Below are 174,486 nucleotides of genomic sequence, written 5' to 3' on the forward strand. Positions count from 1 at the left end.
TCAGCGTGTCGGTCATTTCGGATCCCTTCGCGCGCACGTCTGGGGGTGCGCCTCGTCCAATGTTATTTGGCGTACCAATAATTTACTAGGTGTTGCTAGTAATTATTCGGACTCACGATTTCTTGTCAGGTTCTGGCGTGCTATCTGCCGACGAAGGCGGCGCGGAGCGTCGCGGATTCCTCGGTCGAGGACAGGCGCGCGATCGAGTCGCGTTCCTGTTCGAGGTGCTCGCGGTACCCGGGGAGCCACGCGGCGGCGAGCAGTCGCTTGGACGCCGCACGCGCCGGCCGCGGCATCCGGGCGATCTTCTCGGCCGCCTCGCGGGCGACCGTGCCGACCCGGTCGGCCGGCTCGACCGTGTTCACGATGCCCCAGTCCCGCGCGGTCGCGGCGTTCAGCGGGCGCCCGACCAGCACGAACTCGGTCGCGCGGGTGGGGCCGACGATCCTCGGCAGCAGGTACGAGGTGCCGCAGTCGGGGCTGAGCGCAACCTTGGAGTACGCGCTCACGAACGACGCATCCTCGGCGGCGACGACGTAATCGCAGTTCAACACGAGCCCGAACCCGCCACCGGCCGCGGGCCCGTGCACGGCGCCGACGAGCACGAGGTCGGAATTCGCGAACGCGAGCAGCGCCTCGTGCACGGTGCCGGCGAGCTCACGCACGTAGTCGGCGGGCGAGGCGGCCGCAGACACGCCGGCGAGGTCGCCGCCACCGCAGAACAGCACCCCCTCCGCGTCGATGAGCACCACGGCGCAGGACTCGTCGGCGCTCAGGGTGCGGGCACCGTCGCGCAGCGCCCGAGCCAACTCGAGGTCGAGCGCGTTCCCCGCCGTGGGACGGTTCAGCGTCAACCTGGCGATCGGCCCGTCGCGTTCGATGCGGAGCACGCTCACTGCGGTGCCATTCGCAGGGCGGCGTCCATGCGGATCGTCTCACCGTTCAGGTAGTCGTGGGCGACGATCATCGACACCAGATCGGCGTACTCCTCCGGCCTGGCCAACCGCGCCGGGAACGGCACCGACTTCGCCAGCGATGCGCCCACCTCCTCGCCGAGCGAGGTCAGCATCGGCGTCGCCACGATCCCCGGGGCGATGGTGTTCACCCGGATCCCCGACCGTGCGAGGTCACGGGCCGCCGCGATGGTGAGACTGACCACTCCGCCCTTGGATGCCGCGTATGCGGCCTGCCCGATCTGGCCCTCGTACGCCGCGACCGACGCGGTGTTCACGATCACCCCGCGCTGGCCGTCCTCGTCGGGATCCTGATCCGCGATGATCTCGGCGGCCAGCCGCAGCACGTTGAACGTGCCCACCAGGTTCACCTCGATCGTGCGGCGGAACACATTCAGGTCGTGCACCCCACGTGACGACAGGATGCGCACCGCGGGCGCGATCCCGGCGCAGTTCACGACCAGGCGCAGCGGCCGCCCGGTCTCGCGCACCGCGTCCAGCGCGACCGCGACATCCGACGGGTTCGTGACATCCGCCGCCACGTACCGCACGTTCTCGATCGCCGGAGCCGACTCGACCCCCTTCGGCAGGTCGAGTCCGATCACCCGCGTGCCCTCGGCGGCCAGCCGCGCGGCCGTCGCCGCCCCCAGGCCGGAAGCGGCGCCCGTCACAAGCGCAGTTGCGTTGTCGATTCTCATGCTTGCCCTCTCTCAGACCGCGACCTTGACCTGCGTGGCCAGCTGGTTCACGATGACCTCTTCCGCCTCGGCGACCACCGAGTCGACGACCTCACGCGCGCTGAGTACTTCGTGGATCAGCCCCTGCGACTGCCCGGCCCACCAGACGCCACCTTCCATGTCGCCGCCGGCGAGCACCCGCTCGCGACCACGAGCGCCGGATGCCAGGTGAGCGATGTCGTCGAAGGTCGCACCCGGTCGGGACGAGATCTCGACGATCTCCTCGGAGACGGAGTTGCGGGCAACCCGGGCGGTGTTCTTGAACATGCGGAAGATCAGCACCGTGTCGCGCTCGGAGTTCGCCACGATCTGACGCTTCACGTTCTCGTGCACGGGGGCCTCGTGGGTCGCGACGAATCGGGTTCCCATGTTGATGCCCTGAGCACCGAGCGCCATCGCCGCCGCCAGGCCCCGGCCGGTGGCGAATCCGCCAGACGCGATCACCGGAATGGAGAGGGCCCGCGTGGCCGCTGGGATCAGCACCAGGCCCGGAATGTCGTCTTCGCCCGGATGCCCCGCGCACTCGAACCCGTCGATGCTGATCGCGTCGACACCGAGGGACTGCGCCTTCAGGGCGTGGCGCACCGCCACCGCCTTGTGGATGACCTTGACCCCGGCGGCCTTGAAGTCCGGGAGGTGCGGCTCGGGGCTGCTGCCGGCGGTCTCGACCACCTTGACGCCGCTCTCGATGATCGCGTGCCGATACTCGTCGTAGGGAACTGGGCGAATCGTGGGCAGGATCGTCAGATTCACCCCGAACGGCTTGTCGGTGAGATCCTTGGTGCGCTTGATCTCCTTCACGAGATCCTCGGGCGTGGGCTGCGTGAGCGCCGTGAGGAAGCCGAGCGCACCCGCCTCGGCGACCGCCGCGATGAGCGGCGCCGTGCCGACACCGGTCATGCCACCGCACGTGATCGGGTGTTCGATGCCGAAGGTGCGTGTGAAGTCATTGTCGATCAACGTGGGCCTCCTCGGCTCAGGACTTGATGAGATGCGGGAACTTCGCGTCGACGCCACCGTCGACGACGAGGTTCTGACCGGTCACGTAGGCGCTGGCCGCCGTGGTGAAGAACATGAGCGCACCGGCGATGTCCCGCGTGTCGCCGAATCGGCCCATGGGAACGTTCGCCTCCTGGGCGGCGACGAACTCGGGGTCGGCGAACAGGCTGTCCTGGGTCCGCGGCGTGAGGATCACCCCGGGGGCGACGGCATTGACTCGGATGCCGCGGGGCGCGAGTTCCACGGCGGCCGACCGCACGAGGGCGATGAGCGCCGCCTTCGCCGAGCCGTAGGCGCTGTGTCCCTGCGCACCCCGGACGCCCGACACCGAGCTGACGAAGGCGAACGTGCCGCCGTCGGTCATCTTGGGAACGAACGCTTCGAGCACGTGCAGGGCCTGCACGTAGTTGAGCGCGAACATCCGCTCGCGCACGTCTGCTGGAGTCTGCTCGGCGGTGTGCCACGCGGCCATGCCGACGACGTCGACCACCCCGTCGATGGCACCGAGTTCGTCAGATGCCTGCTCGGCCAACGCGAGGACGGCATCCCTGTCGGTCACGTCGACGGCGGCGTAACCACCGCCGACCACCCCGGCGGTCGACTTCGCGCGCTCCCCGTCGAGGTCGACGGCGAACACGGACGCGCCGAGTTGGCTGGCTGCGATCGCGGCCTCGCGCCCCATGCCGAGCCCCGCGCCGAGCACGACGATGCGACGCCCCTCGAGGCGGAACCGATCCGCGTAGACGCTTTCCTCACCAGACAACTTCGTCCTCCATCGGCGTAGACGTGACTGCATTCGCAGTGCCATCCTATCAATGTTCTACAGGATAGGCCAAGCCCGACGCTCGCTGCCTCTGGAGGACCTGCCTCGACCGTCATGCGGCGGAGAGCGACGGCCATTTGCCGCCGATACGCCGAGTCACGCGCCGCGCCGCGCCGAGGGCGATCTCGCCGATCTCGCGCAGGCGATCACCTCGAACCCCCGACAGCCCCGTCAGCGTCATCGCGAACACCACCGAGCCTTCGGCGTCGAAGACCGGAACTGCAAGGTTCGCGACGTCGTACACCTCGTCGGGCTGAATGCCCTCGGCGACGTAAGCAGGCCCCTGCTTCGGAATGGCCTCCCAGAGCCGTCGACGGACCTCGTCGCGGTCGACCACGGTCAACTCGTCGATCAGTGCGATGACCTCCTCGACGGGGTCGTTGGCCAGGCCGACGACGTACCCGTCTTCACGGACCCGTTCCAATGACGCCAAGAGCCTCTGACGAAGCAGTGCCTCCTGCTCTCCGCGCCCGATCGTCCCGAGCCAACGGTCGATCTCGGCCTTCGACGACCATGCGACGAACACCTGGCCGAATGGCGGCACCATGGGCACCCGCTGCCCGACCCAGGCCTCACGGGACTTCGCCCCAGGATGTCCTTCGATCGCCACGAACAGAATCTCACCGGCGGTGGCGACCGTGCCCACGCATTCGTTGCCGAGATCCGCAAGCTCGCGCATCTCATCTTCCGCTGCTTCGATGGCGGGGTACTGGAGCGCCGCGGCGTGGCCGAGCGCGACACCCGCGGGGCCGAGGGTGTAGGTCTTCCGACGCGGATGCCGTGACACGTAGCCGGCGTCCGTCAGTGCGAGCAGCAACGCCGAGAGCGAGGCCGCGTTCACATCGAGCGCACTCGACAGTTCCGACAGCGTGAACGAGACTCCCGGATGCGCCGTCAGGTAGTTCAGGGCGGACATGGCCCGCACGACCGCGGGCGCCGGCTTCGTTGACACCCAACTGAGCGTAGCGGCATCCGTGACGGGTTTACCTTATAAGGAATAACCAGTTGGTAAGGTGTGTCCGGGTCGTCGAAGCCAGGGCGCCCGAACCGTCGGTTGTCCTGACCCAAGAGTGGACGAGGGAGTCATTGTGTCCGCAGAACCCCAGAGCGGCGTGATCGCGCCACGACTGTTCCGTGACGTGCTCGGGCACTTCCCGACCGGTGTCGCGGTGATCACGTCGGTCGGTGACGACGGCCAGCCGATCGGCATGGCGGTGGGCTCATTCACCTCGGTCTCGCTCGATCCGCCGCTCGTCGCGTTCCTTCCCGACCGTGGGTCATCGACATTCCCGGCGATTCGGAACGCCGGGCGATTCTGCGTGAACGTGCTGGCCGGCGGACAGGAGGACATCTGCCGGACCTTCGCCACGCGTGGTGCCGATCGTTTCGGATCGGTCGAGTGGCGGCCGGCCCCGCACACGGGGTCACCGGTCCTCGACGGGGTGGTGGCCTGGATCGATTGCGAACTCGGCGACGTCCACGAAGCGGGCGACCACGACATCGTCATCGGCAGGGTGCTCCATCTGGAAGTGGCGAATCCGACGCTGCCCCTGCTGTTCTTCCAGGGTGGCTACGGAACCTTCGCTCCCCGGTCGCTCGTCATGGCCTCCCGCGGTCGACCGAGCGAAGCCGTGCGTGCCGCCGAGGCGGCGCGTGACGACCTCGAACGACTCGCAGAAGAGGTCGGCTTGGAGTGCCGCGTGCTCGCTCGCGAAGAGAACGGTCTCGCCATCGTCGCGACCGCCGGGCATGCCAGCGGCGCGGACCCGGTCGGGGCGATCCTGCCGTTCTACCCGCCGTTCGGCGGAACCATCGCCGCCTGGGGATCGCCCGAGCTCCGGGCCGAGTGGTACGACAGTTTTCCGGCTGAACTCGGAAGCGAGCAACGAGCGGAATTCGACGCTGACCTCGACCGGATGCGCAAGCGGGGCTGGACGCTGACGTTCCAGAGCGACGCCGCCACCGAGGCCGAGACGCTCGTCGAGGCCATGGCCGAGTACGGTCGCACCCCGAGCCTGGAGCGCCGGCTCTTCGAAGCGGGCAAGGAGATGAGCGGACTCGACGACCCTGATCTGCTGGACGACTCCACGGCGAGCCAGGTCCGCACCATCACGGCTCCCGTGATCGGCGCGAACGGTCCACTCCTCCACCTGACCCTCTACGGGTTCCCGCCCGACGCGTCGCTGGATTTCGTCGAGGGGGCACGCGATGTGCTGGTGGCGACGTCGCGGACCCTCAGCGAGCGGTTCGGCGGCCGCGTCGACTGACATCAGTCGTTCGACGGCTCAGGCGTATGCCACGGTGATCGTCTCTCGGACCAGCCCGGCCACCTGCTGAGCGGCTGCCGAGAGCCGGTGAGCCTGCGAGTACACGATCCCGTAGTTCGCGGAGGTCTGGGGTGCCACGTCGATGTCCAACCGTCGTAGACCGAACTCGGGTCGTAGCGCCTCGATGAGCTCGGTCGCGAGGAGCACGGCATCGGTGCGTCGAACGAGGTCGGCGAGCAGGTCGTAGTCGTCGAGTACGAACGCCGGGGCTGCGAAGCCGTGCCGCTCGACGTCGGCTCCAACCGAGGTGTCGCGCGCGAAGGTGCCCGCCACGACGGGAAAACGCCGGCGCAGGTCGGGGTCATCGGGCGATTCGAGCAGCGGATGACCCTCGCGCGTGAGGAGGGCAAGGCGTGAGCGAGCGCGAATGGCGTCGACGCGCAGACCCTCCTCACCACCCGATACGCGAGATTCGCGAGGCACGCCGCCCACGTAGAAATCAAGTTCTCCCGCGTCGAGCATGTACCGCAGCTCACTGTTCGAGCCCACCTTGACCCGCACCGGGAACTGGTTCGTGAGTCCCAGGAGGTCCTCGAGGATGCGCGGGAGGAAGAGGGTCGCCGATATCGGTCCCATGCCGACGTTCACCGCGGCATCCCGACCGGCGCTGATGTCGCGCAGATCGCTCTCGACGGAGGCGGCGTGCCGCACCAGCTGCTCCGCCTGCGCGATGAACCGCGTGCCCTCGGGAGTCAGCTTGGCCCCCGCCCGGCCCCGCACGAACAGTCGAACGCGGAACTCGGACTCGAGGGACTGGATGCTTCGTGTCAGCGCCGATTGCGACATGTGCAGCGCGAGCGCCGCAGCACCGAATGTTCCATGCTCGGCGATGGCGACCGCGTGGCTGAGGCGGTTCACATCGATCATCTGATTCCTTGCATCTTGCGCATGATAAGCGGCTTTACTTGCACTATACACACCGACCTTGCTGGCCGACGATGGAAAGCGAATACCCGCACATCGATTGATGACAGAGGAGTCCGACGATGACCATGACCGACATTGCCCCGCCGCCGCTGATCCAGGACGAGTTCCGCATGGCCATGGGAAACATCGCCACTCCCGTATCGATCGTGACCGCACACGAGCGCGACACTCCGCACGGCACGACCGTGAGCGCATTCGCATCGCTCTCCATGACGCCCCCGATGATGCTCGTCTCGCTCGATCGTCGATCAGCACTTCTCGAGGTCGTGCGGCGCACCGGTTGGTTCGGCGTCAACGTCCTCAGCGCTCAGCAGGCTGACACCGCTGTGCGGTTCGCGTCCAAGGGCGTCGACCGGTTCGCCGATGTCGAGTGGTCGCTCGACGCCGGCCTGCCCCGGCTCGGAGGTGCAGCGAGCTGGGTCGCCTGCGAGGTGCAGTCGTTCATCGACGGCGGTGATCACGAGGTGGTCATGGGTACCGTGGTGCGCGCCGACCACGACGAGCTCGCCCCGCTGACCTATCACAACCGCCGCTTCGGCACTCACGCCACTCACGGGTGATTGCAACGGATGCCGCGGCCCACGAGGGCCGCGGCATCCGTCTCCGCTTCAGTCGTCGAGATAGGTCTCGAGGATCGGTCCGGCGGCGCGCAGCATGGTCAGCGGATTGATCAGCAGGTGGTTCTTCGCCACCTGGTAGTCGCGCGTGCAGCGCCCGATCGCACTCGGCAGGCGTACCGCCTCCGAACCCGCCCAGAGATGGGCGAAGCCCACCACGCCATCCGCCACCTCGTGGACGTACGTGGTCGCCTGCTGGATGCGCGCACCCAACTCGGGCGAAACCTCGTTCGTCTCTGCGGCCGACTTCTCGATCTCGGCCAGCGTATCGAGGAAGTAGGCCCGCGCTGCCCGGTACGAGGCTTCACGCGAGGCGAACTCCTTCCGGAAGACGTCGGACTCGGCGAGCGTTCCGCTGACGCCCTCGCGCTTCTTGGTGGTCGTGATCCTCGCCACCTCCTGCAACGCCCGCTTCATGATGCCGAGCACGACGCCGCCGTGTCCGGCCACGCCCAGCGACGCGCGGCTGATGACCGGACCCGAACTCGCGTTGGCCGCGCCCAAGCGGGCATCCCGCTGCTTCATCACGAACTTGTCGGGAATGAACTGCTCGGGCACCCGGTAGTCGTAGCTGCCTGTTGCAACAAGGCCCATCACGTCCCAGTTGCCGAGGATCTCGAACCTGTCCCGAGGGATGTAGGCGACGCGCGTGAACGGGGTCCCATCCTCCAGGTAGCGCTGATTGCCGTCCTCGTCGACGATCTTCATGTGCGCCGCGATGTTCGTGATGTAGGTCGAGCCGCTGCCGAAGGGCAGGCGATCTGCGCGCCCGCGCAGGCCCCCTTCGACCTCGACCGCCACGCCGAGCGGTCCGCCGAAGCCACCCAGGATCGCCTTCTCGGGTCCCCCGAACAGGGCCTGCCGGCCCTCGTCGTCGAGGTAGATGGCGGCGTTCCGCGTGCCGACGGAGGTCGCCATCAACACCCAGCCCGTCGAGCCGTCGGCCCTCGAGATCTCCTCGATCGCCTCGAAGCCGCCCACCAGGTCGGCGCCGAGCCCGCCCAGTTCCTCGGGCACCCACATCCAGAACAGCTCGGCCGCCTTGAGCGCGTCCGCGGCCGTGGGAGTGACGTCGGTTCCGGCCTCGCCCGCATCAGCCTCGGCGTCGATCACCGGGGCGACGGACTTCGCTCGTTCGAGCGGACTGCCCGTGATCGTCGTCCGGATCTGGTCGTCCTGCGTCATGGTCATTCGTTCTTCCTCTCTCGACACGCGTGTTCGCGTATCCACTCAGACAGCAGCGGCCTCGCGAGCCGGCTCGACGACGACCTTCATCGCCGACCCGTCCTGCATCGCGGCGAGGGCATCGCCGACGCGCTCCAACGGGTAACGGTGCGTGACGATCTCGGCGAACGGGAAGCGCTCGCGATTCGCCTGCACGAACCGCAGTGCCTGCAGTCCCACCTCGGGCCGGGACCCGAGGTTCCCGATGATCCGAGCCGACTTGAGCGTGATCGGCACCGGATCGAACGACACCTCTCGCGTGCCCGAGTACAGACCCGACAGCAGGTATCGACCGTGACGGGCGAGCAGTGAGACCCCCTCTGGGAATGCCTCGGGCACCCCTGCCGCCTCGATGACGACATCCGCCCCACGTCCGTCGGTGAGTTCGTGAATCCGCGCCAGCCGCTCCTCGGCGCTCGTCGCCTCGAGGTCGATCGTCACGGTCGCCCCGAACTTGCGAGCAAGCTCGAGCCGGTGCGCGGGTGCGCCGATCACGATGATGTTCCGGGCCGGGCTGATCGAGGCGACCATCGCGGCCGCGATGCCGACCGGGCCTGCGCCCTGCACCACCACCGTCTGCCCCGCTTCGATGAGACCGAGGCGCCGCTGTCCGCTGATCGCGGTCGGAAGGGCGCAACCGAAGGCGGCGAGTTCCTCGTCGGTCACAGGCCCGTCGACACGGAAGAATGGCACGCGACGCGACAGGGTCGCGGTGTCCCGGTAGCCCGCGGCGTTGGGGATCGACGAGGGCAATGGCCACTGACGATCGTCACAGGCCTCGCCGGTCGTTCGGCACCCTCGACACTCACCGCACGGCGTCGAACCGGCGTACCAGATGATGCGATCGCCCACCGAAACCGGGACTCCGCCCCAGTCGACGGTCAGACCCTCGCCGAGCTCCTCGATGACTCCCACGGCCTCGTGTCCGAACGACACACGACCGACGGCATCCTTCACATGGCCCACGATGCGGTGCACATCGCTCCCGCACACTCCCGCGAGCGTCACGCGTGCGATGAGTCCACCAGGTTCGGCCACCGCGCCGGGAGCGTGCTCGATCGAGAGCGTCAGCGCGTCCATATCGAAGACCGCCTGCCGCCCGCCGCCATTGTCGGTGCCGCTCATGTGCTCGTCCATCCCATCCTGCTCGTGTGCTTTCATTCGGCGCCGACCGCGACCGGTTTGATGCCGTGCACCTCGTCGCTCCATGCGGAGACGAAGGGTGCGGATCCCTCGGGAGGCGCCTCGTCCGAGATGAATCCCTTCCAGGTCGTCAGGTACTCGATGAAGCCGTCACCGACTGACTGCGACCGCAGATACGAAGCCGACACGGGCAACCACTCGGGTTCGAGCCCGGGATCCTGGAGGAGCATCCGGGGGAAGTCGGGATACAGGATGCCCGCCTTGCCGATCGCGAGGTAGTCGCTGCCCTCGTCCAGTGCCGCTCGCACCGACGCGCCGGTGCGGATCCGGCCGGTGACGCCCATGCGCACAGCCCCGCGGGGAATACGCAGGAAGTGCCGCATGATCGGCGCGCGATCGGCGCGCTCGTCGTCGGGGAACTTGCCGGCGTCCCAGAGCGACATGTCGATCGAATCGACCTTTCGCTCATCGATCAGTCGCTCGACCACGGCAGTGATCTCGAAGAGGTCCTGGCCATACCGCTCCGGCGAGAGCCGGACGCCGAGCTGGAATTCGGGACCCGTCGAAGCGCGGATGGCATCGATGATCGCGAACAGGAATCGTGCCCGGTTCTCGGGTGACCCGCCCCAGTCATCCCGGCGTCGGTTCAGGGTGCCGCTGAGGAACTGGCCGATCAGGTAGCCGTGCGCGCCGTGGAGTTGAACGCCGTCGAATCCCGCCGCCTCGCACCGGGCCGCGGCGCTCGCCCACGCCGCGATCACACCGGGAATCTCATCCTCTCGAAGCGCTCGCGCGCCGGTGTCTGCGTCGTCCGAGGAGCTGACCCGTTCTTCCGCGCGGTAACCACGCATGCCGGCGTGGTTCAACTGCACGGTCGCCAGGCTGCCCTCTGCCTTGATCGCGTCGGCGAGCCTCGTGAGGCCCGGGATGTGGGCGTCGGAGTGAGTGCCCGGCTCGGTGGCGAATCCCCGCCCGCGTGCCTCCACGCCGCTCTCACTGGTGACGATCCCACCGAACCCGCCCTGCGCCCGACGAACGAGCCAGTTCACCTCGGCATCGAGTACGGTGCCGTCGAGTGCGCTCTGCTTGTTCGTCATCGGCGCCAGGACGAACCGATTGGGCAGCGGCCGCCCGCGCATGAAGGAGAGCGGAGTGTCGAGCACCGTCACGCGGCACCTCCAGGGGCCGCCGCGTTCGCGAGGTTCGGCGCGAAGCGACCTTCGAGTTCGGCGACGTCGTCGTAGGTGATGGCGAGCAGCGCCTCGCCTGCGCCGACCCACGCGTCGGTTCCGCGGAAGGACTCCACGTACGACCGGTAGTCGTCGACGGGCTTGAGCTCACCGCTTTCGGCCACGGAGCGCAGCAGGTTCCAGACCTCGTGCACCCCAGGCAGCAGGAACGGAACGATCTGGATCGACTGGCCCATGCGGGTCATCTCGGCCACCGACGGTGTCGGCCCCGCATTGCGATGCGGAATGGCGTAGGCGGGCCCCGGGGTCTCGCGGAGTGCCGTCTCGATCTCGTCCCAGGTCTCGAGTCCCTCATAGAAGATGACGTCGACGCCGGTCTCTTCGCGATACAACCGGCCCCGCCGGATGGCCTCGTCGAGGCCGCCGCCATCGACCGCGCCGTAGCCGTCGGTCCTCGCGACGAGGACGAAGTCGGGATCGCGCCGATCCCGCTCCTCCACGGCGGCGGTGAACCGGCCGATCGCCTCGGCATCGGACACCAGGCGGATTCCGCCTCGTCCACCCGCCTTCTTCGGCTCGGCCTGATCTTCGAGGTGGATCCCCGCGACCCCTGCCTCGATGAACGCGCGCGTGGTTCGCTGCACGTTCACGGGGCCGCCGTAACCCGTGTCGGCATCGCAGAAGACCGGGATGTCGACCGCGCGGGCCACGCGCGCGGCATGCTCGACGATCTCCGTCATCGTCAGGTAGCCGACGTCAGCGACACCGGCGAGCCAGAACGACGAGTAGCCGCCCGAGACCTCGAAGGCCTGGAAGCCGGCCTGCTGCGCCATCCGCGCGTGCAACGGCAGGACCCCGAAGGGCATCAGCGTCGTCTCCTTGGACTCGAACAGCGCGCGAAGCCGCGCCCCCTTCGATGCGTCCGTCATGTGATCAGTCCTCTCGTTGTGTCGCACGGCTGGCCGCGGTGATGCCGACGCTCTCGTCGGGAAGCGGAATACGCGGGCCTTCGGTCCGGTCGATCACCGTCTGCACGAGCCGCGCGAACGTCGTGATGGCGTCCGGGTCGTCACCGGGCTCGTACGCATCCAAGGTGTGAACGGATGCCGCGATGCCGAAGAGTATCGACAGCACGGTCTTGGCATGCCGTCGGTCACCGGTGGAGTCGCCGATGATCGCCGCCATGTTGTGAACGTATCGGTCACGGATCTCGTCCCGGATCGGCTCGGGCTCGGGTGCGGACCTGACGAGGTACGGCGCGACGGCGTACGGGTCCCCGGCACCGGCCCTGCGGCGGGCGAAGATGCGCCGCACGAGCTCACGACCGAGGTCGTCCTTGGGCACGAGCTCGCGCTCCTCCTCGAGCCCGGCGTTGGAGGCGACCCTCGGCGCGACGAGCCAGAACAACCGCTCCTTGCTGCCCATGAGCTTCATGACCATCGCCGGCGAGTACCCGGCGTCCGCCGCGATCGCGCGGATGGTCACGTCTCGATAGCCGTCCTCGGCAAACCGCGCCCGCGCGGCCTCGAGGATCGCCTGGTAGGCGGCGTCGCTCACTGCGTCTCCGGTTCGATGCTGAGCGGTGCGAGTTCGGCGCCGACCTGGTACACGTCGCCGAGGATCCGGACGCCCTCGAACGTGAGCTTCGGCGCGGCGGTCCAAGAGTTCCCGGGCCGGTACGGCTCGCCACCCTCGATCGTCGCGATGTGCACGCGTGCGGCGATCGCTGCGGGGCCGACGAGCGCGGTCACCTTCGCCTCAGTACCGTCGAACTCGACCATCGGGTCGACGAGCCGCACGTCCAGCATGCCGGCGAAGCCCGTGAAGTGCACTCCGCCGCTGAACAGCAGCTCCCCGTCTTCCCCGGACTCGCCGGGGAAGACGAACACGCCGTCCTGGAGCTCGCAGCCGTCGAACGTCTCGATGTCGCCGTCGTCGAGTCCCCGGATGTACGCGATGAACGATTCCTTGACCGCCCAGTGCAGCCGACCGACCGTCTCGCTCATGCCGGCTGCGCCTCGGCGACGAACGATTTCAGCGGTACCGACGGATCGGCGAGGCGGGGATCGCCGGGGAGCACTGTTCGACCGATGAGGGCCTTGGCCTGCGCGTAGTCCTTGACGTTGTTGATCGCGTCGACGGCGGCCACGGTGTTGCCTCGCAGGTACACGACGCTGAACTTGCCGCTGGCGGGGTCACCGCGAAGCACCGGGGCGTCGTAGCCCGTCAACACGCCGGCCGTCTGCAGCCGGTCGTCGTACTGGTGAGACCAGAACCAGGGCAGCGCGTCATATGGCTTCGGGTCACCCAGGATGGCGTTGGCCACGGTCTTCGCCTGGTCGTTCGCGTTCTGGACCGACTCCAGCCGCAGTCGATCGCCAGGCACCCAATCCGACTCGAAGCTGGCACAGTCGCCGATCGCGTAGACGTCGGGCAGCGATGTCCGGCAGAGCTTGTCGACCAGCACGCCGTTCCCGACTTCGGCGCCAGCGTCCGCCAATTGGCTGACGTTAGGAACGAGTCCGATTCCGACGACGACCAGATCGGCGGGGAGCTCCCGACCCGACGACAAGCGCACGCCGGTGACGTGGCCGGCATCGCCGATGAGCTCGCTCACCCCGGTGCCGAGCAGGATGTCGACACCCTCCCGCTCGTGCCGCGCCTTGATGTAGGCCGCGACATCCTCGCCGGTGACTCGCTGCAGCAGTCGCTCGAGCGCCTCGACGACCGTCACGTTCACACCGAGCTTTCGGAGCGAAGCAGCAGTCTCGAGGCCGATGTATCCGCCACCGATGACGACGGCGTTCTTGATCGTGCCGAGGCGCTGCTTGACACGCTCCGCGTCACTCAGCTTCCGCACGACGTGGACTCCGTCCAGATCGGCACCCGGGACCGGCAGGCGACGCGCCTCTCCCCCGGCGCTCCAGACGAGTGTTCCGTAGCCGATCGCTCCCCCGTCCTCTGTCGTCACCGTATGCGCCTCGGCATCGACGGCCACCACTCTGGTACCCAGGTGACGCTCGACGTTCGAGCCGGCCCACCAGGACTCGGATCGGAAGGCCAGGTCCTCGGAGAGGGTCTCGTCAGCCAGATACCCCTTGGTGAGCGGCGGCCGTTCGTACGGAGTGGCGACCTCATCCCCGATGAGGGCGATGGAGCCGGTGAACCCTCCGGCGGTGAGTGCGAAGACGAGCTGGGTGCCGGCATGGCCTGCACCGACGACCACGACGTCGTAGTGCGACATTGTCACGGGTTCCTATCTATCCGGGGATCCGGGCGATGATGCCGTCGAGCTCGCTCGAGTACTTGATCTGGCAACCGAGCCGGCTCTCGTCAGTGAAGAGATCGTCGGCCTCGAGCAGATCCAGCTCATCCTGCGATGCGCGCTTGAGCTTCGTGGCGCACTCATCGCCGATCCAGACGTGGCAGGTCGCGCACGACATCTCGCCGCCGCATTCACCCTCGATGGCGTCGATGCCGGCCTGCACCGCGACCTGCATGAGCGACTCGCCCTCGCGAGCCTCCACGGCACGCTCGCCGCCATCGGGCAGTACGTAGATGACCTTTCCCATGATGTTTCCTCTCAGACGCTCGCCGGAACGAGCGGGGTGTACGTGACGTCGAAACGGCTGAATCCTGTGGTGATGTTGTCGGGAATCCACTCGGGCTCAGCCGCGACCTCCATGTCGGGGAACGCCTGCAGCACCTTGGGGAACAGGCAGGCGAGCTCGAGACGCGCGAGGTAGCGGCCGAGGCAGAGGTGGACGCCCTCACCGAAGCTCAGGTGCGGGTTCGGGTTCCGAGTGATGTCGAACTTCTCGGGATTCTCGAAGACCGTCTCGTCGTAGTTCGCAGAGACCTGGGACCCGAACACCCAGTCGCCCGCACGGATCTCCTTGCCGCCGATCTCGACGTCTTCCATGGCAATGCGGAAGCGCGTGCGGGCCGGGGTCACCCAGCGCAGGACCTCGTCGATCGCACTGTTGATGAGCGAGGGGTCGTCGAGCAGGAGCTGGCGCTGGTCGGGGTTCTTCAGGAACTGCCAGAGTCCGACCGCCGCGGTGTTGCGGGTCGTCTCGAGACCGCCGCCGATGAGGATCGTGAAGTAGCTGCGCATCTCGTGCACGCTGAGTGGGTCGCCGTCGATCATGACGCGGCTCAAGACCGTTGCGAAGTCATCCTTCGGTTCGGCGCGCCGCGCGAGCGCGAGCTTCTCGCAGTAATCGAGCAGCTTCGAGTGACCGAAACGGTGCGTCTTGAGCACGTCGCCATCGATTATGTAGCTGGGGTGCGCCGGCGCCAGCCACTGCCATGCGGCCTCCCGAAGCATGTCCCAGTCCTCCTCGGGAACGCCGAGCAGCCGGAGGATCACCTTGACCGGCATGTCGCCCGCGATCTCCTCGACGACATCGGCCCGACCCTTGTCGGCCACGCCGTCGATGATCTCGTCGATGATCTCCTCGACGTGCCCGCGCATCTTGTTGATGGCCGGCGCGCTGAAGTGCTTGTTCACCGGCTTGCGGTAGAGGTCGTGGATGGGCGGATCGTTGCGCGCCATGCTGACGTCGAACCCCATCTCGAAGCGCTCCTCGGGCGTGTAGCGCTTCGTCGTCTTCGGCGGCCGCGTGTCCCAGCGCGAGCTGAAGACCCGTGGATCGAGCAGCATGTTGCGAACGTCTTCGTAGCGCGTCAGGAACCAGTAGTGCTTGCCGTACGCGTCATCCTGGGTCCAGTGCACCGGATCTTCGTGACGCAGTCGCTTGAAGACCTGGTGGTACTCCTGGGTCCTGTACCAGTCGGGGTCCTGCAGCTTGTTGTCGATCTCATACCACTCGGACATCTGTGCTCCTGCTTCGTTGCTGGGATTTCGGCCGTAGGTCGGCCGGCGGACCATGCGGGCCCGGGATTGCATGGAACCTCAGGGTAAACATTTGTTCACCAAGCGGGGGTGAACACATGTTCACCATCCCCTCATATGAACATATCGGCCGGAGACCTGTCAAGCGGCCCCCGGCCGATACGTCACTCGAGGTCAGGGCCGATAGGGCGCCAGATACTCGTGCAGGGCGTCCCGGTATGCGTCCCAATCGATGTCCTCGACCGAGCGGTAGAGCTCGATCCAACCCTCCTGGGTCGACGGGCTGCCAGACTCGATTTCAAGCCCGCCGGCCAGTTCGTCCCACTTGCCGGCGAACTCGCCAAGCTCGTCGGCGAACGCCTTCGGATCAGCGATGGCGGCCGGGGCCTCGTCGAGGGCGGCCTCCGTGTAGGCGTCACGAGCGGCGTCGATCGCCTTGTTGAATGACGTCGGGTCGACGAACGTCACACCCTTCGCGGGGGCCTCGTTCGCCCACTGGACGTTGCGTTCGAGCGACGCCTCGACGATGTTCGCGAGCAGGTCGACTCGGGCGTCGAAGATGATCTGCTGCGCCTCGATCGGCAGCTCCTCCAGGACGGACTTCTTGATGAGCAGCTGCGAACCGTACGACGAGGCGAAATGAGCCGGGATGAAGTACTTGGCCTCGTCCCAGATGCCGAGGGTGATGAACGGACTGATGACGTTCATGAAGCAGTCGATGACGCCGCGCTGGAGGCCTTCGAAGACATCCGTGACCGGGAGGGTGACGTTCGTCATCGTCAACTCCTCGACCTCGTTCAGGAAGGGCGGACCCGGCGTGCGGATCGTCTTTCCAGCGGCCTGGTCGGCCGAGGTGACCTCGGACTTGCACATCACGCTGTTCGGTGCGGTGCCCCAGGTGACGAGGGTCTCCGCGTCGTACGCCGCAAGCTCGTCGGCCAGCGGGCCCTCCTCGTAGGCGGCCGACTGGACGGGCGTCCCCTGGATGAGCGACATCGGGAACTCCGGCTCGATCGCGCTCTGCGCGATCGTGGTCTCCCAGAGCGCGGCCGGCATCAGGTCGGGCACATTCGAAGGAGAGACGAAGGTGATGTCGGTCAGCCCCGACTGGATCGCGCTGAGCGACTCGGTCACCGGGTGCAACGCCGCGGCATAGTACGTCTCGAACGTGATCTTCCCGTCGGTCGCTTCAGTGACCTGCTCCATGAACTCCTGCATCGCAATGACGTGCGCGGCGGTCTCGACGTTCGAGTCGCTGTAGGTGAGCACGATGGGGTCCATGCTGTCGAGCGACGATTCCTTATCGGTCGGCGCCGGGGATGCGCCGCCCGAGGCGCAACCGGTGAGGGCGAGCGCCATCACCAGGCCCCCTCCCATGAGCACGCGGGATTTCGAAGTGTTGAGCATGAGGATCCTCTCGTTCGCACGCCGTCGGGCGGATGCGTCACAGGCTAAACGTTGATCTCGGCAATCTCATTAATATATACATGATTGTTACTATAAGATCGAGAGGCAACGTCCATGAGCGAAAGCGACGAAATCATGCCAGTCACCTCGATCGTCACCCTGACCCTCAAGCCCGAGTCCCTGGCCGACGCGGAACGAGTTGTTCGCGAGTCCTTGGAGCTCACCCGCGGATTCCAAGGAAACCTCGGCGTCGACGTGCTCGTCGACCAGGCCGACCCGACGCGGTGGCTGCTCATCGAACGGTGGGAGTCGGAGGAAGCCGACTCTGCCTATCGCGCCTACCGTGCTGAGAACGGCACCAGATCCGCGCTCGGCCCGCTGCTGGCCGGTGCCCCGCAGGTCGTGAAGTACGACGTGTCACCCGCGTGAGCGGCATCCGGAATCGCCTCGGTCGCTACGGCCTCTGGCGAATGGGCCGCGACACCGACCCGTTCTTCGGCATCCTGGCGGAGCGTCACGGATTCGGGTCGGTCTGGTACGGGGGCGTGAGCGCTGATCTCGACATCCCTGCACGGGTGCTGGCGGCGACCGACCACATCATCGTGGGATCGGGGGTCGTCAATATCTTCGCGACCGATCCTCACCAGGTCGCGGCGTCATTCCATCGGCTGCAGCGCGAGTACCCCGAGCGCTTCATCCTCGGTATCGGCCTGGGTCATCCCGAACGCACCGAACTGGCTCGTCGCCCGATCGCCGCCCTGGAGGTCTACCTCGACGTCCTCCTCGCCGGGGGCGTTCCCGCCGATCGCATCGTGCTGGCGGCGCTCGGACCCCGCGCGCTCGCCATCGCCGCGGAGCGGACGGGCGGGGCGCACCCCTACCTCGTGACGCCCGAACACACCCGTCGGGCACGCGACATCCTCGGCCGATCGCCACTGTTGATCCCCGAGCAGCGGGTGGTGCTCGACGACGTGAGGACGAGGGCGCTCGAGGCAGCACGACCTGGTGTGGAGTTCTACCTGCGATTGCGCAATTACCGACGCAATCTCGAGCGCCTCGGGTTCAGGACCACCGAGCTGGATTCCGCTGCACCGCGTGTGATCGACGCGCTCGTCGTCTCGGGCACGAACGCCGGCGTGAAGGCGGGCCTCGACGTGCACCTGCACGCTGGCGCCGACCACGTGCTCGCGCAGGTCGTCACACCTGAGGGCGAAGATCCGGCGGTGGATGTCGCGGCCCTCGCTGCGGCGCTCGACCTGGCCTGATCCCGCACGCAATGAGCGGGATCAGGCGCGGGCCGTTCGCTCAGGCGACACTCGCACGATCTCCGAGCAGCGGCCCCCGAATGTACGAGGGATCTTCTCGGGTCATGCTGCCGGCAGGGAAGCCCGCGGCCGCGTGCTTCTCGGCGTCGGCCACGTCGGTCGCGTAGAAGAACGACATCATCGTCTTGCGCTCGAGGATCCGCCATTCGCCGTTGCGCCGCTCCAAGCGGTCGATGTACCTGCCAGGGCTCGCATACGTCACGCCGTCGGGGCGGAGGGAATGCTGCACGAAGTACGTCTCCGCGTAGGCGAAGTCGCCGTCGAGCTCGGTGCAGGTCTGGCCGAGCACGTGCTGCAGCACCTCGAAGCGTTCTCGCACCACGGGAATCACCCAGTCGATGTAGGCCTCACGGTCGCCTTCGAACCCACCGTGCTCGTCGTACCCGTCCTCCCAGTACACGGTGCGCAGGATATCCGCGTCGGCGCGGTCGATTCCGCGGCAGTACCGCTCCTGGAGGTTCCGGATCTCCGCGATGCTGGAGAGCTCGTCGAGTGTGTATGCCATGTCCGCTCCTCGTTGATTCGGATCGTTTGCCGTATCCTAGCAATCACTACAACGATCTAAGGGGAACGTTCGGGCATGGCTGCACTCGACCTCGCCTCCGTCGACATCAGCATCAACTTTCCCGCGTTCGCCCTCGACCGCGTACCCGCACTCGCACAGGCGGCAGAGCATGCCGGCTTCCGCGCACTCCGGGTCGGCGACATGCAATCGACGCACCGAGAGTTGTACACGGCGCTGACCCTGATCGCTGCGAGCACGTCGCAGGTGCAGTTCGGACCAGGCGTCACGAATCCGGTGACGCGGCATCCCGCGGTCGCCGCCTCGGCGATGGCAACACTGCACGAGTTCTCGGGTGGTCGCGCGGTCTTCGGCGTCGGCACGGGTGACAGCGCCGTCCACAACCTGGGCGCGCAGCCGGCAACCATCACAGAGCTCGAAGAGTACATCCGTGCGATCCGCCTTCTGCATTCCACGGGGCGCGCCGACTATCGGGGCAGCGCGCTCGTGCTCGAGTGGTGGTCTGGCGGCGCCATTCCCATCGTGGTTTCGGCGCACGGTCCACGTATGCTGCGACTGGCCGGTCGCGTGGCCGATGCCGTCGTCGTCGGGCTCGGGATGGGCGAGTCGGCTCGGGAGTACGCAGCCGAGCAGATCGCCGCAGGGGCGCGCGAGGTCGGCCGGGATCCAGCCGACATCGAGGTCTGGTACCTGTCCTACTTGAATCTCGCTCGGACGGCCGACGGCGCTGCTCGCGAGGTCGGCTCGGCGCTCGCGGTCGGGGGCAACCTCCTTGCGAGGTCGGCGGCAAGGACGATCATCCCCGGCGCCCTTCGATCGCGCTTCGCGGAACTGGCGAGTCGGTACTCGTACATCCGCCACGCCAGCGGGAGCGCCGACAACCCGAATGCCCGGCTCATCGACGAGCTCGGCCTGCGCGAGCACCTCGCCGAGCAGTTCGGCGTGTTCGGCACCTCCACCGACGTCCGCACCCGTCTCGAGTCGTTGAATGCAGCCGGGGTCTCACGGCTCTGGGGCGCCTACGTGCTTCCGGACCTCGGTGATTTCTTCGACCGCTGGCGAGAAGGGGTCACGCAGCCTCGTGACGAAGTGGCGTGAACCGGGTCCGGTCAGGCCGTCCTCGACGACTCCTGGTTGGCCAGCATCGCCTCGATGATGCTCGGCTCGTCGTACTGGACGAAGCACAGACGGATCCCGAACAGGTCGTCGGGCTCGAAGATCACCTCTCGAAGGTTCCCGCACCGGAGGTTGTCGACGACGCGGATGCCGTTCGCCATCATCTCCCCGGTCGCGGCTTCGATATCGGCGACCTTGAGGTGGATGTTCCGCATCCGGTCGGCCTGGTCGGGCGTCGGCGCCTCGATCAGCTCGAACAGGCCCGAAGTGTCGATGGCCAGCGGCGTGGGCCGGCCTTGGACGGACTGCGGATCGGGGTGCAACTCCCCGCTTCGCATCGGCAGCCGCTCCGACGAGATGTCACCTCGAGCACCCAAGACGACACTCTCGAATTTCAGCCCGAACAGTCTGGTGAACAGCTCCCGCGCACCCGCAAGGTCACTGACGTTCGCCCCCAGCACCTCAATGCGTTCCACCTCGATCGTCATGGTTCCACCTCTCTGCGTCCCTCGCACCACGTGACCGAACGACGGGGGCCCGCATGCCCAGTGCCGCGGGCCCGCCGCCTCTTCATTCGTCAGGATTCGTGGTTGGCCTTCACCACGTCGTTGAGCACCAACTCGAGCCATGGGCCGAAATCCGGAAGTTCGCCGTTGTGAGCCGCGATGTACTCGTTCCAGTTCGCCGGCGCTCCGTCGTAGCCGGCATCCTGCACCAGTCCGAGCCACTTCTCGCTGATCTCCAGGTAGCGGTCGAGGGAGGCGGATGGGTCTTCAAGCGGTGTGCCGGTAGCGGTCCGGCGCGACTCGAGCACCGTTTCGTGGTACTCATCGAGCACGTCGACGATGTCGTCACTCGGTGGGAGGAAGGTCAGCTCCTCCATCTGGGCGACTTCCACGTTCGCAGTCATCTCCGCCTGCACGAAGGCCTCGAGGTATGCAGGGAGCCCCTCGTCGAGGAATGCCTCGCGAACGAATTCCGGCATTGCTTCCCACACTCCGGTATTGACCCCGAAGACGTTGGACGACCAGCCACTGAAGGGCACGAAGGTGAAGTTCTGCGCTGCATCAGCGAGACCGACGTTGACGATGTCGGTGAGGGTGGCCACCGTGCAATCGATGACACCCCGCTGAAGGCCCTCGAAGACTTCGGTGTTCGGCAGCGCCACCGGGACGCCGCCGAGCGCCTCGACCTCTGCCGAGTGCGTCGGGCCGCCGATCCGGATGCGCTTGCCCTGCACGTCGGCCAGAGTCGTCACCTCGTCCTTGCAGAGGAGGTTGTACGCGTGCGACGTCTGGATGCGCGGAAGGAGCGGAGTGATCCCCTTCGATGTGATGTCCTCGAGGTACTCGGGGGTCTGGTACGCCCAGTCGAGTGTGGTCCCGATCGCCTGGAGGCTCCCTACCACCGGCGAATCGTCAGGGGTGAAGGCGAGCGGCGATGCCCACTCGTCGGCCGGGTAGTCGGACGCCGTGTATGCCGGGAAGAACGTTCCCATATCGGTGATCCCGTTGGCGATGGCGACGCCCTGCTCGGTGGACGGCACGAGCGCTCCGCCATAGAAGATCTCGAAGGTCAGCTTGCCACCGGAGACCTCCTCCATCGTCTCCGCGAGCGCGTTCAAGGGCTGCGAGTGGATGTTGTCCTCGCCGCCGAAGGTGGCCATGCGGAACTCCATGGGCTCCAGCGTGTCCCACGACGCCCCATCGGCCGTCGATTCGCCCTCTTGCGCGGTGGTGCCGCCAGACGAACAGGCGGCGAGCCCGAGAGTGAGGGCGGCAGCAGCCAGCACCGCCGATCGGATGGCGGATTTCTGATTCATGGAGAATCACTCCTTCGTGACGGTGTGGGGAACTCGACGAGTTCGGGCTTGAGATGCAACATATAAATAATTATCACATCAAGCCGCCACGAGGCGGTCTTGACGATCCGGCAGGCTCGGTGGAACTCCCCGATGGCCGGTCGAGGTGCGAAGAGAGCCGCGCGCCGTCGCCCCTTCGGCCACGGCGTCCGACTCAGCTGCGCGTCTACTTCCAGGAGTCGATGATCGGATCCGCGGCGTTGTCGAGGGTGACGACGTCGATGAGCGCGTGGTTTCTGGCAACGACCATGTCGCGCACCGCTCGGCCCAGGTAGCTCGGGTTGCGAATCGTCTGAGTTCCACCCCACAGGCTTGCGAACATGACGACCTCGGTTGCGACCGTGTGAACGTGGGTTGTCGCCTGGCGGATGCGCGCCATCTGCTCCACGGACAACGACTCCGTGTCGCGGGTTGACGCGATGCCCTCGCGGACCACGCGATAGAAGTAGTCGCGCACCGACCAGAACTTCGCGTCCGCCTCCACGAACTCCTTCTTGAAGACCGCGTAGTCGTCGACCGGCACCGAGTAGGCCATCCGCTTCTTGCCCTCGACGATGTTCGCCACCTCGTGCAGCGCCCGCCGCATCAGGCCGAGCACGACGCCACCGTGACCGATCACGCTCGACGACATCAGGTCCAGGGTCTTGCCGCTGTAGGGCTCCCCGGGCTTCGGGACGAGTGGGGCGGAATCGAACGTGAACTCCCCGGGCACGAAGTAGTCGTTCCAGCCGTAGCTGTAGCTTCCGGTCGCGGCCATTCCCATCACGTCCCAGTCGCCGTAGATGATCGTCTCGGACTTCGGGGCTCGGATCGCGCGGGTCAGCGGCATCCCGTTCTCGCGGAGCACTGGGTTGCCTGAGTCATCCAAGATCCGCACCGTCGTGCCGACCCAATCGGCGGCGTCCATGCCGCTGCCGAACGGCACAGGCGGCGTGTTCACGCGGTACCCGCCCTCCACCTCGACGGCGGTGCCGAGCGGGTTGATGGTGCCGCACGAGATGGGCTTCCGGCCATCCAGGAAGAGCTGTCGGAATCCGGGGTAGAACAGCGAGGTGTTCCAGGTCGACACGGCGCTCGCCATCAACGCCCAACCGGTCGAGCCGTCTGCCTCGGCGACGACCTCGAAGACCTCGAGCGCGACATCCGGCGACACGCCTCCCCCACCGAGCTCGGGGTCGACCAACATCCAGAACAGGCCGGCTTCCTTCAGCGCCCCGATGGTCGCGTCGGGCATGGCCCCGGCCGCCTCGCCTTCGGCGGCATGCGCCTCGATGACCGGTGCGATCGCCCGGGCACGCTCGACGTAGTCCGAGGATGCAATGTCCGCAGTGCTGATGAGTTCGGTGGTGATGCTCATGGTCTGTGTCGCTTTCGTCATCTTGACAGTGGGTGTTGGGCGCGGTGCTACGCCGATTCGGATCGGGCAGATGCTATCTCGCCGAAATGGACGCCACCCGCCGGTTCCCGGCCCTGCATCGTCGGCAGGACCTCGTGCACGAGGCGGGCTCGCATCTCTTCGTGCTCCGGCTGGTCGGGGGTCGAATGCGATAGAACGAATCGGTCCACCCCGAGATCTGCGAGACGCTGCAACCGCTCCAGACAGTAAGCCGGCTCGCCGACGATCGTGTACGCGCTGATGTAGTCCTCGTCCAGACCGCCACGGCCCTGCCCGCCTTGGGCGTGCTGGCTGATGTCGTAGGTATCGAGCATTCCCTCGAGCACCTTCCGGTCTCGGTCGGAGGCGAATCCCCGGACCTTGCGATCCATCACGCGGAACCGCGAACCCACCGCGACGAACGGAACCACCAGCTCCCGCTCACGACGACCGTCGCCGCCGTCGGTCACCGCCACCGAGGTGAACGCGGTGAATCCGAGCGAATCCGGGTCTCGGCCCGCGTCGCGGGCGCCGGCTCGGACGCGCTCGATGGCCCACGCCACGCGCTCGGGGTCGGCACCGACCATGAGCGCGACGCGATCTCCGACGCGCCCCGCCATCTCCAGCGCCTTCGGGCCGGTCGCGGCGATCTCGACCGGCACTCGCGGCTCCGCTCGATCCATCCAGATGAGCGAGCTGCCGTCGGGACCGTTGCCGACGGCGAGGTCCTCGAATCCGTGGACCGCTCCCTCCATGACCGGCGCGACTTCAGGCAACGGCAACGTCTCGCCCGCAAGGTACCGCTTCACTTGAGTCGCGAACTTCTCGAACGTGGCGAGGCGCGTCGGTGACAGTCCGAGGTAGGCGAGCGCGGTATCACCGCGCCCGAGCGCGAGCTGCATTCGACCGCCCGAGACCTCCTGGATTGCGGCGGCGGCACTCGCCACGACCGCCGGTTGCCGTGTGAGCGGCACCGTGACGCCGGTGGTGAATCGCAACCGGTCGGTACTCATCGCGATCGCCGTGAGCATCACGAAGACGTCGGGTGCGATCGACTGGCTGTCCGCGAAGACAGCACCGTCCCATCCTTCGCGTTCGTAGGTTCTGGCGACCTCGACGATGCCCGCCGGGCGCGGATCGTGAAAGCGGACGATCGACGTCCAGCACTCCGCAATCGGGCCACTCACGCTGCTCACTGCTTCCAGGAGTCGATGATCGAGTCCGCCGCGTTGTCGAGCGTGACGATGTCGATGAGGGCGTGATTGCGGGCGACGACCATGTCGCGCACTGCGCGTCCGAGATAGCTGGGGTTGCGAATCGTCTGGGTCCCGCCCCACAAGCTTGCGAACATGATCACGTCGGTCGCGACCGTGTGGAGGTGGGTGGTCGCCTGCCGCACCCGAGCCATCTGCTCGACGGACAGGGACTGCGTCTGCTTCGTCGACGCCATCGCCTCGCGGATCACTCGGTAGAAGTAGTCACGGATGGACCAGAACTTGGCATCCGCCTCGACGAACTCCTTCCTGAAGACCGGGTACTTGTCGACCGGCACGGCATAGGCCATGCGCTTCTTGCCCTCGACGATGGTGGCGACCTCGCGCAGCGCCCGCCGCATGAGGCCGAGCACCACCGCGCCGTGGCCGATGACTCCGGAGGACATGAGGTCGAGGGTCTCTCCGCGGTGGTCCTGTCCGGCCGGCGGCACCAAGGGTGCCGCGTCGAACGTGAACTCCTCGGGCACGAAGTAGTCGTTCCAGCCATAGGTGTAGCTGCCGGTCGCGGCCATTCCCATGACATCCCAGTCGCCGTAGACCGTGGTCTCCGACTTGGGTGCGCGAACTGCGCGGGTCAGCGGGGCACCGTTCTCCCGGAGCACCGGAGTTCCGTCGTCTTCCACGATCCGCACGGTCGTTCCGACCCAGTCGGCGGCGTCCATGCCACTGCCGAAGGGCACCGGCGGCGTGTCGACACGGTATCCGCCCTCCACCTTGACGGCGGTGCCGAGGGGGGTCTGGGTTCCACAGGTGATCGGGCGCTGCCCCTCCCTGAAGAGGCGACGCAGGCCCGGGTAGAACTGCGAGGAGTTCCACGTCGACACCGATGAGGCCATCAGTGCCCATCCGGTCGATCCGTCGGCCTCGGAGATGATCTCCATCACCTCGAGTGCTTCGTCGACTGGGATGCCCCCGCCGCCCAGGTCCTTCTCGACGAGCATCCAGAACAACTCCGCCTGCTTCAAGGCTTCGACGGTCGACGCTGGCATCGCACCTGCAGCCTCGCCCGCCTCGGCGTTCGCCTCGATGATCGGGGCGAGCGCCCTGGCCCGCTCGACGTAGTCGGGAGAGGACAGTCGTGCTTCAGATGCGGAATCGATCGCTTCGCTGGTCATCGTCATGGTTCTCTGCTCTTCTTCTCTACCTGGGTCACGAGATCTCCGCCGGAGTCACGACGTGAACGTCGGGGTGACCACGACGTTCACGCTCTTCGTTCCGGGAATCTTCGCTTCGAGCGTGTCGAGTGCCTCTTCGAACCGGTCGAATCCGAACACGTGCGTTCGCATCTTGTCGAGTCGGACCTGGCCGCTGATCAGCATGTCTGCTGCCGTGCGGTACGCCGCGATGCTGGAATTCGCGGCGCCGATCACGCGGATGTTCTTCGACGTGATGCGGCCGATCGGGAATCCATCGACGGTGAGCTCCTTGACGCCGATGTTGACGAACGTTCCACCCGTCTTGACCATCTGGAGTCCCTGCAGCGTCGTGGAGGTGATCTTCGGAACCGTGTCGATGACCAGATCGACGCCCTGGCCACCGGTGAGTTCCATCACCGCCTCCACCGGATCCTGCTCCTCGACATTCACGACCGCATTCGCACCGAACTCGAGTGCGAGATCGAGCTTGTGCTGATCGCGGCTCAGACCTGTGGCGATGATCAGACCCGACCCGACTGCGCGCTGGGCTGCGACGATCGCCAGGCCCCGCTGGCCGCTGCCGAGGACGACGACGGACTGCCCCACCTTGTGGCCGGGCGTCATGACCGACCACTGGATGGCTCCACCGAGCGGATTCCACAGCGTCGCCGTCAGCGGGTCGAAGTCCTTCGGGAACGGGTAGAGCACGGTGTCGGGATCCAGATACACGTGGGTGCTGTATCCGCCCCACAGGCCGGGTGACACCGACGTCGGGATGAATCCGTAGACCGGCACGGCGAACCTGCCAGCGGCGCACATGTGCATCCGCCCGTCGGTACACGGTTCGCACCGGCCGCACGGGATGACAGGGTTCACCGCCACGCGGTCGCCGATGTTCAGACCCTCACGGTGCTTCGTCTTCGGCCCCATGTCCTCGATCACCCCGACGATCTCGTGGCCGTTGATGCGCGGGTACTTCTGATCGGAGGGGACCACACGGTCGTCGCCGAAGAACGACTCCACGTCGCTGCCGCAGATCCCGTTCGCCTCGACCCTCAGGAGCGCCGCGCCGGGAGGAAGCGCAGGGAAGGGCATCTCCTCGAAGTGCTGCTCCCGCGGCCCGGTCTGAACGAGCGCTGTGGCGCTGCTGGTCATTACTGCTCCTTGCTTCGGGTCAAGCGTCGTTGCGAAGACGATCCGATTCTAGCGCTTCATAGTAATAATTGACTAGATTCGTTCGCATGCGATATCCCATGGTGGAGCTTGCGACGGGCCTGGGATTCATCGAGGGGCCCGTCGCCCTCGACGATGGCACCCTCCTGTTCACGGATATCGGTGCAGGCCAGATCATGCGCCTCGACGCCGACGGCTCGATCGATGTGTTCGCCGACGTACAGGGCGGCCCGAACGGACTCGCAGTGACGTCCGATGGAGGGCTGCTCGTCTGCAACAACGGCGGCATGGGTATCACGACGATGCCCGAGGGCTTCCGACGACCTGACGGCAGCCATGGCTCGCGGCCAGTCGATCCGTGCATCCAGCGAGTCTGCCCCGACGGGAGCATCGAGGTCGCAGTCGCGTCGCACACCGGTGGTCCGTTCCTGGCACCGAACGACCTGGTCGTGGACGAGCACGGCGGGTTCTACTTCACGGACTTCGGCGCGGTTCAGGGCAGGGTCGTCGACCCGGGCGGCCTCTACTACGCCGCGGCCAACGGCACTTCAGGCGTCGCCCAGGAGCTCGTGCACACCGCCGCACCGACCATGCCGCTCACGCAGCCGAACGGCGTCGGGCTCTCGCCCGACGGCAGCTTCCTGTACGTGGCGGAGACCGCGAGCGGTCGGCTTTGGTCGTGGGCCGTCGAGGCGCCGGATGTGCTCGCGCCAGGTCCCAATCCGACGACGGCGAACGGTGCGACGCTCGTGTACGCCGTCGACGGGTACGCCTTCTTCGACTCGCTCGCCATCGATCCCGACGGGTTCATCTGCCTGGCGACAGTGCGCCGAGGCGGCATCAGTGTCGTCGCTCCCGACGGGCAACTCGAAGCGTTCATCCCGATGCCCGTCCTCGACCCTGCCATCACCAACATCTGCTTCTCCCCCGATGGCGGAACCGCCTATGTGACCGCGGCCGGCACCGGACGGCTGTACGCGATCGATTGGCCGCGCCCCGGCGGTTGAGTCGCGACATCCACCCACCACCACCACCCCCAACGAGGAGCAGGTCATGACCGAGATGATCCGAACACCAGGGCAATCGAACGTGCTACCGGGCGCCGTGCGGGCCGGCAATCTCATTCTCACCTCGGGTACGATCGGCACCTCGGTGTTCGCGACCCTGCGAAACGACGAGCGGATCCCGTTCGAGCAGCAGGCGGCTGAGGCGCTCGCCGAGGTCATCCGACACGTTGAGGACGCCGGCGGCACCACCGACACCATCCTTCGCATCGAGGCCTTCCTCGCCTCGAAGGACTACTACCCCGCATGGAATGCCGAGTTCCAGAAGGTTTGGCCGGTGCCGGGCCCAGCGCGCAGCGTCGCCGTGGTCGAGCTGGCGAACCCGGCCATCCTCATCGAGCTGCACGCGGTCGCGGTGGCCGCCGAATGACGAATGAGGACGGAAGCCGATGACCGACTGGAGCGAGATCGACAACCTCCTGCTCGACCCGGCATGGCTCGCGACGCAGCAGTTCCATGACGTGTACCGCCGGCTCCGCGACGAGGATCCGATCCACTGGACGCGCAACGACGCGTACGGACGCCACTACTGGTTCGTGACGCGGCACGAGGATGTCGTGGCCTACCTGCACGATCACGAACGACTCAGCAGCCGATGGGCGAGCCGTGTGCCGAAATCACCGCAGCGGATCACCCCCGAGCAACGGTTCGCCGAAGGCGGTTCGGTGCTGGCGCACCTCGACCCACCGGTACACACCCTCTACCGACACCCGATGAACAAGCACTTCAGTGTGCCCGCCGTGCGCAGGCTCAAGGAGGACATCGAGCGGCATGTCGACGAGGTGATCGACTCGATCAGCGACCGCACGGAGGCGGACTTCGTCGAGGAGATCGCGGGCGAGTTGCCAGCGCGCGTCATCCTGCGCTTGCTCGGTGTACCCGAATCCGACTGGCCCGAGCTGCGCGAAGCCGTCTGGCTCTACTTCTCGTCGGCCGATCCCCGCTGGGTCATCGACGGCGACCCTGTGAAGACGCGGGCGACCGGGCTCAAGCGCCTCTCCGACTACACGACGCAAATGGCCCTCGATCGTCGAGCGCATCCCCGCGACGACTTCGCCACGGTGATCGCCAACACCCTGATCGATGACGACGTCCTGAGCGTGATGGAGATCCGCGCATGGCTGACGGCCCTCATCGCAGGCGGCCTCGAGACGACGCGCAATGTCGCTGCCGTCGGCACCTGGCTCTTCCTGCAGAACCCCGACCAGCGCGAATTGCTCCTCAGCGACCCGTCGCTCACCACCGGTGCGGTCGAGGAATGCCTGCGCTGGGCGAGTCCCGCGAGCAATCGGCTGCGCGTGGCATCCGTCGACTTCGAGTTCCACGGTCGAGACATCCGGGCCGGTGATTGGGTGGTCGGATCGCTCGCCTCAACGAACCGGGACGAGCGCGTGTTCGACGACCCGCATCGCTTCGACATCACCCGCAGCCCCAACCCGCACGTGAGCTTCTCGGACGGGATCCACATGTGCCTCGGCCGCAACCTGGCACGACTCGAGTTGCAGGTGTTCCTGCCACGGATCCTCGCCGCGCTCCCCGACCTCGAGCCGATCGGCGAGCCGGTGTGGGCGGAGGACAACGTCATGAACGGCTTCGCGGAGTTCCCGGTGCGGTTCTCGAGTCCGGTGCCAACCGCGCACTGACGACCTGCGCCTCAGACACCCGCCATCAACTGCTGTACGCCGCGCTCCCAGTCGATCTCGGGGTAGAGCGCACTGAGCCTGGCGATGAGCTTGCTCTGACCATTCGACACGATGAAGACGTTGCCCTCGTGCCAGCCGACGAGCTCCTTGAGGGACGTCATCTTCCACCCCTCCGCCGTGCGGGTGAATGTGTCGCGGTAGTAGCCGACCGTCGTCGAGATGTGCTCGCCGGTGCGGGTGCTGGCCCAGTGCTTGCCCTGCATGACCGACAGTACGGTTGCGTTCTCTCGCGTCTCGTCGAACTCGAACGCCACTGGAGTCTTCGGGTGCTGACTGAACTCGATCTCCGAGAAGAACTCCTTCAGTGCCTCGACCCAGTCGTCAGTGCGGATCGTGCTGCGGCATCCGTCTTGTTCGCCGCGGTGTCTGCGGTCACGTCATTCGTCATCTTCATCCTTTCGGGGTAATCGCATGCGCCAGGTCGAGCCGGATGATGTCGAGCCCTGCGACGCGGTCGAGCAGGTAGACGAGCCCGCGATCGTCGACCGTGACATCGTTGGACGAGACCCGGGTCGCGCCCGGCGCCGGGTCGGGCAGATACGAGCCGACGAGCTTCGGCGAGAGCGGGTCGGCGAGGTCGAAGACCTGCAGGCCGTGGGCGAACCAGGCGAAGGGGATGATCGTGCCATGGAATTGCTCGGATGGCTGGTGGCAGCCCGTGAACGGTTCCTGCGGTGAGCCGTCGACGTCGACGCCGGGAACGGTGATCGTCGCAACGGGGATCGGCAGGGTCTCGTCGGTGATGTCGTAGACCATCGCGAATGCGGGCGGAGCCGGATGGATCTTCGAGACGTCCTCGTCGGCGACCACCATGTGCCGCCGGCCGCGAGTGCGCTCCGGCAGGACCAGGCAGGTGTGCGTCGGATGGGGGAACGCCGGGCTTCGACGCGAATGCCCGACGGCGACCGGATGCCGCAGGTCCGAGATGTCGAGGATGTAGAACCCGTGGTGCCAATAGCTCACGTACAACCGGTCGCCCATGCGCAGCGGGTGGTGGCACCTGGGCGGCACGAAGTCGTCCCACGGGTACTCCTCGCCGCCGTCCGCCCACTGGCCCGGGATCCACCAGCGCGAGAGCTCGCGAGGCTGGGTCGGGTCACGCACGTCGATGATGAACGCGATGTTCCCCCGGTAGCCGTCGGCCGTGGCCGAGAGGTAGACGTACTCGCCATCGAAATCGAACCGGTGCACGCCCTTGCCGCCGGTCACCCACTTGCCGGTGAGGCGCGGATTCGATGGATCGGAGACGTCGTAGACCGCGAGTCCTCCTCGGAACCCATCTGGTCCGCTGTCACCCCATTGCTCGTGGTTGACGATCATGATGTCGCCGACGGCTCGCACCTTGTGAGAATGCCAGCCCTGCGGCATCCGGATCTCCGAAAGCTTGACCGGATTCGCCGGATCTGCGATGCCGTAGATGCTCGTGCCATGCGGGGCCTCGATGTGCGCGATGTAGCATCGATCGCCGTCGACCCAGACCTGGCCCCCACCCGGCACGTCGAGGTGGCACACGAGTTCGGCGTTCATGGCGGTCGTCATCGACTTCCTTCCGTACGGATGAATCCACGGTCGAGATTGCGGACATCGGGGCAGCCGAGCTGCGCCAGCGTCTCGACGAGCTCCTGATGCAGGATGTCGAGCACATCGGCGACGCCCTCCTCCGCGCGCGCCCCCAGCGCCAGGGCCTTCGCGACATCGTCACCCGTGCGTACACCCCCATCGAGGTACACCTCGGCCCGCGCGCCCACCTCGTCGACGATCTCAGGCAACACCTCGATCGATGCGGGAACGGAGCCCGACTCCCGTCCGCCATGATTCGAGACGACCACGCCGGCCGCCCCGGCATCCGCGGCGAGCGCAGCATCCTCAGGCCGCAGAACGCCCTTCACGATCACGGGCACGGATGCCTCGCTGCAGATCCACTCGAGCGTCGGCAGCAGCACCGGACGAACGTCGGGCGCTGCGCCATCGAAATGCGCGAGCGTCACACGGCTGGAGGGCCGGAAGCGGTTTCGGCGATCCTGTTCGCGCATCCGCGCTCGACGGGGCACGTCGACGGTGACGCAGATCGCCGCGCAACCGGCCGCCTCCGCCCGTTCGAGGAGCGCCGCCGTGTGCTCGCGCCCGTAGTCGTACAACTGGAACCACACCGGTGAGCCACCGGCAGCCTCCACGATGCCCTCAACCGGGTGGGTCGCCAGCACCGCGGCGGGTGCCACCGTACCCGCTCGCGCAGCGGCTCGAGCAGTGGCGAGCTCTCCGTCGGGGTGCGCCAGCTGTTGCAGACCCGTCGGCGCGATGAGGACCGGGGAGGCCACCTCTCGCCCCAGGACCGTGGTCGCGGTCGACACCTTTCCGACATCGACGAATCGTCGCGGCGTGAACAGGACGCGTTCGAAGGCCTCAAGATTCCGTCGAACCGCCTGCGAGCCACCCGCACCCCCGCCAAGGAAGGCTCCGATCTCGGGCGCGAGAACCCGCGTGGCTTCCGCCTCGAAGTCGGCCAGCGAAAGCAGCATCCCCAACCCCCGGTTCCCCCGGTCACGTCACCAACACCATAGAGGACTTTTCTAGCTATGCTGTCAATATTAGTAACTCCATCAATGACGAGGAGAACCCGTGACCTCAACGGTGACATCCGCGCCTCCCGCGTTCCCCCTGGTTCGCGAAGACCCGCTGCTTCCCCCGGCCGACTACGTGGCGTGGCGTGAAGAGGCACCCGCACGACAGGTCACTCTGCAGGACGGCTCCATGGCCTGGGTCGTGCTCCGTCATGCTGAGGTACGGCAGGTCCTGGAAGATCCGACGATCTCGCGCGACCCATCCGTTCCGTACTTCCCCAAGGTCCGCGCCGGCCAGACGTTCAATCGCAACGACGTGCTCCTGAACCACATGGACCCGCCGCTGCACGGACGGTTCCGCAAGATGCTGGCACCGTGGTTCACACTCAAGCGCATCAGCGCGCTCCGTGGTGAGATCCAGGCGACGGTCGATGAGACCATCGACCGTCTCCTCACCCTCGAGAAGCCGGTCAACTTCCATCGTGAGTTCAGCCTCGTGATCCCGTCGAAGGTGATCTGCCGGTTCCTGGGCATCGATTACGAGCACCACCACGACTTCGAACGGCTCTCCGCGGTCGCGACGAGCGCGAGCGCCACACCCGAGGAGTTCGGCGCCGCGGTGAAGGAATTGATGGGCATCGTCGCCTCGATCGTCGACGAGCAGGTCGACAACCCGGGCGATGGCATCGTCGGGGTGCTCGCGACGAAGTACAAGAACGGTGAGATCACTCGTGAGCAGGCGTTGTCGCATGTCCATGTACTGATCGTGGGCGGACATGAGACCACGGCGCACACGATCTCGCAGGGCATGCTCCTGCTGTGGCGCAACCCCGACGTGCTCGAGCGCCTGCGGGAGCACCCCGAGGACTGGGTCAAGGCGATCAATGAGATGCTCCGGATCCACAGTGTCGCGGATGGCACGATGACGCGGGTGACGACCGCCGAGATCGATCTGGGCGGCGTGACGGTTCCGGCGAACCAGGGCATCATCCCCGTCATGACGCCCGCGAACTTCGACCCGCGCGCCTGGGAGAACCCCACGAAGTTCGACATCGATCGCGAGACGACGAACCATGTCAGCCTCGGCGGCGGCATCCACTCGTGCCTCGGCCAGAACCTCGCCCGGGCGGAGCTCGAGCTCGCGTTCGAGACGCTCGTTCGGCGCGTTCCCACACTCGAGCTGGCCGTCCCCGAGGAGGAAGTCGTCTTCACCCGCGACGGCTTCGTCTACGGCGTTCGGGACATGCCCGTCACCTGGTGAGCTGGATGACCGAGGATCGCCTGCAACTGCTTCTCGATCGCTGCGAGATCGAGCGGATCGTGTACGACTACGCGACCGGCCTCGACACCAAGGACTGGAGCCTCTGGCGCTCAATCTTCACCGATGAGGTGCAGGTGAAGTTCCGTCCCGCCGCCGAGGCCGAGTTCACCGGTCTCGGCCAGGAGTGGGTGTCGATGAGCGCCGATGAGTGGGTCGAGGGTCGCCGCGTGCTGTTCACTGGTCTCGCGACCACGCAGCACCAGATGTCCAATCCGCGCATCACCGTCGAAGGCGACACCGCGACCTGCGTGATGTACATGCAGGCGATTCACTTCATGCCCGGTGCCCCCGACCTCGAGTACACGATCGGCGGCTACTACATCGACGATCTCGTGCGCACACCCGAGGGCTGGAAGCTGGCGCGGGTGAATCTCAATGTGACGTGGGAGCGCGGCGACGCCACGATGCTCGACCGCGCTCGCGAGCTCGGGCGCCAGCTCGTCGCGGCGAAGTAGACCTGCTCCGGGAATCGTGAGGCGCCGCAAGCGCATGATGTCAATAATAAAAATAGGACCGCAGCGTCCATGCACGTGGCGACAGAGGAGCCGAGATGCCGAAGTGGGACACCGACGACCGAATGCTCGACCCTTCGTGGTACGTCACGCCCGACTACAAAGACGTCTTCCGCCGGCTACGTGACGAGGATCCGGTGCACTGGACCGAGGACGACAGCTATGGAAAGCACCACTGGACCATCAGTCGGTACGACGACGTCAAGCAGTTCCTGACGAACCACCAGCAGCTCAGCAATCGCTGGGACACGCGGATCCCGGCAACGCCCAAGCGCTACACGCCCGAAGAGCGTTTCGCCATGGGCTTCGACACGAGCATGGCGCGCAACGATCCGCCCATCCACGACCTGTACCGCCGCCCCGTCAACAAGCACTTCAGCGTCCCCGCGATCAAGAAACTCACGGGCGACGTCTCCTCGATCGTCGACGAGATCTTCGCCGAGGCGCGCGAGAAGAACGACGTCGACCTCGTCGACGAGATCGCCGGCGAGCTCCCGGCGCGCGTGGTACTTCGCATGATCGGCGTTCCCGAGTCGGACTGGGAAGAGCTCCGCGTCGCGGCGTGGCGCTGGCTGTCGCCCGCCGATGATCGGTACCAGGTCGACGGCGATCCGGTGAAGACATCACGACTCGGCCAGCAGACGCTGCTCGACTATTGCGGGGAGCTCGCGCTCTCACGACGGCGGGAGCCGAAGGACGACTTCGCGACCGTCCTCGGACAGCTGCGCATCGATGACGATCCGCTGACCGCGCACGAGATGCGCAACTACATGGCGGTGATCATCGGCGGCGGGCTGGAAACCACCCGCAGTGCGGCATCCCTGGGGCTACTGAAGTTCATCTCCGATCGCGACCAGGCACAGCTCCTGCGCGAAGACCCGTCGCTGGCGTCGTCGGCGGTGGAGGAGGTTCTTCGCTGGGGGTCGCCGGTGCGAAGCAAGTTCCGTGTCGCTTCCACCGACTTCGAGTGGCACGGCAAGGACATCCGGGCCGGCGACTGGGTCGTCGGACTGCTCGCGTCGGCCAACTGGGACGAGCGGAAGTTCGAGAACCCCGAGAAATTCGATATCCGACGCAACCCGAACCCGCACCTCACCCTGGGTGAGGGCATCCACCAGTGCCTCGGGCGCAACCTCGCGCGCCTGGAGCTCGCGACGCTCTTCTCGAGGTTCGTCACGGAGTTCCCCGATGCCGAAATCTCTGGCCCCACCGAGTACATGGCGGATCGGATCATGAGCACGCTGCGCAGCCAGTCCGTTCGGCTGAACTCATCCGTAGCCGCCGCAGTCTGATCGGCAACGGCGGAAGCTCACCTACCGGCGAGAAACACGAGCGAGAGGCATCCATGGAGTACTGGCTTCAGTTCGTCAATACGCCGCCCGAAGATCTCGACGAACTCGCCGTGCTCGCCGAGGAGTGCGGCTTCACCGGCGTCATGGAGGGCGACCACTGGTTGATGCCCGCGAGTTCGTCCGACAAGGATCCGCACGAGCGCGGAACGATGCCGTGGGACTACTCCTTCTCCGACGTCTTCGTGACCGCAGGCGCGGTGCTGCAGGCGACCCGTACACTTCGGTTCGCGCCCGGCGTGCTCGTGCTGGCGAACCGGACGAACCCGTTGCTGATCGCCAAGTCCTGCGCGACCGCCTCGCGCATCAGCGGCGGCCGCTTCGCACTCGGCGTCGGCATCGGCTGGATGAAGGAGGAGTTCGACGTCGCTGGCGTGGATTTCGCGACTCGAGTTCCGCGAACCGTCGAGATGATCGAGATCCTTCGCAAGCTCTGGGGCCCCGGGCCGGTCGAGCACCACGGTCGATTCTTCGAGTTCCCGTCGACGTACGCGGTGCCACGCCCCGAACATCGGGTGCCCATCTACATCGGGGCCTTCGTACCGCAGGCGATTCGGCGCGCAGGCCGCATTGGAGACGGATGGATGGCCGCGCCGGGCACGGTGGAGGAGTTGGCGTCCTCCATCGCGATGATCAACGAGGAGCGCCGGCATGCCGGGCGCGAGCAGGAGCGATTCGAGGTCTTCGCGGGCCTGAAGCGGAACCCCGACGGTTCGCTTCCCGGCCGAGAGGACTTCCGCCGGGCCGAAGACGTCGGCGTCACCGCGGCGAAGTTCGGACCGATCGAGCATCTGCTCGGCGAGCCGTACGTTTCGAAGGATGAGAAGCGCCGCTGGATCGAGGGGTTCGCCGAGCGCGTCATGGCTGCTGCCTGACGTCGATTGAGAGGAGACAGGATGTCGCACGCGCGGCTCATGACCGATGACGAGTTGCCCGGAGTGTTCGACGCCGTATCGAACTGGGGGCGGTGGGGTTCCGAAGACGAGCGCGGGACGGTGAACCTGATCACCCCGCAGGTGACCGCTCGCGCCGCCGCCGAGATCCGCGAGGGCACGGTCGTCGGCTTCGGGTCGATCGATCTCTCCGGCTCACTGGCCTCCGCCGAGCCGCCGACGCGGCACGTCATGCTCAAGCACGGCGAGGACGCCGCCGAGGGGTACGCCTCTGCAACGGACTTCGTCGGGATCGACTACCACGGTGTCCACACCAGCCACTTCGACGCACTGTGCCACGTCTTCTACGACGGTCGTATGTACAACGACCGACCCGCTCGGCTCGTCCGAGCCACCGGTGCAGAGGCGAACACGATCGACGTCTTCCGCGACGGCATCGCCACGAGGGGCGTGCTGCTGGATATCCCAGCCGTGCGCGGCAGCTCATTCGTCGAGCCGCTCGCCCCCGTTGTGCCCGACGAGCTCGACGCCGCCCTCGAAGCGCAGGGCACCGACATCCGTGAGGGAGATGCCCTCTTCGTGTATGTCGGACGATCCGCCCGCCGCGCCGAGACGGGGAGTGACTTCGTGGAGGGCGCACTGCATGTCGCCGGCCTCGACGCCTCCTGCCTGCCGTGGCTGCACGAGCGAGGCATCGCGGTGCTGGGGTCGGACGGCGCGAACGACGCGCTCCCCCGCCAGGCGGGCGCCGAGCGGGTTCCGGTGCACGTCGGCGCAATCGTCTACATGGGGATGCCGCTGCTCGACAACGCCGCCCTCGATCCGCTGGCGGCGGCATGCCGTCCGCGCTCGCGCTGGGATTTCTTCACGACGATCTCACCGTTGGCCATCGGCGGCGGGACGGGGTCTCCCGTGAACCCGATTGCGATCTTCTGAGCTCCATCCGGTCGGCGGAGGCCAATGGATGACGACCTTATAACGATTGCGATAACAATTACGATGGGGCGATAGCCTCGAATGGCGCCGCCACTCGGGCCGGGCGCTCACTTGAGACGACGGAGTCTTCTGATGCATACCAAGAGATTGATGCCCGCGATCGCGACGATCGGCGCGATCGCCCTGCTCGCAGGCTGCGCCGGCGGCGGCACCGAAGCCGCAACCGGTGGCGACGAGCCCGCTGGGGCTTTCGACTGGGCGTCGGTGACGCCCGTCGAGATCACCGTCAGCAATATCTTCGCCCCGGGCGCGACCTCGACGAACCTGGTCGAGGACTGGATGGACCAGGTGACCGAGCTCACCGAGGGCGCGGTGACGTTCGACTACTACGAGGGTGGCGTCCTGCATCCGGCGACCGAGGCGATCAGTGCGCTCACCTCCGATCTGACCGACGTCACCTTCGTCAACAGCGGCACGTTCCCCGATCAACTGCCGATTCAGAATTGGAAGGACATCGCGATCCAGACGGCGACGAACGCGTTCGGCTACCCGAATACGAACATCGCGGGCATCGGGCAACAGGTCATTCAGTATGGCGAAGAGAACTTCGCCCTCGATGAAGCCCGTGCGGCGGGCTTCGTCCCACTGATCCCGATGTACAGCGGACCCGCCGGTCTGCATTGCACGCAGCCGTTCGAGACGAAGGCAGACCTTCAAGGCCGGACGGCGCGGGTGCCGAACGCAATCTCACAGGGCGAGAACGAAGCACTGGGCATGACCACGGTCTTCCTGCCGCCGAATGAGCAGTACGAGGCCCTGCAGCGCGGGGTCGTCGACTGCGCGGTGAACGCAGCGACGACGATTCTCACCGCGGATCTGCTGGCGGTTTCGCCATGGGTCGCCTTCACCCACAACGCGGCGAGTTCCGGTGCGAACTGGGTGATCTCGACGTCGACCTGGGACTCCCTGATTCCCGAGATCCAAGATGCCATGATCGAGGCCAGCTACGAGCCGCTTCTGCGGTTCACGCGCGACACACTCGACACTTACAAGGACATCGTGTCGGCGGCCGAGGCAGCTGGCGGAGGGATCATCGACGCCGCGGAGCTGAACCCGTACCTCGCCGAGTACTGGGAGGACCGCCCGAGCCTACTTGAGAGTGCGCCGTCCGGCCTCGCAGACCCGGAGGCCGCGCTCGAGTTCACCAACACCGTCGCCGAGACCTGGTGGGATTTCTCGATCGAGGATCTCGGTGTCCCGGTGGACAACGACAACATCGTCGAGGTACTCGAGCTCGGCGCCGACGTGCTCAGCGACAGCGAGTGGGACGCCTGGCTGCAGGCGGTCCGGGACAAGCTGGGTCAGCTGTAGCGCAACCCGGTTCGCCGATCTTCGCCCACGTCCTCGCTCGCGCGCACGCCGAGGACGTGGGCGAAGCCGACCCGGCCCTGCGTACCGGATCGCCATTGCGGGAGAGCTTGGTCTCGTGCCCGCCATCTCCTGATCATCATCCGACCCTGCGAGACCGCTGGAGTGTGCCCGTGACGCCCGACCCGCAGTACCCCGCGATCTACCATCTGGGCTTCGTCGTGCCGGATTTCGATGCGTCGCGCGAGATCAATGGCGCATTCCTGGGCGACCTCGACTTCTACCGCCGCTTCACACTGGAGGTCGATGACGTCTCGTACCGCGGCACGACGGTGTCGTACTCCGCCGAGATCGCCTTCTACGACTCGAGGAACATCCGCATCGAGCTGATCCAGCCGATTGGCGAGGGGCCGTCGCCGTACCACGATCACCTGGCGGCGCATGGGGGCCGTCCGAGCGTGCATCACGTCGCGTATCTCGTCGAGTCGATCGACGAGCATCTCACGCGAGCGACGGGGCGGGGCAGCAGCCCTCGCCTCATCCTCGAGGCACCGCTTCCCGCAGGCAATGGAAGGTACGCCTATTACGACGGTCTCCTCGACGGAGTCGTCGTGGAGTTCCTCGAGCGCCACTCGTGAACTGCCATCAGAGGTGCATGCCGCCGCTCGCCTCGATGACCTGTCCCGTGATCCATGCGCCGTCGTCAGACGCGAGGAAGCCGACGACGCCCGCGATGTCCCGGGGTTGGCCGAGCCGGCCCAGAGCCGTCCCAGCCACGGTGCCGGCCAGCCGATCGGGGTCCGAGATCACGGCACCGATGAATGGCGTCTCCGTTGCACCCGGGGCGACCGCGTTGACGCTGATCCCCCGATCGCCGAGGCCCGCCGCGAGCGAGACGCTGAATGAGTTGATCGCGGCCTTGCTCATGCCGTAGGCGATCGAGCGTGGGTACGCCGCGCGGGACACCATCGACGAGATGTTGACGATGCGACCGCCGTCGCGCATCCGCTCGACCGCCTGTTGCGTAACGAAGAAGGTGCCCTTGGTGTTCGTGTCGAACAGCCGGTCGAAGGCCGCCTCGTCGACCGCGTCGATCGATCCGGGCGCGGCGATGCCGGCGTTGTTGACCAGCACGTCGAGCTTGGTGAGACCGCGCTGCGCGAGCACGTCGTCGATCCGGTCGAAGAGTTGCTCGATCGACGCGACCCTCGTCAGGTCGGCTCCGACCGGGATGGCCTCCCCTCCGTCGTCCTCGATGAGCCGCTGGGTCTCGGCTGCACTCGCGGCGTCGCGGCCATAGTGGGCCAGCACGAGGTGTCCATCAGCGGCGAGGCGACGTGCGATCTCGCGCCCGATGCCGCCGGATGCTCCAGTGACCAGGGCCACCTTGTCCGTCGATTCCAGCATGATCACGCTCCTTGCTCCGTCGTGTGGACCATGGGGTTCGGTCCGAACCCGCCGTCCGCTCGCGCGAGCGCGGCGATCTCGGCGTGATCGCGATCGGTGAGGCTCAGCTCGAGCGCCGCGACGTTCGCAGCCAGGTGTGCGGGCGACGCCGCCTTCGGGATCACCACGAGCCCCAGGTCGAGGTGCCAGCGCAGCACGACGGCAGCGGGCGAGCACGAATGCCGCTCGGCGATCGCCACGATCGTCGGGTTCGCAAGTGCGCGTCCGTGTTCGAGCGGGCTCCAGCTTTCGGTGAGGATGCCGCGCGCCGCGTTCGCCGTCCGCATCTCGGGCTGCGGGTAGGCCGGATGCAGCTCGATCTGGTTCACCGCGGGGGCTACCCCGGTGTCGCCGATGAGTTCGTCGAGGAGCGGTGCGGGGAAGTTGCACACGCCGATCGAGTGCACTCGGCCCTCGTCGCGCAACCGCACCATGGCGCGCCAGGTCTCGCGATACTTCCCCTTGGGAGGTTGCGGCCAATGCAGCAGGTAGAGGTCGATGCGCCCGATCGCCTCCTCGCTGCGGTCGAAGGCGCGCAGCGCGGAATCGAACCCGTGGGCCGCATTCGGCAGCTTCGTGGCGACGAACAGCTCGTCGCGCGACACCTCGAGGCGCCGGATCCCCTCGCCGATACCGGCCTCGTTGCCGTAGTGGGTCGCCGTGTCGAAGTGGCGGTAGCCGAGGGCGGCCGCTTCCGCGAGCACAGCAGGAAGCTCGTCGGCCGGGATGTACATGACACCGAGCCCGAGCTGCGGGATCGCGGCGCCGTCATTCATCTTCAGCACAGGCGCCAGTCGTGTCATCCGACGCGCCCTTCCACCGCATACGCGGGATCGTTGTAGCCCGGCGTCGACGGATGCCCCGGGGAGACAAGAGCGTCGACCGCGGCCTCGTCCTCGAGGCCGATTCGCGTTTGCGCGGACGAAAGGTACGCCTCCCACTGGTCGAACGTCCGTGGTCCGACGATCATCGAGCTGATGGCCCGGTTGGCCAGCACCCAGCCGATGGCGAAGTCGGCGAGCGCCATCCCTTTGTCCGCAGCATGCCGCGACAGTTGGTCGGCGATGTCGAGGGAATCCGCGCGCCATTCGGTCTGCAGCATCCGGGCGTCGCCGCGACCCGCACGGCTCGCCGGATCGGGCTCCGCTCCAGGTCGGTACTTGCCGGTCAGCACGCCGCGGGCGAGTGGGCTGTAGCTGACGATTCCGACACCGTAGTGCAGGGATGCCGGAATGAGCTCTCGCTCTGCGCTTCGGTCGACCATGCTGTACACCGGCTGACTCGCCACCGGCCGGTCGAGTCCGAATTGGTCGGCCAGCTGGCAGACCAGCCCCACGCGCCATCCCGCGAAGTTCGAGACGCCGAAGTATCGCAGCTTGCCCTGCCGCACGAGGTCCCCCAGCGCTCGTACGGCTTCGGGGAGTGCCGCGTCGCTGAAGCTTCGGTGCAGGTACAGGATGTCGATGTAGTCGCTGCCGAGCCTGCGCAGGCTGGCGTCGACGGATTCGACGATCCACTTACGAGACTGTCCGCCCTGGTTCGGCCCCGGGCCCATCGAGTTGCCGCGCTTCGTCGCGACGACCCAGTGGTCGCGGTCGTCCTTGATCGCTGTTCCGGTCACGACCTCGGATTCGCCGCCGTTGTAGACGTCGGCGGTGTCGATGAAGTTGACGCCCTCATCGCGAGCACTCGCGATGATGCGTTGCGCTGTCGCGGCATCCGTCGGCCCCCCGAACATCATGGTGCCGAGGCACAGGCGGGACACCTGCAGACCGCTTCGGCCCAGCGACCGGTAGTCCATCGTGGCGGGCGCGGTGCTCATTGGGCGTTGCGGAAGAAGTCGCGGAGGGCCGCCGCGACCGCCTCGGGCTGCTCGAGCGGCGGCGTGTGTCCGGCGCCCTTGATTCCGACGAGCGTGCCCCGCTGCACGTTCTCGGCGATGAATCGCATTTTGCCTTCAGCGTCTCCGGTGTCGAACTCGCTCCAGACGGAGAGCACGGGCACGCTGATCGATCCGAGGTGGTCGCCGACGTCGTGCTCGTCGAGGGCTTCGAGGTAGCGGGCATACGTCTCGTCGTCCGCGGTGGAGAGCGCCTCCACGAGGGCGCCGATCTGCGCCCCGCGCGTCGTCTTCGCGCCGGGCGCAAACCATCGCTCATCGACGTCTGACGCCCGGGATGCCGTTCCATCCTTCCGGACAGCCGCGGCCATGGGCGCCATGCTCGGGTCCCCGGACTTGCGGGCCACGCTGCAGACGGCCGCGACGGCGACGACACGGTCGGGATGCCGCCGCCCGAGTTCGAGGGCGACTGCGCCGCTGATCGAATCGCCCGCGTAGTACGCCTTCTCGACGCCCAGGTCATCGATCAGTCGAACCACCGCATCCGCCAGGTCGCCGATCGAGAAGGCCTCGTGCACGGCTGGTGCGCCGTTGAAGCCGAAGTGTTCGAACGTCACGGTGCGGAAGTCGGGCGCCAGCAGCTCGGCCACCTCATCCCACATCGATGCCGGCGCGCCCAGCGCGGGCCCGAGGATCAGCAGCGGGGCGTCGGGGCGTCCGACCGGTCGATTCGCGAACAGGTCCAGGCGAAGCATCCTTGATCTCCTATAAACCTTGTTGAAATTATAATGACACTGAATCACACTGATACGCTCGAGACAATCCCCGCAGTGGTCACTGCCCATCCGCTTGGAAGGACCCTCCGATGTCGAGCTCTGCGCCGTTCGCCCGCGCCGCGGCCTATCGAGGCCCCGAGAACATGAGCCTCGAGGAGTTCCCGATCCCCGAGATCGGTGACGACGAGCTGCTGCTCGAGGTCATCATGTGCGGGGTGGATGGCTCGGAGCTGGCCATGTACCGGGGCGCCTTCGACTATGTCAACGAGCGAGTCCCCGTCATCTTCGGGGATGAGATCATCGGCCGGGTTGCGCAGATCGGCCCGGTCGCGGCCGAGCGACGCGGACTGGCTGTCGGCGATCGAGTGATCGTCGAAGCCCGCTGGCCATGCAACGAGGGTTGCCACGCCTGCGATCGCGGTCAGTACTACCTGTGCGAGCGACGCGGCCTGAAGAACGGCTACGGCACGCTCTCGGCGAAGGAGCCCCCTCATCTCTGGGGCGGCTACTCCACCCACACCTTCGTCCCCCCTGAGGCGCTCGTCTACTCGGTGCCCGACGACCTCTCCGACCGCACCGCACTGATCGCCGGCTCGCCGTTCGCCAACGGCATCCGGTGGGCGGATGCCACGGACGTGCCGGTCGGCGGGCACATCGCCGTGATCGGGCCCGGCCCCCAAGGCCTCAGCTGCGCGCTCGCGGCCATCGCCACGGGCCGACGCGCGACGCTGATCGGGCTCGAAGCCGACGCCGAACGATTGAAGCTCGCCGCGGAGTTCGGTGCGACCACATTCGTGACGAGCCGCGACAACTCCCCCGAGGCGATCGTGCAGGCGGCCGCCGACATCGTGGCGCAGCACGGAGATGTCGACGGCGTCATCGAGGTCTCCGGCTCACCGGCCGGCAAAGCCCTGGCCATGAACCTGGTGCGTGTGCTCGGAACGGTTGTGAGCTCGGCATCCCCGAATCCGTCGACGCAACCATTCGATTGGCGACTGCTGATGTGGAAGGAGATCACCCTGAAAGGCCGTCTCTCGCATCCGCATACCGTCGAGACGGCGTTCGAGCGCGCGCGGGAGTTGCGCGACCGGGGCATCGATCTCGGCGACTGGATCACGCACGTCTTCCCGCTGGACGAGGTCGCGGACGCGATCCGCACCGCTGCCTATCAGACCGAGGAACGGCCGATCAAGGTGGCGCTCGACCCGCGAGCGTGAGCTCACGCACGCAGCACCGACAGGAGTGAGACCGTGGCATTCGATGTTGCAGGGCGAGTGATCTTCATCACCGGTGCCGCGAGCGGGATCGGAGCCGGTATCGCTGAGATCTTCGCCGGCGAGGGCGCGACCGTCGTCGCAGCGGATCTCTCCGCCGATCGCCTCGCCGACGAGGTGACCCGGATCAACGGACTCGGCCTACGCGGAACGGTCCATGCGGCGAAGCTCGACGTGACCGATGCGGCGGAAGTGGATCGGATCCTCGAAGCCGTGGCCGCCGAGCATGGTGGCATCGATGCCGTCGTCAACTCCGCCGGCATCTTCATCGACATCGATCCACATGAGATCGACACCGATGCCGTGCGAAGGGTGATGGAGGTGAACTTCTTCGGCACGCTCAATGTGTGCAGGTCGGCCACCAGACATCTCGTCGCCCGCAGGGGCAGCCTCGTCAACCTGGCCACAGGGGGCCTGGATCGGCCGCTGCCGCCGCAACTCGCGTATGTCGCCTCGAAGGCCGCTGTCGTCGAGTTGACGCGAACCATGGCCTTGGCGCTCGGCCGCGACGGAGTCCGCGTGAACGCCGTCGCGCCCGGCTACATCGACACGCCGATGATCCGCCGAAACCACACGCTGCCCGACGGAACGCTCTCCGCTGAGTGGGAACAGCAGCTCGAAGCCTATCGCTCGTACTCGCCGCTTCACGTCGTCGGGGAACCGAGCGACGTCGCGTGGTGCGTCGTCTACCTCGTCTCCGACGAAGCGAAGTTCGTGACCGGGCAGACGTTCCGGCCGAACGGCGGCTTCGTCGTCCCACGCTGACGCGATGGCCGCGGTGCGAGACGGATTCGTCGGTTCACACGAGGGGCAGATCCATTTCCTGACCGCGGGTCACGGCGATCCGCTCGTGCTGCTGCCCCATGGCGGTCGCTCAGCGCAGATGTACGGAGGATTGATCCCGATTCTCGCTCAGCATCGGCGTGTGATCGCGCTCGATCCTCCAGGCACGGGCGAGTCATACCTTCCCGATGGTCGCCGAAGCATTCCCGAGCTCGCCGAGACGCTTCATGCGGCTGCGCGGAAAGTGGCTAAATCCCGCTACACGCTGTACGGCATGAACGGGGGAAACAAGCTCGGCGCCGCCATGGCGGCCGCGCACCCCGAGGCGATCGACGGATTCATCTTCGCCGGCCTCACCCACAGCATCGTGTTGTCGAACAGTGCTCGAGAGGTGACACTCGGCCGGCACCCCGCCGTGCGTTTGCTGCTCGACGCGGATAACCGGGACGACGCGTGGCGGCGGGACTTCTGCCGAGCGGTCATCGACTACGACCTGGAGACGGCACTGCGCTCCCTGACGGTTCCGCTCGCCGTGCTCGAGTTCGCCACCGAGGAGGAGGACGAGCGGATCGGCCGGCAGGGGGAAGCGCTCGCCGCCGAGTTGGGGGCGGCCGCGGCATCCGTGATCGAATTGTCGGCCGGTGACCCGGTGTCACTGGAGGATCGTCCCGACGAGCTCGCCTACGCCATCCGAATGCTGTCGGATGCCATGTCGCACACCTGAGCGCGCCGTTGATCTTCCGTACCACGCGAAACCCCTCGGAAGCTCGTTCGAGCGTCCGAGGGGTTCTGCGCGCTGTGCGGCTACTTGGCTGCGGATATACCGGGTAGCCAGAGAGCCAGGTCGGGCCAGGCGATGAGCACCACGAGCATCACGATGCAGGCCGCGATGAACGGCATCACACCCTTGAACACGTCGGTGATCTTCAGCTTGAGGCCCATGCCCTTGGTACTGGATTGGGATATCGCGAGGACGACGAAGTTCATGATCCCGAGTGGCGGTGCCACCAGGTCGATCTCTGCAAGCACGATCAGGAACACGCCGAACCAGATCAGGTCGACATCGAGCGCGACGAGCGGCCCGATGAACACCGGGATGGTCAGCAGCATCATGGCGAGGGTGTCGAGGAAGAACCCGAGGATCAGGTAGACCGGGATGAGCAGCAGCAGGAAGCTGAGCTGGTTCAGGCCCAGGTCGATGACCATGTCGGCGACCCACTGCGCCAGCCCGCTGAGCGCCATGACCCGGGTGAGCAGGAGAACGCCCACGAGGAGCAGCATGACCGCGGCGACCGCGGACACCGTCTCCATGAGAGTGCTGGAGAAGTACGTTCCGACGACCTTGCGGGTCGGGACCGTGGTCTCGCCCTTCTTGATGCTCTTCCGCGAACGCGCGATGATCAGCGCCAGACCGAGGATGATCGTGACGAGCGCGCCGTAGGCTCCGGCCTCGGTCGCGGTGAAGACGCCGAAGTAGATGCCACCGAGCACGACGACGATGATGACCAGCATCGGCACCAGGTGGATCAGTGACGCGAACCGCTCCTTCCAGGGGTAGCTCCTGCCGCGCGGCGCGGAGCTCGGGCTGATCGCCGCCCAGACGATGATCACAATCGCGAACAGCACGGCGAGGGCGAGGCCCGGGATGATGCCGGCGAGCAGCTGCGGGCCGACCGGCGTCTCTGCGACACCGGCGTAGATCACGAGCAGCACGCTCGGCGGGATGACCTGGCCGAGGGTGCCGGCCATGCCGGTCGCGCCCATCGCGAGGGAGGGCTTGTAACCCGAGCGGATCATCTCGGGAATCGAGACCCGACCGATCGCGTACGCGATGCCGATGGTGCTGCCACTGGTGGCGGCCATGCCGGCACCCGCGAAGTTGGTCGCGATCGCCAGGCCACCAGGGAGCCGGCTCAGCCACTTCCGCGCAGCGTCATACGCGCCGCTCATCAGCCCGCTCTTGCCCATGGCGACACCCATGAGCACGAACATCGGGATCACGCTGAGCGACCACGACGCGAACGAGGTGAAGACGATCTCCTTCAAGGATCCGACCACCGCGTTCGGGCCGACGAGTACGTACAATCCGAAGATCGCGGCCGCGGACATCGCGATGCCGATCGGGATCTTGAACAACATCAGAGCCATCATCAGCAGGATGACGAGGAACCCGACCATGAGCTTGCTCGACGGGGCGACGAGCAGGTACACGGTCAGCAGCACGGTGGCGATCGCGGTGACGATCAGGCCGATCGTGAACCGCTTCGCGGTCAGAGCCTCCTTGAGCTCGACGGGACCCTTGCCCTGAGCCGGCTGCGGCGGCGCCTCGCGCAGAATCGTGCTCATCGAGTTTCCACCTTCCCAGTCGTGTGCTCGGGTCGCGCATCGGCGGGCTCGAGCTCCAGCTCTTCGAACACGGTCTCTTCGGACTCGATGGCGGCGATCGCCTCGTCTTCATCGGTCGGCTTGAACTCCGGCACGGTGATGGCCCGCAGCAGTTGCGCGAACGCCTGCAGCAACAGCCCCACCATGCCGACCACGATGACGAACCGGAACGGCCAGATCTCCAGCCACGGAGTTCCGACCGCCTTCTCGCCGAAGTTCATCGCCTCGACGGCCTTCTCAGCGCCGAAGAGAATGAACATCGCCGTCGTGCCCAGGGTGAACACCATGCCGACGATCTCGATGATCCTTTGGGTGCGCGGACCTGTCGGCGCCGTCAGCAGGTTCACCCGGATGTGCTCCCCGCGGAGCAGTGCATAGCCGAGCCCGAGCGACACCAGCGTCGGCATCCACGCGAACTGCGTGAGGTCGAGCGTGCCCGGCAGCGGGCGGTTGTAGAAGAATCGGCCGACGACGTCGAGCACGACGTTCAGCATCAGGCCCACGGTCGCGATTCCGCCGAGCACCGCCAAGAGGACGTTGAAGCGGTCGATCCACTTCAACCAGGGGACGCGATCGATAGCGTCGTCGACAGTCGTCATCGAGCCACTCCTCTCACTGGGGCGTCCACGGCCCCGAACGGGTACGGGTCACGGAAATCCGTCATGGTTCAACCTCTTCGTTGATGGCTCGCGACATCTGACTCGGCTTGCGCCTGAGCGACGATAACACAGAAACATTTGCTGTGCTATCAATCCTTGTTAGTTTAACCGCCGCCTTTTCGCCGAGAAGCGACGTCGTCCGACGCTCCACTCCCCGTGCATCCGCATGGAGCGCCTGAGGGGTCATGAACTCACGTTTCGAGAACGGCGGATTCCTGCATTTCTCGGGCGGCGTCGCCCTGCGCGCCTTCCCGCCGAAGGCGAGCGGCGAGGATGCCGATCACGATCGCGCCCGCGGCACTCGCCAGCGCGGCGAACGGCGGAATCCACAGGGGCCCGAGGCCTTCGAGCACGCCGGCGCTCACGGCAGCACCGATGGCGCCTCCCGCCTGTACGAGGGCCGCGAACAGCGCGAAGGCTGTCGCGGGATTCGCGGGATGGAGGCGTCCCATCTCCACCTGCGCGGCCGGGAACGTCGCGTTCTGCGCCAGACTCCAGACGACGAGGAGGATCGCCACCATCACGACACTCGGTGTGATCGAGAAGAGCGGTGTGGTCAAACTGATCGCAACCAAACCCCAGGTCGCGACCGCGAATCCGCTGAAGCGATCGATCAGTCGCCCTCCGAAGAACGCGGCAACCACACCGGCCAGTCCGTACACGACGAGCAGGATCGGAACCTCGAGTTCGGTGACGTCGGCTGACGCCGCCACGATGGGCGCGAAGAACGTGGTGATCGAGTACTGACACCACGCGAACAACAGCGCGACGAGCCCGAGCACCAGCACGGCCGGACGGCGGAACGGTGCGAACTGCTCAGTCAGGGTCGCCTTGGCCGGCTTGGGCGTGGCCGGGATGAAGAACAGGCCGATCAGGCCGACGACACCGAGCGATGCCAGGAACAGGAAGGCGCCCGTGTATCCGAGCCAGACTCCGAGCAGCGAGCCCAGCGGCACGCCAGTGGAGACCGACAGGAGAATGCCAGCCGAGAGCAGCCCCAACGCGCGCCCCTGGCTGCCGGGCGGCGAGATCGCGATGGCGATCGCCGCCGCCTGCGGCGGGATGGCCGCCGCGGCCACAGCGACGATCATCCGCGACACCATGAACGTGGTGACGTCGGGCGCGAGTCCGGAAAGCACGGTGCCGCCGATGAACAGCAGCAGTCCACCGGCCATGATGGTTCGGCGACCGAACCTCGAAAGGAAGATGGGAAGGAGCGGGCCGACCACCGCGTACGTGAGGGCGAACACCGTCAGTCCGAGGCCGGCGACGGCTTCGCTCGTATCCAGTCCCTCGGCGATCGCTGGAACGATTCCCGCCATGATGAGCGCGTTCGTTCCCACCGCGTAGACGGCGAACAGCACGAAGATGATCCGCCAGTTCATGCGGCAACCTCCCCGGTCACGGCCTCACCGGGACGTCGGACCTTCTGAACGATCAGGATCCCGCCGCAGGTGACCGCGGACAGCAGAGCGGCGAACCCGGCTGTGAAGGCGATCCAGTTCGCGCCCGACCCGGTCAACAAGATGGCACCCACGGCGGCTCCCGCCGCGGCACCGAGCTGCACCGCCGACATGTTCGCTCCGACCAGGGTGGCGGGATTCGTCGGATGCATCCGGCCCAGGAGGACGTTGGTCGATGGCCCGACGAGAGATCCGGTCAGGCCGAACGCAGCGACGGCGACGAAGGCTCCGACCGTGCCGATCGGCGCTCCCAGAAGCGGGGTGGCGATGCTCATGACCAGCACGCAGATCAAGATCACGGCCAGGCTCCCGAAGCGGTCGATCAGCCGCCCACCGACCGCCATGGAGAGCACGTTGCAGATCCCGAACAGGGCGAGGGCCGAGGCGACCATCGTCGCGTCGGCCTCGGCTGCGAGCTCGAGGATCGGGAACATGTAGGTGAGCACGATGAAGAACGACACGGAGTACAGGAGCGTGAACAGCATGACCGCGAGCACCGGGACCGTGGCGAGCGGCCGGAACTGCAGTCGGAGCGTCGAGCGCGCGGCACGCACCGACAGACGCATGAAGACCAGCCCGAGAAGCGTGACGGCCGCAATCGTCGCGGTCAGCAGGAAGGCGACGCGGTAGCCGAACGCCTCGCCGAGGAGGGTTCCGACCGGCACTCCAAGCGCCATCGACACGGCGAACCCCATGCTCACCCAGGCGGCCGCCGCCCCCTTCCGGTCGGGCGGGGAGATCTCGATCGCAGCCGCGATGGCCTGCGCCGTGTAGGCCGCAGTTCCCAACGCGACGATCGCCCTCGCCGCATAGAAACTCCAGATGTCCCACGCGAACGCGGACAGCACGACGCCGATCAGGAAGATGATCATGGCGCCGATCGCGATGGTGCGCCGGCTGAACCTCGCGAAGGCGATCGGGATGAAGGGTGCCGTGAGCGCGTATGTGAACGCGAGCACGGAGACGCTGACGCCCACGGCCGCTTCCGTCGTGCCGAGCGCCCGTGCGATCTCGGGCAGGAGGCCTGCGACGACGAGTGAGTTCATCCCCGAGGCGACCATGCCGAGCGCGAGGAAGAAGATCCTGAGGTTCACCGCCGATGCCGGAATGTCTCTCGCAGGTCGGCGACCCATGCGTCGGGAACCTCCCATGGGATGAAGTGGCCGGCGCGCTCGTGAGCACGGAGGTTCACCACGTTGAACCAGCTCGCTCGCGGCATCCCCTGGAAGTGCGCAACTCGCTGTTCGGTCGCGACACCCGGGGGGTTCTCGAAGCCGACGAACGTGATGCCGGTCGGCACCCCGATCTGGGGCGTGCGGTCGTGTGACGGGGTCCAGGGATACCGGTTGGTGTTGGCGTAGGTCCGCATCGACGTGCCGATCGCGTCGTTGACCCAGTAGATCATCGCGTGCGTGAGGATGTCGTCTCTGGAGAACACGTTCTCGATCTCGCCGTCGCAGTCGCTCCACCTGCTCCACTTCTCGACGAGATAGGCGAGCAACGCGACCGGCGAATCCGAGAATCCGAACGAGAGCGTGCTGGAGCTGAACATGTGCGAGGCCACGTGCGCCGCGAACTTCCTCGCGACCGCCCAGGCTCCCTGCCGGATCTCCTCGGGCGCGTCGGGGGGCGGGCTCGCCCCACCGGTGACATCCCATGCTCGATCGCCCTGGAACGCGTTGAGCGGAATCGGCAGCCCAAGGTGGAGCGCGATGACCTCGTCCTCGTACTTGTGCGCGAGCTGCGCCGAGACGAGCGAACCGAAGTCGCTCGCCCCGACGGCGTACCGCTCGTGGCCCAGCACGTCGCGCATCAGCGTGTGCCAGAGGTCTGCCGTCTGCACGAAACTCATGTCGGGGTGGTTCGGGAGCGGGGTCGAAAACCCGAAACCGGGGAAGCACGGTGCGATCACGTCGAACGCCGGCTCATCCTCGGGCGCGTCCGCGAGCGGGTCCATCACCTTCGCCCAGTGCCAGAAGGTCCACGGCCAGCCGTGCGTGAGGATCAGCGGCACCGCGTCGGGCCGCGACGACCCACGACGCATGAAGTGGATCGGCACGCCGTCGATCTCGACCCGGTAGTGCTCGAACCGGTTGATCTCCGTCTCGGCATGACGCCAGTCGTACTCGTCACGCCAGTACTCCACCAGCGGCTCGAGCCGCGTGCGGCTGACGCCGTAGTACTCGTCGTCATTGCCCGCATCGACCGGCCACCGGACATTGGCCAGGCGCCGGCGGAGGTCATCGAGGATGGCGTCGTCGACATGGATCGGCGTCTGCGGGAGCGCCGCGATCCCCGCCAATGCATCCGACCTCCGCTCGGCGTGCAGCGTCACCAGTCGACCGCCAGATTCCGGACCCCGTAGATGAATCCGTCGTTCTGCATGTTCACCGCATCCGGCGCATCCGCCACCCGCATCGTCGGGATGCGGGTCAGCAGTTGCTCGAACGCGAGGTAGAGCTCGGCCCGCGCGAGGTTCTGCCCGAGGCACATGTGCACACCCGCGCCGAAGCTGATGTGCCCACGGTCGTTGCGCTCGATGTCGAGCTGGTACGGGTTCTCCCAGTGGCGTGGGTCGTAGTTCGGAGCACTGATGTTCACGATCACGCCCTCGCCGGCCGCGATCCGCTGGCCGCCGATGACCAGGTCCTCCTTCGCGACGCGCGAGAGGGTGCCGTCGACGAGGGAGTGCATCCGGATCATGTCCTCGACCATCCCCGGGATCAGCGACAGGTCGGTTGCCACCCGTTCTCGGATCTCCGGCAGGTGGAAGAGCTGCAGCATGCCCATCGAGATGGTGTTCGCCGTCGTCTCGTGGCCGGCGACGATCGTCATGAACACCTGTCCCAGGATCTGCCGGTGCTCGATCTCACCCTTCTTCGACTCCTCGATCAACGTTCCGATCAGGCCATCGCGCGGGTTGTCGTACTGCGCGGTGATCTCGGCATCCAACAGCCCGTACATCTCCTGAGCCGCGGCGACCAGCTGGTCAGCGGGCGTCGACGCCGCCGTCGTCAGATTCGACAGTCGCTGGATGTCACCGCTGATCGCGTAGTCCACTCCGAGGAGCGCGCAGATCACCTTCGTCGGGATCACGAGGCTGACTTCCTGGTGAAGATCGACTGGGCCGCCCTTCTTCAGGATCGCGTCGATCGTCTCCGTGACGATCCGCTCCAGCTCCGGCTGCAGCTCGTTCACCCGCTTGGCGGTGAACTGACGCGCCATCATGCGCCGATACTTCGCATGAATGGGCGCATCCATGTGCCGCAGCATCGTGTCGTTCGCGCGGGACGTGGTTCCCTTGCGAACCTTCGGAAAGTGCGGGTGCTGCGCATCCACCGAAATGCCGGGGTGCTCCAGCGTTTCACGCACCTCGTCGTACCGCAGCACGACCCAGGCGCGCTGTTCGCTGTGGAGCTCCGCCTCCACGACTGCGGCCTGCTCCCGCCAGCGCTCGTACGCCGCGGGGGGTCGGAACGGATCATCCCGCAGCTGCGGGAACCAGGGGGCTTCCGTGTGCGTGCCGTCGATGATCGCTGCATCTGTCGTCATCCGTGATCCACTCCTCATTCACCGCTCTGTGATGGGTTCCCGCCAACGCCGTTGTCGGCTTGAATGATTGAAATCATAGCGGCTTATGGCGACCTCGCCATCTTCCCGACGGCGTACCTGCTGCGCGAACGCAGTGCGCGATCCGTGGCGGCCACGACACGAGCGGATGCCCCGAGTCGGCGTTCCGGCCGCCGTCTCAGTCCTCACCGAAGACCTGCGGCGCCCTCCTCGCGCCTGGGCGGAGCGATACTACGACCTCCGTCGTGGCGGGTGTACGACCGCGGTGGACATTTCACGCCGTTCGAACGACCGGACGCATTCGTCGCCGATGTACGCGACTTCTTCCGCACCCTGAGGTGATGGCCCGCGTCAGCTCTGGACGGTGACGGATGCCGCGGCCTGGCGCGCCGGTATGCCGATGTGTTCGAGCATCCAGGCGTCGTCGGCATTCGGGTGCCCACCCGCGCGCCCGGGCGTGCGCGAGTATCGGATCGGGAGTCCGAGCTGGGTGATCCGACCGTACTCGGACGAGTCGAACTCGACGATCAATCCCCGCCTATCCAGGCCTCCGCCCGGTGAGGTCAGCGTGTCGATCCCGACCACGCGGTGAGCCGACCCCCCAGCGGCGATCACCGAGTCGATCGCTTCGGCGGCGCGAAGAGCCAGGAAGGCCGCTTCGATCCCCTCCTGATCGTGACCGCCGAGCTGTGTCGTCAGACGGTTCCACGCGGCATCCGTCAAGCCCATCGCGATCCAGCCGTCGGCCGTCCGGATCATCCGATGCGAGTCCGACCAGCCCGGAAGCGTCGGCGTGGAGCGGTGCCGCCATCCGGCCCACGCGTCGCCGAGGAAGGGCAGCTGCGCGGCGTATGAGGCGTCGACCAAGGCGGTGACCACGTGCGCCCCGCCGCCCGTTCGCGCGCGCCCGTGCAGGGCCGCCACCGCCCCGAGCGCGGCGAGCACGCCCCCGAGGTGATCCGTGAAGGGCATGCGCGGCAGGTCGATGTTCGGCGCGACCCCGCTCGGGATCGGCGGCCGGATCGTCTCGGCGGTGATGCCCGTCACCGTGTTGACGATCTCCGCGTAGCCGCGAAGTCCCGACCACTCGCTGTGCTCGTCGAAGCTCGTCACCCACGTGTGCACGAGGTCGGGATGTGTTTCGCCGAGCGTCGCAGGGTCGAGCTCGAGTCGCTCGAGCGCCTGCGAGGTGAAGTTGGTGATGAGCACGTCCGTCCAGGAGAGCAGGGCATCGATGCGTTCACGTCCGTCGGGCTGGCGAAGATCGACCTCGGCGACGTACTTGCCGCGATTCACGACCTCGTGGAAGAACGGTTCACGGTGGCCGGCCTCGACCTGCGCCGGGTCCACGTCGGCCCGCACCACGTCGGCGCCGAGATCGGCGAGGAGGCGCGAGGCTGTCGGGCCGGCGAGCACGCGGGTCATGTCGAGGATGCGGCATCCGGCAAGCGGGCCCGATCGAGCACTGTGCCGATCCTGCAACGCAAGACGCGAGCCGGGCGCGGTCTCGCGGACGCGGATGGGAGGACCTGGCACCCACGTCTCCCCCGCCGGCGTCGTCGCCCTGCGGATCGAGCGCGTGTCCGCAGGATCATGACCATCGAGCCATTCGCCACTCGTTCGCAAGCGCCCGATCGGTACGCCGGCCGCCATCCCGATCTGCTCCCAGTGTGCGGCGGGCCTGGTTGCGAGCGTGGCCGTGAGCTCGGCACGAAGTCGTTCGCGTGCCTCTGGGGACGCCATCAGCATCTCGTATCCGGCCTCGCGCTCGATGCGCGACGGTGACCAGCCGAGCGCGGCGAGGAACCACCGCAGGTGCCGATGCCAGACGGTGATGAGGCTCACGTACGTGTCGTCGGCGCAGCGGTAGAAGCCGGAACCGAGGTATGTCCAGTTCAGGGCCGGGCGCTCGTACCGCGCACCGCGCGAACCGATCGCCTCGAGGAACGCGTCGTGAAGCGGCACCTCGATGTGCTGACCGAGGCCCGATCGCTCCCGCTCGACCAGTGCGCCGGCAACCCCGAGTGCCCCGAGGGCGCCCGCGAAGACTGATGCGAGGGGAAGGGGCGTGAATCCGTCGCCCGGCGGCCACCACTCACCGCCGAGCATCGCGGTCGAGCCGGCCGCATACGCCCCGGCCGCCGCCATGATCACGACCTCCCAACCGGGAAGCGTCGCACGCGGGTCATCCGTCGCGAACCCGGGAAGCGACAGGACGATAAGGCGCGGGTCGTCGCCGATCATCCCGTCGGTGTCGAGACCCCAGCCGCTCAGGACCCCGGGCCGGAAGTTCTCGATCACGACGTCGGCCTCGCTCGCGAGATCGCGAACGCCTTCGAGATCGCTCGGATGCCGGAGGTCGAGCTCGTGGACGCGGCCGGCCCCACGTGTCAGGACCATCTCCATCCCGCTCCGCGGAGGCGGCGACCCCGGACGCACCACCCGGGTGACGTCAGCGCCGAGATCGCCCAGCAGCGTCGCCGCGTACGGCCCGGCGATCCAGTGCCCCAGGCCGAGGACGCGGATGCCCGTCAACGGACCCTGCTTCGCGCTCATCGTGCCCCGTCCTGATTGACTTCACGCGACCGTCCTCGGTCGGCGTATTTGGGTAATGTTAGCGAGGATGCCGCGAAGAGATCGAAGGAGATGCGGGATATGGACGTGAACCCCCTGCTGCTCGGAGCCGCATCGATCGAGCACGATCGACCCGTTCGCGTGCCGTCGGCCGCAATGGAGCGCTGGGCAGCGGACACGGTGCAGGCGGCTCGCGTACCGGCCGGTGTGCGTGTCGGTCTCGCGGGCGACGCCCAGGCCGTCGAGGTCGACGTGCGGACCGGCGATGTGCTGCCACTGGCGACCCCGGCCGAGCGCGGTGAATTCACGCTCTACGTCGGCGGCGAGCGCCGCGGTTCCGTTCCGGTGGCCGGTGGAACGAAGACGACCGTTCGCGTCGAGCTGCCCGATCGAGATGCAGATGCCTCCGTCGAGATCCACCTTCCCGAGCGATTCGAGCCCCGCGTCTTCGGCATCCGCGCGCTGGGCGGCGAGGCCCGGCCGCTGGAGCGCTCGACGAGATGGGTCGCCTACGGGGATTCGATCACGCAGGGCTGGACCACCACCGATCCCGGCGGCGCGTGGACCGCGGTCGCAGCGCGAGCGACGGGCTTCGACCTGCTCAACCTGGGATTCGCGGGCGCCGCGCGCGGGGAATTGCCGGTCGCAGCTCACTTGGCCGCCACCGCTGCCGACGTGATCAGCCTGGCCTGGGGCACCAACTGCTGGGCGCAGATCGAGATGGATGCCGCGTACATCCGAGAGCTGATGCGCCTGTTCCTCGGCATGGTGCGGCAGGGGCATCCCGAGACGCCGATTTTGGTCCTCAGCCCGGTGATCCGGCCGGCCGCGGAGCAGACCCGCAACGGCTCGGGCGCGACCCTGTCGGACCTGCGCGACGCGCTCGAGGAGGCGGTGCACACGTTCCGTGACCAGCACGCCGATCCGCAGCTCCACCTCCTGGCCGGGGCCGAGCTGATCACCACCGAGCAGCTCGATGCCGACGGAATCCACCCGAACGACGCCGGCCACGCCGCGATCGGCGCGGCTGCCGCTGAGGCGCTCGCACGCATCGTGGCCTGACCTCTCGTGTCCGGCGAGTCGGCCGGACCGCGACTACCCGGGCAACCCGACGCCGGTGAGCTCTTCGGTCACCGTCCAGAGGCGCTCCGCGAGTTCGCGGTCGAGGATCCACGGCCGTGCCCCCGGCGTCGCCGTGGTCGACGCCGCGACAGGTTCAGCGATGTCGACATCTTCGCAGTACACGCCGCCCATCCCATCGAGCTGACGGTTCGCGGCACACCAGACGGTCGTCGCTGCGCCCTGCTCTGCCGTGCGCCGCGGGCCGTAGGCGGCGCGGGCCTGACCGCGTTCAGTCTCGTCCATGTGGCGGTTGAGCCCGGTGGTGATCACCCCGGGATGAACCGAGAACGAGCGAACGCCGAGCGCCTCGCCGCGCGCGTCGAGCTCGAGCGCGAACAACGCGTTCGCGGTCTTGGATTGGGCATAGGCCACGGTCATGTCGTACGGGCGCCGCTCGAAGTGCAGGTCGTCGAAGTCCACGTTCGCGAAGCGATGACCTCGCGACGAGAGGGTCACCACCCTCGCCCGGCCCGTCTCGGTCAGGGCCGGCCACAGGCGCGCCGTGAGCTGGTAGTGGCCGAGGTGGTTGACGGCGAACGTACGGTCGTAGCCGCGGCGGTCGCGCCGCTCGGGATGCCCCATCACGCCGGCATTGTTGATGAGCATGTGCAACGGCCGGCCGGAGGCGAGGAAGGACTCCGCGAACCGGTCGATGGAGTCGGGCTCGACGAGGTCGAGCTGCTGCACCTCAGTGCGCGGGATGCCCGCCAGCGCCTCAGCAGCCCGTCCGGGGTCGCGCGCCGGTACCACGACCCGGGCTCCGGCGTCAGCGAGCACGCGAGTCACGACGAGCCCGAGGCCCGAGTGTCCTCCCGTGACGATGCCGACGAATCCGGTCAGGTCCCGTCCGCCGAGGGCCTCGAGGGCCGTGGTCTCCGGGCCGAAGCCCGACGGCAGCGGTCGTTGCGGCGTCACCATCGTCGGAATTCCTCCTGCCGCCGGGGCGGCGCTACTGAGTCGAGGCGGCCGTCAGGCTTGCGGCGAGCTCATCTTTGAGCACCTTGCCGCTGGCATTGACCGGGAACGCGTCCACGAACACATACCGGCGCGGCCGCTTGTAGTTCGCGAGCCGCGCACCGGCGAGTTCTGCCAGCGCGGATTCCTCGACGCCCGCGCCCGCCTTCGGGATGATGAACGCGGCACCGACCTCACCCAGCCGTTCGTCGGGAACACCGACGACCGCGACCGCGGCGACGTCGGTGTGCGACGCGAGGACCGCTTCGACCTCGGACGGATAGACGTTGAAACCCCCGACGATGAACATGTCCTTCAGCCTGCCGGTCACACGCAGGTTGCCGGCTGCGTCGAACGTGCCGAGATCGCCCGTGTGCAGCCACCCGCGTTCATCGGTCAACGGCACGTCGTCGTCGAGATAGCTCACACGCGTGTTGTACCCCCGCACGCAGATCTCACCGATCTCGTCGGCCTCGGCCTGCGAACCGTCGGGTCGCAGGATGGCCACGTCCACGCCGGGGACGGCTCGGCCCGCGGTCTCGGCGATGGTCTCGACCGAGTCGCCGAATCGGGTCAGTGTGGCGACACCCGTCGCCTCGGTGAGCCCGTACGGCGAGAACACTCGCTCGATGCCGAGCACGTCGTGCATCGCCCTGATCAGCGATGGCGGAATGGAGGTGGCACCGGTGACGGCGATCCGGAGTGAACTCGTGTCGGTGGTCTCGAGCGCAGGGTCCTGCAGGATCGTCTGGAAGACGGTGGGTGGTGCCGGATAGAAGGTGAGTCGCTCGCTCTCGATGAGCCGCAGGGCCTCGACGGATGAGAAGACCGCCAGCGGATAGGCAGCTGTGCCTCGCACGAGCGCCAGCAGGAGTCCCACCAGGAGCCCGAACGCGTGGAAGAACGGATTGCTGAGCAGGACGCGGTCGCCGGGTTCGACGCCCAGGATGCCGCCCCATTGCCAGTACGCACGCAGAAGCTGCCCATGTCCCAGTCGGATGCCCTTCGGGCGACCGGTCGTTCCCGACGTGAAGAGCACCATCCCGGTGTCCTCGCAAGAGAGCGCCGCCACGCGTTCATCGACCTCATCCCGATCTTCCGTCGTCGCAAGTGCGATCAATGCCTCGATGCCGTCGGGGCCGTCGCCGTCGAAGGTGACGATCGGGGCGCTCTCTGCGAGGATCTCGGGTCGCTCGAGCCGGTGCTCGGCCAGCTCTGCCGCGTACTGGCGGCCGAGGAACGACTCGACGGTGAAGACGGCCTTGACCGAGGCTCTCGCGCAGATGGCGCCCGCTTCGTGGATCGTGAAGCGGGTGTTCAGCGGCACCAGTGCGGCGCCCGCCAACTCGATACCCAGCACCGTGGCGGCGAAATCGGCGCAGTTCGGTGCCCAGATGCCGACCCGATCACCCTTCTCCACTCCGATGGCGACAAGCGAGGCGGCGATCGCCTCGGCGCGATCGACGTACTCGCGGAACGTCCAGCGCACGTCGCCGTCGACCATGGCAGGCAGGTCGGCGAAGGTCTCGCCCGCCCACCGTACCGCGGCGGCGATGGTCTCGATTCCCGGCGCCGGGAATTCCGGAATCTGCTCGATGTGGCTCATGCCGCGAAGCCCGACAGCCGAGGCGCCTTCCCCGCGGCGACGATCGACCGGCCGACTGCTCCGGCCAACTGCGGCCCGCCGCCCAGGAACGCCGACAGGAACAGCGCGCGACGAACGAGTCGAGCCAGTGGGAACTCCTCGGTGAAGCCCATGCCTCCGCAGACCTGGAGGCCGTTGCGCACGGCCGTGTCCAGCGCCGTGGCGGCGAGCGACTTTGCGGTCAGGACGGTGACCGAATCGGCCTCACCCTCCCAGCTCAGCGCCGTCACCGCCGCAGCGCCGCCGAGCGCCACCTCGATATCGGTGAGACGGTGCTGGACCGCCTGATAGGTGCCGATCGCCCGCCCGAACTGCTTGCGGCTGGTGACATGCTCCACGGCGACATCGAGGATGGCCCGGGCGAGCCCGATGGATTCGTGCGCGACCGCCCTGCGAGCCGCCTTGGCCAGCAGTGCGGCGTACTCGACCCCCAGGTCGTGGACCACCCGAGCCGACTGCGCGCGCACCCGCCGGAGCCGCAACGACGGGTCGACACCCGAGATGGGCTCGAGCGACACTCCCGACGCATCGAGCACCGCGAGGGTCGTCGAGCCGTCCTCCCGGCTGAGCGGTGCCAGGAACGTGGCCGGTTCCTCGACTCGCGCGAGCACGATGCCGTCGATCTGGGACGCGTCACCGGAGCCGATCGAGCCGACCGCGTGGCGCCCCGGCGGGTAGTACACGACGGCGGGCGGCACATCGAGTGACAGCTCCGCGCCCGCCGCCGTGAGTTCGACGAGGACGGCGGCGTCCAAGGCTTCCGAGCCGGATGCCGCATACCCGAGACCTTCGAACAGCGCACCGACGGCAAGCCCCGGGCTCTCCTCGACGAGGTCGAACCAGCCCATGTCCTCGAGATCTGCCCACACCAGCCCGTCGGGCTTGGATGCGATGAGTTCGCGCGTTGCCTCGCGGACCTCATCCTCGAGTTCGTCAGCCACGGCGGTCCTCCCTCGGAAGGCCGAGCACGTGCTCGGCGATGATGTTCTTCTGGACCTCAACGGCCCCCCCGTAGACGGACGCGGCCCGCGAGTAGTACCACTCGCCGCGGATGCGCTTGGAGTCGGCGTCGTCACCGAAGAGGAAGTCGTTCACCCGCAGCGCGCGGATCGCGTCGTTCACTGCGTGCTCCGCCGTGCTCAGCAGCGTCTTGTCGATCGAGACCTCGGGGCCGAGCCGCTCTCCGGCGGCCAGCCGCGCGACCGTCTGGCGACTGCGGACTCGCAGCGCGGCCAGCGCGACGTACGCGGCGCCGATGGTGTCACCGGCCGTCGGGTGGCCTCCTGCCGTAGCGACGAGATCATCGAGGGCCGCGTGCATGATCGCCTGTCGTTGCCAGGCCCACATGCCGCGCTCGTACTGGAGGAGGTGCATCGCGACCTTCCAGCCGCCGTCCACCTCACCGATGACATGGTCGGCCGGCACGACGACACCGTCGAAGAAGACCTCCGAGAACTCCGCCTCCCCCGTCGTCGTCTGCAGCGGACGCACGGTCACCCCCGGGGACTCGAGGTCCACCCAGAACAGGGTCAACGTGCGATGGCGACCCCCCGGGTCGCCGGTGCGCGCGAGCACGCCGCACCACCGTGAACGGTGCCCGAGTGAGGTCCAGACCTTCTGTCCGTCGATGATCCACCCGTCGGCCGTCTGCTTGGCCGTGGTCCTGAGACTGGCAAGGTCGCTGCCCGCTTCGGGCTCCGAGAATCCCTGACACCAGAGCTCGCGCCCCTCCAGCACAGCCGGAAGCATGCGGCGAGCGAGTTCCGGGGCGAACGCGGTGAGTGCAGAACCGAGTACCTCGAGCGCACCGACCTGCTCGGGCATCCCGAAACCGGCCTCGGTCAGCGCGTCGTAGAGCGCGGCACGATCGGTGGCGTCGCCTCCGAAGCCGCCGAACTCTTCAGCCCAGCCCCACCCGGCGAGCCCCTCTGCGTTGAGCCGCCCGAGGAGGGCGAAGCTCTTGTCGACGCGGGTCTCGAGCTCGTCGTCGGGGCGGGGGTTGATGTCGGCCAGTTCCGCGGCATGCTCGGTGAGCCACGCCAAGAAGTCGGGTCGGGTTTTCACGTCGAGGCCTTCCGTCATGGTCATCTCAGTGTGCCGTCCATCCGCCGTCGACGGTCAGCGTCTGGCCGGTGACGTACCGACTCGCATCGCTGGCCAGGTACAGGAGAGCGCCATCGAAATCCTCGGGCTTGCCGTGGCGCGGAAGCAGCGTATTGCGAAGGATCCACTGCTGGATGTTCTCCAGGTTGATGACGTCTTGAGTGATCTCGCTCTCGAAGAACCCCGGTGCGATGGCGTTGACACGGATTCCGTACCGGCTCCATTGCGCGGCCCACTCGCGCGTGATCGACTCGAGTCCGCCCTTCGACGCCGAGTACACCGCCTGCGGGAAACGACCGATGCCGACGCTCGCCACCATGGACGTGACGTTGACGATGCTGCCCGTTCCCCGTTCGCGCATTCCCGGCTGGAACGCCTGCACCAGGCGGATGGGCGAGACCAGGTTGACGTTCAGTGTCGTGGCGATCTGCTCGGGTGTCTCATCCTCCGCCTTCACGCCCCCCGCGATGTACGCGGCGTTGTTCACGATGATGTCGGGCGTGCCGAACTCGGCGCGGACCCGATCCACGATGGCGTCGACCTCGTCCGGGCGAGACAGATCGGCCTGTACGGCGACGCTCCCGGGGTGATTTCCGACGAATGCATCGAGCACCTCTGCCCGGCGCGCCACGACGGCCAGCCGCGCGCCGGCGCCCACCAGCACATCGGCGAATCGGCGCCCGAGCCCGGCCGATGCGCCGGTCAGGATCGCGGTCTTTCCTTCGAGGGAGAAGATCTCAAGGGGCGAGGTCATGTCGTCCTTTCACTGGACCCGTTCAGTCACTGGACCTGTGCACCGGGCCGGCTACACGCGCACGGCGTCACGCCGGGCGGCGCCGGCCGCGATAGGGAAGAGGCTCGTCCAGCCGTTCCTCGAAATGAGCTCGGCGAGGATCAGCTCACTGCGAGTCTCACCCTCGGGCAGGCGACGATAGCCCTGGCTGTGCCGCGAGTACTGCGAGATGTTCGTCTCGTCGGCGAACCCCATGGCGCCGTGCAACTGGTGCCCGGCGCGGAGCACCGTGTCGGCAGCTTGGAGCGCGGAGACCCGCAGCGCTACCGCGTCGACCAGGGCCGTCGATCGACCGTGGTGCGCGATCGACCACAGCGTGTACTTCGCCAGCTCCGAAAGTCCCTGTACCGCCACGACGACGTCGGAGAGACGGAACTGCGTGCCTTGGAAGGTGATGATGCGGCGCCCGAACTGCTGACGTTCGTTCGTGTACAGCACGGTGTCGGCCAGCGCGCGCTCGAGCACTCCGAGCAACCACCACGACTGAAGCGTGATGACGAGTTCGACGTTCTCCTGTGGAAGGTCCTCGTCGATCTCGGTGTCGATCTCGGCGACGAACTTCGCGAGCTTCTCCCCGATCAGCGGGCCCCGTCGCGTGAGTCGAGCCGCGTCTCCGCGGAGGGTGGCCGCCGCCCAGTTCAGATCGAGGTCGGCGTGGACCGCGACACGGCGTCCGGTGGTGGGGACCAGGAGGATCGCGTCCTTGCCGTCGGGCCGCGCCAGACGTTCGGCGATCGGATACATCAGCAACCGTCCACCCGCGGCTCGGCATGCCTCGGCGGCGGCTTCGAGCTGCACCTGATCCTCTCGCGGCGCAATCTCCCAGATGCCGAGTGGTCCGAGCAGGCCCTCGACGACGTCACCTCGAGCAGCGGGGTCCCGCTCGAACTCGCGAGCGAGGTCGACACCTCCGGCCGCGTCGATCGCTTCGCCGACGGCCTGACCGAGCTCGGTCGCCTCTTCTGAAACCGTGTTGTTCACTTCGCCACCATTCTCCGGCCCAGCGCGATTCGATTCATCTCGACGGTGCCAGACGACACCGTTGCGGCCTGCGCATACCTCCAGTGGTCCTCGACGGCGCGCATGAAGGTCTCAGCATGGTCGCCCGTTCCCAGGCCCCACCCTCCGACGATGTCCATCAGCACCTCGGCCACTTCCTGATCGAGGAGGGTCCCCGCGATCCGGTAGGCGGAGGCATCGGCGGGGTCGAGCTTGCCCTGTTCCTGAGCAGCAACGACGGAGTATGCCATGAGCTTCGTTCGTCGCGAGGCCATCAGCGCCGTCGCCCAGCGCTGCACGAGCGAGTCGGGCAATTCCTGCCAGAGTTCACCCATGGCGGCCGGGGCATCCGCGAGGAGGCGCTCGCAACGCGCGTAGCGCGCGATGCCGATGCGCTCGAGCGCGAGCACCTCGTTGATGATCTTCCAACCCTCGTTCACGTCGCCGAGCAGGTTGTCGTCCTTCACGAAGGCGCCTTCGAAGTAGACCTCGTTGATGTGGTGCGGCCCGATCATCGCCGGGATGGGCCTGACCTCGATACCCGGCTGGTCCATCTCGATGAGGAAGACCGAGATGCCGTCCTTGCGGCTCTCCTGTGTTCCGGTACGCGCGAGGAGGAAGCACCACGAAGCCATGCCCGCGTACGACGTCCACACCTTCTGGCCGTCGATGCGCCATCCACCGTCGACCTTCGTCGCGCGCGTGCGCAGAGCGGGAAGATCGGAACCCGCCTCGGGCTCGCTGAAGCCCTGGCACCAGTCGACCTCACCCCGAGCGATCGGCGGCAGGAACCGCTCCTGCTGATCGCGGGTTCCATAGCGCATGATGACCGGACCGATCCAGTTCAGACCCATGTACTGGGGACCGCGGGGTTCATGGAACGCCCACATCTCCTCGCGCAGCGCCGTCTGCTCCCACGGGCCGGCTGCACTGCCACCCCACTCGGTCGGCCAGGTCAGCGCGAAGAGGCGGTTCTCGCCGAGCAGTCGGCAGAACTCCTTAGCGATCTCGTGATCGTTGGGATCATCGGTGAACGCACCGAGGTAGTCCTTCGGAATGGATTCGGCGATGAGCCCGCGAAGCTGCTTGCGCAGCTGCACGGTCTTCTCATCCTCTGCGAAGTCGAGCATCTCTGCCTTCCCGTCGGCACTCGGCCGGCGTCACGTTTCTTGCGACAGATCGAGATCCGTCAGCGGCGACGGATCCTGCGATCGCCACTCGAAGTCTATCCTATCAATAATTACCACATCAGGAAATCTTGGACGGGAAGTATCCCGCCGCGACGGTCTGGATCTATTCATGCAATGCTTGATCGTATTCGCCGCGGGCCGAGTTCGGCATCCGTCGATCGAAGCCACTGCATCCAGCCACTGCATCGACGCAGAGAATGAGGAGGCCACATGTTCACCGGAGCACGCTCCCGGTTCGTGGAGTTGAACGACCGAGGCGGCCAGGCGATCGGCGCCTGGGTGACCTCGGCCGACTCGTCGACCACGGCGATCTTCGGCGAGGTCGGATACGACTTCGTCATCATCGACGGCGAGCACGGCGCACTCGGAGTCCGCGACATCCTCCTCCACATCAGGGCCGCCCAAGCGACCGGCACCGTCGCCATCGTGCGCGTGCTCAAGGGCGACCCCACGCAGATCCAGCAGGTCGTCGATCTCGGGGCGGATGGCGTGCTGGTGCCCAAGGTGGAGACAGCGGAGCAGGCCGCCGCGTGCTACGCAGCGACGCAGTACCGAGCGGGCGGCCGCGGGTTCTGCCCGATGGTTCCCGCCGCAGGGTGGACCGGTGAGAACTGGAGCGAGCACGCCAGTCGATCGAACCGAGAGGTCATCTTCATTCCACTGATCGAGACGGTGGCCGGCGTCGAGAACTTCGAGTCGATCGCGAATGTCGACGGCGTCGACTTCGCCTTCTTCGGCCTCGGCGACCTCGCTCAAGACATGGGAACCGACATGTATGCCGGCCGCGAGCAACTGCTGACGATCTGGGAGGACTGCCGAGACAAGGCCGAACGACTCGCACTTCGACTCGGCGCTCCGGGCGGGGTCGGCTTCGACGGCACCTCGTTCATGACGATCGGCGGCGACCTGAACTACGTCCGGGCGACCGGGGCCGAACGGCTCGCGAAGTTCCGAGACGCGGTACCGGCACGGTCATGACCGAGGTCGACCACCCGCTCACGAAGTTCGGTGCCACGACCTCGCTCGAGGTCGGCGTGGGCCACATGCTGGTGAACATCGCGGACCCGCTGCCGGGCCACGAGAACGAGTACAACCGCTGGTACGAGGACGACCACTTCTTCTCCGCCGCGATGATGGCGCCGTTCGTGTTCGCCGGCCGCCGCTGGGTCGCTTCCCCTGACCTCCTAGGCCTCCAGTACTGCCGTGCCGGGGGGGAGTTCGATGCTGCGAACAGCGGCCGTCATGCGGCGACGTACTGGATCGCACCCGGGCACCTGAACGATTACTTCGCATGGTCGGCCGGCACGGGCCCGCAACTCGACGCCCAGGGTCGCAACTTCACCGAGCGTCGACTCGCCTTCGTCTCGTTCGCCGACCACGTCGGCAGCGTGTACCGCGACGAGCGGGTGCCTCGAGACATGTTCGCCCTCATGGATCCCCCCGGCGGCATGGTCGTCCAGCTCCTCGATGTTCCGGACGCCGCGTCTCGGGATGCCGCGGCAGCGCGGCTTCTGGATGAAGCCCTCCCGCGACGCCTCGCCATCGAGGGCGCGAGTGCGCACAGCGTGCTCGTCTTCCGCGGCGCTGCCGACACGTCGGCGATGCGTCCGGCTCTCCGAGACCTCCAGCGAAGGTCTGATAATGACGGGCGCCGTCTGCTGCTCCTGTGGTTCCTCGATGGCGATCCGCGCGACGCATGGGAGCGGGAGTTCGTTGAGCTCCCGCGGTTCATCTCCGACGCGGGACACGGATTCGTGGAGTGGGTCGCCCCGTACGTGCCGGCGCGGATGGGCGTCCATGACGACGTCGATCCTGCATCCTGACGGCGGCATCCAACGTCGTATTATTATAACAATTGACAGTCTTGTACTGTACCCGTAGCGTGTCTGCAGGCTCGCCCTGCGCTCGCCACGACCAGTCGTTCACCGACGAACCGCATCAGGAAGGCGCCGAAGATGACGCTCATCGACACACCCGCGATCGCCACCGGCGCCGATTTCGTGGAGCGGGCGAAGTCGATCGCCCACATCATCGAAGCCGAGGCCGAAACGAGCGAGCGTGAGACCGACGTCACCGACATCGCGGCCGAAGCCATGAAGGAGCAGGGCCTCTTCTGGATGTTCGTCCCCCGCCACTACGGCGGCGGACAGGTCGATATCGTCACCGGCCTCGAGGTCATCGAGGAGGTGTCGCGCGCCGACGGCTCCACCGGCTGGGTACTGATGGCCACTTCGATCGGCACGCGCAACAGCGCGTTCTTCCTTCCGAAGGAGGGCGCCGACGACCTGTTCGCCGGTCCCACGAAGGCGATCACTGCCGGGTACGCTGCGCCGCTCGGCACCGCCGTCGAGGTCGAAGGCGGTGTGTTCGGGGGTGCCAAGCGCCTCCAGTTCGCGAGCGGCTCGAAGTTCACCACGCACCTGGCGTGCACCATGCGCGTCCTCAACGAGGACGGCACACCCAAGATGCTCGATGAGAAGACGCCAGACATCCGCGCGTACATCGCCCCGAAGGACGAGATCGAGATGCTCGGCAACTGGGACGTCATGGGTCTGGTCGGAACCGGCAGTTACGACTATGCGCTACCCGAGCGGTTCCTGCCCGAGAAGTACACGCTGCGGTCGAACTTCTGGACCGACCCCGCGCTGCCGGTCGTCGGATCGGAGCTGAACCGGGGGACGATCGGTTTCGCCGGACACATCGGCGTCGTCCTCGGTCTCATGAAGCGCGCACTCGAAGAGGTCGCGAACATCGTCCCGGGCAAGAAGCGCCAGGGGTACGACACGACGGTCGACAAGAATCAGGTCTTCCTCAAGGACTTCGCGACCGCGGATGCCAAGTACCAGGCGGTGCGCAGCTACGCGCTCGCGGTGCTGGCCGAGGCCGAGGAATCCGCGCACAGCCTGGGCGAGGTCTCGGGCGAGCTGACGTCCCGCGTCAAGCAGGTCACCACGTGGGTGCACGAGGTGGGCACCGAGGTCGTGAACTTCGCCGCCCTCTGGGGCGCTTCGCAGACCATCCGGAACCCGAGCGCCCTGGGCCGGGTCCTGCGTGACATGTCCGTGGCGCGCAACCACCTCGCAGCCGACCCGATCGGCCTGATCCAGTCGGCCGGGCCGATCCTGACGTCGTGGCAGCGCGCCCAGTAACGCGGAGAAGGGGAGACGTACGTGGCAAGCGCAGAGGCACAGAAACTGAAGGATCTCTACCAGAGCTGGAATGAGCGGCGGGCGGCCAACCAGAACGAGCCGATCGCCTTCCTCCGGAGCCTGTTCCAGGAATGGGAGCAGGTGAGCACCGAGGTTCCCGGTGTCTGGTATGAGAGCATCGATGGTCCCGTCACGGGAATCCGCGCGGTGCCAATCGGAGCCGATGAGGCTCGCGCCATCCTCTATGTCCACGGTGGCGGCTACATCGGCGGTAGCTCGGCCAGCCATCGCAAGTTCGCCGGACATCTGGCGCACGCGATCGGCGCTCCAGCGTTCGCGGTCGACTACCGGCTGGCACCCGAGCACAAGTACCCTGCCCAGCTCGACGACGTCCGCGCGGCGTTCGACTGGCTCGTCGCCGGCGGGGTGTCTCCGTCGCAGATCATCGTGGCCGGTGACTCCGCCGGCGGAGCGTTGGCGACGGCGCTCGCGCTGCTGCTTCGCGACGAGGGCGCGCCGGTTCCCGGCGCGGTCGTCGCGCTGTCGCCGTACTACGACAGCGAGGGCTTCGGCGACTCGTTCGAGTCGAACACCTCGTCCGACATCATGGCGGGAGCACGCGGGCGGGCGGGCATCCACGCCAACGTCTCGATGTTCATCGCCGACGAGAGCCAGCGCACGAGCCCGTACGTCACCGCCCTGCGCGCCGACGTCACCGGGCTGCCGCCGCACTTCCTCACAGTCGGCGAGGGCGAACTCCTCGTCGACGGCGTACTGAGGTTCGGCGACATGCTCCGAGAGGCCGGCATCGACGTCGTCGTGGAGGTGGTGCCCGACATGCAGCACGTCTTCCCCCTCATGGCGGGCAGGGCGCCCGAAGCCGACGCCAGCGTCCGCGCCATCGCGGAGTTCGTTCGCACCCACGTTCCCACGACCCGAAACGAGGCCGTCCATGCCCCTGCTTGACAACCCGTTCTCTCTCACCGGCCGCAGCGCGGTGGTCACCGGTGCCGGCAGCGGAATCGGCCGAGGGATCGCACTCGTACTCGCCAGTCAGGGGGCCAAGGTCTGGGTCGCAGACGTGAACTCGGCCGGGGCAGACGCGACTGTTGCCGACATCCGCGAACGCGGCTGGGATGCGGAGAGCGCGTCCCTCGACGTCACCGATGCTGATGCCGCTCACGCACTCGCCGACTCGGTCGCCGAGGCGCACGGTTCGCTCGACATCTGGGTGAACAACGCGGGCATCACGGCCGACGGACCACCCTCGACGGTTGACGATGACGAACTCCTCAGGATCTGGAAGGTCAATTTCCTCGGTGTGGTCCACGGGTCCCAGGCCGCAGCGCGACTCATGGCCGAGCAGGAGCGAAAGGGCGCGATCGTGAACATCACGACTGGCGGTGTCGACCGCGCAATGGTCACGGTCGCCGCCTACACCTCGTCGAAGGCTGCCGCACACCAGTACTCCCGCTCGCTCGCCCTTGAACTCGGCGCGACCGGCGTGCGCGTGAACACGGTGGCCGCCGGGTGGGTCGAGACGGGCATCACCCGCCGCCACTACGGCGAGGGCGTCGACCGCGAACGAGACCTTCAGGCGAAGCTCGAGCGTACGCCCCTCGGCTTCATCGGCGATGAGTTCGACCAGGGATACGCCGTGTTGTATCTCGTCTCGGATGCCGCGAGATTCGTGACCGGAGCGGTGCTTCGCCCCAACGGCGGTACCTCCATGCAGTGGTAGTGGAAGAAGGAACTGGAATGCGCACATTCACGGGATCAGCAGTTGTCACCGGTGCCGGCAGCGGCATTGGGCGATCGATCGCGCACGCGCTCGCGGGTCGCGGCCTGGGAGTCGTGGTGGCCGACGTCGAACTCGCCGCGGCGCAGGCCGTGAGCGATGAGATCACCGCAGCAGGCGGTCGCGCGATCGCGAACCAGGTCGACGTGCGCGACCTGGCTGCCATGGAGGCGATGGCCGATCGGGCGGAGTCGGAGTTCGGCCCAACGAGCGTGCTGGTCAACAACGCCGGTGTCACGCTGCGCCCCTTCCGCGCCTCGTGGGACACCAGCTACGAGGACTTCCGCTGGATGTTCGACATCAACTGGTGGGGCGTCGTCAACGGCCACATGGCATTCGTTCCACGTATGCTCGCCGGCTCCGGTGATCGGCAGATCGTGAACACCGCTTCGACAGCCGCGATCCATCCGTTCGCTGGGCACTCGTCGTATTCCGCGTCGAAGGCGGCGGTGGACGCATTCACCATCGCAGTGCGCGCCGAGCTCGAGGTCGCCACCGAAGGCTTCGGGGCGAGCGTCCTGTTCCCGGGGCCGATCAAGACGCGAATCACCTCCAGCGCCCGGCTCCGCCCTGCCGCTGAGGCTGACGCATCGACCTCGGTGAAGCCGTGGTCGGACTACGTGGACCCGACTCGGAGCCAGCTCGTCGAGACCGCCGACGTGAATGGCGACCTCCCCCATCGCGCCAACAACCCTGGAGAGGTGATCGACGCCGACGCGGTCGGTGGCATCGTCCTCGACGGCATCGATCGCAACCAGCCATACATCCTGACGCACCCGCCGCACGAGGACCGCATCACGGTGCGCCGCGACGAGCTCCTCGCCGCCGGACCGCGCTGAGGTGACGTCGGGCACTCCGGGCGCGCCTCTGGAGATCAACGGCGCCCGACTTCTGCTCCTCGCGGTCCTGACGGCGTTGGGAGGGCTGGCAACAGGGCTCTACCTGCCGGCATTCCCCGAGATGGCCGTCGAGTACGAAACGGATGCGGCGGGGGTCCATCTGACGTACTGGCTCTACCTGATCGGGTTCGGCGTGGGTCAGATCTTCTTCGGACCGGTGTCGGATCGCTTCGGGCGGCGGCGGCCCCTGATCATCGCGTCGTCGCTCTGTCTCGTCGCCTCCATCCTGGTGGCGCTCGCGCCGACGCTCGCCTTCATGGCGACCGCTCGGGTGTTCCAAGCACTCGGAGCGGCCGGCGGTGTGGTCATCGCGCGCGCGATCGTCTCCGACACCGCGATCGGGCTCGCCCTGGCGCGCAAGCTCAACCTCATGGTGAGCCTCTCGATGTTCGCCCCCGTGATCTCGCCGCTGCTCGGAAGCGTCGTCGTGAGTGTTCTTCCCTGGCACGTCACGCTGTGGATGATCGTGCCCGTCGCGGTGGTCGTCGTGGTCGGCGTGCTCGCACTCATCCCCGAAACTCATCCTCGAGCGCGCCGAACCGACCGCGTCGAGGTCGCCGACCTCGCCCGGGTCTTCCGGAGTCGGCGCTATACCGCCTTTCTCGTCGTTTCCGCGGCGGCGACGTGCGCCCTCCTCTCGTACACCGGCGCCGCGCCGTTCATCTACCAGACAGTGCTGGGCTTCTCCGCACTCGAGTTCGGCCTCTTCTACGCGATCAACTCGCTTGGCATGGTCGCCCTGACGTACCTGTCCGCCGTGCTCGCCCATCGCGGGGTTCACCCTGCCAAGACGCTGGGGGTCGGAGTCGGCGTACTCGCCGTCGCGGCGATGCCGGCGGCCGCGCTGCCATTGGTCGCGCTGCCCATCATCCTCTTCGTCGCCAGCGCGAACCACGGACTGATCACCGGCAACGCGGCCGCGCTCGCATTGTCTGAAGTGCGTCACATTGCGGGGTCGGGTTCGGCGTCCCTCGGTGGCGCGCAGTTCATCGCGGGTGGAATCGGCGCATCGGTCGTCGGCATCGACGGGGCGGGGTCGGCAACGCCCTACTTCGTCGTGCTCGCTGCCTCCGCGGCGATCGCGCTCACCGCGTATCTCATCGGCCTCGCACGCCGGGGCGACGCCGGCCTGAGCTGAGCACCGCAGTCGGCTGCGCAATCACCCCTTCAGCGACCCTTCCACAGCGGTCGCCTGCGATCGGCGACTGCCGACCTCGCCTCCTGGAAGTCTTCCGTCGTGGAGAAGGACTCCGTGAGCGGGTAGCGCGCGGTGAGCGCGTCATCCAGACGCAGCTGCGAGCCGACTCGGATCGCCTCGAGCACTGCGCGCAGCGCCACCGGCGATGCGCCGATGATCGGATCAAGCCATCGGCGGGTCGCCGCATCGATCAGCGAGATGGGTGCGATCTCATTGACCAGGCCGAACCGCAAAGCGTCCTCGGCGCTCAGGCGGGCACCGGTCAGGATCATCGCGGTGGCGACTCGCTGGGGCAGTTGTCGAAGTAGGCGGTGCATCACGCCGGGGCCGCCGACCAATCCGATGGTCGCCTCGGGCACCGAGAACCACGCCGTGTCCGATGCGACGATGATGTCGGAGCAGAGGGCGAGTTCGACGCCGATCCCGACCGCGGGGCCGGTCACCTGTGCGATCAGCGGTGTGCGGAGATCCCGTCGGGGCCCGTCGATCCCGGTGAGGCCACCGCCGCGACCGACGCCCCAGACCCGACCCTCCGCGACTTCATGCACATCGCCGCCAGCGCAGAACCAGTCGGGCGAGGACGATCGGAGCACGATCGCGTGGACGGAATCGTCGGAGTCCGCCCGCGCGAAGGCCTCGCCGAGCGCTACGTCCATCTCGGTGGACAGGGCGTTCCGCGATGCCGGTCGATCGAGCGTCACATACGCGACGGAACCATCGATCTCGAGGCGCACATCACCCCGATCGGCGGACATGTCCGAACCGACGCCGGTCACCACGCCACGACTACCCGGTCCACGTCAACGGATCGGTTGGAGCGCCTTCGCGGCGCGCTGCGGATCGGCGTACAGCCGAAGGCGACTGATCTGCGACCCCTCGATCGTGAACACGCCGACGTAGTCCTGCTCGTAGAGCGCACCGGTCTCGCCGATGATGCTGCGGCCCGAGAACTCGAGGATCACGCGGTCCGCACTCGAGTCGGTCGTGACGGTGTGGATCGTGAACTCGAGGTCGCGGCGGTTGGAGATCATCTTCCGGTAGTCGTCGGCGATCGCCTTGGCTCCCACGAACTCGGCGGGACTCACCGGCGAGTGGAACGGAAGTTCGTTGATCGCATCCGTCGTGAACAGCGCTTCGAAGGCGTCGAAGTCACCGGCCTCGAGGGTGCGATGGAACCCCAGCGCCACCTCGACCCGGGGTTCCGCCGAACTCGGCGCGCCGACTACCACGTGACCGGGAGGTCGTAGACGCCGAATACGAACCCGTCGCGCTGGAAGCCGATGTCGCTCTCGGAGCCGGCCAGCCGCAGGGTGGGGATGCGGCGCAGGATCGTCTCGAACACGATCTCGAGCTCCGCGCGCGCGAGGTTCTGGCCCAGGCACGAGTGGATGCCGCCGCCGAGGGCGAGGTGCTTGCTGTTGTCTCGGTCGATGTCGAAGACGTCGGGGTTGTCCCAATCCCGCGGGTCGCGGTGCGAGGGAGACATCAACGGAATGATGCCGGCGCCAGCCGGCACCTTCACGCCCCCAAGATCCATCTCCTGCGTGGTGATGCGTGCCACCGAGCCGTCGTTGATGGCCTGCAGGCGAAGCATTTCGGTGATCGCGTCGGGGATCCGGTCAGGGTTCGCACGCAGGAAGTCCGCCAGCTGGGGATCCCGGAACAGCTGCAGGAACCCGAGTGAGATCGTGTGCGCGGTGGTCTCATGGCCACCGACGATCAGCACATAGGTGTGCGCGATCGCCTGCTCACGGGTGATCTCCCCCGCCTGCAGCTTGTCGGTCAGCACCTGCAGCACGCCGCCGCCGGGGCTCTCGATCGACTCGTCGACCAGGCGCCCGGCGATCTCGAAGAGCTCCTTCGTGGCGGCGGCGAAGTCCTCTGCCGACGAACTCGCGCGGGTGATCACGGTCGCGAGTCGCTCGAAGTCATCGTGGTACGCGTAGTCGATGCCGAGCGTGCGACAGATCACCGTCGAAGGGATGACGAGGCTGAACTCCTTGTGGAAATTGACCGGCTTCTCGAACGTCATCAGCCGATCGATCGCGTCGTCGACGATCTGCTGGATGTCGTCGCGCTGTTCGTTGATCTTCTTCATCGTGAACCACGGGGCCAGCATCTTGCGGAACTTGCCGTGGAGCGGGGGGTCCATGTGGTTCATGATCAGGTCATTGCGGCGGAAGCTCATGCCGCGACGAACCTGCGGGAACTCCTCCTGACTGGGATCACGCGACACGGTCGGGTCCTCGAAGACCTGACGGGCCTCCTTCTGCCGCGTCACCACCCACGCCGTCTTGCCGTTCTGGAGCGTCACCAGCTTCGCTGGCGTCTCCTCCCGCCACTCGACATACACCGGCGGCGGCGCCAGCGGGTCATCGCGCAGTTGGGGAAATGCCGGAGGAGCTTCGGTCGACTGGTCACTCACGATGGTCATTGCGTCACCTTCATCATTGAACGATGCCGAGGGAAGGGCGCTCGCCCCTGCCCGACATTAGCGTGTAATCATTACAATTACACACTTTCCGGCTGAGGCAAAGCGGCGAGCGCCCGCCCGTATGGATCAGTTACCGAGTTCCGCGAGGAACTTTTCGAACTGCTCGGCGTACGTGTCCCAGTCGATGTCGTCGCCTCCGGCCGAGTAGACCTCGATGAGCTGATCGACGCTGGCGGTCGCTGGGTCGACCGCGTCGATCTTCAGCTCGGACTCGACGAAGTCCACCCACTCCGTCACATAGGCCTCGTACTGGTCCTTGATCCCTTCGGGGTCGTCGATACCCGAGGTCGGCGATGCGAGCAGTTCCTTCAACATGCCCCCACGCTGTTCGTGGATCACCGCGTTCAGCTCCTCCGTCGGAGTGAAGGTGTGATTCGCGGCCTGCCCAGCCTCGATGGCGGCCTGGTATACCCGGAAGGTGTCGCGCATGAACGCCGCGTGCGCGACACCTGCCGACTCGCGCATGATCTGCTGCACTTCGGCCGGAAGCGCGTCCCAGCTGTCCTTGTTGAAGCCGATCTGGGCACCCGAACTCGCTCCACCGTCGACGAGGCCTGTGGCCGTCGTCACTTCGGTGACCCCGAGCGTCGCCACGTTGTCAGCCGCGAGATAAGCGCAGTCGATCACGCCGCGCTGCAGGGCCTCGTAGAGCTCGGGCGTGGGAAGGAAGACATTCGTCATGCCGAGCGCCTCGACCTCGGATACCCACGGCTCCCCTCCGGTACGAATGGTCTTGCCCGTCGCGTCTTCGGGCGTGGCAACGGGCTCGGCGCAAACCATGATGAACGGGCTGCTGTACATGTAGAGCAGTGGCTCGATGTTCTGCGACCTGATCTCCTCGAGGATCGGTTCCGACGTCATGTACGCGCCGACGGAGGCCGGGTAGCCGGCAAGGTTCGCCATGGGGTAGCCGAGGTTGGTCATGGGGACAGTCAGCTGGTTCAGCCAGTTGGCCAGCGGAAGCTCATTCGGCTGGTTCGAAGCGGCGAAGAAGCCGACATCCGCGAGCCCGGAGGCCAGGCCCGAGAACGATTCAGCACCGGGAATGAGCGAGGCGTTGTGATAAAGCTCGAACGTCACCTTTCCGTCGGTGCGCTTCTCCACTTCCTCGGTCCACGTCGCCAGCAGCGTCCCAGGCGTCCCCGTCTCGGGGAACGGTACCGAGGCGCGGAGCGTGATCGGGTCCATCTCGGCGATCACGTCGCCGGCGGAATCCGCGTCGACGGGCGCGGCGCTCCCGCCCGAGGCGCAGCTCGACATCAGCACCGCCGCGCAGATCATCCCCAGTGCGAAACCAGCCCTGCGTATGCCTCTCATTTGCCAACTCCTTCGTTGGGTAGGGGTTCTTGTGCAACGTATTACAGACTGCAATTCCTACAAGGAATGCAAGGAAACCGCAATAGACTCCAGTGCATGATTCGTCATTGCTCACTCTGGAAGTTCACCGATGACGCGCCGACCGGTCTCGTCGATGAGGCCACGGACGCCTTCTACGCCGCAGCGGGCGAGATTCCGTCGATTCGTGCATGCCAAGTGGGCGGGAACATGGGGTACTTGGAGTCGAACTACGACTTCGCACTCACGATCGACTTCGATGACCTCGACGGATATCGCGAATACGTCGCGCATGATCGCCACATGCAGCTGTTCAAGAAGTACCTCGAGCCGTATCTCGACAGGCGCTCTGCGGTCCAGTTCGAGCTGCGGGATTGACCGATGCTTCAGCGGCGCCGTTTCTTCGTGCGGCGCCGCTGAAGCGAGTCGTTACGCCGGCTGCGTCACGTGCCGGTACAACGCGAACGTGTTGTTGAGGAATCCGCCGTCGACAACGATGTTCTGCCCGGTGACGTAGCCCGCGTCATCCGACGCCAGGAAGCTCACGACGCTGGCCATGTCGGCTGGTCCCGCGAGGCGGCCGAGCGGAATGAAGGGAGCCTCCTGCGGCGCCTCACCCTCCTTGATGGCGCGGTTCGTGCCCTCGGTCTGGACGCTGCCCGGTGCGACGCCGTTGACACGGATGCCGTCGGGCGCGAACTCCACCGCCGCCTGCTGGATGAGCATCGCGGCGGCCGCCTTGGATGCCGCATAGGAGCCGACACCGATTGCGGGAGCGAGCGCGGACATCGAGGTGATGTTCACGATCGCACCCTTGCCGTCTGCCGCAAGGTGCGGGTGGAACGCCTGCATGCAGAGCAGGTTGCCGCGCACGTTGACTGCGAAGACACGGTCGAACTCTTCGACCGAGATGTCGACGAGTGGCGACCACGGGTAGATGCCGGCGCTGTTGACGAGCACGCTGAGCTCGGGCACCAGTGCCGCTGCATCCCTCACCGACTGCGGATTGCTGACATCGAGCACGAGTGGTGTTCCGCCCAGCTTCTCCGCTGCGGCCCCGGCGAGCTCCTGGTTGTAGTCGGTCACATAGACGTGAAAACCGTCCTCGGTCAGCCGCTTCGCGATGCCGAAGCCGATTCCCTGCCCTGCGCCGGTGACGAGTGCATAGCGTGTCATGAAGCATCTCCCTTGTTGCGTTCAGTTTTTATCATTTATAGGATAAAACGGATGTCGCGCCAACAGGTACGCGCGATCCATCGGCACCAGCAGCGACACGACGAAGTGGAGACTGGATCTTGGTCACCGAAACCCGCACGAATGGCGTGTACCGCGCGTTGGTCACCGGCGCGAGTGTCGGAGGCATCGGCTCGGCGATCGCCGAGAAGCTCATCGGCTCCGCGCTGACCCGAGGACTCGAGCCGCACCTCACGATCACGGCGACGAAGCCCACCGACGAGCTCGAGGAGTTCGCCGAATCGCAGCGCGATCGAGGTGCTCGGGTCCTGATTCTCACCGGCGACCTGGAGTCGACCACGTTTCCCGTCGAGGTCGCCGAGCAGGCCATCGAGTTCGGCGGCGGCCTCGACACACTCGTCTCGAACGCCGGCCACACTCGCCTCGGACGCCTGGTTGACCAGACGACCATCGAGGAGTGGGACTCCGTGATGAACGTGCACACGCGCGCGGCGTGGCTCCTCGCCTCGACGGCGTACGCCGCATTGCGCGAGTCGCGCGGATCGTTCATCGCGACCACGTCGACGAGTGGTACGAGCCCGCATCCCGGTCTCGGCGCCTACTCCCCCGCGAAGGCCGCGCTCATCCGGCTCGTCGAGACCCTGGCGCTCGAATGGGGTCCAGTAGGGATCCGGGCGAACGCGGTCGCGCCGGGCCCGATCGTGACCCCGATCAGCCAGAAGTCGCGGCCGGGCGTCAGCGAGGACGAGCTCCGCGAGATGCTCGCGGCTCGCGCCGAGGCCATGCCCCTCGGCGTGCTCGGTGAGCCGGCGGACATCGCCGAGGCCGTCGCGTTTCTCGCGAGCCCGGCAGCGAAGTTCATCACCGGGCAGAACCTCGCCGTCGACGGCGGACTCTCGCTCACCGCGAACCTGAGGGTGCCGATGCGGCACCAGCTCACGGTGCAGTGACGCACGTTCGCGCTCATACCACTCGACCGAATCACCACGAATGCAGAGGATGACGATGACAGATATTGCTGTACGCACCGAGACCGAGATCGAATCGATCCGCCAGCTCAAGGCCCGGTACTTCCGCACGCTCGACACGAAGGACTGGGACGGGTTCAAGGCCGTGTTCACCGAGGATGCCGCGATCGGCCCGATCGACAACGGGTTTACTCCCGAACTGCTCGCGCTGCGTTCGCCTGACGAGCAGAAGCCGGTCGCGGCATCCGGGATCGACGCCTTCGTGGAGCGCGTCGCAACGAACATCGGACCGCTGATCTCGACGCACCACGGCCACCAGCCCGAGATCGAGGTCACCGGCGACGACGAGGCATCCGGCATCTGGGCCATGGAGGACGTGCTCGTCTGGCCTGCCGACGGCTATCGTCTGCGCGGAACCGGCCACTACTGGGAGACGTACCGCAAGGTCGACGGCGAGTGGAGGATCGCGTCGATGAAGCTCACGCGGCTCTACGTGTTCGTCGAGCGCATCGAGCCGACCGCCTGATGCCGAGATCCGGCCGAGCGCCGCATCAACCACGAATCAACCCAGCAACACGAAGCAACGACGAAGGAGTCCACGTGTCTGATCACACCGCGTTCACGGAGAAGTACGGCCCTTGGGCGGTGGTCGTGGGCGGGTCCGAGGGCATCGGCTCCGCGTTCGCCAACGAGCTCGCCCACCGCGGAATCAACTCCGTCCTGGTCGCCCGGACGCAGTCGACGCTCGATGAGGCGGCGGACGAGATCCGGGCGGCGAACCCCGGGGTGGAGGTGCGCACCGTCGCCGTCGACCTGTCGACGCCCGAGGGGGCCGAGCGAGTCACGTGGGCGACCGACGATCTCGAGGTGGGAACGCTCGTCTACAACGTGGGTTCGGAACCCAAGTACGGCGAGTTCATCGACCACGACTGGGAGATGCTCGCCGGTCGGCTGCAGCGCAACTTCGTGTCGAAGGCGCGTCTCGTCCACCACTATGCGGGGCGGATGGCACCGCGAGGGCGCGGTGCGCTCGTCCTGATGGGGTCGGTCGCCGGCTTCGGCGGCTCCCCCGGCTTCGCGCTCTATGCCGCGAGCAAGGCGTTCAGCCACACGCTCGGTGAGGGGCTGTGGTTCGAACTCGCCAAGCACGGCGTCGACGTGCTCACCCCCGTGGTCGGCCAGACCAACACGCCGACGATGGTCAAGGCCTACGGTCGGGTCGACGGAGCGGCCGACCCCGCCGACATCGCCCGTGAGGCGCTCGATCAGGTGGGCAACGGCCCGATCTGGATCGAGGGCAAGGTGCAGCAGTTGGTCGGCGACCGCATCGGCTCCGATCCCGCCGAACGAGTCAGGACCATCGGCGAGCGCGCCGCCCGCCTCGCCGCCGGCAACCCGGTCGGGGTGAGTTGATCATGGTCTACGACGTCACCGCCGAAGAACGGAACCAGATCAGCCAGGGCCTGTACGCCTACTGCCGCGGCCTCGACCGGTTCGATCGTGGGCTGGCGCTCTCTCCGTTCGCGGACGACGCGCGCCTCGTGTACAGCGGTATCTTCGAGGGCTCGCCTGCCGAGTTCATGGACTGGATCTGGCCGATCCACGCCCGCATGCTCGTGCACGTGCACCGAGTCGTGAACATCTTCATCGAGCGCAATCCGGCGGGAGACCTGGTCAGCGAGTCCTATGTCCAGGTGCTGCTCCGCACGACGGCCGACGATGGCACGATCTCCGACAATATCGGGAATGGGCGATACATCGACCGCTGGGCCGACCAGGACGGGCGGCTCGTCATCGTCGAACGCGACTACGTCCGCGACGCGACTCGCGCGTACCCGCACGAGCAGAAGGACCTCTCGGCCGTGCGCCCCGAATCGAGCGGTGCCGCGCTCGCCTGGGCTCGTGATGAGTCGGATGCCTCGTACCGGCTGCTGAGGGCATGAGCATGGCGCACAGTTCCGTCAGCGCCGAGGAGCGCAACCGGATCGAGCAGGCGCACGCCGCGTACTGTCGTGGACTCGACCGGTTCGACCGTGAGGTCGCCCTGTCAGCCTTCACCTCCGATGCGGTGCTCAACTACAGCGGGATCTACGTCGGCGACGCGCCGGGCTTCATGGACTGGGTCTGGCCCTTCCACGAGCAGCTCGAGTTGAACGTGCATCGGGTCGCGAACGTGTTCATCCAGCGCAATCCGTCTGGAGATCTGGTCAGCGAGGCGTACGTCACGTCGCTGCTGCGACGCAGCGAGGGCGACGTGTTCATCGATCGGGTCGGGTACGGGCGATACATCGACCGCTGGGCCGAGACCGGCGACGGCAGGCTGGCGATCATCGAGCGCGAGTACGTGAACGATCTCGTCACCGAGATGCGGAACCCGGCACACGCCTCCCGTGCGGTCGCCGCGGTCGACGGCGTGCCCACCTTCCAAGCGGCCCGAAGCCGCGATGACGCGTCATACCGGCTCTTCACGGGTACAGGTCTCCTCCAGCCCACGTCATCCGGGGCGGGCTGACCGCCGTGGACGTGGGATTCGTCGGCATGGGCAGCATGGGTGCGCCCATGGTGGAACGGATGGTGGCCGCGGGACACTCGGTGCGCGTGTACGCGCGACGTGAGGAATCGCGGTCGGCAGCGAAGGCCATGGGTGCCACGCCGGTGGCATCCGCGGTCGAGGCCGCCGAGTTCGCCGACGTGATGACGGTGTGCGTGTACACGACCGAGCAGGTGCGCGAGCTCTGCCTCGGGCCCGGCGGGGTGATCGCCGCGATGAAGCCTGGCAGCGTCCTCCTCATCCACACGACGTGTCCGCCGGACACCATCACCGAACTGGTGAGCGCTGCCGGCGAGAGGGGCGTCTCCGTGGTCGATGCACCGCTGGACGGCAGACCGAAGGATGTCGCCGAGGGCGACGCCAGGGTGCTGATGGGAGCCGACGCTGAGAGCCGATCGCGCATCGCACCGGTGGTCGGGAGTTATGCCGGCTCGATCATCCATGTCGGTGAGGTGGGGGCGGGCCAACGCACGAAGACCCTCAACGTCCTGCTGACGGCGGCTCAGGTCGGACTGATCGCGGATGCGGCTCGGCTCGCGGCACAACTGGGCTTGGATCCCGCAGCAGCGCTCCACGCGATCAATCAGACGGGCGTGACCAGCCGACATCTCCAGTCCGCGTTGACGTTCGACGAGGATCCGACCGCCCACGCCGCGATGGTGCAACCGTTCGTGACGAAGGACATCCGCAACTACGGCGACTCCTTCGAGGGGCTCGATCTCGGGCTGCTCGGGCTCGTCGTGCGCGCGTACACCGCGGATGACGCAGACGGCGACCATCGCGAGCCCGAAGCGCACACCGAGAGAACAGGAGCATTCGCATGACCGACACGCAGCTACGCACGCGGACCGAAGAGATCGAAGCGATCAAGCAGCTCAAGGCGCGGTACTTCCGCGCCCTCGACACGAAAGACTGGGATGCGTTCCGTGACGTCTTCGTGGACGACCCGCAGATCGGCCCGATCGAGAACGGGTTCCCCGACTACCTCCTCGCGCTGCGGCCGCCCGAAGCACGAGGGACAGTCACCAACGAGACCGGCTTCGACGCCTTCATCGACCGCAACCGACGCTTCATCGGACCGCTCATCACGACCCACCACGGGCACCAGCCCGAGATCGAGCTCAACGGTGCCGACGAAGCAACGGGCATCTGGGCGATGGAGGACGTGCTCGTGTGGAGGAAGGAGGGCTACCGCCTCCGCGGAACCGGGCACTACTGGGAGACCTACCGCAAGGTCGACGACGAGTGGAAGATCGCATCGCTGAAGCTCACACGACTCTACGTGTACGTGGAGAATATCGAGGCTCTCGAATGAGTATCGGGCGCGGCATCCGGATCAGGATGCCGCGCCCGACCGCTCATCGCGAACTTCGGCGTCAGATCATGAGCTCCGCCGCATAGTACTCGAGCGAATCGACGACGGATGCCGCATCCCCGCCGGGCGCGCGCAGGACGAACCAGTCCACGCCCACCTCGGCGAGCGACGTGACGAAGTCTTGGTGCTCGGCGACCGAGTGCTCGCCGAACATCACTCGGGACTGCGGTGTCAACGCCTGGACCACGACTTCCGCATCATCACCGCGAAGGACCTTCGCGCGATCACGCACCTCGCGGATGTTCTCGCCAAGCGCGTCGACACCCGTGAGTGCGGCCGTGCCGATCAGCGGGGCGCGCTCGTCGGTGATGAACAGCGGGCTCCATCCCCCCGCGCGCGCTGCACGTTCCCTCGCGAGGCGGCCGTTCCCACCGATCCACAGCGGTGGCCCTCCGGGTTGAGCCGGGACCGGCTGGCTGACGATCTCCTCCGCGGTGAAGTTCGAGCCGGTGCGGGTGACGGGTCGGCCCGACCAGATCTCGGGCAGCACCGCGAGCGCTTCATCCAGCAGGGCGTTGCGTTCTTCGAACGGCACCCCGAGTGCGTCGAACTCGGCGCGGAGGTACCCGGCACCCACGACGGCGGTGACTCTGCCTCGCGACAGCAGGTCGATGGTCGAGAGCGCCTTTGCGACCATGAACGGTCGATGGTAGGGCAGCACGACCAGATAGGTCATGAGACGAACGCGCTCCGTGATGGCCGCGCAATACGCCAGCGAACCGAGCATGTCGAACGTGGGATGACCGGCCGTGCTGTCGAGCCAGGCCCGCGACGGCGCGGGGTGCTCGGTGAACGCGAGGGCATCGAAGCCGAGCCGGTCGACGGCCCGAGCGATCTTCTCCACGTCATCCGCCGTCGACACGGCGGTGAGGGGGAACTCGACGGTGTACTTCACCGCTGGCCCAGCGCCTCAGTCGACGCCGTGGCCGAGCCGTAGTTGGCCGCCCGGTAGAAGTTGAACAGCGCTGCCGTGTATCCGCCATCGACCGTGAGCGACTGGCCCGTGATATAGGCGGAGTCGGGGCCGACGAGGAACGAGACGGCCGAAGCGATGTCGGCGGGAGCCCCGGCGCGGCCGAGTGGGATGAGCGCCGAGTCGCGCGGCGACTCGCCATCCGCGAGTGCGTTCTGCATCCCTTCCGTCTGGATCGTGCCGGGGGCGACCGAATTCACTCGGATGCCGCGATCGGCGTACTCGAGGGCGGCAAGCTTCGTCACACCGTGCGCGGCCGCCTTCGACGCCGAGTAGGCACTGACGCCCGGAGAGGCGTGATCCTGCGACATCGAGGTGATGTTCACGATGGCTCCTCCACCGCCGGCTGCGAGGATCGGCGCGAACGCGTTGGTCGTCAGGATCGGACCCAGGACGTTGACGTGGAACAGCTTGTCGAAATCCTCGACGCTGATCTCGCTGAAGCCGAGCCACGGGTAGATGCCGGCGCTGTTCACGAGCGCATCCAGTTCAGGTACCTGCTCGGCGGCGGCGGCCACGGACTCCGAGTCGCTGACGTCGAGACGCAGCGCCGTGCCGCCGAGACGTGCGGCCGCCTCATCGGCGAGCTTGGCCGAGTAATCCGTCACGTAGACGTGGAATCCGTCTTCGGTGAGTCGCTTCGCGATCCCGTAGCCGATGCCCTGGCCGGCACCCGTGACCAGTGCGTACTTCGTCATGCTGATCTCCTTCGATCTTTCCGTGCCGCTACTTGCGGTCGGTCATGCGACGGCGCGCCGCTCTCGCATCGCGGCGATCTCGTCGCTGTCGTAGCCGAGGTTGCGCAGGATCGCGTCGGTGTCGGCGCCGTGGTCGGGCGCGGGATTCCACTGCGACGTGAGCTGCTTCCCGAATGAGAACGGCGAGCCCGGCAGGGGGATGCTCCCGAGTCGCGGGTGATCGTATTCGATGACGTATCCGTTCGCGCGAGCCTGTTCGTCGGCCAGGACCTGTTCGAAGTCCTGCACCGGTGCGAAGAGCAGGCCCTTCGACCGCAGGTGCGCGACCCACTCTGCCGCCGTGCGCTCCAGCATGAGCGGATCGATGGCCGCGTACAACGCCTCCTGCGAGGCACGGTCGTCGACGTTCCACGGAGTCTCGCCGAGTTGCGGGGCACCGATCGCCTCCGCGAAGGTCGGCCAGAGCGCCCGGCCGGGGTTCGTGCCCACGATCCAGTGATCGTCCTTGCAGCGATAGACGGACAGCAGCGGCGTCTTCTGGATCCGGTCGTACGTGACGATCGGCTTCGAATCGAGGGCGGCCTCCCAGAGCAACTGCGCCGACCACAGCAACGCTCCCGAGCCGTAGAGCGAGACGTGGACGTCCTGTCCATGCCCCCCGCTGCGCTCACGAGCGAGGAGCGCCGTCACCGCGGCCTGCGCTGCGTTCTGCGCCGTGAGTTGGTCGACGACGACGACGGGCAGGGGCTGCGGCACCTCGTGGCCGGTGACGTAGAACATGCCGGCGAGCGCTTGACCCAGGGTGTCGAAGGCCCCCTCCTCTGCGAGCGGGCCTTCGGATCCGAAGCCCGACACGTTGACATGCACGAGACGCGGGTTCACCGCAGCGAGCGAGTCGTAATTGATGCCGAGCTTGCGCTTCGCTCCCGGGCGAAGATTCGTGATGAAGACATCCGCCGTCTCAACCAGCGTCTGGAGGACCTTCTTGCCCTGCACCGACGTCAGGTCGAGCGCGATCGACCGCTTGTTGCGGTTCGATAGCTCGAACATGAGGCTCCACCCGGGCGTGTCGATGGCCTGGGACTTGAGCGTCAGGGTGCCGCCCTCACCGCGCTCGGGGTCGCCGTCGATGTTCTCCACCTTGATGACATTGGCTCCCAGATCGCCCAGGATCGCCGCTGCACCGGGCCCCGCATGCCAGACTCCGACCTCCACCACCGTGATCCCGTCCAGGGGCCGAGCAGGCAGCCCCGGGGGCGCAGCTTCTTCGGTCATCGTCGAACCTCCCGCAATGCGGACACTCATCAGTGAGGGAGTCGGGGCAGGCCCGGCTCATAATTATGTAAAGTATAGTCAGGATGGTTCGCACTACCGCCACCATCGAAACCCTCCGCCACAGAAGGGCATCGCAATGGAGCGCCGTACTGAGCACATGGTCTTCGCCGCGTTCGCGTCGGCCTCGACGACCAAGACTTCGTTGGGTGCGTGGATGCATCCCAGCACCGATCCGGCGTTCCTGAGCGCGGAGTACTACATCGGGCTCGCCCAGGAGCTCGAGCGCGGCGGTGTCGACGTGCTGTTCTTCGACGACCGGCTGGCCATGCCGGCGGCATACGGCGCCTCGACCGACCCGGCCGTCGAGCGCGGGTCGCGGGTGGTGAAGCTCGACCTCGTGTCGATCCTGGGCTTGCTCGCCGGACACACCAGCCGCATCGGTCTGGGCGCGACCTATTCCACGACCTACGGCGCGCCGTACCACGTCGCTCGCCAGTTCGCGACGCTCGACCACCTGTCGAAGGGCCGCGTGATCTGGAACATCGTCACGTCCCTCAATCACGACGAGGCAGAGAACTTCGGCACGAACTTCCTGAACCCCGACCAGCGCTACGACCGAGCCGACGAGTTCCTCGAGATCGTCACCGGGCTCTGGGAGTCGTGGGAGGCCGACGCCGTCGAGCTCGACCGCACCACCGGCCGGTTCGCGGATCCCGCCAAGGTCAAGCGCGTCGATTACGAGGGCGAGTTCCTGTCTTCTCGCGGCCCGCTGACGGTTCCACGCCCGCCGCAGGGGTGGCCGACGCTGCTGCAGGCGGGCCAGTCCGGTCGTGGTCGCCAGTTCGCCGGCCGCTGGGCCGACCTCATCTTCACGACCGCGCACAGCCTCGAGGCGGCGCAGGGGCACTACGCCGACCAGCAGCGTGTCACCCAGGAGCAAGGGCGACCGTCCGGCGCAGCGAAGATCCTCCCGGCCGTCATGATCATCGTCGGTGAGACCGAAGAGATCGCGAACCAGAAGAACGACTTCTTCAACGAACTGAGCGACCCGGTGGAGCAGCTCATCTTCCTCGCCGAGCAGGCGAATTTCGACTTCGAGCAGATTCCGATGGACGAGACGTTCGACGACGCCTGGCTCGACCGGTTCACCGGCACGCGCGGAGCGGTCGAGGCCTTCGTCAAGTCCGGACGTGCGAAGTTCGGCGCTGATGCGACGCTCCGCGAGATCGTCAAGGCCCGTTCGATGACGGCCGGCAACCGGTTCGTCGGCACCCCCGCCCAGATCGCCGACACGCTCGAGGAGTGGTTCGACAACTACGGCGCCGACGGGTTCGCGCTGATGCCCTCCGACACGCCGGGATCCTTTGAGGACTTCACCCGGCTCGTCATGCCCGAGCTGCGTCGTCGCGGTCGCGTCGCCGAGAACCCAGAAGCCGACGGCACACTTCGCGAGCGGCTCGGACTGGCCGTACGCACGGCGCGATGAGGCCGCGGGGCGCAATCCTGCCCGGGAGCGACGGATGAGCGAAGTCCAGCTCCACGTCGAGGACGCGATCGCGACGATCACGCTGAACCGCCCCGATCGTCTCAACGCCATGAACCCGGCGATGCGCGAGGGCCTCGTCTCGGTATTCGACGAGACAGACGCGGACGACCGGGTGCGGGTCGTCGTGGTCACCGGCGCCGGTCGCGGCTTCTGCGCAGGTGCCGACGTGAGCGAAGGCGGCGGCTCGTTCGCCTACGACGAGGGCGACGTCCGGCTGCGCGACGGTGGCGGACGGATCGTGCTGCGGGCGTTCGAGTCGCTCAAGCCGATCATCGGTGCGGTCAACGGCCCGGCAGTCGGCTTCGGCGCATCGTTCACGCTTCCGATGGACTTCCGGCTCGCTTCGACGACCGCGCGATTCGGCTTCGTCGCCGCATCGCGCGGCATCGTCCCCGACGCCATCTCCAGTTGGTTCCTGCCGAAGATCGTCGGAGTGCCGACAGCGTTGGACTGGAGCCTCACGGCGCGACTCTTCGATGCCGACGAGGCATTGCGTCGTGGACTCGTGCGCAGCATCCATGAGCCCGACGCGCTGCTGGACGCCGCGTACGAGCTCGGTCAGCAGATCGCGGCATCCGCTGCACCGGTGTCAGCCGCCGTGACCCGGCGACTGATCTGGCGAATGGCCGGCACCGACCATCCGATGCACACCCACCGCGTCGACTCCGCTGCGATCACCGCGCTGGGACGCACGTCGGATGCCGCCGAAGGCGTGATCAGCTGGCGTGAGAAGCGCATACCCGAGTGGGGCCTGTCGGCGATGACCGACCTCCCCGACCTGCCGTGGCCGGTCGAGCCGCGATTCGAGGATCCCGTCTAGGAGGGAGTGCCGTGGTCGACTCGAGGATCGTCCAGCTGGGGTTCGTCGTGACGGACCTCCACGCCGCCGCGATGGAGTGGACGCGTCGCTTCGGAATCGGCCCGTGGTTCTACTGGAGTCACCTCGGCAACCGTGATTACCGGTTCCGCGGCCAGGAGGTCGAGCCCGACATCTCGACGGCGATGGCGGACTGGAACGGCATTCAGATCCAACTCGTGCAGCAGCACGACGATTCGCCCTCGCCGCATACCGAGTGGCTCGCAGCGCATGGTGGCGCACCGGGGCTGAACCACATCGCCGTCGCCGTGCCCGATTTCGACGCCGAGCTCGCTCGTCGCGCGGATGCCGGCGAGAGGACCTTGTCGGAGGCCGGAACTCCGGTGAACAACGTCTTCTTCCACTGGGGCGACTGGAACCTCCCGGCGATCGAGGTGAGCCAGCGGCGGCCTCCATCCATCGTCGAGAAGCTCTACGCCGTCGTCGCCGACGCCGCCGACGGCTGGGACGGCACCGATCCATGGCGCCCGATGCCCGCGCTGAACTGACGAAGCACTGGAGGAACCATGAACGACGTGGACTACGCATCCCTGAACCGCCTGGACGGTCGTGCCTACGCGGTCTTCGGCACGGGGGCAGGAATCGGCGGTGAGACCGTGCGCGCGCTGTCCGCACTCGGCGCACGCGTCGCCTGCCTGGATTTCGATCCGAGTGCCGCAGAAGCCGCCGCAGCCAGCGCTGGAGCCGACTGCATCGCGCTCCGAGTAGATGTCTCCGAACCGGGTGCGATCGATCGAGGGCTCGACGAGGTGGTCGAGCGATACGGGCGGCTCGACGGGGCGATCGACATCATCGGCGCCGCCCTGTTCAAGCCGTTCACGGAGACGACGGATGACGAATGGGACCGGCAGGTCGGTCTCGTCATCCGTCATGCGTTCCAAGTGCTCCGTGCCGCGGCTCCGGTGATCGAGCGTTCCGGCGGCGGATCACTCGGGTTCGTCTCGTCGATCGCCGGGCTGAACGCGGCGCCATCGAACGGAACGTACGGGATGTTCAAGGCGGCGATGATGTCGATGGTGCGCTCCGCGGCGGTCGAACTCGGACCTGCCGGCATCCGGGTGAACTGCGTCGCGCCAGGTGCGACGCGAACGGCTCGCTTCCTGGCGACTCAGACCCCCGAGATGCAGGACGTCGCGCGACGCTCCACACCCCTTCGGAAGGCGGCAGAACCGTCGGATATCGCCGCTGCCCTTGCGTTCCTCGCCTCGCCGATGGCCGGGCACATCACTGGCCAGACCATCGTCATCGACGGCGGCGTGAGCTTGATGAATTGGAGGGAGCTCACGGCGGTGGGCAGCCCAGAAGGCGTCTCACCATGACGACTGGCTCCGGCGGTTTCCTCCAATCGTAACTAATTTTTGAATGATGGCCTCACGTGTCAGACTGCACCGGACCCTGAGCACATCCCCCTTCGGGAACCTCATCGATAAGGAAGTCTCGTGAGACACAGCAAGAACACCCTCCCCGCGCTCGGCGCACTCGGCGCCGTCGCCCTCCTCGCCGGCTGTGCCAGCGGCGCGAGCGCGGGCAACGAACAGTCGGCGACCGGCATCGAGCCCGTCGAGCTCACCGTGAGCAGCATCTTCCCTGCCGGGAGCACCGCGAGCATCCTCCTCGACGACTGGATGGAGGCCGTGACCGAAGCGACCGACGGTGCGGTGACCTTCGATTTCTACGGTGACGGAACCCTGCACCCCGCGACCGAGGCGCTCAGCGCCCTCACCTCGGACCTCACCGACATCACGTTCGTCAACAACGGCACGTTCCCCGACCAGCTTCCCATCTCCAACTGGGACGACCTCACCGTTCAGACCGCACTCAACGATCTCGGGTACCCGAACATGAACATCGCGGGGCTCGGCCAGCAGGTCATTCACTACACGAGCGACAATGTCGCGCTGGCGGAGATGGAGGCGGCTGGATTCCGCCCGCTCCTTCCGATGCTCAGCGGACCCGCTGCCCTGACGTGCGCCGAGCCCTTCGAGACGCCTGAAGATCTCGCCGGGCGTCAGGTCCGCGTTCCGAACGCGATCTCGCAGGGCGAGAACGAGGCGCTCGGCATGGTGGGCGTCTTCACGTCGCCGAACGAGCAGTACGAGGCACTGCAGCGCGGCGTGATCGACTGCGCGGTCAACGCGCCGACGACCGTGCTGAGCGGTGGGCTGCTGGAGGTCTCGCCGTACGTCGCCTTCACCAACAACGCGCCGAGCGCCGGAGCGAACTGGGTCATCTCGACCGCCACGTGGAACTCGCTCTCGCCTGAGCTCCAGCAGATCCTCCTCGACGCGAGCGCCGAGCCCTTCACCAACTTCGCGACGAACACGCTCGACCAGTACAGCGAGATCGTCACGGCGACCGAAGCGGCGGGCGGAGAGATCGTCGACCCGTCCAAGCTGAATCCGCTGATTGCGAAGTACTGGGCCGACCGGCCGAGCCTCTCGAGCGCCGCCCCGGCTGGTGTGGACGCCGACGCCGCCATCGCTCAGACCGAACGTGTCGCCACCGCTTGGCGGAACCTCTCGATCGACGAGCTCGGGGTACCGGTCGAGCACGACGACATCCTCGAGGTGCTCAACCTGGGGAGCGAGGTCGTCGAGTGGGGTCCGTGGACGAAGGCCATCGAGGACCAGCTCGGCTCCGAGTGAGGCGACTCATACGCTGAGGCGTATCGCGCGGGTGGCGCGGAACCGGCCGGTTCCGCGCCACCCGTTTCCGCATGATCCGCGAGTTTCCCGATAATCCTATAAAGGTTATAGATCTTTAAAAGATTGGGTGGTACATTTCGGGAGTCGCGGATGAACCGTGGCCAACCCGACCCATGACAAAGGAGTTTGTGGTGATTCGCACCAAGAGAGCACTCACAGCCGCCACAGCGATCGGAGCGGTCGCGCTCCTCGCTGGTTGCGCCGGCAACAGCGCGGAAGCAGAGGCACCATCTTCAGACGGCGCGGGCGGCGTCGACTGGAGCTCGGTGGAGCCCGTCGAACTGACGGTCAGCAGCATCTTCGCGCCGGGCGCGACATCGACCAATCTCATCGAGGACTGGATGGATGCCGTCACCGGAGGCACCGAAGGCAAGGTGACGTTCGACTACTACCCGACCGGAACACTGCACCCGGCTCCTGAGGCACTCTCGGCGCTGTCGTCGGATCTGACCGATGTCACGTTCGTCAGCAATGGCTTCTTCCCTGACCAGCTGCCCGTCTCGAACTGGGACGACCTCGTCGTGCAGCACGCGCTGAACGACTTCGGCTACCCGAACACGAACATCGCCGGTATCGGTCAGCAGGTCATCCACTATGACGGCGAGAGCGCTGCACTCGACGAGATGAGGCAGGTCGGGTTCGTCCCCTTGATCCCGATGATCAGCGGACCGGCTGCCCTCACGTGCGGCGCGGAGTTCAACAGCGCCGACGACCTCGAGGGCCGCCAAGTCCGCGTCGCCAACGCGGTCGCTCAGGGCGAGAACGAGGCGCTGGGGATGACCGGCGTCTTCACGCCCCCGAACGAGCAGTACGAGGCCCTCCAGCGCGGTGTCATCGATTGCGCCGTCAACGCCGTCACGACCGTCCTCAGCGGTGGCCTCCTCGAGGTGTCACCCTGGGTGACGTTCCTGAACACCGCCCCCTCGTCGGGCGCCAACTGGGTCATCTCTACCGGGGCCTGGGACAGCCTTGCTCCCGAGATTCAGGCCGTGATGCGCGACGCGCGGTATGCGGCGATGGAGCGCTTCGCCAAGGACACCCTCGACCAGTACAACGAGATCGTCGCGGCATCCAAGGATGCCGGCGGCGGGATCATCGATCCCAGCAAGCTCAACAAGGACGTGAACGAGTGGTGGGCCGACCAGCCCGACCCCGCGACCGTCGCGCCCGACTCGGTGAAGGACGCGGCCGCCGAGATCGAGCGGACGAACGCGATCGCCGACGCGTGGTGGGACTTCTCCGTCGACACCCTCGGCGTCGAGACCGAGCACGACGACATCATCGATGCCCTCGACCTCGGCTCGGGTGTCGTCGACGACTGGAGCGCCTGGTCCGATGCCCTCGCTGAGGGGCTCGGCACGCAGTAGCTCCACCGATTGCAGCAGCAATTCGGCGGTGCCGGACTTCACGTCCCGCACCGCCGAATCATTTCTGCGAAGCCCGCACAGCCCTCGCGCGGAAGTCAGAACCTGCCGATCAACACGTCCTCCAGCAGCTCGCCGCCGGCCAGAGCGATTTCCGCGTCGATCCGGTACCCAGTGACTGGGCACAGGTACTCACGCAACACGAAGCGGTCCGCGCTCTCGGTATCGAGGACGTCGAACTCCGGACCGGTCTCCCGCATCCTGGTCTCGCGGATAACGGCGTTCGGCCGGTAGCTCTCGTCAGCCGGTCCGAGGTCGGCGCCGTTGCTCCACCAGCGGCCCTCGACGACATGCAGCACGTCGCCGACCTGCACCGCGTGTTCGGGGGCGTCGACGGGCGGCTCGGGCTCTCGGCCCAGGCGCTCCCGTCGCACCCCGAGCCGCGTTCGCTCGGTCGCCGCGCGGTCGATCCTCCCATCCGAGATCACCACGCCGAACACACGCTCGGCGATCTCGTCGGTGGCCAGCCCGTCCTCGATGTCGGCCAGCACCAGCTCGGGATCGCGCAGCAGCGGGTCGCCGTATCCTGCAGCGGCGGGGGAAGTCCACTCGATCACGTCGCCGTCGGCCATCGAGAACATTCCCTTGTACGGCAGGATCTCCTCCTCACCGTGGACGTCGTCGATTCCGTTGATCGCCTGGCTCCGTCCCATCAGCTCGACCGTGTCGGTGCCGTGCTTCACCCGGGCTCGCGCCACCGAACCGGGGTTGCCCCCGAAGAGGCCCTGGCCGTTGCTGAAGCTCTCATTGACGTACCAGACGATCTGGCCGCCGAGCATCCCACGTACCAAGAGGGTCGCGCGGAAGCCGACGCCGGCTCGGTAACGCCCGCTGCCGTCGAGACCTGCCTTCCCCAGCCGTCGACCGAGGACGACGAAGGGCTTGCCCGACTCGATCTGCTCGATGTTCTCGATCTCGCTGTCGGGGATCCACCACTGTCCGCCGGCATCGACCCCGTCCCGCGTCGGGCGGCCGGCGAGCGAGCCGAAGAGGCCATCGGTGTTCTGGAGGATGAACTGCTGCCCATCAGCGGTCAGCCCGCCGCCGATCAGCGACGTCATGTTCGATCCGGGCGCACCGAGCGACAGTTGCCGCGTGTCGTCGCCGCCACTGGCGAGCATCTTGCACACCGCGTTCGCCGCGACGTTCAACATGATCATCACGGTCTGGTTCCCGGATGGGCTCACGGCCGCCGGAAAGTCGGCGCAGCTGACCAGTCCCGGCACGGGCCGCACATCGATGTGCCGGTACGCCCCTCCGTACGCGCCGGCCAGATCGGGGATCAGCTGTTGCGTGAGCACGGTCTCCGCGATTCCCGCGAACCCGGCATAGGTCATGTTGATCGACCCCGTCTGCGGATCGCTCCCCGCGTTGTCGATGATCAGCCGGTCACCCTTCTTGGTGATGTTGAACTGGTAGGCGTACAGGTTCTTGTCACCCGGCAGGGCGCCCTCGGTGTAGATGCGGTGCGACCATCGGCCATCCGGGATCTTCGCGATCCGCTCGGCGAACACCTTCTGACCGGAATCGATCAGGCGGCGCATGACGCCCTTGACCACGTCGGCTCCGTAGCGGTCGACGAGTTTGCTGATCTTCTCGCGCGTGGCGCCGATCGCACCGATGGCAGCACGCAGGTCCATGCGCGTCAGGTGCGGGACGCGAGACTGACGTGCGAACAGGTGCTCCACATCGTCGCGCATCCTGCCACCCTCGACCAGGCGTACTGGAGGCCAGGCCATGGGCTCGGCGAACGCGTCCGTCGCGGTCAGTACGCCGCTGCCCGGCATCGACCCTCCGACGTCCGCGAAGTGCTGCGAATTCGAGAGCCAACAGAACAGCTCATCGCCGACGAACAGTGGGGTGAGCAGGGTCACATCCGACTGATGCGCAGAGCCGATGTACGGGTCGTTGCTGACCCAGATGTCACCATCGACGAGGCCGTCTTCGCTGCGGTGCTCTAGGATGTATCGAACGGTCAGTGCGTGCTGGTTGGAGAAGTACTGCACGCCGGATCCGAGGTAGACGAGGTCGCCGCTCTCGGTCATCAACGTCGACTGGAAGTCGCGAGCGACCATCACCACGGGAGACATCGACAACCGGGAGATGATGTCGCCGTGTTCGAGGTTGGCGCTCATCAACGCATAGCGGATCACCTCGTAGGTGACCGCGTCGATATCCACCGGCTCGGGATCGTGCATCCTCACCGCAGGCGAGTACTCGGGCGGGTCCGAGGGAACGTACCCACGGGCGGTGCCGTCCCACTTCACCGCTCGGAACGCTGCTTCCGTGCTGTGGCGGTCTACCCGGTCGGGCGCCATTCGGGTGTCGATGAGAGTCATGCCTGGTTCTCCTGCTTCTGGGTGTGGAGGATGCAGTTCGCGAAGTCGTCGGTCTCCAGGGACTGGCCCGGGGCGACCGCGATCGTGGTGTGAGGCAGCTGCACCAGCGCAGGCCCCTCGATCAGCCCGCCGAGGGCGGGCGGACCGTCGTAGACGGCGGTGCTGATCCACTGCTCGTGCCCGGGCCAGAACACCTCACGCTCGCGAGCGGGCGCAGTCTGCCCGCCCACAGGTGTTGCCGTCGCCGCGGTCTGCAGCGGCACCGAAGCGGTCACCCGGATCGTGAAGATCTCGGAGGTGTGCAGCACCGACAGAGCCACGGCACTGTACAGGCGTGAGTACTCCTCCGCGAACACGGTCGAGAGCTTTTCGCTGAAGGACTCATCGATCGGGCCCGACGGAACCGGCAGGTGCAGCTCCTGCATGTACTGCTCGGCATAGCGGGCCTGTGCCGAGCGCTCGAGCCGCACCCGTTCCTTGGGGAACCCGGCGGCGGCCATCTGCTCCAGCGCGCGCTCCTCGAGGCGACCGATCGTCTCGGCGAGCGCGTCGGTGTCGAACGGAGCACGGATCGTGCACTCCTCCTCGAACACCTCCATCGCATCACTGGCGGCGATGCCGTACGCCGACAGGGTGGATGCGCCGTTGCCCATCGGGATGACGACCTGGTCGATGTCCAGTTCCTGCGCGAACGCGAACGCGTGCAGCGGCCCCGCCCCGCCGAAGGCATACAGCGCGAAATCTCGCGGGTCCAAACCCTGCTCGATGGTGCGCTGCCGGATCAGAATGGCCGCGCTATGACTGTTCACCCGCAGAATGCCCGACGCGGCCTGCTCCAGCGACAGCTCGGCCTCCTCCGCGATCTTCCGCACCGCCGCGACCGCACGCTCCTTGTCCAGCTGCATCTCGCTGCCCAGGAACCGGTCGGGGTCGATGAACCCGAGCACGACATCCGCATCGGTCACCGTCGCCTCGGTGCCCCGCCCGTAACATGCCGGCCCGGGGTTCGACCCGGCCGACTCCGGACCAACCCGCAGACCACCGCTGTGCGGGTCGACCCGTGCGATCGACCCACCACCACACGCGATCGACCGCAGGTCCAGCTGCGGGATCTTGAAGGTGTACTGGTCGATGATCTTCGCGCTCGTCAGGATCGGGCGCCCATCGATCAACAGTCCCACCTCGAACGACGTACCGCCCATATCGGTGGCGATCACGTTCTTGTGGCCGGTTCGCCTGGCGATGGACTCCGTGGCCGCGAGCCCTCCGGCCGGACCCGACCCGATCGTCTGCACGGGCCGGTGCCGTGCCGTCTCCACGGGGAGGACGCCGCCGTTGGATTGCATGATGAACACCGGCGTGGTGAGCCCGCGCTCCTGCAATGCCGTTTCCAGCGCACCCAGGTACCTGCTCGACGCCGGCCCGACGTAGGAATTGATCACGGTCGCGACCGTCCGCTCGTACTCACCCAGCCGCGGGGAGGTCTCCGACGAGATGGACACGAACATGTCGGGACGAATCTCGTGCACCAGCTCCCGCAGCCGCTGCTCATGTACCGGGTTCCGGAACGACCAGATCAACGAGATCGCCACCGCGTCCACCTGCTCCAGCAGCGGACGCAACACTGCCCGCGCCTCGTCATCGTTCAGCGAGGCGAGCACACTGCCGTCGGCAAGCACACGCTCGGCAACCTCGACCACGTCCCGGTGCGGCACCAACGGAGCCGGCTTGTCCGTCTCCCGCACATTCAAGAGCAGCTCGGGCGCTACCCCCGCCGTCCGACCGCGACCACGCATGATCTGCAGCGCATCCCCGTGGCCCTTCGTGGCGACCAGGCCCACCCGAGCACCCTTGCGCTCCACCATCAGGTTCGTGCCGATCGTGGTGCCATGACTGAACTCCGTAGTCTGTCCGAGCAGGGACTCCAGCGTCTCCCCGGCCTCCTCGGCGAGCCGCGTCAGCCCCTCGATCACCCCTTCAACGGGATCGGTCGCGTGCGTCGACAACGCTTTCCCGTTGAACACCTGCCCCTGGTCGTTCACGGCGACACAGTCGCTGAACGTCCCCCCGATATCGACACCGATCGTGTAACTCATGAAGAACTCCGTCCCTTTCGTTTCCTGGTCATCGAAGAAGGCCTTCCGCTCGAGGTGATGGCGGCGGATGGCATCACGGAGCGAGCCGGGTTCCAGCCGTCGAGCGCTTCCCACCGGACGGCGCCGGAGTGGGACGACGGCGACGTCGCGGAGGGCGACAGGACGCGATCGGCTCCGCCGCGCTGGCGCCTCAACCGGCACCTCTCGACGACGAAAGCGCGACGTGGACAAGGGAGTTCGCGAATGGCCTCATGACCACGCGACATCGGTGTCACTCCAATCACCCGCCCTCCATCATCGGATGACGCGAAGTGACAGATCATTCGGCGGACGACCGCACGGGATCATTCGGGACTTCGACGTCGGCTTCTGAAATCGTAAGAATTAACATGACAGTGGTCCAATGCGTGATGAGGTCAGATGTGATGCGCCGGCCTCATGGAGGCCCGCGTCGACGACCTCCGCGTTCTCGTCCTGGAAGGAGCAACGCATGCTCGACCTCGAGAAGCTACGGAACTTCGTGACCGTGGCGAAGACGGGAAGCTTCGTGCGCGCGGCGGAGGAATTGAACCTCAGCCAGCCGGGCCTCTCCCGGAGCATTCAAGCCCTGGAGCGCCAGTTCGGGGTGCGGCTCCTCGACCGGGACCGACGTGCGGTGCGGGTGACGGCGGCGGGCCGACAGCTCCTCGACCAAGCGATCGACCTGCTCTCGAGCGCGCGGGCGATCGAGAAGGGACTGTCTGCTGCCGCCGACGGCCTCTCCGGAACGGTGCGATTCGGAGTCGGTCCGTTCGCGGTGACGGCGCTGCTTCCTCAGGTGCTTGCGCGTTTCGCCGAGTCGGGGCCTCATCTCGACGTGGAGGTGGCGATTGCGTCGAAGCTCTCCCTGACGCAGCAGCTCCTCGACGATGAGATCGAGTTCTTCGTCGGAGTGCTGGATGATTTCGTCGACGATCCAACGTATGCCTGTGTCGCACTCGCCGAGATCGGTACGAAGATCTACGTTCGACCGGGTCATCCGTTGGCGGGTCGAGCATGTCGCATCGCGGATCTCGAGACGTTTCCCATCGCGTCGGGACACGATCTGGGTGCTGGACTGCGACTCGCGCGGCAGGGAGCACCGAGCCATCGCACGACCTTCATGGTCGACGATCTTCACGTGCTCGCTGAGGTGTGCCTGTCGTCCGATTCGGTCCTGATCGCGGGCTACGGAACGATTCCGCGGGAGCTCGTGGAGGTGACGATCGACGAGCGCGAGAGCGTTCCCAAGTACATGCTCGGCATCATCTCCATTCGAAGCCGCACAGTTTCACCAGCCGCGGAACTCGTGCGTACCGAACTGCTGCGGACGGGACGCCGTGTCGCCTGAGCAACGAACCGATGCGGCGGGCATATATCAGGATTCGATCGATTCGACACGTCGATCTCGAGATCTCCGGTCATACCCCCCGCTCCAGGCGCCGCCGGTCCAGCGCACCTGCGCCACCCGCTCGGCGATGCGCCATCCCGCGCTCGTGCGTCGCCAGCTGTCGAGATAGTCGCCACTCCGCGGCAGGCCGGTGTGCTGATCGATCGTCAGCCACTTGCTCAACGAGCTCACGACATCGCCATCCCGGAAGACCCACGCATTCGACAGGATATGGAACGGCGGGTGAACCGAATCGCCGAGCGCGAGAAAGGCCTCGAGTTCCGAGAGCCCTCGGTACTTCGGCCCTCCGACGCTGGTCACATCGAACGTGGCATCGGGGGCGAACACGTCGGCCAATCCGGCGACGTCTCGACGATCCATCACGTGACCGTATCGAGCAAGCACCTGGGTGATCTCGAACCGATCCTCGAGGGTGACGTAATCATGCATGATTCGCAATCATCTCTCTATTAGTTGTAAGGAATGAAATCATTGCCTCAGGTAGTGTTGCTGAGGCAACCGTAGCTTTGTCGGCTCGCATACCGCCACGGCGCATCCCAGGAGGTACTGGTGTCCCGCACGGACCACATGGTGTTCACCGCATTCGTTTCCGCATCGGTGACCAAGGGCAGCCTGACGTCATGGGCGCACAAGCGGGCTGATCGCGGCATCCTCGACGCGAAGTTCTACATCGACCTCGCCCGGACGCTCGAGCGCACGGGGTTCGACCTCATGTTCTTCGACGACCGACTCGCCATGCCGGCGGCGTACCAGGGATCCATCGAAGAGACCATCGCGCGCGGATCGAGGGCCATCAAGCTCGACCTGATCACCATCCTGGGCCTGCTCGCCGGGCACACCGAGCGCATCGGTCTCGGCGGTACCTATTCCACGACCTATTCGTCGCCGTTCCACGTCGCTCGCAAGTTCGCGACGCTCGATCACCTCTCCGGCGGGCGCGCGGTGTGGAACATCGTCACCTCGCTGAACGCCGACGAAGCGGCGAACTTCGGCACCGAGTACCTGAACCCCGAACAGCGCTACGACCGCGCCGACGAATTCGTCGAGATCGTGACCCGACTGTGGGAGTCGTGGGACGCCGACGCCCTCGAGATGGATCGCGACACCGGCCGATTCGCCAGGCCGGGTTCGGTGCACCGGATCGACTACGAGGGCGAATTCCTCTCGTCGCGCGGACCCCTGACCGTGCCGCGGCCGCCGCAGGGCTGGCCCACGCTGCTGCAGGCTGGGCAATCCGGACGCGGGCAGCGGTTCGCCGCCAGCTGGGCGGACGTCGTGTTCACGAGCCAGCACAATCTCGAGACTGCCGCGACATACTACGCGGGGATGCAGGAGCAGTTTGCCGCCGGCTCACGACCCGACGGAGCCGTGAAGATCCTGCCCGCGGTGCTTCCGATCGTCGGCGAGACCGAAGACATCGCCAAGGCCAAGGACGCGTACTTCGACTCCCTGTTCGAACCCGGCGAGCAGCTGGTGACGCTCTCGGAGCAGGCGAACTTCGACTTCGGGAAGCTGCCGATGGACGAGCCGCTCACCGACGAGCTCCTCGACTCGTTCACGGGCACGAAGGGCTCGCTGCAGGGCTACGTCAAGGGTGCTCGAATCAAGTTCGGCGAGAATGCGACGCTCAACGACGTCGTCGAGTCTCGGCGGAAGCAGGGCGGCGCCCGCTTCGTCGGTGATCCCGTTCAGGTCGCCGACGGGCTCGAGGAATGGTTCCAGGGCCGCGGATGCGACGGCTTCGCCATCATGTCGACCGACATGCCCGGTTCGTTCGAGGACTTCGGTCGACTCGTCATGCCCGAGCTACGGAGACGCGGACTCATCGCCGATGATCCAACGCGGCAGGGCACGCTGCGTGAACGCCTCGGGCTGCAGCAGCGAGGCTGAAACACGCTCGACGAGCGTAGAACAGGAAGGGCGGGCACGAGGTCGTGACACAGCAGAAGAACGGACCGTTGAGCGGTGTACGTGTGGTGGAGTTCGCCGGACTCGCACCGTCGCCGTACTCGGCGATGATCCTCAGCGACCTCGGGGCCGACGTGATCCGCATCGACCGGCCTCCGACCGGTGACGAGATCACGATGGACCCTCGAGTCAACCTCGTGAACCGCGGGAAGCGTTCCATCGCTCTCGACCTGCGTCAGGATGCATCGAAGTCGATCGTCACCGAACTGATGCGGAACAGCGACATCCTGATCGAGGGGTTCCGACCCGGGGTCATGGAGCGGCTCGGTTTCGGACCCGATGAGGCGCTCGCCGTCAATCCGCGCCTCGTGTATGGCCGGATGACCGGGTGGGGACAGGATGGCCCCTACAAGATGGCAGCCGGGCACGATATCGCGTACGTCGCCGTGACGGGAACGCTGCACTCCATCGGAGCCGACGATCCGGTGATCCCACTGAACCTGGTCGGCGATTTCGGCGGGGGCGGCGCGTTCCTCACGATCGGCGTGCTGGCGGCGCTGCACGAGGCGCGCACGACAGGGCGCGGCCAAGTGGTCGATGCGGCGATGGTGGATGGCGCAGCGAGCCTCGCGACCATCATCTACTCACTGCTGAACGCCGGCCGCTGGGAGGACCGCCGTCAGGCGAACCTGCTCGATGGGGGAACGCCCTTCTATTCGGTCTACCGAACGGCCGACGACAAGCACGTGGCGGTCGGTGCGATCGAACCGAAGTTCTTCGCCGAGTTCGTCGCCGGGCTCGGAGTGGAGATCTCGTTGTCGTCGCAATACGACCGGGCGGGATGGCCGGAGATGCGTTCGCGCATCGCCCAGAGGATCGCCGAGCGCACGCAAGCCGAATGGATCGAGACCTACGAGGGAACCGACGCCTGCGTCTCCCCTGTGCTGTCGCTGCGGGAAGCGCCGACCGATCCGCACGTGCGCGAGCGGGGCACGCTGGTCGAGATCGACGGAGCCATCCAGCCGGGCGTCGCGCCGCGCTTCCCCGCCCATGACCTCGCTCCGCCGCCGCCCGGGAGCTCGCCGCTGCCCGGAGCGCACACCCGCGAGATTCTCGCTGAACTCGGCATCGAGGGCATCGACGAGTTCATCGCCTCGGGCACCGGCGTCCAGTCCGAGGCTGATTCGACCGCAGAACCAACAGGAGTATCGAAGTGACCAGGCAGTTGCACCTCAACACGTTCGTCAACGCCGTCGGACACCATGAAGCAGCGTGGCGCCTTCCCGACGCCGTGCCCAACTGGAACCTCGACATCGAGCACTACAAGAACCTCGCACGCATCGCCGAGCGCGGCATGCTGGACTCGGTCTTCTTCGCCGACATCCAGGGACTGATCTCGAGCCCCAGCCGTCGCCCCGGCGAGATGCTCGACCCGGTGGTGAAGCTGACCGCGCTGGCGGGCGCCACAGAGCGGATCGGACTGATCGGCACCGCCTCGACGACCTTCGACGACCCGTTCAATCTCGCGCGCCGGTTCGCGTCAGCCGACATCGTGAGCGGCGGGCGCATCGGATGGAACGTCGTGACGAGCATCGCGAAGGAGATCGGTCCCAACTTCGGGGTCACCGACTTCCCGACCCCCGAAGAGCGGTACGAGCGCGCCGACGAGTTCCTCGACGTCGTGTTGAAGCTCTGGGACAGCTGGGAGAACGACGCCCTCGTCGTCGACAAGGCGCGAGGTGTCTACGCAGATCCCGACAAGGTGCACCGGATCGATCATGTCGGCAAGTACTTCTCGGTGCAGGGTCCCGCGCTCCTGCCTCCGACGCCCCAGGGACGTCCGGTCATCGTGCAGGCCGGGTCGTCGGGCCCCGGCGTCGCCTTCGCCGCGAAGTACGCGGAGGCGGTGTTCACCGCCCAGGGCACGATCGAGGAAGGACGCGCGTTCTACGCGAACCTCAAGTCGCAGGCGGCGGCGCACGGCCGCAACACCGATCACATCGTCGTGCTGCCGGGGCTCGTCACCGTCATCGGATCCACGGAGGCGGAAGCTCAGGCCAAGGCCCGCGCGCTCGACGAGCTCATCGTGCTCGACCACGCCCACGCTCAGCTCGCCGACCAGACGGGCGTCCCGGTCGAGAGACTCGCGCTCGACCGGCCGCTTCCCGACGACATCCGCCGCCCCGAAGACATCGTCGACGGACGCAGCCGGTACGAGATCACCGTCGAGATGGCCCGCCGCGAGAACCTGACCGTCAGGGAGCTGCTCATCCGCCTCAATGCCAGCCGTGGACACCAGAAACTCGTCGGCACGCCCGAGCAGATCGCCGAGGTCATCGAGACCTGGTTCACGACCGGCGCATCCGACGGCTTCAACGTCATGCCCGCGACCTTCCCCGACGGCCTCGAGGAGTTCGTCGACCAGGTCGTGCCGATCCTGCGCAGCCGAGGGCTGTTCCGCAGCGAGTACGAGGCGACGACGCTCCGCGGGCACTACGGACTGCCCATGCCTGAATCCACCCACAGCTCCGCCGGCCTGGCTTCGAGCGCGATCTGAGACGAGCTCGACACATGGATCGCATGCGCGGCAAGGTCGCCATCGTCACGGGTGGAGCGCGGGGGCTGGGCGGGGCCTCGGCATCCGCTCTGGCTGCCGAGGGCGCATGCGTCGTCGTCGCGGATGTGCTCACCGACCAAGGCGAGACGAAGGTCGCAGAGCTCACGGCCGACGGCGGCACGGCACGGTTCACGCACCTCGACGTGCGAGACGCGGATGCCTGGGCGAGAGTGGTCGAGGAGACCGTCAGTGCGTACGGCGGCCTCGACGTCCTCGTGAACAACGCGGGCATCACCCTTCCGCGAACGATCGAGCAGGCGACCCTCGACGAGTTCAAGCACGTCATGGACGTCAACCTGTACGGTCCGTTCCTCGGCATCCAAGCTGCTCTGCCGGCTCTCATCGCACGCGGATCGGGGTCCATCATCAACGTGTCATCGAATTCGACCGAGATGATCGTGCCCACGACGACGTACTACGCCGCAAGCAAGGCCGCCCTCGCGAACCTCACGAAGACGACGGCGGTGCACGTGGCGACGCAGGGGTACGAGATCCGTGCGAATTCCATCCATCCCGGACCGCATGCGACCGACATGCTCGCCGATCCGGAGGTCGCACGGATGCCGCACATCCAACGCATGCGAGAGACCGTGCCGCTCGGGCGGTTCGGGCGGCCCGAGGAATTCGGACAACTCGTCGTGTTCCTCGCCTCCGATGAGAGCAGCTACATCACGGCAGCCGAGTTCTTCATCGATGGTGGTCTCACCCGGGTCTCCTATGCCAACGAGCGAGGAAGCCGATGACCGTGCTGCAGCCTGCGTTCGCTCCCGAGCGACGGATTCGTGTGGGTGTCATCGGCGCCTCGGGAACCGGCTGGGGTCGGCTCGCGCATCTTCCGGCGATCGCCACCATCCCGGGCCTCGAGGTCACGGCAGTGAGCACCACCCGGCAGGAGTCCGCCCAGGCGACCGCCGAGGAGTTCGGGATTCCCGAGGCCTACGACAACGCCGATGCCCTGATCACCTCGGATGCGGTCGATCTCGTGATCGTCGCCGTCCGGGTCGAGCACCACTTCGAGGTACTGCGAAGCGTCGCGCGTGCCGGCAAACCCGTCTACAGCGAGTGGCCCTCGGGCTCCAACCTTCAGCAGACGAAGGAACTGCGCGACGCGTTCGCCGCGGCCGGCGTCCACGCGGTGACCGGACTGCAGGCGCGCTCGACGCCTGGCATGCGCTACATCCGTGATCTCGTGCGCGACGGCTACGTGGGACGCGTCCTCTCGACGACGCTCGTGGGGGCCGGCGGCCCCTGGGGCGACGTCGTCGACTCCCGCAACGCCTACCTGCAGGATGACGCACTCGGCGGCACGATGCTGACCATTCCGTTCGGGCACTCGATCGACGGGATCTGCCACGTGCTCGGTGAGTTCGAATCGATCACGGGAATGACCGCCATCCAGCGTCCGGTCGTGCGTCTCGAGGGCACGGATGACGCGGTGACGAAGACGACCCCCGACCAGGTGCTCGTGTCGGGTCGACTCGCGAACGACGTGATGATCTCCGCGCACTACCGAGGCGGTCGGACCGCCGGGACGTCGTTCCAGTGGGAGGTCAACGGCACCGACGGCGCCATCGTCGTGACCGCGCAGACCAGCCTGCAGCTGAGCCCCCTCACGATCCGTGGAGCATCCGCGGGCGAGCACAAGCTTCGTGAGCTCGACATCCCGCCGACGTACCGGAATGCCGATCCGTCGTTGTCGTATGCCGCGGCGACCGTGGCCGAAGCGCTCCTCGTGCTCGAGCACGACCTGCGTCACGGGACCCGCTTCGCGCCCACGTTCGACGACGCGGTCACCCGCAAGAAGCAGCTCGAGGCGCTGCGGCGCGCTGCCGATACGGGCGTGACGCAACACCTGGGTGCCAGCAATCGCTTGGATCAGGATTCGAGCGCGGCTCTGAGCTCGAGATCATCGAACGGCGTCGCGGTGGGGTAGACCTCGTCGAACAGATCAGCAGCGCCCTCCGCGAGTCGGCTCGCGAGCAGGAGGGTCACGACACCGCCATCGTCGCTGATCGCGGCCACCTGGACGTCGACGAGGTCTCTGGCGCCGTCAGAGGAATTGGTCTGCAGCGTTCCTTCGCCAGCCACGAGCCGGAGCCGGAACTCCCCGAGCCGGACGTCGATCATCCCGGCGTGTCCGACGAATCGAACACCTCCGGAGAAGGTGATCTCGGCGTCGAGGGCCTCGCGGTCGAGGAGCTGCACGCCGTCGATGGGAAAGTAGAAGCGACCGTCGGGCAGGGACCCCACTCCGCCGTCCGTGACCTCCGCGCCCATTGCGACGCGCTGCACGTAGCGTCTGAAACTCGAGCGGACCGCCCATGCGAGACCGGTGGTCTCGACCGTCCGCGTCGGCAGCGGCATCCGCTCATCTGCCTGCATCGGTATCACGGATGCCGCGTCAGTCCGCTTCGATCAGCCGAAGCGCGTTGACCGGGCAGCCACTCACCGCGCTGCGAACGCGCTCCATTTCGGAAGCGGGCACGGGCGCTGACTCATCGACCTCGAGCTCGCCGTCGTCATTCAGGACGAAGATCTCGGGCGCCAGCCCTTCGCAGATGCCGAGACTCACGCACTTGTCCCGGTCGACCACGATCTTCATCGACGCGACTTCAGTCTCCATTGATCTGACCTCTCACGAAATCCGATGCCACACTGCTTCGCCACACCCGTGTGGCGAAGCGCTGGCCACTATCTTATAAAGCATAACCAGAATAACCCGACTTGGTTCGACCGGGTGATTCATCATGTTCGAGCCCGCCGGCGGTCAGGCTCGCGACCACGGGAGCCCACCGTCGCGCGTAGCCGTCGATGCGGCCGTCGGTCTCGAACTCTGACTCGAGCAGGTACAGCCCGGGCAAGGCTGTCGTCGCACCGAGTTCGGCCAGCACGGGCTTGAGCGTCAGCTCCGCTGCGAGCGCGTGATTCCAGGCGCCTCCGACCATCAGGGGGACGGTGACCACGCCCTGCATCCCGGTTTCTCCGGCGAACTTGTCGAGGAACGTCTTCAGCAGTCCGGTGTAGGTCGCCTTGTACGTCGGGCTCGCGATGATGGCCAGATCGGACGCCGCGACCGTCTCGACGGCGGCGGTGATGCCCTCGTCGCCCCATCCGAGCAGTGCAGGTCCGAGGTCGACGACCTCGAGCACGTGCTCGGCGGGTCGACCAGTCAGCGCCTCGGCCAGACGCTCGGCCGCGGCGCGCGTTCGCGAACCGCGCTTCGGATTCCCCACCACGACCGTTGTCACCACGACGTCACCTGTCCTCCGCCCGACGGACTCTACCTTTCAAGTATATTGAGGATGGCGTAGCGGTGACCGCGCGGGACGAGGAGGTCGTGTGATGGAGTCATCCCCGGTGGTACGAGCCGATGACGGTCGGCGCCCGTTCAAGGTCGCCGTCATCCACGACTACCTCGGGATCGCCGAGGCGTCTGCCGATTGGTCGCCCGTGAAGGCGCTGGCCGAGGTCGATTTCATCTCGCAGCCACTCACCGACGAGGATGCCATCGTCGAGGCGCTCGCCGAGTACGACGTGATCAGCTCGATGCGCGAGCGCCTGCCCCTGACCGCGTCGCTGATGGATCGACTGCCGCGCCTGCGCTGCTTCGTGGCCACGTCGCAGTCGAATCGGGTGATCGATTTCGCGGCTGCGGAACAACGGGGCATCGAGATCGCCGCCACCGCGAACGGCTCGCTAGCCCGCGCTGCCACCGCGGAGCTCACGTGGGGCCTCATCATCGCCGCGACGCGCGGCATCGTGGCGGAGGATCGGGCGATCCGCGAGGGCAAGTGGCAGACCGGCGTGTTTCCAACGCTGTACGGCCGCACGATCGGGATCCTCGGGCTCGGCGGCACCGGTCGCTACATCGCGCGCTTCGCCCGAGAGTTCGGAATGCGCGTGCTCGCGCACAGCCCGCACCTCTCGGAGATGGACGCGGTCGAGGGCGGTGCAGAGCTCGTGGGGCTCGAGGAACTGCTCGAGCGAAGCGACGTCGTGACGATCCATCTGGTTCTGTCCGAGGCCACCCGGCACATCGTCGACTCGCGGGGAATCGCTCGCATGAAACCGTCCGCGGTGCTCGTGAACACCTCGCGAGGTCCGCTGGTCGACGAATCGGCGCTGATCGAGGCACTCCGGGATCGACGGATCGCAGGTGCGGCCCTCGATGTGTTCGACGTGGAGCCGCTGCCGGCCGGCCATCCCCTGACCGAGCTGGACAACGTCATCCTCAGCCCGCACAGCGGTGGGTTCACCGAGGAGACCTATCGCGTGTGGTATCAGGGCAGCGCCGATGCCGTGCAGGCCTTCCTCGAAGGTCGGGACATCCCGATCCGGCACTACGCGAGGGCGTCGGAGGCATCACGATGACCGCCACCCTCAGCGTCGGCCTCGAAGGGTTCACCTTCCCCGACCTCGATCCGTTCGCCCTCGTCGACCTGGCTGCCGGCACGCGATACACGCATGTCGGCGTCCGCCTCGTCGACCCCGCGACCAACACGCCGACACTCACGCTCGGCGGCGCGTACCGACTCCGTGAGCATGCAGAAGAGCGTGGGATCGCACTCCACGGTGCGGACATCGTGAATCTCGAGGGTCCCGTCGACGCGTGGGACGAATGCCTCTCGATCCTCGCTGCATGCGGGGTGACTCGTGTGAGCGCGTTCCACCGCGATGCCGACCTGACCGCCGCGAGCCGACGCTTCGGCGAGCTCGTCGCCCAAGCGCGTGAGTTCGGCGTCACGCCGCACCTGGAACCGGTCTCCTACTTCGGGGTGAATTCGGTCGCCGCCGTCGCTGAACTCGTCGAGCGCGTGGGAGGCGGCGGGCTCACGTTGGACACGCTGCACTTCAGACGCGCGAGCGACGACCTCGAGCGGCTCGCTGAGGTCGCACACACGATCCCCATCTGGCTCCAGGTCTGCGACGGGCCGCCCTTCGACGAACTGGTGAGCGCCGGCGCATCGCCAGAAGAGCGTACCGCCGCTCTGCGCCATGAGAGCATCGGCCGACGCCTGCCTCCCGGAGCGGGCGCCTGCGGCGTCGCCGACATCGTGCGCATCGTCCACGATGCGACGCCCGACGCAGAGCTCGTGCTCATGGTCGAAGCTCCCGATCACGAACGCGTGCGCAGGATCGGTTCCGCCGCCTACGCGGGCGTGTGCCTGAACGCCGCGGACGATGTCATCACTCATGCGTCTTCACGGGCCGACGTGGCATGAGCGATGCACCAGCGGCGCTCATGGGCCCGGTCGACGTCGGCGTCGGTCACGCGCTGATCACGCTCGTTGCACCGCGCCGCGGTCGCGAGCGAGCGTACAACCGCTGGTACGAGGACGACCACTTCTGGGCTGGTGGCCTGTACTGCCCCTGGGTGTTCGCCGGCCGACGGTGGACGGCGACGCGAGATCTCGCCGCCTTGCGGTATCCGGCCCGGACGCCCGTCACCGACGACGTCCAGGACGGCTCGTATCTCACGACGTATTGGATCGCACCCGGCAGGCTCGGCGAGGCGACGGATTGGCTCGCCGCCATGAACGCACGACTCGGCGAAGAGGGCCGCATCTTCACCGAGCGGGACCACGTGTACACCTCGTTCACGGATCACGCGGGCACGGTGTACCGCGATGCGCGCGTGGCTCGCGACATCTTCGCTCTCATGGATCCAGCACCAGGTCTCGTACTCGGGCTCGTTGACGCACCCAACGCGGACGAACGCCCCGCACTCGAGCGGTGGCTCCTGGACGAGTACCTCCCGCCTCGAGTGAATCGTGGTGGGCCTGCAACGTCCGCCATGGTCTTCCGTACGAACCCACCCGACCCGCGACTTCGACCCGATGTGCTCGCAGGACTTGCGCGGGTCGCCGGCAACGGAGGCCGCCTGACCGTGCTGTGGTTTCTGGACGAGAACCCATCGGTGCACTGGGCGGAGCAGTTCGCGCGAGTCGGTGAAGAGGTCGCCGATGGTGGAGGGGAATTGACGCTGCTCGCCCCCTTCATTCCCAGTCTCATGGGGACGGACACCTACGTCGACGTCATCCGTCCACAGGGCGGCTGACGTCGGTCCAAGACACGCTCTCGCCTGGTGCGACCGCCAGGATCCGTTCGGCGAACTCGGTCCCGAGGGTCGCCCGCAGCTCGTCGGGCGTTCCCGGAAGCACCGGCGAACCCCAGTGATACGGGAGCACGGCCGGGCGCCCGAGGAGCTCGAAGGCGACGGCCGCCTGCCGGGGACCCATGGTCATCACTCCGCCGATCGGCAGCACCGCCAACGCGGGGCGGTAGATCTCGGCAATGAGCCGCATGTCCGAGAACATGTCCGTGTCGCCGGCGATGTAGATGCTCTCGCCGCTCCCCCACTCCAGCACGAACCCGCACGCCGTCCCGATCGCACGGCCCTCGGCTGACGACGTGTGGTCGGCCCTGACCATCGTCACGTCCAGTCCGCACACGTCGACGGTGCCACCCAGGTTCATCCCGAGCGGCAGGCCCGCGATGGCACCCTGAGAGGCGAGCCAGGCGCTCACCTCGGTCTGAGCGTGAACCGGCGCACCGTAGCGAGCCGAGAGCTCGGGTGCGCTGGCGGCGTGATCCACGTGCGCATGCGTGACGAGGATGGCGTCGACGCGCTCGGGTTCGCGCTGTGACGGGGGAAACGCCGGGCTATCGAGCCAGGGATCGACGTAGATCCGTCGCTCGTCGTCGAGGTCGATCCGCAGCCCCGCAGAACCCAGCCAGGTGATCTCCCGAGGTGCCGTCACTCCAATGCCCCGGCCAGCTCCTCGAGCTGTGCGAGCCAGCCTGCGGCATCCTTGATCGACGTATCGAAGTTGGTGTCGATGACCACGCCTTCGACGCCACGGCGCCGCGCGTCCTCGACGTAGTCGATCACGCCACCGACGCCGATCTTGAGTCCGGCCGCATTCTCGGTTGCGAGCCGGTACACCATTCGAACCGGCGGCTTGCCCTCGGGCCGCCAGGAGTTGATGAGGGCCAGCTTCTCCTCCGCCTCGTCGAGCGACATGGCGGGGCCGCCGGGATTCCACAGATCGAAGTCCCGAGCGGTGCGGCGAAGCCCGGCCTCCGACCACATCCCGGCCATGAGCTGGATCGGCTGCGGCGGTTTCGGGCGCATGACGCCCTGTGCGATGTCGAACATCGACGACCGGTAGGCGATCGGGTCGTCGTCCCAGCACGCACGAAGCGCGGGAATGAACTCATCGAGTCGCTTGCCACGCGTCGACGGATCAACCCCCGCCGCGGTGTGCTCCTCCCTCGACCACCCCACTCCGAACCCCGCGATGAGGCGTCCGCCCGAGAGCTGTGCGAGTGTTGCCAGTCGATTCGCGAGGGGTGCCGGGTAGTGGTATCCGGCAACGAGGATGCTCGTGCCGATTCCCATGCCGGGTGCCCACGCAGTCACGGCCCCGAGCAGCTCGAGTGGCGAGTAGACCGTCTCGTAGACGGATCGCTGCGTGCCCCCCGACTGTGTCGGATACGCGGACTTCGAGTCGGTTGCGAAGAGGAAGTGCTCCTGCACCCACATCGAGTCGAACCCGAGCTCCTGGGCACGAATCGTGTAGTCACGGATGAGGCCGACGTCGACCACGTCGCCGAGCTGGGGCAGACAGAGCCCGACGAACGTCACGACGCACGCTCCTCGGTGCAGCGGCGGGTCAGGGCCTCGGCGAGTGCGTCGATTCGGGAGCGCAGCGTCGCGATGATCGAGTTCTGCTGCTCGTCGGTGAGCGCACCTTCGCGGATCGATTGCCACACGACGGCGGTGGTGTCGTCGCGGCCGGCTTCGAGACGGATGTCGGCGATGGAGCGAGCACCCGACTCCAGCTCCACGGTGTAGCGGATGTGCCGGGCGTCGTCGTCGTGGACGTCGAGACGCTCGATGACGCGCGCCCCGCCGGCTGCCGTGACCGTGCGCGTCATCCCGATGCCGTCGCCATCGATCCTGGCGTTCTCGACGAACGGATTCCACGAGGCGACACCCCCGAAGTCTCCGAGAAGCGACCAGACTTCAGAGGCTGGCGCCGCGACCTCGCCCCGGACTTCGATTGTATTCACTGCAATCCTCGCTATTCTTAGAAGGTCAGTTGTATTCTGCCCTCCACGTGCGCAGGACTCAATCCCGAAGACCGAATGGAGCGCAGACGATGAAGTTCGCGAGTGAACTGCTGCAGATCCCTGGACCGCCCGATGTGACGCCTGCGGTCATGGCCCGCGCCACCCTGCTCGACGAGCTGGGCTTCGACATCGGCATGGTCGGGCACCACCGGTTCGTCAGCGGCAATCCCTCCGCGGTCTTCACACTGCTGGCCGCCGTCGCCGCGCGTACGGAGCGGATCATGCTCGGTCCGGGTGTGCTCGTGCTTCCTGCGTACCATCCCCTCGACATCGCAGAGCAGGTCGCAACCCTCGACCAGGTGTCCAACGGTCGCGCATTACTCGGCGTCGGCGCCGGATACCGGTCGCCTGAGATCGCCGCGTCGGGTCGCAATCCCGACGATCGCGGCTCCCTCATGACCGAGGCCCTCGAGGTGTTGAACGCCGTATGGCGCAACGAAACGGTGAGTTACGAGGGCAAGCACTTCCGCTTCGAGGATGTGACCGTCGAACCGCGCCCGGTTCAGGATCAGCCGCTCATCATCGTCGGCACGAAGGCGAAGGTCGGCGCCCGGCGTGCCGGTCGCCTGGCCGACGGAATCCTCGGAGGACTGGTGCAGACGGTCGAGGAGTACCGGTCGACGATCGACGTCTACACCGAAACGGCACAGGCCAACGATCGAACCGCCCGGCTCTGGCTGCAGCGCAGCGTGTGCATCGCCGACAGCCGGTCGGAGCTCGAGGACCCCTGGCTCCCCGGGTTCCTCGAGAATCGCCGCGGCAAGCTCGCGCTCGGACCTGGCCTGGCCTCGTCCGCCGTCGACTTCGCGATTCTCGAAGGGCGCACGCCGAGCCTCGAAGAGGCGGCAGAGGGATGTGCGCTCATCGGCACCGCCGACGAGGTGATCGAGCAGATCCGCCAACTCCAACAACAGGTCGAGATCGATGCCCTCGTGGTGAATCACCACTGGTCGACGGGCGACACTGAACGGATCGAGCGTCAGCTGCAGCGATTCGCTCACGAGGTGTTGCCCGCCTTCCAGCTGGTCGAGGCGCGGGGGAATCTTCAGTGAAGCGTGTGCGAATCCGACGTTCTCGCCAAATTGTGGCGATAATGGCACGAATGGAAACGATGCGTCGCAGAGGAGCAACCCAATGTCCAGCCTGAGCAGCCCGACTGCCTCCCGCGGAGCGGGCATTCAGCAGGTGCGGGTCGCCGAGACCGTCGCCGCCGAGTTGCGGCGGCGAATCCTGCGCGGCGACTTCCCCGACGGCGCGCTTCCCAAGCAGGACCAGCTGCGCGAGGAGTACGGCATCAGCCATCCCTCGCTGCGTGAAGCCCTCCGGATCCTCGAGACTGAGGGCCTCGTCGTCGTTCGACGCGGGAACGTCGGCGGCGCCATCGTTCAACAACCCGGCGAGGCGCGCTTCGGCTACACCCTCGGACTCGCTCTGCAGTCGACGGGTATCCGGGTGCACGAGCTGGCGACGGCGGTCGCGACGCTCGAGCCGGTCTGCGCGCGGCTCTGCGCCGAGAACCCGAAGCGCGGCAAAGAGATCGTTCCCCGACTTCGCGCCATCCTCGACACCGCACGAGGTGAGGAAGACGCCAACGGCGTGCCCTTCACCCGAGCCGCCCGCAGCTTCCACACGGCCGTCGTCGACCTGTGCGGCAACGAGCCGACGAAGATGATCGTCGGCGGCCTGGTCGCCCTGTGGGACGCGCAGGAGGAGGCGTGGGCGCAGGACCTGACCGCCGAAGGCGCCTATCCCGACCACGACCGTCGAGTGGCGACGACCAACGCGCACAGCAAGCTCGTCGACCTGATCGAAGCCGGAGACGGCCTCGGCGCCGAGGATTTCTCGCGCCGGCACATCCGCTCGACGCAGAAGGTGATCCTCTCCAGGATCGAAGACCGAGTGATCCAGGCGAGCTCGGTGCGCTCGAACATCCTGGGTTCGCAGCAGAATGGCCGGTGACGGTCACGAGGTGAGCAGCGGAAGACCCATCCCCCGCCGACCGAAGGTCGTCGACGCGTGGATCCAGCCATGGACGAAGGAGATCGTCGAGGGGCTTCCGTGGCGCACCGCGAACGTCTTCAAGCGGTACGGCGAGTCGCGTGCCATGCACGGCATTCCGCTCGAGGTGATGATGGACGAGCTGGATGCCTCTCCCGTCGATCTCGCGCTCGTTTCGGGTGGCCCGGTCATGCCCAACTCCGTCGTGCTCGAGTGTCTCGACCGCTGGCCCGATCGACTGATCGGCGTGGTATCGGTCGACCCCACTGATGGCATCATGAAGGCGGTCCGCGAGTTGGAGTCACTCGTGCGCGACTACCCGATCTGTGCGCTGAAACTCGAGCCGTTCTACCATTGGGCCGATCCGACGCATCGATGGTTCTATCCGCTCTACGCCAAGTGCGAGGAGCTCGGTCTCGCGGTGCAGACACAGGTGGGCGGAACCGGCCCGTACTATCCCTCCCGGTCGGGTCAGCCGCTCCATATCGATGAGGTCGCACTCGATTTTCCAGACCTCACCATCGTGTGCGGGCACGTCGGCACGCCTTGGGCCGAGGAGATGATCCATGTCGCGTGGAAGCACGAGAACGTGTTCATCGACACATCCGCCCGGCTTCCCAAGCACTTCGAGCCCGAGTTCGTGAAGTTCCTGTCGCGGTACGGCCAAGACCGTTGCATCTACGCGAGCGATTGGCCGCTGCTCGACTTCGAGCGACCGCTCCGCCAGGTCGACGACCTGAACCTGACCGACGAGGTGCGGCAGAAGTTCCTCGCCGAGAATGCGATACGTGCGTTCCGGCTCGAGCGCTTCTTCGCGGATTCCGCGGCCTGAGTCCCGCACCCCGGTTCGAATGATGGCTGGGCTTCCTGCCTCTGTCTCCCACGGCAGCGACGGGCAGCGAGACCCGATGGATGCTGGCGCGGCGTCCGTCACCGTTTGACTGCACCCTCGCATCAGGTTAGAGTTGACATATCGTAACCAATTTCGATATATCAAATTCGGAGAGACAATGAAGTTCTCGCGCAATCGTGCCACACTCCGTATCGCCATCATCGGCGGCGGCTTCGGCGGCATCGGCATCGGGGTCCTCCTCAAGAAGGCCGGCATCCACTCCTTCGAGATCTTCGAGAAGTCGGCGAACATCGGTGGCGTCTGGTGGGACAACCGCTACCCCGGCGCCGAGGTCGACACCCCCTCGGTCATGTACTCGTACTCCTTCGAGCCCTACCGCTGGAGCCGCACCCACGTTCGCCAGGCCGAGCTGCTCGAGTACATGGAGTACGTCGCCGAGAAGCACGACTTGATGGGCCATGTTCGCCTCAACACGAAGGTGGAACGCGCCGACTGGAGCGACAAGGCGCAGCAGTACACCGTCACGTTCGGCGACGGCTCGATGCGCGAGTTCGAGATCGTGATCAGCGCGGTCGGCCTGCTCTCGGATCCCCGGTACCCGACCTGGCCCGGCCTGGACTCGTTCGAAGGCGAGAAGTTCCACACGTCGCGGTGGGACTCCTCGGTCGACCTGACCGGAAAGCGGGTGGCCGTCGTCGGCACCGGATCGACGGCCGTGCAGGTCGTTCCCAACATCGCACCCATCGCCGGCAAGGTGACGCTCTTCCAGCGCGAGCCCGGCTGGGTGCTCCCCAAGGGGGCGCAGACCTTCGGACCGGCTGAACGTGAGGCCCTGAACGACCCCATCGCGCAGAAGCTCGTCCGCTGGGGGATGCTCATACAGCGAGAGAAGTTCCAGTACCGCAATGCGGCCTGGCGTCCGGGTACGCCCGAGAACGCGGCATCCGAACGCGCAGCTCGCGAGTACATCGCGCGGGTGTTCGCGGAACGACCCGACCTCGCCAACCTCGTCACTCCCTCGTACCCGTTCGGGGGCAAGCGGCCGATCCTCACCGACGACTTCTACCCGGCACTGCTCCGCGACAATGTCGAGCTCGTTCCGTACGCGGTCGACTCCGTCACACCCGACGGCCTCGTGGACATGAGCGGGACGCATCACGAAATCGACGTGCTCGTCATGTCCACGGGGTTCAAGTCATCGTTCGCCTCGACGTTCGATGTCACAGGCCACAATGGGATCGACCTGCATACCACCTGGGCCGGAGACGACAAGGCGTTCCTCGGAATCATGGTGCCGTCGTTCCCGAACTTCTACATGCTCTACGGGCCGAACACCAACGGTGGCGCGATCGTGACCCACCTCGAGGAGCAGATTCGATACGTCGTCGCCGCGATCAAGCACCAGATGCGCAACGGGTACTCGGCGCTCTACGTCGACGAAGCCATCACCGAGGCGTACAACGTCATCCTGCAGAACCGGCTGAAGGGCACGTCGTTCGACGGCGTGAACAACTACTACGCGAGCGCCAACGGCCGGATCATCACCCAGTGGTCGGACGGTGCGATCGTCTACGCGCTCGCCACCCGCCTGCTGCGCCGCATCGCGTGGCGGGGCAAGCGCGTCGTGCGGTCGTCCGTCAAGCAGCCGATCGTGCTGCCCGTCGACCGCGAGTACCAGCAGCCCGACGTCGCGACCACGCCTCAGCACGCCGACGCCGACCTTCAGAAGATCATCCAAGCCAGCGAGGTATGAACATGAGCACCGTCACCGGAATCACCAAGACGATGACCGTCACCGGCCTCGCGGTCGCCGCGGTCTACGGCGCCACACGGGTCGCGCTTCGCGCCCGTCGTGCCTGGCGGAACATGAAGATCATCCAGTCTGTCGACACCGGCTCGGTCTGGACGACCGAGTAGGGCACGAAGGCGCCACGCCGAAACGAGCGACGCCCGCATCTCCGCCGCAGCAGCGGCCGAAGATGCGGGCGTCGTCTTTGTGCCGACGTGGCGTCGGTCGCGCTACCCGTCCCAGCGTCGCAGCAGCGCGGCGAGCGCCTGACCGCCGCCGATGCACATCGTCACCACGGCGTACTCGAGGTCACGACGGTGCAGGTCGAGGGCGGCACGCACGGTGAGGATCGCGCCGGTCGCGCCGACCGGGTGGCCGAGCGCGATCGCGCCGCCGTAGGGATTGACCTTCGAAGCGTCGAGCCCCGCGTCGCGGATGACGGCGACCGCCTGCGCCGCGAACGCCTCGTTCAGCTCGATGACGTCGACGTCGGCGGCGGTGAGCCCGGTCTGCTTCCAGAGGCGCTCGAGCGCGTACACCGGGGCGTAGCCCATCAGCTCGGGCTCGTTGCCGGCGGTCGCCACGGCCTCGATCGTGACCAGTCCCTTCAGCCCGCGATCGCGCACATCCGACTCGCGCATCAGCACCGTCGCAGCGGCTCCATCGTTGATGCCCGAGGCGTTGCCCGCGGTCACCGACCCGCCCTCCTGGAACGCCGGACGCAGCCCCGCCAGCACCTCTGCAGTGGTCCCGGGCTTGGGGTGCTGGTCGACCGAGACCTCCTCGGGCTTGCGGCCGCCGGTGGTCACCGGCACGATCTCCTCGCCGAACGCGACCTTCGCGGCATCCGACGCCGCCCGTCGCTGGCTCTCGACGGCGAACTCGTCCTGCTCGACGCGCGAAACCCCGTACTTCGCCGCGACGTTCTCGGCCGTGACGCCCATGTGCTTGTTCGAGAACGGGTCGGTCAGGATCCCGACGGTGCCGTCGACGAGGGTGCGGTCACCCAGGCGGTCGTTGAAGCGAGCGTTGAAGTCGTAGAACGGCATGCGCGTCATGTTCTCGTCGCCGCCGGCGAGCACGACGTCGACGCCGCCCCACAGCAGCTCCTGCGCGCCCGACCAGATCGCCTGCAGGCCCGAGCCGCAGAGCCGGTTCACCGTGAACGCGGGCGTGCGCACCGGCAGCCCGGCGGCCAGCGCCACTCGGCGCGCGTTGTACGCGTCGCCGGCGACTTGGCCGATGCAGCCCATCACGACCTCGCCGATCTCGTCGGCGGCGACCCCTGCCCGACGAAGCGCCTCGACAGCAGCAGTCGCGCCCAGCTCGTGCGCCGGCGTGTCGCGGAAGACCCCGCCGAAGCTCCCGATCGGCGTGCGCGCGCCGGCGACGATGACGACCTTCTCGCGATCGGCGACCGCGCCGGATGTCCCAGCCATCAGGCCACCTCCTCCTCAGGTCGGACCGCAGCCACCAGCTCCGCGGCATCCGGAACATACCCCTCGATGTGCCGCTCATCGGGCCCGTTGTAGGCCGACAGCGGGCGGATCAGCGCGTTCGATGCCGCCTGCTCCATGATGTGCGCGGTCCATCCGGTCACGCGCGACGCCACGAACAGCGGGGTGAACGTCAGCGTGTCGAACCCGATCAGGTTGTACGCCGGTCCCGACGGGTAGTCGAGGTTCGGATAGATGCCCTTGCGCGACACGAACTCCGCCTCGAGGCGGTCGTAGAGCGCGAGCACGTCGGGCCGGTCGTAGTGTGCGACCAGGGTGTCGAGCGCGGCCTTCATCGTCGGCACGCGCGAGTCGCCGCGCTTGTACACGCGGTGGCCGAATCCCATGATCTTGCGCTTGGAGGCGAGCGCGGCGTCGAGCCACGGCACGACCTCGTCGGCCGATCCGATCTCGTCGAAGATGTGCAGCACCGCCTCGTTCGCGCCACCGTGCAGCGGTCCCTTCAGCGCTCCGATCGCGCCGACCACCGCCGAGTACAGGTCGCTCAGGGTCGAGGTAATGACGCGCGCGGTGAACGTCGAGGCGTTGAACGAGTGCTCGGCGTACAGGATCATCGAGCGGTTGAACGCGTCGACGACGACCGGGTCGGCCTCCTCGCCGAACGTCATCCAGAGGAAGTTCGCCGAGTAGTCCAGGTCATCCCGCGGCTCGACCGGCTGGAGTCCGCGGCGACGGCGCTGGCCGTACGCCACGATCGCGGGCAGGGCGGCGAAGAGTCGGATGCTGCGCGCGAGGTTCTCCTCGGCGCTGCCGCTCGCGTCGAGCACCGAGCCGTTGCCGGCCAGGTCGCTCGAGCCGATGTGGCTCACCGCGGTGCGGACCTCGTCCATCGGGTGCGCGTCCAGCGGTACGAGGTCGATCGCGGCGCGCACCTCGGGCGCGAGAGCGCGGTGCGACCGCTCGGTCTCGCGAAGCTCCGCGAGCTGCGAGGCATCGGGCAGCTCGCCGTGCCAGAGCAGGTACGCGACCGCCTCGAACGGCTGCGTCGCCGCGAGCTCCTGCACCGGATAGCCGCGGTAGAGCAGCGAGTTGGTCTCGGGGTTGACCTTCGACACCGCGGTGTGATCGACGGTGACGCCGGCCAGGCCCTTCCTGATCTCGATCGTGTCGGTCATGGTGTGCTCCTTTGCTTGGTTCGGGATGCCGCGGGGGCGGGGATCTCGATACGGCCGCTTCGCTGCCTACTCGATCACCGGGGCTGCTGCGCTGCCTACTCGATCACCGGGGGGATCTCGATACGCGTCGCCTGCGGCGGCGCTACTCGATCACCGCACCGGGGCTGCTGCGCTGCCTACTCGATCACCGGGGGGATCTCGATACGCGTCGCCTGCGGCGGCGCTACTCGATCAGCGCACCGGGCGTCAGCGGGCGATCTCGAAGTTGAAGACGCTCGTGTCGAAGTGGTTGTAGTCCTCGTAGTCGATGAGGTCGTAGAGGTCGGCGCGGTGCTGCATCTCGGGAAGCAGACGCGTGAGCGTACCGGCATCCGTCAGCTCGTCGAGCGCCCGGCCCGCGGCGCCCATCGCGATGCGAAGCAGTGACACCGGCCAGATGACGATGTTCATGCCCACGTCGGCCAGCTGCTGCGCGGTGAACAGCTCGCTCTTGCCGAACTCGGTCATGTTCGCGAGCAGCGGCACGTCGACCGCCGCCCGGATCGCCGCGAACTCCTCGAGCGACCGCATCGCCTCGGGGAAGATCGCGTCGGCACCAGCATCCACGAGTGCCTTGGCCCGGTCGACCGCGGCGCCCAACCCGTCGACCGCGGCGATGTCGGTGCGCGCCATGATCAGGAAGTTCCGGTCGCGTCGCGCGTCGACGGCCGCCCGGATGCGCTTGATCGCGGTGTCCTGATCGACCACGGCCTTGCCGTCGAGGTGGCCGCAGCGCTTGGGGTTGATCTGGTCCTCGATGTGGGTGCCGGCGAGCCCGGCATCCTCGAGCGTCTGAATCGTGCGGGCCACGTTCATCGGCTCGCCGAACCCGGTGTCGGCGTCGATGATCGCGGGCAGCTCGGTCATCCGCGCGATCTGCTGGCCGCGTCCGGCGACCTCGGTGAGCGTCGTCAGGCCGATGTCGGGCAGCCCGAGGTCGGCCGAAAGCACGGCACCCGAGATGTACACCCCCTCGAAGCCCTTGCGCTCGATGAGCCGCGCCGAGAGCGGATTGAACGCGCCCGGGAACCGCAGCAGCTCGCCCGTCGCGAGTCGCTCGCGGAACAGGCGCCGCTTCTCGGCGGCCGGGGTCTGCGAATACAGCATCTGCGAATCTCCTTCTCTCGTCGGTCACCCGGTCTCGATACGCCGCTTCGCGGCTACTCGACCACCGGTTGGCATCAGGTCACCCGGTCTCGATACGCCGCTTCGCGGCTACTCGACCACCGGTTGGCTCGTCGGTCACCCGGTCTCGATACGCCGCTTCGCGGCTACTCGACCAGCAGCCGTACGCCGCTTCGCGGCTACTCGACCAGCAGCCGTACGCCGCTTCGCGGCTACTCGACCAGCAGCTGCACATCAGAACAGTCCCTTCGGCGCCGGGGCGTCGGTGAGCACGCCCCGCTGGGCCACGATCGAGAGCTCGCGAACCTCGTCGGCGGTGAGCTCGGGCAGGCGCTGGGCGAGGCCGAGGAACCGCTCGATCTCCTCGGGGCTCAGCACCGGCTCGGCGAGGATGCGGAACTTGCGCACGTAATCCTCGCGAGCGAAGGGCCGGGCCCCGAGCGGGTGCGCGTCGGCCACGGCGATCTCGTCGACGAGCTCGGTGCCGTCGGTGAAGGTGATGACCACGCGCCCGCCGAACGCCTTCTCGTTCGGGTCGTCCGAGTGGTAGCGGCGCGTCCACTCGTCGTCTTCGGCGGTCGTGACCTTCTGCCACAGCTCGACCGTGTCGGGGCGGTTGGCGCGCTCGGGCGCGTACGACTTCACGTGGTGCCATCCGCCGTCCTGCAGCGCGACCGCGAAGATGTACGGGATCGAGTGGTCGAGCGTCTCGCGGGATGCCGCGGGGTCGTACTTCTGCGGATCGTTCGCGCCCGACCCGATCACGTAGTGCGTGTGGTGACTCGTGTGCAGCACGATCGATTCGATGTTCGCCGGGTCCGCGGCATCCGGTCGCTCATTGTGCAGCTTGCGGGCCAGGTCGATCCACGCCTGGGCCTGGTACTCGGCCGAGTGCTCCTTGGTGTACGAGTCGAGGATGCCGCGCTTGGCCTCGCCCGGCGCCGGCAGCGGCACGGCGTACGAAGCATCCGGACCATCGAGCAGCCACGCGATGAAGCCGTCTTCACCCTCGTAGATCGGCGACGGGCTCGTCTCGCCGCGCATGGCCCGGTCGACGGCCTCGACGGCCATCTTCCCGGCGAATGCGGGGGCGTGCGCCTTCCACGTCGAGATCTCGCCCTTGCGGCTCTGTCGCGTCGCGGTCGTCGTGTGCAGGGCCTGTCCGACCGCCTGGTAGATCGTCTCGACGTCGAGTCCGAGCAGCGTGCCGATGCCCGCGGCCGCGCTCGGCCCGAGGTGTGCGACGTGGTCGATCTTGTGCTTGTGCAGGCAGATCGCCTTCACGAGGTCGATCTGGATCTCGTAGCCCGTCGCGATGCCGCGCACGAGCGCGCGGCCGTCGGCGCCGACGTGCTGCGCAACCGCCAGGATCGGCGGGATGTTGTCGCCCGGGTGCGAGTAGTCGGCCGCGAGGAACGTGTCGTGGTAGTCGAGCTCGCGCACCGCCACGCCGTTCGCCCAGGCCGCCCACTCGGGGCTGCTGCGGCGCTCGAGTGCGGTGCCGAAGATCGTCGCGCCAGCGCCGCCGACCGAGACCGCGTGGTCGAGGGCCTGCTGACGCGCGGCGCTCACGGGGGCACGGGTGAGGGATGCCGCAGCCACCGCCGCGTTGTCGATGACGCGGTTGATGATCATGTCGACGACCTCGGCCTCGACCTCGACCGGGTCGGCGGCGACCTCGGCGATGCGCCAGGCGAGCTGCCCTTCGCGCTGCAGGTCTTCTTCGCTGCGGTGGACTCGGAGGTCGTGCGTGATGGTCATGCTGCTCCCTGTTCGGTGTGTGAGCCCTCGAGCGAGGTGAGGATGCTCGTCAGTGCATTGTGGAGGTGGACGTGCGTGGCGTGGGCGGCGAGTTCGGCGTCGCGCGCGGCGATGGCCGACGCGATGACGCGGTGTTCGGCGACGGATGCCGCGAGCCGGTCGGGATTGTCGCGAGCGAGCCGGCGGACCCGCACCAGGTGGGTGCGGATCGTGCGCAGCGCCGCGATGAGGTAGTCGTTGTCGACGGAGGCGTCGAGCATCGCGTCGAACCGTGCGATGAGGGCGTAGTACGCGTCGAGTCCCTCTGCCCCAGAGAGGTTCGCCTTCGCGAACTCGTCGGCGATCGCCGCGAAGGTGGCGGCATCCGCACGGGCTGCCGCCAGCCGGGCCGCCGTCTCCTCGAGCGCGCGGCGAACCTCGAACAGCTCCCGGATGTCGCCGGCGTCGAGGTCGCTCACGACGGTGACGCGCGGCGACTGCTGCACGACGAGCCCGTCGGCGGCCAATCGGCCCAGCGCTTCGCGGAGCGGGGTTCGGCTCACGCCGAGACGGGTCGACTGCTCGACCTCCCCCAGCACCGTGCCCGGCGCGAGCGCGCCCGACTGGATCTCATCGAGGAGCGTCGCGTACGCGCGATCGCTTGCCCGCATGCGTCTACCTCCGTTCATCTTCAGCTAGTGTATACACAAATCCGCGCTCGACCGCGAGATGGGAAATGAGAAGCCCTGTTCGTATACAAACTCAGTTCCCGCGAGACCGCCCCAGCGCCGTGCTCAGGAGTTGCCGCGGGGGTCCGGTCGCTCGAAGTGGGTGTACCGGCCGATGGACTCCTGAAAACAAGGACGCTTTCTGCTTCCTTGTATCGCTCTCCCGTGTCCCCGTTTCGCTCCCCGGCATCCTTGTTCGATCTCGCGTGTCCTCGTTTCACTCTCCCGTCCGCTTGTTTCGCTCTCCCGTGTCCTTGTTTTCAGGAGTCCGGGGGGAGCACAGGTTCTCGGTCTCGCTCGAGTCGGCGGGAGTTCGCCGAGGTGGCGAACCCGGCAGATCGTGCATACGTGCGGCATCGCGACCGCGCAGAATTCCGATCTCGAATGCGCGCGGATGCGACCGCGCGGGGGCGCCGCGGCCCGAACGGTACGAGCGGACGCCGCGACTACGCGGTGAGTTCGAGCTGCTTCGCGGTGTCGGCGAGCGACGCCGACGCCGTCGCCGCGTCGAGCGAGAGCTTCGTGCCGTAGCTCGGGATCATCTGGCGGAGCTGCGGCTCCCACTCCGGGAGGCGGTCGGGGAAGCAGCGCGCGAGCACGTCGAGCATGATCGGCGCGGCCGTGGACGCGCCCGGCGAGGCACCCAGGAGCCCGGCGATCGTGCCGTCGGCACCCGTGATCACCTCGGTGCCGAACTGCAGCACGCCGCCCTTCTCGGGGTCGCGCTTCATGACCTGCACGCGCTGGCCGGCGGTGATGAGCTCCCAGTCGCGATCTTTGGCGGTGGGCATGAACTCGCGAAGCGCCTTCATCTTCTTGGCCCGCGACGCGAGCACCTCTGAGACCAGGTACTTCACCAGGTCGAAGTTGCGCAGGCCGACCTGGATCATCGTGCCGATGTTGTGGAAGCGGATCGAGCCCGGCAGGTCCAACCACGTGCTCATCTTCAGGAACTTCGGCGTGAACCCGGCGTACGGGCCGAACAGCAGCGCGGTCTCACCGTTGACCACACGCGTGTCGAGGTGGGGCACCGACATGGGCGGGGCGCCGACCGCGGCCTTGCCGTAGACCTTCGCCTGGTGCTGGGACACGATCTTCGGGTTCGTCGTGCGCAGGAACTGCCCCGAGATCGGGAAGCCGCCGATCCCCTTGATCTCGGGAATCCCCGAGTGCTGCAGCAGCGCGAGGGCGCCGCCTCCGGCGCCCACGAACACGAACTTCGCGTTGACGACCTTGGGCGTCTGGCCGACGGTGTGCCGCACACGGAGCCGCCACGTTCCGTCTTTCTTGCGCCGGCGAAGCCACGTCACCTGGTGGTTCGTCAGCACGGATGCCCCGCGACGCTCGAGGTCTTCGAAGAGGTACTTCGTGAGCGCCCCGAAGTCGACGTCGGTGCCCGACTCGACGCGGGTCGCGGCCACCTTCTGGTTGGGATTGCGCTTCTTCGCCAGCATCGGAGTCCACTCGGCGATGCGCTCGAGGTCTTCGGTGTACTCCATGTCGGGGAACAGCGGCTCGTCTTTCAGGGCCGCGACCCGCTTGCGCAGGTATTCGATGTTCGCCTCGCCCTGCACGAACGTCATGTGCGGGGTGGAGTTGATGAAGTTGTGCGGTTCGGGCAGGGCACCAGTGGCGACGAGGTAGGCCCAGTACTGCCGACTGATCTGGAACTGCTCGTTGATCTGCACGGCCTTCGTCGCGTCGACGGTGCCGTCAGCTGCCTCGGGCATGTAGTTCAGCTCGCAGAGGGCGGCGTGACCGGTGCCGGCATTGTTCCACGCGTTCGACGACTCCTGCGCGACCTCGCCGAGACGCTCGTAGACGCGAATGCTCCAGTCGGGCTGCAACCGCGAGATCAAGGAGCCGAGCGTGGCGCTCATGATGCCCCCGCCGATGAGCACGACGTCGACGGATTCCTCTGAAGTCACGATTTCAGTCTAGGTGAGTCGTCATGGTGGCCTCGCGCGGGTGCCATCGCGCGGGTAGCATCGCGCGGCCGTGCCGGCGAGTGCAACGGATGCCGCGACATCCGCCCGCTCGTTACCGCCGCTCTTCGACCTCGCCGCCGTCGAGCTGCGGCATGCCCCGCTCGTCGAGCGGCCAGAACGGGTTGTGGGCGAACTCCCACAGGTTGCCGTCGGGATCGGCGCCGTACCCGCTGTAGCCGCCCCATTCAGTCTCTTCGGCGGGCTTCGTGATGCGCCCGCCGGCCTCGCGCCAGTCGGCGAGCGCACGATCGACCTCGTCACGGGAGTCGAAGTTGATGGCGAGCGCGACGCCGCGGAAGGGCGGAGCCGGCGGTGCGGCATCCGTCTGCTCGGCGACGCCGGCGTCGACGGCGAGCTCGGCACTCGACCAGAGGGCGATGACCGGGCCTGGTGTCGTGAAGAACGTCGTCCCCTCGACGGAGTGCGTCGATTGGCGCCAGCCGAGGCGGCGGTAGAACTGCGTGGCGGCCGCCACATCGGCGACGCCGAGCGTCACGAGGGTGAAGCGTTGTGCGATGGGCATGCGGCGAGTGTAGAGCGCGCCGCCGACAGGCATCAGAGGGCCGCCACTCCCCCGGCGATGAGGCCGACGCCGGCGGTGATGAGCGAGGCCGTCAGCACGATCGCTCCCGCCCACAGCAGCATGATGAGCCGATTGGGGCGCTGCGGATCCTTGCCGATCACCGAGAGGAAGAACCCCGCGGGCATGAGGATCGCCGCGATCGGCACGCCGACTCGCGCGAACCAGAGCCAGAATCCGTCGAGCGCGGAGTGGTCGATGACGCCGAGGATCGCGATCGACAGCACGAGCAGCACCGCCGCGTGCGCGTGACCCGCGCGGAAGAAGCTCGTCTGCAGGCGATTCGCCGGCACGTGCCCCCGCACCACGCGGGTGAGGAAGTAGCCGCCGCTCTCGACGGTGACCAGCGCGAGCAGCAGGATGCCGATGAGGATGAGGTCTTGCGCGGGCATTGGTCGTCCTTTCAGGGACTCATGATTGGATAGTGATACTCTCTAATATTAGAGAGTCGCAGTATCCAATGCAAGGGAGTCAGAGCGTATGCGCATCTCCGCACTCGCCGCCGAAGCCGGCCTGCCCATCGCGACCGTGAAGTTCTACCTGCGCGAGGGCCTGCTGCATCCCGGCGTCGCGACGTCGGCGACGCAGGCCACGTACGACGACTCCCACCTGCGGCGGCTGCGAGTGATCCGCGCGCTCACCGGACCCGTCGGCCTGAGCGTGCAGCAGACGCGCATGATCCTCGGCCTCATCGACGACCCCGGTGACGACCTCTACGCCACCCTCGGTCGGGCGGTCGGCGCCCTGCCGCCGACGGTCGACACGCGCGCGGCATCCGACGACGACCCCGACCCGTTCCCGCGTGCGCGCGCCGCCCTCGAGGCGCTCGGGCAGGTGTACGACCCGAGCTTCGCGGCGGTCGCCCAGCTCGAGGCCGCGCTCGAGGCGGTCGATGCTGCGGGCATGCCGATCAGCGACGACCGGTTGCTCGAGTACGGCCGGCACCTCCGCGAGATGGCGGTCTACGACCTCGAGCGGATGCCGCCAGAGCCGAACGCGGCGGTGGAGTACACGGTGCTCGGCACCGCGCTCTACGAGCCCGTGCTGCTGGCGCTGCGGCGGCTCGCGCACCAGGACGTCGCGTCGCGCCGCGATCTGGGTGCCTAGGCGCGGCGCAGGTCAGAGCCCGAGCCGCTCGAGCTCCGCGTCCATGCGGCGAGCGATCTCGGCGTAGCCGTCGTCGTTCGGGTGCACCGCGTCGGCCGACATCCATTCCGGATGCCCCTGAAGCCACCGAGAGGCACCCGAGATGTAATCGGCGTCGACGTCGGCTGCGGCATCCTCGACCATGCCGATGAGGCGATCGAGCGACGCGAGCCGCTCGTGCTGGTGCCAGAACGGCTCGACGACGATGAGCCGGGCGTCGGGAAGCTCGGCTCGCAACCGCTCGAGGTCGGCCCTGATTGCGGGCTCGAGGTCGTCGGCCTCCTCCGGCGCGTGGAACGCGTCGTTCAGGCCCATCGTGACGATCACCACGTCGGGCGGGGGTTCGTGGTCGACGATCTGGTCGACGAGGTCGCCGCCGGGCGCGAATCCCCGGTTGATGACGTATCCGAGCCCGTCCACGCTCGGGTTGAACTCGAACCAGCCGCGCTCGGCGGCGACGATGCTCGACCATCGGTGTTCGGGCGAGCTCGCGCCCGTGCCTCGCGTGTAGGAGTCGCCGTAGAACGCCGCGACGACCTGTCCGGGCGTCGGCGAGGCCGCCTGCCCGGGCGCGGAGGTCACCGGCATCGTGCAGGCGACGAGCGCAAGGCATCCGATCGCCACGGCGGCGATTGCTACCGGCCTCGGGATGCCGCGACGATGCACCAGTCTCCTCCCCCGGTCTCGATACGCGTCCGCTTCGCGGGCGCTACTCGACCACCAGAGGCTACTCGACCGCCGAGAGCGCCGGCAGGGTCTCGATACGCGTCCGCTTCGCGGGCGCTACTCGACCACCAGAGGCTACTCGACCGCCGAGAGCGCCGGCAGGTCTCGATACGCGTCCGCTTCGCGGGCGCTACTCGACCAGCGAGTCCTACACCCCGGCCGGCAGCTTCGCGGCCACGAGCTCCGCGATCTGCACCGCGTTCAGGGCCGCGCCCTTTCGCAGGTTGTCGTTCGACACGAACAGCACGAGCCCCTTGCCCTCGGGCGCGCTCTGGTCCTGGCGGATGCGTCCGACGTAGCTCGGGTCGGAGCCGGCGGCCTGCAACGGCGTGGGCACATCCGAGAGCGCGACGCCCGGGGCATCCGACAGCAGCTCGGTCGCCCGCTCGGGCGTGATCGGGTTCGCGAACTCCGCGTGGATCGAGAGCGAGTGCCCGGTGAACACCGGCACGCGCACGCACGTGCCCGCCACCAGCAGGCCCGGCAGCTCGAGGATCTTGCGGCTCTCGTTGCGCAGCTTCTTCTCTTCGTCGGTCTCGAGGTCGCCGTCGTCGACGATCGAGCCGGCGAGCGGGATCACGTCGAATGCGATCGGCCGCACGAACTTCTGCGGCTCGGGGAAGGTGACGGATGCCCCGTCGTGCACGAGCCCGATCATGTCCTGCTCGATCGCGGCGCGCGCCTGCTCGAGCAGCTCCTCGCCGCCCGCGAGGCCGGCGCCCGACACGGCCTGGTACGTCGAGATCATGAGGCGCTCGAGCCCAGCCTCGTCGTGGAGCACCTTCAGCACCGGCATCGCCGCCATCGTCGTGCAGTTCGGGTTGGCGATGATGCCCTTGCGCGCCTCGTCGATCGCGTGCGGGTTGACCTCGCTCACGACGAGCGGCACGTCGGGGTCCATGCGCCAGCCGCTCGAGTTGTCGATGACCGTGACGCCGGCGGCGGCGAAGCGGGGCGCCTGCGCCTTGGAGGTGGTGGCGCCCGCGGAGAAGATCGCGATGTCGAGGCCGGTCGGGTCGGCGGTGGCGGCATCCTCGATGACGATGTCCTCGCCCTTCCACGGCAGGGTGCCGCCGGCCGAGCGTGCCGAGGCGAAGTAGCGGATGCTCGCCACCGGGAACTCGCGCTCCTCGAGCAGGCGCCGCACCACCTTGCCGACCTGTCCGGTCGCGCCGACGACGCCGATGTTCACTCCATTGCCTGCCATGCTCAGTTCCTCACTTCTCGGGCGGATGCCGCGGGCCCGCGATTCGCCCGTACGTCATCTTCCAGTTTGTAGGACGTTCCTGAGTTTGTAGGACGCTTCGACGCATCTGCGTCCTACGAAGGCCGAAATGTCCTACATTTCGACCGGATGTCGCGGGCGCGCCGCGTCGGATGACGGATGCCGCGGCATCCGTTCGCGTCAGCGGCCCGTGCCCGCGTGCACGACCGCGTCCTCGTCGCCGTCGAGCTCGAACGCCGTGTGCACGGCGGCCGCGGCGGCGTGCACGCTGTCGGCGCGCGTCACGACCGAGATGCGGATCTCGCTCGTCGAGATCATCTCGATGTTGATGCCGGCGTTGTACAGGGCCTCGAACAGGGTCGCCGAGACGCCGGTCGCCGAGCGCATCGCGTTGCCGACGAGCGAGAGCTTGCCGATCTGGTCGTCGTACTGCAGCGACGTGAACCCGATCGCGTCCTGCTCGTGCGAGAGCGCCGTGAGGGCGCGCTGACCGTCGGACATCGGCACCGTGAACGAGATGTCGGTACGACCGGTCGACGCCGCCGACACGTTCTGCACGATCATGTCGACGTTCGCGTTGGTCTTGGCGACGATCCTGAAGATGGCCGCGGCGACGCCCGGCACGTCGGGGACGCCGACGACCGTGATCTTCGCCTCGGACAGGTCGACCGCGACGCCGGCGATGACGGACTCTTCCACAGCAGCTCCTTCGGGAAGACTCGAGGGGTCGTAGACGATGGTCCCCTCGTTGTTGTTGAACGACGATCGCACGTGCAGGGTCACGCCGTGACGCCGGGCGAACTCGACCGCCCTGATGTGCAGGACCTTGGCTCCGGATGCCGCGAGCTCGAGCATCTCCTCACTGGTGATGCGATCGAGCTTGCGTGCCCTCTTCACGATGCGTGGATCGGCGGTGAACACGCCGTCGACGTCGCTGTAGATCTCGCAGACGTCGGCGTCGAGCGCCGCGGCGAGGGCGACGGCCGTGGTGTCGCTGCCGCCGCGCCCGAGCGTGGTGATGTCGCGCGATTCGCGGCTGAATCCCTGGAACCCGGCGACGATCACGATCGCGCCGTCGTCGAGCGCCTCACGGAGTCGCACCGGGGTGACCTCGACGATGCGGGCGGCGCCGTGCGTGGCATCCGTGATCATGCCGGCCTGGCTGCCGGTGAACGAACGCGCCTCGTGGCCCATGCTCTTGATCGCCATCGCGAGCAGCGCCATCGAGATGCGCTCGCCCGATGTCAACAGCATGTCGAGCTCGCGGGGCGCCGGGATCGGAGTGACCTCGTGCGCGAGGTCGAGCAGTTCGTCGGTCGTGTCGCCCATCGCGGAGACCGCGACGACGACATCGTTGCCGGCCTGGCGTGTCTCGACGATGCGCTTGGCGACCCGCTTGATGCTCTCAGCGTCGGACACCGACGACCCGCCGAACTTCTGCACGATCAGGCTCAACTGGGGACTCCCGGGGTGGTGGTTCAGCCGCCGGAACAGCCTGCGGCGCCAGAGGAGACAATCATACGGCGACGCGGATTCCGCTCCAGATATGTGACGGCCGCTCCGGTGATCGAGTAGCGCCGCCCGAAGGGCGACGCGCACCCCGGTGATCGAGTAGCGCCGCCCGAAGGGCGACGCGTATCGAGATCCCGACGATCGAGTAGCGCCGCCCGAGGAGCACCGGTGATCGAGTAGCGCCGCCCGAAGGGCGACGCGTATCGAGATCCCGATAATCGAGTAGCGCCGCCCGAAGGGCGACGCGTATCGAGATCCCGACGATAGAGTGCCCACATGTCGGAGGCGCTCGAGGGCTGGAACGACTTCAACGTGGCGATGGTCGGCGCGACCGCCGCGCTGGCGGGCCTGCTCATCGTGGCGATGTCGGTGAACATCGCCGAGATCATGAAGTCGCCGACGCTGCCGGCGCGTGCGGCGGCGTCGATCGCGACCCTCGTGCTCGCGATCGTCGCCGGGGCGTTCGGCCTCATGCCCGGCCAGTCGGACGTGGTCTATGGCCTCGAGGTCATCGTCGCGACGGTGCTCGCCGCGACGTTCCAGTGGCACGCGGTTCAGGTGATCGCACGCACGCCCCGTGCATCGCCGGTTCGCGGCGAGCGCATCCTGAAATCGATCGCCGGGATCGTGCCAATCGCCGCGTTCCTCGTCGGCGGAACGCTGGTTGCCTTGGGCGTGGCAAGCGTCGGACTCGTCTTCATCGGCGTCGGTTCGGTGTTCGCCATCATCGCGGCGATCCTTCTCGCGTGGGTGGTGCTCGTCGAGCTGCTTCGCTGACTCTCTCTGAGAAGCGGCGGCACTCCGGCACTCCGGCACTCCGGCACCGATGTCGGAATAGGAAGTGTTCCTCCCTCGCGGACGTGGGCACCGCGCCGATAGCCTGGCAGAAGGTGGGCGGGTGAACCGCCCACCAGTCGTCAGCGCAGGTCGACCTGGATCACCAGTCGTCAGCGCAGGTCGACCTGGATCACCAGTCGTCAGCGCAGGTCGACCTGGATCACCGCGCCGCCGCCCGCCGAGACCGAGCCGGTGGTGAGGAACGCGGAGTTGCCCCGGATCGCCACGCCGTACGGCGCGTCGAGGTTGGCGACGACGGCCTCGTGCGTGGATCCGCCCGGCGTCACCTTTCGCAGGGAGCCGACGTGGCCGTCGAAGAAGTTGCCGTCGTCGAGCTGCACCGCGTACAGCGTGCCGCCCTTCCACGCGAGGCTCGTCACCATGGTGAGTCCGGTCGCGTACGCCGACACCTGCCCGTCGGTCGTGACCCGCCAGATCGTGGATCCGCCGGTCGGGAATGGGAAGCCGGTCAGCTGCGACACGTAGAACGCACCGTCGGGGCCGACGACGACGTCGGTGGGAACCGCCTGCGGGTTGATGAACGGCGGCGGGAACGGGAACGGGTTGGGCACCGCGGGGCCGTTGGGGAAGACCGCGACCGTGTTCTCTCCGCGGGCGCCCACCGTCGCGAGGTAGTTGCCACCGGCGTCGGTGACGGCCCAGTTCCTGGCGTTCAGCGTCGTGAAGCCGACCGCGTTGCTGTCGGCTGGCACGTTGCCGTCGGGGTTGTTCGCGACCTCGTACGCGTTGAGGTCGGCCGCGGGGGCGAGATCGGCCGCGGCCACGGGGCCGGACTTCAGCGAGCCGGTGCGCAGGGTACCGAAGCTGGCGTACTGGGCCGGCAGACTGTCGCGCGCCGTGGCGGCACCGGCCAAGCCGCCGATGAGCACCGCGATTTCGTTGCCGCGCACGTCGACGTCGGACGCGCCGACGACCTCACCGTTGAAGTTCAGCGCCGGGATGTCGGTCACGACGCGCCGCTGGTCGGTGCCGCGGATCTCGGTCACCGATCCGGTGAGTCCGCACACCTGGAACTCGAGCCCGACACCGGGAAGGGGACTGCATTCGTCGGCGACGCCGGCCTCGGCGACGTAGATGCGCTGGCCGGGTCCGACCGTGAGCTGTCTCGGATTGTTGAGTCCCGTGGCGACGGTGACGGGGTCGGACGACGGCGGTGCCGCCTGCGCCGGCTGCACCGCGGCGGCGACGAGGGCCAAGCCGATGACCGCGGTCATCACGGGCGGGATCGAACGAAGCGTGCGAGACATGTTCACTCCACGAGCAGGAGGGTTCCATGCGACGGATGCCGCAGGCCTCACCCTTCCCGACGCCGCATGCCGCGGCAAGGCATTACGAGCATTCCTCACCCTTATTGGGGGTACCCACCCGAGCCCGTATTGGGCGTACCCACCCGAGCCCTATTTGGGAGTACCCACCCGAGCGCACCGCCGCCACGCGGCCCACTCAGTGCTTCCGCGGCATATACCACTCGGTGTACTCGGTGGCGCGGCCGTCGGGGGCGAGGCGGATGATCCAGAGGTTCAGGTAGTCCTTCTCGGCGGGATAGACCGTCTTGCCCTGCACGACGACGAACCCGGTGTCCTCGTCTTCGTGGATGACCTTCCAGTCGAATGACCAGGTGCCCGGTTCGTCGCGGTCCTCCAGCCATCCGGCGACGATCGCCTCACGCCCGCGTCGGGGCTCGTGGTCGGGCGCAGTGAGGTAGACGGCGTCATCCGTGAAGAGGGCCCCGATCTGGCCGGGGTCGTTCGACTCCCACGCCGCGACGTACCGCTCGACCCACTGTTCTCCTGCGCTGGCCATGCGCCCCATTCCAGTCGCGTCGGTACCCGAGCGTCAACCCCGGACATCAGGTCGCCGCGGGCGGGTCATGCCGCCACGGCGGAAAGCTCGAAGCGCGCGCGACCGCCGAGCCGGGGCTTCTGATGGGGATCGACGTGCGGGGGCGGGATGAACCACACCTCGCCCGGCGAGGCGGTGATCTGCCACCCGTCGCGGTGGATCATGTGATGGCAGAAACTGCAGAGCAACACTCCATTCGACAGGTCGGTGCGGCCGAGATGTCGTTCCCACCAGCGGATGTGATGAGCATCGACGTAGGCGATGTTCTGACCGCAGCTGGCGCAGCCGCCATCGCGCTCGGCGAGGGCCAGACGTTGGGCTCGAGTGAAGAGGCGGGCCGACCGGCCGAGGTCGAGCGGCAGGCCGCCACCGCCGAGCACGACCGGAATGAGTTCGGCATCGGCACACAGGCGTCGCGCCGTTGATGCGGCGATCGGCTGATCGATGCCGTCGACGGTCGCCACGCCGAGCCGGGAGCTCAGGGCGTCAAGATCCATCCTGACGATGACCGTGGTCTTGGCGGCTGGTGCGGGTGCAACGGTGCAACCGAGGCAGTGCCGGGCGAGTTCAGCGAGTGCGTCGGCCTGCATCTGCGGGATTGTGCGGGTGTCGGCGATCACCGAGGCGCCAGCGCCGGCGCCGGCGCCTGCCGAGTTCGCGGCCTCGCCCACACCGTCGGTGCCTGCCGAGTTCGCGGCCTCGCCCACAGCGCCGGCGCCTGCCGAGTTCGCGGCCTCGCCGACTGCGCCGGTGCCTGCCGAGTTCGCGCCCTCGCCCGCTCCGCCGGCGTGAGAGCGGACGTCGACATCGCCATCGCGCCGACGATGGAGCGCGTCGGTCACCATTGCTTCGAGGGCTGCCTTCACAGGTGCCGCAGTCGCCGGGTCGAGGCGGGCATTCAGGAGGAGCATGCCGTTGGAGTCTTCGCGGATCGTCAGCGAGCGCTGCTGCCAGCGCTCTTCGTCGCGCGGCTCGAGGCCGTCTTGGTCGAGCCGCGCTTCGGCGAGCTTGACCGCCCGAGTCACGAGGCTGAGGCTGTTGCCGGTGGCGAACGCCACCAGCTCGGATTCGTAGCGCAGTGCCCGATCGTGATCGACGCGCGGCCGGACGCGTTCGAGCATGGCGGTGATCATGCCCGCGGCATCCGTGCTGATACTGCCCTTCTCGAGGGCGGCAGCGACGGCCGGATGCCTCGCCGGGAGCCGCTCGCCGGTGAACGAGGACCGCGACCTGGTCGACTCGCCGACCGCGATGAGCTTGGCGGCTTCAGCGGTCGTGCCGCCAGTGGATGCCGCAAGCAGGCGCACCGGGTTGTGGAAGCCCTGCTGCTTCGCGAGCCCGTCGGCACCGAACTCTGCGCTCGACCGACGCGCGACCTCGGACGCCAATCGAGCCAGCATCGCATCGGCGTCGCGTCGAAGCTGCGCAATCGCATCGGTGACCGCGACGACACCGGCGTTGCTCATCTGCTCGATCTCGCCCTGCGCATCGCCAGGCGGCGTTGAGCTGAACGCAGGCCGCGCCGCAGCCCACGCGGCACGGGCCTCATCGAGCGCCTGCTCGAGCGGCCGCAGCGGGTTCGTCATGCTTCGATCCTTGCAGGGGCCACTGACATTGGTTGGTGGCGGTTCCCGCCCCTGACCGGCACTTTTCCTGTGGAGAAACCGCACGCATGTTCACCTGTTGAGGAGGAGTCGGACCACGATCACGACCACGGGCGCGACGTTGCGGCCAGCTGAAGTTCCGGCTCGCGCCGAAATCCCTTGGACCCGCGGCCGCACGCGCCGATACCGTAGCTCAGAAGGAGGCACCATGCCGATGAACGATCGAATTGTCGAACCAGGTTCCGAGACGGATCTCGCGATCGAGCGGGCGCTGGAGGCGGCGAATCTGCGCGCAGGAGATTCCGCGACATCCACCTCCGCCGTCGTGGAGGGGTGGGAACCGTCCGCCGCTGAGGCGGGCGACATCGGTGGCGCGGTCGACGGCGACTAGCTCACGTCGCCTCGCAGTCAGCTGACGACGCGGCGCCCTTCGAACGCACGACCGAGCGTGACCTCGTCGGCGTACTCGAGGTCGCCGCCGACCGGAAGGCCCGACGCGAGACGTGTCACCTTGATCTCGAGCGTGGTGAGCAGGCGGCTGAGATAGGTCGCCGTCGCCTCGCCCTCGAGGTTCGGGTCGGTCGCGATGATCACCTCGTTCACGGTGCCGTCGGCGAGCCGCTGCATGAGCTGGCGGATGCGGAGCTCGTCGGGTCCGATGCCGTCGATCGGGCTGATGGCGCCACCGAGCACGTGGTACAACCCGCGGAACTCGCGGGTGCGCTCGATCGCGACCACGTCTTTCGCCTCCTCGACGACGCAGATGAAGCTCGGGTCGCGGCGGGGGTCGCGGCAGATCGAGCAGGTCTGCTGCTCCGAGACGTTGCCGCAGATCTCGCAGAACCGCACCTTGTCGCGCACCTCGAGCAGGATCTCGGCGAGACGCGTGACGTCGAAGTGCTCGGTCTGCACGATGTGGAACGCGATTCGCTGCGCCGACTTCGGCCCGATGCCGGGCAGACGCCCGAGTTCGTCGATCAGCTCTTGGACGATGCCTTCGTACACGTGCTATCCGCGCTCCCCGAAGCCCGGGCCGCCGGGCGCCTCGACCTCTTCGAGGAACGTCGCGCCCAGCACCTCGCGCACGACGGCCTCGCCGTACCGCTGAATGCCGCCGTCGACGGATGCCGCGGAGCGCGGACGCGCGGTCGCGGCCGGCGTCTGCGCGATGACCTCGGGTACCGGGCCGGGATCGAACGGGGGCTCGACGTCGTCGGCGGGCGGCGCGTCGACTTCGTCGGGTACTGCCTCGAGGTCGGATGCCGCGGCCGGCGCATCTGCCAGCGCCGTCGCCGTGCGCGCGCTCGAGGCCTGGCGCTGCGGGCTCCCGCCGGGTGAGCCGTTACCGCTCGAGGATGCCGGTGCCTCGGGGGTCGCCGGATCGTCCGTCGGGATCGCGACGGTCGTCCACGAGTCGACGACGCTCGCCGACGGTGGGGTGGCTGGCGTCGACGGCCGGGGCGTCGCGGGTTCCGAAGCGCTCGGGCGGGCGGGCGGTTCGGCCTCGCCGGCCTGGCTGCCGATGACCCGCGGCAGGAACTTGACCTGCACGCCGAGCACATCGGCGATGGCCGCCCGCAGCAGATCGGCGGGTTTCTGCGGGCCGGTGCCGCCTCGAAGGTCTTGCACGTCGTTCTGGCTCGGGAATCCGAGCACGAGCACGCTCTCGTCGCTGCGGTAGTCGATCACCTTGGCGGTCATGGCCGCGATCCACGCCGAGCGCTTGGTGCGCTCGAGCACTCCGAGGATCTCGGGCCACGCATCGCGGATCAGCTGTACGGTCACCGGCCCGACGGGTCGCTCCGCTGGTCGAGCGCCGCCCGCCGAAGCCGCCTCCGCGGGTCGAGTAGCGCCCGGCGCAGCCGCCTCCGTTGGTCGAGTAGCGCCCGGCGCAGCCGGACGCGTATCGAGACCAGGCTCCGCGTCTGCGACCGATGGGGTCTCGATACGCGTCGCGCTGTCGCGCGGCGCTACTCGACCACCAGACGTCGCCTCCGGCGGCGCTACTCGACCACCGCCCGGCGCAGCCGCCTCTGTTGGTCGAGTAGGGCGCGGCGAAGCCGCACCCGTATCGAGACCAGGCTCCGCGTCTGCGGCAGATGTGGTCTCGATACGCGTCGCGCTGTCGCGCGGCGCTACTCGACCACCAGACGTCGCCTCCGGCGGCGCTACTCGACCACCGGACTCTGCACCGAGCGCTTCGCGCCCACCGGCATCCGCCGCGGCATCCGACACCCCGACGCGACGCTCGAGACGCTCGACCCGCGCGAGCGCTCCACGCTCGGTGTCGTCGGAGCTCGGCACGAGCACGCGCGCGAGCATGAGCTCGAGGTGCAACCGCGGCGACGTGGCGCCCGTCATCTCGGTGAGCGTCTGGTTCACGAGGTCGGCGACGCGCGAGAGCTCGGCCGAGCCGAACGCCGCCGCCTGCGTCGCCATTCGCGCGAGCTCGTCTTCGGGCACACCGCGCAGCACCGCTGCTGCCGCCTCGGGCGACGACGCGGCGACGACGATGAGGTCGCGCAACCGCTCGAGCAGGTCTTCGACGAAGCGTCGCGGATCTTGCCCGGTCTGCACCACCCGGTCGGCGGCGGCGAAGGCGCCCGCAGCATCTCGAGCCCCGATCGCGTCGACCACCTCGTCGAGCAGCGCGCCGTGCGTGTAGCCGAGCAGCGCGACCGCACGCTCGTAGTCGATGGTCGACCCCTCGGACCCGGCCATGAGCTGGTCGAGCAGTGACAGCGTGTCTCGCGGCGAGCCGCCGCCGGCACGCACCACCAGGGGCAGCACCCCAGGAGCGACCTCGACGCCCTCTTCGGCGCAGAGCTGCTGCACGTACTCGAGCATCGGGCCGGGCGGAACCAGGCGGAACGGGTAGTGATGCGTGCGCGAGCGGATCGTGCCGAGCACCTTGTCGGGCTCGGTCGTCGCGAAGATGAACTTGACGTGCTCGGGCGGCTCTTCGACGAGCTTGAGCAGCGCGTTGAAGCCCTGCGGCGTGACCATGTGCGCCTCGTCGAGGATGAAGATCTTGTACCGGTCGCGCGCCGGAGCGAACACCGCGCGCTCACGCAGGTCGCGCGCATCGTCGACGCCGTTGTGCGAGGCCGCGTCGATCTCGACGACGTCGAGCGAACCGCCGCCACCCCGCGAGAGCTCGACGCAGCTGGGGCACGTGCCGCACGGGACATCCGTCGGGCCCTCGACGCAGTTCAGGCACCGCGCGAGGATGCGCGCCGACGTCGTCTTGCCGCACCCGCGCGGCCCACTGAAGAGGTACGCGTGATTGACGCGATCGGTGCGAAGCGCCGTCATGAGCGGCTCGGTCACCTGCGACTGGCCGATCATCTCGGCGAACGTCTCAGGCCGGTAGCGGCGATACAGGGCGGTGACCACGGATCAATCGTAGTTGCCGCCGGTGACACCGAGTCCGGATGCCGCGGCTCGCCGTTTCGTACCGGTCGTGCCGTTCACCTCGCAGGCCGGATGCCGCTGCCGACCCTCCTCATTCGACACGACCGAGGCGCCCCAGTTCCTCCTTGGAGCCGTTGCGGACGACCAGCTGGGAGCCGTCGACCTCGACGAATGCGGTGTCGGTGAGCCATGCCTCGGGTGCGTCGCACTCGGCGGCGCTGGTGCCGAGCGAGTCGGTGAACACCCTGCCGTCGTCACCTTGCGTCCAGTTGCCATCGAGGTCGGCGCAGCCGTCGAAGCCGGTGACGGCCCCATCAGCCTCGAAGGTCACGTGCGCGGCGCCCTCGGCGACGGACCCCCACGTGCCGACGTGGTGCGGCACCGGGGGGCCTTCGGGGTCGGGTGCGGAGGACGCAGCACACCCCGAAACGGTGCTGAGCAGGGCGGTGGTGAGGAGTGCCGCGGCGGTGATGCGGGTGGTGCCGGTGGTGCGTAGGGTCAAGACGGGTTCCACTTCATGAGACTTCTGGGGTGAAGATCCGGTGGAGCGGGGCTCGCAATCGCCACGAGCTCCGCTCCACCGGTTTTGGGGTTCCGGTGCGTGAGGACCTTCCTCATTCGCACCGGGGGGATCACTTATCCGGCCACGAGCACCACGTACCCTGCCGACGTCGGGCTCTCGGCGGTGCCGTGCAGGTCGGTGTAGAAGACCTGGACGGTGATCGTCAGCCCGACATCCTCTGCGACCTGCGTGTAGGTGCTCGCCGTGGCTCCCTCGATGGCGACCCCGTCACGGAACCACTGGTAGGTGAATCCGGGGTCGTCCTCGTTGAAGCCGTCGCCGTCGGTCGGCGGCGTCACGGTGAGCAGCCCGCTCGGCGACGCCACGATGGTCGGCAGCGTCGGCACGTCGTTCTGGTTCTCCACCACGTTGGCGGTGACCGGTGAGGTCGCCGTGCGGAAGAAGCCGTCGGCGTCGCGGTACGCCACCGTGACCCGGAGGAACGATCCGACCGCGAGGTCGTCGGGGATGTAGGTGTTCGTGGTCGGGTCCTGCCCGGCGTTCACGTTCACCACCACCAGCGGCTCCCACTCGGTCACGTTCCCGGCGTCCTCGCCCTCGCCGGCCCACCACGTGTACTGCACGTTGGTGAACCCGGTGGCATCGATCGCGCCGCCACCGACCGCCTGGAGGGTCGCGGTGATCGGCTGGTCCTCGACCGGGCTGTCGGTGCTCAGGGCGAGCTCCGCGGTCGCTTCGCACGCCTCCCAGGCGTCGCCGGCGGCGTTCAGCGTCGCGCACCCGTCGGCGAACTGGAGCACCTCGAAGCCATGGATGACGTCGACGCCATCGGACTCCTCGACCTCCTGCACCACGACGTGGTCGACCTGCCAGTAGCCGTTCGGCAGCTGGGTGATCTGGTACGACCCGATCGGGTTGTTGTAGAACGCGGTGTCGAGCGAGGCCGCGGCGTCCTCGTCATCGATCACGATCTCGCGAACGATGTCGAGGTCACCGGGGTTGATCTCACCCGAGAACACGCGCGCCTGCACCTGAGCGGCACTGTCGAACCGCTCACCCGTGGGCGTGTGCACCAGCTGCACCCGCAGCATGGCGTCACCGTCGAGGAAGTCGTTGCCACCTCGGCCCTCGACCACGTCGCTGCCCACACCGCCGATCACGATCTCGTGCACACCGTCGGTGTCGGACTCGGGCGTGCCCCGCAGGAACGGTGCCGCGTAGTCGAACGGCGCACCCGCCGGCCGCAGCAGCTCCGTGAGCCCGTCCACCAGGGTGAGGCTCTCCTCGGTCGCCTTCGTCAGCGGGATCTCGTTCTCCAGCAGGTCATCGGGCGACACCATCGCGCCGCGCAGCGTGTCGTTGCCCTGACCGCCCGAGAGCGCCTCGAGGTGGTCGAACCGCGACGGCAGCGGGTTCTGCTGCTGGAAGACTCGCGAGAACGCGAAGTCCGCCGTGACGTTCAGGGTCTCCCCGTAGTACGTCAGCCAGTCGAACCCGAGGTTGCCCAGGTGACGGTCGGTGCCGACGGCCCTGCCGATGAGGATGTCGTCACCGCCCTCGCCCTCGATGTCGTCGTTGCCGAGTCCACCGATGACCACGTCGTTCCCACCGAGCACGTCGGTCTGGAACTGGTCGGCGTTGTCACCCTGCAGCAGGTCGGCGTGGCTCGAACCTTCGACCCAGTCGTCGTGTTCGCCACCGAAGACCGTCATGCGACCGGAGGTGCCGAGGACCACGTCATCGCCCATTCCGGCGAAGGTCGTCTTCGGGTCGCCGCCGCCCATGATGAAGTCGTCGCCGATTCCACCGATGGTCAGGTCGATGCCGGGTCCGGCGTTGATCGCGTCGTTGCCCTGCATGCCCTTGATGTTGTCGTCGCCGAATGAGTCGGTGATGATGTCATCGCCCGGGCCGCCGACCAGCGCGTCGTTGCCGGCGCCGCCTTCGATGACGTCGTCGCCTCCGTAACCCCAGAGTGCGTCGTCACCCTCGTCGCCGCGGATCCGGTCCGCGTCGGGCGTGCCGTGCAGCTCGATGTGCTCGTCGCCATCCCAGCGCCACGTCCCGTCGGGCATCTGGAGCAGGCCTTCCGGAAGCGGGTCCGGCAGGTTCTCCAGATCGAGGATCGGGTCGTGCAGCGCGAAGATGTCGGCCGGCAGGTTCGAGGCATCCGTGTTCCGCTGGATCAGGTCGGAGAACGTGTTGCCCTCCAGTGCTGCGAACAGCTGCTGACCCTGGTTGCGGAACAGGTAGTAGAACCGGTCACCGAACTGGAGCGCCTCCATCTGCATCTCGAAGACGAAGTTGAACGTCGAGCCCAGCATGCCGCCGAACGGGTTGAGCCGCTCAGCGAGACCGCCGACCCAGAAGTCCACGTCCTCGAGACCGGTGACGGTCTCTCCGTTGACATTCGCGTAGTCGCCGGTGCTGTTCATGAAGTCCAGCCGGTCGCCAGGTGCCTCCACCGGAGCCGGTGCGAGCGCTGCCAACGCCACCTCGGTGTCGAGGCTGACCGCGCTCGCCGAACCCAGGATGTGCACCTGCTGCGGAGCGAGCCTCGTGAGCTCGGCGGTCAGCTCGGGCGTGAGCCCGGTCGGCGGCACGAGCAGCAGCGGGGCGCCGTTCAGTCCTGCGGCCGGCGATGCTGCGAGCGCGTCGGGGAAGTTCGCACCCGTGGCGAGGTACACGCTGTCCCCGCCCGGCTCGAAGAACTCCTGGCTGATCGCGATCGCCGTCAGGTAGCGGTCGGCACCGCCCAGACGCGTCACAGATCCCGCCGTGTAGCCCGCGAGCTGCGAGGCCACCCCCGCGGATACCGCCGCCTCGGAACCGAGGATCACGATCTCCGAGGGTTCGAGCGCCTCGAGCGCCGCGGCCGTCTCGGCCGGAAGCGCCGTCGGGTTGACGAGGAGCACGGGGCTCTCGTCTCGCGCGGCCACCGCGCCCCCACCGAGTGCGTCGGGGAAGTTGAACCCGTTCGTGATGAACACCCTTCCACCCGGGTTGGGGAACTCATCCGCGATCAACGCGGCCGTCTCGAACCGGTTGACACCGGCGATCCGCTCGGCCGCTGGAGCGCCGGGCGTCACGGACTGGAGCAACGCGTTCAGGGTGGTCTCAGCGTTCGGACCCACAGTGCCCGGGCCGCCCAGGATCACGATGCGCTCGGGCCTGAGGTTCCCGATCGCCTGCGCCGTCGGCGCCGGGATCGCGTCAGGCGCCGCGAGCAGGATCGGTCCGCCCAGGGCGGCCGCGAGCGGCCCGCCAGCCAGCGCGTCGGGGAAGTTCGCCCCGGCCGCGACGAAGACCACGGGAACCGGCCCAGTGAAGTGCCGTTCGGCAATCAACTGCGCCGTGTGGTACCGGTCGTTTCCGCCGTGACGGACGACGAACTCCTCGCCCTGCGGGGCACCGTTCACGAGCAGCGCGGCGGCCTCCCGCTTCTCCTCGAGAGTGGTGGCGTCGAGGATCGACTGGTGCTGGCCGTAGGCGGCGACGAAGTTCACCAGCGAGGCATTGCTGCCACCCCGGCCGAAGTTGTCGCCGTTCTTGATGTTCAGCCCGAAGTCGGTCCAGCTGGTGTACGGCCGGAGGCTGGGCTCGTTGGTCGCCGCGAAGAACGTGCGACGCGCGTCCTGCAGCGGCGGAATGCCGACATCACGAGCGCGGAGCAGGTTGATCGTCGCGAGGTCGAGCGGCAGGCCGAGCAGCTGGTTGCGCAGCGTGTCGACGATGTGCTCGTCGATCTGGCTGCCGACCTGCGCGGTCGTGCCGTTGATGATCGAGCCGGCCGCCTCCTCGGGCGTCAGCGTCCCGTCGAGGTCGTACGCCGCCGGGTTGAGGAACCCGTCGAAGAGCGGAACCGCTTCGAACTCCTGCGTGCCTCCTTCGACCGCCTCACGGCCGATCGTGTCGGTCATCATCGAGTGGCCGAATCGGTACACGACGTGCGCGAACTCGGCGAAGATCGCCGGGTCGACACCGGGGTTGTAGCTGTTCTCGTTGAAGACGACCTCGTCGATCGTCGGGGCGACCTTGCGTCCGAACTCCTCGAACACGAGGTGCTGGTACTGCATCTCGGTCGCGAACTTCGCCGCCTGGAAGAGGCGCTGCTCGTAGGTCCAGTCGTCGTCCTCGGGCTGCGGCAGCGCCTCGCCGGCCTTGGCCGACGGGAAGCTGTGCGCCTCGCCACGGAACGCGTTCGCGAACTCCTCGAGGTTCCCGCTCTCGAGCTCGGGACGCTCTCCGTTCAGCAGATCCTCGATCTGCCCGACCATGCGGTTGTGCTCGGCGTGGAACACGTGGTGCACCGCCGTGAGGCCGATGTTCTCGTTCACGCGACCGTCGCCCGCGATGAAGTGGGCACCGAGGGTGACGTTGTCATAGCCCGCGAGCACCGGCTGACCGGCCTCGTCGAGGATCGGCTCGCCGTTCTCGTCGTAGCGGGGCAGCAGCTCACCCGTCGCCTCGTCGACCACCGGCGTCGCGCCGTGGGCGATGTCGTCGAGGAACGCGTGGCCGGTGCCCAGCGCGTCGGCCGTCGAGACCGGGTTCGACGTGTCGCCCTCGACGAACTCGACGTCGTCGACGTTCGGTCCGGTCGACACGACGAGCTGCGGCAGCCCTCGCTCCGAACCGGGGATGAAGTGACCGTACTGGTCGGTGAGCAGCAGGGGGACGTCGAGCACGTCGGCGTCGGTCAGGTCGATGCCGAGCACCTCGCGCGCCTGGGCCTTCACGTCGTTCCAGGTCGCCATGCCGCTCTCGTGGGCACTGCCCTCGAGCAGACGCCCGGTCGAGTTGCCGTCGGCGTCGTACTCACGCAGGAACACCTGGTGCGACGGGTGCGACGAGTACGTCTGGTTCTGGTCGATGAACGGCGTCGTCAGGTTGACGTGCTCGGTCGTCGGGTTGCCCTGCGCGTCGTCGATGCGCGTTGCGCGGGTGAGCGTGAGGAAGTTCGTGCGCGAACCCTCGACGTACAGCGGGTCGTCGGGCTGGAGCGGCACGATCAGGGTGCCGTTGCCGCCCTTGGCCACGAGGTCGAGGCCGTGGTCGAAGAACTGCCCGAAGAAGCCCATGAACGTGTTGAAGGGAGCCGAGAGTCCCTCGTCAGGCGCGGTGTTCGGGATGATCACCCGGTCGGTTCCGGCGGTGGTCTCATCCTGGAACGCGGTGCCGGCGTCGAGCTGGTTCACGATCGCCGGGTTGTTCGTGGTCTGGTCGACGATGAGGTTCGAGATGGTACGCGGGTCGCTGTCGTACACGATGCCGTCGGTCTGCTCGTAGCAGGTGAGGCCCGGCTCGCACATCGCGACCACCTCGGCCGGGTTGCCGGGAGGACCGGTGGGCGGCGTCGTGCCCGGGAACGGCGGGTTCGGGTCGGCCTGGCGCCATTCCGGCGCAAGAAGGCGCGGGAACGCCTGGTCGGCCGAACCGTACTGCGCCTGGCCGACGAGCAGGTTGTTCTCGCTCCCGTCGACCGTCCGCACGCCGAGCGTGCGGGCGTCGCCGTTCACGCACTTGCCACTGAGGTCGGTGTCGCTCCCGCAGCGCAGCGGGTTCCCGGCGGCATGCGACTCCGAGATCTGGATCTGCCGAAGGATGAACTCCAGGTCGTTCTGATTCAGCACGAACGCCGGCGTCTCGTCAGTGACCGCTCGCGCGGTCGTCGGTGGCTGCATGGCCACCAGCGTCACGACCAGCGTGACGCATGCCAGCACCGCGAGCCACAGGCGCATCAAGCGCCCGCTTCCGGCGCTGTGTCGGGCGGGTGGATGGACAGATGACATTTGCTGCGCCTCTCGGTGGCCTGCATCAGGCTCAATTCGGGTCGACGGCGGGTGCGGCGTCAGCGCACCAACCGATGAGAGGTGTCGACGGGTTCTCTCACTGAAGCAAATCTTCAGGTTCTCGTCAGGTTGCGTCAACGTCGAAGTGAGGAAAACCCCTCGTTTTGGGGGACAGCGTTGCCGAGACGGGGTACGAAGAAGCCCGCCGCCGGATCTGACGGCCCGATCAGGGCCTTCGGACCGACCGAGACCAGCGCCAGGTAGATCCACGGGAACAACATCCAGAACCCGTTCGTGAAGGTGAAGCTGATGCCGAGTGTGGCGAAAAGTGGGAGAGCGCCCAGCCGATCTGGACTCCTGAGCCACATGAGCACCAGCATCAACGCGAACAGGATCAGACCGATGATCCCGGAGTCGTAGATCGTCGAGACCCAGACGTTGCCGACATACCCCTCCGTGACGTTGGTGATGTCGATCGGATGCCGCTGCGGATAGGAGTTCACACCCAGCCCCGTGAGCCAGCCGTTCGCGCTGTTGAGATCGTCGAACGCGATGTCCCACGTGCGGATGCGGTACAGTCCCGTGCCATCCTGCGCCGAGAAGATGTTGCTGGCCTTCCAGAGCAGCGACTCCTGCTCACTGTTCGACGGCAGGGCCGCGATCACTGCGATGACGATCGCGAGCACCAGCGGCAACAGGGCCACGGCGTGCTTGCGGTAGGTGAGTGCCAGCGCGATACCCAGCACCGCCAGGCAGATCCACGTGGCTCGCGTGTTGGTGAGCACGGCGGCGAGCGAGATGACGACGGCGGAGACGATGTGCACCCGCCCGAGCCGACGACGCCAGTAGAACATCACGGCCAGCCACCCCGCACAGATCGAGCCCATCAGGTTGGCTTCGAGCGCGAGCCCTCGCACGCGCCACAGCACGCCTCCCTGGGGAGGTATGAGCAGAGGTGGGCCGGTCAGGCCCGTGACCAGAAGGAGGAGGCACACGCCGCAGAGCACGGCAAGGGCCGACGTACCCATCCGCACCACCCACACGGGATCGGAGACTCGACCGCTGACGAGGAAGTACGCGCCGACACCGGCGATGAGCATGCCCAGCATGTAGTAGCTCCTGACAGGCTCCTCCGCCGCGGTGGCACTGGCGAACGCGGAGGCCACCAACCAGGCGGCGGCAGCGGCGGCGACCAGGATGCTGAACCAGCCGAGCTTCCGGATGCCGCGGGGGTCGAGCAGCGCGGCGACGCCGGCGAGCACGAGGGCGAAGATCTCGATGCGCAGGTTCGCCGGGCCGAGGGCGATGGTGACGGAGTTGGCCCAGCTCAGCACGAGGAGGACGACAAGGGCGCGATCGAGCCTGCTCGCGACGAGAGGGAGGAAGATCAGGGTCGCGATGGCGAGCACGACCAGGACGATGCCGGACACTCCTGGCTCAGTCACTGCCCCTCCCCGATGTCTCACGCACATCGCGCCGAGCCATTCGCCGCAGCCTCGTGCCGGTCCGCAGCAGTTCGGCCGGGTCGGCCCGTCGGAAGAGCAACAGGTTGCGCACGGGAACACCGAACCTCGTCCGTAGCCAGAATACGTTCATCCCACCCGCCGCGATGCTTCCCGCCGTGGTGGCCCAGGCCGCCCCGATCGCTCCGTGATCGGGCACCCAGAGCACGAGGGCCAGCAGATTCACGGTCATGCCGATGACGAGGGACCAGCTCGCCAGTCCGGGGCGGCCTCGCGCGCGGAGACCGGCCCCCGACACGGAGCCGGGGTTCCCGAGCACCAGACCGATCAGGAGCACGAAGACCACGACGACCGCCTCCGAGAACTCGCCGCCGAAGAAGAACGGAATCGCCCAGATCGACAGCAACCCGACCCCGATCGCAGCCGCCAGCGTGATCAGCGTCGAGACCCGCGTGGCCGCCTCCAATCGCGACTGGTCCTGGCGAGCCGACTCGAGTGAGAAGGTCACGTCCCGCACGGCTGCGTTGAACACGAGGGCGATCTCGCTGACGGTGACGGCCACGGTGTAGATGCCCAGGGCGTAGGCGCCGGCGAACGGAACCATGAGCGTCTGGTCCACTCTCGAAAGCAGGATCCCGGCGAGGGAGCCGATCCAGACCCGGCCTCCGAACGCGACGAGCGCGGAGAACGGTGCAGCTGCAGCCCGCTCTTCGACGACGTGTCTTCGGAACGGCAGCGCCAGATAGACCAGGATGCCTGCGACGGAGGTCCAGGCGATGGCGAGGGTCGCGCTGGTAGGCGTGAGGGTCGACGAGAGCGCCAAGGCGCAGATGATCACCAGCCGCGACGCGGAGCTCAGGATCCGGTCGGAGGTGACCAGCCACCAGGCGCGGTATGCGTAGGCGAGCCCTCGAAGGCCCGCTTGCACCAGGGACGGCGTGCAGGCGATCGAAGCCAGGAGGATCATCCGGCCGAGCGACTCGTCGTCGGCCGACAGGAACGGGGTCAGGACGGCGATGAGCAGGGTCCCCACGAAACCGAGGGCGCCGAGCGCGATGAGGGAGATGGACACGGTCCAGCCCTCGCGAGCCGGCCGCTTGGCCGCGAAGTAGGTCAACGCCTCGGGCAGGCCGAGGGTGAACACGCTCGTGGCGAGGAACAGCGGGGTCGTGGCCGCGGCCACTTCGCCTCGACCGACGACGCCCAGTGACTGGGCGAGCACGGGGGCGGTGATCAGGCCGGCCAACGGCGTGACGAGGTTGCCGAATGTGGAGATCGCGACTCCGCTGCGAAGCCCGCTCACGTGCCCTCACCCCGCTCGCCACGAAGACGCCAGAGCAACGAACGGCAGACGATCGACAACGCCCTGGCCGTGACGGCCACGCCCGGCGCACCGTACCGAAACGCCGCACCCGTCACACGAAGCTGCTCCCTGGTCGCGTTCGGCCTTCGTGTCGCGACCTCGAGCGTCTGCGTCAGAATGAAGTCCGCCACGAGCCGCCGGCCATACCGCGACAGCCGGTCACGTGCCCAGCGGATCGACCCGTCGGGTGTGATGCGGCTGATCATCGAATCGGGCGAGAGGTGGAGGTCCACGAGCGGGCGGTCCACTTGCAGCACCTCGATCTCGGGGAATCGGGAGTAGACATCCATCAACCAACCGATGTCCTGGTGAAACGGCAGCGAGGCATCGAATGGAACGTCGATCGCAAGCGACCTCGGGAACATCAAGGTCGAGCTCTGGATGAATCCCTGCGGCGCCCGCAGCGTCTTCTTGCGGAAGAGATAGCTCGGCAGGTCTTCACCCGCTTCGAACTTGATGCGCGGGACGATGCCGAGCTCGCCGCCCGTCGGCGTCACCGGACGCAGCATGCAGGTGGCGAACCAGTGGCGATCTCCTCGAGCCGTCGCGGCCAGGTCGAGCTGAGCGCGCAGTTTCTCGGCGTGCCACACGTCGTCATCATCGAGCAGCGCAACGATGCCGGAACGGGCCGCGACGATGCCGGCCTGCCGCGCCGCGTTTCCACCTACCCCGACCCCCGCGTGCACGACCCTCACGGAAGCGTGATCGTCGAACGGCCACAGGTCGACGGCAGGATCGCCGTCGACGCAGACGATCACCTCCGCCGGTGCTGCCGACTGGTTCAAGGCGGAGGCGATCGCTCGCACCAACGTCGACCGACCGACCGTGGGAATGACGACACTCACCCCTGACGCTGTCGCAGCTACCACGGCCAAACCGTTCCGGGCGTCATGCTCGAAGCACCGCCATCGCGTAATGGCGGAATCGACGAGCTTCCAGGCCCCAGGACTGGTCGGGTCTGTGGTCGGGCCTGCGACTGCGGACCGCACGAACCGAGTACACGACCGCACGACTCGCAAGGCCCAGCGCGACGACGGCTTTCCACAGGTGCTGCTCGACCGGGTTGCGCGCCAAGTCCGACGAATAGAAGTCGAACAGGTTCGTGATCCACGCCGCATTCACCCTGCGCGCATGGCCCGCCGTGCTCGTTCCCATCGCATGTTCAACGCGAACCGTCGAATCGAGGATGACGCGATACCCGGCCTTGCGGGCCCGGTGACAGAGTTCGACGTCCTCCGCGTACATGAACCACCGGGAGCTGATCCCGCCGACGCGATCCCAGCACGATCTCGAGATCAGCAGGCAGGCCCCGGTCACCCACTCGACGTCACGTTGCCCGTGCAGCTGGTTGGGAAGCAGGTAGTGCCCCTCCAAGACGGGTGCGAATCTTCCGAGCCTCGAGAGACCCGAATAGTGCGTGAACATCCGCCACAGGGTGGGTTGGTGACCCGCAGAGACGATCTTGAGTCGCCCGCCCGGATGACAGATCAACGGGGCGACGACACCGACACGTGCCACGTCGGCGAGGTTCGACGATGCCGTCAACACCGCCGCCGCATCGGCGACCGCGTCGGGGTTCAAGAGACAGAACACGTCGCCACGTGCGTGCTCGACTCCGAGACGGACACCGTTGGCGAATCCCCCGTTGCTGCCCGACCGAACGGTGGTCACCCAGGGGAACTGCCCTGTGACCAATTCGGGTGTTCCGTCACTGGATGCGTTGTCGACGACGATCACCTCTCCGGCGGCATCCGAATGGAGCCTCGAGAGCGCCGAAAGGCACGACCGAATGACGTCGAGACTGTTGTACGTCACGATGATCACCGATATGCGAGGCGTGGTCTCGCGCGCGCTCGGGTTCCGCAGCGCGCTCACCTGGCCTCGCCCTTCAGCGCCTGGTGCACAGCTCGACGGGTCCGCACGGCCACAGACTCCCAGCCGGTCGACGGTTCAGGATGCCTCGGTGAACTCGCACCGGTCGCCAGGGCCCGCTCGAGAGCAGCCCCGATGGATTCGATGGAGTGCGGATCGAAGTACGACTCGGCGACGCCGATCTCGCGGAACACTCCGATGTCGCTGGCGATGGTGCGGGCCGAGAAGTAGGCCGCCTCCAAGAGCGGAAGCCCGAAGCCCTCACCCAAAGACGGAAACGCGAACAGCTCGCAATGACGATAGAGCCAGGCGAGCTCGCCATCCGTCACATGACCCAGGAAACGCACGCTCCCGGGCACCTCGACCCCGTCGAGTCCGGGGTCCTTGCCATCCGCTGCACCGACGATGACGAGGTCGTAGGAGGAGCTCAAGCGCGGCGAGGACGAGTATGCCGCGATCAGTGCTCGAAGGTTCTTCCGGTAGTTCAGTCGCCCCACCGCGAGGATGTATGGTCGCTCCGCCTCGGGTAAGGCCGTCGGGCGGCGGCTCACCGCCAGGGCCAGCGCGGTCGGCACGCCCAGTCCGACGGCTTCGACGCGCTCACGCAACCGGGGCCACGCGTGCTGAATCCTGCGCTGTTCGCTCCTCGACGACGTCAGCACGAGGTCGGCGTTGCGCGTGCCGACGCCGATTCCTGAGAAGTACGCGAGCTCAGGCAGCGTGAACCAGTTCGGGTGGTCGACGAACAGGGCGTCGTGCACGAACGTCACTCGCTTCGTCGAGGCGAACGTTCCGCGCCACGGGGTGAAGTTCTGGGTGATCACGACGTCGTAGGGTGCGGCGATGCGCCCGATCCGACCCGTGACCCAGAGCCCGTGATTCCGCACTCGCGGCGGGATCTCGACGAAGCCGATCCCGGCATCGAATCCGTGGTGCGATTCGAGCGACGCGGGTGGGCTGCTAGGCAGGGCAACGGTCAAGCGATCGTCTGGGTACTGCGCACTCCACGCCGCAATCAGGGATCCGACCACGTTCCGCCCCGACGGCGGACCGTCCAGCAGCCAATACCCATCGAACAGCACGGAGAGTGGCGCGCCGACGCGCTCATCCGTCGACGTCATCACCGGATCCTGCAACACGCGATCACCCGCGCCTCGACACGTCGGCGACACCGCGGACGGACGACTCGGGCTCGACTCGCGGAGACGCCAGGCCGGCGACATCCAGGAGTCGTGCGAGCACCTCTCCCGAATAGTGCGCCCTGATGTACACATCGTTCGCTGTGCCATTCGTCGTGGTCCAGAGACCGTCGGCCTGCGCACGCTGCATGAGATGGAAGAGCCGGGGTGTGGCCTCGATCTGATGGGTCGGGATGCCGCTCCGGACGAGTTGCACGTGAATCCACACGTCGTCGGCGGTCGAGCACGACGTCACGAACGCGTCACCCGCGGCAGCAAGTGCTTCTCCGGCCAGCGGAGGATAGATCACCCCCGACACACCGGTCGCGAAGTTGAGGAGGCTCGGGTCGGCGTCTGACGCCTCAGCCTGGCCCCCCGACGGCTCGATCCAGCTCGAGTACGGGGCGACAGCCTGCCCATCGAACCGGATCCGATGAGCTCTGAAGCAGTGAACAACGTCGGGCTGTCGCAAGAACGCCGACTCGAGGCGCTCGAGCCAGTACTTCGGATACACGACGTCGTCGTCAGCCGTGACGAACGGTGATGCTGACGATTCGGGCAACCGAACGTAGGGATAGTACTTCGTGTGCGGTCCGTAGTTCCGATCGGAGAGGCGGATCTCCAAGCCCCTCCGCGCGAGCCTCCGCAGGGCTGCGGGCAGGTCGTTCAGCGTGGCCGGGTCGTCGATCCAGAGGATCATCCGTTGGGGACGCACAGCACCCCGGGCTATCGATTCGATGGCGAGCGCAGAACCCGCCACCCGGGCCCCGTGGGTCGTCAAGGTCACCGTCGAGATGCCGCGGCCGAGAACGGACGTGCGGGACACCAGATTCCGAACGGCAAGAGCGCTCTCGACGGCCTTCCGCCGGATGGCGTCACGCAGCCTCCCCGCGACCGACCTTGCGCGCGTGCCCATGATTGCGACCGTGCGGTTCGTTCGATGCACCGGGAGTACGTGCACCCGCTGGTCCGTCGACGTCATAGCCGAGCCAGACCTGCCGTCGGCTGGCCGTCGTCACCGTGCCATCCGCGCGCTCGGGCCGGCGATGCGATCAACCCCCGCAGCGCTCGCTCGTAGTCGGCGCAGACGTCGTCCCAGGTGTACGCGGTCCCTGCGCGTGCTCGCGCCCCGGCCGACAGGCGGTCCTGCTCCGATCGATCGAGCAGCAGCGTGTCGATCGCCACCGCGATCTGCTCGGGGTCGGCTTCCACGAACACGCCATGGTGCTGCAGCACCTCGCGGTTGTACGGGGTGTCGCGCGCGACCGTGGGGGCACCCGCCGCCATCGCCTGCACGAGGGCGGGGTTCGTGCCCCCGACGCTGTGGCCGTGGAAGTACGCGCCGGCGTGCTGCCAGAGGCTCTGCAGCAGGTCGTCGTCGGAGATGTGCCCGTAGGCGTGCACGTTGCCGTGGCGCTCAGCCAGGTCGTGGGCGATCTCGTCGAACTCGCCGCCGTACCCCGAGGAGCCGACGATGACCACCGGCTGCCGATCCGCGATCCGTTCCACGGCCTGGAAGAACTCGGGAATGGTGTTCTCGGGCACGAAGCGCGCCACCACGAGGGCGTATCCCCGATGCGTCAACCCGGGCTGCACGGGGAGCTCGCGCACCACGTCGCCCCCGTATGGAATGAAGAGTCCGTCGCGGCCGAACTCGGACAGCCATCGCCGACCGATCTCCTCGGCGTCGACGATGATCTCGGTGGCCCACCGCGCGGTCAGCCGAGCCCCGGTGACGAACATCACCTTCGCGGCCTTGCCCCACTTCTCGCGATCCCACTCGATGCCGTCGACGTTCACGAGGGTCGGGATGCCCCGAGCCCTCAGCATGGGGAGGAAGAACCCGTTCGCGACGTTCATGATGAGCGCGACATCGGGCTTGCGCTTCATGGTGTCGAGCGAGGCGGTGAACCCGTGCGAAAGCGTGCTGAACGACTTCGATTCCAACCCGCGGGTGGTGATGCACGTGATTCGCGGGTCGCGCTGGGGATCGTCCGGCTCCGTCGTTCCCTCACGCCCATAGACGGTGACCTCCCAGCCGTGCTCGGCGAGGTATGGGGCGATCTTGCGCACGGCCGTCTCGAACCCGCCGTAGTAGCTGGGGTATCCGCGGGTGCCGAGGATGACGACTGAGGGCATGGTGTGGAGCTTCCGACTCTGGTGACCGCGAGGTTCACTCAAGCAAAGGTACAGTCAATCGGCAGCGTTGCACGTGACCGATTGAGCGATCGTAAGGTTTGCTCAAGCAAACGCAAAGTCGATCGGAAGCGTGGCGCGGGACTCTATGCCCGTGATCTCCTCGATCGCTCGGCCGTCCTGCCGGGTGCGGCGTCGCCGTGATCGCCGCCGAAGACGTCGTCGAGGTCGTGGCTCACACCGTAGGTGTAGTTGCCGTAGCCGTAGCTGTCGGGGCCCTTCGTCGGCAGCATCGTGACCACGACGCCGAGCAGGCGACTGCCGATCGCGTCGAGCGCGCGCACGGCGCCGGCCAGCTCCTGCTTCTTCGTCGACCCCGACGCAGCCACGAGGATCGCGCCACCGGTGAGCTTCGAGACCACCGCGGCATCCGTCACCAGAAGCAGCGGCGGCGCGTCGATGAGCACGTAATCGAACTGCGAGGTCAGCCGCTCGAGCACCCGTGCCATGGCCGCCGACCCGAGCAGCTCGCTCGGGTTCGGTGGGATGCGACCCGACGGCAGCACGTAGAGGTCTCCGCGGCCCCACTTCTGCAGCACGTCGACCAGCTCGGCACGGCCGATCAGCACGTCGGTGAGACCCACCCCGCCCTCGATGCCGAGGTACTCCGCGAGCTTCGGCATGCGCAGGTCGCCGTCGATGAGCGCCACCTTGGCGCCCGTCTCGGCGAGCGAGATCGCGAGGTTGGCCGTGGTCGTGGACTTGCCCTCACCTGGCCCGGCGCTCGAGATGACGAAGCTGCGCGGACCGTCTTCGACGTTGATGAACTGCAGGTTCGTGCGAAGGCTGCGGAATGACTCGGCCCGCGGATTGCGCGGATCGGCGTAGACGATCAGCGGGCGCCGGCTCGCGTCGGGGTCGAGCGCGATACCGCCGAGCAACGGCTTGTCGGTGACCTGCTCGATGTCACGCAACGAGTGGATGCGGGTGTCGAGCACGCTGCGCAGCACGGCGATGCCGATGCCGAGCGCGAGGCCGATGAGCCCGCCGAGCGCGAGGTTCAGGGGCACGTTGGGGCTCGACGCCGAGGTGGGCACATCGGCGGGCTGGATCGTCTCGATCTTCACGAGGCTCGGCGCGGCGCCCTCGGGCTTCTCGAGCTCGTTCACCACGACGTCGGCGAAGTTGCGCCCGGTCGAGTTCGCGATCTCGGCGGCCAGTTCGGGCTCGCTGTCGGTCACCGAGATCTCGATGAGCACCGTGTTGAGCGGTGAGGTCGCCGCGACCTGCGTGGCGAGTTGCCGTCGCGTCGTGTCGGTGAGCTGCAACTCGTCGATGACCCGGTCGAGCACGATCGCGCTGTCGACGACGTCGACGTAGCTCGTGACCGCCTGGCGGGCGAAGTTCGTGCCCTGCACGAGGTCACCGGTGGCGACGCTGTCGCCCGAACGCACCGACACGTACAGCTCGGTCGTGGCGACGTACTTCGGGGTGACGATGACCGAGAACGCTGCTGCGGCGGCGATTCCGAGCAGGACGCAGCCGACGATGAGCACCCAGTGCTTGTGGAGAATGCGCAGGTACTCGCGTGGATCCACCGTGTTCCTTCCCGTTGGCGGCAACCCCCCTCGGCGCAGCCGGAGATCATTCTCACATACCGGGCGAACGTGCCGGACGCCCACACCGGATGTGCGGCGTGCGTGCCGAAGGATGTCACAGGTATGGCATCAAATGCCTTATGCCCGCTCTGCCGCGCGTATGAGGAGCGCGACCGTCGCCTTGACGGCGGGCACCAGCTGTGCCGCGGAGCTCTCGTAGATGGCGGCAGATCGACGGAAGGGGTCCACGACATCGGCGTCATCGGGCGAGGCGAAAGGCTGTACCACGCCGCGGAGAGACGCGGCCGCAACGACGGCCTCACGAAGCTTCGCGCCGACGCCCGGTTCGCGTTCGGGTGACTGGGCTGACTGCGCAGCGGCGTCGAGGTCGGCATCGGTTACGGAAGCCGCGAGGTGCGCGAACTCCCGTAGCGTGAAGGTGCGGCGAGTCACCGCCGGGACGAGCTCCACGATCGCGCGGCGGTGCTCACGAGAGAGACCGAGCACGAGGTCGACGTCGCGGATGAGCTGCTCGTCGACCTGACGAGCGACGTGCGCAGCGGCATCCGTCACTCCGTAGCGGGCCGCGATGGCCGCAGCCTCGGCGGGCATCCCATCGCCGACCATGGCGTAAGTGCCGGCACTGGAAACCGTGACGCCCTCGATGCCGGCAAGGCCCGCGCGCAGCAGCTGTTCGGCCAACGGAGACCGACAGATGTTGCCCGAGCACACCGTCAAGATTCGGAAGCTCACGCGGGACGACTCCTAGTTCTCTCGCACGTCTCGCCAATGGCGCTCCCGAGGACTTCCCGGACACCATGGCTCGCGACGACAGAGGTGTGCTCACCGTATTCGTAGGAGGCAGCAGCGGCGCCGATCCTCAGAAGCAGGCACGCGACCATGAGCACCCACTGTTCGAGCAGGATGAACGGGTGGTCAAGGGGTTCCAAGGGCGAGTCCCTCCAGGCTGACGGCACTCCCTTGGTGCAGCCGGATCAAGTCTTCCATACCAACGTCGCTCTTCGACGAACGCCGGGTCACCGATGGTTCGGGCCGAATACATGCCGGCCGTGCGCAGGTCGCTCCGATGGTCGATTTCCGCCGCTGCATTCCGGACGGGCCACACCAAGCGGCGGAGGTGGCTATTTCAGCGGCTCATGCCCAATTGCGGCGAGAAGCGCACCGTACTGGCGTAGCATGCTCTGACCGGAAGGGGGCCGAATGACGGCGACAACGATGACCCCGGCTCAGCTCACGAGGTTCGAGGCCAGGCTGCGCGCTGAGCGCACCGACGCCGAAGAGCGGCTCGCCGAGTTCGACGACGCGATGTCCGAGGTGCGTACGGCGAGATCGGATGCCACGGCCGACGACGAGCACGACCCCGAAGGCCCGACGATGACGCAGGAGTGGTCGCAGCGCACCGCCGTGCTCGCCGACGTTCGCGCCGAGCTGACCGAGATCGAACACGCCCTCGCCCGCATCGCCGACGGCACCTACGGCATCTGCGCCCGGTGCGGCAAGCGAATCACCGTCGCCCGACTCGACGCCCGACCTACCGCGACGCTCTGCATAGACTGCGCGCGGCTCGCTCGCTGAGGAAATCGGTCGCTGCGGCATCCGATATGTCGCGAAAGTGGTCTTCCTCCCGCGCTGAATCAGCGCCGCTGACCGTCTCGATGCGGGTGGACGGCGTCAGCTCGGTCGTGCGCTCGTCCGCGCGCTCGACAGCCCGCTGAAGGCGCGGATGAAGAGCGGACTCCCGCCGAGCACCAGGTAGAGCCCCGCGCACACGGCCAGCGTCGGTGCGAGCCCGAACTGCTCGACCGCGAATCCGCCGAGCAGCGCGCCGATCGGCATCGACGCCGCGACCCCCGCCGTCGTCGCGCCGAACACCCTCGCGCGCATGCCGTCGGGCACCTCGCCGTACATCGCGGTCGCCATCATCGGGTTCAGCGCCCCGGCCGCGAGACCCGACAGGGTGAGCACCGGCAGCAGCACGGGCACCGGAGCGCCGAGCGCCATCGCGAGGTACGGCGGAAAGCCCGCCAGCACGAAGCACGTCGCGAACATCACCCGCCCCGACCAGCGGTGCCCGAGTGCCCCGAACAGCGCCGAGCCGGTGAGGGCGCCGGCAGCGAAGCATCCGACCATGAACCCCAGCAATGCGGGTTCGCCGAGCACGTCGGTCGCGTAGACCGGTTTCAGCACGGTCATGCCGGCCGCATCGATCGCGTTCGTGAGGGTCACGAGCAGCACGATCGCGCGCAGCAGCGGCGAGCGCACGAGGAATCGGATGCCCGCCACGAATCCGGCCGGTGTGTGCTCGGCCGGGTCGGCGTCGCCATCGGGTGTGTGGCTTTCGGTGACGGATGCCGCGAGCCGACGCGGCACGAAGCACAGGATCAGCACCGCCGAGACGATGAACCCGGCCGCATCCACGACCAGGGCCGGCACGGGCCCGGCGAGCGCGACGAGGGCGCCCGCGACGGCCGCACCCACCATGGATGCGGTGCGCTGCACGGCCGACTGCGCGCCCGCGGCGCGGGCCAGCGGCATCCGTGCGAGGGCCGCAAGGTCTGGCAGCAGCACCGTCTTCGCCGTGTCGCCGGGTGGGTCGAGCAGCCCGCCGAGGAAGACGAGCGCGAGCAGCACGCCGAAATCGAGACCGACGGTCACCCAGAGCACCGGGATGGCGAGCACGGTGAGCGCGCTCGCGACGTCGGCGACGATCGACGATGTGCGGTAGCCGAAGCGGTCGACGAGCACGCCGCCGAACGCGCCACCGATGACGAGCGGAACCGTCGCGAAGACGCCCGCGACGCCGGCGGCGAGCGGGGATCCGGTCTGCATGAGCGCGATGATCGGGATGGCGACCAGGGCGATCGCGTTGCCCGACAGCGAGAAGAACTGGGCGACGTACAGGGCGAGCACGGGCAGGCGGCGCCGCGCCCCCGCTGGCCGAGTAGCGCCCGGCTCCGCCGGCCCCGCTGGTCGAGTAGCGCCCGGCTCCGCCGGACGCGTATCGAGCCCCGCCGCGCTGCCCTGGTCGCTCATCGCGTGCTCCTCGGGAACGTGTGCGTGATCCACCGCACCGGCCGCGTACCCGGTGCCGGCTCCCGGCGCCGCGCCCACCACTTCTTATGCACCGCGGCGAGGTCGGCGGTGAGCTCGCGGAACTCCTCGAGCGTCAGGTGCGCCCCGCCGTCGCTCGACTCGGATGCCCCGATCCACTCGGGCTCGAGGTCGAGCTCGGCGTCGACCGCCTCGAGCAGTTCGCGATGGTACGCGTCGAGCACGGCTCGTCGCATGGCGTCGGATGCCTCGCGCCGCTCGGGATCGTCGAGGAACTCCTCGGAACGCCAGCTCGTCGACTCGTGGGCCGCGCGCCACCACCGCTCGCGACCGTCGCGCTCGAGCTCGGGTGCGGGAACCACGAACCCGTGCTTCGCGAGCGTTGAGACGTGATAGCTGATCGAACCGGATGCCGCGCCCGTCGCCTCGGCGAGCATGCTCACCGACTGCGGACCCTCGACCCGCAGCAACCCGAGGATGCGCAGGCGCAGCGGGTTCGCCAGCGCGCGCATGGGGCCCGGATCGTGGAGTTCGAAGGATCGCCGTGGTTCAGCCATGCCTGCAGCTTATATCCGCAAGAGTTCTTGCACAAGAGTTCTTGCGGAACTTCCCACCTCGCTCGGTGCGCTCAACAGCCGGTTCAGGCTTCGATGGCGGCGAGCGTCTCGCGCGCGATCTCGAGCTCCTCGTCGGTGGGCACGACGAGCACGGCCACCTCCGAGGCATCCGTCGAGATCTTCCGGATCTCCCCCGACCGCTCGGCGTTGCGCTCCTCGTCGATTTCGATGCCGAGCCGCTCGAGCCCCGCCAGCGCGGCGGCCCGCACGGGCGCCGCGTTCTCGCCGACGCCCGCCGTGAACGAGATCACGTCGAGCCGGCCGAGCTGCGCGAAGTACGCGCCCACGTACCCCTTGATGCGGTGCACATACACGTCGAAGGCGAGGGATGCCGCGGCATCCCCCTCGGCGCGCCGTTCGAGTACGTCGCGCATGTCGCGGGTTCCCGAAAGTCCGAGCACGCCGCTGCGCTTGTTCAGCAGGTCGTCGAGCTCGTCGAACGACATGTCGGCCTTGCGATGCAGGTGGAACAGCACGGCGGGATCGACGTCGCCCGAGCGGCTGCCCATCACGAGACCCTCGAGCGGGGTGAGCCCCATCGAGGTCTCGACCGAGCGACCGCCGTCGACCGCGGTGATCGACGCGCCGTTGCCGAGGTGCAGCACGAGCTGCTTGACCTCGGCGAGCGGGCGGCCGATGAACTCGGCGGCCCGCTGCGACACGTACTTGTGCGACGTGCCGTGGAAGCCGTAGCGGCGCACCCGGTACTTCTCGGCGACGTCGGCGTCGATCGCGTAGGTGTACGCGGCGGGCGGCAGCGTCTGATGGAACGCCGTGTCGAACACCGCCACGTGCGGCACGTCGGGGAACATCGTTTGGGCCGCCTCGATGCCCTGGAGATTCGCGGGGTTGTGCAACGGGGCGAGCTCGGCGAGGTCTTCGATGTTGATCTTCACGAGATCGGTGACGACCGTCGGCTCGAAGAACCGCTTGCCGCCGTGCACGACGCGGTGCCCGACGGCCACGGGCGGGTTCAGCTCGATCGAGGGTCCGTGGTCGGCGAACGCCTCGAGCATCACCTGGAACGCCGCCGTGTGATCGGGGATCGGGAGCTCGCGGGTCGACTCCGACGGCGCCTCGGTGCGCTCGACCGACGGCGTGGCGGTGACGGGGACGGTGTGCGTCGCGCGTCCGGTTCGCTCGCCGATGCGCTCGATGAGGCCCGAGGCGAGCGTCTGCTCGGCTTCGACGTCGATGAGCTCGTACTTGAGCGACGACGAGCCCGAGTTGATGACGAGGACGATGCTCACGGGGCGTCCTCGGGTCTCGATACGCGTCCGGCTTCGCCGGGCGCTTCTCGACCACCGGGGCGTCCGGCTTCGCCGGGCGCTACTCGACCACCGGGGCGTCCGGCTTCGCCGGGCGCTACTCGACCACCGGACTCGGCCGCCTGGATCGCCGTGATGGCCACCGTGTTCACGATGTCCTGCACGAGCGCGCCGCGCGAGAGGTCGTTGATCGGCTTGTTCAGGCCCTGCAGCACGGGCCCGATCGCCACGGCGCCCGACGAGCGCTGCACCGCCTTGTACGTGTTGTTGCCCGTGTTCAGGTCGGGGAAGATGAACACCGTCGCGCGGCCGGCGACCGCCGACTCGGGCAGCTTCGTGCGCGCCACCGCGGCGTCGGCCGCCGCGTCGTACTGGATCGGCCCCTCGACCGCGAGCTCGGGCGCCCGTTCGCGCACGAGCCGCGTCGCGCGCCGCACCTTGTCGACGTCGGCGCCCGAACCCGACTCGCCCGTGGAGTACGAGAGCATCGCCACGCGCGGCTCGATGCCGAACTGCGCGGCGGTCGCCGCCGACGAGATCGCGATGTCGGCCAGCTGCTCCGAGGTCGGCACGGGCACGATCGCGCAGTCGCCGTAGACGAGCACCCGATCGGCAAGCGCCATGAGGAACACGCTCGAGACGACCTCGACGCCGGGCTTCGTCTTGATGATCTCGAATGCCGGCCGAATGGTGTGCGCCGTCGTGTGCATGGCGCCCGACACCATGCCGTCGGCCAGGCCCAGCGCGACCATCATGGTGCCGAAGTACGAGACGTCCTGCACGATCTCGCGGGCCTGCTCGATCGTCACGCCCTTGTGCGCGCGTCGGCGCGCGTACTCGTCGGCGAACCGGTAGACGAGCACGTGGTCGTGATTCGAGAGTACGGTCGCGCGCGAGATGTCGAGCCCGAGCCCGATGGCGCGGGAGCGGATCTCGATCTCTTCACCGAGGATCGTGAGCTCCGCGACATCCCGAGCCAGCAGTGTCGCGGCGGCCCGGAGGATGCGGTCGTCGTAGCCCTCGGGCAGCACGATGTGCTTGCGCTCCTGGCGGGCGCGCTCGAGCAGCCCGTACTCGAACATGAGCGGCGTCACGACCTCGGGTTCGGCCACGTCGAGCACGTCGAGCAGCGCCTGGCCGTCGACGTGCTTCTCGAAGAGCGCGAGGGCCGTGTCGCGCTTGCGCTGCGACTCGGCGGCGAGGCGTCCGCGGGTGTGCGTGATCGCGAGCGCGGTGTCGTAACTGCCGAGGTCGGTGCGCACGATCGGCAGGCCCGCCTTCAGGCCCCCGATGAGTCGCTCCATGGCCTCGGAGATCGGGAACCCGCCGTTCAGCACGATGCCCGACACCGACGGGAACGTCGCCGAGGTCTGCGCCGTCAGCACCGCCAGCAGCACCTCGCTGCGGTCGGCCGGAACCACCACGACCGACCCCTCGATGAGACGGGTGAGCACGTTCTCCATCGACATGGCGGCCACGACCACGCCCAGCGCCTCGCGATTCAGCAGCTCGGGCTCGCCCGCGTACAGCTCACCGTCGATGGCGTGCATGATGGTGCGCATCGACGGCGCGACGAGGTACTGGTCTTCGGGGATCGCCCAGACCACGACACCGGATGCCGCGCCCGGCGTCGCGGCTTCGGAGCTCGTCTGGGTGCCCGCGCCGGCCTCGGGGCCCGCCGCGGCTCGGACCTGCTCGATGATCTCGTCGAGCCGGTCGGGGTCGGCGCGATTCACGACGATGCCGAGGACCGAGGCGTGCTCGCGCTCGAGCTCCTCGATCGCGAGTTCGGTCAGCTGGGCGAGCTCGTCGGGTGTGCGCGCGTCGGAGTATCCGAGCCGATCCGAGCGACTTCGCCCGCGCCCCGCACTCACGCGCCCGCCGAGCACGAGCAGCACGGGGGCGCCGAGGTTGGCGGCGATTCGCGCGTTGTAGCCGAGCTCGGTGGGGCTTCCGACATCCGTGAAGTCCGACCCGAGGATCACCACCGCATCGCACTGCTCCTCGATGGCCTTGAAGCGCCGCACGATGGTCTCGAGCGCGGCGTCGGGATCGACGTGCACGTCGTCGTACGACACGCCCACCGCCTCGTCGTACTCGAGCGGCACGACCCCGTCTTGCGCGAGGAGCATCTCGAGCACGTAGTCCTGCTCCTTCGTGGAGCGGGCGATGGGCCGGAACACCCCGACCCGGGTCGCGCGCCGCGCCAGCGTCTCGAGGGCGCCGAGCGCCACGGTCGACTTGCCCGTGTTCCCTTCGGGCGAGCAGATGTACATGCGGTGCGCCACGCGCTCCAGCCTATTGGGCGCGTGTCGGATGCCGCGTGGCGCCGTCGCTCGCACTCCGCGTGACGACCCTTTGCCGGGTGGAGGACGCGTACAGGAGGTCGTGTGCCGTCGAAGGGTCGTCACGGCGTGTCGTCCATGGTCGGGCTGGCGCCGGTGATTCGTGGCGCTCCGGCTCGGGTAGACTGTCTCCGGCTCCCCACGTGGCGCCATCCAGGCCAACTCCCCCAGGGCGGAAACGCAGCAAGGGTAACCGGGCTCTGGCGGGTGCGTGGGGGGTCCCAGGAGGATTCGCCTAGTGGCCTATGGCGCACGCTTGGAAAGCGTGTTGGGTGAGAGCCCTCGGGGGTTCGAATCCCCCATCCTCCGCCAATTCACGAGGCGTCGCCGTCGGACGCCGGTGCGCCATCGCCGGCGCCGTCGCTCGCCGGCGCACCGTTGCCGTTGGGCGCCGGTGCGCCGTTCGCCGCCGCGGCGTCGAGCGCGGCGACCGCGCGTTCCCGGCCCAGCGAGATGAGCTCCTCGGCCCGGTGGAAGTCGAGCACCCGGGCCGAATCCTTCGGCACCGTGACGTACACGTCGGGCGGGTAGGCGGCCATGCGGTAGCTCGCGACGAGACTCTGCATCGCCTCGAGCGACAGCTGCATGACGTCGAACATGCGCAGACCCGACGGGAGTTCGCCGAAGACGTCTTCGACGCCCTGCCCGGCAGCATCGACCGGATCTGGAGACTTCCCGCTTGAGAATCGACGCGTCACCATCCGAACGACGTCGCGGTCGAGTACCCCGCTCGCCGTGCGTCGGAAGCGGTCGAACCAGTCCTCCGCCGGCTGGACCTCGGCCGACTCCCGCTCGGGCGCCAGCGATGCGGGGGTCGTGCCGTCGCCCGACAGTGAGACGGCGATCGTGAGGTCTGCTCGCGCGGCGGAGGTCGGTGCCAGGGGCACGGGGTTCAGCAGGCCGCCGTCGGCGAGCAATCGCCCGTTCAGCATGACCGGGGTGATGAAGCTGGGCAGCGCGATCGATGCACGGATCGCCACGTCGACCGGGCCGTTCTGGAACCACACCTCCCGGTGGGCGATCAGGTCGGTCGCCACCGCCGTGTAGGCGATGGGCAGGTCCTCGATGCGCGCCCCGCCGAGCAGTTCGCTCACGCGCTGCATGATCTTCTCGGCCTGGATCGCGCCGGGCGCCCTGATTCGCGGGTCGAGCAGGCGCAGCACGTCGCGCTGCGTCAGGGTGCGCACCCAGTCGGTGTACTCGGGGAGGGCGCCGGCCGCGTACAGTCCCCCGACCGCGGCCCCCATCGAGCTTCCGGCCACCGACACGATCTCGTACCCGCGCTCCTCCAGCACCTGGATGACGCCGATGTGCGCATACCCGCGAGCGCCTCCGGAACCGAGCGCCAGGGCCACTCGTGTGGGTTGCGGCATCCGATCGCCTCCTCACGTAGGCACCAACATACCGAGAACCCATCGGATGCCGCGGGCCGGCGGCATCCCGTCAGCACCTTGTCCTCATTAATGCCGAATGGCGTCGCGCATCACGTGCACGCATGATGTGAGAGATGTCAGCGGCGCCGATGGACACCAGGAGCGGGGACGCAGGGGGCTCCTCCATCGGCGCCGCGACAGTTCGCAGCCCGGGCCTCGAGGTGGTCACGCTGAGGCCGCGTCGCACGCTCGGACGGAGCATCGGGTTGCCGTTCATCGCGCTCGTGCTCCCGCTGCTCGCCGCGGAGCTCTGGCTGCTCGACCCCGAGGGCGCGTGGCCGCTCGTCGCCTGGACGGCCGCCGTCATCGCGGTGCTCGTCGTCGCCGCCTGGATCGCGTACCAGCGAACGCAGGCGTCGATCAGTGTCTACGGCATCGTCGAGCGCGGGTTCTTCGGCGGCGTGTACACGACCGCCGCCCGCGACATCGCCGGCGTGCTGCGAGTGCGGGTCTATCGCGGCAACAGCCTCGACACCTCGCAGGAGCTCTTCGTCGTGAGCCATGCGGGCCGCGGGGTCTTCCGCATGCGAGGGCGGTTCTGGACCACGTCCGACATGGACCGCGTCGCGCAGATCCTCGGGGTCGAGCAGACGGTGCGACCCGAGCCGATGACGCTCGCCGAGCTGCGTCGCAGCGACCCGCAGCTGCTCTACTGGTTCGAGCGCCGCTCGATCAGTCGCTGAAGCGGGTCGAGATCCCGAGCAGCGGCGCGTCGGGCCGGCTCGAGGGCAGCTCGTGGAATCCCAGCCGCTCGTAGAACGCCCGCGCACCGGTGTTCGCGGCATCCATGCCGAGGTGCACCGCGGGCACACCGCGCCGGGCGAGCTCCGCGCGAAGCGTGTCGATGAGCCGGCGACCGAAGCCGCGACCCTGCAGCTCGGGCAACAGGTCGATGTGCAGGTGCGCCGGGTAGTCGTCGACCTCGGCGATGAGCATGCGCCCGGGGTCGGACCCCGCGGCCAGCAGCTCCTCCTCGGTGAACGCGGGCTCGTGCCCGGTCGACGGGCCGGGCGACGGATGCCGCGAGCGGAACCACCAAGCCCACTCGTGCCGCCACCAGGCCACGAACTCGCGCGTGTCGGCGACGCCGAGCACGTACCCGAGCACCCGCTCGCCGTCACCCGAGTCCACGACGAACGCCAGCTCGGGCGCGTACTCGAGGTACGGCAGCGCGAACACCTCGGGCATCAGCAGGTCGTCGGAGTACAGGCCGGTAGCGTCGCCGCCGCCCGCCGCGGTGCGGATGCAGACCTCGACGACGCCGTCGCGATCCGCCGGTCGATACGGGCGGATGAACGGTTCGCTCACCGCCGGCGCCGCGTTCCGAAGATCCCCTCGAGCACGCCCGTCAGCACCTTCTGCGTCTCTCGAGAACCGAGCACCTCCTCGAGCACGGATTTCTCGCGCCGGCCCGACGAGCTGCGACTCGAGCGGGACGAACGGCTCGTGCCCGACGAGCGGCTGGTCCCCGACGTGCGCTTCATCAGCCGATCGTACTCGGCCTGCGCGGCCTTGCGCTCCTTCTCCTGCTGCTTCTCGATGGCGGCCTGCTGCTTCGCGTACTCGGCGTCGGCCTTCGCCCGGGCCTCGGCCTCCTCCGCGGCTCGGGCCGCCTCGGCCGCGGCGTTCATCTTCGCCGTCAGGAGCTCGTGCGCCGATTCGCGGTCGACGGGGGTGCCGTACTTCGCCTGCAGCGGCGAGGCGGCGACGGCGGCCTCGATCGCGGCATCCGACGTCGGTGACATCGACGCCTGCGGGGCGCGCAGCCGGGTCCAGGCGACCGGGCTCGGCGCGCCCTTCTCATTCATGACCGTGACGATCGCCTCGCCGGTGCCGAGGGTCGTGAGCACCTCCTCGAGGTCGTAGCCCGACTTCGGGTAGGTCGACACCGTCGCACGCAGCGCCTTCGCATCGTCGGGAGTGAATGCGCGCAGCTGGTGCTGCACGCGCGATCCGAGCTGGGCGAGCACGTCGCCCGGCACGTCCTTCGGGGTCTGGGTCACGAAGAAGACGCCGACGCCCTTGGAGCGGATGAGCCGCACGGTCTGCACGACCTGCGCCAGGAAGTCCTTCGACGCGTCGGTGAAGAGCAGGTGCGCCTCGTCGAAGAAGAACACGAGCTTCGGCTTGTCGAGGTCGCCGACCTCGGGCAGGTCGTTGAAGAGGTCGGCGAGCAGCCACATGAGGAACGTCGAGTACAGCGCAGGCCGGTCGGCGACGCCGGGCACCTCGAGCAGGCTCACGATGCCACGACCGTCGGATGCCACGCGCAGGAACTCCGCGGTGTCGATCTCGGGCTCGCCGAAGAACACGTCGGCCCCGGCCTCGGCGAAGGCGACGAGCTCCCGCAGGATGACGCCGACGGTGGCCTTCGACAGGCCGCCGAGCCCCTCGAGCTCGGCCTTGCCCTCGTCGCTCACGAGGTACTGCAGCACGGCGCGCAGGTCCTCGAGGTCGAGCAGGGCCATGCCGGCGTCCTCGGCCCAGTGGAACACGAGACCGAGGCTCGACTCCTGCGTGTCGTTGAGGCCGAGCACCTTGCTGAGCAGCAGCGGGCCGAAGCCCGCGACGGTCGCGCGGATCGGCACTCCCCTGCCGATGCCGCCGAGCGAGAAGAACTCGACGGGGAAGGATGCCGCCTCCCACGCCTGCCCGATGCCCTCGGTGCGCTGCAGCAGCTTCTCGTTGCCCTCGCCCGGCGTCGCGATGCCCGAGAGGTCGCCCTTGATGTCGGCGGCGAACACGGCGACCCCGTGCGCGGCCAGCTGCTCGGCGAGCACCTGCAGGGTGCGGGTCTTGCCGGTGCCCGTGGCGCCCGCGACGAGCCCGTGCCGGTTCGTCATCGCGATCGGGATGCGCACCGGCACGTCGGGCATCGCCTCGCCGTTGACGAGTGCACCCATCTCGAGGGCGGCCCCGTCGAAGGCGTAGCCGTCGCGGATCACGGCGACCTGGTCGGCGTCGAGCGGTCCCTCCGGTGGTCGAGGAGCGCCCGGCGAAGCCGGACGCGTGTCGAGACCCACGCCGCCGTCGCTCGTGACGACCTCTTGCTCGGTGGACGACCCTTGCGACGGGTCGTCAGCCGGCAAAGGGTCGTCACGTTGCGATGACGCCGCGGACGCGGCATCCGTCGCCCGCTGCTGCGCCTCGAGCGCGGCCTGCGCGAGCTCGGCGGCCTCCTCGGCCTTGCGGATCGCCTCCTGCGCCTGCGCCTGCAGCGCCTCGGCCGCCTCCGCCGCTGCGGCGGCCGCCTCCTGAGCTCGTCTCACCGCGTCATCCGACATGAGGCGATCCTACTGAGCGCCGTTGCTGGGGAGGGTGCAGCTGGCAGGGTGACGCGAACGCGCCCGCGATCGCCCGAGTTGACGAATTCTCGCGTATACTGATATATTGGAATACAGGCCGACCAACGAGGGTCGACCGGAACGGGAACTGAAGGAGAACCACGAAATGCGCATCAAGGGACTGATCGCCGGCGGCGTCGCCGCGGCGCTCGGCATCGGGCTGCTCGCGACCGCACCGGCGAACGCCGCGACCACGAGCGAGATGATCACGGTGAGGTGGCCGTCATCCAGCTACACGTCGCCGTCGCAGGGCTCGACCGTGATCAATCACTACGACACGGGCAACCGGCTGGAGGCGCACTGCTATGTCACGGGCGACTACACCAACGGCTCCAACGTCTGGATCCGCCTGCCCAAGCACCACGGCGGTGGATGGATTCCGCGTTCCGCGATCGACACGGCGCCCCTGCCGCCGTGCTGATCACGATGGGCTGACCCGACAGCCCCACGGACGTGGGCGAACAGCCCCGGCCGATGCCACGAGGCATCCGAGCCGGGGCTGTTCGCATTCTGCATTCCGGTATATTGCCGCCATGACCGAACGATCGACCGCCGGGCTCGGCGGAACCATGTCGGTGGGCGCCTCGCGGCTCACGGTCGGCGACTCGGTGTACCGCGAGCTCCTGAGCGCGATCTACGACGGCCGGCTCGAGCCGGGCCAGCGCCTCAACGACGTCGCGCTCGCCAACGAGCTCGGCATCTCACGCACGCCGGTTCGCGAGGCGATCCAGCAGCTGCGGGCGATCGGCGTCGTGGAATCCGAGCCGAACCGATTCACCCGGGTGGCGGTCGTGACGCCCGCACAGGTTCGCCAGCACCTCGTCGTGTGGGTCGCGCTCATGCACGCCGTGATCGACGAGGTCGGTTCGGCGCTGCCGAAGGGCGTGCTGCGGCGCATGGAGACCCAGCACCGCCAGTTCTCACGCGCAGTCGAAGAGCTCAGGAAGCTCGGCTCGGGCGACGAGCAGCTCGAGCAGCGCATCGAGAAGGCGCGCGGCCTCGCCACCGCGAACTTCGGCTTCTTCGCCGCGCTCAGCGAGACCAGCGCCAACCCGCCGCTGCGCGACGCCCTGGAGCGAGCCCAGCACGTGATCAGCCTCGGCAGCCTGTCGCTTCCCGAGTGGGTCGACGTCGCAGGCCTCGCCGAGTCGCAGGCGCGCCTGCTCGAGGCGCTGCACGAGGGCGACAGCGCCGGCGCGCACGCCGTGCTCGATGCGCTGCGACAGCTCGTGGTGCCGGGCGCCGAGGGGTAGGCCGCCCGGCACGCTCACGCGTGATGCGGCGGAATCGCCTCCCCCGTCTCGATCAGCGACTTGAGGCTCGAGAGCACCCTCGGCCACGTCTCGGCCGCATCCGCCTGTGCGGGATGCTCGGCGCTCCACTCGTCGTTCGTGAGCGTCAGCCGCGTCAGCGCGACGCCCGCCGGCTCGAGTCGCCACGTCACCCGGCTCGTGAGGTCGGCATGGTCGTCGCGGTGGACCGGCCCGGGGTGTTCGATGAGCTGCAGGATGCCGCCCGGCGCCGCCTGCAGGACCTCGCCGTACACCTGCACGATCTCGCGACCACCCTCGCCCGGCGCCACGTACTCGAACCGGCCGCCGGGCTCGAGGTCGCCGCGCAGCACGGCGCCGTGCATGACCGCGCGATTGCCCTCGTCACCGACGATGGCGTCCCACACCGCCGGCGGGTCGGCCTTGATGTAGAGGGTCATCTCGAAGTCCTGCATGGTTCCTCCTCGAACGGTGCTGCCGACGGCGACGGATGCCTCAACGCTACGCCGCGGCATCCCCAGCGCGTGGGAGCGGCGATACTGGAACGGTGAGCGATCTCGGCCCTGTGAACCCCGGACGCGCCGCCGAGACCGCCTGGCTCCGCCGCTGGGAGCTGCGTCCCGACGGCGATCCGGTCACGACCGCGTCGAGCACGCTCACGCCCGTACTGACGAGCGACGGCGAGCCCGCGATGCTCAAGGTCGCGCACAGCGACGAGGAGGTGCGCGGATCCGCCCTGCTCGTCGCACTCGACGGGCACGGTGCCGCCCGAGTGCTCCGCCACGAGCGGTCGGCGCTGCTCCTCGAGCGGGCCACGGGTGCGGGCGACCTCGTCGAGATGGTGAACGCCGGCCACGACGACGAAGCCACCCGCATCATCTGCGAGGCGGCCGGCGCCATTCACGCGGCATCCGACGACGTGATCAACAATGACGAACCGCCCGCGCTGATCGACCTGCCGACCTGGTTCTCGCATCTGTTCTCGGAGGCCGACGGGCTCACCCCGTTCCATCGCCGTGCCGCCGAGATCGCCGGCGCTCTGCTCGAGGGCCCGCGCGAAGCCGTCGTGCTGCACGGAGACCTGCACCACGGCAACGTGCTCGACTTCGGCGCGCGCGGCTGGCTTGCGATCGACCCGAAGGGGCTCATCGGCGAGGCGGCCTTCGACTACGGCAACCTCTTGTGCAACCCGTCGCACGAGCGCGCGCTGCAACCCGGACGCCTCGAGCGCCAGTTCGGCGTGGTCGTGGCATCCACCGGTCTCGAACCCGAACGGCCGGCTCAGTGGCTGGTGGCGTGGTGCGGGCTGTCGTCGACCTGGTTCGCGATCGACGACGACGAGCGGCTCGCCGACTCGGCCGCCCAGATCGGCGAGCTCGCCCTGTCGCTCGACGCCCTCGGCGCCTTCGGCGCCTGAGCCCGCGCCGGCTCACGTCACGACGCGAGCTGGATGGCCTCGCCCGTCTCGACCCAGGACTTCAGGCTCGAGAGCACCATCGGCCAGGTCTGCGCGGACTCGATCTGCGCAGGGTGCCCCTCGCTCCATTCGTCGTTCGTGAACGTGAGCTTCGTGAGTCCCGGCGCGGCCGCCTCGAGGCGCCAGGTCATGCGGCTCGTGAGCTCCGCGTGGTTGTCGCGATAGACCGGCCCGGGATGTTCGGTGAGCTGCAGGATCGCGCCCGGCTCGGCCTGCAGGACGTCGCCGTAGACGTGCACGGTGTCGGCGCCCGCCTGGCCCGGCCCGACGTACTCGTAACGTCCACCCGGCACCAGGTCTCCGCGGAACACGGAGCCCCACATCACCGCACGGCTGCCCTCGTCGCCCGTGATGGCCTCCCACACGACCGGCGGGTCCGCCTTGATGTAGATGGTCATCTCGAAATCGCGCGGCTGCGGCTGGGTCTGGGTCTGGGTTGTGGTCTGGGTCTGGGTTGGGGTCGGTGTCTGGGCTGTGGTCTGGGTTGTGGTCTGGGTCTGTGTCTGCATGTTTCCGACGGTACGGATGCCGCGCGACCGCGTCTTGAAGGAACGCGACAGTGCCGCTGGAAGGGACCGGCGCGGTCGACGTCACCCGGCGCTCGCCGGGACGTCGGCGGTTGCCGGGATACTGGCTGGATGCATCGTTCGAGCGACGAGCACTGGCGATCGCGCGCGGGGCTTCCTGCCGTGAAGGGCGTGCTCGCATCGCCGGCGACGGCGGGCATCGCGCCGCTGCCGGCCGACGCCGACGCGCAGGTCGCCGAAGAGGCGCCCGTTCGCCTGGCACGCCACGCCGTCGGCCCCGCGATCGCCGACCTCGTGCGCCACGTCTGGATCCCGCGCTGGCGGCTCGCCGACGGGCACGTGGTCGAGCAGGGCGTGCTCGAATACCCGTCGGCGAACCTCGTGATCGAGCCCGAGACGGCGGCGCTCCACGGCCCGCACATCGGTCGCAGCAGTCGCCAGCTCGAGGGCGTGGGGTGGGCGTTCGGAGCGCTGCTCCAACCCGGGGTCGCCCGGCTGCTGGCGCGCGGTCCGATGCGCGCACTGGTCGGCGCCTCGGTTCCCCTCGACGGGCTGCGGGTCACGGATGCCGCGGCCATGGTGCGCGACGTCCGAGCCGCGTGCGCCGACGGCGACGACGCGGTCGCGCTCGACGCGTTCGAGGCGTGGCTCACCGAGCAGCGCCTCGAACTCGACGACGACGCGAGACGCGTACGACACGTGGTCGAGCTCGCCGAGTCCGACCGAACGATCCTGCGAGCCGACGACCTGGCCGAGGCGAGCGGGCTCGGCCTCCGGACGCTGCAACGGCTCGTTCGCGAGCAGCTCGGGCTGACGCCGAAGTGGCTCATCGGGCGGTACCGCATGCAGGAGGCCGCCGCGGCCCTTGCGGCGCCCGACCCTCCGGGCCTCGCCGAGCTCGCGGCATCCGTCGGCTTCTCCGACCAGGCCCACCTGACCCGCGTGTTCCGGGCGGTCATCGGGCAGACGCCCCGACGCTACGCACTCGCTGCCCGGGCCGCGCGTACGCTGGCCCGATGACGGATGCGCCGCTCTTCGGGCAGGTTGCCGCCCCCGACCTGCACGTGATGACGTACAACATCCGTCGGCGCGTGCGAGGCAACCGGCCGCGAAGTCCCGACCGGTGGGCGACGCGCAAGGCGCTGATCCGCCGGATCCTCGTCGACGAGCAGCCCACGCTCGTCGGGGTCCAGGAGACCCTCGCCGACCAGGCCCGGTTCGTCGCGGATGCGCTCGGTTCGCGGTACCGGTCGGTGGGCATCGGGCGCAACCCGTCGGGCACCGGCGAGGGGAACCCGATCTTCTACGACGCCGAACGGCTGGAGCTGATCGATTGGCGCCAGCGCGCGCTCTCGGCGACCCCCGATCGGCACGGCTCGCGCTCGTGGGGCAACGTGACCCGGAGGTCGATCGTGTCGGCCGAGTTCACGGATGCCGCGACCGGCTCGCGGCTGCACGCGTTCAACACGCATCTCGACCACCTCTCGTGGCGGTCGCGGCTGCAGTCGGCGCGGATGATCGTGCGTCTCGTGCAGGCCGTTCGCGACGCCGAGCCCGATGCCGGCATCGTGGTCACGGGCGACTTCAACGCCGGGACGGAATCGGCGGTGTACCGGGAGCTCACCGCCGCCGGCACGCTGCGCGATGCGTGGGAGGCGGCCGCCGAGCGGGTGACGCCGCAGTGGGGCACCTACTCGGGGTACCGTCGCCGGCGGGTGGGCGGGCGCCGCATCGACCTCATCCTCGTCGGCGACGGCGTCGACGTGCTGCGCACCGGCATCAACGCCGTGCGCTTCGACGGGCGGGCGGCATCCGACCATGAACCGGTGCAGGCGGTGCTTCGGATCGGTGCGGTCTGAGTGGGGCTCGATGAGCGGCGCGAGTGAACGGGCGCGCGGGCGCACCGGGTGAAGCGGCCCGTGGGCGCCGCCGGTGGGTCGCGTCTAGAGTGCTGCCATGCCCAACCCCCTGTTCAAGCGTCCCGAAGGCCCGGCCGAGTACGTCGCGGACGCGGTGCGCGCCGTCGCCGCCGCCAGTGTCATCGTCGCAGCCGTCGGCTGGAGTCTGGTCGACGCGCTGAGCATCCTGCTCGTGCTGGCGCTCATGTTCGTTCCGCGCGCCCTCGGCCTGCGGCCCGGGTTCGACATCACGTTCGGCATCGTGGTGCTCGTCGCCGTCTGGAGCAACGTGCTCGACCTCTACCTCACGGCGCGGTGGTGGGACCTGCCCGTGCACTTCGCCACCAACGGCGTGTGCGCGGCGCTCGTGTACGTGGTGCTCACTCGGTTCGAGATCCTGGCCGACCCCGCGACGCTTCCGCGCCCGAGGCTGTCGGTGGCACTCGTGACGACCTTCATCGGCGTCACCTTCGGCGTGCTCTGGGAGCTGTGGGAATGGTTCGCGTACAACTTTCTCGACCCGAGGATGCTCGTGGGCTACGAGGACTCGCTCGGCGACCTCGTCGTCGGCGGCCTCGGTTCCCTGGTGGCCGGGCTCGCGATGCGGTCCCTGATGGCGCCGCGCTCGGCCAGTCGCGAGCAGGCTTCCCACACGCGCTGATACCGCGGGCGGGTGGTTCGTGACAAGCCGTCCGCCCCGGTCGGAGCCGCCGTCTAGAGTGCTGGCATGGCCCGAACCCTGCTGCGGCGACCCGAGGGTCCTGCCGAGTTCGTCGCCGATGCCCTGCGCGCCCTCGCCGTCGTCAGCGCGGTCGTCGCGGCCATCGGCTGGGGCCCCGTCGAGGGGCTGAGCGTCGCGCTCGTGGTGGGAGGCATGATGCTCCCCCGCCCGCTCGGCCTCCGTCCGGGATTCGACATCGCGTTCGGCATCGTGCTGCTCGTGGCGGTCTGGAGCAGCGTGCTCGAGGTCTACATCACCACGCGGTGGTGGGACCTCCCCGTGCATTTCGTCGCCAACGGGCTCATCGCCGCCGTCGGCTACGTCGTGCTGGAGCGATCGGGAGTGGTGGCGGATGCCTCGACCCTTCGCCGGCCCATCCTGTCGACCGCTCTCGTGACGACCGCCGTCGGGGTGACCCTCGGCGTCGTGTGGGAGCTGTTCGAATGGTTCGGCCACACGTTCATCGACGAGGAGATCTTCGTCGGCTACGAGGACACGCTCGGCGACCTCGTCGCGGGCGCCCTCGGTTCACTCGCCGCGGGGCTCAGCCTGCGAGCACTGATGGCGCAGCGCTCGCCCAGTCGCGAACGAGTTCCTCGCGCACGGTGACCCCGGTGCCAGGGGCATCGGGCACCCGCAGCTGACCGCGATGCTCGCCGTCGCGGTCGCCGAGCACGAACGGCTCGGTGATGTCCTCGGCGAAGTAGCGACCCGACGCCGACGTGTCGCCGGGCAGCGTGAATCCGGGCAGTGCGGCCAGCGCGACGTTCGCGGCTCGGCCGACCCCGGTCTCGAGCATGCCGCCGCACCACACGGGCACGTCGCGTTCCCGGCACGCGTCGTGCACGCGGAGCGCCTCGAGGTAGCCGCCCATGCGCCCCGGCTTGATGTTGACGACGCTCGTGGCGCCCCGGTCGATGGCGTCGACGGTCGTGGTCACGTCGAGGAGGGACTCGTCGAGGCACACCGGCGTCGTGCACGCCTCGGCGAGCCGCACGTGCGTCGCGAGATCCACTTCGGCGAACGGCTGCTCGATGAGCAGCAGCTCGAACGCATCGAGCCGCGCGAGCAGCGGGATGTCGTCGGCCGCGTAGGCGGTGTTGGCGTCGACCTGCAGCAGGCCCTTCGGGCCGAGCTCCTCACGTACCGCACCGACGGGGATCAGGTCCCAGCCGGGCCGGATCTTCAGCTTGATGCGACGGTAGCCCTCCTCGACGTACCCCATGACCTCGTCGAGGAGCTCCTCGACGGTCGGCGAGATGCCCACCGAGACGCCGCAGTCGACCCACTCCCGCTCGGCGCCGAAGAACTCGCCCATCGAACGCCCCTGTGCGCGGAGCTCGGCGTCGAGCACGGCCGCCTCGAGCGCACCCTTGGCCATGCGGTGCCCCGCGACGAAGTCGAGCGTCGGGGCGACGGATGCCGCGAGCGGCACGGATGCCGCGCGATCCGCCCCGCTCGCTGGTCGAGTTGCGCCCGGCGAAGCCGGACGCGCGTCGAGACCGGCGCGCGCCGCCTGGAGCAGCGCCGGAGCGAGGTACCGCTCGATGACGGATGCCGCACCCGCGACGTACTCGCCCGAGTAGAACGGGTCGCGGCCGGCCACGCACTCACCCCACCCCTCGGCGGCGTCGGTGACGACCTTCACGAGCAGCACCTCGCGCACGGTCTCTCGACCGAACGAGGTCTCGAAGGGACGCACGAGCGGCACCTCCATGCGGTGCAGCTCGATGCGCTCGAGGCGCGGCGTCTGGTCGGTCATCAGGCCTCCCGGTCGGGGTCGTCGCGGGTGAACACGTAGTCGCCGGCGGCGTCGAGTTCGGGGCGAAGCGCCGGTGGTCGAGGAGCGCCCGGCGAAGCCGCCCCCGGTGGTCGAGGAGCGCCCGGCGAAGCCGCCCCCTCCGGTGGTCGAGGAGCGCCCGGCGAAGCCGGACCCTCCGGTGGTCGAGGAGCGCCCGGCGAAGCCGGACCCTCCGGTGGTCGAGGAGCGCCCGGCGAAGCCGGACCCTCCGGTGGTCGAGTAGCGCCCGGCGAAGCCGGACGCGTATCGAGACCCCAGAGCACCGCGAACGCCTCGCGCGAGGCATCCCGGAGCCTGGCCGCCACCTCGGGATCCTCGGCGCGCACGTGCTCGAAGTCGGCGACGAGCGCGAGCCCGCCCTCGGAACGCCACTTCGGCTGCGGCGCCCGGGCCAGCGCCCGCGCCGTGCGCGGCGAGTCGAGCCGCCAGCGCACCTCGAAGCGGTCGCTGCGGTCGTGGCCGCTGATCGCGTCGTGCAGGTCGCCGTAGAAATCAGGGTGGAAGGCCACGACCTCGGCCCCGAGGCGCACGAGGTTCATGCGTGCGTTGCGGCGGATCAGCGGGTCGTACGTCCAGCGCACCTCGGTCACGCCGTGCGCGAGGCAGATGGCCCGCTGCCTCAGCTTGAGGGCCACGCCGATGCCCCGGCCGCGCACCGTGGGGTCGACGGCGTTCATGTGCGAGTGAAGGTGGAGGCCGCCCGACCAGCCCAGGAATCCGAGCGTCGCACCGAGTGGGGCGCCCGCCTGCGGCGCGTCGGGCACCCGGCCGGCCTCGACCGCCACCAGCAGGGTGTTGCCCGCGTGGTCGATCGCCTGGAGCATCGAGTGGTCGGGTCCGCGGCCGACGCCCCAGGTGGCGTCGAAACGCGCGAGCACGCCGTCGAGCTCATGCGGCAGGGCCGGGCGAGTGGTGATGCCCGCACGCGCGTCCGCGGCATCCGCCACCCCTTCGGCGTCGGCCACGACCGAGGCCGGCAGGTCGGGCGGATCGGGTGCCGCGCTCACGCCAGTCGATCCTCCATACCCCAAGCCTGCCCGTAGCCGCCGTCGTCGACCGGGCGCGCCATGAGCTCGAGGAACGGTTCGGCTTCGAACGCCTCGGGGCCGAGCACGCCGCGGCCGCTCCAGACGCCGGACGCGAGGAGCTCGAGCGCGATCACGGGATTCAACGCCGTCTGCCACACCACGCACTGCGCGTCGTACTCGCGCATCGTCCACTCGTTGTCGGACACGTGGTAGAGGTACACCTCGCGCGGCCGGCCGTCGGTGCCGACACCGGTGACCCAGACACCGGCGCACGTCTTGCCGGTCATGCGCGGGCCGATGGTCGCCGGGTCGGGGAGCGCGGCGGCGACGACGTCGCGCGGGGCGACGTGCACGGGGCCGTTCTCGCTGCGGACGCGCAGCGGGGTCGTGGAGTCGAGCCCGAGCAGGTGCAGCGTCTGCAGCACGTTGATGAACTCGGCGCCGAGCCCGTACTTGAACGTGACCCGCTTGGCGTCGATCCAGCGGGGCATGAGGAGCACCTCCTCGTGCTCGACGTTGACGCACTCGACGGGGCCGATCCCCTCGGGGAAGTCGAACACCTCGGGCTCGGAGAACGGCGGTGTCGTGAACCAGCCGGGACCCTTCTCCCAGATCACGGGCGGATTGAGGCACTCCTCGATGGTCGTCCAGATCGAGAAGCTCGGTGCGAAGATCTCGTTGCCCTCGTCGTCGGTGACGACGAGGTTCGCGCCGTCACGGGTGCCGAGCTCATCGATCTCGCTGAAGAGGTGGTCGGCGGCGTAGCGTGCGAACACGTCGGAGAGTCCGGGCTCGACGCCGATGCCGACGAGCGCCAGGCGGCCCGCCTGCTCCCAGTCGCCGGCCTGTGCGAACTGGTCGTCGCCGAGCTTGACGCCCGTCTTCGAGTACGGCTCGCTCGGATGCGGCTCGGACAGGCTCATCGCCATGTCGAGGTAGTCGGCCCCCGCCGCGAGCGCGCCCGCGAAGATCGACGGCACGAACTTCGGCTCGACCGCGTTCATCACGTGCGTCGCCTCGTGTGCTCGGGCGACGGATGCCACGACGTCGGGATCGCTCGCATCGATCTGCGCCGTGGCGAACCGCGCCGCCACCTCGGGGCCATGCTTCTCGCGGATCCAGTCGACCGTGCGCTTCGCGCGCGATTCGTCGTAGTCGCTCACGACGAGGAGCTCGAAGAAGTCGCGGCGTGCCGCGATCTTCGCGATGGCGTCTCCGACGCCTCCGGCGCCGACGAGGAGGATCCGCATGCCACGACGCTATCGCGCCGCGCCGACGCGCGTCGACGCGGCATCCGACGCCGTTGCGGCGCGCCCCGGCGACTCTGCGCGCACCCAACCTCGCAATTCCAGAGCCTCCGAGACTTGTCGCGCGACGTCGTCGAATCGTGAGTGCTTGTTGACCCGGATGACCAGCCAACCGTTCGCCGCCAGCTCGTTGAGGCGATCGACATCTTTCGACCATTGCGATCCACTCTCGCGGTGATGTTCGCCGTCGTATTCCAGCAGCACCTTCCACTGCCGGTAGACGAGGTCACCATGCGTCTTCCGCCCGGAGCGGAGCATGATGACGCCATTGGGCTCGGCATCGGGAAAGGCCGCTGCAATCATTTCGAGGCGCAGTTCAGTCTCTTTGGGCGATTCGGAACAAGCCCGGAGATGTGGACGAGCATCTCGAAGCACTCGACAGCCGCGCCGCTTGCCATACCGTTCGATCGCCTCGTCGATCTCCTCGATGGTCGCCAGGGGATGAGGCCTTCCGAGGAGCCGATCGCCGGCCTGTATCAGCTCGACCTCGCCGAGCCCGGCCGAGAGCTGACACCAGGCGTCGGGGGCGGCGATGAGTTGGAGCCCGTTCCGTCGAGCGGTGCGCGGAGGATCGCTCGTGCGGTGCCCGACGACATCGGCGACACGGGGCGGGTAGGCTCCACCCCAGACAGTGACGTGCAGAGACCTCATTTCCTGCAGTCTGCGTGGAAGCGGGAGCTCCCAGAGCATCGCCGCGGTGGCGTGACTGAAGGCCGCGGGGGACGCGCCAAGGTGCAAGGCAAGCGCCCGGCAACGCGACGTCAGGGACTTCGCCTCCTCCCGTAACAGCCGCACGCCCCGTACGGGGATCACGAGATCGGACGCGCGAAGGCGCTTCTCGGTGAACCCGAGGGCGCGCGCCTCATCGAGGGTGAACGGGGCGAGAGTGAAGTCAAGCGGCAGCGGGCGGCGCGGGCTCATGGGTTGAGTATCCAGCCCCGTATCCGGGTTGAAGTCGGGGAAGTCGTGCGTGCGAGACATCCGTGAGTGCCCACGAATGTCGAGGACAAGTGGACTCGACGGCACCCTCGCGCCGAGAATGCACTTGGCGCCCTTGACCGGGCGGAAACTGCAGTCTCGTCATCCGCCGGACCCAAAACTCCTCGCCGAGAGTGCACTTGGCGCCCAAGAAGGGGCGGAAAGTGCACTCTGGGCATCCGTCCGATCCAGAACTCCTCGCCGAGAGTGCACTCAACGCCCAAGAAGGGGCGGAAAGTGCACTCTGGGCATCCGTCCGATCCAGAACTCTCGCCGAGAGTGCACTCAACGCCCAAGAAGGGGCGGAAAGTGCACTCTGGGCATCCGTCCGATCCAGAACTCCTCGCCGAGAGTGCACTCAACGCCCAAGAAGGGGCGGAAAGTGCACTCTGGCATGGTCGGCGCGGAGGGGAGTGCGGG

The 174,486-nt window shown here is 67.7% G+C and carries 168 protein-coding genes, 1 tRNA gene and 1 other RNA gene (1 of these 170 only partly in view); 68 read left to right on the plus strand and 102 right to left on the minus strand.

The annotated features are described in order from the left end of the window. The 6 genes from HUS56_RS05445 to HUS56_RS05470 all read right to left on the minus strand — a co-directional run. Positions 1 to 16: the beginning of a CoA-acylating methylmalonate-semialdehyde dehydrogenase gene (locus HUS56_RS05445; protein ID WP_173922366.1), read on the minus strand. 1,505 nt of this gene lie to the left of the window's left edge; the window shows 16 of its 1,521 coding nt (coding positions 1–16); its start codon is at positions 14 to 16; its stop codon lies beyond the left edge, outside the window. A gap of 124 nt (positions 17 to 140) precedes the next feature. Beyond that, the gene (locus HUS56_RS05450) at positions 141 to 896 is read right to left on the minus strand and encodes an enoyl-CoA hydratase/isomerase family protein (RefSeq protein ID WP_173922367.1); all 756 of its coding nucleotides are present in this window, start codon (positions 894 to 896) and stop codon (positions 141 to 143) included. Then, positions 893 to 1,651 carry an SDR family NAD(P)-dependent oxidoreductase gene (locus HUS56_RS05455; RefSeq protein WP_173922368.1) on the minus strand — a complete coding sequence of 253 codons (759 nt, stop codon included), beginning with the start codon at positions 1,649 to 1,651 and terminating at the stop codon, positions 893 to 895. The genes HUS56_RS05450 and HUS56_RS05455 overlap by 4 nt, the downstream gene beginning before the upstream one ends. Before the next feature lie 12 nt (positions 1,652 to 1,663). Further along, on the minus strand, positions 1,664 to 2,650 hold the full coding sequence (locus tag HUS56_RS05460) for a nitronate monooxygenase family protein (protein WP_173922369.1): 987 nt from the start codon (positions 2,648 to 2,650) through the stop codon (positions 1,664 to 1,666). A gap of 16 nt (positions 2,651 to 2,666) precedes the next feature. Then, complete coding sequence (locus tag HUS56_RS05465; RefSeq protein ID WP_173922370.1) at positions 2,667 to 3,452, minus strand: SDR family NAD(P)-dependent oxidoreductase; 786 nt, start codon at positions 3,450 to 3,452, stop codon at positions 2,667 to 2,669. A gap of 112 nt (positions 3,453 to 3,564) precedes the next feature. Beyond that, complete coding sequence (locus HUS56_RS05470; protein ID WP_173922371.1) at positions 3,565 to 4,464, minus strand: IclR family transcriptional regulator; 900 nt, start codon at positions 4,462 to 4,464, stop codon at positions 3,565 to 3,567. A 136-nt stretch (positions 4,465 to 4,600) separates the two neighbouring features. Here HUS56_RS05470 and HUS56_RS05475 point away from each other — a divergent pair, with 136 nt between their 5' ends. Then, positions 4,601 to 5,779: a flavin reductase family protein gene (locus HUS56_RS05475; RefSeq protein ID WP_217423938.1), complete on the plus strand. Its 1,179-nt coding sequence runs from the start codon at positions 4,601 to 4,603 to the stop codon at positions 5,777 to 5,779. An 18-nt stretch (positions 5,780 to 5,797) separates the two neighbouring features. Here HUS56_RS05475 and HUS56_RS05480 read toward each other — a convergent pair whose 3' ends face one another. Beyond that, positions 5,798 to 6,706: a LysR family transcriptional regulator gene (locus tag HUS56_RS05480; RefSeq protein WP_173922372.1), complete on the minus strand. Its 909-nt coding sequence runs from the start codon at positions 6,704 to 6,706 to the stop codon at positions 5,798 to 5,800. Between the two features lie 119 nt (positions 6,707 to 6,825). Between HUS56_RS05480 and HUS56_RS05485 the strand changes: the two genes are divergently transcribed. Beyond that, entirely contained in the window at positions 6,826 to 7,326 is a 501-nt protein-coding gene (locus HUS56_RS05485) for a flavin reductase family protein (RefSeq protein ID WP_217423939.1), read from the plus strand. 48 nt (positions 7,327 to 7,374) lie between these two features. Here the strand turns inward: HUS56_RS05485 and HUS56_RS05490 are convergent, their stop codons facing one another. The 10 genes from HUS56_RS05490 to dctP (HUS56_RS05535) form a co-directional block, all read right to left on the minus strand. Beyond that, positions 7,375 to 8,574, minus strand: a complete 1,200-nt coding sequence (locus HUS56_RS05490; protein WP_173922373.1) for an acyl-CoA dehydrogenase family protein — start codon at positions 8,572 to 8,574, stop codon at positions 7,375 to 7,377. Between the two features lie 39 nt (positions 8,575 to 8,613). Then, positions 8,614 to 9,744, minus strand: a complete 1,131-nt coding sequence (locus HUS56_RS05495; protein ID WP_173922374.1) for a zinc-binding dehydrogenase — start codon at positions 9,742 to 9,744, stop codon at positions 8,614 to 8,616. A gap of 20 nt (positions 9,745 to 9,764) precedes the next feature. Further along, positions 9,765 to 10,919: an NADH:flavin oxidoreductase gene (locus tag HUS56_RS05500; protein ID WP_173922375.1), complete on the minus strand. Its 1,155-nt coding sequence runs from the start codon at positions 10,917 to 10,919 to the stop codon at positions 9,765 to 9,767. Beyond that, positions 10,916 to 11,869 (minus strand): oxaloacetate decarboxylase, encoded by a 954-nt coding sequence (locus HUS56_RS05505; protein WP_173922376.1) that lies wholly within the window; start codon positions 11,867 to 11,869, stop codon positions 10,916 to 10,918. The genes HUS56_RS05500 and HUS56_RS05505 overlap by 4 nt, the downstream gene beginning before the upstream one ends. A gap of 4 nt (positions 11,870 to 11,873) precedes the next feature. Continuing rightward, the gene (locus HUS56_RS05510) at positions 11,874 to 12,497 is read right to left on the minus strand and encodes a TetR/AcrR family transcriptional regulator (RefSeq protein WP_173922377.1); all 624 of its coding nucleotides are present in this window, start codon (positions 12,495 to 12,497) and stop codon (positions 11,874 to 11,876) included. Continuing rightward, positions 12,494 to 12,946 carry an HtaA domain-containing protein gene (locus tag HUS56_RS05515; protein ID WP_173922378.1) on the minus strand — a complete coding sequence of 151 codons (453 nt, stop codon included), beginning with the start codon at positions 12,944 to 12,946 and terminating at the stop codon, positions 12,494 to 12,496. The genes HUS56_RS05510 and HUS56_RS05515 overlap by 4 nt, the downstream gene beginning before the upstream one ends. Next, positions 12,943 to 14,184, minus strand: a complete 1,242-nt coding sequence (locus HUS56_RS05520) for an NAD(P)/FAD-dependent oxidoreductase (RefSeq protein WP_173922379.1) — start codon at positions 14,182 to 14,184, stop codon at positions 12,943 to 12,945. Before HUS56_RS05520 ends, HUS56_RS05515 begins: the two co-directional genes overlap by 4 nt. Positions 14,185 to 14,200: 16 nt before the next feature. Then, on the minus strand, positions 14,201 to 14,512 hold the full coding sequence (locus HUS56_RS05525) for a 2Fe-2S iron-sulfur cluster-binding protein (protein ID WP_173922380.1): 312 nt from the start codon (positions 14,510 to 14,512) through the stop codon (positions 14,201 to 14,203). Between the two features lie 11 nt (positions 14,513 to 14,523). After that, positions 14,524 to 15,780, minus strand: a complete 1,257-nt coding sequence (locus HUS56_RS05530; protein ID WP_173922381.1) for a cytochrome P450 — start codon at positions 15,778 to 15,780, stop codon at positions 14,524 to 14,526. A gap of 192 nt (positions 15,781 to 15,972) precedes the next feature. Next, positions 15,973 to 17,205 (minus strand): TRAP transporter substrate-binding protein DctP, encoded by a 1,233-nt coding sequence (dctP, locus tag HUS56_RS05535; RefSeq protein WP_173922382.1) that lies wholly within the window; start codon positions 17,203 to 17,205, stop codon positions 15,973 to 15,975. Positions 17,206 to 17,340: 135 nt separating this feature from the next. On the opposite strand from dctP (HUS56_RS05535), the gene HUS56_RS05540 reads away from it, so the two are divergent. Both HUS56_RS05540 and HUS56_RS05545 read left to right on the plus strand, forming a co-directional pair. Continuing rightward, positions 17,341 to 17,634: a putative quinol monooxygenase gene (locus HUS56_RS05540; RefSeq protein WP_173922383.1), complete on the plus strand. Its 294-nt coding sequence runs from the start codon at positions 17,341 to 17,343 to the stop codon at positions 17,632 to 17,634. Then, positions 17,631 to 18,470 carry a TIGR03620 family F420-dependent LLM class oxidoreductase gene (locus HUS56_RS05545; RefSeq protein ID WP_217423940.1) on the plus strand — a complete coding sequence of 280 codons (840 nt, stop codon included), beginning with the start codon at positions 17,631 to 17,633 and terminating at the stop codon, positions 18,468 to 18,470. Before HUS56_RS05540 ends, HUS56_RS05545 begins: the two co-directional genes overlap by 4 nt. A gap of 40 nt (positions 18,471 to 18,510) precedes the next feature. On the opposite strand, the gene HUS56_RS05550 is transcribed toward HUS56_RS05545, so the two are convergent. After that, positions 18,511 to 19,035 carry a nuclear transport factor 2 family protein gene (locus HUS56_RS05550; protein ID WP_173922384.1) on the minus strand — a complete coding sequence of 175 codons (525 nt, stop codon included), beginning with the start codon at positions 19,033 to 19,035 and terminating at the stop codon, positions 18,511 to 18,513. 75 nt (positions 19,036 to 19,110) lie between these two features. Here HUS56_RS05550 and HUS56_RS05555 point away from each other — a divergent pair, with 75 nt between their 5' ends. Beyond that, positions 19,111 to 20,151 (plus strand): LLM class flavin-dependent oxidoreductase, encoded by a 1,041-nt coding sequence (locus HUS56_RS05555; RefSeq protein WP_173922385.1) that lies wholly within the window; start codon positions 19,111 to 19,113, stop codon positions 20,149 to 20,151. Between the two features lie 11 nt (positions 20,152 to 20,162). Here the strand turns inward: HUS56_RS05555 and HUS56_RS05560 are convergent, their stop codons facing one another. The 6 genes from HUS56_RS05560 to HUS56_RS05585 form a co-directional block, all read right to left on the minus strand. Next, a complete protein-coding gene (locus tag HUS56_RS05560; protein WP_173922386.1) occupies positions 20,163 to 20,657 on the minus strand; it encodes a VOC family protein in 495 nt (164 codons plus the stop codon). A gap of 89 nt (positions 20,658 to 20,746) precedes the next feature. Continuing rightward, a complete protein-coding gene (locus HUS56_RS05565; protein ID WP_173922387.1) occupies positions 20,747 to 21,991 on the minus strand; it encodes a hypothetical protein in 1,245 nt (414 codons plus the stop codon). A gap of 205 nt (positions 21,992 to 22,196) precedes the next feature. After that, the gene (locus HUS56_RS05570; RefSeq protein ID WP_173922388.1) at positions 22,197 to 23,387 is read right to left on the minus strand and encodes an acyl-CoA dehydrogenase family protein; all 1,191 of its coding nucleotides are present in this window, start codon (positions 23,385 to 23,387) and stop codon (positions 22,197 to 22,199) included. Between the two features lie 47 nt (positions 23,388 to 23,434). Further along, positions 23,435 to 24,592, minus strand: a complete 1,158-nt coding sequence (locus HUS56_RS05575) for an LLM class flavin-dependent oxidoreductase (RefSeq protein ID WP_173922389.1) — start codon at positions 24,590 to 24,592, stop codon at positions 23,435 to 23,437. 5 nt (positions 24,593 to 24,597) lie between these two features. Continuing rightward, a complete protein-coding gene (locus HUS56_RS05580) occupies positions 24,598 to 25,800 on the minus strand; it encodes an oxidoreductase (RefSeq protein ID WP_173922390.1) in 1,203 nt (400 codons plus the stop codon). A gap of 48 nt (positions 25,801 to 25,848) precedes the next feature. After that, positions 25,849 to 26,970 carry a zinc-binding dehydrogenase gene (locus HUS56_RS05585; protein ID WP_173922391.1) on the minus strand — a complete coding sequence of 374 codons (1,122 nt, stop codon included), beginning with the start codon at positions 26,968 to 26,970 and terminating at the stop codon, positions 25,849 to 25,851. 86 nt (positions 26,971 to 27,056) lie between these two features. On the opposite strand from HUS56_RS05585, the gene HUS56_RS05590 reads away from it, so the two are divergent. From HUS56_RS05590 to HUS56_RS05600, 3 genes are read left to right on the plus strand one after another with little or no spacing between them, the layout of a single operon-like run. Continuing rightward, positions 27,057 to 27,995: an SMP-30/gluconolactonase/LRE family protein gene (locus tag HUS56_RS05590; protein WP_217423941.1), complete on the plus strand. Its 939-nt coding sequence runs from the start codon at positions 27,057 to 27,059 to the stop codon at positions 27,993 to 27,995. A gap of 46 nt (positions 27,996 to 28,041) precedes the next feature. Next, a complete protein-coding gene (locus HUS56_RS05595; protein WP_173922392.1) occupies positions 28,042 to 28,422 on the plus strand; it encodes a RidA family protein in 381 nt (126 codons plus the stop codon). 19 nt (positions 28,423 to 28,441) lie between these two features. Continuing rightward, entirely contained in the window at positions 28,442 to 29,695 is a 1,254-nt protein-coding gene (locus HUS56_RS05600; protein ID WP_173922393.1) for a cytochrome P450, read from the plus strand. An 11-nt stretch (positions 29,696 to 29,706) separates the two neighbouring features. On the opposite strand, the gene HUS56_RS05605 is transcribed toward HUS56_RS05600, so the two are convergent. From HUS56_RS05605 to HUS56_RS05615, 3 genes are read right to left on the minus strand one after another with little or no spacing between them, the layout of a single operon-like run. Beyond that, positions 29,707 to 30,087 (minus strand): nuclear transport factor 2 family protein, encoded by a 381-nt coding sequence (locus HUS56_RS05605; protein WP_173922551.1) that lies wholly within the window; start codon positions 30,085 to 30,087, stop codon positions 29,707 to 29,709. Between the two features lie 58 nt (positions 30,088 to 30,145). After that, positions 30,146 to 31,294: an LVIVD repeat-containing protein gene (locus HUS56_RS05610; RefSeq protein WP_173922394.1), complete on the minus strand. Its 1,149-nt coding sequence runs from the start codon at positions 31,292 to 31,294 to the stop codon at positions 30,146 to 30,148. After that, the gene (locus HUS56_RS05615) at positions 31,291 to 32,274 is read right to left on the minus strand and encodes an alpha-hydroxy acid oxidase (RefSeq protein WP_173922395.1); all 984 of its coding nucleotides are present in this window, start codon (positions 32,272 to 32,274) and stop codon (positions 31,291 to 31,293) included. Before HUS56_RS05615 ends, HUS56_RS05610 begins: the two co-directional genes overlap by 4 nt. 100 nt (positions 32,275 to 32,374) lie before the next feature. Here HUS56_RS05615 and HUS56_RS05620 point away from each other — a divergent pair, with 100 nt between their 5' ends. The 7 genes from HUS56_RS05620 to HUS56_RS05650 all read left to right on the plus strand — a co-directional run bounded on the left by HUS56_RS05620 (position 32,375) and on the right by HUS56_RS05650 (position 39,333). Beyond that, positions 32,375 to 33,577 carry a cytochrome P450 gene (locus tag HUS56_RS05620; RefSeq protein ID WP_173922396.1) on the plus strand — a complete coding sequence of 401 codons (1,203 nt, stop codon included), beginning with the start codon at positions 32,375 to 32,377 and terminating at the stop codon, positions 33,575 to 33,577. Between the two features lie 5 nt (positions 33,578 to 33,582). Beyond that, entirely contained in the window at positions 33,583 to 34,092 is a 510-nt protein-coding gene (locus HUS56_RS05625; RefSeq protein ID WP_173922397.1) for a nuclear transport factor 2 family protein, read from the plus strand. A gap of 95 nt (positions 34,093 to 34,187) precedes the next feature. After that, a complete protein-coding gene (locus HUS56_RS05630; RefSeq protein ID WP_173922398.1) occupies positions 34,188 to 35,441 on the plus strand; it encodes a cytochrome P450 in 1,254 nt (417 codons plus the stop codon). 53 nt (positions 35,442 to 35,494) lie between these two features. Beyond that, the gene (locus HUS56_RS05635) at positions 35,495 to 36,373 is read left to right on the plus strand and encodes a TIGR03619 family F420-dependent LLM class oxidoreductase (RefSeq protein WP_173922399.1); all 879 of its coding nucleotides are present in this window, start codon (positions 35,495 to 35,497) and stop codon (positions 36,371 to 36,373) included. A 21-nt stretch (positions 36,374 to 36,394) separates the two neighbouring features. After that, positions 36,395 to 37,327 carry a cyclase family protein gene (locus HUS56_RS05640; protein ID WP_173922400.1) on the plus strand — a complete coding sequence of 311 codons (933 nt, stop codon included), beginning with the start codon at positions 36,395 to 36,397 and terminating at the stop codon, positions 37,325 to 37,327. 81 nt (positions 37,328 to 37,408) lie between these two features. Next, positions 37,409 to 38,698 carry a TRAP transporter substrate-binding protein DctP gene (gene dctP / locus HUS56_RS05645; protein WP_173922401.1) on the plus strand — a complete coding sequence of 430 codons (1,290 nt, stop codon included), beginning with the start codon at positions 37,409 to 37,411 and terminating at the stop codon, positions 38,696 to 38,698. A 170-nt stretch (positions 38,699 to 38,868) separates the two neighbouring features. Next, positions 38,869 to 39,333, plus strand: a complete 465-nt coding sequence (locus HUS56_RS05650; RefSeq protein ID WP_173922402.1) for a VOC family protein — start codon at positions 38,869 to 38,871, stop codon at positions 39,331 to 39,333. 7 nt (positions 39,334 to 39,340) lie between these two features. On the opposite strand, the gene HUS56_RS05655 is transcribed toward HUS56_RS05650, so the two are convergent. The 4 genes from HUS56_RS05655 to HUS56_RS05670 are packed head-to-tail and all read right to left on the minus strand — an operon-like array spanning position 39,341 to position 42,736. Further along, positions 39,341 to 40,102, minus strand: coding sequence for an SDR family NAD(P)-dependent oxidoreductase (locus tag HUS56_RS05655; RefSeq protein WP_173922403.1), 762 nt, complete (start codon positions 40,100 to 40,102; stop codon positions 39,341 to 39,343). 2 nt (positions 40,103 to 40,104) lie between these two features. Further along, positions 40,105 to 40,944: an aldo/keto reductase gene (locus HUS56_RS05660; RefSeq protein ID WP_173922404.1), complete on the minus strand. Its 840-nt coding sequence runs from the start codon at positions 40,942 to 40,944 to the stop codon at positions 40,105 to 40,107. After that, on the minus strand, positions 40,941 to 41,963 hold the full coding sequence (locus HUS56_RS05665) for an aldo/keto reductase (RefSeq protein WP_217423942.1): 1,023 nt from the start codon (positions 41,961 to 41,963) through the stop codon (positions 40,941 to 40,943). The genes HUS56_RS05660 and HUS56_RS05665 overlap by 4 nt, the downstream gene beginning before the upstream one ends. Next, on the minus strand, positions 41,960 to 42,736 hold the full coding sequence (locus tag HUS56_RS05670) for an alpha/beta fold hydrolase (RefSeq protein ID WP_173922405.1): 777 nt from the start codon (positions 42,734 to 42,736) through the stop codon (positions 41,960 to 41,962). The genes HUS56_RS05665 and HUS56_RS05670 overlap by 4 nt, the downstream gene beginning before the upstream one ends. Before the next feature lie 110 nt (positions 42,737 to 42,846). Here HUS56_RS05670 and HUS56_RS05675 point away from each other — a divergent pair, with 110 nt between their 5' ends. Genes HUS56_RS05675 through HUS56_RS05685 form a run of 3 tightly spaced genes read left to right on the plus strand, consistent with a single transcriptional unit; the run spans position 42,847 to position 45,538 of the window. After that, a complete protein-coding gene (locus HUS56_RS05675) occupies positions 42,847 to 43,974 on the plus strand; it encodes a zinc-binding dehydrogenase (protein ID WP_173922406.1) in 1,128 nt (375 codons plus the stop codon). A 33-nt stretch (positions 43,975 to 44,007) separates the two neighbouring features. Further along, positions 44,008 to 44,796: an SDR family NAD(P)-dependent oxidoreductase gene (locus tag HUS56_RS05680; RefSeq protein ID WP_173922407.1), complete on the plus strand. Its 789-nt coding sequence runs from the start codon at positions 44,008 to 44,010 to the stop codon at positions 44,794 to 44,796. 4 nt (positions 44,797 to 44,800) lie between these two features. Continuing rightward, positions 44,801 to 45,538 carry an alpha/beta fold hydrolase gene (locus HUS56_RS05685; RefSeq protein WP_173922408.1) on the plus strand — a complete coding sequence of 246 codons (738 nt, stop codon included), beginning with the start codon at positions 44,801 to 44,803 and terminating at the stop codon, positions 45,536 to 45,538. Positions 45,539 to 45,618: 80 nt separating this feature from the next. Here the strand turns inward: HUS56_RS05685 and HUS56_RS05690 are convergent, their stop codons facing one another. The 7 genes from HUS56_RS05690 to HUS56_RS05720 all read right to left on the minus strand — a co-directional run bounded on the left by HUS56_RS05690 (position 45,619) and on the right by HUS56_RS05720 (position 55,447). After that, positions 45,619 to 47,160: a TRAP transporter large permease gene (locus HUS56_RS05690; protein ID WP_173922409.1), complete on the minus strand. Its 1,542-nt coding sequence runs from the start codon at positions 47,158 to 47,160 to the stop codon at positions 45,619 to 45,621. After that, on the minus strand, positions 47,157 to 47,798 hold the full coding sequence (locus tag HUS56_RS05695; protein ID WP_173922410.1) for a TRAP transporter small permease subunit: 642 nt from the start codon (positions 47,796 to 47,798) through the stop codon (positions 47,157 to 47,159). The genes HUS56_RS05690 and HUS56_RS05695 overlap by 4 nt, the downstream gene beginning before the upstream one ends. A gap of 251 nt (positions 47,799 to 48,049) precedes the next feature. Then, on the minus strand, positions 48,050 to 49,243 hold the full coding sequence (locus HUS56_RS05700; RefSeq protein ID WP_173922411.1) for an MFS transporter: 1,194 nt from the start codon (positions 49,241 to 49,243) through the stop codon (positions 48,050 to 48,052). Continuing rightward, the gene (locus tag HUS56_RS05705) at positions 49,240 to 50,415 is read right to left on the minus strand and encodes an MFS transporter (RefSeq protein WP_173922412.1); all 1,176 of its coding nucleotides are present in this window, start codon (positions 50,413 to 50,415) and stop codon (positions 49,240 to 49,242) included. Before HUS56_RS05705 ends, HUS56_RS05700 begins: the two co-directional genes overlap by 4 nt. Further along, positions 50,412 to 51,656, minus strand: a complete 1,245-nt coding sequence (locus HUS56_RS05710) for an epoxide hydrolase family protein (protein WP_217423943.1) — start codon at positions 51,654 to 51,656, stop codon at positions 50,412 to 50,414. Before HUS56_RS05710 ends, HUS56_RS05705 begins: the two co-directional genes overlap by 4 nt. Continuing rightward, entirely contained in the window at positions 51,653 to 52,873 is a 1,221-nt protein-coding gene (locus HUS56_RS05715) for a cytochrome P450 (protein ID WP_173922413.1), read from the minus strand. Before HUS56_RS05715 ends, HUS56_RS05710 begins: the two co-directional genes overlap by 4 nt. Positions 52,874 to 53,242: 369 nt before the next feature. Further along, positions 53,243 to 55,447 (minus strand): CoA transferase, encoded by a 2,205-nt coding sequence (locus tag HUS56_RS05720; RefSeq protein ID WP_173922414.1) that lies wholly within the window; start codon positions 55,445 to 55,447, stop codon positions 53,243 to 53,245. 99 nt (positions 55,448 to 55,546) lie between these two features. On the opposite strand from HUS56_RS05720, the gene HUS56_RS05725 reads away from it, so the two are divergent. Beyond that, complete coding sequence (locus tag HUS56_RS05725) at positions 55,547 to 56,527, plus strand: SGNH/GDSL hydrolase family protein (protein WP_173922415.1); 981 nt, start codon at positions 55,547 to 55,549, stop codon at positions 56,525 to 56,527. Positions 56,528 to 56,560: 33 nt separating this feature from the next. Here HUS56_RS05725 and HUS56_RS05730 read toward each other — a convergent pair whose 3' ends face one another. From HUS56_RS05730 to HUS56_RS05760, 7 genes are read right to left on the minus strand one after another with little or no spacing between them, the layout of a single operon-like run. Beyond that, positions 56,561 to 57,505 carry an SDR family NAD(P)-dependent oxidoreductase gene (locus HUS56_RS05730; RefSeq protein WP_173922416.1) on the minus strand — a complete coding sequence of 315 codons (945 nt, stop codon included), beginning with the start codon at positions 57,503 to 57,505 and terminating at the stop codon, positions 56,561 to 56,563. 31 nt (positions 57,506 to 57,536) lie between these two features. Beyond that, positions 57,537 to 59,147 (minus strand): AMP-binding protein, encoded by a 1,611-nt coding sequence (locus HUS56_RS05735; RefSeq protein ID WP_173922417.1) that lies wholly within the window; start codon positions 59,145 to 59,147, stop codon positions 57,537 to 57,539. After that, on the minus strand, positions 59,144 to 60,127 hold the full coding sequence (locus HUS56_RS05740) for an acyl-CoA dehydrogenase family protein (RefSeq protein WP_173922418.1): 984 nt from the start codon (positions 60,125 to 60,127) through the stop codon (positions 59,144 to 59,146). Before HUS56_RS05740 ends, HUS56_RS05735 begins: the two co-directional genes overlap by 4 nt. Next, a complete protein-coding gene (locus HUS56_RS05745) occupies positions 60,120 to 61,274 on the minus strand; it encodes an acyl-CoA dehydrogenase family protein (RefSeq protein ID WP_173922419.1) in 1,155 nt (384 codons plus the stop codon). Before HUS56_RS05745 ends, HUS56_RS05740 begins: the two co-directional genes overlap by 8 nt. 1 nt (position 61,275) lies before the next feature. After that, a complete protein-coding gene (locus HUS56_RS05750; RefSeq protein WP_173922420.1) occupies positions 61,276 to 62,043 on the minus strand; it encodes an SDR family NAD(P)-dependent oxidoreductase in 768 nt (255 codons plus the stop codon). A 51-nt stretch (positions 62,044 to 62,094) separates the two neighbouring features. Further along, positions 62,095 to 63,063, minus strand: a complete 969-nt coding sequence (locus HUS56_RS05755; RefSeq protein ID WP_173922421.1) for an acyl-CoA dehydrogenase family protein — start codon at positions 63,061 to 63,063, stop codon at positions 62,095 to 62,097. Then, positions 63,060 to 64,211, minus strand: coding sequence for an acyl-CoA dehydrogenase family protein (locus HUS56_RS05760; protein ID WP_173922422.1), 1,152 nt, complete (start codon positions 64,209 to 64,211; stop codon positions 63,060 to 63,062). The genes HUS56_RS05755 and HUS56_RS05760 overlap by 4 nt, the downstream gene beginning before the upstream one ends. A gap of 270 nt (positions 64,212 to 64,481) precedes the next feature. On the opposite strand from HUS56_RS05760, the gene HUS56_RS05765 reads away from it, so the two are divergent. The 7 genes from HUS56_RS05765 to HUS56_RS05795 all read left to right on the plus strand — a co-directional run bounded on the left by HUS56_RS05765 (position 64,482) and on the right by HUS56_RS05795 (position 71,255). After that, positions 64,482 to 65,249: an HpcH/HpaI aldolase/citrate lyase family protein gene (locus HUS56_RS05765; protein WP_173922423.1), complete on the plus strand. Its 768-nt coding sequence runs from the start codon at positions 64,482 to 64,484 to the stop codon at positions 65,247 to 65,249. After that, positions 65,246 to 66,094 carry a hypothetical protein gene (locus tag HUS56_RS05770; RefSeq protein ID WP_173922424.1) on the plus strand — a complete coding sequence of 283 codons (849 nt, stop codon included), beginning with the start codon at positions 65,246 to 65,248 and terminating at the stop codon, positions 66,092 to 66,094. The genes HUS56_RS05765 and HUS56_RS05770 overlap by 4 nt, the downstream gene beginning before the upstream one ends. Positions 66,095 to 66,226: 132 nt before the next feature. Next, positions 66,227 to 67,420, plus strand: coding sequence for an acyl-CoA dehydrogenase family protein (locus HUS56_RS05775; RefSeq protein WP_173922425.1), 1,194 nt, complete (start codon positions 66,227 to 66,229; stop codon positions 67,418 to 67,420). Between the two features lie 21 nt (positions 67,421 to 67,441). Next, positions 67,442 to 68,386: an alpha/beta hydrolase gene (locus HUS56_RS05780; RefSeq protein ID WP_173922426.1), complete on the plus strand. Its 945-nt coding sequence runs from the start codon at positions 67,442 to 67,444 to the stop codon at positions 68,384 to 68,386. After that, on the plus strand, positions 68,373 to 69,161 hold the full coding sequence (locus HUS56_RS05785; protein ID WP_173922427.1) for an SDR family NAD(P)-dependent oxidoreductase: 789 nt from the start codon (positions 68,373 to 68,375) through the stop codon (positions 69,159 to 69,161). The genes HUS56_RS05780 and HUS56_RS05785 overlap by 14 nt, the downstream gene beginning before the upstream one ends. A gap of 17 nt (positions 69,162 to 69,178) precedes the next feature. Then, positions 69,179 to 70,057: an SDR family NAD(P)-dependent oxidoreductase gene (locus HUS56_RS05790; protein ID WP_173922428.1), complete on the plus strand. Its 879-nt coding sequence runs from the start codon at positions 69,179 to 69,181 to the stop codon at positions 70,055 to 70,057. A 1-nt stretch (position 70,058) separates the two neighbouring features. Further along, positions 70,059 to 71,255 (plus strand): Bcr/CflA family efflux MFS transporter, encoded by a 1,197-nt coding sequence (locus HUS56_RS05795; RefSeq protein WP_173922429.1) that lies wholly within the window; start codon positions 70,059 to 70,061, stop codon positions 71,253 to 71,255. A 29-nt stretch (positions 71,256 to 71,284) separates the two neighbouring features. Here HUS56_RS05795 and HUS56_RS05800 read toward each other — a convergent pair whose 3' ends face one another. From HUS56_RS05800 to dctP (HUS56_RS05815), 4 genes are all read right to left on the minus strand, one after another. Beyond that, positions 71,285 to 72,070 (minus strand): enoyl-CoA hydratase/isomerase family protein, encoded by a 786-nt coding sequence (locus tag HUS56_RS05800; RefSeq protein ID WP_173922430.1) that lies wholly within the window; start codon positions 72,068 to 72,070, stop codon positions 71,285 to 71,287. Between the two features lie 45 nt (positions 72,071 to 72,115). Further along, positions 72,116 to 72,502, minus strand: a complete 387-nt coding sequence (locus tag HUS56_RS05805; RefSeq protein WP_173922431.1) for a nuclear transport factor 2 family protein — start codon at positions 72,500 to 72,502, stop codon at positions 72,116 to 72,118. 35 nt (positions 72,503 to 72,537) lie between these two features. Beyond that, positions 72,538 to 73,749: a cytochrome P450 gene (locus tag HUS56_RS05810; protein ID WP_173922432.1), complete on the minus strand. Its 1,212-nt coding sequence runs from the start codon at positions 73,747 to 73,749 to the stop codon at positions 72,538 to 72,540. A 126-nt stretch (positions 73,750 to 73,875) separates the two neighbouring features. After that, the gene (dctP, locus tag HUS56_RS05815; protein WP_173922433.1) at positions 73,876 to 75,126 is read right to left on the minus strand and encodes a TRAP transporter substrate-binding protein DctP; all 1,251 of its coding nucleotides are present in this window, start codon (positions 75,124 to 75,126) and stop codon (positions 73,876 to 73,878) included. A gap of 96 nt (positions 75,127 to 75,222) precedes the next feature. Here dctP (HUS56_RS05815) and HUS56_RS05820 point away from each other — a divergent pair, with 96 nt between their 5' ends. Continuing rightward, positions 75,223 to 75,522, plus strand: a complete 300-nt coding sequence (locus HUS56_RS05820; RefSeq protein WP_173922434.1) for a Dabb family protein — start codon at positions 75,223 to 75,225, stop codon at positions 75,520 to 75,522. A gap of 51 nt (positions 75,523 to 75,573) precedes the next feature. On the opposite strand, the gene HUS56_RS05825 is transcribed toward HUS56_RS05820, so the two are convergent. Next, on the minus strand, positions 75,574 to 76,320 hold the full coding sequence (locus tag HUS56_RS05825; protein ID WP_173922435.1) for an SDR family NAD(P)-dependent oxidoreductase: 747 nt from the start codon (positions 76,318 to 76,320) through the stop codon (positions 75,574 to 75,576). Positions 76,321 to 76,439: 119 nt separating this feature from the next. Here HUS56_RS05825 and HUS56_RS05830 point away from each other — a divergent pair, with 119 nt between their 5' ends. The 7 genes from HUS56_RS05830 to HUS56_RS05860 all read left to right on the plus strand — a co-directional run bounded on the left by HUS56_RS05830 (position 76,440) and on the right by HUS56_RS05860 (position 81,172). Further along, entirely contained in the window at positions 76,440 to 77,288 is an 849-nt protein-coding gene (locus HUS56_RS05830; RefSeq protein ID WP_173922436.1) for an SDR family NAD(P)-dependent oxidoreductase, read from the plus strand. Positions 77,289 to 77,343: 55 nt separating this feature from the next. Further along, entirely contained in the window at positions 77,344 to 77,832 is a 489-nt protein-coding gene (locus HUS56_RS05835; protein ID WP_173922437.1) for a nuclear transport factor 2 family protein, read from the plus strand. 74 nt (positions 77,833 to 77,906) lie between these two features. After that, the gene (locus tag HUS56_RS05840; protein WP_173922438.1) at positions 77,907 to 78,719 is read left to right on the plus strand and encodes an SDR family NAD(P)-dependent oxidoreductase; all 813 of its coding nucleotides are present in this window, start codon (positions 77,907 to 77,909) and stop codon (positions 78,717 to 78,719) included. Between the two features lie 2 nt (positions 78,720 to 78,721). Further along, positions 78,722 to 79,249: a nuclear transport factor 2 family protein gene (locus HUS56_RS05845; protein WP_173922439.1), complete on the plus strand. Its 528-nt coding sequence runs from the start codon at positions 78,722 to 78,724 to the stop codon at positions 79,247 to 79,249. Positions 79,250 to 79,251: 2 nt separating this feature from the next. Beyond that, positions 79,252 to 79,818: a nuclear transport factor 2 family protein gene (locus HUS56_RS05850; RefSeq protein ID WP_173922440.1), complete on the plus strand. Its 567-nt coding sequence runs from the start codon at positions 79,252 to 79,254 to the stop codon at positions 79,816 to 79,818. A gap of 11 nt (positions 79,819 to 79,829) precedes the next feature. After that, positions 79,830 to 80,681, plus strand: coding sequence for an NAD(P)-dependent oxidoreductase (locus HUS56_RS05855; RefSeq protein ID WP_256368784.1), 852 nt, complete (start codon positions 79,830 to 79,832; stop codon positions 80,679 to 80,681). After that, entirely contained in the window at positions 80,678 to 81,172 is a 495-nt protein-coding gene (locus HUS56_RS05860) for a nuclear transport factor 2 family protein (RefSeq protein ID WP_173922442.1), read from the plus strand. The genes HUS56_RS05855 and HUS56_RS05860 overlap by 4 nt, the downstream gene beginning before the upstream one ends. Before the next feature lie 61 nt (positions 81,173 to 81,233). On the opposite strand, the gene HUS56_RS05865 is transcribed toward HUS56_RS05860, so the two are convergent. Genes HUS56_RS05865 through HUS56_RS05875 form a run of 3 tightly spaced genes read right to left on the minus strand, consistent with a single transcriptional unit; the run spans position 81,234 to position 84,178 of the window. After that, the gene (locus HUS56_RS05865; protein WP_173922443.1) at positions 81,234 to 82,127 is read right to left on the minus strand and encodes a TIGR03619 family F420-dependent LLM class oxidoreductase; all 894 of its coding nucleotides are present in this window, start codon (positions 82,125 to 82,127) and stop codon (positions 81,234 to 81,236) included. Further along, positions 82,124 to 82,903 carry an SDR family NAD(P)-dependent oxidoreductase gene (locus HUS56_RS05870; RefSeq protein ID WP_173922444.1) on the minus strand — a complete coding sequence of 260 codons (780 nt, stop codon included), beginning with the start codon at positions 82,901 to 82,903 and terminating at the stop codon, positions 82,124 to 82,126. Before HUS56_RS05870 ends, HUS56_RS05865 begins: the two co-directional genes overlap by 4 nt. Before the next feature lie 42 nt (positions 82,904 to 82,945). Then, positions 82,946 to 84,178, minus strand: coding sequence for a CaiB/BaiF CoA-transferase family protein (locus tag HUS56_RS05875; RefSeq protein WP_173922445.1), 1,233 nt, complete (start codon positions 84,176 to 84,178; stop codon positions 82,946 to 82,948). 136 nt (positions 84,179 to 84,314) lie between these two features. Between HUS56_RS05875 and HUS56_RS05880 the strand changes: the two genes are divergently transcribed. From HUS56_RS05880 to HUS56_RS05905, 6 genes are all read left to right on the plus strand, one after another. Next, positions 84,315 to 85,664, plus strand: a complete 1,350-nt coding sequence (locus tag HUS56_RS05880) for an NtaA/DmoA family FMN-dependent monooxygenase (RefSeq protein WP_173922446.1) — start codon at positions 84,315 to 84,317, stop codon at positions 85,662 to 85,664. A gap of 34 nt (positions 85,665 to 85,698) precedes the next feature. Then, complete coding sequence (locus HUS56_RS05885; RefSeq protein ID WP_173922447.1) at positions 85,699 to 86,544, plus strand: enoyl-CoA hydratase-related protein; 846 nt, start codon at positions 85,699 to 85,701, stop codon at positions 86,542 to 86,544. A gap of 11 nt (positions 86,545 to 86,555) precedes the next feature. After that, the gene (locus HUS56_RS05890) at positions 86,556 to 87,089 is read left to right on the plus strand and encodes a VOC family protein (protein ID WP_173922448.1); all 534 of its coding nucleotides are present in this window, start codon (positions 86,556 to 86,558) and stop codon (positions 87,087 to 87,089) included. A gap of 27 nt (positions 87,090 to 87,116) precedes the next feature. After that, entirely contained in the window at positions 87,117 to 87,920 is an 804-nt protein-coding gene (locus HUS56_RS05895) for an SDR family NAD(P)-dependent oxidoreductase (protein ID WP_173922449.1), read from the plus strand. 120 nt (positions 87,921 to 88,040) lie between these two features. Beyond that, on the plus strand, positions 88,041 to 89,246 hold the full coding sequence (locus tag HUS56_RS05900) for a TRAP transporter substrate-binding protein (protein ID WP_173922450.1): 1,206 nt from the start codon (positions 88,041 to 88,043) through the stop codon (positions 89,244 to 89,246). Positions 89,247 to 89,437: 191 nt separating this feature from the next. Continuing rightward, a complete protein-coding gene (locus tag HUS56_RS05905) occupies positions 89,438 to 90,673 on the plus strand; it encodes a TRAP transporter substrate-binding protein (protein ID WP_173922451.1) in 1,236 nt (411 codons plus the stop codon). Between the two features lie 95 nt (positions 90,674 to 90,768). On the opposite strand, the gene HUS56_RS05910 is transcribed toward HUS56_RS05905, so the two are convergent. Both HUS56_RS05910 and HUS56_RS05915 read right to left on the minus strand, forming a co-directional pair. Continuing rightward, a complete protein-coding gene (locus HUS56_RS05910) occupies positions 90,769 to 93,069 on the minus strand; it encodes a hydantoinase B/oxoprolinase family protein (RefSeq protein WP_173922452.1) in 2,301 nt (766 codons plus the stop codon). Further along, positions 93,066 to 95,165, minus strand: coding sequence for a hydantoinase/oxoprolinase family protein (locus HUS56_RS05915; protein ID WP_173922453.1), 2,100 nt, complete (start codon positions 95,163 to 95,165; stop codon positions 93,066 to 93,068). The genes HUS56_RS05910 and HUS56_RS05915 overlap by 4 nt, the downstream gene beginning before the upstream one ends. Positions 95,166 to 95,655: 490 nt before the next feature. Between HUS56_RS05915 and HUS56_RS05920 the strand changes: the two genes are divergently transcribed. Continuing rightward, positions 95,656 to 96,534, plus strand: coding sequence for a LysR family transcriptional regulator (locus HUS56_RS05920; protein ID WP_173922454.1), 879 nt, complete (start codon positions 95,656 to 95,658; stop codon positions 96,532 to 96,534). A gap of 27 nt (positions 96,535 to 96,561) precedes the next feature. Here the strand turns inward: HUS56_RS05920 and HUS56_RS05925 are convergent, their stop codons facing one another. Then, positions 96,562 to 97,023 (minus strand): nuclear transport factor 2 family protein, encoded by a 462-nt coding sequence (locus HUS56_RS05925; protein WP_173922455.1) that lies wholly within the window; start codon positions 97,021 to 97,023, stop codon positions 96,562 to 96,564. 120 nt (positions 97,024 to 97,143) lie between these two features. Between HUS56_RS05925 and HUS56_RS05930 the strand changes: the two genes are divergently transcribed. The 5 genes from HUS56_RS05930 (at position 97,144) to HUS56_RS05950 (ending at position 103,052) form a co-directional block, all read left to right on the plus strand. Next, entirely contained in the window at positions 97,144 to 98,484 is a 1,341-nt protein-coding gene (locus HUS56_RS05930; RefSeq protein WP_217423944.1) for an NtaA/DmoA family FMN-dependent monooxygenase, read from the plus strand. Between the two features lie 68 nt (positions 98,485 to 98,552). Beyond that, complete coding sequence (locus HUS56_RS05935; RefSeq protein ID WP_254431305.1) at positions 98,553 to 99,719, plus strand: CaiB/BaiF CoA-transferase family protein; 1,167 nt, start codon at positions 98,553 to 98,555, stop codon at positions 99,717 to 99,719. Beyond that, positions 99,716 to 101,059 carry an LLM class flavin-dependent oxidoreductase gene (locus HUS56_RS05940; RefSeq protein WP_254431306.1) on the plus strand — a complete coding sequence of 448 codons (1,344 nt, stop codon included), beginning with the start codon at positions 99,716 to 99,718 and terminating at the stop codon, positions 101,057 to 101,059. The genes HUS56_RS05935 and HUS56_RS05940 overlap by 4 nt, the downstream gene beginning before the upstream one ends. A 14-nt stretch (positions 101,060 to 101,073) precedes the next feature. After that, positions 101,074 to 101,862, plus strand: coding sequence for an SDR family NAD(P)-dependent oxidoreductase (locus HUS56_RS05945; protein WP_173922457.1), 789 nt, complete (start codon positions 101,074 to 101,076; stop codon positions 101,860 to 101,862). After that, positions 101,859 to 103,052 carry a Gfo/Idh/MocA family protein gene (locus HUS56_RS05950; protein ID WP_173922458.1) on the plus strand — a complete coding sequence of 398 codons (1,194 nt, stop codon included), beginning with the start codon at positions 101,859 to 101,861 and terminating at the stop codon, positions 103,050 to 103,052. The genes HUS56_RS05945 and HUS56_RS05950 overlap by 4 nt, the downstream gene beginning before the upstream one ends. Here the strand turns inward: HUS56_RS05950 and HUS56_RS05955 are convergent. The 3 genes from HUS56_RS05955 to HUS56_RS05965 form a co-directional block, all read right to left on the minus strand. Continuing rightward, complete coding sequence (locus tag HUS56_RS05955; protein ID WP_173922459.1) at positions 102,995 to 103,501, minus strand: HtaA domain-containing protein; 507 nt, start codon at positions 103,499 to 103,501, stop codon at positions 102,995 to 102,997. The two genes, HUS56_RS05950 and HUS56_RS05955, sit on opposite strands and share 58 nt — an antisense overlap. A gap of 19 nt (positions 103,502 to 103,520) precedes the next feature. Then, entirely contained in the window at positions 103,521 to 103,721 is a 201-nt protein-coding gene (locus HUS56_RS05960) for a ferredoxin (protein ID WP_173922460.1), read from the minus strand. 94 nt (positions 103,722 to 103,815) lie between these two features. Then, complete coding sequence (locus tag HUS56_RS05965; protein WP_173922461.1) at positions 103,816 to 104,370, minus strand: NADPH-dependent FMN reductase; 555 nt, start codon at positions 104,368 to 104,370, stop codon at positions 103,816 to 103,818. Positions 104,371 to 104,461: 91 nt separating this feature from the next. On the opposite strand from HUS56_RS05965, the gene HUS56_RS05970 reads away from it, so the two are divergent. Genes HUS56_RS05970 through HUS56_RS05980 form a run of 3 tightly spaced genes read left to right on the plus strand, consistent with a single transcriptional unit; the run spans position 104,462 to position 107,177 of the window. After that, the gene (locus HUS56_RS05970; RefSeq protein ID WP_173922462.1) at positions 104,462 to 105,490 is read left to right on the plus strand and encodes a D-2-hydroxyacid dehydrogenase family protein; all 1,029 of its coding nucleotides are present in this window, start codon (positions 104,462 to 104,464) and stop codon (positions 105,488 to 105,490) included. Beyond that, the gene (locus HUS56_RS05975; protein WP_173922463.1) at positions 105,487 to 106,341 is read left to right on the plus strand and encodes a sugar phosphate isomerase/epimerase; all 855 of its coding nucleotides are present in this window, start codon (positions 105,487 to 105,489) and stop codon (positions 106,339 to 106,341) included. Before HUS56_RS05970 ends, HUS56_RS05975 begins: the two co-directional genes overlap by 4 nt. Continuing rightward, on the plus strand, positions 106,338 to 107,177 hold the full coding sequence (locus HUS56_RS05980; protein WP_173922464.1) for a hypothetical protein: 840 nt from the start codon (positions 106,338 to 106,340) through the stop codon (positions 107,175 to 107,177). The genes HUS56_RS05975 and HUS56_RS05980 overlap by 4 nt, the downstream gene beginning before the upstream one ends. On the opposite strand, the gene HUS56_RS05985 is transcribed toward HUS56_RS05980, so the two are convergent. From HUS56_RS05985 to HUS56_RS05995, 3 genes are read right to left on the minus strand one after another with little or no spacing between them, the layout of a single operon-like run. Next, the gene (locus tag HUS56_RS05985; protein WP_173922465.1) at positions 107,155 to 107,880 is read right to left on the minus strand and encodes a metal-dependent hydrolase; all 726 of its coding nucleotides are present in this window, start codon (positions 107,878 to 107,880) and stop codon (positions 107,155 to 107,157) included. The two genes, HUS56_RS05980 and HUS56_RS05985, sit on opposite strands and share 23 nt — an antisense overlap. Next, on the minus strand, positions 107,877 to 108,767 hold the full coding sequence (locus HUS56_RS05990) for a TIGR03619 family F420-dependent LLM class oxidoreductase (protein WP_173922466.1): 891 nt from the start codon (positions 108,765 to 108,767) through the stop codon (positions 107,877 to 107,879). Before HUS56_RS05990 ends, HUS56_RS05985 begins: the two co-directional genes overlap by 4 nt. Next, positions 108,764 to 109,195: an SRPBCC family protein gene (locus HUS56_RS05995; RefSeq protein ID WP_173922467.1), complete on the minus strand. Its 432-nt coding sequence runs from the start codon at positions 109,193 to 109,195 to the stop codon at positions 108,764 to 108,766. The genes HUS56_RS05990 and HUS56_RS05995 overlap by 4 nt, the downstream gene beginning before the upstream one ends. An 89-nt stretch (positions 109,196 to 109,284) precedes the next feature. Here HUS56_RS05995 and HUS56_RS06000 point away from each other — a divergent pair, with 89 nt between their 5' ends. The 5 genes from HUS56_RS06000 (at position 109,285) to HUS56_RS06020 (ending at position 114,023) form a co-directional block, all read left to right on the plus strand. Then, positions 109,285 to 110,307 (plus strand): LLM class flavin-dependent oxidoreductase, encoded by a 1,023-nt coding sequence (locus HUS56_RS06000; protein WP_173922468.1) that lies wholly within the window; start codon positions 109,285 to 109,287, stop codon positions 110,305 to 110,307. An 82-nt stretch (positions 110,308 to 110,389) separates the two neighbouring features. Continuing rightward, on the plus strand, positions 110,390 to 111,214 hold the full coding sequence (locus HUS56_RS06005; protein WP_173922469.1) for a FadR/GntR family transcriptional regulator: 825 nt from the start codon (positions 110,390 to 110,392) through the stop codon (positions 111,212 to 111,214). A 10-nt stretch (positions 111,215 to 111,224) separates the two neighbouring features. Further along, a complete protein-coding gene (locus HUS56_RS06010) occupies positions 111,225 to 112,085 on the plus strand; it encodes an amidohydrolase family protein (protein WP_173922470.1) in 861 nt (286 codons plus the stop codon). A gap of 178 nt (positions 112,086 to 112,263) precedes the next feature. Next, entirely contained in the window at positions 112,264 to 113,859 is a 1,596-nt protein-coding gene (locus tag HUS56_RS06015; RefSeq protein WP_173922471.1) for an NAD(P)/FAD-dependent oxidoreductase, read from the plus strand. A 2-nt stretch (positions 113,860 to 113,861) separates the two neighbouring features. Continuing rightward, positions 113,862 to 114,023 carry a hypothetical protein gene (locus tag HUS56_RS06020; protein ID WP_173922472.1) on the plus strand — a complete coding sequence of 54 codons (162 nt, stop codon included), beginning with the start codon at positions 113,862 to 113,864 and terminating at the stop codon, positions 114,021 to 114,023. A gap of 102 nt (positions 114,024 to 114,125) precedes the next feature. Here the strand turns inward: HUS56_RS06020 and HUS56_RS06025 are convergent, their stop codons facing one another. The 8 genes from HUS56_RS06025 to HUS56_RS06060 form a co-directional block, all read right to left on the minus strand. After that, positions 114,126 to 115,334 carry a thiolase family protein gene (locus HUS56_RS06025; RefSeq protein ID WP_173922473.1) on the minus strand — a complete coding sequence of 403 codons (1,209 nt, stop codon included), beginning with the start codon at positions 115,332 to 115,334 and terminating at the stop codon, positions 114,126 to 114,128. Further along, on the minus strand, positions 115,334 to 116,527 hold the full coding sequence (locus HUS56_RS06030) for a bifunctional 2-methylcitrate synthase/citrate synthase (RefSeq protein WP_173922474.1): 1,194 nt from the start codon (positions 116,525 to 116,527) through the stop codon (positions 115,334 to 115,336). The genes HUS56_RS06025 and HUS56_RS06030 overlap by 1 nt, the downstream gene beginning before the upstream one ends. 246 nt (positions 116,528 to 116,773) lie before the next feature. After that, positions 116,774 to 117,673 (minus strand): methylisocitrate lyase, encoded by a 900-nt coding sequence (gene prpB / locus HUS56_RS06035; protein ID WP_173922475.1) that lies wholly within the window; start codon positions 117,671 to 117,673, stop codon positions 116,774 to 116,776. A 252-nt stretch (positions 117,674 to 117,925) separates the two neighbouring features. Then, positions 117,926 to 119,452, minus strand: coding sequence for an MmgE/PrpD family protein (locus tag HUS56_RS06040; protein WP_173922476.1), 1,527 nt, complete (start codon positions 119,450 to 119,452; stop codon positions 117,926 to 117,928). Next, positions 119,449 to 120,102, minus strand: a complete 654-nt coding sequence (locus HUS56_RS06045; RefSeq protein ID WP_173922477.1) for a GntR family transcriptional regulator — start codon at positions 120,100 to 120,102, stop codon at positions 119,449 to 119,451. Before HUS56_RS06045 ends, HUS56_RS06040 begins: the two co-directional genes overlap by 4 nt. 503 nt (positions 120,103 to 120,605) lie before the next feature. After that, a complete protein-coding gene (locus tag HUS56_RS06050; RefSeq protein WP_256368783.1) occupies positions 120,606 to 122,087 on the minus strand; it encodes a malate:quinone oxidoreductase in 1,482 nt (493 codons plus the stop codon). 112 nt (positions 122,088 to 122,199) lie between these two features. Continuing rightward, positions 122,200 to 122,670, minus strand: coding sequence for a VOC family protein (locus HUS56_RS06055; RefSeq protein ID WP_173922478.1), 471 nt, complete (start codon positions 122,668 to 122,670; stop codon positions 122,200 to 122,202). A gap of 32 nt (positions 122,671 to 122,702) precedes the next feature. After that, positions 122,703 to 123,119 (minus strand): hypothetical protein, encoded by a 417-nt coding sequence (locus HUS56_RS06060; RefSeq protein ID WP_173922479.1) that lies wholly within the window; start codon positions 123,117 to 123,119, stop codon positions 122,703 to 122,705. An 88-nt stretch (positions 123,120 to 123,207) separates the two neighbouring features. Between HUS56_RS06060 and HUS56_RS06065 the strand changes: the two genes are divergently transcribed. Further along, positions 123,208 to 123,834: a MerR family transcriptional regulator gene (locus HUS56_RS06065; RefSeq protein ID WP_173922480.1), complete on the plus strand. Its 627-nt coding sequence runs from the start codon at positions 123,208 to 123,210 to the stop codon at positions 123,832 to 123,834. A gap of 12 nt (positions 123,835 to 123,846) precedes the next feature. On the opposite strand, the gene HUS56_RS06070 is transcribed toward HUS56_RS06065, so the two are convergent. From HUS56_RS06070 to HUS56_RS06080, 3 genes are all read right to left on the minus strand, one after another. Further along, positions 123,847 to 124,497: an SGNH/GDSL hydrolase family protein gene (locus tag HUS56_RS06070; protein WP_217423945.1), complete on the minus strand. Its 651-nt coding sequence runs from the start codon at positions 124,495 to 124,497 to the stop codon at positions 123,847 to 123,849. A 250-nt stretch (positions 124,498 to 124,747) separates the two neighbouring features. Beyond that, on the minus strand, positions 124,748 to 125,806 hold the full coding sequence (locus HUS56_RS06075; RefSeq protein WP_173922481.1) for an aspartate-semialdehyde dehydrogenase: 1,059 nt from the start codon (positions 125,804 to 125,806) through the stop codon (positions 124,748 to 124,750). Between the two features lie 198 nt (positions 125,807 to 126,004). Next, positions 126,005 to 127,279 (minus strand): aspartate kinase, encoded by a 1,275-nt coding sequence (locus tag HUS56_RS06080; RefSeq protein ID WP_173922482.1) that lies wholly within the window; start codon positions 127,277 to 127,279, stop codon positions 126,005 to 126,007. Between the two features lie 333 nt (positions 127,280 to 127,612). On the opposite strand from HUS56_RS06080, the gene HUS56_RS06085 reads away from it, so the two are divergent. Then, complete coding sequence (locus tag HUS56_RS06085; RefSeq protein ID WP_173922483.1) at positions 127,613 to 128,113, plus strand: hypothetical protein; 501 nt, start codon at positions 127,613 to 127,615, stop codon at positions 128,111 to 128,113. Positions 128,114 to 128,313: 200 nt separating this feature from the next. On the opposite strand, the gene HUS56_RS06090 is transcribed toward HUS56_RS06085, so the two are convergent. The 3 genes from HUS56_RS06090 to HUS56_RS06100 form a co-directional block, all read right to left on the minus strand. Next, the gene (locus HUS56_RS06090; RefSeq protein WP_173922484.1) at positions 128,314 to 129,441 is read right to left on the minus strand and encodes a ScyD/ScyE family protein; all 1,128 of its coding nucleotides are present in this window, start codon (positions 129,439 to 129,441) and stop codon (positions 128,314 to 128,316) included. Between the two features lie 196 nt (positions 129,442 to 129,637). Further along, a complete protein-coding gene (locus HUS56_RS06095) occupies positions 129,638 to 129,997 on the minus strand; it encodes a nuclear transport factor 2 family protein (RefSeq protein ID WP_173922485.1) in 360 nt (119 codons plus the stop codon). 65 nt (positions 129,998 to 130,062) lie between these two features. Beyond that, positions 130,063 to 131,622, minus strand: a complete 1,560-nt coding sequence (locus tag HUS56_RS06100; RefSeq protein WP_173922486.1) for an HNH endonuclease signature motif containing protein — start codon at positions 131,620 to 131,622, stop codon at positions 130,063 to 130,065. Positions 131,623 to 131,854: 232 nt separating this feature from the next. On the opposite strand from HUS56_RS06100, the gene HUS56_RS06105 reads away from it, so the two are divergent. After that, the gene (locus HUS56_RS06105; RefSeq protein ID WP_173922487.1) at positions 131,855 to 132,031 is read left to right on the plus strand and encodes a hypothetical protein; all 177 of its coding nucleotides are present in this window, start codon (positions 131,855 to 131,857) and stop codon (positions 132,029 to 132,031) included. 17 nt (positions 132,032 to 132,048) lie between these two features. Here the strand turns inward: HUS56_RS06105 and recR are convergent, their stop codons facing one another. The 13 genes from recR to HUS56_RS06170 all read right to left on the minus strand — a co-directional run bounded on the left by recR (position 132,049) and on the right by HUS56_RS06170 (position 151,732). Next, a complete protein-coding gene (recR, locus tag HUS56_RS06110; protein ID WP_173922488.1) occupies positions 132,049 to 132,645 on the minus strand; it encodes a recombination mediator RecR in 597 nt (198 codons plus the stop codon). A gap of 3 nt (positions 132,646 to 132,648) precedes the next feature. Beyond that, positions 132,649 to 135,036 carry a DNA polymerase III subunit gamma and tau gene (locus HUS56_RS06115; protein WP_173922489.1) on the minus strand — a complete coding sequence of 796 codons (2,388 nt, stop codon included), beginning with the start codon at positions 135,034 to 135,036 and terminating at the stop codon, positions 132,649 to 132,651. 109 nt (positions 135,037 to 135,145) lie between these two features. Further along, a complete protein-coding gene (locus tag HUS56_RS06120) occupies positions 135,146 to 135,556 on the minus strand; it encodes an META domain-containing protein (protein WP_173922490.1) in 411 nt (136 codons plus the stop codon). A 134-nt stretch (positions 135,557 to 135,690) separates the two neighbouring features. Then, a complete protein-coding gene (locus tag HUS56_RS06125) occupies positions 135,691 to 141,318 on the minus strand; it encodes a peroxidase family protein (protein ID WP_173922491.1) in 5,628 nt (1,875 codons plus the stop codon). Between the two features lie 185 nt (positions 141,319 to 141,503). Continuing rightward, the gene (locus tag HUS56_RS06130) at positions 141,504 to 142,814 is read right to left on the minus strand and encodes an O-antigen ligase (protein ID WP_173922492.1); all 1,311 of its coding nucleotides are present in this window, start codon (positions 142,812 to 142,814) and stop codon (positions 141,504 to 141,506) included. Then, positions 142,807 to 144,135, minus strand: coding sequence for an oligosaccharide flippase family protein (locus HUS56_RS06135; RefSeq protein WP_173922493.1), 1,329 nt, complete (start codon positions 144,133 to 144,135; stop codon positions 142,807 to 142,809). Before HUS56_RS06135 ends, HUS56_RS06130 begins: the two co-directional genes overlap by 8 nt. Then, positions 144,132 to 145,040 carry a glycosyltransferase family A protein gene (locus HUS56_RS06140; RefSeq protein WP_173922494.1) on the minus strand — a complete coding sequence of 303 codons (909 nt, stop codon included), beginning with the start codon at positions 145,038 to 145,040 and terminating at the stop codon, positions 144,132 to 144,134. Before HUS56_RS06140 ends, HUS56_RS06135 begins: the two co-directional genes overlap by 4 nt. A 43-nt stretch (positions 145,041 to 145,083) precedes the next feature. After that, positions 145,084 to 146,070: a glycosyltransferase family 2 protein gene (locus HUS56_RS06145; RefSeq protein WP_371808296.1), complete on the minus strand. Its 987-nt coding sequence runs from the start codon at positions 146,068 to 146,070 to the stop codon at positions 145,084 to 145,086. Then, positions 146,067 to 147,188, minus strand: a complete 1,122-nt coding sequence (locus tag HUS56_RS06150) for a glycosyltransferase family 1 protein (RefSeq protein ID WP_173922496.1) — start codon at positions 147,186 to 147,188, stop codon at positions 146,067 to 146,069. The genes HUS56_RS06145 and HUS56_RS06150 overlap by 4 nt, the downstream gene beginning before the upstream one ends. A gap of 22 nt (positions 147,189 to 147,210) precedes the next feature. Further along, on the minus strand, positions 147,211 to 147,945 hold the full coding sequence (locus HUS56_RS06155) for a glycosyltransferase (RefSeq protein WP_173922497.1): 735 nt from the start codon (positions 147,943 to 147,945) through the stop codon (positions 147,211 to 147,213). Between the two features lie 278 nt (positions 147,946 to 148,223). Next, positions 148,224 to 149,384 carry a glycosyltransferase gene (locus HUS56_RS06160; RefSeq protein ID WP_173922498.1) on the minus strand — a complete coding sequence of 387 codons (1,161 nt, stop codon included), beginning with the start codon at positions 149,382 to 149,384 and terminating at the stop codon, positions 148,224 to 148,226. A 143-nt stretch (positions 149,385 to 149,527) separates the two neighbouring features. Beyond that, positions 149,528 to 150,979: a polysaccharide biosynthesis tyrosine autokinase gene (locus HUS56_RS06165; RefSeq protein WP_173922499.1), complete on the minus strand. Its 1,452-nt coding sequence runs from the start codon at positions 150,977 to 150,979 to the stop codon at positions 149,528 to 149,530. Positions 150,980 to 151,117: 138 nt separating this feature from the next. Then, a complete protein-coding gene (locus HUS56_RS06170; RefSeq protein ID WP_173922500.1) occupies positions 151,118 to 151,732 on the minus strand; it encodes a low molecular weight phosphatase family protein in 615 nt (204 codons plus the stop codon). A 468-nt stretch (positions 151,733 to 152,200) separates the two neighbouring features. On the opposite strand from HUS56_RS06170, the gene HUS56_RS06175 reads away from it, so the two are divergent. After that, positions 152,201 to 152,575, plus strand: coding sequence for a TraR/DksA C4-type zinc finger protein (locus tag HUS56_RS06175; protein WP_217423946.1), 375 nt, complete (start codon positions 152,201 to 152,203; stop codon positions 152,573 to 152,575). 96 nt (positions 152,576 to 152,671) lie between these two features. On the opposite strand, the gene HUS56_RS06180 is transcribed toward HUS56_RS06175, so the two are convergent. From HUS56_RS06180 to pta, 4 genes are all read right to left on the minus strand, one after another. After that, positions 152,672 to 154,033 carry an MFS transporter gene (locus HUS56_RS06180; protein WP_173922501.1) on the minus strand — a complete coding sequence of 454 codons (1,362 nt, stop codon included), beginning with the start codon at positions 154,031 to 154,033 and terminating at the stop codon, positions 152,672 to 152,674. Further along, positions 154,030 to 154,608: a winged helix-turn-helix domain-containing protein gene (locus HUS56_RS06185; RefSeq protein WP_173922502.1), complete on the minus strand. Its 579-nt coding sequence runs from the start codon at positions 154,606 to 154,608 to the stop codon at positions 154,030 to 154,032. The genes HUS56_RS06180 and HUS56_RS06185 overlap by 4 nt, the downstream gene beginning before the upstream one ends. A gap of 83 nt (positions 154,609 to 154,691) precedes the next feature. Further along, entirely contained in the window at positions 154,692 to 155,918 is a 1,227-nt protein-coding gene (locus HUS56_RS06190; RefSeq protein ID WP_173922503.1) for an acetate/propionate family kinase, read from the minus strand. Continuing rightward, complete coding sequence (gene pta, locus HUS56_RS06195) at positions 155,915 to 158,224, minus strand: phosphate acetyltransferase (RefSeq protein ID WP_173922504.1); 2,310 nt, start codon at positions 158,222 to 158,224, stop codon at positions 155,915 to 155,917. The genes HUS56_RS06190 and pta overlap by 4 nt, the downstream gene beginning before the upstream one ends. Before the next feature lie 187 nt (positions 158,225 to 158,411). Here pta and ffs point away from each other — a divergent pair. Both ffs and HUS56_RS06205 read left to right on the plus strand, forming a co-directional pair. Further along, positions 158,412 to 158,508, plus strand: an RNA gene (gene ffs / locus HUS56_RS06200) — signal recognition particle sRNA small type. Continuing rightward, a tRNA-Ser gene (locus HUS56_RS06205) sits at positions 158,506 to 158,593 on the plus strand. Before ffs ends, HUS56_RS06205 begins: the two co-directional genes overlap by 3 nt. A gap of 2 nt (positions 158,594 to 158,595) precedes the next feature. On the opposite strand, the gene HUS56_RS06210 is transcribed toward HUS56_RS06205, so the two are convergent. Further along, positions 158,596 to 159,654: a patatin-like phospholipase family protein gene (locus HUS56_RS06210; RefSeq protein ID WP_173922505.1), complete on the minus strand. Its 1,059-nt coding sequence runs from the start codon at positions 159,652 to 159,654 to the stop codon at positions 158,596 to 158,598. A 134-nt stretch (positions 159,655 to 159,788) separates the two neighbouring features. On the opposite strand from HUS56_RS06210, the gene HUS56_RS06215 reads away from it, so the two are divergent. Continuing rightward, complete coding sequence (locus HUS56_RS06215) at positions 159,789 to 160,397, plus strand: hypothetical protein (protein WP_173922506.1); 609 nt, start codon at positions 159,789 to 159,791, stop codon at positions 160,395 to 160,397. Here HUS56_RS06215 and HUS56_RS06220 read toward each other — a convergent pair. Both HUS56_RS06220 and HUS56_RS06225 read right to left on the minus strand, forming a co-directional pair. After that, positions 160,387 to 161,022, minus strand: a complete 636-nt coding sequence (locus HUS56_RS06220; protein WP_173922507.1) for a GNAT family N-acetyltransferase — start codon at positions 161,020 to 161,022, stop codon at positions 160,387 to 160,389. The genes HUS56_RS06215 and HUS56_RS06220 overlap by 11 nt on opposite strands. Continuing rightward, positions 161,019 to 162,998 (minus strand): helicase HerA-like domain-containing protein, encoded by a 1,980-nt coding sequence (locus HUS56_RS06225; protein ID WP_173922508.1) that lies wholly within the window; start codon positions 162,996 to 162,998, stop codon positions 161,019 to 161,021. The genes HUS56_RS06220 and HUS56_RS06225 overlap by 4 nt, the downstream gene beginning before the upstream one ends. 166 nt (positions 162,999 to 163,164) lie before the next feature. On the opposite strand from HUS56_RS06225, the gene HUS56_RS06230 reads away from it, so the two are divergent. After that, complete coding sequence (locus HUS56_RS06230) at positions 163,165 to 163,479, plus strand: hypothetical protein (protein WP_173922509.1); 315 nt, start codon at positions 163,165 to 163,167, stop codon at positions 163,477 to 163,479. Positions 163,480 to 163,591: 112 nt separating this feature from the next. Continuing rightward, on the plus strand, positions 163,592 to 164,311 hold the full coding sequence (locus HUS56_RS17130) for a GntR family transcriptional regulator (protein ID WP_254431307.1): 720 nt from the start codon (positions 163,592 to 163,594) through the stop codon (positions 164,309 to 164,311). Between the two features lie 14 nt (positions 164,312 to 164,325). On the opposite strand, the gene HUS56_RS06240 is transcribed toward HUS56_RS17130, so the two are convergent. Next, a complete protein-coding gene (locus HUS56_RS06240) occupies positions 164,326 to 164,784 on the minus strand; it encodes an SRPBCC domain-containing protein (protein ID WP_173922510.1) in 459 nt (152 codons plus the stop codon). 92 nt (positions 164,785 to 164,876) lie between these two features. Between HUS56_RS06240 and HUS56_RS06245 the strand changes: the two genes are divergently transcribed. After that, positions 164,877 to 165,746, plus strand: coding sequence for an aminoglycoside phosphotransferase family protein (locus HUS56_RS06245; protein ID WP_217423947.1), 870 nt, complete (start codon positions 164,877 to 164,879; stop codon positions 165,744 to 165,746). Positions 165,747 to 165,763: 17 nt separating this feature from the next. Here the strand turns inward: HUS56_RS06245 and HUS56_RS06250 are convergent, their stop codons facing one another. Further along, positions 165,764 to 166,315: an SRPBCC domain-containing protein gene (locus HUS56_RS06250; RefSeq protein WP_217423948.1), complete on the minus strand. Its 552-nt coding sequence runs from the start codon at positions 166,313 to 166,315 to the stop codon at positions 165,764 to 165,766. Positions 166,316 to 166,444: 129 nt separating this feature from the next. On the opposite strand from HUS56_RS06250, the gene HUS56_RS06255 reads away from it, so the two are divergent. From HUS56_RS06255 to HUS56_RS06270, 4 genes are all read left to right on the plus strand, one after another. Then, positions 166,445 to 167,353 carry an AraC family transcriptional regulator gene (locus tag HUS56_RS06255; RefSeq protein WP_173922512.1) on the plus strand — a complete coding sequence of 303 codons (909 nt, stop codon included), beginning with the start codon at positions 166,445 to 166,447 and terminating at the stop codon, positions 167,351 to 167,353. Beyond that, complete coding sequence (locus HUS56_RS06260; RefSeq protein ID WP_173922513.1) at positions 167,350 to 168,192, plus strand: endonuclease/exonuclease/phosphatase family protein; 843 nt, start codon at positions 167,350 to 167,352, stop codon at positions 168,190 to 168,192. The genes HUS56_RS06255 and HUS56_RS06260 overlap by 4 nt, the downstream gene beginning before the upstream one ends. A 97-nt stretch (positions 168,193 to 168,289) precedes the next feature. Continuing rightward, positions 168,290 to 168,892, plus strand: a complete 603-nt coding sequence (locus HUS56_RS06265; protein ID WP_173922514.1) for a hypothetical protein — start codon at positions 168,290 to 168,292, stop codon at positions 168,890 to 168,892. Between the two features lie 66 nt (positions 168,893 to 168,958). Continuing rightward, positions 168,959 to 169,561 (plus strand): hypothetical protein, encoded by a 603-nt coding sequence (locus HUS56_RS06270; RefSeq protein ID WP_173922515.1) that lies wholly within the window; start codon positions 168,959 to 168,961, stop codon positions 169,559 to 169,561. Here HUS56_RS06270 and menC read toward each other — a convergent pair. Genes menC through HUS56_RS06290 form a run of 4 tightly spaced genes read right to left on the minus strand, consistent with a single transcriptional unit; the run spans position 169,497 to position 174,069 of the window. Beyond that, the gene (gene menC / locus HUS56_RS06275) at positions 169,497 to 170,714 is read right to left on the minus strand and encodes an o-succinylbenzoate synthase (protein WP_173922516.1); all 1,218 of its coding nucleotides are present in this window, start codon (positions 170,712 to 170,714) and stop codon (positions 169,497 to 169,499) included. The two genes, HUS56_RS06270 and menC, sit on opposite strands and share 65 nt — an antisense overlap. Continuing rightward, the gene (locus HUS56_RS06280; RefSeq protein WP_173922517.1) at positions 170,714 to 171,760 is read right to left on the minus strand and encodes a hypothetical protein; all 1,047 of its coding nucleotides are present in this window, start codon (positions 171,758 to 171,760) and stop codon (positions 170,714 to 170,716) included. Before HUS56_RS06280 ends, menC begins: the two co-directional genes overlap by 1 nt. Continuing rightward, positions 171,757 to 173,031 (minus strand): saccharopine dehydrogenase family protein, encoded by a 1,275-nt coding sequence (locus tag HUS56_RS06285; protein ID WP_173922518.1) that lies wholly within the window; start codon positions 173,029 to 173,031, stop codon positions 171,757 to 171,759. Before HUS56_RS06285 ends, HUS56_RS06280 begins: the two co-directional genes overlap by 4 nt. A gap of 9 nt (positions 173,032 to 173,040) precedes the next feature. Then, positions 173,041 to 174,069, minus strand: coding sequence for a DUF559 domain-containing protein (locus tag HUS56_RS06290; protein ID WP_173922519.1), 1,029 nt, complete (start codon positions 174,067 to 174,069; stop codon positions 173,041 to 173,043). Positions 174,070 to 174,486 lie beyond the last annotated feature (417 nt).

Origin of the sequence: Agromyces sp. Marseille-P2726 (assembly GCF_902809835.1) — a bacterium.
GTDB lineage: Bacteria > Actinomycetota > Actinomycetes > Actinomycetales > Microbacteriaceae > Agromyces.

Excerpts from the sequence above, each read along its gene's own strand:
- HUS56_RS05455 (WP_173922368.1), bottom strand. The coding sequence starts at position 1,651 with ATGAGAATCGACAACGCAACTGCGCTTGTGACGGGCGCCGCTTCCGGC.
- HUS56_RS05480 (WP_173922372.1), bottom strand. The coding sequence starts at position 6,706 with ATGATCGATGTGAACCGCCTCAGCCACGCGGTCGCCATCGCCGAGCAT.
- HUS56_RS05485 (WP_217423939.1), top strand. The coding sequence starts at position 6,826 with ATGACCATGACCGACATTGCCCCGCCGCCGCTGATCCAGGACGAGTTC.
- HUS56_RS05490 (WP_173922373.1), bottom strand. The coding sequence starts at position 8,574 with ATGACCATGACGCAGGACGACCAGATCCGGACGACGATCACGGGCAGT.
- HUS56_RS05495 (WP_173922374.1), bottom strand. The coding sequence starts at position 9,744 with ATGGACGAGCACATGAGCGGCACCGACAATGGCGGCGGGCGGCAGGCG.
- HUS56_RS05505 (WP_173922376.1), bottom strand. The coding sequence starts at position 11,869 with ATGACGGACGCATCGAAGGGGGCGCGGCTTCGCGCGCTGTTCGAGTCC.
- HUS56_RS05515 (WP_173922378.1), bottom strand. The coding sequence starts at position 12,946 with ATGAGCGAGACGGTCGGTCGGCTGCACTGGGCGGTCAAGGAATCGTTC.
- HUS56_RS05520 (WP_173922379.1), bottom strand. The coding sequence starts at position 14,184 with ATGTCGCACTACGACGTCGTGGTCGTCGGTGCAGGCCATGCCGGCACC.
- HUS56_RS05525 (WP_173922380.1), bottom strand. The coding sequence starts at position 14,512 with ATGGGAAAGGTCATCTACGTACTGCCCGATGGCGGCGAGCGTGCCGTG.
- HUS56_RS05530 (WP_173922381.1), bottom strand. The coding sequence starts at position 15,780 with ATGTCCGAGTGGTATGAGATCGACAACAAGCTGCAGGACCCCGACTGG.
- dctP (WP_173922382.1), bottom strand. The coding sequence starts at position 17,205 with ATGCTCAACACTTCGAAATCCCGCGTGCTCATGGGAGGGGGCCTGGTG.
- HUS56_RS05540 (WP_173922383.1), top strand. The coding sequence starts at position 17,341 with ATGCCAGTCACCTCGATCGTCACCCTGACCCTCAAGCCCGAGTCCCTG.
- HUS56_RS05550 (WP_173922384.1), bottom strand. The coding sequence starts at position 19,035 with ATGGCATACACACTCGACGAGCTCTCCAGCATCGCGGAGATCCGGAAC.
- HUS56_RS05555 (WP_173922385.1), top strand. The coding sequence starts at position 19,111 with ATGGCTGCACTCGACCTCGCCTCCGTCGACATCAGCATCAACTTTCCC.
- HUS56_RS05560 (WP_173922386.1), bottom strand. The coding sequence starts at position 20,657 with ATGACGATCGAGGTGGAACGCATTGAGGTGCTGGGGGCGAACGTCAGT.
- HUS56_RS05565 (WP_173922387.1), bottom strand. The coding sequence starts at position 21,991 with ATGAATCAGAAATCCGCCATCCGATCGGCGGTGCTGGCTGCTGCCGCC.
- HUS56_RS05570 (WP_173922388.1), bottom strand. The coding sequence starts at position 23,387 with ATGAGCATCACCACCGAACTCATCAGCACTGCGGACATTGCATCCTCG.
- HUS56_RS05580 (WP_173922390.1), bottom strand. The coding sequence starts at position 25,800 with ATGACGATGACCAGCGAAGCGATCGATTCCGCATCTGAAGCACGACTG.
- HUS56_RS05585 (WP_173922391.1), bottom strand. The coding sequence starts at position 26,970 with ATGACCAGCAGCGCCACAGCGCTCGTTCAGACCGGGCCGCGGGAGCAG.
- HUS56_RS05590 (WP_217423941.1), top strand. The coding sequence starts at position 27,057 with ATGCGATATCCCATGGTGGAGCTTGCGACGGGCCTGGGATTCATCGAG.
- HUS56_RS05595 (WP_173922392.1), top strand. The coding sequence starts at position 28,042 with ATGACCGAGATGATCCGAACACCAGGGCAATCGAACGTGCTACCGGGC.
- HUS56_RS05600 (WP_173922393.1), top strand. The coding sequence starts at position 28,442 with ATGACCGACTGGAGCGAGATCGACAACCTCCTGCTCGACCCGGCATGG.
- HUS56_RS05610 (WP_173922394.1), bottom strand. The coding sequence starts at position 31,294 with ATGACGACCGCCATGAACGCCGAACTCGTGTGCCACCTCGACGTGCCG.
- HUS56_RS05615 (WP_173922395.1), bottom strand. The coding sequence starts at position 32,274 with ATGCTGCTTTCGCTGGCCGACTTCGAGGCGGAAGCCACGCGGGTTCTC.
- HUS56_RS05625 (WP_173922397.1), top strand. The coding sequence starts at position 33,583 with ATGACCGAGGATCGCCTGCAACTGCTTCTCGATCGCTGCGAGATCGAG.
- HUS56_RS05630 (WP_173922398.1), top strand. The coding sequence starts at position 34,188 with ATGCCGAAGTGGGACACCGACGACCGAATGCTCGACCCTTCGTGGTAC.
- HUS56_RS05635 (WP_173922399.1), top strand. The coding sequence starts at position 35,495 with ATGGAGTACTGGCTTCAGTTCGTCAATACGCCGCCCGAAGATCTCGAC.
- HUS56_RS05640 (WP_173922400.1), top strand. The coding sequence starts at position 36,395 with ATGTCGCACGCGCGGCTCATGACCGATGACGAGTTGCCCGGAGTGTTC.
- dctP (WP_173922401.1), top strand. The coding sequence starts at position 37,409 with ATGGCGCCGCCACTCGGGCCGGGCGCTCACTTGAGACGACGGAGTCTT.
- HUS56_RS05655 (WP_173922403.1), bottom strand. The coding sequence starts at position 40,102 with ATGCTGGAATCGACGGACAAGGTGGCCCTGGTCACTGGAGCATCCGGC.
- HUS56_RS05660 (WP_173922404.1), bottom strand. The coding sequence starts at position 40,944 with ATGACACGACTGGCGCCTGTGCTGAAGATGAATGACGGCGCCGCGATC.
- HUS56_RS05665 (WP_217423942.1), bottom strand. The coding sequence starts at position 41,963 with ATGAGCACCGCGCCCGCCACGATGGACTACCGGTCGCTGGGCCGAAGC.
- HUS56_RS05670 (WP_173922405.1), bottom strand. The coding sequence starts at position 42,736 with ATGCTTCGCCTGGACCTGTTCGCGAATCGACCGGTCGGACGCCCCGAC.
- HUS56_RS05675 (WP_173922406.1), top strand. The coding sequence starts at position 42,847 with ATGTCGAGCTCTGCGCCGTTCGCCCGCGCCGCGGCCTATCGAGGCCCC.
- HUS56_RS05685 (WP_173922408.1), top strand. The coding sequence starts at position 44,801 with ATGGCCGCGGTGCGAGACGGATTCGTCGGTTCACACGAGGGGCAGATC.
- HUS56_RS05690 (WP_173922409.1), bottom strand. The coding sequence starts at position 47,160 with ATGAGCACGATTCTGCGCGAGGCGCCGCCGCAGCCGGCTCAGGGCAAG.
- HUS56_RS05695 (WP_173922410.1), bottom strand. The coding sequence starts at position 47,798 with ATGACGACTGTCGACGACGCTATCGATCGCGTCCCCTGGTTGAAGTGG.
- HUS56_RS05700 (WP_173922411.1), bottom strand. The coding sequence starts at position 49,243 with ATGAACTGGCGGATCATCTTCGTGCTGTTCGCCGTCTACGCGGTGGGA.
- HUS56_RS05715 (WP_173922413.1), bottom strand. The coding sequence starts at position 52,873 with ATGACGACAGATGCAGCGATCATCGACGGCACGCACACGGAAGCCCCC.
- HUS56_RS05720 (WP_173922414.1), bottom strand. The coding sequence starts at position 55,447 with ATGAGCGCGAAGCAGGGTCCGTTGACGGGCATCCGCGTCCTCGGCCTG.
- HUS56_RS05725 (WP_173922415.1), top strand. The coding sequence starts at position 55,547 with ATGGACGTGAACCCCCTGCTGCTCGGAGCCGCATCGATCGAGCACGAT.
- HUS56_RS05730 (WP_173922416.1), bottom strand. The coding sequence starts at position 57,505 with ATGGTGACGCCGCAACGACCGCTGCCGTCGGGCTTCGGCCCGGAGACC.
- HUS56_RS05735 (WP_173922417.1), bottom strand. The coding sequence starts at position 59,147 with ATGAGCCACATCGAGCAGATTCCGGAATTCCCGGCGCCGGGAATCGAG.
- HUS56_RS05745 (WP_173922419.1), bottom strand. The coding sequence starts at position 61,274 with ATGACCATGACGGAAGGCCTCGACGTGAAAACCCGACCCGACTTCTTG.
- HUS56_RS05750 (WP_173922420.1), bottom strand. The coding sequence starts at position 62,043 with ATGACCTCGCCCCTTGAGATCTTCTCCCTCGAAGGAAAGACCGCGATC.
- HUS56_RS05760 (WP_173922422.1), bottom strand. The coding sequence starts at position 64,211 with ATGCTCGACTTCGCAGAGGATGAGAAGACCGTGCAGCTGCGCAAGCAG.
- HUS56_RS05765 (WP_173922423.1), top strand. The coding sequence starts at position 64,482 with ATGTTCACCGGAGCACGCTCCCGGTTCGTGGAGTTGAACGACCGAGGC.
- HUS56_RS05770 (WP_173922424.1), top strand. The coding sequence starts at position 65,246 with ATGACCGAGGTCGACCACCCGCTCACGAAGTTCGGTGCCACGACCTCG.
- HUS56_RS05775 (WP_173922425.1), top strand. The coding sequence starts at position 66,227 with ATGACGCTCATCGACACACCCGCGATCGCCACCGGCGCCGATTTCGTG.
- HUS56_RS05785 (WP_173922427.1), top strand. The coding sequence starts at position 68,373 with ATGCCCCTGCTTGACAACCCGTTCTCTCTCACCGGCCGCAGCGCGGTG.
- HUS56_RS05790 (WP_173922428.1), top strand. The coding sequence starts at position 69,179 with ATGCGCACATTCACGGGATCAGCAGTTGTCACCGGTGCCGGCAGCGGC.
- HUS56_RS05800 (WP_173922430.1), bottom strand. The coding sequence starts at position 72,070 with ATGTCCGCCGATCGGGGTGATGTGCGCCTCGAGATCGATGGTTCCGTC.
- HUS56_RS05810 (WP_173922432.1), bottom strand. The coding sequence starts at position 73,749 with ATGACCATCGTGAGTGACCAGTCGACCGAAGCTCCTCCGGCATTTCCC.
- dctP (WP_173922433.1), bottom strand. The coding sequence starts at position 75,126 with ATGAGAGGCATACGCAGGGCTGGTTTCGCACTGGGGATGATCTGCGCG.
- HUS56_RS05820 (WP_173922434.1), top strand. The coding sequence starts at position 75,223 with ATGATTCGTCATTGCTCACTCTGGAAGTTCACCGATGACGCGCCGACC.
- HUS56_RS05825 (WP_173922435.1), bottom strand. The coding sequence starts at position 76,320 with ATGACACGCTATGCACTCGTCACCGGCGCAGGGCAGGGAATCGGCTTC.
- HUS56_RS05835 (WP_173922437.1), top strand. The coding sequence starts at position 77,344 with ATGACAGATATTGCTGTACGCACCGAGACCGAGATCGAATCGATCCGC.
- HUS56_RS05845 (WP_173922439.1), top strand. The coding sequence starts at position 78,722 with ATGGTCTACGACGTCACCGCCGAAGAACGGAACCAGATCAGCCAGGGC.
- HUS56_RS05850 (WP_173922440.1), top strand. The coding sequence starts at position 79,252 with ATGGCGCACAGTTCCGTCAGCGCCGAGGAGCGCAACCGGATCGAGCAG.
- HUS56_RS05860 (WP_173922442.1), top strand. The coding sequence starts at position 80,678 with ATGACCGACACGCAGCTACGCACGCGGACCGAAGAGATCGAAGCGATC.
- HUS56_RS05870 (WP_173922444.1), bottom strand. The coding sequence starts at position 82,903 with ATGACGAAGTACGCACTGGTCACGGGTGCCGGCCAGGGCATCGGCTAC.
- HUS56_RS05875 (WP_173922445.1), bottom strand. The coding sequence starts at position 84,178 with ATGACCGAAGAAGCTGCGCCCCCGGGGCTGCCTGCTCGGCCCCTGGAC.
- HUS56_RS05880 (WP_173922446.1), top strand. The coding sequence starts at position 84,315 with ATGGAGCGCCGTACTGAGCACATGGTCTTCGCCGCGTTCGCGTCGGCC.
- HUS56_RS05885 (WP_173922447.1), top strand. The coding sequence starts at position 85,699 with ATGAGCGAAGTCCAGCTCCACGTCGAGGACGCGATCGCGACGATCACG.
- HUS56_RS05910 (WP_173922452.1), bottom strand. The coding sequence starts at position 93,069 with ATGACTCTCATCGACACCCGAATGGCGCCCGACCGGGTAGACCGCCAC.
- HUS56_RS05915 (WP_173922453.1), bottom strand. The coding sequence starts at position 95,165 with ATGAGTTACACGATCGGTGTCGATATCGGGGGGACGTTCAGCGACTGT.
- HUS56_RS05920 (WP_173922454.1), top strand. The coding sequence starts at position 95,656 with ATGCTCGACCTCGAGAAGCTACGGAACTTCGTGACCGTGGCGAAGACG.
- HUS56_RS05925 (WP_173922455.1), bottom strand. The coding sequence starts at position 97,023 with ATGCATGATTACGTCACCCTCGAGGATCGGTTCGAGATCACCCAGGTG.
- HUS56_RS05945 (WP_173922457.1), top strand. The coding sequence starts at position 101,074 with ATGGATCGCATGCGCGGCAAGGTCGCCATCGTCACGGGTGGAGCGCGG.
- HUS56_RS05950 (WP_173922458.1), top strand. The coding sequence starts at position 101,859 with ATGACCGTGCTGCAGCCTGCGTTCGCTCCCGAGCGACGGATTCGTGTG.
- HUS56_RS05955 (WP_173922459.1), bottom strand. The coding sequence starts at position 103,501 with ATGCAGGCAGATGAGCGGATGCCGCTGCCGACGCGGACGGTCGAGACC.
- HUS56_RS05960 (WP_173922460.1), bottom strand. The coding sequence starts at position 103,721 with ATGAAGATCGTGGTCGACCGGGACAAGTGCGTGAGTCTCGGCATCTGC.
- HUS56_RS05970 (WP_173922462.1), top strand. The coding sequence starts at position 104,462 with ATGGAGTCATCCCCGGTGGTACGAGCCGATGACGGTCGGCGCCCGTTC.
- HUS56_RS05975 (WP_173922463.1), top strand. The coding sequence starts at position 105,487 with ATGACCGCCACCCTCAGCGTCGGCCTCGAAGGGTTCACCTTCCCCGAC.
- HUS56_RS05980 (WP_173922464.1), top strand. The coding sequence starts at position 106,338 with ATGAGCGATGCACCAGCGGCGCTCATGGGCCCGGTCGACGTCGGCGTC.
- HUS56_RS06000 (WP_173922468.1), top strand. The coding sequence starts at position 109,285 with ATGAAGTTCGCGAGTGAACTGCTGCAGATCCCTGGACCGCCCGATGTG.
- HUS56_RS06005 (WP_173922469.1), top strand. The coding sequence starts at position 110,390 with ATGTCCAGCCTGAGCAGCCCGACTGCCTCCCGCGGAGCGGGCATTCAG.
- HUS56_RS06015 (WP_173922471.1), top strand. The coding sequence starts at position 112,264 with ATGAAGTTCTCGCGCAATCGTGCCACACTCCGTATCGCCATCATCGGC.
- HUS56_RS06020 (WP_173922472.1), top strand. The coding sequence starts at position 113,862 with ATGAGCACCGTCACCGGAATCACCAAGACGATGACCGTCACCGGCCTC.
- HUS56_RS06025 (WP_173922473.1), bottom strand. The coding sequence starts at position 115,334 with ATGGCTGGGACATCCGGCGCGGTCGCCGATCGCGAGAAGGTCGTCATC.
- HUS56_RS06030 (WP_173922474.1), bottom strand. The coding sequence starts at position 116,527 with ATGACCGACACGATCGAGATCAGGAAGGGCCTGGCCGGCGTCACCGTC.
- prpB (WP_173922475.1), bottom strand. The coding sequence starts at position 117,673 with ATGCTGTATTCGCAGACCCCGGCCGCCGAGAAGCGGCGCCTGTTCCGC.
- HUS56_RS06040 (WP_173922476.1), bottom strand. The coding sequence starts at position 119,452 with ATGACCATCACGCACGACCTCCGAGTCCACCGCAGCGAAGAAGACCTG.
- HUS56_RS06045 (WP_173922477.1), bottom strand. The coding sequence starts at position 120,102 with ATGCGGGCAAGCGATCGCGCGTACGCGACGCTCCTCGATGAGATCCAG.
- HUS56_RS06055 (WP_173922478.1), bottom strand. The coding sequence starts at position 122,670 with ATGCCCATCGCACAACGCTTCACCCTCGTGACGCTCGGCGTCGCCGAT.
- HUS56_RS06060 (WP_173922479.1), bottom strand. The coding sequence starts at position 123,119 with ATGCCCGCGCAAGACCTCATCCTCATCGGCATCCTGCTGCTCGCGCTG.
- HUS56_RS06065 (WP_173922480.1), top strand. The coding sequence starts at position 123,208 with ATGCGCATCTCCGCACTCGCCGCCGAAGCCGGCCTGCCCATCGCGACC.
- HUS56_RS06075 (WP_173922481.1), bottom strand. The coding sequence starts at position 125,806 with ATGGCAGGCAATGGAGTGAACATCGGCGTCGTCGGCGCGACCGGACAG.
- HUS56_RS06085 (WP_173922483.1), top strand. The coding sequence starts at position 127,613 with ATGTCGGAGGCGCTCGAGGGCTGGAACGACTTCAACGTGGCGATGGTC.
- HUS56_RS06090 (WP_173922484.1), bottom strand. The coding sequence starts at position 129,441 with ATGTCTCGCACGCTTCGTTCGATCCCGCCCGTGATGACCGCGGTCATC.
- HUS56_RS06095 (WP_173922485.1), bottom strand. The coding sequence starts at position 129,997 with ATGGCCAGCGCAGGAGAACAGTGGGTCGAGCGGTACGTCGCGGCGTGG.
- HUS56_RS06100 (WP_173922486.1), bottom strand. The coding sequence starts at position 131,622 with ATGACGAACCCGCTGCGGCCGCTCGAGCAGGCGCTCGATGAGGCCCGT.
- HUS56_RS06105 (WP_173922487.1), top strand. The coding sequence starts at position 131,855 with ATGAACGATCGAATTGTCGAACCAGGTTCCGAGACGGATCTCGCGATC.
- HUS56_RS06125 (WP_173922491.1), bottom strand. The coding sequence starts at position 141,318 with ATGCGCCTGTGGCTCGCGGTGCTGGCATGCGTCACGCTGGTCGTGACG.
- HUS56_RS06150 (WP_173922496.1), bottom strand. The coding sequence starts at position 147,188 with ATGACGTCGACGGATGAGCGCGTCGGCGCGCCACTCTCCGTGCTGTTC.
- HUS56_RS06155 (WP_173922497.1), bottom strand. The coding sequence starts at position 147,945 with ATGATCCTCTGGATCGACGACCCGGCCACGCTGAACGACCTGCCCGCA.
- HUS56_RS06160 (WP_173922498.1), bottom strand. The coding sequence starts at position 149,384 with ATGCCCTCAGTCGTCATCCTCGGCACCCGCGGATACCCCAGCTACTAC.
- HUS56_RS06175 (WP_217423946.1), top strand. The coding sequence starts at position 152,201 with ATGACGGCGACAACGATGACCCCGGCTCAGCTCACGAGGTTCGAGGCC.
- HUS56_RS06180 (WP_173922501.1), bottom strand. The coding sequence starts at position 154,033 with ATGAGCGACCAGGGCAGCGCGGCGGGGCTCGATACGCGTCCGGCGGAG.
- HUS56_RS06185 (WP_173922502.1), bottom strand. The coding sequence starts at position 154,608 with ATGGCTGAACCACGGCGATCCTTCGAACTCCACGATCCGGGCCCCATG.
- HUS56_RS06210 (WP_173922505.1), bottom strand. The coding sequence starts at position 159,654 with ATGCCGCAACCCACACGAGTGGCCCTGGCGCTCGGTTCCGGAGGCGCT.
- HUS56_RS06215 (WP_173922506.1), top strand. The coding sequence starts at position 159,789 with ATGTCAGCGGCGCCGATGGACACCAGGAGCGGGGACGCAGGGGGCTCC.
- HUS56_RS06225 (WP_173922508.1), bottom strand. The coding sequence starts at position 162,998 with ATGTCGGATGACGCGGTGAGACGAGCTCAGGAGGCGGCCGCCGCAGCG.
- HUS56_RS06230 (WP_173922509.1), top strand. The coding sequence starts at position 163,165 with ATGCGCATCAAGGGACTGATCGCCGGCGGCGTCGCCGCGGCGCTCGGC.
- HUS56_RS17130 (WP_254431307.1), top strand. The coding sequence starts at position 163,592 with ATGACCGAACGATCGACCGCCGGGCTCGGCGGAACCATGTCGGTGGGC.
- HUS56_RS06240 (WP_173922510.1), bottom strand. The coding sequence starts at position 164,784 with ATGCAGGACTTCGAGATGACCCTCTACATCAAGGCCGACCCGCCGGCG.
- HUS56_RS06250 (WP_217423948.1), bottom strand. The coding sequence starts at position 166,315 with ATGCAGACACAGACCCAGACCACAACCCAGACCACAGCCCAGACACCG.
- HUS56_RS06255 (WP_173922512.1), top strand. The coding sequence starts at position 166,445 with ATGCATCGTTCGAGCGACGAGCACTGGCGATCGCGCGCGGGGCTTCCT.
- HUS56_RS06260 (WP_173922513.1), top strand. The coding sequence starts at position 167,350 with ATGACGGATGCGCCGCTCTTCGGGCAGGTTGCCGCCCCCGACCTGCAC.
- HUS56_RS06265 (WP_173922514.1), top strand. The coding sequence starts at position 168,290 with ATGCCCAACCCCCTGTTCAAGCGTCCCGAAGGCCCGGCCGAGTACGTC.
- HUS56_RS06270 (WP_173922515.1), top strand. The coding sequence starts at position 168,959 with ATGGCCCGAACCCTGCTGCGGCGACCCGAGGGTCCTGCCGAGTTCGTC.
- menC (WP_173922516.1), bottom strand. The coding sequence starts at position 170,714 with ATGACCGACCAGACGCCGCGCCTCGAGCGCATCGAGCTGCACCGCATG.
- HUS56_RS06285 (WP_173922518.1), bottom strand. The coding sequence starts at position 173,031 with ATGCGGATCCTCCTCGTCGGCGCCGGAGGCGTCGGAGACGCCATCGCG.
- HUS56_RS06290 (WP_173922519.1), bottom strand. The coding sequence starts at position 174,069 with ATGTCTCGCACGCACGACTTCCCCGACTTCAACCCGGATACGGGGCTG.